The sequence below is a fragment of the Serratia sp. LACPHL-BACT-2024-00286 genome, assembly GCF_043109535.1.
Classification (GTDB): domain Bacteria; phylum Pseudomonadota; class Gammaproteobacteria; order Enterobacterales; family Enterobacteriaceae; genus Serratia; species Serratia sarumanii.
The window spans coordinates 279,597-508,329 of the sequence record NZ_JBICNA010000003.1; the positions used below are offsets into that span (position 1 = coordinate 279,597).

Annotated in this window: 200 protein-coding genes, 6 tRNA genes, 3 pseudogenes and 1 riboswitch (2 of these 210 only partly in view); of the genes and pseudogenes, 107 read left to right on the plus strand and 102 right to left on the minus strand. The window is 60.0% G+C overall.

Annotated elements, in window-relative coordinates; genetic code table 11:
• Positions 1-428, minus strand: partial view of a glucokinase gene (glk, locus tag ACF8MC_RS11050; RefSeq protein WP_047571104.1) — the beginning only. 535 nt of this gene lie to the left of the window's left edge; only the first 428 of its 963 coding nucleotides appear in the window; its start codon is at positions 426-428; the stop codon falls past the left edge of the window.
• A 310-nt stretch (positions 429-738) separates the two neighbouring features.
• Here glk and ACF8MC_RS11055 point away from each other — a divergent pair, with 310 nt between their 5' ends.
• Entirely contained in the window at positions 739-1,986 is a 1,248-nt protein-coding gene (locus ACF8MC_RS11055; protein ID WP_033648113.1) for an ion channel protein, read from the plus strand.
• Here the strand turns inward: ACF8MC_RS11055 and ACF8MC_RS11060 are convergent.
• Positions 1,983-2,675 (minus strand): aspartate/glutamate racemase family protein, encoded by a 693-nt coding sequence (locus tag ACF8MC_RS11060; protein ID WP_033653701.1) that lies wholly within the window; start codon positions 2,673-2,675, stop codon positions 1,983-1,985. The two genes, ACF8MC_RS11055 and ACF8MC_RS11060, sit on opposite strands and share 4 nt — an antisense overlap.
• Positions 2,676-2,742: 67 nt before the next feature.
• Entirely contained in the window at positions 2,743-3,195 is a 453-nt protein-coding gene (locus tag ACF8MC_RS11065) for a multidrug/biocide efflux PACE transporter (protein WP_164105193.1), read from the minus strand.
• A 99-nt stretch (positions 3,196-3,294) separates the two neighbouring features.
• On the opposite strand from ACF8MC_RS11065, the gene ACF8MC_RS11070 reads away from it, so the two are divergent.
• Positions 3,295-4,164: a LysR family transcriptional regulator gene (locus tag ACF8MC_RS11070; RefSeq protein ID WP_060452510.1), complete on the plus strand. Its 870-nt coding sequence runs from the start codon at positions 3,295-3,297 to the stop codon at positions 4,162-4,164.
• On the opposite strand, the gene ACF8MC_RS11075 is transcribed toward ACF8MC_RS11070, so the two are convergent.
• The gene (locus ACF8MC_RS11075) at positions 4,161-5,822 is read right to left on the minus strand and encodes an alpha-keto acid decarboxylase family protein (protein WP_164105192.1); all 1,662 of its coding nucleotides are present in this window, start codon (positions 5,820-5,822) and stop codon (positions 4,161-4,163) included. The genes ACF8MC_RS11070 and ACF8MC_RS11075 overlap by 4 nt on opposite strands.
• Positions 5,823-6,011: 189 nt before the next feature.
• On the opposite strand from ACF8MC_RS11075, the gene mgrA reads away from it, so the two are divergent.
• Together mgrA and ACF8MC_RS11085 are read left to right on the plus strand one after the other, a co-directional pair.
• Entirely contained in the window at positions 6,012-7,001 is a 990-nt protein-coding gene (gene mgrA, locus ACF8MC_RS11080; protein ID WP_060422027.1) for an L-glyceraldehyde 3-phosphate reductase, read from the plus strand.
• Between the two features lie 224 nt (positions 7,002-7,225).
• Positions 7,226-7,636, plus strand: coding sequence for a DUF2502 domain-containing protein (locus tag ACF8MC_RS11085; RefSeq protein WP_049195598.1), 411 nt, complete (start codon positions 7,226-7,228; stop codon positions 7,634-7,636).
• Between the two features lie 41 nt (positions 7,637-7,677).
• Here the strand turns inward: ACF8MC_RS11085 and ACF8MC_RS11090 are convergent, their stop codons facing one another.
• Complete coding sequence (locus ACF8MC_RS11090; protein ID WP_033635427.1) at positions 7,678-8,913, minus strand: Nramp family divalent metal transporter; 1,236 nt, start codon at positions 8,911-8,913, stop codon at positions 7,678-7,680.
• A gap of 377 nt (positions 8,914-9,290) precedes the next feature.
• Here ACF8MC_RS11090 and ACF8MC_RS11095 point away from each other — a divergent pair, with 377 nt between their 5' ends.
• Positions 9,291-10,478 (plus strand): NupC/NupG family nucleoside CNT transporter, encoded by a 1,188-nt coding sequence (locus tag ACF8MC_RS11095; RefSeq protein WP_004936373.1) that lies wholly within the window; start codon positions 9,291-9,293, stop codon positions 10,476-10,478.
• 269 nt (positions 10,479-10,747) lie between these two features.
• Here the strand turns inward: ACF8MC_RS11095 and ACF8MC_RS11100 are convergent, their stop codons facing one another.
• On the minus strand, positions 10,748-11,812 hold the full coding sequence (locus ACF8MC_RS11100) for an FAD-binding oxidoreductase (RefSeq protein WP_060438433.1): 1,065 nt from the start codon (positions 11,810-11,812) through the stop codon (positions 10,748-10,750).
• A 470-nt stretch (positions 11,813-12,282) separates the two neighbouring features.
• Here ACF8MC_RS11100 and ACF8MC_RS11105 point away from each other — a divergent pair, with 470 nt between their 5' ends.
• From ACF8MC_RS11105 to ACF8MC_RS11120, 4 genes are all read left to right on the plus strand, one after another.
• Positions 12,283-12,813: a fimbrial protein gene (locus ACF8MC_RS11105; RefSeq protein WP_103799107.1), complete on the plus strand. Its 531-nt coding sequence runs from the start codon at positions 12,283-12,285 to the stop codon at positions 12,811-12,813.
• A 65-nt stretch (positions 12,814-12,878) separates the two neighbouring features.
• Positions 12,879-13,556, plus strand: coding sequence for a molecular chaperone (locus ACF8MC_RS11110; protein WP_164105191.1), 678 nt, complete (start codon positions 12,879-12,881; stop codon positions 13,554-13,556).
• Positions 13,557-13,578: 22 nt separating this feature from the next.
• Positions 13,579-16,050: a fimbria/pilus outer membrane usher protein gene (locus tag ACF8MC_RS11115; RefSeq protein ID WP_164105190.1), complete on the plus strand. Its 2,472-nt coding sequence runs from the start codon at positions 13,579-13,581 to the stop codon at positions 16,048-16,050.
• Between the two features lie 223 nt (positions 16,051-16,273).
• The gene (locus ACF8MC_RS11120; protein ID WP_164105189.1) at positions 16,274-17,398 is read left to right on the plus strand and encodes a fimbrial protein; all 1,125 of its coding nucleotides are present in this window, start codon (positions 16,274-16,276) and stop codon (positions 17,396-17,398) included.
• Between the two features lie 143 nt (positions 17,399-17,541).
• On the opposite strand, the gene ACF8MC_RS11125 is transcribed toward ACF8MC_RS11120, so the two are convergent.
• The 4 genes and pseudogenes from ACF8MC_RS11125 to gltX form a co-directional block, all read right to left on the minus strand.
• A tRNA-Ala gene (locus ACF8MC_RS11125) sits at positions 17,542-17,617 on the minus strand.
• A 60-nt stretch (positions 17,618-17,677) separates the two neighbouring features.
• Positions 17,678-17,753 (minus strand) — tRNA-Ala (locus ACF8MC_RS11130).
• A gap of 169 nt (positions 17,754-17,922) precedes the next feature.
• Positions 17,923-18,275 (minus strand): annotated as a pseudogene (locus ACF8MC_RS11135) (GNAT family N-acetyltransferase).
• Between the two features lie 149 nt (positions 18,276-18,424).
• The gene (gene gltX / locus ACF8MC_RS11140; RefSeq protein ID WP_047571089.1) at positions 18,425-19,840 is read right to left on the minus strand and encodes a glutamate--tRNA ligase; all 1,416 of its coding nucleotides are present in this window, start codon (positions 19,838-19,840) and stop codon (positions 18,425-18,427) included.
• A gap of 295 nt (positions 19,841-20,135) precedes the next feature.
• On the opposite strand from gltX, the gene ACF8MC_RS11145 reads away from it, so the two are divergent.
• The 8 genes from ACF8MC_RS11145 (at position 20,136) to ACF8MC_RS11180 (ending at position 24,847) form a co-directional block, all read left to right on the plus strand.
• Positions 20,136-20,211, plus strand: a tRNA-Val gene (locus tag ACF8MC_RS11145).
• 28 nt (positions 20,212-20,239) lie between these two features.
• Positions 20,240-20,315: transfer RNA gene (locus tag ACF8MC_RS11150), tRNA-Val, on the plus strand.
• 38 nt (positions 20,316-20,353) lie between these two features.
• Positions 20,354-20,429: transfer RNA gene (locus ACF8MC_RS11155), tRNA-Val, on the plus strand.
• A 7-nt stretch (positions 20,430-20,436) separates the two neighbouring features.
• Positions 20,437-20,512 (plus strand) — tRNA-Lys (locus ACF8MC_RS11160).
• A gap of 195 nt (positions 20,513-20,707) precedes the next feature.
• The gene (gene fepB / locus ACF8MC_RS11165; protein ID WP_033649828.1) at positions 20,708-21,715 is read left to right on the plus strand and encodes a Fe2+-enterobactin ABC transporter substrate-binding protein; all 1,008 of its coding nucleotides are present in this window, start codon (positions 20,708-20,710) and stop codon (positions 21,713-21,715) included.
• A gap of 215 nt (positions 21,716-21,930) precedes the next feature.
• Positions 21,931-22,986 (plus strand): Fe(3+)-siderophore ABC transporter permease, encoded by a 1,056-nt coding sequence (gene fepD, locus ACF8MC_RS11170; protein ID WP_033635435.1) that lies wholly within the window; start codon positions 21,931-21,933, stop codon positions 22,984-22,986.
• On the plus strand, positions 22,986-24,023 hold the full coding sequence (gene fepG / locus ACF8MC_RS11175; RefSeq protein WP_039564864.1) for an iron-enterobactin ABC transporter permease: 1,038 nt from the start codon (positions 22,986-22,988) through the stop codon (positions 24,021-24,023). Before fepD ends, fepG begins: the two co-directional genes overlap by 1 nt.
• 17 nt (positions 24,024-24,040) lie before the next feature.
• Entirely contained in the window at positions 24,041-24,847 is an 807-nt protein-coding gene (locus tag ACF8MC_RS11180; protein ID WP_041038072.1) for an ABC transporter ATP-binding protein, read from the plus strand.
• A 37-nt stretch (positions 24,848-24,884) separates the two neighbouring features.
• On the opposite strand, the gene fes is transcribed toward ACF8MC_RS11180, so the two are convergent.
• Entirely contained in the window at positions 24,885-26,168 is a 1,284-nt protein-coding gene (gene fes / locus ACF8MC_RS11185) for an enterochelin esterase (protein ID WP_049213199.1), read from the minus strand.
• A gap of 277 nt (positions 26,169-26,445) precedes the next feature.
• Between fes and ACF8MC_RS11190 the strand changes: the two genes are divergently transcribed.
• On the plus strand, positions 26,446-28,608 hold the full coding sequence (locus ACF8MC_RS11190) for a TonB-dependent siderophore receptor (protein WP_060430752.1): 2,163 nt from the start codon (positions 26,446-26,448) through the stop codon (positions 28,606-28,608).
• Between the two features lie 35 nt (positions 28,609-28,643).
• On the opposite strand, the gene ACF8MC_RS11195 is transcribed toward ACF8MC_RS11190, so the two are convergent.
• The 3 genes from ACF8MC_RS11195 to budA form a co-directional block, all read right to left on the minus strand.
• Positions 28,644-30,230, minus strand: a complete 1,587-nt coding sequence (locus tag ACF8MC_RS11195; protein ID WP_060426126.1) for an ABC transporter substrate-binding protein — start codon at positions 30,228-30,230, stop codon at positions 28,644-28,646.
• A 142-nt stretch (positions 30,231-30,372) separates the two neighbouring features.
• On the minus strand, positions 30,373-32,058 hold the full coding sequence (alsS, locus tag ACF8MC_RS11200; protein WP_060424414.1) for an acetolactate synthase AlsS: 1,686 nt from the start codon (positions 32,056-32,058) through the stop codon (positions 30,373-30,375).
• A 32-nt stretch (positions 32,059-32,090) separates the two neighbouring features.
• Entirely contained in the window at positions 32,091-32,870 is a 780-nt protein-coding gene (gene budA / locus ACF8MC_RS11205) for an acetolactate decarboxylase (protein WP_033635443.1), read from the minus strand.
• A 451-nt stretch (positions 32,871-33,321) separates the two neighbouring features.
• On the opposite strand from budA, the gene ACF8MC_RS11210 reads away from it, so the two are divergent.
• Positions 33,322-34,224, plus strand: a complete 903-nt coding sequence (locus ACF8MC_RS11210; protein WP_060452502.1) for a LysR family transcriptional regulator — start codon at positions 33,322-33,324, stop codon at positions 34,222-34,224.
• Here ACF8MC_RS11210 and eutC read toward each other — a convergent pair.
• Together eutC and ACF8MC_RS11220 are read right to left on the minus strand one after the other, a co-directional pair.
• Complete coding sequence (eutC, locus tag ACF8MC_RS11215) at positions 34,203-34,994, minus strand: ethanolamine ammonia-lyase subunit EutC (RefSeq protein ID WP_164105184.1); 792 nt, start codon at positions 34,992-34,994, stop codon at positions 34,203-34,205. The two genes, ACF8MC_RS11210 and eutC, sit on opposite strands and share 22 nt — an antisense overlap.
• Entirely contained in the window at positions 34,991-36,376 is a 1,386-nt protein-coding gene (locus tag ACF8MC_RS11220) for an ethanolamine ammonia-lyase subunit EutB (RefSeq protein ID WP_164105183.1), read from the minus strand. Before ACF8MC_RS11220 ends, eutC begins: the two co-directional genes overlap by 4 nt.
• A gap of 159 nt (positions 36,377-36,535) precedes the next feature.
• Here ACF8MC_RS11220 and ACF8MC_RS11225 point away from each other — a divergent pair, with 159 nt between their 5' ends.
• Both ACF8MC_RS11225 and ACF8MC_RS11230 read left to right on the plus strand, forming a co-directional pair.
• The gene (locus ACF8MC_RS11225; RefSeq protein WP_033649834.1) at positions 36,536-37,084 is read left to right on the plus strand and encodes a nucleotidyltransferase family protein; all 549 of its coding nucleotides are present in this window, start codon (positions 36,536-36,538) and stop codon (positions 37,082-37,084) included.
• 52 nt (positions 37,085-37,136) lie between these two features.
• Positions 37,137-37,604: a FlxA-like family protein gene (locus ACF8MC_RS11230; RefSeq protein ID WP_164105182.1), complete on the plus strand. Its 468-nt coding sequence runs from the start codon at positions 37,137-37,139 to the stop codon at positions 37,602-37,604.
• Position 37,605: 1 nt separating this feature from the next.
• On the opposite strand, the gene ACF8MC_RS11235 is transcribed toward ACF8MC_RS11230, so the two are convergent.
• On the minus strand, positions 37,606-38,526 hold the full coding sequence (locus tag ACF8MC_RS11235) for a LysR family transcriptional regulator (protein WP_164105181.1): 921 nt from the start codon (positions 38,524-38,526) through the stop codon (positions 37,606-37,608).
• 96 nt (positions 38,527-38,622) lie between these two features.
• Between ACF8MC_RS11235 and ACF8MC_RS11240 the strand changes: the two genes are divergently transcribed.
• Positions 38,623-39,621 (plus strand): bile acid:sodium symporter family protein, encoded by a 999-nt coding sequence (locus ACF8MC_RS11240; protein WP_039564848.1) that lies wholly within the window; start codon positions 38,623-38,625, stop codon positions 39,619-39,621.
• Between the two features lie 25 nt (positions 39,622-39,646).
• Here ACF8MC_RS11240 and ACF8MC_RS11245 read toward each other — a convergent pair whose 3' ends face one another.
• The 3 genes from ACF8MC_RS11245 to zipA form a co-directional block, all read right to left on the minus strand.
• On the minus strand, positions 39,647-39,862 hold the full coding sequence (locus ACF8MC_RS11245; RefSeq protein WP_033654988.1) for a DUF3820 family protein: 216 nt from the start codon (positions 39,860-39,862) through the stop codon (positions 39,647-39,649).
• Positions 39,862-41,883: an NAD-dependent DNA ligase LigA gene (gene ligA / locus ACF8MC_RS11250; RefSeq protein WP_047571072.1), complete on the minus strand. Its 2,022-nt coding sequence runs from the start codon at positions 41,881-41,883 to the stop codon at positions 39,862-39,864. The genes ACF8MC_RS11245 and ligA overlap by 1 nt, the downstream gene beginning before the upstream one ends.
• Positions 41,884-41,962: 79 nt before the next feature.
• Complete coding sequence (zipA, locus tag ACF8MC_RS11255; protein WP_041036178.1) at positions 41,963-42,979, minus strand: cell division protein ZipA; 1,017 nt, start codon at positions 42,977-42,979, stop codon at positions 41,963-41,965.
• A 221-nt stretch (positions 42,980-43,200) separates the two neighbouring features.
• Here zipA and cysZ point away from each other — a divergent pair, with 221 nt between their 5' ends.
• The 5 genes from cysZ (at position 43,201) to crr (ending at position 48,102) form a co-directional block, all read left to right on the plus strand.
• Positions 43,201-43,959, plus strand: coding sequence for a sulfate transporter CysZ (gene cysZ, locus ACF8MC_RS11260; protein ID WP_123061872.1), 759 nt, complete (start codon positions 43,201-43,203; stop codon positions 43,957-43,959).
• Positions 43,960-44,144: 185 nt separating this feature from the next.
• On the plus strand, positions 44,145-45,113 hold the full coding sequence (cysK, locus tag ACF8MC_RS11265) for a cysteine synthase A (RefSeq protein WP_033635454.1): 969 nt from the start codon (positions 44,145-44,147) through the stop codon (positions 45,111-45,113).
• 398 nt (positions 45,114-45,511) lie between these two features.
• The gene (ptsH, locus tag ACF8MC_RS11270; protein ID WP_033635455.1) at positions 45,512-45,769 is read left to right on the plus strand and encodes a phosphocarrier protein Hpr; all 258 of its coding nucleotides are present in this window, start codon (positions 45,512-45,514) and stop codon (positions 45,767-45,769) included.
• Positions 45,770-45,815: 46 nt separating this feature from the next.
• Positions 45,816-47,543 carry a phosphoenolpyruvate-protein phosphotransferase PtsI gene (gene ptsI / locus ACF8MC_RS11275; RefSeq protein WP_004936461.1) on the plus strand — a complete coding sequence of 576 codons (1,728 nt, stop codon included), beginning with the start codon at positions 45,816-45,818 and terminating at the stop codon, positions 47,541-47,543.
• Between the two features lie 49 nt (positions 47,544-47,592).
• Positions 47,593-48,102, plus strand: coding sequence for a PTS glucose transporter subunit IIA (gene crr / locus ACF8MC_RS11280; RefSeq protein WP_004936467.1), 510 nt, complete (start codon positions 47,593-47,595; stop codon positions 48,100-48,102).
• A 76-nt stretch (positions 48,103-48,178) separates the two neighbouring features.
• Here the strand turns inward: crr and ACF8MC_RS11285 are convergent, their stop codons facing one another.
• The 10 genes from ACF8MC_RS11285 to ACF8MC_RS11330 form a co-directional block, all read right to left on the minus strand.
• Positions 48,179-49,504, minus strand: a complete 1,326-nt coding sequence (locus ACF8MC_RS11285) for an ATP-binding protein (RefSeq protein ID WP_060424422.1) — start codon at positions 49,502-49,504, stop codon at positions 48,179-48,181.
• Between the two features lie 6 nt (positions 49,505-49,510).
• A complete protein-coding gene (locus ACF8MC_RS11290) occupies positions 49,511-50,191 on the minus strand; it encodes a response regulator transcription factor (protein ID WP_033635459.1) in 681 nt (226 codons plus the stop codon).
• A gap of 257 nt (positions 50,192-50,448) precedes the next feature.
• Positions 50,449-51,330 (minus strand): cysteine synthase CysM, encoded by an 882-nt coding sequence (cysM, locus tag ACF8MC_RS11295; RefSeq protein WP_033638551.1) that lies wholly within the window; start codon positions 51,328-51,330, stop codon positions 50,449-50,451.
• An 81-nt stretch (positions 51,331-51,411) separates the two neighbouring features.
• Positions 51,412-52,500 (minus strand): sulfate/thiosulfate ABC transporter ATP-binding protein CysA, encoded by a 1,089-nt coding sequence (gene cysA, locus ACF8MC_RS11300; protein WP_164105180.1) that lies wholly within the window; start codon positions 52,498-52,500, stop codon positions 51,412-51,414.
• The gene (cysW, locus tag ACF8MC_RS11305; protein ID WP_033635461.1) at positions 52,490-53,365 is read right to left on the minus strand and encodes a sulfate/thiosulfate ABC transporter permease CysW; all 876 of its coding nucleotides are present in this window, start codon (positions 53,363-53,365) and stop codon (positions 52,490-52,492) included. The genes cysA and cysW overlap by 11 nt, the downstream gene beginning before the upstream one ends.
• On the minus strand, positions 53,365-54,204 hold the full coding sequence (gene cysT / locus ACF8MC_RS11310; RefSeq protein ID WP_019453852.1) for a sulfate/thiosulfate ABC transporter permease CysT: 840 nt from the start codon (positions 54,202-54,204) through the stop codon (positions 53,365-53,367). The genes cysW and cysT overlap by 1 nt, the downstream gene beginning before the upstream one ends.
• The gene (locus tag ACF8MC_RS11315) at positions 54,205-55,227 is read right to left on the minus strand and encodes a sulfate ABC transporter substrate-binding protein (RefSeq protein WP_033635463.1); all 1,023 of its coding nucleotides are present in this window, start codon (positions 55,225-55,227) and stop codon (positions 54,205-54,207) included.
• Between the two features lie 200 nt (positions 55,228-55,427).
• Positions 55,428-56,327 carry a Dyp-type peroxidase gene (locus ACF8MC_RS11320; RefSeq protein WP_033635464.1) on the minus strand — a complete coding sequence of 300 codons (900 nt, stop codon included), beginning with the start codon at positions 56,325-56,327 and terminating at the stop codon, positions 55,428-55,430.
• A gap of 181 nt (positions 56,328-56,508) precedes the next feature.
• The gene (locus ACF8MC_RS11325) at positions 56,509-57,096 is read right to left on the minus strand and encodes an RpoE-regulated lipoprotein (protein ID WP_033635465.1); all 588 of its coding nucleotides are present in this window, start codon (positions 57,094-57,096) and stop codon (positions 56,509-56,511) included.
• Positions 57,097-57,252: 156 nt separating this feature from the next.
• A complete protein-coding gene (locus tag ACF8MC_RS11330; protein ID WP_033649848.1) occupies positions 57,253-57,717 on the minus strand; it encodes a DUF2919 domain-containing protein in 465 nt (154 codons plus the stop codon).
• Between the two features lie 178 nt (positions 57,718-57,895).
• Between ACF8MC_RS11330 and ACF8MC_RS11335 the strand changes: the two genes are divergently transcribed.
• Positions 57,896-58,294, plus strand: a complete 399-nt coding sequence (locus tag ACF8MC_RS11335; protein ID WP_016926776.1) for a YgiW/YdeI family stress tolerance OB fold protein — start codon at positions 57,896-57,898, stop codon at positions 58,292-58,294.
• Positions 58,295-58,336: 42 nt separating this feature from the next.
• Here ACF8MC_RS11335 and ACF8MC_RS11340 read toward each other — a convergent pair whose 3' ends face one another.
• Positions 58,337-58,762 (minus strand): GNAT family acetyltransferase, encoded by a 426-nt coding sequence (locus ACF8MC_RS11340; protein WP_004936504.1) that lies wholly within the window; start codon positions 58,760-58,762, stop codon positions 58,337-58,339.
• 204 nt (positions 58,763-58,966) lie between these two features.
• Between ACF8MC_RS11340 and amiA the strand changes: the two genes are divergently transcribed.
• From amiA to ACF8MC_RS11355, 3 genes are all read left to right on the plus strand, one after another.
• Positions 58,967-59,848 carry an N-acetylmuramoyl-L-alanine amidase AmiA gene (amiA, locus tag ACF8MC_RS11345; protein ID WP_033654993.1) on the plus strand — a complete coding sequence of 294 codons (882 nt, stop codon included), beginning with the start codon at positions 58,967-58,969 and terminating at the stop codon, positions 59,846-59,848.
• Positions 59,849-59,913: 65 nt separating this feature from the next.
• Positions 59,914-60,834 (plus strand): oxygen-dependent coproporphyrinogen oxidase, encoded by a 921-nt coding sequence (gene hemF, locus ACF8MC_RS11350; protein ID WP_047571066.1) that lies wholly within the window; start codon positions 59,914-59,916, stop codon positions 60,832-60,834.
• Positions 60,834-61,289 carry a YaiI/YqxD family protein gene (locus ACF8MC_RS11355; protein WP_041038074.1) on the plus strand — a complete coding sequence of 152 codons (456 nt, stop codon included), beginning with the start codon at positions 60,834-60,836 and terminating at the stop codon, positions 61,287-61,289. Before hemF ends, ACF8MC_RS11355 begins: the two co-directional genes overlap by 1 nt.
• A 30-nt stretch (positions 61,290-61,319) precedes the next feature.
• Here the strand turns inward: ACF8MC_RS11355 and ACF8MC_RS11360 are convergent, their stop codons facing one another.
• The 4 genes from ACF8MC_RS11360 to ACF8MC_RS11375 form a co-directional block, all read right to left on the minus strand.
• Positions 61,320-63,581: a TonB-dependent receptor domain-containing protein gene (locus ACF8MC_RS11360; protein ID WP_047571064.1), complete on the minus strand. Its 2,262-nt coding sequence runs from the start codon at positions 63,579-63,581 to the stop codon at positions 61,320-61,322.
• Positions 63,582-63,702: 121 nt separating this feature from the next.
• Entirely contained in the window at positions 63,703-65,829 is a 2,127-nt protein-coding gene (locus ACF8MC_RS11365) for a S9 family peptidase (protein ID WP_164105179.1), read from the minus strand.
• Positions 65,830-65,883: 54 nt separating this feature from the next.
• Positions 65,884-66,687, minus strand: coding sequence for a TonB family protein (locus ACF8MC_RS11370; protein WP_103772943.1), 804 nt, complete (start codon positions 66,685-66,687; stop codon positions 65,884-65,886).
• A 102-nt stretch (positions 66,688-66,789) separates the two neighbouring features.
• A complete protein-coding gene (locus ACF8MC_RS11375; protein ID WP_041038076.1) occupies positions 66,790-67,629 on the minus strand; it encodes a ChaN family lipoprotein in 840 nt (279 codons plus the stop codon).
• 177 nt (positions 67,630-67,806) lie between these two features.
• Between ACF8MC_RS11375 and mmuP the strand changes: the two genes are divergently transcribed.
• Both mmuP and mmuM read left to right on the plus strand, forming a co-directional pair.
• Entirely contained in the window at positions 67,807-69,216 is a 1,410-nt protein-coding gene (gene mmuP / locus ACF8MC_RS11380; protein ID WP_060427452.1) for an S-methylmethionine permease, read from the plus strand.
• Positions 69,206-70,144: a homocysteine S-methyltransferase gene (gene mmuM, locus ACF8MC_RS11385; RefSeq protein WP_060422072.1), complete on the plus strand. Its 939-nt coding sequence runs from the start codon at positions 69,206-69,208 to the stop codon at positions 70,142-70,144. Before mmuP ends, mmuM begins: the two co-directional genes overlap by 11 nt.
• A gap of 50 nt (positions 70,145-70,194) precedes the next feature.
• Here mmuM and maeB read toward each other — a convergent pair whose 3' ends face one another.
• The 4 genes from maeB to ACF8MC_RS11405 all read right to left on the minus strand — a co-directional run bounded on the left by maeB (position 70,195) and on the right by ACF8MC_RS11405 (position 73,935).
• Positions 70,195-72,474, minus strand: a complete 2,280-nt coding sequence (gene maeB, locus ACF8MC_RS11390; RefSeq protein ID WP_033635475.1) for an NADP-dependent oxaloacetate-decarboxylating malate dehydrogenase — start codon at positions 72,472-72,474, stop codon at positions 70,195-70,197.
• Between the two features lie 366 nt (positions 72,475-72,840).
• A complete protein-coding gene (locus ACF8MC_RS11395) occupies positions 72,841-73,221 on the minus strand; it encodes a DUF2570 family protein (protein ID WP_033635477.1) in 381 nt (126 codons plus the stop codon).
• On the minus strand, positions 73,218-73,619 hold the full coding sequence (locus ACF8MC_RS11400; RefSeq protein WP_033635478.1) for a M15 family metallopeptidase: 402 nt from the start codon (positions 73,617-73,619) through the stop codon (positions 73,218-73,220). Before ACF8MC_RS11400 ends, ACF8MC_RS11395 begins: the two co-directional genes overlap by 4 nt.
• Positions 73,609-73,935, minus strand: coding sequence for a phage holin, lambda family (locus ACF8MC_RS11405; RefSeq protein ID WP_004936551.1), 327 nt, complete (start codon positions 73,933-73,935; stop codon positions 73,609-73,611). Before ACF8MC_RS11405 ends, ACF8MC_RS11400 begins: the two co-directional genes overlap by 11 nt.
• Before the next feature lie 292 nt (positions 73,936-74,227).
• Between ACF8MC_RS11405 and ACF8MC_RS11410 the strand changes: the two genes are divergently transcribed.
• Positions 74,228-75,727: a glycosyl hydrolase family 18 protein gene (locus tag ACF8MC_RS11410; RefSeq protein ID WP_033655002.1), complete on the plus strand. Its 1,500-nt coding sequence runs from the start codon at positions 74,228-74,230 to the stop codon at positions 75,725-75,727.
• An 85-nt stretch (positions 75,728-75,812) separates the two neighbouring features.
• Here ACF8MC_RS11410 and ACF8MC_RS11415 read toward each other — a convergent pair whose 3' ends face one another.
• Positions 75,813-76,754, minus strand: coding sequence for a LysR family transcriptional regulator (locus ACF8MC_RS11415; RefSeq protein ID WP_033635481.1), 942 nt, complete (start codon positions 76,752-76,754; stop codon positions 75,813-75,815).
• 404 nt (positions 76,755-77,158) lie between these two features.
• Here ACF8MC_RS11415 and ACF8MC_RS11420 point away from each other — a divergent pair, with 404 nt between their 5' ends.
• The 3 genes from ACF8MC_RS11420 (at position 77,159) to tkt (ending at position 80,973) form a co-directional block, all read left to right on the plus strand.
• Positions 77,159-77,752 (plus strand): lytic polysaccharide monooxygenase, encoded by a 594-nt coding sequence (locus tag ACF8MC_RS11420; RefSeq protein WP_033655003.1) that lies wholly within the window; start codon positions 77,159-77,161, stop codon positions 77,750-77,752.
• A gap of 257 nt (positions 77,753-78,009) precedes the next feature.
• Positions 78,010-78,960, plus strand: coding sequence for a transaldolase (tal, locus tag ACF8MC_RS11425; RefSeq protein ID WP_033655004.1), 951 nt, complete (start codon positions 78,010-78,012; stop codon positions 78,958-78,960).
• An 18-nt stretch (positions 78,961-78,978) separates the two neighbouring features.
• Positions 78,979-80,973 (plus strand): transketolase, encoded by a 1,995-nt coding sequence (gene tkt, locus ACF8MC_RS11430; protein WP_164105178.1) that lies wholly within the window; start codon positions 78,979-78,981, stop codon positions 80,971-80,973.
• A 50-nt stretch (positions 80,974-81,023) separates the two neighbouring features.
• Here the strand turns inward: tkt and nudK are convergent, their stop codons facing one another.
• Complete coding sequence (gene nudK, locus ACF8MC_RS11435) at positions 81,024-81,599, minus strand: GDP-mannose pyrophosphatase NudK (RefSeq protein WP_033635486.1); 576 nt, start codon at positions 81,597-81,599, stop codon at positions 81,024-81,026.
• Positions 81,600-81,833: 234 nt separating this feature from the next.
• Between nudK and ACF8MC_RS11440 the strand changes: the two genes are divergently transcribed.
• The 3 genes from ACF8MC_RS11440 to ACF8MC_RS11450 all read left to right on the plus strand — a co-directional run bounded on the left by ACF8MC_RS11440 (position 81,834) and on the right by ACF8MC_RS11450 (position 86,211).
• The gene (locus ACF8MC_RS11440) at positions 81,834-83,480 is read left to right on the plus strand and encodes a M60 family metallopeptidase (protein WP_164105177.1); all 1,647 of its coding nucleotides are present in this window, start codon (positions 81,834-81,836) and stop codon (positions 83,478-83,480) included.
• A gap of 260 nt (positions 83,481-83,740) precedes the next feature.
• On the plus strand, positions 83,741-85,417 hold the full coding sequence (gene narQ / locus ACF8MC_RS11445) for a nitrate/nitrite two-component system sensor histidine kinase NarQ (protein WP_041036208.1): 1,677 nt from the start codon (positions 83,741-83,743) through the stop codon (positions 85,415-85,417).
• Positions 85,418-85,578: 161 nt separating this feature from the next.
• Positions 85,579-86,211: a response regulator gene (locus ACF8MC_RS11450; protein ID WP_353038706.1), complete on the plus strand. Its 633-nt coding sequence runs from the start codon at positions 85,579-85,581 to the stop codon at positions 86,209-86,211.
• A gap of 32 nt (positions 86,212-86,243) precedes the next feature.
• On the opposite strand, the gene ACF8MC_RS11455 is transcribed toward ACF8MC_RS11450, so the two are convergent.
• Complete coding sequence (locus ACF8MC_RS11455; RefSeq protein ID WP_004941750.1) at positions 86,244-86,522, minus strand: helix-turn-helix domain-containing protein; 279 nt, start codon at positions 86,520-86,522, stop codon at positions 86,244-86,246.
• A 293-nt stretch (positions 86,523-86,815) separates the two neighbouring features.
• Between ACF8MC_RS11455 and acrD the strand changes: the two genes are divergently transcribed.
• On the plus strand, positions 86,816-89,953 hold the full coding sequence (gene acrD, locus ACF8MC_RS11460) for a multidrug efflux RND transporter permease AcrD (protein ID WP_033635489.1): 3,138 nt from the start codon (positions 86,816-86,818) through the stop codon (positions 89,951-89,953).
• 126 nt (positions 89,954-90,079) lie between these two features.
• Here the strand turns inward: acrD and ypfM are convergent, their stop codons facing one another.
• Complete coding sequence (gene ypfM / locus ACF8MC_RS11465; protein ID WP_100396732.1) at positions 90,080-90,139, minus strand: protein YpfM; 60 nt, start codon at positions 90,137-90,139, stop codon at positions 90,080-90,082.
• A 284-nt stretch (positions 90,140-90,423) separates the two neighbouring features.
• Between ypfM and ACF8MC_RS11470 the strand changes: the two genes are divergently transcribed.
• The 6 genes from ACF8MC_RS11470 (at position 90,424) to ACF8MC_RS11495 (ending at position 94,562) form a co-directional block, all read left to right on the plus strand.
• Complete coding sequence (locus tag ACF8MC_RS11470) at positions 90,424-90,855, plus strand: GNAT family N-acetyltransferase (RefSeq protein ID WP_043147804.1); 432 nt, start codon at positions 90,424-90,426, stop codon at positions 90,853-90,855.
• Positions 90,856-91,386: 531 nt separating this feature from the next.
• Positions 91,387-91,938 (plus strand): LuxR C-terminal-related transcriptional regulator, encoded by a 552-nt coding sequence (locus ACF8MC_RS11475; RefSeq protein ID WP_033648805.1) that lies wholly within the window; start codon positions 91,387-91,389, stop codon positions 91,936-91,938.
• A 254-nt stretch (positions 91,939-92,192) separates the two neighbouring features.
• Positions 92,193-92,579, plus strand: a complete 387-nt coding sequence (locus tag ACF8MC_RS11480) for an ArsC family reductase (protein WP_164105176.1) — start codon at positions 92,193-92,195, stop codon at positions 92,577-92,579.
• Positions 92,576-93,703: a succinyl-diaminopimelate desuccinylase gene (gene dapE, locus ACF8MC_RS11485; protein WP_033648807.1), complete on the plus strand. Its 1,128-nt coding sequence runs from the start codon at positions 92,576-92,578 to the stop codon at positions 93,701-93,703. The genes ACF8MC_RS11480 and dapE overlap by 4 nt, the downstream gene beginning before the upstream one ends.
• Positions 93,700-94,374 (plus strand): M15 family metallopeptidase, encoded by a 675-nt coding sequence (locus ACF8MC_RS11490; RefSeq protein ID WP_033635494.1) that lies wholly within the window; start codon positions 93,700-93,702, stop codon positions 94,372-94,374. Before dapE ends, ACF8MC_RS11490 begins: the two co-directional genes overlap by 4 nt.
• 2 nt (positions 94,375-94,376) lie before the next feature.
• A complete protein-coding gene (locus ACF8MC_RS11495; protein ID WP_004941720.1) occupies positions 94,377-94,562 on the plus strand; it encodes a YpfN family protein in 186 nt (61 codons plus the stop codon).
• A 30-nt stretch (positions 94,563-94,592) separates the two neighbouring features.
• On the opposite strand, the gene ypfH is transcribed toward ACF8MC_RS11495, so the two are convergent.
• From ypfH to dapA, 6 genes are all read right to left on the minus strand, one after another.
• A complete protein-coding gene (ypfH, locus tag ACF8MC_RS11500; protein ID WP_049194842.1) occupies positions 94,593-95,282 on the minus strand; it encodes an esterase in 690 nt (229 codons plus the stop codon).
• Between the two features lie 120 nt (positions 95,283-95,402).
• Complete coding sequence (locus ACF8MC_RS11505; protein WP_164105175.1) at positions 95,403-97,415, minus strand: tRNA(Met) cytidine acetyltransferase TmcA; 2,013 nt, start codon at positions 97,413-97,415, stop codon at positions 95,403-95,405.
• A 56-nt stretch (positions 97,416-97,471) separates the two neighbouring features.
• Positions 97,472-98,335, minus strand: a complete 864-nt coding sequence (locus ACF8MC_RS11510) for a neutral zinc metallopeptidase (protein ID WP_033635497.1) — start codon at positions 98,333-98,335, stop codon at positions 97,472-97,474.
• Positions 98,336-98,544: 209 nt separating this feature from the next.
• Complete coding sequence (purC, locus tag ACF8MC_RS11515) at positions 98,545-99,258, minus strand: phosphoribosylaminoimidazolesuccinocarboxamide synthase (RefSeq protein WP_164105174.1); 714 nt, start codon at positions 99,256-99,258, stop codon at positions 98,545-98,547.
• 170 nt (positions 99,259-99,428) lie between these two features.
• Positions 99,429-100,481, minus strand: coding sequence for an outer membrane protein assembly factor BamC (gene bamC / locus ACF8MC_RS11520; RefSeq protein ID WP_033648812.1), 1,053 nt, complete (start codon positions 100,479-100,481; stop codon positions 99,429-99,431).
• Positions 100,482-100,497: 16 nt separating this feature from the next.
• The gene (gene dapA, locus ACF8MC_RS11525; protein ID WP_043147806.1) at positions 100,498-101,379 is read right to left on the minus strand and encodes a 4-hydroxy-tetrahydrodipicolinate synthase; all 882 of its coding nucleotides are present in this window, start codon (positions 101,377-101,379) and stop codon (positions 100,498-100,500) included.
• A gap of 110 nt (positions 101,380-101,489) precedes the next feature.
• Between dapA and ACF8MC_RS11530 the strand changes: the two genes are divergently transcribed.
• Positions 101,490-102,095 carry a glycine cleavage system transcriptional repressor gene (locus ACF8MC_RS11530; protein WP_369783268.1) on the plus strand — a complete coding sequence of 202 codons (606 nt, stop codon included), beginning with the start codon at positions 101,490-101,492 and terminating at the stop codon, positions 102,093-102,095.
• A gap of 2 nt (positions 102,096-102,097) precedes the next feature.
• Complete coding sequence (bcp, locus tag ACF8MC_RS11535; RefSeq protein ID WP_033635500.1) at positions 102,098-102,562, plus strand: thioredoxin-dependent thiol peroxidase; 465 nt, start codon at positions 102,098-102,100, stop codon at positions 102,560-102,562.
• 43 nt (positions 102,563-102,605) lie between these two features.
• Here bcp and ACF8MC_RS11540 read toward each other — a convergent pair whose 3' ends face one another.
• A complete protein-coding gene (locus ACF8MC_RS11540) occupies positions 102,606-103,682 on the minus strand; it encodes an AI-2E family transporter (protein WP_033635501.1) in 1,077 nt (358 codons plus the stop codon).
• A gap of 854 nt (positions 103,683-104,536) precedes the next feature.
• Between ACF8MC_RS11540 and ACF8MC_RS11545 the strand changes: the two genes are divergently transcribed.
• Positions 104,537-104,749 (plus strand): hypothetical protein, encoded by a 213-nt coding sequence (locus ACF8MC_RS11545; protein WP_033648813.1) that lies wholly within the window; start codon positions 104,537-104,539, stop codon positions 104,747-104,749.
• A gap of 72 nt (positions 104,750-104,821) precedes the next feature.
• Here ACF8MC_RS11545 and ACF8MC_RS11550 read toward each other — a convergent pair whose 3' ends face one another.
• Together ACF8MC_RS11550 and ACF8MC_RS11555 are read right to left on the minus strand one after the other, a co-directional pair.
• Complete coding sequence (locus ACF8MC_RS11550) at positions 104,822-107,017, minus strand: TonB-dependent siderophore receptor (RefSeq protein WP_164105173.1); 2,196 nt, start codon at positions 107,015-107,017, stop codon at positions 104,822-104,824.
• Between the two features lie 56 nt (positions 107,018-107,073).
• Complete coding sequence (locus ACF8MC_RS11555; RefSeq protein WP_060423107.1) at positions 107,074-108,156, minus strand: YncE family protein; 1,083 nt, start codon at positions 108,154-108,156, stop codon at positions 107,074-107,076.
• A 392-nt stretch (positions 108,157-108,548) separates the two neighbouring features.
• On the opposite strand from ACF8MC_RS11555, the gene ACF8MC_RS11560 reads away from it, so the two are divergent.
• The gene (locus tag ACF8MC_RS11560; protein ID WP_164105172.1) at positions 108,549-109,001 is read left to right on the plus strand and encodes a GNAT family N-acetyltransferase; all 453 of its coding nucleotides are present in this window, start codon (positions 108,549-108,551) and stop codon (positions 108,999-109,001) included.
• A gap of 20 nt (positions 109,002-109,021) precedes the next feature.
• On the opposite strand, the gene ACF8MC_RS11565 is transcribed toward ACF8MC_RS11560, so the two are convergent.
• The gene (locus ACF8MC_RS11565; RefSeq protein ID WP_060388346.1) at positions 109,022-109,639 is read right to left on the minus strand and encodes a LysE family translocator; all 618 of its coding nucleotides are present in this window, start codon (positions 109,637-109,639) and stop codon (positions 109,022-109,024) included.
• A gap of 193 nt (positions 109,640-109,832) precedes the next feature.
• Here ACF8MC_RS11565 and ACF8MC_RS11570 point away from each other — a divergent pair, with 193 nt between their 5' ends.
• On the plus strand, positions 109,833-110,294 hold the full coding sequence (locus ACF8MC_RS11570; RefSeq protein ID WP_033635506.1) for an Lrp/AsnC family transcriptional regulator: 462 nt from the start codon (positions 109,833-109,835) through the stop codon (positions 110,292-110,294).
• Positions 110,295-110,328: 34 nt separating this feature from the next.
• On the opposite strand, the gene ACF8MC_RS11575 is transcribed toward ACF8MC_RS11570, so the two are convergent.
• Both ACF8MC_RS11575 and ACF8MC_RS11580 read right to left on the minus strand, forming a co-directional pair.
• A complete protein-coding gene (locus ACF8MC_RS11575) occupies positions 110,329-111,537 on the minus strand; it encodes an NAD(P)/FAD-dependent oxidoreductase (protein WP_060443651.1) in 1,209 nt (402 codons plus the stop codon).
• Between the two features lie 159 nt (positions 111,538-111,696).
• Positions 111,697-112,236, minus strand: a complete 540-nt coding sequence (locus ACF8MC_RS11580; RefSeq protein ID WP_103830247.1) for an Rrf2 family transcriptional regulator — start codon at positions 112,234-112,236, stop codon at positions 111,697-111,699.
• A gap of 339 nt (positions 112,237-112,575) precedes the next feature.
• Between ACF8MC_RS11580 and ACF8MC_RS11585 the strand changes: the two genes are divergently transcribed.
• The 4 genes from ACF8MC_RS11585 to ACF8MC_RS11600 all read left to right on the plus strand — a co-directional run bounded on the left by ACF8MC_RS11585 (position 112,576) and on the right by ACF8MC_RS11600 (position 115,409).
• Positions 112,576-114,045: a M48 family metallopeptidase gene (locus ACF8MC_RS11585; protein WP_033635508.1), complete on the plus strand. Its 1,470-nt coding sequence runs from the start codon at positions 112,576-112,578 to the stop codon at positions 114,043-114,045.
• A 20-nt stretch (positions 114,046-114,065) separates the two neighbouring features.
• A complete protein-coding gene (gene arsC, locus ACF8MC_RS11590) occupies positions 114,066-114,419 on the plus strand; it encodes an arsenate reductase (glutaredoxin) (protein ID WP_033648817.1) in 354 nt (117 codons plus the stop codon).
• A gap of 200 nt (positions 114,420-114,619) precedes the next feature.
• Positions 114,620-114,850, plus strand: coding sequence for a hypothetical protein (locus tag ACF8MC_RS11595; protein WP_033644019.1), 231 nt, complete (start codon positions 114,620-114,622; stop codon positions 114,848-114,850).
• A 13-nt stretch (positions 114,851-114,863) separates the two neighbouring features.
• A complete protein-coding gene (locus tag ACF8MC_RS11600) occupies positions 114,864-115,409 on the plus strand; it encodes an AlpA family transcriptional regulator (protein ID WP_041036242.1) in 546 nt (181 codons plus the stop codon).
• A 7-nt stretch (positions 115,410-115,416) separates the two neighbouring features.
• Here ACF8MC_RS11600 and hda read toward each other — a convergent pair whose 3' ends face one another.
• The gene (gene hda, locus ACF8MC_RS11605; protein WP_025159568.1) at positions 115,417-116,118 is read right to left on the minus strand and encodes a DnaA inactivator Hda; all 702 of its coding nucleotides are present in this window, start codon (positions 116,116-116,118) and stop codon (positions 115,417-115,419) included.
• A 272-nt stretch (positions 116,119-116,390) separates the two neighbouring features.
• On the opposite strand from hda, the gene ACF8MC_RS11610 reads away from it, so the two are divergent.
• A complete protein-coding gene (locus ACF8MC_RS11610) occupies positions 116,391-116,906 on the plus strand; it encodes a hypothetical protein (protein WP_049233030.1) in 516 nt (171 codons plus the stop codon).
• A gap of 33 nt (positions 116,907-116,939) precedes the next feature.
• Positions 116,940-117,188: a GlsB/YeaQ/YmgE family stress response membrane protein gene (locus tag ACF8MC_RS11615; RefSeq protein WP_033635514.1), complete on the plus strand. Its 249-nt coding sequence runs from the start codon at positions 116,940-116,942 to the stop codon at positions 117,186-117,188.
• 36 nt (positions 117,189-117,224) lie between these two features.
• Here the strand turns inward: ACF8MC_RS11615 and ACF8MC_RS11620 are convergent, their stop codons facing one another.
• The 3 genes from ACF8MC_RS11620 to upp all read right to left on the minus strand — a co-directional run bounded on the left by ACF8MC_RS11620 (position 117,225) and on the right by upp (position 119,976).
• The gene (locus ACF8MC_RS11620) at positions 117,225-117,875 is read right to left on the minus strand and encodes a DUF421 domain-containing protein (RefSeq protein ID WP_164105171.1); all 651 of its coding nucleotides are present in this window, start codon (positions 117,873-117,875) and stop codon (positions 117,225-117,227) included.
• Positions 117,876-117,983: 108 nt separating this feature from the next.
• On the minus strand, positions 117,984-119,273 hold the full coding sequence (uraA, locus tag ACF8MC_RS11625; RefSeq protein WP_021504398.1) for a uracil permease: 1,290 nt from the start codon (positions 119,271-119,273) through the stop codon (positions 117,984-117,986).
• A 76-nt stretch (positions 119,274-119,349) separates the two neighbouring features.
• Positions 119,350-119,976, minus strand: coding sequence for a uracil phosphoribosyltransferase (gene upp, locus ACF8MC_RS11630; protein ID WP_004941642.1), 627 nt, complete (start codon positions 119,974-119,976; stop codon positions 119,350-119,352).
• A gap of 255 nt (positions 119,977-120,231) precedes the next feature.
• Between upp and purM the strand changes: the two genes are divergently transcribed.
• From purM to ACF8MC_RS11650, 4 genes are all read left to right on the plus strand, one after another.
• Positions 120,232-121,269 (plus strand): phosphoribosylformylglycinamidine cyclo-ligase, encoded by a 1,038-nt coding sequence (purM, locus tag ACF8MC_RS11635; RefSeq protein ID WP_025303843.1) that lies wholly within the window; start codon positions 120,232-120,234, stop codon positions 121,267-121,269.
• Entirely contained in the window at positions 121,269-121,907 is a 639-nt protein-coding gene (purN, locus tag ACF8MC_RS11640; protein WP_049194849.1) for a phosphoribosylglycinamide formyltransferase, read from the plus strand. The genes purM and purN overlap by 1 nt, the downstream gene beginning before the upstream one ends.
• Positions 121,908-122,021: 114 nt before the next feature.
• Positions 122,022-122,573, plus strand: coding sequence for a spermidine N1-acetyltransferase (speG, locus tag ACF8MC_RS11645; RefSeq protein ID WP_004941631.1), 552 nt, complete (start codon positions 122,022-122,024; stop codon positions 122,571-122,573).
• 200 nt (positions 122,574-122,773) lie between these two features.
• Positions 122,774-122,989, plus strand: a complete 216-nt coding sequence (locus tag ACF8MC_RS11650; protein ID WP_060419990.1) for a hypothetical protein — start codon at positions 122,774-122,776, stop codon at positions 122,987-122,989.
• Positions 122,990-123,108: 119 nt separating this feature from the next.
• Here ACF8MC_RS11650 and ACF8MC_RS11655 read toward each other — a convergent pair whose 3' ends face one another.
• From ACF8MC_RS11655 to ACF8MC_RS11665, 3 genes are read right to left on the minus strand one after another with little or no spacing between them, the layout of a single operon-like run.
• Positions 123,109-123,375 carry a hypothetical protein gene (locus tag ACF8MC_RS11655; protein WP_049213429.1) on the minus strand — a complete coding sequence of 89 codons (267 nt, stop codon included), beginning with the start codon at positions 123,373-123,375 and terminating at the stop codon, positions 123,109-123,111.
• A complete protein-coding gene (locus tag ACF8MC_RS11660; protein WP_239506354.1) occupies positions 123,372-129,191 on the minus strand; it encodes a DUF637 domain-containing protein in 5,820 nt (1,939 codons plus the stop codon). Before ACF8MC_RS11660 ends, ACF8MC_RS11655 begins: the two co-directional genes overlap by 4 nt.
• 60 nt (positions 129,192-129,251) lie before the next feature.
• Positions 129,252-130,919, minus strand: coding sequence for a ShlB/FhaC/HecB family hemolysin secretion/activation protein (locus tag ACF8MC_RS11665; protein ID WP_049213370.1), 1,668 nt, complete (start codon positions 130,917-130,919; stop codon positions 129,252-129,254).
• A gap of 376 nt (positions 130,920-131,295) precedes the next feature.
• On the opposite strand from ACF8MC_RS11665, the gene ACF8MC_RS11670 reads away from it, so the two are divergent.
• Together ACF8MC_RS11670 and ACF8MC_RS11675 are read left to right on the plus strand one after the other, a co-directional pair.
• A complete protein-coding gene (locus ACF8MC_RS11670) occupies positions 131,296-132,750 on the plus strand; it encodes an SIR2 family protein (RefSeq protein WP_049213368.1) in 1,455 nt (484 codons plus the stop codon).
• Positions 132,747-133,238 (plus strand): TIR domain-containing protein, encoded by a 492-nt coding sequence (locus tag ACF8MC_RS11675; protein WP_033654571.1) that lies wholly within the window; start codon positions 132,747-132,749, stop codon positions 133,236-133,238. The genes ACF8MC_RS11670 and ACF8MC_RS11675 overlap by 4 nt, the downstream gene beginning before the upstream one ends.
• A 69-nt stretch (positions 133,239-133,307) precedes the next feature.
• Here the strand turns inward: ACF8MC_RS11675 and pstB are convergent, their stop codons facing one another.
• Genes pstB through ACF8MC_RS11690 form a run of 3 tightly spaced genes read right to left on the minus strand, consistent with a single transcriptional unit; the run spans position 133,308 to position 137,966 of the window.
• On the minus strand, positions 133,308-134,120 hold the full coding sequence (gene pstB / locus ACF8MC_RS11680) for a phosphate ABC transporter ATP-binding protein PstB (protein ID WP_047570992.1): 813 nt from the start codon (positions 134,118-134,120) through the stop codon (positions 133,308-133,310).
• 28 nt (positions 134,121-134,148) lie between these two features.
• Positions 134,149-135,798: a phosphate ABC transporter permease PstA gene (pstA, locus tag ACF8MC_RS11685; protein ID WP_033648825.1), complete on the minus strand. Its 1,650-nt coding sequence runs from the start codon at positions 135,796-135,798 to the stop codon at positions 134,149-134,151.
• Positions 135,795-137,966, minus strand: a complete 2,172-nt coding sequence (locus ACF8MC_RS11690; RefSeq protein ID WP_164105170.1) for an ABC transporter permease subunit — start codon at positions 137,964-137,966, stop codon at positions 135,795-135,797. The genes pstA and ACF8MC_RS11690 overlap by 4 nt, the downstream gene beginning before the upstream one ends.
• Positions 137,967-138,362: 396 nt before the next feature.
• Here ACF8MC_RS11690 and ppk1 point away from each other — a divergent pair, with 396 nt between their 5' ends.
• From ppk1 to ACF8MC_RS11720, 6 genes are all read left to right on the plus strand, one after another.
• Positions 138,363-140,426, plus strand: a complete 2,064-nt coding sequence (gene ppk1, locus ACF8MC_RS11695) for a polyphosphate kinase 1 (RefSeq protein WP_033648827.1) — start codon at positions 138,363-138,365, stop codon at positions 140,424-140,426.
• 10 nt (positions 140,427-140,436) lie between these two features.
• Entirely contained in the window at positions 140,437-141,987 is a 1,551-nt protein-coding gene (gene ppx / locus ACF8MC_RS11700; RefSeq protein WP_033635528.1) for an exopolyphosphatase, read from the plus strand.
• Positions 141,988-142,179: 192 nt separating this feature from the next.
• A complete protein-coding gene (locus ACF8MC_RS11705) occupies positions 142,180-142,362 on the plus strand; it encodes a YfgG family protein (RefSeq protein ID WP_004941600.1) in 183 nt (60 codons plus the stop codon).
• 103 nt (positions 142,363-142,465) lie between these two features.
• On the plus strand, positions 142,466-143,899 hold the full coding sequence (mgtE, locus tag ACF8MC_RS11710) for a magnesium transporter (protein WP_033654569.1): 1,434 nt from the start codon (positions 142,466-142,468) through the stop codon (positions 143,897-143,899).
• 185 nt (positions 143,900-144,084) lie between these two features.
• Positions 144,085-147,411, plus strand: coding sequence for a diguanylate cyclase (locus tag ACF8MC_RS11715; RefSeq protein ID WP_164105169.1), 3,327 nt, complete (start codon positions 144,085-144,087; stop codon positions 147,409-147,411).
• A 191-nt stretch (positions 147,412-147,602) separates the two neighbouring features.
• Complete coding sequence (locus ACF8MC_RS11720) at positions 147,603-147,956, plus strand: DNA-binding protein (protein ID WP_033635531.1); 354 nt, start codon at positions 147,603-147,605, stop codon at positions 147,954-147,956.
• A 9-nt stretch (positions 147,957-147,965) separates the two neighbouring features.
• Here ACF8MC_RS11720 and alkA read toward each other — a convergent pair whose 3' ends face one another.
• Positions 147,966-149,456, minus strand: coding sequence for a DNA-3-methyladenine glycosylase 2 (gene alkA, locus ACF8MC_RS11725; protein ID WP_164105168.1), 1,491 nt, complete (start codon positions 149,454-149,456; stop codon positions 147,966-147,968).
• A gap of 164 nt (positions 149,457-149,620) precedes the next feature.
• Between alkA and yegD the strand changes: the two genes are divergently transcribed.
• Positions 149,621-150,973, plus strand: a complete 1,353-nt coding sequence (gene yegD / locus ACF8MC_RS11730; RefSeq protein WP_033635533.1) for a molecular chaperone — start codon at positions 149,621-149,623, stop codon at positions 150,971-150,973.
• Between the two features lie 51 nt (positions 150,974-151,024).
• Entirely contained in the window at positions 151,025-151,591 is a 567-nt protein-coding gene (locus tag ACF8MC_RS11735; protein ID WP_164105167.1) for a GNAT family N-acetyltransferase, read from the plus strand.
• Here ACF8MC_RS11735 and ACF8MC_RS11740 read toward each other — a convergent pair.
• The gene (locus ACF8MC_RS11740; RefSeq protein WP_049194866.1) at positions 151,588-152,205 is read right to left on the minus strand and encodes a pyridoxamine 5'-phosphate oxidase family protein; all 618 of its coding nucleotides are present in this window, start codon (positions 152,203-152,205) and stop codon (positions 151,588-151,590) included. The genes ACF8MC_RS11735 and ACF8MC_RS11740 overlap by 4 nt on opposite strands.
• A 61-nt stretch (positions 152,206-152,266) precedes the next feature.
• Entirely contained in the window at positions 152,267-153,220 is a 954-nt protein-coding gene (locus ACF8MC_RS11745) for an aldo/keto reductase (RefSeq protein WP_041036271.1), read from the minus strand.
• Between the two features lie 272 nt (positions 153,221-153,492).
• Here ACF8MC_RS11745 and ACF8MC_RS11750 point away from each other — a divergent pair, with 272 nt between their 5' ends.
• The 6 genes from ACF8MC_RS11750 to baeR are packed head-to-tail and all read left to right on the plus strand — an operon-like array spanning position 153,493 to position 164,478.
• Complete coding sequence (locus ACF8MC_RS11750; RefSeq protein ID WP_164105166.1) at positions 153,493-154,746, plus strand: MdtA/MuxA family multidrug efflux RND transporter periplasmic adaptor subunit; 1,254 nt, start codon at positions 153,493-153,495, stop codon at positions 154,744-154,746.
• Entirely contained in the window at positions 154,746-157,865 is a 3,120-nt protein-coding gene (locus tag ACF8MC_RS11755; RefSeq protein ID WP_164105165.1) for an MdtB/MuxB family multidrug efflux RND transporter permease subunit, read from the plus strand. Before ACF8MC_RS11750 ends, ACF8MC_RS11755 begins: the two co-directional genes overlap by 1 nt.
• Positions 157,862-160,942 (plus strand): multidrug efflux RND transporter permease subunit MdtC, encoded by a 3,081-nt coding sequence (gene mdtC / locus ACF8MC_RS11760; RefSeq protein ID WP_164105164.1) that lies wholly within the window; start codon positions 157,862-157,864, stop codon positions 160,940-160,942. The genes ACF8MC_RS11755 and mdtC overlap by 4 nt, the downstream gene beginning before the upstream one ends.
• 10 nt (positions 160,943-160,952) lie before the next feature.
• Positions 160,953-162,383, plus strand: a complete 1,431-nt coding sequence (gene mdtD / locus ACF8MC_RS11765) for a multidrug transporter subunit MdtD (RefSeq protein WP_033635540.1) — start codon at positions 160,953-160,955, stop codon at positions 162,381-162,383.
• Entirely contained in the window at positions 162,380-163,762 is a 1,383-nt protein-coding gene (gene baeS, locus ACF8MC_RS11770) for a two-component system sensor histidine kinase BaeS (RefSeq protein WP_033635541.1), read from the plus strand. The genes mdtD and baeS overlap by 4 nt, the downstream gene beginning before the upstream one ends.
• On the plus strand, positions 163,762-164,478 hold the full coding sequence (gene baeR, locus ACF8MC_RS11775) for a two-component system response regulator BaeR (protein WP_164105163.1): 717 nt from the start codon (positions 163,762-163,764) through the stop codon (positions 164,476-164,478). The genes baeS and baeR overlap by 1 nt, the downstream gene beginning before the upstream one ends.
• A gap of 7 nt (positions 164,479-164,485) precedes the next feature.
• Here the strand turns inward: baeR and ACF8MC_RS11780 are convergent, their stop codons facing one another.
• On the minus strand, positions 164,486-164,875 hold the full coding sequence (locus tag ACF8MC_RS11780) for a type II toxin-antitoxin system VapC family toxin (RefSeq protein WP_164105162.1): 390 nt from the start codon (positions 164,873-164,875) through the stop codon (positions 164,486-164,488).
• Between the two features lie 3 nt (positions 164,876-164,878).
• Positions 164,879-165,142, minus strand: a complete 264-nt coding sequence (locus ACF8MC_RS11785) for an antitoxin (RefSeq protein ID WP_004941563.1) — start codon at positions 165,140-165,142, stop codon at positions 164,879-164,881.
• A gap of 339 nt (positions 165,143-165,481) precedes the next feature.
• Between ACF8MC_RS11785 and ACF8MC_RS11790 the strand changes: the two genes are divergently transcribed.
• The 18 genes from ACF8MC_RS11790 to gutQ all read left to right on the plus strand — a co-directional run bounded on the left by ACF8MC_RS11790 (position 165,482) and on the right by gutQ (position 183,496).
• Complete coding sequence (locus ACF8MC_RS11790; RefSeq protein WP_033635544.1) at positions 165,482-165,820, plus strand: YegP family protein; 339 nt, start codon at positions 165,482-165,484, stop codon at positions 165,818-165,820.
• Positions 165,821-166,000: 180 nt separating this feature from the next.
• The gene (yegQ, locus tag ACF8MC_RS11795; RefSeq protein ID WP_033635545.1) at positions 166,001-167,353 is read left to right on the plus strand and encodes a tRNA 5-hydroxyuridine modification protein YegQ; all 1,353 of its coding nucleotides are present in this window, start codon (positions 166,001-166,003) and stop codon (positions 167,351-167,353) included.
• Between the two features lie 466 nt (positions 167,354-167,819).
• Entirely contained in the window at positions 167,820-168,725 is a 906-nt protein-coding gene (yegS, locus tag ACF8MC_RS11800) for a lipid kinase YegS (RefSeq protein ID WP_033635546.1), read from the plus strand.
• 169 nt (positions 168,726-168,894) lie between these two features.
• Positions 168,895-170,109 carry a D-mannonate dehydratase ManD gene (gene manD / locus ACF8MC_RS11805; protein ID WP_049213350.1) on the plus strand — a complete coding sequence of 405 codons (1,215 nt, stop codon included), beginning with the start codon at positions 168,895-168,897 and terminating at the stop codon, positions 170,107-170,109.
• A 5-nt stretch (positions 170,110-170,114) separates the two neighbouring features.
• On the plus strand, positions 170,115-171,131 hold the full coding sequence (locus ACF8MC_RS11810) for a Zn-dependent oxidoreductase (RefSeq protein ID WP_080352764.1): 1,017 nt from the start codon (positions 170,115-170,117) through the stop codon (positions 171,129-171,131).
• Positions 171,132-171,222: 91 nt separating this feature from the next.
• A complete protein-coding gene (locus ACF8MC_RS11815) occupies positions 171,223-172,512 on the plus strand; it encodes an MFS transporter (RefSeq protein ID WP_033648844.1) in 1,290 nt (429 codons plus the stop codon).
• A gap of 52 nt (positions 172,513-172,564) precedes the next feature.
• Positions 172,565-174,070 carry a mannitol dehydrogenase family protein gene (locus tag ACF8MC_RS11820; protein WP_049213346.1) on the plus strand — a complete coding sequence of 502 codons (1,506 nt, stop codon included), beginning with the start codon at positions 172,565-172,567 and terminating at the stop codon, positions 174,068-174,070.
• A complete protein-coding gene (locus ACF8MC_RS11825) occupies positions 174,051-175,382 on the plus strand; it encodes an MFS transporter (protein ID WP_033654553.1) in 1,332 nt (443 codons plus the stop codon). The genes ACF8MC_RS11820 and ACF8MC_RS11825 overlap by 20 nt, the downstream gene beginning before the upstream one ends.
• Positions 175,383-175,480: 98 nt before the next feature.
• Entirely contained in the window at positions 175,481-176,167 is a 687-nt protein-coding gene (locus tag ACF8MC_RS11830) for a GntR family transcriptional regulator (RefSeq protein WP_033635552.1), read from the plus strand.
• A 206-nt stretch (positions 176,168-176,373) separates the two neighbouring features.
• Positions 176,374-177,423 carry a class I fructose-bisphosphate aldolase gene (fbaB, locus tag ACF8MC_RS11835; RefSeq protein WP_033635553.1) on the plus strand — a complete coding sequence of 350 codons (1,050 nt, stop codon included), beginning with the start codon at positions 176,374-176,376 and terminating at the stop codon, positions 177,421-177,423.
• A gap of 337 nt (positions 177,424-177,760) precedes the next feature.
• Positions 177,761-178,288 carry a hypothetical protein gene (locus ACF8MC_RS11840; RefSeq protein WP_164105161.1) on the plus strand — a complete coding sequence of 176 codons (528 nt, stop codon included), beginning with the start codon at positions 177,761-177,763 and terminating at the stop codon, positions 178,286-178,288.
• Positions 178,289-178,546: 258 nt separating this feature from the next.
• Complete coding sequence (locus ACF8MC_RS11845; RefSeq protein ID WP_004941528.1) at positions 178,547-179,095, plus strand: PTS glucitol/sorbitol transporter subunit IIC; 549 nt, start codon at positions 178,547-178,549, stop codon at positions 179,093-179,095.
• A 15-nt stretch (positions 179,096-179,110) separates the two neighbouring features.
• Positions 179,111-180,091 carry a PTS glucitol/sorbitol transporter subunit IIB gene (locus ACF8MC_RS11850; RefSeq protein ID WP_130018152.1) on the plus strand — a complete coding sequence of 327 codons (981 nt, stop codon included), beginning with the start codon at positions 179,111-179,113 and terminating at the stop codon, positions 180,089-180,091.
• Between the two features lie 22 nt (positions 180,092-180,113).
• Positions 180,114-180,476: a PTS glucitol/sorbitol transporter subunit IIA gene (srlB, locus tag ACF8MC_RS11855; protein ID WP_164105160.1), complete on the plus strand. Its 363-nt coding sequence runs from the start codon at positions 180,114-180,116 to the stop codon at positions 180,474-180,476.
• A gap of 10 nt (positions 180,477-180,486) precedes the next feature.
• The gene (srlD, locus tag ACF8MC_RS11860; protein WP_041036296.1) at positions 180,487-181,266 is read left to right on the plus strand and encodes a sorbitol-6-phosphate dehydrogenase; all 780 of its coding nucleotides are present in this window, start codon (positions 180,487-180,489) and stop codon (positions 181,264-181,266) included.
• A gap of 46 nt (positions 181,267-181,312) precedes the next feature.
• Positions 181,313-181,675, plus strand: a complete 363-nt coding sequence (gene gutM / locus ACF8MC_RS11865) for a transcriptional regulator GutM (protein ID WP_060436621.1) — start codon at positions 181,313-181,315, stop codon at positions 181,673-181,675.
• Positions 181,676-181,758: 83 nt separating this feature from the next.
• Positions 181,759-182,532 (plus strand): DNA-binding transcriptional repressor, encoded by a 774-nt coding sequence (locus ACF8MC_RS11870; protein WP_033635559.1) that lies wholly within the window; start codon positions 181,759-181,761, stop codon positions 182,530-182,532.
• A complete protein-coding gene (gene gutQ / locus ACF8MC_RS11875) occupies positions 182,525-183,496 on the plus strand; it encodes an arabinose-5-phosphate isomerase GutQ (RefSeq protein WP_060443644.1) in 972 nt (323 codons plus the stop codon). Before ACF8MC_RS11870 ends, gutQ begins: the two co-directional genes overlap by 8 nt.
• Positions 183,497-183,535: 39 nt before the next feature.
• On the opposite strand, the gene ACF8MC_RS11880 is transcribed toward gutQ, so the two are convergent.
• The 3 genes from ACF8MC_RS11880 to thiM form a co-directional block, all read right to left on the minus strand.
• On the minus strand, positions 183,536-183,994 hold the full coding sequence (locus tag ACF8MC_RS11880; RefSeq protein WP_033648850.1) for an inhibitor of vertebrate lysozyme family protein: 459 nt from the start codon (positions 183,992-183,994) through the stop codon (positions 183,536-183,538).
• Positions 183,995-184,078: 84 nt separating this feature from the next.
• Positions 184,079-184,879 (minus strand): bifunctional hydroxymethylpyrimidine kinase/phosphomethylpyrimidine kinase, encoded by an 801-nt coding sequence (gene thiD / locus ACF8MC_RS11885; protein ID WP_033648851.1) that lies wholly within the window; start codon positions 184,877-184,879, stop codon positions 184,079-184,081.
• Positions 184,879-185,670: a hydroxyethylthiazole kinase gene (gene thiM / locus ACF8MC_RS11890; RefSeq protein ID WP_049213344.1), complete on the minus strand. Its 792-nt coding sequence runs from the start codon at positions 185,668-185,670 to the stop codon at positions 184,879-184,881. Before thiM ends, thiD begins: the two co-directional genes overlap by 1 nt.
• Before the next feature lie 35 nt (positions 185,671-185,705).
• A riboswitch (TPP riboswitch) is annotated at positions 185,706-185,802 on the minus strand.
• A gap of 141 nt (positions 185,803-185,943) precedes the next feature.
• Here thiM and ACF8MC_RS11895 point away from each other — a divergent pair.
• Positions 185,944-186,369 carry a GNAT family N-acetyltransferase gene (locus tag ACF8MC_RS11895; protein ID WP_164105159.1) on the plus strand — a complete coding sequence of 142 codons (426 nt, stop codon included), beginning with the start codon at positions 185,944-185,946 and terminating at the stop codon, positions 186,367-186,369.
• 101 nt (positions 186,370-186,470) lie between these two features.
• Complete coding sequence (locus ACF8MC_RS11900) at positions 186,471-187,151, plus strand: methyltransferase (protein WP_049234939.1); 681 nt, start codon at positions 186,471-186,473, stop codon at positions 187,149-187,151.
• Here ACF8MC_RS11900 and ACF8MC_RS11905 read toward each other — a convergent pair.
• Complete coding sequence (locus ACF8MC_RS11905) at positions 187,128-188,357, minus strand: MFS transporter (RefSeq protein WP_164105158.1); 1,230 nt, start codon at positions 188,355-188,357, stop codon at positions 187,128-187,130. The two genes, ACF8MC_RS11900 and ACF8MC_RS11905, sit on opposite strands and share 24 nt — an antisense overlap.
• Before the next feature lie 95 nt (positions 188,358-188,452).
• Between ACF8MC_RS11905 and ACF8MC_RS11910 the strand changes: the two genes are divergently transcribed.
• Both ACF8MC_RS11910 and rluF read left to right on the plus strand, forming a co-directional pair.
• On the plus strand, positions 188,453-188,893 hold the full coding sequence (locus ACF8MC_RS11910) for a helix-turn-helix domain-containing protein (RefSeq protein WP_025303888.1): 441 nt from the start codon (positions 188,453-188,455) through the stop codon (positions 188,891-188,893).
• 105 nt (positions 188,894-188,998) lie between these two features.
• Entirely contained in the window at positions 188,999-189,868 is an 870-nt protein-coding gene (rluF, locus tag ACF8MC_RS11915) for a 23S rRNA pseudouridine(2604) synthase RluF (RefSeq protein ID WP_039568501.1), read from the plus strand.
• Positions 189,869-189,984: 116 nt separating this feature from the next.
• On the opposite strand, the gene ACF8MC_RS11920 is transcribed toward rluF, so the two are convergent.
• The 4 genes from ACF8MC_RS11920 to ACF8MC_RS11935 all read right to left on the minus strand — a co-directional run bounded on the left by ACF8MC_RS11920 (position 189,985) and on the right by ACF8MC_RS11935 (position 194,987).
• Complete coding sequence (locus tag ACF8MC_RS11920; RefSeq protein ID WP_164105157.1) at positions 189,985-190,437, minus strand: DUF943 family protein; 453 nt, start codon at positions 190,435-190,437, stop codon at positions 189,985-189,987.
• Positions 190,430-191,233: a DUF3289 family protein gene (locus tag ACF8MC_RS11925; protein ID WP_033655342.1), complete on the minus strand. Its 804-nt coding sequence runs from the start codon at positions 191,231-191,233 to the stop codon at positions 190,430-190,432. Before ACF8MC_RS11925 ends, ACF8MC_RS11920 begins: the two co-directional genes overlap by 8 nt.
• 181 nt (positions 191,234-191,414) lie before the next feature.
• The gene (locus ACF8MC_RS11930; protein ID WP_314236566.1) at positions 191,415-194,477 is read right to left on the minus strand and encodes an autotransporter domain-containing protein; all 3,063 of its coding nucleotides are present in this window, start codon (positions 194,475-194,477) and stop codon (positions 191,415-191,417) included.
• A 195-nt stretch (positions 194,478-194,672) separates the two neighbouring features.
• The gene (locus tag ACF8MC_RS11935; RefSeq protein ID WP_025303891.1) at positions 194,673-194,987 is read right to left on the minus strand and encodes a hypothetical protein; all 315 of its coding nucleotides are present in this window, start codon (positions 194,985-194,987) and stop codon (positions 194,673-194,675) included.
• A gap of 175 nt (positions 194,988-195,162) precedes the next feature.
• Between ACF8MC_RS11935 and ACF8MC_RS11940 the strand changes: the two genes are divergently transcribed.
• Together ACF8MC_RS11940 and ACF8MC_RS11945 are read left to right on the plus strand one after the other, a co-directional pair.
• Complete coding sequence (locus ACF8MC_RS11940; RefSeq protein ID WP_164105155.1) at positions 195,163-195,795, plus strand: response regulator transcription factor; 633 nt, start codon at positions 195,163-195,165, stop codon at positions 195,793-195,795.
• Positions 195,792-197,573: a hybrid sensor histidine kinase/response regulator gene (locus ACF8MC_RS11945; RefSeq protein ID WP_164105154.1), complete on the plus strand. Its 1,782-nt coding sequence runs from the start codon at positions 195,792-195,794 to the stop codon at positions 197,571-197,573. Before ACF8MC_RS11940 ends, ACF8MC_RS11945 begins: the two co-directional genes overlap by 4 nt.
• Positions 197,574-197,587: 14 nt before the next feature.
• On the opposite strand, the gene ACF8MC_RS11950 is transcribed toward ACF8MC_RS11945, so the two are convergent.
• On the minus strand, positions 197,588-198,421 hold the full coding sequence (locus ACF8MC_RS11950) for an enoyl-CoA hydratase/isomerase family protein (protein ID WP_033635578.1): 834 nt from the start codon (positions 198,419-198,421) through the stop codon (positions 197,588-197,590).
• A 122-nt stretch (positions 198,422-198,543) separates the two neighbouring features.
• Here ACF8MC_RS11950 and ACF8MC_RS11955 point away from each other — a divergent pair, with 122 nt between their 5' ends.
• Entirely contained in the window at positions 198,544-198,906 is a 363-nt protein-coding gene (locus tag ACF8MC_RS11955) for a helix-turn-helix domain-containing protein (protein ID WP_060439422.1), read from the plus strand.
• Positions 198,907-199,112: 206 nt separating this feature from the next.
• On the opposite strand, the pseudogene ACF8MC_RS11960 reads toward ACF8MC_RS11955, so the two are convergent.
• From ACF8MC_RS11960 to guaB, 5 genes and pseudogenes are all read right to left on the minus strand, one after another.
• Positions 199,113-199,247: pseudogene (locus ACF8MC_RS11960) on the minus strand (type II toxin-antitoxin system Phd/YefM family antitoxin); the annotation flags it as partial.
• A 377-nt stretch (positions 199,248-199,624) separates the two neighbouring features.
• Complete coding sequence (locus tag ACF8MC_RS11965) at positions 199,625-200,908, minus strand: hypothetical protein (RefSeq protein WP_164105153.1); 1,284 nt, start codon at positions 200,906-200,908, stop codon at positions 199,625-199,627.
• A 415-nt stretch (positions 200,909-201,323) separates the two neighbouring features.
• Positions 201,324-201,566, minus strand: a pseudogene (locus ACF8MC_RS11970) (Arm DNA-binding domain-containing protein); the annotation flags it as partial.
• A 216-nt stretch (positions 201,567-201,782) separates the two neighbouring features.
• Positions 201,783-203,360: a glutamine-hydrolyzing GMP synthase gene (gene guaA / locus ACF8MC_RS11975; RefSeq protein ID WP_033654273.1), complete on the minus strand. Its 1,578-nt coding sequence runs from the start codon at positions 203,358-203,360 to the stop codon at positions 201,783-201,785.
• Positions 203,361-203,462: 102 nt separating this feature from the next.
• The gene (guaB, locus tag ACF8MC_RS11980; protein WP_033635581.1) at positions 203,463-204,926 is read right to left on the minus strand and encodes an IMP dehydrogenase; all 1,464 of its coding nucleotides are present in this window, start codon (positions 204,924-204,926) and stop codon (positions 203,463-203,465) included.
• A gap of 170 nt (positions 204,927-205,096) precedes the next feature.
• On the opposite strand from guaB, the gene xseA reads away from it, so the two are divergent.
• Positions 205,097-206,473 (plus strand): exodeoxyribonuclease VII large subunit, encoded by a 1,377-nt coding sequence (xseA, locus tag ACF8MC_RS11985; RefSeq protein ID WP_004941456.1) that lies wholly within the window; start codon positions 205,097-205,099, stop codon positions 206,471-206,473.
• A gap of 3 nt (positions 206,474-206,476) precedes the next feature.
• Here the strand turns inward: xseA and ACF8MC_RS11990 are convergent, their stop codons facing one another.
• Positions 206,477-208,843, minus strand: coding sequence for a TIM-barrel domain-containing protein (locus ACF8MC_RS11990; RefSeq protein ID WP_164105151.1), 2,367 nt, complete (start codon positions 208,841-208,843; stop codon positions 206,477-206,479).
• An 11-nt stretch (positions 208,844-208,854) separates the two neighbouring features.
• Entirely contained in the window at positions 208,855-210,165 is a 1,311-nt protein-coding gene (locus tag ACF8MC_RS11995; RefSeq protein WP_060423900.1) for an MFS transporter, read from the minus strand.
• Between the two features lie 358 nt (positions 210,166-210,523).
• Here ACF8MC_RS11995 and ACF8MC_RS12000 point away from each other — a divergent pair, with 358 nt between their 5' ends.
• From ACF8MC_RS12000 to ACF8MC_RS12010, 3 genes are all read left to right on the plus strand, one after another.
• Complete coding sequence (locus ACF8MC_RS12000) at positions 210,524-211,606, plus strand: LacI family DNA-binding transcriptional regulator (RefSeq protein WP_060436591.1); 1,083 nt, start codon at positions 210,524-210,526, stop codon at positions 211,604-211,606.
• Positions 211,607-211,668: 62 nt separating this feature from the next.
• Positions 211,669-212,694, plus strand: coding sequence for a M4 family metallopeptidase (locus ACF8MC_RS12005; RefSeq protein ID WP_060436590.1), 1,026 nt, complete (start codon positions 211,669-211,671; stop codon positions 212,692-212,694).
• Positions 212,694-213,035 carry a protealysin inhibitor emfourin gene (locus ACF8MC_RS12010; protein WP_033635587.1) on the plus strand — a complete coding sequence of 114 codons (342 nt, stop codon included), beginning with the start codon at positions 212,694-212,696 and terminating at the stop codon, positions 213,033-213,035. Before ACF8MC_RS12005 ends, ACF8MC_RS12010 begins: the two co-directional genes overlap by 1 nt.
• A 4-nt stretch (positions 213,036-213,039) precedes the next feature.
• Here the strand turns inward: ACF8MC_RS12010 and ACF8MC_RS12015 are convergent, their stop codons facing one another.
• The 16 genes from ACF8MC_RS12015 to hscA all read right to left on the minus strand — a co-directional run.
• A complete protein-coding gene (locus ACF8MC_RS12015) occupies positions 213,040-213,261 on the minus strand; it encodes a zinc ribbon domain-containing protein (RefSeq protein WP_039568530.1) in 222 nt (73 codons plus the stop codon).
• 12 nt (positions 213,262-213,273) lie between these two features.
• A complete protein-coding gene (locus tag ACF8MC_RS12020; RefSeq protein ID WP_033648913.1) occupies positions 213,274-214,230 on the minus strand; it encodes an AEC family transporter in 957 nt (318 codons plus the stop codon).
• A 99-nt stretch (positions 214,231-214,329) separates the two neighbouring features.
• Positions 214,330-215,820, minus strand: coding sequence for a ribosome biogenesis GTPase Der (gene der, locus ACF8MC_RS12025; RefSeq protein ID WP_047570926.1), 1,491 nt, complete (start codon positions 215,818-215,820; stop codon positions 214,330-214,332).
• 131 nt (positions 215,821-215,951) lie between these two features.
• Positions 215,952-217,133: an outer membrane protein assembly factor BamB gene (gene bamB / locus ACF8MC_RS12030; protein WP_047570924.1), complete on the minus strand. Its 1,182-nt coding sequence runs from the start codon at positions 217,131-217,133 to the stop codon at positions 215,952-215,954.
• Between the two features lie 11 nt (positions 217,134-217,144).
• Positions 217,145-217,765 (minus strand): YfgM family protein, encoded by a 621-nt coding sequence (locus ACF8MC_RS12035; protein WP_033635592.1) that lies wholly within the window; start codon positions 217,763-217,765, stop codon positions 217,145-217,147.
• A 13-nt stretch (positions 217,766-217,778) separates the two neighbouring features.
• The gene (hisS, locus tag ACF8MC_RS12040; RefSeq protein ID WP_033635593.1) at positions 217,779-219,053 is read right to left on the minus strand and encodes a histidine--tRNA ligase; all 1,275 of its coding nucleotides are present in this window, start codon (positions 219,051-219,053) and stop codon (positions 217,779-217,781) included.
• Positions 219,054-219,192: 139 nt separating this feature from the next.
• A complete protein-coding gene (gene ispG / locus ACF8MC_RS12045) occupies positions 219,193-220,314 on the minus strand; it encodes a flavodoxin-dependent (E)-4-hydroxy-3-methylbut-2-enyl-diphosphate synthase (protein ID WP_016929756.1) in 1,122 nt (373 codons plus the stop codon).
• Between the two features lie 47 nt (positions 220,315-220,361).
• Positions 220,362-221,336, minus strand: coding sequence for a cytoskeleton protein RodZ (gene rodZ / locus ACF8MC_RS12050; RefSeq protein WP_004941432.1), 975 nt, complete (start codon positions 221,334-221,336; stop codon positions 220,362-220,364).
• On the minus strand, positions 221,326-222,075 hold the full coding sequence (gene pilW, locus ACF8MC_RS12055; protein WP_164105150.1) for a type IV pilus biogenesis/stability protein PilW: 750 nt from the start codon (positions 222,073-222,075) through the stop codon (positions 221,326-221,328). The genes rodZ and pilW overlap by 11 nt, the downstream gene beginning before the upstream one ends.
• A gap of 98 nt (positions 222,076-222,173) precedes the next feature.
• The gene (locus tag ACF8MC_RS12060) at positions 222,174-223,370 is read right to left on the minus strand and encodes a bifunctional tRNA (adenosine(37)-C2)-methyltransferase TrmG/ribosomal RNA large subunit methyltransferase RlmN (protein ID WP_004941426.1); all 1,197 of its coding nucleotides are present in this window, start codon (positions 223,368-223,370) and stop codon (positions 222,174-222,176) included.
• A gap of 232 nt (positions 223,371-223,602) precedes the next feature.
• Positions 223,603-224,028 (minus strand): nucleoside-diphosphate kinase, encoded by a 426-nt coding sequence (gene ndk / locus ACF8MC_RS12065; RefSeq protein WP_004941424.1) that lies wholly within the window; start codon positions 224,026-224,028, stop codon positions 223,603-223,605.
• Between the two features lie 162 nt (positions 224,029-224,190).
• Positions 224,191-225,021 carry an enhanced serine sensitivity protein SseB gene (gene sseB, locus ACF8MC_RS12070; protein WP_033635596.1) on the minus strand — a complete coding sequence of 277 codons (831 nt, stop codon included), beginning with the start codon at positions 225,019-225,021 and terminating at the stop codon, positions 224,191-224,193.
• A gap of 90 nt (positions 225,022-225,111) precedes the next feature.
• On the minus strand, positions 225,112-226,407 hold the full coding sequence (gene pepB / locus ACF8MC_RS12075; protein WP_047570920.1) for an aminopeptidase PepB: 1,296 nt from the start codon (positions 226,405-226,407) through the stop codon (positions 225,112-225,114).
• 300 nt (positions 226,408-226,707) lie between these two features.
• Positions 226,708-226,908, minus strand: coding sequence for a Fe-S cluster assembly protein IscX (gene iscX / locus ACF8MC_RS12080; RefSeq protein WP_006327336.1), 201 nt, complete (start codon positions 226,906-226,908; stop codon positions 226,708-226,710).
• Between the two features lie 32 nt (positions 226,909-226,940).
• Positions 226,941-227,276, minus strand: a complete 336-nt coding sequence (gene fdx / locus ACF8MC_RS12085) for an ISC system 2Fe-2S type ferredoxin (protein WP_004941417.1) — start codon at positions 227,274-227,276, stop codon at positions 226,941-226,943.
• Between the two features lie 2 nt (positions 227,277-227,278).
• Positions 227,279-228,733: the 3' portion of a Fe-S protein assembly chaperone HscA gene (gene hscA / locus ACF8MC_RS12090; RefSeq protein ID WP_164105149.1), read on the minus strand. The gene runs 396 nt beyond the window's last position; the window shows 1,455 of its 1,851 coding nt (coding positions 397-1,851); the start codon falls outside the window, past its right edge; its stop codon occupies positions 227,279-227,281.

Sequence of the window (228,733 nt, forward strand, 5' to 3'; positions counted from 1 at the left end):
AGGTGGGCGACGCCCAGCCCTGTGCCGGCGCCGTACACCGCGATCGGTTTGCCCGGCTGCGCATCGCCGCCGCCAAACTGCAGCACGTCATCCGGCGAAAGCATCGGGATCGCCATCGAGACGGCGGTGAAATCGTTGATCACTTCCAGGTGGCTCAGCCCCAGGCTGGCCTTCATTTCTTTGATCGAGAACGCCCAGCTGTGGTTGGTCATCGCCACCCAGTCTTCGGTCACCGGGCAGGCGATCGCGATACAGGCGTCCTGCACCTCGATATCGCACGCTTTCAGGTATTGGCGGATCACCGCCTCCAGGCTGTCGAACTCCAGGCCGGAATAGGTTTTCGCCTGGGTAATTTCACCCGTCGCAACAGTGCACAACGCCAGGCGGGCATTGGTGCCGCCAACATCACCCACGAGGGCATAGGTCATTGATTTCGTCTCCGCAAAATGAAAAATAAAAAGCTGCCCACACTGTAAAATCCTGCTGCGAAAACAACAATCACCCGCCCCGGATCTGCACCCCAATAGCGATCCGGATCACAAAAAACGTTTCAGCTTGCCCGCGACGCCGCGCCTTGAAACAAATTGCGGCAAAAAACGCCCCCAGGCGACTGTTAACCGTCATCGCCGCCGGGCAATATCAATGCGTGCCTGCGCGCCGATAGTCTGGCAAGCTGTGGCCACAGCCCAACCACCCGCTCTCCCTGCCCTGTAGGGAGGCATCGACAAGGGATTACCCATGCTGCATCCGCGCGCCAATGCCATGTTGGCCTTTGCTTTGCCTGCGCTGATTATCGGTTCCGCTTCCAGTCTGGTGCTGCTGCTGGTGATGAAAGTCGCCGCCGCGCTGCAGCAATTACTGTGGGTGACGCTGCCCGATGCGCTGAGCCTGGATGCCCAGTCGCCCTGGTGGCCGGTCGCGATGCTGACGCTGACCGGCGTGGCGGTGGGCCTTATCGTGCGCTATATGCCGGGCCACGCCGGGCCGGACCCGGCGACGGAATCGCTGATCGGCATGCCGCTGCCGCTCTCCGCCCTGCCGGGGCTGGGGTTGGCGCTGATCGTCGGCCTGGCCGGCGGCGTCAGCCTGGGGCCGGAGAACCCGATCACCGCCATCAATATCGCGCTGGTAGCGGCCGCCGGTGCACGCCTGCTGCCGAAGGTGCCGCGCATGGACTGGATCATCCTGGCGGCCGCGGGCACCATCGGCGCGATGTTCGGCACGCCGGTCGCCGCCGCGCTGATCTTCTCGCAAACCCTGGCGGGCAATAACGAAACGCCGCTGTGGGATCGCCTGTTCGCCCCGCTGGTGGCCGCCGCCGCCGGCGCGGTCACCACCCAGATGTTCTTCGTGCCCAATTTCGCCCTGCAGCTCGACGCCTACGACGTGACGCGGCTGCCGGACATCTTCAGCGGCGCCATCGTGGCGCTGATCGCCATCGCGCTCGGCATGGTGGCGCTGTGGTGCTTCCCGCACGTTCACCGCCTGTTCCATTCGATGAAGAATCCGGTGTTGATGTTAGGGCTGGGGGGTTTTGTGCTGGGCCTGCTGGCGCTGGTGGGCGGAGAGATTACCCTGTTCAAAGGGCTGGATGAAATGAAGCGCCTCGCGCAAGACGACGGCTATTCGGTGCCGGCGCTGTTGGCCATTACCCTGACCAAGCTGGCGGCGCTGGTGATCGCCGCCGCCAGCGGCTTTCGCGGCGGGCGCATCTTCCCGGCGGTGTTCGTCGGCGTGGCGCTGGGGCTGATGCTGCACCAGCACGTTCCGGCGGTGCCGGCGGCGATCACCGTCTCCTGCGCCATCATGGGGCTGGTGCTAGTGGTGACGCGCGACGGCTGGCTCAGCCTGTTCATGGCGGTGGCGGTGGTGCCGGATCTGCACCTGCTGCCGGTCTTGTGCATCGTGATGCTGCCCGCCTGGCTGGCGCTGGCGGGCAAACCGCTGATGCTGGTGAACCGCCGGCAACCGCCGCACGACGATTAGGCCAGCGCGAACGCCGCGGCGGCGCGGGCGTGGATCGCGGTGGTGTCGAACACCGGCACCGAGGCATCCTGCTCGCTCACCAACAACCCTATCTCGGTGCAGCCGAAAATAATCCCCTGCGCGCCCTGCTGCTCCAGATCGCTGATGATCCGGCGATACTCGTCGCGCGAGGCGTCGCGAATTTTACCGAGGCACAGTTCGTCATAGATGATGCGGTGTACGATGTCGCGATCGGCGCTGACCGGCGTCACCACCTCAATGCCGTGCAATTCCTGCAGGCGGCCACGGTAGAAGGTCTGCTCCATGGTAAAGCGCGTGCCCAGCAGCCCGACGCGGCGAATGTTTTTTTCCCGCACCTGCAGCGCCGTGGCGTCGGCGATGTGGATCAGCGGCAGGCCGCTGGCCTGCTCGACCGCCTCCGCCACCTTGTGCATGGTGTTGGTGCAGATCACGATGGCTTCGGCGCCGGCGGCGCGCAACGCCACCGCGGCGGCGGCCAGCAATCGGCCGGCGCCGTCCCAATCGCCCTGGTGCTGCAAGCGCTCGATCTCCTGAAAATCGACGCTGTAGAGCACGATTTTGGCCGAATGCAGCCCGCCGAGGCGCGCCTTTACCTGCTCGTTGATGGTGCGGTAATACGGAATGGTGGATTCCCAGCTCATGCCACCCAGCAAGCCCAACACTTTCATTTTTCTTTCCTCAGCCTGTTGCGACAATCCTCTGACCTTACCTGAGAATCGCCGGGCTGACGACGCCTTATTCAGCGCCGGAATTGATCGGCTGGCGCGCTTCGAACCAGCGCTGGCGCAGCGTGTCGTACAGCCAGTTATAGGCCATGGTGTACGGCAGGAAGAACAGGAAGAAACCGATCTCCAGCATAAAGGCCTGCAATACGGAAATATTCAGCATCCAGGCGGCGATCGGCACGCCGATCAGGATAAAACCGGCTTCAAAGCCGACGGCGTGCAGCACACGCATCTTCAGGTTGCGGACGACCCGGCTGACCGGCCACAGACGGTCGAACACCGTGTTGTAAACCATATTCCAGACCATGGCGATGGTCGCCAAGGCCACCGCCAATGCGCCGATTTGCACCATCGAACGATTAAGCAGCCATGCCCCCAGCGGAGAAACGATCATCACGGCAATCACCTCGAAACCGACGGCGTGGACGATACGTTCAATGAGAGACTTGTTTTGCAGTTGCATACATCACCTTTTTTCCGACAGTTGTTGCGAAAGTCAGGTGATTATCATCGCTTTTTTGGGTAGATTAAAAATAGATACCATCGATAAAGTAGATAGTTTATGCACTATTCCCCGGAAGCGCTGCACGCGTTTGTCGAAGCCGCCGCCCTCGGCTCGTTTTCCGCCGCCGCGCGCAAGCTGCGCAAAAGCCAATCCACCATCAGCACCGCCATCGCCAATCTGGAGGCCGACCTGGCATTGACGCTGTTCGATCGCAGCGCGCGCCAGCCGGTGCTCACCGCCGCCGGCCGCAAAGTGCTGGGGCATGTGCAGGCGATCCTCGCCGCCAGCGAGCGGCTCGACGCCCTGAGCATTCAACTGGCGGGCGACGTCGAACCGCGCCTGAGCATGGTGTTCTCCGATACCTATCAACCCAAGCATCACGATCAATTGATGCAACAATTCGAACTGCGTTACCCGGAGATTGAGCTGGAGTGGATGATCGCCGAAGATGGCGACGTTATCGATCTGCTGCAAAGCGGCCGCGCGCATTTGGGCATGGTGGAAGTGCAAAAAAGCTACCCGCCGGATATCGCCTTCTCTCGTTTGCCGGAACAAACCGACATGGGGCTGTTCGTCGCCCACCAGCATCCGCTGGCGCAGGCCGCCGCGCCGACGCCGGAGCAGTTGTCCAGCACCCGACAGCTGATCCTGAACACCTACACCGGCGCCGAAGCGGCCAGACAAGGCGGCCTGGTTTGGTCGGCGCCCAGCTATCTGCTGCTGCTGGAGATGGCGGAACAGGGGTTCGGCTGGGCGGTGTTGCCGCACTGGCTGGTGCAACAATACGGCCACAATATGCTGACCGAGCTGCGGCCGCGCGGCTGGCCGAAAATGATCTCGGTGGATGCGGTATGGTCAAAACTGACCCCGCCGGGCCCGGCGGGGTTCTGGGTGCTGAAGCGCCTGCTGGGCGATTCCCTGCCTTAAGCGGCGGCGTTGCGCGCCTGGATGGCGCGCGAAACGGTGTCGAGCAGCTCGGGAATGTCCATCTTCGGCAGCATCACTTCAATGAAGGCCAGCCGATCGCCGTCGGCTACCTCGCGCAGCGCCTGGCGCAAGCCGTCCGAATCGCTGACCCGCAGCGCCTTCACCGGCCGCTCGCCGGCCAGCGCAGGCGGCAACTGCGTCCAGTTCCAGCGCGCGATGTCGTTATAACGTTGCTCCGGCCCGTGGATGGCGCGCTCGACGGTATATCCCTGATTATTCAGCACGAAGATCACCGGTTTAAGCTCGTCGCGCAACATCGAACCCAGCTCCTGCACGGTCAGCTGCGCGGCGCCGTCGCCAATCAGCAGCACTGCCCGGCGCTGCGGTTCGGCGGTCTGCACGCCGAACGTCGCCGGCAGGGTATAGCCGATCGATCCCCAGAGCGACTGCACGATCAACCGACAGCCGCGCGGCAACGTCAGCGCCGCCGCACCGAAACAAGCGGTGCCCTGATCGGCCAGCACGATATCCCCGGGCCGCAGGAAATCCTGCATCTGCCGCCAGAAGGCGTGCTGATCCAGCCCTTCCCCATCGCCTTCCGGCAGCGCCGGGCGGACGATCGGCGGCAACGGCCAACGCGACGCCAGCGACAGGCTCAGGCGATGTAGCGCCCGCACCGCGTCGCGCATCGGAATGCGGCTAAAGCGCTGCCGCCCGACCCAGGCTTCGAACGGCTGAATGTCGATGCATTTTTCCACCGGCAGATGATGCGTGAAACCGGCGGTAATGGTGTCGGTCAAACGCACGCCGACGTTGATCACCACATCGGCGTTTTCGATAAGCTGTTTCACCGCCGGATCGCTGGCACCGCCGCAGTAGGTACCGACAAAACCGGCGCGGTTCTCATCCAGCACGCCTTTGCCGAGCAGCAGCGTAGCGTGCGGAATGTCGACCTCCTGCAGCCACTCGTCCAGCGCCGCTTCGGCGCCGAAGCGATCGGCCAGGAAGTCCGCCAGCAGCGATACCCGCCGCGCCGACAGCAGCTTTTCGCGCGCCGCGGCGATAAACGCCTGCAATGCGCTGCGCGACAGTTTGGCCTGGCGCAGCATCAGCGGCGCCGGTTTACTCGGCAGCGGCGCCTGCGCGACGTCGCTGGGCAACATCAGGTAAACCGGGCGATGCTCCAGCAAGGCGGCGCAGATCAGGCGGTCGATCTCCTCTGCGGCGTTGTCGGCGGTCAGGTCGGCCTGCGCGACGGTTACCTCTTTGGCTATGCGGGCGAAGTGGGTGAAGTCGCCATCCCCCAGCGAATGGTGCAGCAAATCACCGGCGCGCTGAGCGCGCTGCGCCGGCGTGCCGACCACGTGGATCACCGGCAGGTATTCGGCGTAGCTGCCGGCCACCCCGTTCAACGCACTCAGCTCGCCGACGCCAAAGGTGGTGAGCAGCGCGGCCGCCGGTTTGCAGCGCGCATAGCCGTCGGCGGCGTAGGCGGCGTTCAGCTCGTTGGCGCAGCCTACCCAGGTGATTTGCGGATGGGCGAGGACGTGATCGAGGAATTGCAGGTTGTAATCCCCCGGCACGCCGAAGAAATGACGGATGCCGATTTGGGCCAGACGATCGAGCAGATAATCGGCCACCGTATAGGTCTGAGTCATGATCATCACCTGTCTGCAGCTGGAGCGATTACCTTTAAGTATCGAAGATGCTGTTCAAATTTCGAACAAGGATTCCTGCATCGATCGGCAACCTGGCGTTACATGCCGACGCTGTGATCGCTCCCCCGACAGCGCGGTGTGAAAGCGTATACACTCAAAGCACTTCACCTCTCGCCGACAAGGATAACTATGTCCTACCCCGCCTCCCCCTCACGTTATCAAGACATGGAATACCGGCGCTGCGGCCGCAGCGGGCTGAAGCTGCCCGCCGTCTCGCTCGGACTGTGGCACAATTTCGGCGACGCCACGCTGTACGACAACGCCCGCGGCCTGATCCGCTGCGCCTTCGATCGCGGCATTACCCATTTCGATCTGGCCAATAACTACGGCCCGCCGCCCGGCGCCGCCGAGGAGAACTTTGGCCGCATACTCAACGCCGATCTGCGGGCCTGGCGCGATGAGCTGATCGTCTCATCCAAAGCCGGTTACACCATGTGGCCCGGCCCCTACGGTGATTGGGGCTCGAAAAAGTACCTGGTCGCCAGCCTCGATCAGAGCCTGAGGCGCATGGGGCTGGAGTATGTGGATATCTTTTATCATCATCGGCCGGATCCGGACACGCCGCTGGAAGAAACCATGGCGGCGCTGGATTTGTTGGTGCGCCAGGGCAAAGCGCTGTATGTCGGCCTGTCCAACTACCCGGCCGAGCGCGCGCGGCAGGCATTCGACATTCTGCAGCGGCTCGGCACGCCGTGCGTGATCCACCAGCCGAAGTATTCGATGTTGGAACGCGGGCCGGAGACGGCGCTGCTGGATACGCTGGCGGAGCATGGCGTCGGCTCGATCGCCTTCTCGCCGCTGGCGGGCGGCCTGCTGACCGACCGCTACCTGCACGGCGTTCCGCAAGATTCCCGCGCCGCCAGCGGCAGCCGCTTCCTGCAGCCGGAGCAGTTGACCGCCGAGCGGCTGGACAAGGTGCGCCGCCTCGATGCGCTGGCGCGGCAACGCGGGCAGAAGCTGTCGCAAATGGCGCTGGCCTGGGTGCTGCGCGGCGATCGCGTTACCTCGGTGCTGATCGGCGCCAGCAAGAATGCGCAGATAGAAGACGCGGTGGGCATGCTGGCCAATCGCCACTTCAGTGACGAAGAACTCGCGCAGATCGAGAAAATCTTATTGTAATCGCTTACAAATTCCGCCGCTCAATCGAGCGGCGATCCCCCAGAAAAATCTCAAATCTTGGCCTTCGTCGCCGTTTTCAGAGTGGCTCTCAGATTCAACCCTATGCGCCGGCGCTATGATGCCGATATTGCAGCAAAAATAACGATAAGGCCGCTTTTTTAAACTGATGAACGCGCTTCATAAAGTGACAAACGGCCAGGCCGCGCAAGCGGAAAGGAGAAGTCATGTTTAAACCTCTGCTCTTGGCCGCCATCTTGGCGGCGACGGTACTGCCCGCCGCACAGCAGGCGCACGCCGAAGGGATCAGCATCGATCTGATGCCGGGCGTTTCACTGCGCATCGGCGATCGGGACAATCGCGGCCGTTACTGGGACGGTTACGACTGGCGCGATCGCGACTGGTGGCAAGGCCATCAGGGGCGCTATCTCGGCGACCGCAGCCGCCGCGGTTACTACTGGGACGGCTATCGCTGGCGCGACCGCGACTACTGGCGCAAACACTATTACTATCATGAAGGACGCTATCGTAAATACGACAGGCATTACGATAAGCACCACTGGAAGAAAGAGAAAAAGCACCACCACGATCATGACCGCGATCGCTGGCGCCGCCACGGCGATGACGACCGCGATTAACGACGACGGGCCGGCGCAATGCCGGCCCGCGCTATTTTCGCCTACAGCACGCTGCCGATCAGCAGGTAGCCGTTCAATCCCACCACCACCAGCACGATCAGCTTGCCCAGGTTTTGCACCACAGGACCGTTGACCATCTCCCCCATCAGCGCCCGATTGCCGGTGAAAGCCAGCAGCGGCACCAGTGCCAGCGCAATGCCGAAGCTGAGCAGCACCTGGCTCAGCACCAGAATGCGCGTGGCGTCCATCCCCAGCATGATGACGATAAACGACGGCAGCATGGTCACCGCACGCCGCAGCCACAGCGGAATATGGAAATGCACGAACCCCTGCATCACCACCTGCCCCGCCAGCGTGCCCACCACGGTAGAGGAGAGGCCGGCGGCCACCAGGCTCAGGCCAAACACGGTGGCGGCGGCTTGCCCGAGCAGCGGTTGCAGCGTCAGGTAGGCCACGTCGAGATCGGCGATGCCGCTGTGGCCGCTGAAATGAAACGCGGCGGCGGCGGTGGCCATCATCGCCAGATTAACAAAACCGGCAATGGTCATGGCCACGGCGACGTCGACTTTGGTGGCGGCATAGCGCTCCGCCTTGTCGTGCTCGCCGCCGATTTGGGTGAGCGAGGAATGCAGGTAGATCACGTGCGGCATGATGGTGGCGCCCAATACCCCGGCGGCCAGAAATACCGCATCGCCGTTGGGCAGATCGGGCAGCGCCATGCCCTTCAGCAGCGGCGCAAGCTGCGGCTGAGAGAACGCCAGCTCGACGATGTAAGCGGCGGCGACGAACAGCAGCAGGCCACCAATCACCAGCTCTAGCGGCTTTTGCCCGCGCTTTTGCAGCATCAGAATTAAAAAGGTGGCGATGCCGGTCAGCACGGCGCCCTGCAGCAGGGAAACGCCGAGCAGCAGCTTGAAGCCGATCGCCGCGCCGATAAACTCGGCCAGATCGGTCGCCATGGCGATGATCTCCGCCTGCACCCAATAGGCCCACACCGCCGGCCGCGGAAAGCGATCGCGAATGTGCTCGGCCAGATTTTTCCCGGTGGCGATGCCCAGCTTGGCGGACAACAGCTGGATCAGCATCGCCATCACGTTGGCCCAAACCACCACCCACAGCAGGCTGTAGCCGAACGAGGCGCCGGCCTGGATGTTGGTGGCGAAGTTACCGGGATCGATATAGCCGATAGCGGCGATGAAGGCAGGCCCCATCAGCGAGAGTTTGATTTTTCTGGCGGAGCGACCGGAGGTGGTTTCAACCACGCGACTGTTCAGCATATGTTGAACCCTTACTGAAATTACGTTTATCTCCACTCTATATAAATGATAATAATTATCAAGCGCATTTAGAGCGGTAAAACTTATCTCTGTAATAGCCAACATTAACGGTTTTATCGAAGGGTTCAGCGCGGAGCTTGCCGATTTCCGTGCTTTTCTGATGGGATTTTGGCTGCAATACCCCTGAAAGACAGGTTAGCACAAGAATACGAATTTCCTATTGCCGATTTAACGTCTTGATTTTTTATGCTTTTGCGCAACACTTTAGGAGAACTCCCGCTATGATTTTCCATATTTGCAATAGAAGTCTCGTTTTTAAACGTAGCGTTACATAAAATGACAGCCGAAATTCAGCCTGCCTCAAATTTGGAGCAAACATGTCCCATATTGCGCACTTTGCGTTGGCGATAGTGGTGGTGGCGATCCTGGCCCTGTTGGTGTGCCGCGATCGCAAAAGCATCCGCATTCGCTATGTTATTCAATTACTGGTTATCGAAGTACTGCTGGCCTACTTTTTCCTGCATTCGGAAGCGGGTTTGGGCTTCGTAAAAGGATTCGCCGCGCTGTTTGACAAACTGCTCGGGTTTGCGGGACAAGGGACTGATTTCGTGTTCGGCGGCATGGGCGACAAAGGCCTGGCATTCTTCTTCCTGAAGGTGCTGTGCCCGATCGTCTTCATTTCGGCGCTGATCGGTATTCTGCAGTACATCAAGGTGCTGCCGTTCATCATCCGCATTATCGGTACCGTGCTGTCGAAAGTGAACGGCATGGGCAAGCTGGAGTCATTCAACGCCGTCAGTTCGCTGATCCTCGGCCAATCCGAAAACTTCATCGCCTACAAGGATATCCTGGGCAAGATGTCGGAAAAGCGCATGTACACCATGGCGGCGACCGCGATGTCTACGGTGTCCATGTCCATCGTCGGCGCCTACATGACCATGCTGGACGCCAAGTTCGTGGTGGCGGCGCTGGTATTGAACATGTTCAGCACCTTTATCGTGCTGTCGCTGGTCAACCCGTACGACACCAATAAAGAAGAAGAGCTGCACCTCGGCAACCTGCACGAAGGCCAGAGCTTCTTCGAAATGCTGGGTGAATATATCCTGGCCGGCTTCAAAGTAGCGATTATCGTTGCCGCGATGCTGATCGGCTTCATCGCCCTGATCGCCGCGCTCAACGGTGTGTTCAGCGCCATCTTCGGCCTGAGCTTCCAGGAAATCCTCGGCTACTTCTTCTATCCGTTCGCCTGGATCATGGGCATTCCTAAGCACGAAGCCCTGCAGGTTGGCAGCATCATGGCCACCAAGCTGGTTTCCAACGAGTTCGTGGCAATGATGGAGCTGCAGAAAGTGTCTGCCGAACTGTCGCCACGCAGCCTGGGGATCCTGTCGGTGTTCCTGGTGTCCTTCGCCAACTTCTCTTCCATCGGTATCGTGGCCGGTGCGATCAAGGGCCTGAACGAACATCAGGGCAACGTGGTGTCGCGCTTTGGCCTGAAGCTGGTGTACGGCTCTACGCTGGTCAGCATCCTGTCCGCTTCGATCGCAGGCCTGGTGCTGGGCTAAGTTCAGCGTCGCCACAAACATACAAAGGCGCCTGCGGGCGCCTTTTTTATGCCGGTATCCTGACCGCCTACAATGGCGCATGCTGACAGAAAATAAGCATTCGCCGCTCGGTTAAACTTCCCCCAATAATAATGCTTCTGCATAAAATGGAATGGCTGTGACAACACTCTGCTTAGTCAACGCAGGCCGATTTTTGTCCGTATAACAGAACGCCTTTGACACGCCATAGGGCGCGGCATTTAACTGCGCAAGCGCCATGGAACAAACAATCAGTTAATAATCAGCGTTAACAGCGTTGTGATCTCCTCCGCAACAGCAGGTGAGGCATTGTAGTAGGAGTCCACACTTTCAACGACGACTATCTTTTTATTGTCATCACTCACTGTCCAGCATGGAATCACTGACCTGGCATCTTCAGAAGAGACGCCACATGAGCTAATTGAAAATATCGAACTGGACATTACGTCGATTTTACTTCTTGATAAATAAGCATCAATGTTTAAATTCCGCACCAATACCTCTGCCGATTGGGGGAAATGAACATCCATGCCAACCCTGATAACACGTCCATCGACAGAGGGTACGAGCGATATATTAAACTCATTTTCAGAAATCCATATGGGCTGTGTTAAATGGCCGATGGCGTCTGACAGATAAAAGTCTTTAAAAATCGTTTTAGCCTCGACATCTACGGCCTCGAAAGAACTCATCTCATTGATTTTAAAATCATTTGTAAACTTAACCACGATATCATACAGATGTTTCTTTTCGTCAACAAAAATCACACCGCCTTCAATACTACCTAATCCACCAATATTTTTATTTCTGAAAACATTCACGCTCGTGAAAAACGCCAATTCATCACTAAAATATGAAAATATTTCAGCCACGTTAAGTAAAATAGAGTCATAACTCACGAAGATAAATTTATTCTTATAATCAAGGAAAGGCGGCAATACAATTGACTCTTCATCGCCACAGTTTTTCACTTCATAGGGTAAATTATACTGCTCATACAATTTTATCAGCCGGTTGAGTTCCGCACGTTCAACCACGCGTACCATTCTTTCTTTGCGGCCAAACTCACCGCTAGAGGCCAAAATAAATTTTTCCCATATCCATTGAGACTGAGCCGCAAATCGGCTCAGGCGCATATTATCTTCATGAACGCTTCGCCATAAACAATGGTTACCCAAAGAGGTCTTAAACTCATCGTAATCCATCTCATCGAGAAAAAAATCAACGGAGATCCCTTTCCTCGCACAGGCCAAGGCCGTCATCACCGCCGTTACCCCGCCACCACCAACAATTGCGATATTTTTATTTTTTTTCATGGATAACCTCATCCAACGATGGTGAAACAATGACAATAGTTTCATCAAGAAAACAATATCAATGTCAACACATACCCATCATCAACATTAATTAGCACATTAACAATCACAATATTAATCAGAGGATCAAACTATTAGGATTGCTTAAATTCAGGATACACACTCAAACCAATAGCATAAAAAACTATAAATATAGAATTTAACTCTAAAAATAGCACTTTTTATGATCTTTACCACTGAATAACTTTTTTTCATATAGACTAAATTTCGTTAACAAATAGCGGTCGGAGAAAAATCATCTGACAGCATTAAAAACCAGTAAAAACGATAATTGCAGTTTTCAAATTCAAACTAACACACATTTTTAAGCATCAATCACCTGAAAAAGGGAGTTTTATCGCGTATTCAAGAACCATAGGGATTGATTTAAAAAACTATGATTTACATACAGTTATAAAAGGATAGAGAATATGAAATTACGCACACAGAGAACCATGCTGTTAGCTGGAGCATATCTAGTCATATCGTCTACATCATACGCTGCAGACGGTACTATAAACTTTACCGGCACGGTGACCGACCAAACCTGCACGGTTGAGGCGGGCAGCGCCAACCAGACAATCCCAATGGGCAATGTCAGCGCCAAAGCGTTTAGAAGCATTGGCGATACAGCGCTACCGACAAAATTCAATATCGCCTTACTCAGCTGTCCGGACACGGTCAAAAAAGCGTCTATCAAGTTCGATGGCATTTACGCAGATGGCAACACAACTCTGCTGTCGCTCAATAAAGAAACTAACGCCGCTACAGGCATCGGCGTTGCGCTCTATGAGGCCGATGGCACAACGCAAATCCCGGTTGCGTCATTCTCTAATGCGCAAAGCGTGCAAAAAGACATCAGGAACGTCTTTACTTATGTCGCAAAATATATGTCTACATCCGGCACGGTTACCGTCGGCCCGGCAAATGCCACGACACAATTCAGCATCTCATATAATTAATAAAGCCCTCTTATCTGGCCGGTAACAACGCCGGCCAGATAATTAAAATCGCCACGGGAATAACGATGATTAAAAAAAGAATCCTTTGCTTTCTGCTATTATTTTCTTTTAATACTGTCGCCAGCGTAACCCTGGGAGGAACGCGAGTCATTTATGAGGAAAATAAAAAAGAATCGAATATTTCAGTAAGCAATCAAGACAGCAACTCACCGGTACTCATCCAAGCCTGGGCAGAAAATTTTCGGGCCGAGGATAGCAGTGAAGTCCCATTCATTGTTACCCCGCCATTGTTCAGACTGGAGCCGGAGCAGGATAATATTATTAGAATCATCCATTCTGGCGGCGTTTTGCCACAGCATGAAGAAAAAGTATATTGGCTTAGCGTAAGATCGATACCTTCAACCAAAAGAACCAAGGAAAACAAACTCCTTATCACAGTACAAAACAGAATAAAAATAATCTATCGCCCCAGTTCTTTATCAAAGAAAGAGGCAGGTGACGCATACAAAAAAATAAAATTCTCTCGAGAAAAAAACATGTTGGTTGTGAGTAACCCAACGCCATTTTATGTCTCTTTTTACTCTCTCGCTGTAGGTGAAAAAGAGCTTAAAGAAGCCGACATGATCGCACCAAAAAGCAAAAAACAATGGGCTATGCCAAACGGAATACGCAGCACTGTAATAAAATGGCAAGCCATCAACGACTATGGAGGCGTGACAGAGGAAATAAAAGCATCGTTATAACAATATGTAAAGGGATGCAAAAATGACTATGCCAAGTATCGCCAACAACAAAAAGTCGGTGCTGTTTTTCTGTTTTTTATCCTCACCGGTTGCACTGGCAGAGGACTACTTTGAGCCTTCTGCATTAAACAGAAATTATCAAAACGTGGCTGACTTGTCCCATTTCAACAATCCGAGCGATCAATTGCCTGGTGAGTATTGGGTGGATATCTATCTAAACAACGCTTTTTTCGCTAATCAAAAAGTGGAGTTTTTTCACGTTGCCGGTGCTTTACAACCTCGCATCCATCGAAACGATCTTGAAAATTTCGGCATCCAATTTGACGCATTAAAGGCAACGACGAGCGAAAACAGTCTAACCGATCATCCCATCAATGAGATTATTCCGGGCAGCTATGCAAAGTTTGATTTCAATCGCCAAAGATTAGATTTAAATATTCCTCAGGCTTATCTTAAAAACCAGCCGCGGGACTGGGTAAACCCGACGCTTTGGGATGACGGCATAAACGCCTTCCTGATGGATTACAGCTTCAGCGGCACCGAATCATGGCAAAATGGGAATGCAAAAACGGGTGATAATCAATATTTGAACCTGCGCAGCGGCGCAAACTTCGGCGCCTGGCGCTTGAGAAACTATTCCACCTACTCAAGCCAAAACAGCACCAAATGGAAAAGCATCAATTCCTATGCTGAGCGCGGTCTTAGAGACAGTAAAAGCACCTTGATCGTGGGTGACAGTTCAACTTCTGGCGACGTCTTTGACAGCTTTCAATTTCGCGGCCTGAAACTCGCGAGCGATCCCTCCATGATCCCTGACAGCCAGCGGGGCTTCGCCCCCACGGTGCGAGGCGTCGCGCAAAGCAATGCCGAAGTCATTGTGAAGCAAAATGGCTACATCATTTATCAAACTCACGTGCCCGCAGGAAGTTTTGAAATAACCGATATTTACCCCACCACCTCCAGCGGTGGGCTGCAAGTAATCATCAAAGAGGCAGATGGCTCAGAACGCAGCTTCTTTCAACCCTTTTCCGCAGTGCCCATCATGCTGCGAGAAGGCATGAAAAAAAATGAATTAACGCTAGGCGAGTACCGTGCCGCGCAACGCGATAAATCTAAATATAAATTTCTTCAACAGTCATTAATTTATGGTCTTAGAGACGATAAAACGCTCTATGGGGGCGTAATCATCTCAGAAAAACACCAGGGAATTTCTTCCGGCATCGGCAGCAGCTTGAAAAAGTTCGGATCATTTTCAGCCGATGTCACCCATACCAAAAGCCGGCTCATTACGGGCACTTCCCGTTCAGGGCAACAATATCGGCTCCAGTACGCAAAAAACCTTGAAACTACGGGTACAAACTTCACGCTTGCAGGATATCGATATTCAACATCAGGCTATTTAAATTTTTCTGAATTTAGTGACATGAATACCAATCTTGAGAAAAAGTGGCTGGCGCGTGACATAAAAAGAAGCAAGCTGGTTCTCAATATTAATCAGCCCCTTCACGATTTCGGTAGTTTCTACCTCAACGGTTATCAACAGAACTACTGGCATAACAGCAGCGTTGAGAAGAATTTTCTGCTTGGGTTCTCAACCAGCCAGCGTGGTATTAGCTACAATCTTGCTTTGAGTTACAATAGCGGCCCTTATACGGATAAACCCGACAAGATTGCCACTCTTAACGTTCAGATCCCGCTGAACAAATGGCAATCGAACAGCTGGGCTAACTACACCGCCAGCAAGAACAGCAAGGGCAAGTTCAATCAGCAATTAGGTGTGAGCGGAACGGCTCTGGAAAATAACCAGCTCAGTTATAACGTCTCGGCTTCCCACAGCAGCATCAGATCCGGACCATCCGGCAACGGCTCCGCCTATTATCGCGGCGGGTATGGCGAGGTCGGGGCCGGATACAGCTTTGATCAAAATATGCAGCGGGTTAATTACAGCCTACGCGGCGGCGCCATCGCCCATGGCGACGGCATTACATTATCGCAATCGCTGGGGGATACCGTGGCTTTAGTTAAGGTACCCAATGCCCACAATATTGAAGTGATTAACAGTGTCGGCGTCAAAACTGACTCTCGAGGCTATGCGGTAGTACCTTACATCAGCAGTTATCATAAGAATCGGATTGCCTTAAACCCGCAAAGCTTTGGCGATGACGTTGAAATAGCAAAGAACAGCAAGATTGTTATCCCGACAAAAGGCGCTGTTGTATCCGCTCACTTTAAATCTAACATCGGCAATAGAATTATCTTAAAGCTGCAACACAATACCAACGCAATCCCTTTCGGCGCTGTCGCTACGCTGCAAGGTGAAGACAAAACGACAGGGATCGTAGGAAATGATAATAGCGTTTATATGAGCGGTATGCCGAATTCAGGAACGGTGTTGGTTCATTGGGAGGGGAAGCAACGCTGCCAAGGCAGTTATGCCATTACAGCTAAAGAGACTGAGTCAAAAATAAAAATACTCAATATGATATGTAAATAGCATTGAATTATTGATAAACGCACATAGCATAATATGCAGGATCTTTCCTGCTAAATGTCGACCAACTGGCAATGAGCTAAACATTAGGCAACCAAGGCATGTTTGTAATTAAACAGCACAGCGTAGAGGAACGACATGATAAAAGCAGTCGTAATTATTTACATACTGGTGTTCGCATCTGCTCTGTTAATATTATCAAATATAAACACTGACTGGTTTTGCGATGAATCCTGCAATCCCATTGAAGACAAAAAAAATGATGCACACGAGCCCAATCGAAGCTTCATGTCAGGCGAACCTTTGTTATCTTCATCACGGCATGGTAAACACTTCATTAGCGGTTGAAAGGAAAAAGACAATGATAGGAAGGAAATCACTAGATAAAGCAAAAATAATATTGCATGGGATTATTTCGCTTGCTCTGGTATTTTTATACTCCGCGAAAACTTATGCCGGAGATGAAGATTGCCGGGCAATGTATCATATACCGCCATATATTAGCCAGAGTCCGATCATTGTTCCGGCAGATGCGTCAAACGGGGCAGTTCTGGGGCAAGGCGAATTGGATTTTTCCGTTAAGGTACTGTCAAATGGCGAAGCGATTTTCGGATACGGACATTTCGTGGTACAACCGTTCACCTACCTGACCTCAACCGGTTTTAAACACAATGGCATCCCCGTCTATAAAACCTCCTGGGAAGGCATTGGCATTGCAATGTCATTAAATAACCATGCCGGTATTCCAGAGTTTTCTGGACCGGACCCAACGCCGCCTTATTATATACTTTCGGCAAATTTTAAATACTATCTCGTAAAAATCGGAGATATTAAACCGGGTGTGATGCCGCAATTTGAGCCATTCCTGATGAACTATGCGTGTTTGCGGATCGCCGGTAGAGCCTTTAGACTCGGTCATCCAAAGTTTCCCGCTACCAACGTCTCAGTGGAAGGTTGCCGATTAACCACGCCAATCAAATACGTCCATTTGGGAGAAGTGAATAGAAAAGAATTCTCCGGTATTGGAAGTACCGCTGGCGAAACGCCGTTCGATATTACTTTAGAATGTAACTCAGATGCCAAAGTAGACCTGGAAATCAGAGGGCAAACGGTGAGTGGCAACAACCAGGTATTGGCAATTAATCATACTGACAATGCGGCCAAAGGCGTCGGGTTGCAGATTCTGCGCAACGGTGCCCCATTTGATTTAGGCAACAAAATTAATGCATTAGATACAACGCTGCTCGGCCAGAATTCCCTTTCATTTCTGGCAAGGTTTTACCAAACGGAGGCGAACATAACGCCGGGAGACGTGAGCGCCATCGCCCAGTTCACCGTATCCTATCGCTAGTTTTGGTGAGCTGTCGGCATAACGCCGATCTATTGGAAAGCCAGAGTCATACAACCTGTGGCTTTCCAAACGTCAGGCGGGCATTCGCCGCATGCACAGTGCAAAAAGCAAAAAGCCGACCCTGAGGTCGGCTTTTTAAATGGTGGTGGAGCTAGACGGGATCGAACCGTCGACCTCTTGCATGCCATGCAAGCGCTCTCCCAGCTGAGCTATAGCCCCACAAAAGTGGTACGCTTTGACCGGCGTTACGGTATTCCCCAACCTCTCTGAGAAGAAGGTTGGTGGAGCTAGACGGGATCGAACCGTCGACCTCTTGCATGCCATGCAAGCGCTCTCCCAGCTGAGCTATAGCCCCGTTCCACAATCACTTTGTGCTGTGAACGGGGCGCATAATATGAAACCCGCTCTAAGCTGTCAACGGCTAAATTGAATTACTGAATCAAGCGTTGAAAAAGCCGCCAAATCAGCGCGTTTGCTACGAAATATTGCTCGTTTCGGGCAAAAATGCAGCGCCTGCGCCAACTCTACTTAACCAGGTACATACCTTCGCTGGCCGGGCGGCTGAGCTTGAAGCCAAACTTTTCATACAGCGACGGCACGTCGGCCATCAGGGTGATATAAGCACCCTGCGGTGCGGCCCGTTCCAGATAGGCCATAATATGGCTCATGATCTGGCGCCCCAATCCTTTCCCCTGGTGTTCGGGATCGACCGCCACATCAACAATCTCGAAATTCAGCCCGCCATCCCCCACCACACGCCCCATGCCGACACCAGCCCCGACAACGTGATTTGCACGCCGTACAGGCTGTTGGGCAACGCACGTTCGGCGCCCGCACGCGGCCGCGCAGACAGGCCGGCAACCTGCCGCAGCCGCATAAAATCGTCCACCGGCGCCACTTGCTGTTTCACGCTATACAAGATGCCTCCTTAATATTTCTCACCGTTTGCTTTCGCCCATTGAGTGTAGGCGGAAAAAAAGCCCCGGGATCGCTCCACGGGGCTTTTCTTTAAGGCGTATCGGCGAATCAGGCTTGCGCTTCGCGCTCGGCGATGTAAGCCAGCGCCATGTCGATGCGCTGCAGCGAACGCTTCTGGCCGATCGCATGCACGGTCACGTCCATGCCCGGCGACTGACCGGCGCCGGTCACCGCAACGCGCAGCGGCATGCCGACTTTACCCATGCCGACACCCAGCTCATCCGCCGTGCCCTGAATGGCGTCGTGCACGTTTTCCGGCGTCCAGGCGGTGATGGCGGCCAGCTTGGCGCGCACCGCTTCCAGCGGCTGACGCGCCACCGGGCGCAGGTGCTTCTTGGCGGCGTCTGCATCGAACTCGCTGAAGTCTTCATAGAAGTAGCGGCAGGACTCCGCCATCTCTTTCAGCGTTTTGCAACGCTCGCCCAGCAGCTTGACGATGTCTTTCAGTTCCGGGCCGTTGCGGGTTTCAAGGCCCAGTTGCTCAACGTGCCACGCCAGATGCACCGCCACTTCTTCCGCCGGCATATGGTTGATGTAGTGGTGGTTCAGCCACTGCAGCTTCTCGGTGTTGAACGCGCTGGCGGATTTGTTGATCGCTTCCAGCGTGAAGAACTCTTTCATCTCATCGATGGAGAAGATCTCCTGATCGCCGTGGGACCAGCCCAGACGCACCAGGTAGTTCAGCAGCGCCTGCGGCAGATAGCCGTCGTCGCGGTACTGCATAACGCCCACGGCGCCGTGACGCTTGGACAGCTTTTTACCGTCGTCGCCGAGGATCATCGACACGTGTGCGTATTCCGGCACCGGCGCGCCCAGCGCTTTGAGAATGTTGATCTGGCGCGGGGTGTTGTTGATATGGTCTTCGCCGCGGATCACGTGGGTGATTTCCATGTCCCAGTCATCGACGACGACGCAGAAGTTATAGGTTGGCGAACCATCGGTACGGCGGATGATCAGATCGTCCAGCTCCTGGTTGCTGAATTCGATCGGGCCGCGAATTTTGTCGTCGAAGATCACCGAGCCTTCCTGCGGGTTGCGGAAGCGCACCACGTGCGGCTCGTCGTCGGTGTGGCTGCACTGGCTGTCGCGGCAGTGGCCGTCGTAGCGCGGCTTCTCGCCGTTTTCCATCTGCTTCTCGCGCAGCGCTTCCAGACGTTCCTTGGAGCAATAGCATTTATAGGCAGTGCCCTGCTCCAGCATCTCGTCGATGACCGCGTTGTAACGATCGAAACGCTTGGTCTGGAAATACGGGCCTTCATCCCAATCCAGGTTCAACCAGTTCATGCCATCCATAATTGCGTCGATCGCGTCCTGGGTGGAGCGTTCCAGATCGGTATCTTCGATACGCAGAACGAACTCACCGCCCGCATGGCGGCTGAACAACCAGGAATAAAGTGCGGTACGCGCGCCGCCGACGTGAAGATAGCCGGTCGGGCTCGGTGCAAAACGGGTTTTGATTTTCATTGGGTTCACTGCCTTATTACGCAACGCGTGTCGGCGGTTGCCGACGATTGCTCGGAATTGAAAAAAAGAGTGGACGACATTGTATCACCACGCGCTAATTCCTCAACGCCGACACGATATTGCGCCGGTCGATTTCGCGCGTTTTGCGGCGAGTTTCGCATAGCGTTGCGCAAAGAATCGGCGCCGTTGGCGATAATTATCGCGCCCTGCCTAAATTTGCGGCGAACGATTGAAATCATTTTAAAAACCGTTGACTCACTTTGAACTATCCCTATAATGCGACTCCAACAAGACGGGGCGATTAGCTCAGTTGGTAGAGCATCTCCTTTACACGGAGGGGGTCGGCGGTTCGAGCCCGTCATCGCCCACCATCTTGTTGAGAAAAATGAGAACGAATGAGGGTGATTAGCTCAGTTGGTAGAGCATCTCCTTTACACGGAGGGGGTCGGCGGTTCGAGCCCGTCATCACCCACCATCATTCTCTCGTTTAGCAGTACCTGGAAGTCCTGAAGTGGGTGATTAGCTCAGTTGGTAGAGCATCTCCTTTACACGGAGGGGGTCGGCGGTTCGAGCCCGTCATCACCCACCACTTCTGCGGGTCGTTAGCTCAGTTGGTAGAGCAGTTGACTTTTAATCAATTGGTCGCAGGTTCGAATCCTGCACGACCCACCAATTCAGAAAAAAGCGCCTTTTGGCGCTTTTTTCGTTTCTGCCGCTCGATATCCCTTTCTTCTTCATTCACCACACGCTGAGATACGAATGGTTATCATTTTGCCGGCTTGGATGGTAAATTAGCGGGCATCCACCACGCAGCCAATCCGCCGCCGGATTGATAAGCCTTAGTTCAAGGAAAGAAAGAGCCCGCTCATGACCCTATCCTTACGCCAGCTGTTCATTGCATTTATCGCCACTTCCAGCCTGCTGCTCAGCGGCTGCGGCCCGGACGACCAGAGCGACGGGCAGAAACCGTCCGCCCCCGCTGCCGACAGCAGTTGGCCGCGCACCATCGACAGCGTCAAAGGGAAATTCACGCTGGAAAAACCGCCGCAGCGCATCGTGTCCACCAGCGTCACCATCACCGGCACGCTGCTGGCTATCGACGCCCCGGTGGTCGCCAGCGCCGCCACCAGCCCAAATCCCCTGGTGGCCGATAAGCAAGGCTTCTTTACCCAGTGGAGCGAAGTGGCCAAACAGCGCCACGTCGAACGGCTGTACCAGGTGGAGCCCAATGCCGAAGCCGTCGCCGCCGCCGCACCGGATTTGATCGTCGTCGCCGCCACCGGCGGTGATTCGGCGTTGAAGCTGTATGACCAGCTGTCCGCCATTGCGCCGACGCTGGTGCTCGACTATGGCGACAAGAGCTGGCAGCAGCTGGCCAGCGAGCTCGGCGAGATCACCGGCCATGAAGCCGGCGCCAAACAGGCGGAGGATCGTTTCGAACAGCGCGTGGAGCAAGTGAAGCAGGCGATCGCGCTGCCGCCGCAGCCGACCACTCCGCTGGTGTATGCCGACAACGGCCGCGAGGCCATGCTGTGGACGCCGGGTTCCGCCCAGGGCAAGCTGCTGACGCAGCTCGGCTTCCAGCTGGCCACCCCGCCGGAAAGCGCCAAAGGCAACACCAGCATGGGTAAACGCCATGACATCATCCAGATCTCCGGCGAAAAAATGGCCGAGGGCCTGAACGGCAAAACGCTGATCCTGTTCGCCACCAACGAGCGCAAAGTGCAAGAGGTGCTGACCAACCCGTTCCTCAAACATCTGGAGCCGGTGGAACAGCGGCACGTCTATGCCGTCGGCAACGACACCTTCCGCCTCGATTACTACAGCGCCACCAACATGCTGAACCAAATCGAACGGCTGTTCAAAAAGCCCTGAACCACGCCGTCGGCGGGTCAGCCTCCTGCCGACGTTTGCCATAAACAGGGCAACCGTTCACATTCAATCAATTGAAATATCAATAGTTATTAACATCGTCAACGCACCTGCGCCACCAACCGGCGGGTGCATGCGGGCGTAAACTCGTGCTACTATTGGCACCCCGCATGAACGCAAATAACAATGAGAATAAAAATCATACAGGAGTTACCGGTGTGAACGTACCCACTCCGACTGAGCGGACGCTTTCGTCCGCACCGCACGCAGCTTACGCCAGTGGCTTCAAACGCATCGCCGGGTTCGGTATCGGCTTGGCGCTGTTGCTGCTGTGTATCATTGCCAGCCTGATGCTGGGTTCCAAAGCCATCCCCTTCCACACCGTCTGGCTCAGCCTGCAGGGCGCCGCGAGCGGTTCCGACAGCACCATCATTCTCAACGCCCGGGTGCCCCGTACGCTGGCGGGCATCTTGGCCGGCATGGCGCTCGGCGCCGCCGGCGCGCTGATTCAGGCCTTGACGCGCAATCCGTTGGCCGATCCCGGCGTGCTCGGCATCAACGCCGGCGCCAGCTTCGCCGTGGTCATCGGCATCATGTTTTTCGGCGCCGCCACCACCGAAAGCTATATGGCCTACGCCTTTGTCGGTGCCGCCCTCACCACTCTGCTGGTCTACCTGATCGGCACGCTGGCGGGCGGGCGCATCAACCCGGTGCGGCTGACCCTGGCCGGCGTGGCGATCGGCGCGGTGCTGCTCGGCATCACCACCGGGCTGTCGCTGATCGATCCGCAAACCTTCGATCAACTGCGCTTCTGGCAGGCCGGCACGCTGGATATCCGCACGCTGTCCACGCTGCCGGTCACCGCCCCCGCCATTTTGCTCGGCTGCCTGCTGACGCTGCTCATCGCCCGGCCGCTGAATACCATCGGCATGGGGGAAGATCTGGCTATCGCGCTCGGCGCGCGCGTGGTGCTGACTCAGGTCATCGCGGTGATCGCCATCACGCTGCTGTGCGGCGCGGCAACCGCCACCGTCGGCCCAATTAGCTTTATCGGCCTGATGGTGCCGCACATCGCCCGCTGGTGGGTCGGCCCCGACCAGCGCTGGATCCTGCCCTACTCCATGCTGCTGGCGCCGATTTTACTGCTGTGCGCCGACGTGGTCGGCCGTCTGCTGGCGGCCGGTGAGCTGCGGGTTTCCATCGTGGCGGCCTTCATCGGCGCGCCGGTGCTGATCTGGCTGGTGCGCCGCAAGAAAACGCTGGGGGGGCTGTGATGAGTCTGCCCCACACGTTGCATATCGGCCGCCCGGACGGCGTCATCAACTGGCGCATGCCGCTGCGCCTGCTGCTGGTCAACCTTTCGCTGCTGGCGTTGTGCCTGGCGATGGCCGTTGCCGCGCTGTGCTACGGCACGCTGCAGCTCTCGCTGGAGCAGGTCTTTGCCGCGCTCAGCGGCGAGGCGCCGAAAAATCTGGTCACCGTGGTTACCCAATGGCGCTTGCCGCGTATCGCCATGGCGCTGCTGTTAGGCGCCGCGCTCGGCATGAGCGGCGCCATTTTCCAGTCGATTATCCGCAACCCGCTCGGCAGCCCGGACGTGATTGGCTTTAACATGGGGGCTTACACCGGCGCGCTGATCGCCATCACCCTGTTCAACGGCGGCTATTACTACATCGCCGGCGGCGCGCTGGCCGGCGGCATTCTCGCCGCGCTGGCCATCTACCTGCTGGCCTGGCGGCAAGGCATCGCCGGCTTCCGGCTGATCATCGTCGGCATCGCCATCAGCGCGGTATTGGTCTCCACCAATACCTGGCTGATCATCACCGCCTCGCTGGAGCGCGCCATGGACGCCGCCATGTGGCAGGCCGGTTCGCTCAACGGCATGACCTGGCAGAAAGCCCAACCCGCCACGGCGTTCATCGTGCTGGCGGCCGCGGCCGCGCTGCTGATGAGCAAACGGCTGCAGCTGCTGGAAATGGGCGACGATACGGCGCGCGCGCTGGGCGTGAACGCCGAAGGCAGCCGGCTGTGGCTGATGCTGTTCGGCGTCACCCTCACCGCCGCCGTCACCGCCACCGCCGGGCCGATTTCCTTTATCGCGCTGGCGGCGCCGCAGATCGCCCGCCGCCTGGCCGGCCAATCCTCGGTCACCCTGACGTCCTCGGCGCTGATGGGTGCGGCGCTGCTGCTCGGCGCCGACGTAGTGTCCCAACATCTTTTCGCACCGATCCAACTGCCGGTCGGGGTCGTGACCGTCTGCATCGGCGGCCTGTACCTGATTTGGCTGCTCATCCGTGAGGCCCGCAGATAATGAAGAATGACAATGCCATGAGCCACCGCCTGCACGCCTCGCATCTGAAGCTGGGCTACGACAATAAAATCATCGCTGACGATCTGAGCGTGGCGATCCCCGACGGCGCCTTCACGGTGATCGTCGGGCCGAACGCCTGCGGCAAATCGACACTGCTGCGCGCCCTGTGCCGCCTGCTGAAACCCAGCGCCGGCGAGGTGATGCTGGACGGCAAGAACATCAGCAGCTTCGCCACCAAGGCGCTGGCGCGCGAGCTTGGGCTGCTGCCGCAAACCTCGATCGCACCGGACAGCATTACCGTGGCGGATCTGGTGTCGCGCGGCCGCTACCCGCACCAGAGCCTGCTGAAACAGTGGACGCAAGCCGACAAACAGGCGGTGGAAGCCGCCATGGCGGCCACCAACGTCGGCCAGCTGGCGGACCGCAGCGTCGACGAGCTGTCCGGCGGGCAGCGCCAGCGCGTCTGGGTGGCGATGGCGTTGGCGCAGCAAACGCCGCTGCTGCTGCTGGATGAACCGACCACCTATCTGGACATCGCGCATCAGATCGAGCTGCTGGATCTGTTCCGCCAGCTCAACCGCGAGCACGGCCAAACCCTCATCGCGGTGCTGCACGATCTCAACCACGCCTGCCGCTATGCCGATCACATCATCGCTATGCGCGACGGCAAGATCGTGGCGGAGGGGAAACCGGCGGAGATCATCACCGCCGAGCTGGTGGAACGGGTATTCGGCATGCCGTGCATGATCATCGACGATCCGCTGTCCCACACGCCGCTGGTGATCCCGCGCGGCCGCTACCACTGCGACACGCCGCAGGCATGAAAAAGGCCGGGTTAGCCCGGCCTTCGTTTATCCATGACTAGGGAGCCAACAGCGCCCGCAATCCGTCGAGCAAACCGCCGCGCCAGCAGACGGCATCATGCCCGCCGGCGAACACGCGATAATCGACCCGATGCCCCGCCTCCACCAGCGCCCGATGCATTTGGCGATTGACCTGATGAATATCCCTCTCCCCTTCACCGGCTTCCTGAAAGACGCGCAGCGGCGTCGCGGCGCACAAGCCCCGCCGCACCTGTTCAGTCAACCAGCCGACGTCGGCGTCATACTCCTCAGCCGGGTTAATCATCGCTTCAATATGCGGCCACCAGAAAGAACCCGACTGGGTCAATACGCAGCCGAAACGCTGCGGCCAATGCAACCCGGCATACAACGCCGCCAACCCGCCGTAACTCTGCCCCGCCACCACCGTGCGCTGCGGATCGTCGCTGTAAGGCGCACGCTCCGCCACCTGCGGCAGCAGCTCCTCTTGCACCGCCCGCCAGAAAGCCGCATTGCAGGCCAATTCTTCCGCACGCCGCGCCATGTCTATCACGTCGATAAACAGATAAAGCGCCGACGGCAGCCTTCCGTTAAGCGTCTCGGCGTCCAGTGCGGAAAAAATCGGTATGCCATGCAGCCAAAATTGCCCGTCCAGCAGTACGACTAACGGGCGGTCTTCCCCTGCGCCGGTGGCGTACAGCCAGATGTTGCGTCGGTTAGCCAATCGTTCGCTGTGCCAAAAGAAGTGCTGCAAACGCCCAGACGCGGCGGGCAATGCTTGCCCGGCGTCCAACGCCCGCCACGCTGATTGATCCGGCGCCGCCGGCAAATGTATCGCAGACAACGGGAAGCCGCGGCTGCTGCAGTGCGGCGCCACCGGATTGAGCGGATCATGGCGCATCAACGGAAACAACGAACACCACCACTGACGCTGCTGCTGCCGACGCTGAGCCGCATCGCCGGTAAAAGCGGGCGGCAGTTGCGCCGTCTCAATGGGTATAAAACTGTAACTGCCTCGCCAATCTTCGCGAACAGTGAACTGCCACCACCAAATATCGCTACCCGGCCGGCGTTCCAGACTCTGTGGCGAAGGGCTGTGATGGTCGGTCACGCAGTTGATATCGACATACACCTTTTTAATCGGCGAGCGCCGTTCATCGCCCCACGGGTCGCGCCAGAAAAAGGTAACGCGCACCTGCGCTGCGGGCAGCGATTCGACGAGCGGCGTTCCCAACTCCGCGACCTGACGCCACCAATCTTTTCCGCCGAGATCGGGCCTTTGCAGCAGGTTGAGCACCAGGCCATCGGCATGAAGCGAATGCATTTTTCCTTTTTCCCCTGTTCACCGCACCCGGCGTTTTTTGTTTTCTTGAATAATGCAAATGGTATTGAGAATCATTTGTATTTTCAATAAAATGTAACCAATTATAAATCAACGCGCCTGAGGTCAACAAGGCCACTTCGAAGCGTGGCTCTGCAAAACGGTAAGCGATTCGTCCACCGTTCATTTATGGCAAGGAACTGCGCAGCCCTTCTCGGCGGCGCCAAATGAAAAAAGACAGCAATAGCTTGATATAAAATTGTTTTTTAAGGGATGAAAAATGTCAGAACACCCCCAAAATACCGCCAATCAACCTCTGCGTCACCCAGTCGCCAAGCTCTTGCTGACCTCAGCCATGCTGCTGGCGCCGGGCGTACAGGCCGGAACCGACAACGTTGAGCGTGATATCACCGTCGTCGCCGGCGCACAGGAAAACGTCACCGCGCCGCTGCAGGGCATCGTCGCCAAAGAAAGCGCGGCGGGAACCAAAAGCGCCGCGCCGTTGGTAAAAACGCCGCAGGCCATCACCGTCGTCACGCGCGATCAAATGGATCAGCAGGATGCGGCTTCCGTCGCTCAGGCGCTGCGATACTCCAGCGGCGTCGTGGCGGAATACCGCGGCACCTCTAACCGCAGCGACGAAGTGATCGTACGCGGCTTTCGTTACGCCCCAAAATATCTGGACGGCCTGAGCTATCAAAGCGGCCAGATCGACCCCTGGCTGCTTGAACGCGTTGAGGTGGTGCGCGGCCCGGCTTCTGTGCTGTACGGCCAGGCCAACCCGGGTGGGCTGGTGGCGATGACCAGCAAGCGGCCCGTCGCCCAGGCTATTCGCAAACTGCAATTGAGCGCGGGCAACCTGCATCAAGGAGAGGCCGCTTTCGACTTCGGCGGCGCATTGGACGAAGATGCCAAACTGCTGTATCGCCTTAACGGCATCGCCGGCACCAAAGAGACCGGCATCAAAGATCACAAGGAAAAACGCTTCGCCATCGCACCGGCGCTGACCTATATCGCCAATGAAGACACGACGTTCACCCTGTTGACCAGCTATCAAAAGGAACCGGAGAACGGCTACCGCAACTTCCTGCCGACCTCCGGCGTGGCGATCAAAAGCAGCGCCGGCTATCTGCCGTATGATTTCAACGTCAGCGATCCCGGTTTCAACCAGGCTCGCCGCGAACAAACCTCGTTCGGCTATATCTTCGAGCACTATATTAACGACGTTTTCTCTTTCCAGCAGAACATGCGTTACACCACGGTGGATGAACGTTACAAATATCTGGTGTTCATGTCGCAAGCCAAAAACAGCACGCTGCTGCAGCGCCGTCCGCAAAAAGATATCGTCAAATCCCATGAGCTGGGGTTGGATAACCAACTGAAAGCGCAATTCAGCACCGGCGACGTCGAGCACAGCGTGTTGACCGGCCTTGACTACAAGTGGAGCAAGGTCAATACCCAAAACTGGCGCGGCGACAGCGCGGGCTATTTCCTCGACTGGACTCGGCCGGTTTACGGCATGCCGGTCAACGAAAGCGCATTGCCGAAGGTCACCGATAACCGCAAGGTGCTGGACCAACTCGGCGTTTATCTGCAGGATCAGATGAGCTACGGCGGTTGGAATTTGTTGTTGTCGCTGCGCAACGACTGGACCGAGCTGCGCACTCAGGACATGTTGAGATCCAGCGACAGTCAGCAAAACGACACCAAACTGACTGGCCGCAGCGGCCTGCTGTACGCCTTTGACAACGGCATTGCCCCGTACATCAGCTACAGCACATCGTTTGAACCCAACCTCGATACCGGCGCGCCGGGCACCGATCCGTTCAAGCCCACCACCGGTGAACAAACCGAAATCGGCGTGAAATTCCAGCCGAAGAACAGCAACACGCTGATGACGCTGGCGTTGTTCGATCTGACGCAGAAAAACGTCAGCTCCACCAACCCGGTAACCAAATACAAGGAGCAGATCGGCAAAGTGCGTTCCAAGGGGCTGGAAGCCGAAGTGCATTCACAGCTCACCCCGGCCATCGCGCTCATGGCGGCCTACACCTATACCGACATCGTTACCAAAGAAACCTATGTCGACGATCAGCGCGGCAAGACGCTGGTGATGGTGCCGACGCACGCCGCCTCCGCCTGGGGAACCTACAGCTTCCTGCAAGGGCCGCTGAAAGGCTTCTCCACCGGCGCTGGGGTACGTTACAACGGCGCCAGCCAAGGCGATGCGACCAACACCTACAAAGTGCCGGCCTTTACGCTGTATGACTGGATGGCGCGCTACGAATTGGCAGAAGTGGCTCCGAGCCTGGCAGGCGCCGCGCTGCAGGTTAACGTCAACAACCTGACCGACAAGCATTACGTTTCGTCCTGCGGCGGCGTGGACGCCTGTTTCTACGGCAGCGGCCGCACCGTCACCGCCACGGTCAGCTACAGCTGGTAAAACCTTTGGGCGCCGCATTGCCGCGGCGCCCTGCTTTATTTCTCCAGCGATACCTGCTTGAAGATGTGTTTGCCGAACGGGTCTATCTCGTAGCCTTTCACTTCCTTGCGCACCGGTTCGAAGATGGTCGAGTGCGCGATCATCAGCGCCGGCATCTGATCGTGCATCATCACCTGCGCCTGCTGGTACATCGCCACCCGCTTGGCGCGATCGTTCTCCTCGCGCGCCTGCAGGATCAGCTGGTCGAACGGTTTATAGCACCATTTCGCCGAGTTCGAACCACCGAGCGAAGCGCAGGTGAACAGCGGCCCGAAGAAGTTGTCCGGATCGCCGTTGGCGGTGGTCCAGCCCATCAGCGCGGTCTGATGCTCGCCGTTTTTAATCCGCTGCAAATATTCGCCCCACTCGAAGGTGACGATTTTGGCGCGCACGCCGATTTTGGCCCAGTCGGCCTGGATCATCTCCGCCATGCGCTTGGCGTTGGGGTTATAGGGCCGCTGCACCGGCATCGCCCACAGATCGATGTCGAACCCCTGCCCCAGCCCAGCCTCCTGCAACAGCTGCTTCGCCCGCTCCGGCGAATACGGGTAATCTTCAAGCTGCGCGTTGCTGCCCCACTGGGTCGGCGGCAGCAGATTCTTGGCCGGCTGGCCGGCGCCGTGGAACACCGCCTCGATGATCGCCGGCTTGTTGACCGCCAGCGCCAACGCCTGGCGCACCTTGACGTTATCCAACGGTTTCTTCTGGGTGTTGAACGCCAGGAAGCCGATATTCAAGCCGGATTTTTCCATCACCTGAAGGTTGCCGTCCTGCCGCATGCGCGCCAGATCCGCCGGATTGGGGAACGGCATCACCTGACACTCGTTCTTTTGCAGCTTGGCATAACGCACCGTCGCATCCGGCGTGATCGAAAACACCAGCCGGTCGATCTTCGGTTTGCCTTCCCAGTAACGATCGAACGCCTTGTAGAGGATTTTCGCGTCTTTCTGATACTGCACCAGCTGGAACGGCCCGGTGCCGATCGGATCGTTATCTACCCGCTGCGGCGTACCGGCCTTCAGCATCGCGTCGGCATATTCCGCCGAAAAAATGGTGGCGAAGTACATGCCCAGATCGGCGACGAACGGCGCCTCGGCGCGGGAGAGCTCAAAGCGCACGGTGTTGTCGTCCACCTTGACGATCCGGTCGATCAGCGTGCCGAACTCCATCGACTCGAAGTTGGTGTAGGCACCGTTGGAGACCTTGTGATACGGGTTGTTGGCGTCCTTTTGCCGCATAAACGAGAAGATGACGTCATCGGCGTTGAAATCGCGGGTGGGCGTGAAATATTTATTGCTCTGGAATGCCACGCCCTTGCGCAGGTGGAAGGTATAGCGTTTGCCGTCCTCGCTCACCTCCCAGCTTTCCGCCAGGCTGGGTTGCAGCTCGACGGTGCCGGGTTTGAAGTCCACCAGCCGGTTGTAGATCGCCGCCGAACTGGCGTCCACCGTGGTGCCGGAGGTGAACAGCTGCGGGTTGAAGCCTTCCGGCGAGCCTTCGGAACAGTAGACCAGCGTATTGGCCCGCGCGCCGCCGGCAATCGCCAACGCCAGCAGCCCGATCGTTATTGCTTTTCTTTTCATTGCGCTATCCCCAGTGGTGAAAAAACAGCCCAACGGTTAGCAATAAATCATGCGGTTAGCGATGTAAAGGACAAATTCCGCGCATAAAAACGGGCAGGCGCGCATGCGGCCTGCCCGGTGAAACGGCGCGAGGATGATGAAATTAAATCATCTGGCTGAAGTTCATCTGCGCCATCAGCTTATAGTTGTCGGCGTAGTCGACCGGAATGGCCACCACCACCGGCCCCTGGATCGCCATCGCCTTGCGCAGCATCGGCCGCAGATCGTCCACCGACTGCACGGCGAAACCGACCGCGCCGCAGGATTCCGCGTAGGCCTTGAAGTCGATCGGCCCAAACTCCACGCCGGATTTGCGTTGGTATTTGTTCACTTCCTGCATCTCCACCATGTTGTAGGCGTTATCGACCCAGATGACGTGCACGATGTTGTTTCTCAGCCGCACCGCGGTCTCCAGCTCCATGCTCGACTGCATGAACCCGCCGTCGCCGGAGATAGACACCACTTTATCGCCAGGGCGCACCAGCGCCGCGCCGATGGCCCACGGCAACGCCACCCCCATGGTTTGCTGGCCGTTGGAGATCAACAGCTGACGGGCGCGGAAGCTGTACAGGTAGCGGGCGATCCAGATGTGGAAGCTGCCCATGTCCACGCACAGGGTTACGTCGTCGCTGACGATGTCCTGCAGCTCCTTGACGATGCGCAGCGGGTGGATCGGCATGCCGCCGCGGCGCGCGGCGCGCTCCGCCAGTTCCGTGCGTTGGCGGCCGAGATCGGTGAGGATCAGCTCCACCTCCGGCGGCACGCAGACCGCCTCAGTGAACGTTTCGGTCATCATGTTCAGCGTGGCGCTGATGTTGCCCACCAGCTCGACGTCCGGCCGATAGCAGGTGTCGATATCCGCCGGCAGCACGTCGATGTGCACCAGTTTCAGCCGCCCGTGGCTGTTCCACATGCAGGGATCGTATTCGATCGGATCATAGCCGACGCTGACCACCAGATCGGCCTTCTGCAACAGCTGATCGGCCGGCTGGTTGTTGAACAGGCCGACGCGGCCGGCGAAACGGGCGAAGTGGTTGACGTCGATCACCCCCGCCGCCTGATAGGTGCCGACCACCGGCATATGGGTGCGGTACAGCAGATGGCGCACCGCCTCGCTGTTCTCCGGCCGGCTGGCCTGCAGGCCGAGCAGCAATACCGGGCATTTAGCCTGGCGGATCAGTTTCACCGCCGCCTGAATGTCGTCCGCCGCGGCGGCCCCCATGCGCGGCAAGCGGCAGCCGGCCAGCACCGGCGCGCTCACCGGTTCATTGACGATATCCATCGGCAAGCTGACGAACGACGCCCCCGGCCGGCCGAACTCGGCGCGGCGAAAGGCGTTGGCGATCACTTCGGAAATCGCCGAACCGGCATGCACTTCGGCGCAATACTTGGTCACCGGCCGGAACATGCTGACGGTATCCATGCTCTGGTGCGTCTGCTTCAGGCTGTCGGCGCGCTTCACCGCCCCGCCGAAGGCCACCACCGCGTCCCCTTCCGAAGTGGCGGTGGCCAGCCCGGTTATCAGGTTGGAGCTGCCCGGCCCGGAGGTAACCAGCGCCACCCCGGCTTTGCCGGTCAGGCGGCCGACCGCCGCCGCCATAAAGGCCGCGTTGGCCTCATGCCGCACCACCACCGTTTCAATCGATGGCGCGTCCTCCAGCGAGTCGAACACCCGATCGATCTTGGCGCCCGGAATGCCGAAAACGTGTTTGACGCCCTGCGCTTCCAGGTTTTTCACCACCAAATCGGCGCCGCATTGCCAGTCATTGCCTGTTTTTTCCTGTGCCATGGTTCCACCTCCTAAGAAAACGATCGCCGGGGTTAGCCCTCGGCGGAACGAATCGCGCGATCCAAATCCTCTGGACAGAGGTTGGCGCGCAAGAAATCCGCATCATGCGGCAACTGAAGATTGAGACGCGTGATGACGCCGAACTGCAGACGGCCATGATCGAGCTGGTAGTCCAGCACGTGGCCGCCGCCGCTGCGGTCGTCGGTAACGAAGTGTTCGTGATAGCCGGCCACGCCGATGCCCTGCATGTAATCTGGCGAGCGGAAGCCGACCAGCGTGCCGCGCCGCTGATGGAACGAGAAGGTCGGCTGCTCTTCTATCGCCTCCAGCATCGGGCGGTAGGGCCGCTCCTGGCGCGGCACGGTGCGGGTTTCCACGTGGCTGAACTCACCGTCGACCCGCACCGCGCAAAACAGGTTCGGCGAAGCGACCTGCTCGTCGATGCACTGGTGCAGCTGCGCCTTGGTGATCGGCCGGTCGAACTGCTGGCTGACGCTGGGCTGGAAAAAGGTGACGACGGCGAAGGGGGTTTGCTGTTGCAGGCCGGCCGGCCGGGCGCTGCCGTCGGCGCGCAGCTGGTGTATTTCCTGGTCGAAAGCGATCAGTTCGCCGTCCAGGTGATTGAAGGTGCCGAGGCCGAAATCGCCGTGCTTGAGCAGCTCGGCAATAGTTGTTTCACCCTCGTAGACCCCGTCGATGAGCGCGCTCATCAGCGAGATTTGATAGATTTCGCCCTCCCCGGCGTTGATCGACTGCCTGGCAAAACCCTGCGCCAAATGGCGCGCACAGGCACACCCGTGTTTTTCGTTCATGACTGACTCCTCCACCAGCGCGAAACCGCGGTTCCGCGCGTTCAAAAGACCCACCGACGGTGAGCCAAGATGCCCCCCAAGGCGCGTTCATCAGTTGGAACGATTCAGCCTGAGGCGACAAAAAAACCGGCACGGCTGGCCGGCCGATAACCAGGCATCAGATCAGAATGAGATAAAGTAAAGGCTTACTAATCATTAAGACTGAACCGGTTATCAAATTGAACGGTTAATCTGGTGTTGGAGCGGCAATCAACTCCGCAGGCGGCTCACGCGGCCTGGGAAAAACATCTGCTATTTGGTGCTAAGCGCCGCGAGGTTTATGCGTTTTCTCTCTATGCGGCCGGGATGGGACGGCGCCGAAGCCCGTCGTCAACCCGCAGCCAGAGTAGCCGCCGCGCCGCCGGCAGAGAAGCGGGTATTCATAAGAAACGCTTTTGCATATAATGCAAAAATGAATGACGCCCGCTATGTAGAACATCTGCCAATTTTTCTCGACGTCGCCCGCCTGGGCAGCTTTTCCGCAGCTGCGCGCCGGCTGGGCATGGTGCCCTCCTCGCTGGTGCGCCACATCGATGCCCTGGAAAGCGCGCTCGGCGCCGCGCTGTTCGTGCGCTCCACCCGTGGCCTGCTGCTGACCGACGCCGGCGAACTGCTGCTGACGCGCGCCGCCGCGCTGATGACGGACATCACCGGCCTTCGCGCCGAGCTGAGCGCGCTGAACGAAACGCCGCAGGGCACGCTGCGCATCAGCTGCCTGCCAACCTTCGGCAAAACCTATGTGCTGCCGCTGCTGCCGACGCTGGCGGAACGCTACCCGCAGCTGTCGGTCGACCTCGATCTGACCGAACGCCAGACCGATCCGACGCAGGAGCGGCTCGACGCCGCCCTCCGCATCGGCGAACAGAAGGACAGCGCGCTGTATGCCAGCCGCATCGCCACCCAACGCTGGGTAATGTGCGCCAGCCCCGCCTACGTCGCCCGCTATGGCCTGCCGGCCGATCTGGAAGCGCTGCCGCAGCATCGGCTGATCGCCCGCTACCACAAGCAGCAGCCGGCCTGCTGGGCGCAGATCCTCGACGCGGCGCTGATGAACCGCTGCACCATGGCGCTGCGCTGCGACGACTTCACCGCGCAGCGCCAGGCGGCGCTGCTCGGGCTCGGCATCGCCTTTCTACCCAACTGGGTGGTGGGGCCTGACGTGCAGCACGGGCAACTGGTGCAGATACTGGAAGATCCGCGCCATGAGCAGCAAGGCATCTATCTGCTGCGCCCAATGGCGAAGGTGTCCGCCCGGCTGGCGGCCTTCACCGCCCTGCTGCAGCAAACCCTCGGTCAGCCGCCCAACTGGGGGTAAATCGGCGTTACCCGGCCGCGCAGCGCCGGGTTGTCACTCTCGTCTTTCAGTTCGACGCCGGTCAGCCGGCGCTGGAACGCCTGCTCCAGCAGCCAGGCCAATTTGAACGCCGCCTGCGGGTAATCCAGCCCCTCGGGGCGCACGTTGGAGATGCAATTGCGCTCGGCGTCCGTTCTGCGCGCGTTCGGCCCCCAGGTCATATAGACACCCAGGCTGTCCGGCGACGACAGCCCCGGCCGTTCGCCAATCAGCACCGCCACCGCCCGGGCTTGCAGGCATTCGCCGATCTCATCCCCCAGCGCCACCCGCGCCTGATGCGCCAGCACCACCGGCGCAACGGTCAGCCCCAGCGTATCGAGATAGGGCCGCAGCGCCTGCAGCAGCGGCAGCGCCTGGCGGTGCACCGCCTTGGAGGAGAGGCCGTCCGCCACTATCAGCAGCAGATCGACGCGGCGCGATGGCGAACCGAGCAGCAGGCTGCGGCTATCCGACGCCAACCGCCGCCCCAGATCCGGCCGGCGCAGATAGGCGGCGCGGTCGGCGGCCTGGCTGTGCACCGCCAGCGTGGGCCAACCGGCATCGTGCAGATCCGCCGCCAGCCGCTCGCTGTCGAAAGGCTGATGCACCGCGTCGCGCGCCTGGGCATGAGCCAGGCCGAAGCGCAGCAGTTCGTCGGTCGGCAGGCTGGCGCCGGTGCGCCCCAGCGCGATGCGCGCATCGGTAAAGGCGCGCAGCGCGTCCCAGCTGTTGACGTGAACCGGTTTGCTCATGTGCGTTCTCCCTGCAGCGCCAGCAACAGCGGATGATTGGCGGCGGCATCGCGCAGCCGCCCGCGTTCGTCGGTAATGTTCATCGCCGCCAGCCAGGCGGCGAACTCTGGTGCGTGCTTCAGCCCCAGCAGCTCGCGGATATAGAGCGCGTCATGGAACGACGTGCTTTGGTAGTTGAGCATGATGTCGTCCGCGCCCGGCACGCCGATCAGGAACGTCAACCCGGCGGCGGCCAACAGCGTCAGCAGCGTGTCCATGTCGTCCTGATCGGCTTCGGCATGGTTGGTGTAGCAGACGTCGCAGCCCAGCGGCAGCCCGAGCAGCTTGCCGCAGAAGTGGTCCTCCAGCCCGGCGCGGATAATTTGCTTGCCGTCATACAGGTATTCGGGGCCGATAAACCCTACCACGGTGTTGATCAGCAGCGGCGAGAAATGGCGCGCCACCGCATAGGCGCGCGCCTCGCAGGTTTGCTGATCGACGCCGTGATGGGCGTTGGCCGACAGGCAACTGCCCTGCCCGGTTTCGAAATACATCACGTTGTCGCCCAGCGTGCCGCGCCTGAGGCTCAGCGCCGCCTGCTGCGCTTCCTCCAGCAGCGCCAGATTAATGCCGAAGCCGCGATTGGCCGCTTCGGTACCGGCGATCGACTGAAACACCAGATCCACCGGCGCGCCGCGCTCTATCAGCCGCAGCGTGTTGGTCACGTGGGTCAGCACGCAGGATTGGGTGGGAATGGCAAAGCGCTGGATCACGTCGTCCAGCATGTAGTTGAGCTTTTCCAGCAGCGGCAGGCTGTCGCTGGCCGGATTGATGCCGACCACCGCGTCGCCGCTGCCGTACAACAGGCCGTCCAGCATGCTGGCGGCGATGCCCTGCAGGCTGTCGGTCGGGTGATTGGGCTGCAGCCGCACGCTGAGGTGGCCCGGCAGGCCAATCGTATTGCGAAAGCGCGTCACCACCCGGCACTTCTTGGCCACCAAAATCAGATCCTGATTGCGCATGATCTTGCTCACCGCCGCCGCCATCTCCGGCGTGATGCCGGCCGCCACCTGCGCCAGCATGGCGCTGTCCGCCTGCTCGCTCAACAGCCAGTCGCGAAAATCGCCGACCGTGAGGTGCGAGATGGGCTCGAAGGCGGCGGCATCGTGGCCGTCGATAATCAGGCGCGTCACCTCGTCCTGTTCGTACGGCACCAGCGCCTGCTGCAGGAACGTCTTGAGCGGCAAGTCCGCCAGCGCGATGCGCGCCGCCATGCGCTCTTCGGCGCTGTGCGCCGCCACCTCCGCCAGATAATCGCCGGAACGCGCCGGCGAAGCCTTCGCCATCAGCTGACGCAGATCGCCGAAGCGATAGCCGCGTTGGCCCACCGTTGCCTGATACATAGCCCCCTCCCTTGCCCCGAGTGACGAGATAAAAGCCCTGCACCAAGTGTAGTCAGTGAGAGAAGAAAATTAATTTGCCTGCGATCGCCGTCATCACGCCTCCCGCCATTTCACCCGCCGCCGCTTCGGGTTACAGTAGCCGCGAAAACAGGAGGGGTGATGGATCCGCAACGGCAAATTATCGACTGGCTGCAACAAGATGACGCGCGCATGGCCGCCCTGCGCACCGTGCGCCGGCTCGGCCTGAATGACTGGTGCCTCGGCGCCGGCTTCGTACGCAATCTGGTTTGGGATCGGCGCCACGGCTATGTGGAGCCCACGCCGCTCAACGATATCGACGTGATCCACTTCGATGCGGAGCGTGCGGACGCCGAGCGCGATCGCATGCTGGAGGCGCGGCTGCAGCAATGGCTGCCGCAGCCGTGGTCGGTCAAGAATCAGGCGCGCATGCATCTGCGCGGCGGCCGGGCGCCTTACCGCAACAGCGAAGAGGCCATCAGCTTCTGGACCGAAGTGGAAACGGCGATCGGCGCGCGCCTGAACGCCGACGACAGCCTCACGCTGGTGGCTCCCTTCGGGCTCGCGGCGCTGTTCGGCGACACCATCACCTTCAACGTGAAAAACGGCGATCGCGCTGCCTATGCCCAGCGGGTGCTCGACAAAGGCTGGCTGCAGCGCTGGCCGCGCCTGCGGCAGGTAAAGATTTAGCCGCCGCTGCCGATACCCTGAACAGCGATATACCGACTCAGGGAGAGCATCCATGACGACCAGCATCACCATGATCGTACCGATCAAAAATACCGTTCCCGGCGTCAGCAACGTCTTCAGCGCGCCGGGCCATCAGGGCGAATTGCTGATGGCCAAACCGGTCAACAACCAGCCGGAAGGCGGCAAGGCGAAGAAAAGCGAAGGTGCCAACGGCAATGACGAACCGGCAAATCTCAACGAAAGCCGCGCCTCGGCGCGCATCAAGGCGCTGAACCGGCAGATTCAGGCTCTGCAGCAAAAGCTGGTGGAGCTGAAGGACTCCAGCGCCGATCCCAAAGAGATCGAGAAGCAGAAACAGCTGATCGAAGCGCAGATCAAGATGCTGCAGGCCGAGATCGCGCGCATCCAGAAAGAAGAAATGGAAAAGCAGCAGCAGGAGCAAATGGAAAAAGCCGCGGCGCAAGCCGGCGACGGCGTAAACCGCCCGACGCCGCTCAACGCGGTGGACGTCTATATCTGAGTCAATATTCCGCGTTTTCCTGCCGGCGCTGGTGCAGCAGCGCCGCCTGCTGACGCGCGACCTGCCAGATGGCCTCCGCCGCCGGCGTCAGCGAGCGATTTTTACGCCGCACCAGCATCAGCGCGCGATTGATCTCCGGCACCAGCCGCCGCACCCGGAGCCGCCCCCCTTCCGGCAGCGGCAGCGCCAACGCCGGGAAGATGCTGATGCCGATCCCCTCCGCCACCATCGGGAACAGCGTGGCCGGATGGCCGATTTCCTGCACCACCTGCGCCTCGACGCCCTGCTGCCTCAGCGCGCTGTCGATCAACGGCCGGCTGCCCGACGCGTAATCCTGCAACACCAGGCGGCAGCCGTTTAACGCCGACCAAAGCACCTCTTGCTGCGCAGCAAACGGGTGGTCGTCGCGGCACAGCAGCAGGAACGGTTCATGCAGCACCGCTTCGCACTCCAGATCTACCGCCTGCACCGGATCGACCACGATGCCGAAATCCACCTCGGCGTTGCGCACGCTGTGCAGCACCTGCTGCTGCGCCTGATCGCGCAGCATGATGCGGATCTCCGGGTATTCGCGTTCGCCGGCGGCGATGCACTGCGGCATCAGATGGGCGGAAATGGTCTGGCTGGTCGCCACCCGCACCGTGCCGCTGCGCTGTACGCCAAAGCTGCGCGCATCCAGCAACGCGGCCTGCAGTTCGTCCAGCAGCCGTTCGACCCGGTTGGCCAGCCGCAGGCCGGCATCGGTCAACACCACTTCACGCGTGGTGCGATCCAGCAGGCGCACGCCGACCTCCGCCTCCAGCTCTTTCACGCTGTGGCTGACCGCCGATTGCGTCAGGCCGATCGCCTCGCCGGCGCGGCTGAAGCTGCCGTGGCGGGCGACAGCGACGAACACCCGCAGCTGTTTGAGTGAGTAATTCATGTGTTTTATTCATATATAAATTAAATAAATCAATTTAATTATTATATGCCCACGCGGGAGAATAGCCCCATAGATTTTCTACCCGAGCGTATCGCCATGAGATTCCTGCCCGATCGTTTTACACTGACGCTGATCGCCACCGTGCTGCTGGCTTCTTTCCTGCCGGCGCGCGGCGAGTTCGTCGGCTGGCTCAACGTCCTGACCATCGCCGCCATCGCCCTGCTGTTCTTCATGCACGGCGCCAAGCTGTCGCGCGAGGCCATCCTGGCCGGCAGCAATAACTGGCGGCTGCATCTGTGGGTGATGTTCAGCACCTTCATCATTTTTCCGGCGCTGGGGATGTTGTTCGCCTGGTGGGCGCCGATCGACGTCAGCCCCGAGCTGTACGCCGGTTTCATCTACCTGTGCATCCTGCCCGCCACCGTGCAGTCGGCCATCGCCTTCACTTCGCTGGCGGGCGGCAACGTGGCGGCGGCGGTGTGCAGCGCCTCCGCCTCCAGCCTGCTGGGGATCTTCGTGTCGCCGCTGTTGGTCGGCCTGCTGATGAACGTGCACGGCGATACCGGCAGCCTGCGGCAGGTGGGCTCGATCGTGCTGCAACTGCTGGTGCCGTTCGTCGCCGGCCACCTGCTGCGGCCGCTGATCGGCGGCTGGATCGAGCGCCATCGCCCGCTGATCGGCAAAACCGACCAGACCTCGATTCTGCTGGTGGTGTACGCCGCCTTCAGCGAGGCGGTGACGCACGGCATCTGGCATCAGGTGGGGATCGGTTCGCTGGCGTTTATCGTCGGCGGCAGCATCGTGCTGCTGACGATCGTGCTGGTGGTGAACACCTACATGGCGCGCTGGCTGGGGTTCAGCAAGGCGGACGAGATAACCATCGTATTCTGCGGTTCGAAGAAAAGCCTGGCGAACGGCATTCCGATGGCCAATATCCTGTTCCCGGCGGCGACGGTGGGGATCATGGTGCTGCCACTGATGGTGTTCCATCAGGTGCAGCTGATGACCTGTGCGGTGCTGGCGAAAAGGTATCAGCGCAAGCAGCGGGCGCAACAGGCGGTGCCCAACGCCAACGCGCAGGCGTCGCGCGGGTAAAAAAGACGGGCCGGGGCCCGTCAGATCAGTTTTTCTTCAGCGGCTTGACCAGGTGGTCAAGCCCTTCGATTTTAATCGCCAGCGTCATCTCCATCAGCATGCCGAGCTTGCCTTTGGGAAATTCGCCCTTGCGGGCGAACCACAGCAGGTACTCTTCGGGCAGATCGATCAGCACCCGCCCCTGGTACTTGCCGAACGGCATCACGGTATTGGCGATCTCCAGCAGGTTTTCCTTTTCCATCAGTCACCCAGCAGGCGGATCATCTCCGCTTCGTCGATCACGGCGATACCCAGCTCCTGCGCCTTCGCCAGCTTGGAGCCGGCCGCTTCGCCGGCGATCACCAAATCGGTTTTCTTCGACACGCTGCCGCTGACCTTGGCGCCCAGCGCCGTCAGGCGATCTTTGGCCTCGTCGCGCGACAGCTGGCTCAGCGAGCCGGTCAGCACCACGGTTTTGCCGGCGAACGGGCTGTCTATCTCTTCGGCGACCACCACCACCGGCGCCGGCCAGTGAATGCCGATCTCGGCGCCCACCAGCTCGTTGATCACCTGCTGATTGAGCGCTTCATCAAGGAAATTGCGGGTGTGTTTGGCCACCACTTCGCCGACGTCCGGCACCTCTTTCAGCGCCTCGATATCGGCGGCGAACAGCTTCTCGAGCGATCCGAAATGCGCCGCCAGGTTGGCGGCGGTCGCCTCGCCAACCTCGCGAATGCCCAGCGCATACAGGAAACGGGCGAAGGTGGTCTGCTTGGATTTCTCCAGCGCATTGACCAGATTCTGCGCCGATTTCGGCCCCATGCGATCCAGGCCGGTCAGAATGCCGGCGGACAAGCGGAACAGATCGGCCGGGTTCTTCACGTACTCTTTGTCCACCAGCTGCTCGATGATCTTGTCGCCCATGCCTTCAACGTCCAGCGCGCGGCGGGAAACGAAGTGCTTCAACGCCTCTTTGCGCTGCGCGCCGCAGATAAGACCACCGGTGCAGCGCGCTACCGCCTCGCCTTCCACGCGCTCAACGTCGGAGCCGCACACCGGGCAGTGCAGCGGGAACACCACTTCGCGCGCATCCTGTGGCCGCCGGTCTTCCAGCACCCCCACCACCTGCGGGATCACGTCGCCGGCGCGGCGCACGATCACCGTATCGCCGATGCGCAGCCCCAAACGCTCAATTTCATCGGCGTTGTGCAAGGTGGCGTTGCTGACGGTCACCCCGGCCACCAGCACCGGCTCAAGGCGCGCCACCGGCGTAATCGCGCCGGTGCGGCCAACCTGAAACTCCACTTCGCGCACTACGGTGATCTGCTCCTGCGCCGGGAATTTGAACGCCGTCGCCCAGCGCGGCGCACGCGCCACGAAGCCCAGCGTTTCCTGCAGATCGATGTCGTCAATCTTGATCACCACGCCGTCGATGTCGAAACCGAGCTGCGCGCGGTCCTGCTCGACCTGGCGATAAAACGCCAGCACTTCCTCGCTGCCGGTGCGGCGCTGGGCGCGATCGCTGACCGGCAGGCCCCAGGCCTTGAACTGCATCAGGCGCTCAAAGTGGCTGCGCGGCAGTTCGCCGCCTTCCAACAGGCCGACGCCGTAGCAGAAGAAGGTCAGCGGGCGTTTGGCGGTAATGCGCGGATCGAGCTGGCGCAGCGAGCCGGCGGCGGCGTTGCGCGGGTTGGCGAACACCTTGCCGTCTTTGCGCCGTGCTTCTTCGTTCATCTGTTCAAAACCGGCCTGCGGCATGAACACTTCCCCGCGCACTTCCAGCCGGCGCGGGATGTTGTCGCCGGTCAGGCGCAGCGGAATGGCGCGAATGGTGCGCACGTTGGAGGTGATGTTTTCGCCGGTGGTGCCGTCGCCGCGCGTCGCCGCGCGCACCAGCTCACCGTCTTCGTACAGCAGGCTGACCGCCAGGCCGTCCAGCTTCAGCTCGCAGCAAAAGGTCAGCGGATCGCTGCTTTTGAGCCTGTCCTGCACGCGCTTGTAAAACGCCAGGAAGCTTTCTTCGTCGAACACGTTGTCCAGCGACAGCATCGGCACTTCGTGGCGCACCTGGTCAAACGCCGCCAGCGGTGCGGCGCCCACGCGCTGGGTCGGTGAATCGGCGGTGACCAACTCAGGATGCGCGCTCTCCAGTTCCCGCAGTTCGCGCATCAGGCGGTCATATTCCGCATCCGGCACTTCCGGCGCATCCAGCACATGATACTGGTATTCATGATGGCGCAGTGTGGCTCGTAGTTGATTGATTTGTTGGATTATCGATTCCATGGCTCACCATCAAAGATAAAAAACCCCCGGCTAGCGGGGGCTTTGTTGTTACGGATGTTCAGTGCGCGCGGCAACCGGGTCAGGCGTTGTTTTCCAACACTTCACGGATGCGCGCTTTGTAGGTTTCCAGCTTCTGCGGCGTCATCATGCGGCGCTCGTCGTCCAGCACCACGCCGCCCACGTCGTCGGCGATGCGCTGTGCCGACTGCAGCATCAGCTTGAAGTTCTGATTGGCGTCGCCGTAAGACGGCACCATCATGAACATCGACACGCCCGGCGTGGAGAAGTCGGACATCATGTCAGGATCGAACGATCCCGGCTTGACCATGTTCGCCAGGCTGAACAGCACCGGGCCGCTGCCGGCCGGGCTGATATGGCGGTGGAAGATGCCCATCTCGCCAAACTGGAAGCCGGCCTGCAACACGCTCTGCAGCAGCACTTCGCCGCCGATCACGCCGCCCTGGTGGGCCGCGACGTGCAGCACCAGCACGGTCTCTTTCAGTTTAGCCTGAATTGGCGCAGCCGCCGGCTGCGGTGCAGGTTCCGGCGCAGGCTTCACTTCCGGCGCTGGCTGCACAGGGGCCGGCTCGGCGTGGAATGCCGGTTCCGCCACCTGCGGCGCCTCATGTTCATGCGGCAGATCGTCGACGCGCGGCTCACGGCGCGCGGCCGGTTGCGGTTGCTGCGGTTCGGCCGGTTCTTCGTCCGGCGCGTAGTTGTTCAGCAGGATGTCATCATACTCCGGCCGCTGAGACAGCGGAGGCGGCGTCTGATGGGCAGCCGGCTGAACGGCGCGGGGCGCTGGCGCAGCCGCCGGAGCGGGCTTCGGCGCGGCCACGGGTTCTTCGCGTGCGGCATCGAAATGGCCGAATGACGGCTCGTCTTGCGGGTGAGCGGCGCGTACGCGCACCTCACCGACGCCTTCTTCGAGATCGTCGATCGGAGTTTGTTCACGTTCCTTTTGGGAACGTTTGGCTGGGCGATCGCGGAAGAGCGCTGACCGTTCTTTGCGACTGGTCCACAGACCGTGCAATAACAGCGCTATTATGGCGATCGCGCCAACAACGATTAATATCAGACGCAAATCCTGCATCATTGCTATCTCTGTTGTTCCAATACATTGCCACCGCGGCAAACATTCACTCTTTAACTCTATTTGCCCGCGCACACAAGTGCAAGTCCGTGCTGAACTTTATGCCAATAAAGATGATTATACTGCCTTTTTCTGCTGGTTTTTCAGCCAACCCTACCCTAGCCAGTGGAAAATCATCTCTATATGATAATGATGCCTGTTCAGACAACGAGATAACTTAAGATATGTCCTATACGCAGCCCCCTTCCCGTTCGACCAGCGGCATTCACTATTTCGCCGAGGGTTGGCGCCTGATTTCGCGCCCGGGGATTAAACGCTATGTGGTCCTGCCGTTGCTGGTCAACGTGCTGCTGATGGGTTCCGCTTTCTGGTGGCTGTTCAGCCGGCTCGGCGACTGGATCCCGGCGATGATGAGCCACGTTCCCGACTGGCTGCAATGGTTGAGCTACCTGCTGTGGCCGCTGGCGGTCATTTCGGTGCTGTTGGTGTTCAGCTATCTGTTCAGCACCATCACCAATCTGATTGCGGCGCCGTTCTGCGGCCTGCTGGCCGAACAGCTCGAAGGCAGCCTGACCGGCAAACCGCTGCCGGACACCGGCCTGCTCGGCATCGCCAAAGATCTGCCGCGCATCATGGCGCGCGAATGGCGCAAGCTGATGTATTACCTGCCGCGCGCGCTGCTGCTGCTGGCGCTGTACTTCGTGCCCGGCATCGGCCAGACGGTGGCGCCGGTGCTATGGTTCCTGTTCAGCGCCTGGATGCTGGCGATCCAGTATTGCGACTACCCGTTCGACAACCACAAGGTGAGCTTTGCCGACATGCGCCGCGCCTTGCGCCAGCACAAAACCGACAACCTGCAGTTCGGCGCGCTGGTCAGCCTGTTCACCATGATCCCGATCCTCAACCTGGTGATCCTGCCGGTCGCCGTCTGTGGCGCCACCGCCATGTGGGTCGATCGCTACCGCTCGCAATTCGTCCGATAACCGCCGCTTTTTACCGCCGATAGCGCGGGAATTTTCGACAGGGCGCGCATTTCGCGCCCTTATCATTGTGCTTAAAACTTATTTCCTAATAACATATAGATATACCAATTCTTTACTTCCCTGCCGGTACTGTTAGCGTATGCTTTCGATGTTCCCCACATTTTCATAGAGTTAAAGGACGGGCTATGAGCAAGATATATGAAGACAACTCATTAACAATCGGCCATACGCCGCTGGTTCGTCTGAACCGTATCGGCAACGGACGCATTCTGGCCAAGGTTGAATCACGCAACCCGAGCTTCAGCGTCAAATGCCGCATCGGTGCCAATATGATTTGGGATGCGGAACAACGCGGCGTGTTGACCGCCGGCAAAGAGCTGGTGGAGCCGACCAGCGGCAACACCGGCATCGCGCTGGCCTTCGTGGCCGCCGCGCGCGGTTACAAGCTGACGCTGACCATGCCGGAAACCATGAGCATCGAGCGCCGCAAGCTGCTCAAGGCGCTGGGCGCCAATCTGGTGCTGACCGAAGGGGCGAAAGGCATGAAAGGCGCCATCGCCAAAGCGGAAGAGATCGTCGCCACCGACCCGAATCGTTACCTGATCCTGCAACAGTTCAGCAACCCGGCCAACCCGGCCATCCATGAAAAAACCACCGGCCCGGAAATCTGGGAAGACACCGACGGCGACGTCGACGTGTTCATCTCCGGCGTCGGCACCGGCGGCACGCTGACCGGCGTCAGCCGCTACATCAAGAACACCAAAGGCAAGGCCATCACCACCGTGGCGGTCGAGCCGACCGACTCGCCGGTCATCAGCCAGGCGCTGGCCGGTGAAGAGCTGAAGCCGGGCCCGCACAAGATCCAGGGCATCGGCGCCGGCTTCATTCCGGGCAACCTCGATCTGGATCTGGTGGATCGCGTCGAGAAAGTCTCCAACGACGAGGCCATCAGCATGGCGCGCCGCCTGATGGACGAAGAAGGCATCCTGGCGGGCATTTCCTCCGGCGCAGCGGTCGCGGCGGCGGTGAAACTGGCCGAAGAACCGGCGTTCGCCGACAAGACCATCGTGGTGATCCTGCCCTCTTCCGGCGAACGTTACCTGAGCACCGCGCTGTTCGCCGATCTGTTCACCGAGCAGGAATTGCAGCAGTAATTCCGCCACTGCACAAATCGCTAAAAAAGCACCCTGCGGGGTGCTTTTTTGTGGACTGGATCAAACTTTATAGCAGTCCAAGATTGCTTTTGCCCGCCGGCTTTAGTATTTAACGGTGCATTATTTCGATGCGCAAAATTAATCCCCCCTGAGCCCGGTCAAGGCTGAATCGATTTACTCATCTGTCGCCGACGCGGCGAATCGGGCATAATGGGGAGCGGATTGGAACGACGTCTAAAGCCGAGTTTTTTGATCTGAAGTGCCTAACGCGTCGTTTTCTGTTGCATCAACGTTCGCCCCTGTCCATAGTCAGGCGCTATAACCAGACAAGCTAAAGTCAGGCCCCTGGGCTAAACTTTAGCTCCACAACATTAATCCAATAAGTTGGGGAAACATCAATGTTCCAGCAAGAAGTTACTATTACCGCTCCGAATGGTCTGCATACTCGCCCTGCCGCTCAGTTCGTTAAAGAAGCCAAAGGCTTCGCGTCTGACATCACCGTGACCTCCAACGGCAAAAGCGCCAGCGCTAAAAGCCTGTTCAAACTGCAAACTCTGGGGCTGACTCAAGGGACCGTAGTGACAATCTCCGCTGAAGGTGAAGACGAGCAGAAAGCCGTTGAGCACTTGGTAAAACTGATGGCAGAGCTTGAGTAATCGGCCCGTCTTTTTAGTTAACACCAGTCAAGAGTAAGGTAGGGTTATGATTTCAGGCATTTTAGTATCACCGGGCATCGCTTTTGGTAAGGCTCTCTTGCTGAAAGAAGACGACATCGTCATCAACCGGAAGAAAATCTCTGCTGATCAAGTAGAGCAGGAAGTCTCGCGTTTTCTGGCCGGCCGCGCGAAAGCGTCCGAACAGCTGGAAGCGATCAAGACCAAAGCTGGCGAAACCTTCGGCGAAGAGAAGGAAGCTATCTTCGAAGGCCACATCATGTTGCTGGAAGACGAAGAGCTTGAGCAGGAAATCATAGCCCTAATCAAAGACGATCTGGCCTCCGCAGACGCCGCCGCCTACACCGTGATCGAAGGTCAGGCGAAAGCGCTGGAAGAGCTGGACGACGAGTACCTGAAAGAACGCGCCGCCGACGTGCGCGACATCGGCAAGCGCCTGCTGCAGAACATTCTGGGCATGCCGATCGTCGATCTGGGCTCCATTCAGGACGAAGTGATCCTGGTGGCCACCGATCTGACCCCGTCCGAGACCGCGCAGCTGAACCTGGACAAAGTGCTGGGCTTCATTACCGATCTCGGCGGCCGGACTTCCCACACCTCTATCATGGCGCGCTCCCTGGAGCTGCCGGCGATCGTCGGCACCAGCGACGTGACCAAGCAGGTGAAGAACGACGACTACCTGATTCTGGATGCGGTTAACAACCAGATTTACGTTAACCCGACCGCTGACGTTATCGATCAGCTGAAAGCCGCCCAGAACCAATACATCACCGAGAAAAACGATCTGGCCAAGCTGAAGGACCTGCCGGCGATTACGCTGGACGGCCATCAGGTTGAAGTCTGCGCCAACATCGGCACCGTGCGCGACGTCGCGGGTGCAGAGCGCAACGGCGCGGAAGGCGTCGGCCTGTATCGTACCGAATTCCTGTTCATGGACCGCGACTCGCTGCCGACCGAAGACGAGCAGTTCCAGGCTTATAAAGCCGTGGCGGAAGCCATGGGCTCGCAGGCCGTGATCGTCCGCACCATGGACATCGGCGGCGACAAAGACCTGCCGTACATGAACCTGCCGAAGGAAGAGAACCCGTTCCTCGGCTGGCGCGCCATCCGCATCGCGATGGACCGCCGTGAAATCCTGCACGCCCAGCTGCGCGCCATCCTGCGCGCCTCGGCGTTCGGCAAACTGCGCATCATGTTCCCGATGATCATCTCCGTGGAAGAAGTGCGCGATCTGAAAGGCGAAATCGAGACGCTGAAGGCGCAGCTGCGCGAAGAAGGCAAGGCGTTTGACGAGAGCATCGAAGTGGGCGTGATGGTGGAAACACCGGCTGCGGCGGTCATCGCTCACCACCTGGCGAAAGAAGTCGACTTCTTTAGTATTGGGACAAACGATCTAACCCAGTATACTCTGGCGGTAGATCGCGGCAACGAGCTGATTTCTCATCTCTATAACCCGATGTCCCCATCAGTGCTAGGCCTGATCAAACAGGTTATTGATGCATCTCACGCGGAAGGCAAGTGGACCGGCATGTGCGGCGAACTGGCTGGCGATGAGCGTGCTACACTGTTGTTATTGGGCATGGGGCTGGATGAGTTCAGCATGAGTGCGATTTCAATCCCGCGCATCAAGAAAATTATTCGTAACACGAATTTCGAAGATGTGAAGGCGTTGGCAGCGCAGGCCTTGGCACAGCCAACGGCACAAGACCTGATGAATTGCGTCAATAAATTCATCGAAGAAAAAACGCTCTGCTAAACTTCCACGACACTGGAACGCCGCCCAATTTAATGCTTAGGAGAAGATCATGGGTTTGTTCGATAAACTGAAATCTCTGGTTTCTGATGACAAGAAAGACACGGGCACTATCGAGATCGTCGCTCCCCTTTCTGGCGAAATCGTCAATATCGAAGATGTGCCGGACGTAGTGTTCGCTGAAAAAATCGTTGGCGACGGTATCGCCATCAAACCGGCCGGCAACAAAATGGTTGCTCCGGTTGACGGCACCATCGGCAAGATTTTCGAAACCAACCATGCATTCTCTATCGAATCCGACAGCGGCATTGAGCTGTTCGTCCACTTCGGCATCGATACCGTAGAACTGAAAGGCGAAGGCTTCAAACGTATCGCCGAAGAAGGCCAGCGCGTCAAGAAAGGTGACGTGGTTATCGAGTTCAACCTGCCACTGCTGGAAGAGAAAGCCAAGTCTACCCTGACGCCGGTCGTTATCTCCAACATGGACGAGATCAAAGAGCTGATCAAACTGTCCGGCAGCGTGACCGTTGGCGAAACCCCGATCATCCGCATCAAGAAGTAAGCGCGGATGAGCAAGAAAAACGGCGCCCTCGGCGCCGTTTTTTTTATCCCCTTCGTCGTATCCCGATTTCGCTACGTTATGACGGCCAGCGCGGGATGCGCAGGGTAATGACCAGCCCCTCTTTATCGCCGTTGCGCGCCTCAACCTGGCCGCCGTGCGCCAGCACCACCTTGCGGGTAATCGCCAGCCCCAGGCCGTAGCCCTTGCCCGACAGCGCCGACTTCACGCGCACGAACGGATCGAAGATGCTCGACAGCTTCGCCTCCTCGACCCCCGGCCCCTGATCGCTGACGGCGATCTGGAACTGGTTATCGACGCGCGTCAGCGCTACCGTCACCCGCTGGCCGTGGCTGGAAAAGCGCAGCGCATTGCGCACGATGTTGTCCACCGCACGCCGCATCAGCTCCGCATTGCCCTTGACGGTGTACTCCACGTCCGATTCGGCCTGCAGCACGATATCCACGCCGGGCACCTGCGCCTCGTAGCGCGCATCGCTCACCACCGCGTCCACTAACCCATAGAGATCGAAATACTCTTCGTCCGGCAGGCTGCTGTGTTCGGTACGCGACAACGCCAGCAGCTCGCCGATCATTTTGTCCAGCCGCCCCGACTCGTGTTCGATGCGCTTGAGCGAGGTTTCGACATTGCCGGCATTCTGCCGCGCCAGACCGATCGCCAGCTGCAGGCGCGCCAGCGGCGAACGCAGCTCATGCGAAACGTCGTGCAACAGCTGCTCGCGGGCGCTGACCAGCAGCTCCAGCCGCTCGGCCATGGTGTCGAAATCGCGCGCCACGTCGGACAGCTCGTCATGGCGGCGCCGCATCTTCGGGAACAGCCGCACCGAGAGATCGCCCTGCGCCACCCGATCCAGGCCGCCGCGCAGCTGACGCATCGGCCGGGTCAGGTTCCAGGCCAGTACGGCGCTGAACAGCAAACCGCCCAGCCCGCCGACCCACAGCATCGGCGCAGGAATGTTGAAGAAGTGGGAACGCCGCTCCGGCCGATACTCTTCCCGCAACGCACGCACGTTATAACTCAGCCAGTATCCCTGCCCTTCCCCGGTCTGCACCCAGGCAGAGATCTCTTTCGGCATCCGCCGCCCTTCAAACGCCGGTTCTTCCGGCGCGGGCGGCGGCGGTTGGGTCATCGGCGTCACCGACAGCAAACGCCTGTCGTCCTCGGGCCAATCGCGCATCAGGGCTTCCAGCGCCGGCATGCCACCGCTGCGCAACTGGGTGGCGGCAGAGGTCAGCTGCAGGCCGATCACCCGCCGCGCCATGGCGTTCTCCGGCGGCACATAGCGATCGCCATAGAGAGAAAACGCCACCCACAGCGCCTGCGTCATGATGAGGAAAGTCAGCCAAAAGCCGAGCAAAATTTTCCAGAACAGTCTTCCGCGCATATCAGGTTACCGAATGCGATAGCCGATGCTGCGCACCGTCTCGATAATGAGCTTACTGCCGGCCAACGCGCTCAGCTTCTGGCGGATATTGCTGATGTGCACGTCCACGCTGCGGTCATAGGCCTCGCGCGGGCGCCCCAGCCCCTTCTCGGACAGTTCGTCCTTCGACACCACGCGATCCGGCGCGCGCAGCAACAGCTCCAGCAGATTGAATTCCGAAGCGGTCAGATCAAACGCCTTGCCGCGCCATTCGCTGCTGCGGGTTGAAGGGTTCAGCGTCAGCTCGCCGAAGCTGATGGCGGCCTCGTCGTCCGCCTCCTGCGGCCGCTCTTCGAACCGGCGCAGCACCGCGCGCAGACGCGCCACCAGTTCGCGCGGGTAGCACGGCTTGGGCATGTAATCGTCGGCGCCCATCTCCAGGCCAATCACCCGATCGATGTTGTCGCCTTTGGCGGTCAGCATGATGATCGGCAGCCGGCTCTTTTTACGCACGTCGCGCAGCACGTCGATGCCGCTCATGTCCGGCAGCATGATATCGAGGATCATCGCGGTATAGTCGCCCGACAGCGCGCCCTCTACTCCCGCCTTGCCGGTCAGCACCAGCGTGGCGTCGAAGCCTTCGCCCGTCAGGTATTCGCTCAGCATGGTGCCAAGCTCCAGGTCATCGTCGACCAGTAAAATTTTCATGCCTTGCTCCTTCACCGATTTTCGTTATTTTCCCGCCAATTCCGCCGGCCCGCAGCCGGTTTTACTCAATCCTTACACATCGCCGTTCGCGTCTCGCCACCGTTAGTGTGGCTGCTGTCGCGCGATTTCTCTACTTCTGTCAGGGCATTGGCATGCAGGCAGGCGCCAGCCGCCATGCTGGCGGGGCGGATATGCCGTCGGTCAAAAGGGAAGTGCGAAGGGGTTTCCCGGCGGAACGCGCCGCCGGGACGGAGCGCTCAGTCGAACACGCCGGTGGAGAGGTAACGGTCACCGCGATCGCAGACGATCGCCACCACGACGCTGCCGGGGTGGGCCGCCGCGACGCGCAGGGCACCGGCCACCGCGCCGCCGGAGCTGACGCCGCAGAAGATACCTTCACGCTGCGCCAGCTGGCGCATGGTCTGCTCGGCATCGCGCTGCTCGATATCCAGCACCTGATCCACCAGCTCCGGGCGGAAAATGCCCGGCAGGTAAGCGGGCGCCCAACGGCGAATGCCGGGGATGCTGCTGCCTTCCGCCGGCTGCAGGCCGATGATCTGCACCTGCGGATTCTGGCTCTTCAGGTAACCGCCTACGCCGGTAATGGTGCCGGTGGTGCCCATGCTGGAAACAAAGTGGGTGATGCGCCCTTCGGTCTGGCGCCAGATCTCCGGGCCGGTGGTGGTGAAGTGGGCGTAGGGGTTGTCGAGGTTGTTGAACTGGTCCAGCACCTTGCCCTGCCCCTGGCGCTGCATCTCCAGCGCCAGATCGCGCGCCCCTTCCATTCCCTGCTCACGGCTGACCAGGATCAGCTCGGCGCCGTAGGCACGCATCGCCGCCTGCCGCTCCAGGCTCATGTTCTCCGGCATCAGCAGCTTCAGCGTATAGCCTTTGAGCGCGGCGATCATCGCCAGCGCAATGCCGGTGTTGCCGCTGGTGGCCTCGATCAGCACGTCACCGGGCTTGATCTCGCCGCGCAGCTCCGCCTGCTGGATCATCGCCAACGCAGCGCGATCCTTCACCGAGCCCGCCGGGTTATTGCCTTCCAGTTTGACCCATACCTCGCTGCCCGCCTGGGCGGCCAGCCGTTGCAGTTGTACCAGCGGGGTATTCCCGATGCATTGTTCGAGCGTTGTCACGATCTTTGCCTGTGTGTTGGTGTGCGTAAAGTAAAAAGGCAACCCGGGGGTTGCCTTGAATAAAAGGGCAGCTAAAACCTATCAGGCGCTTTTGGCTAACGCAACAGGTTGCAGCAGTTGATCGCCGGCATACAGCCGCGCATTGAGGCTGCCGACGTAATAACGGCCGCCGCGCACCGGGGTTGGGTTGCCTTCCGGCAACACCACGCCGATCGGCTCCTGATGCCAGCCGATTGGCTGCACCGTCAACTGCCAGAAGTGGCCACGCGGGCTGACTTCCAGCACCTGCACCGGCAGCGGGCAGCGCTCGCTGCTTTCGGTCGCCACTTCCATTTCCCACGGGCGCAGGAACAGATCGACGCTGCCCTGGTGCATCGGCTGGAACGACAGCGGCCACTGGTGCGCGCCGACGAACAGCTGGCAGCCGCGGATCTCGCCGTTCAGGCGGTTCACTTCCCCCATGAACTCCAGCACGAAGCGGCTGGCCGGTTCGCGCATGATCTCTTCCGGCGAGCCTACCTGTTCGATATTGCCCTGGCTCATCACCACGATGCGGTCGGCCACTTCCATCGCCTCTTCCTGATCGTGGGTGACGAACACGCTGGTGAACTTCAGCTCTTCGTGCAGCTGACGCAGCCAGCGGCGCAGCTCTTTGCGCACCTGCGCATCCAACGCGCCGAACGGTTCGTCCAGCAGCAGAATTTGCGGTTCCACCGCCAGGGCGCGCGCCAACGCCACGCGCTGTTTCTGGCCGCCGGACAGCTGCGACGGATAGCGGTTGGCCAGGTGGGCCAGCTGCACCATTTCCAGCAGCTGGGTGACTTTCTGTTTGATCGCCGCGGCGTTCGGCCGCTCGCGACGCGGCAGCACGGTCAGGCCGAAGGCGATGTTGTCGAACACCGTCATATGGCGGAACAGCGCATAGTGCTGAAATACGAAGCCCACGCGCCTGTCGCGCGCGTGCATGTGGCTGACGTCAGTGCCGTGGAAGCCCAGCTTGCCGCCGCTCTGGCTTTCCAGCCCGGCGATAATGCGCAGCAGCGTGGTCTTGCCTGAACCGGACGGCCCGAGCAGAGCCACCATCTCACCGGAAGCAATATCGAGCGAGATATCGTTCAATACCTTGGTGCGACCGAAGTACTTGTTGATGCCGTTAATCTCAATGCTCATGATTTTCCTCCCGCTCGAGACGCGCGTTTTGACGTTCCAGACGCCACTGCAGCGCGCTCTTCAAAAATAGGGTAACGATCGCCATCAGGGTCAACAGGGCGGCGGCGGTAAAGGAGCCGACGGTGTTGTAATCCTGCTGCAACAGCTCGACCTGCAGCGGCAGGCTGTAGGTTTCGCCGCGAATCGAACCGGACACCACCGACACCGCGCCGAACTCGCCGATGGCGCGCGCGTTGGTCAGCACCACGCCATACAGCAGCGCCCAGCGAATGTTGGGCAGCGTCACGCGGCGGAACATTTGCCAGCCGGACGCCCCCAGCAGAATGGCAGCCTCGTCTTCCTGGCTGCCCTGGCTGAGCATCATCGGCACCAGCTCGCGCACCACGAAGGGGCAGGTGACGAAAATGGTCACCAGCACCATGCCCGGCCAGGAGAACATGATCTGGATGTTATGCGCATCCAGCCAGCCGCCCAGCAGGCCGTTGCTGCCGTAAAACAGCAGGTAAATCAGCCCCGCCACCACCGGTGAAACGGCGAACGGGATATCGATCAGCGTCAGCAGCAGCTGGCGGCCGGGGAAAGTGAAGCGCGTCACCAGCCACGCCAGCAACGTGCCGAACACCAGGTTGAACGGCACGGTGATCAGCGCGATCAACACCGTCAGCCAAATGGCGTGCAGCATGTCCGGATCGAGCAAGTTGCTCCACATCGCGCCGAATCCTTTGGAAAAGGCCTCGGCGAAAATCGATATCATCGGCACCACCAGCAGCAGCACCGAGAACAGCGCACCGATGGCGATCAGCGTCCACTTGCCCCAGTTGACGCGCGGGCGCTCGGCGCCGTTGAAGGCGGAAACATCAGCCATCAGTGCCCTCCTCCCAAGCGTCTGCCGAAGCGGCTTTGCAAGACGTTAATGCTGAACAGCAGCAGCAGCGACGCCGCCAGGATCACCGAGGCGATGGCGCTGGCCGCCGGGTAATCGAACTCCTGTAAACGCACAAAAATCATCAGCGAGGTCACTTCCGTCTTCCAGGCGATGTTGCCGGCGATGAAAATCACCGCGCCAAACTCGCCCAGGCTGCGGGTAAAGGAGATGGCGGTGCCGGCCAGCAGCGCCGGCGCCACCTCAGGCAATACCACACGGCGGAAGCTCTGCCAGCGCGTGGCGCCCAGCGTCTCGGCCGCCTCTTCGTATTCCGGCCCCAGCTCTTCCAGAACCGGCTGCACGGTGCGCACCACAAACGGCAGGCTGGTGAACGCCATCGCTACCGCGATCCCAAGCCAGGTAAAGGTGACCTTGATGTCGAAGTGCGCCAGCCACTGACCGTACCAGCCGGTGGTGGAAAACAGCCCCGCCAGCGTCAGGCCGGCCACCGCGGTCGGCAGCGCAAACGGCAGATCGATCAGGCCATCCAGCAGCGAGCGGCCGGGAAAACGGTAGCGCGTCAGGATCCAGGCCATCAGCATGCCGAACACCGCGTTGAACAGGCTGGCGACGCCGGCCGCCAGCAGCGTCACTTTATACGCCGCCACCACCTGCGGGTTGGAAATCACTTCCCAGTATTGCGCCAGGCTCATCTGCGCCAGCTGCATCACCAGCGCGGTGAGCGGCAGCAGCAGGATCAAACAGGTATAAAACAGGCTGCTGCCGAGGCTGAGGCCAAATCCGGGCAGCACCCGCTTACTGGACGACAACGCCAACATTTACTTGCGCCCTGCCGCTAACAGCTGATCCAGCTCGCCACCGGTGGCGAAGTGGGTTTTCATCACCTGCGGCCAGCCGCCGAATTGATCTTCCACGCGGAACAGTTGGGTATCCGGGAATTGCCCCTTCGCCGCCGCCATCGCTTTCTGGTCATACACGCGGTAGTAGAAGCTGGTGATCACCTGCTGCGCCGCCGGGCTGTAGAGATAGTTCAGATAGGCTTTGGCCGCCTGTTCGGTGCCGTTACGCTCGACGTTTTTGTCGATCCAGGCCACCGGGAACTCCGCCAGAATATCGACCGGCGGCACGATCACTTCGTACTTGTCTTCACCGTATTGCTTGCGGATGTTGTTCACTTCGGACTCGAAGCTGATCAGCACGTCGCCCAAGCCGCGCTCAACGAAGGTGGTGGTCGCGCCGCGGCCGCCGGTATCGAACACCAGCACGTTTTTCAGGAAGCGGGTCATGAAGGCGCGGGTCTTGGCCGCGTCGTTGCCGTCGGCCTGGCTGGCGGCGCCCCAGGCGGCCAGATAGGTGTAACGGCCGTTGCCGGAGGTTTTCGGGTTCGGGAACACCAGCTTCACGTCGTCGCGCACCAGATCGTTCCAGGTGTGGATGCCCTTCGGGTTGTCCTTGCGCACCAGAAACGCCATGGTGGAGTAGAACGGCGAACTGTTGTTCGGCAGGCGCGCCTGCCAGTCCGCCGGGATCAGCTGCCCGCGATCGTGCAGGATTTGCACGTCGGTGACCTGGTTATACGTCACCACGTCGGCGCGCAGGCCCTGCAGGATCGCCAGCGCCTGCTTGGAGGAACCGGCATGCGATTGTTTGATGGTCAGCTTATCGTTCGGATGCTGTTGATTCCACTGCTGTTCAAAGCCGGGATTCAGCGCGACGAACAATTCACGGGAAACGTCATAAGAGCTGTTCAGCAATTCCGCCGCCGACGCGGCGCCGCTCGCCAACAGCGCAGCCGCCAGCCAACCTTTCAGCACGAGATTTTTAACCCGGTTTTGTTTCATTCTGCACCTTATCACTGAGTCATTCCTTCAGGCTTTCGCCTTATTGACGACCAGTGTATTTATAACTCGGTGCGGAGCTGTAACGCTTTTATATACCGTTTAGTGATTTACAAGCATCAAACGCTATAAGGCAGGGAATGCGAGGCGTTTTGGGGCGGGGAAACGGACCGAAGCCGGGCGAGCCGGCTTCGGCAACGGCGTCAAAGTGACAACAGGCGCGTCAGCGATGGCGCGAAGTAGTAGCTGCCGGTCACCGCGCGGCTGAAACGCAGCATCGCGTCGCGTTTGCCGTCCAGATCGCCGAACATGCTCAGCAGCTGCTGCTCGATATTGTGCAAGCGCGCGCAATACGCGATGAAGAACAGGCCGTGCTTGCCGCTGGCGGTGCCGTAAGGCAGGCTCTGGCGCAGAATTTTCAGGCCTTTGCCATCCTCTTTCAGATCGACGCGGCTGACGTGCGAGGTATCCGGACGCTGGTCGGCCGGCAGCTCTTCGCTGTCGTGCTTGGTGCGGCCGATGATCTGTTCCTGTTGTTCGGTGGTAAAGCGCTGCCACTGGCGCAGGTTGTGCTCGTAACGTTGCACCAGCACGTAGCTGCCGCCTGCGTCCTCTTCGCCTTCGGCAATCGTCGCCACTGCCGGGCGCTGCTCGCCCTGCGGGTTTTCGGTACCATCGATGAAACCGCTCAGATCGCGCTCTTCCACCCAGCGGAAGCCGTGAGTTTCTTCTTCAATCTTGATGGCGTTGCCGAACGCCGCCAGCGCGGCCTGCGCCAGCGTGAAGTTGACGTCATGGCGCAGCGACTGGATGTGGATCAGCATATCGCGCTGGGTGGCCGGCGCCAGCCCTTTGCCGAGCGGCGTGAACGGCTTCAGCTCTTGCGCGCCCTGGCCGCTGGAGAGATCGTGCCAAACGTCGTAGCCGAAAGCGATCACCGCGCCGAGGCGTGCATCGGGGAACTGCTGCTGCAGCTCGCTCAGCGTCTGACAAAACTGCTTACAGCCCTGGCGCAAGTCGGCGAACTCGCCCTGTACGCTGGCTTCCATAAAAATGGCGAAACGGCAGTGCTCCAGCAGAATGCCGCTCTGAACCTGTGTCATGTTGTTATCCTCAATACAGAATCCGGCAACAGGTAAGGTATGGCGGTTGACGCGCGGGTTCCCTGTTACAAACGCGCGCTATCATACCGCAAGCACGGGCGATTGCCTTGCAGCAGCGCAAAGAAAATAGGGGTAATGGCTTGAAAAGACAGGCGCCGCGAACCGACGCCCGTTGAACGCGTTACTGCTGCGGCTTGGCGTGCCAGATGATTTTGCTGACCGTCCAGCTTTTCAGAGTGTCGTCCGGCGGGATGATATCCTGCGCCCCGGCCCACTTGCCGCTGAAGATGTAGGTGACGTACTTGCTCTGCTCCGCCACGCACTCCACTTTACCGGCGTCTTCGCCGCTGCCCGGTTTACAGGAACCGAACGCCTTGCTGTACATGTCGCCGAACGGCGTGCCGAGCTTGTTGCCCCACTCCGTCGCCACTTGCGGATCCAGCACGTCTACCCGCTGCAGGCGCCCTTTCGGTTCGCCGGTGATCACCAGCTTCACCTCGTCGCCGGACAGCGCCTGGTAATAAGAGACGATCTGGCCGTTGCTGGTCGCCATGCCGCCGCGCAGGCGGTAGTTGCCGTCCAGCCCATCGTTGATGGCGCTTTCCGACATCGGCGTGCCGGCGTTGAGCTTGCCGACGCCCTTGGCGCCGACCTCCAGGCTGCTGCCGAACCAGTTGAACGGCGACAGGCTGGACCAGGAAAAATTGGACATGCTCGAACAGCCGGTCAGTAACAGCGGAAGCCCTAACAGCAGGGGGCGAATATTCATCTCTAGCTCCTTAAACATCAATGGCACGGGGCGGTAACCCGCCCCCGCCGCACTCGGCATTTTGCTGCGTGCCAGCCTCTCACAACGGCTCGCACTACGCCAACGGTTGCCAGCTTGGAGTGCGGAAAATGCGAAAAGTGCCGCACTTCTCGGCAATTAGTCGGCGTGCTCCGCCGGCGCAAAGCAGGCTTTCAGGCGCGCATTCAGCAACAGATAGCTTAGCGCCAGCGCATCGAGCAGCGCCAACGCCAGCTCCAGCCCCGGCGCATCGCCGTCCTGGTGCCACAGGCTGAACAGCGAGCCGCCGAGCGACGCCAGCAGGGAGACAGCCAGCCCCCAGCGCCAGCCGCGCCACAGCCGCGGCCATTGGTGGCGGCGGCCGCTCAGCAAAAACGCCAGCGCCGCTGGCAGGCCGAGCAGCATGCCGTACCAAAAACGTTGGGTATCCGGATAAAATAGCGCCAGCAAGCTTTCACCCTGCTCGCGCGAAGCGCCGGCCATCACGAACAGCAGCCAGGTGCGCGCCTGCAAAATCAACACGGCCCAAAATCCCAGCGGCAGCCGCAGCGCGCCGTGCTGGTCGTAATCGTCCGGGGAAAACCGGGGTGAGAATGGCTTCAACGATCGTTCCTTGCCAACAGAATAAAGACTATGGCTACAGATGGGCGCCGGCGGCGAGAATTTCAATGCGTCGGCTTAAGAAGCTCTTAAGATCGGTGTGTTTTAATCGTTAGCACTTAACAAGCAGCCCGATATCAGCGGGATGTGATTTTCGATAACGATGATAAGGAAGCGCAACATGAAAAAACTGACTCTGGCCGCTCTGATCGCGCTGTGCAGCGCACCGGTACTGGCACAGCAAGGCGGGTTCCTCGATCCGGCCGCGCCGCAGGCTCAAACGCAAACCACCGCACAAGGCGGTTTCTCCGGCCCCAGCGCGGCGCTGACCACCGTGGACAAGGTGAAATCGCTGAGCGACGACACCTGGGTGATGCTGCAGGGCAATATCGAGCAGCGCATCGGCGACGACACCTATACCTTCCGCGATGCCACCGGCACGCTGACGGTCGAAATCGATCGCAAGCGCTGGAACGGCCAAACCGTTACGCCGAAAGACAAGGTGCAGTTGGAAGGCAAAGTGGATAAAGACTGGAGCAGCGTCGAAGTGGACGTGAAAACCGTCAAAAAGCTGCCGTAATGCACTGCGGCGGGCGGTGCAACGCCGTCGCCCGCCGCCCGCTCAATATTCCTGATCTTCGATCAACCGCTTGCCCAGGCTGGTGATGCCCTGGATCTCGTAGCCGAGCTTCTCGTACATCTCGACCACCGTGTCGTTGTCTTCGCGCACCATAATCTGGATTTTCGGGCAGCCACGGGCGATCAACTTCTTCTCCAGACGGTTGATCAACGCATTGGCGATGCCGCGCCCGCGATAGTCGGGATGCACCCCGAGGTAATATGCCGAGCCGCGGTGGCCGTCATAGCCGCCCATCACCGAACCGACCACTTCGCCGCCGACTTCCGCCACCAGGAACAGCTCCGGATCGTGGTTCAGCTTGCGCTCGATGTCCATTTCCGGATCGTTCCAGGGCCGCAGCAGATCGCAGCGCTCCCACAGGGTAATGACTTCTTCAAAGTCGTCTTGTCGAAATACGCGAATTTCCATCGATGTTGGCCGCTGTTAATTAAGGTGTTTATCTGATTATCGCGTGATTATTCACTTACGCAATATCAAACTGCGATTTACCGCGCTATTTGCCCAGAAATCGCCGGTAACAGGCGTAATAAATGGAAATAGTTATCGGGTCGATTAATGATTATCAATACGATATAACGTCGCAAAATAGAAACGTCGACGGAGCGTTGCGTAATGAAAAAGCAGGGTAAACCCTTCCTCAATTTTAAACCGCTTGCCGTTTCCCCGACGCGACGCCAACTTTTGCTTTCCGGCCTGGCGGTGGCGCTGCTCGGCGTGAAAAGCCAACGCGCCAGGGCGGAAGGCCTGCTGCGCAATCAGCACAGCAAGCCGGCGGCGAAACCGGCCGGAGCCAAGAAGCTGGTGATGATCGATCCCGGCCACGGCGGCATCGACTCCGGCGCGGTCGGCCACGAAGGCTCGCAGGAAAAACACATCGTGCTGGAAATCGCCAACCACGTGCGCCGTTTCCTGCATGAGCGCGATCACGTCGAGGCGCGCCTGACGCGCGAAGAAGACGAGTTCATTCCGCTGTTCCAGCGGGTGGAGATCGCCCACCAGCATCAGGCCGACCTGTTCATTTCGATTCACGCCGACGGCTTTACCAGCCCGTCGGCCTCCGGCGCTTCGGTGTTCGCCCTGTCCAACCGCGGCGCCAGCAGCGCCATGGCGCGCTACCTGTCCAACCGTGAAAACGCCGCCGACGACGTGGCGGGCGGCAAGTACAAGGATCAGGACAACTACCTGCAGCAGGTGCTGTTCGATCTGGTGCAAACCGACACCATCAACAACAGCCTGACGCTCGGCCGCCACGTGCTCGGCCAGATCCGCCCAGTACACCACCTGCACAGCGACAGCACCGAACAGGCGGCGTTTGCGGTGTTGAAATCGCCGTCCATTCCCTCGGTGCTGGTGGAAACCTCGTTCATCACCAACCCGAACGAAGAGCGGCTGCTGGGCACCACCGCGTTTCGCGAGAAGATTGCCCGCGCCATCGCGGACGGCATCGTTAACTTCTTCGACTATTTCGACGCCCACCAACGCAAACCCCGCTGATGCCGCGGGCGGCGAATAAGAGTATACTCAGCGCCTTGTTCAGCCAGACGCTATAAAGACCCCGCATGAGTTTACCTAACATCGCTGAAGTAAAATCCTTCCTGCTGGCGCTGCAGGATCACATCTGCGCGCAGCTCGCCCAGGCCGACGGCGGCGCCGCGTTCACCGAAGACCAATGGACGCGTGAAGAAGGCGGCGGTGGCCGCAGCCGCGTGTTGACCAACGGCGCGGTGTTCGAACAGGCAGGGGTCAACTTCTCGCACGTCTCCGGCGCCACCCTGCCGGCCTCGGCGACCGCGCACCGTCCTGAGCTGGCCGGGCGCAGCTTCCAGGCGATGGGCGTCTCATTGGTTATCCATCCGCTCAGCCCCTACGTGCCCACCAGCCACGCCAACGTGCGCTTCTTCATCGCCGAAAAGCCGGGCGAGGCGCCGGTGTGGTGGTTCGGCGGCGGCTTTGATCTGACGCCGTTCTACGGTTTCGCAGAGGATGCCGTGCATTGGCACCGCACCGCGGCCGAGCTGTGCGCGCCGTTCGGCGACGAGGTCTACCCCAAATACAAACAGTGGTGCGACGATTACTTCTTCATCAAGCACCGCAACGAAGCGCGCGGCATCGGCGGCCTGTTCTATGACGATCTGAACACCCCGGACTTCGACCACTGCTTCGCCTTCACCCGCGCGGTGGGCCAGGGCTTCCTCGACGCCTATCTGCCGATCGTGGAAAAACGCAAGGCCTTGACCTGGGGCGAGCGCGAGCGCCAGTTCCAGCTGTATCGCCGCGGCCGCTACGTGGAGTTCAACCTGGTATGGGATCGCGGCACGCTGTTCGGGCTGCAAACCGGCGGGCGCACCGAGTCCATTCTGATGTCGATGCCGCCGTTGGTGCGTTGGGAATATAACTACCAGCCGGACGCCGATAGCCCGGAAGCGGCGCTGGCGCGCGATTTTCTGCCGGTGCGCGACTGGCTGCAGGAGCCGAAATGATGCAGATTTGGGTCGATGCAGACGCCTGTCCGAACGTGATCAAAGAGGTGCTGTTCCGCGCCGCCGATCGTACCGCCATCACCGTAACGCTGGTGGCGAACCAGCCGCTGCGCACGCCGCCGTCGAAGTACATCCGTTCGCTGCAGGTGGCGGCCGGCTTCGACGTGGCCGACAACGAGATCGTGCGCCGCTGCGCAGCGGGCGATCTGGTGATCACCGCCGACATTCCGCTGGCGGCGGAGGTGATAGAGAAAGGCGCGGTGGCGCTGAACCCGCGCGGCGAACGCTACACGCCGGACACCATCCGCGAGCGCCTCAACATGCGCGATTTTATGGATACCCTGCGCGCCAGCGGCATCCAGACCGGCGGCCCGAACGCCCTGAACCAGCGCGACCGCCAGCAGTTCGCCAACGAGCTGGACAAATGGCTGCTGCAAGCAAAGCGGGCGCAGTGATGAATGAACTGCGCCCTGCTCTGCTGCGGTTTAGAAGCGCACCTCCCCACCGAAGATATAGGTGCGCCCACGGGCGGTGTTGGCGGCCGTCGCGTCATCCCCCTGGATCGGCAACATATTCAGTTTGTTCAACGCCTCGGAATAGCTCTTGTTCATCACGTTTTGCACGCTGAATTTCAGCATGACGTTGCGGTTGATCTGATAAGTGCTGTACAGGTCGATAACGGTAGGAATATTCGGCATTTCCTGCTTGAGGATTTCACCGGTCGATTCACTCTGCTCATAATCCGGCGACAGGCGACGCGTCTTGCCCGTATATTTCACGATGCTGCCGACGGTTAGCGATTCATCAAGAAAACGCACCCCGGTATCCAACGTAAAGTACATGTCCGGCAGTTCATTGATATCCCCGGCGCCGAAATAGGTGCTGGCGATGGAGGTCGGCTGCTCGGTGTGCTGCTTGCTGAAAGAGACGCGCGCGAAGGCTCGGCCGGCATCATAGTTGGCTTCAACCTCAACACCATGCATACGCACCGGCGTCAGAGAGTTGACGTAGATATACATATTGTCCGAGTAATCTTCGCTCGCATCGGCCCAATCGTTTTCCAGATTTTCGCGATAGCTGCATTTCCGTCCATTGCGGCACACCATGTAAGATTCACTGAAGATGTAATTGCGCACTTTACTGGTATAGCCCACGACCTTGAGGCGTAAAGAGTCTTCCTTAACCAGCAGATCGTGCCCGTTGGCGTTGAAGCCGGCCTGCCAGGTTTCCGCTCGTTCACCTTTGAGGAACGGGTTCATCGATGCGCCACCCGAGTTGGAATAGAACACTTCTTGAATGTTCGGCGCACGCATCGACTTGCTGTAGCTGACGAATGGCTGCAACCACGGCGTCACCTGCGCCGATAGCATTACCGAAGGATTGAACCCTTGCTCTTTCAAATTGATGCTCGCGGCCCCTTGCGGGAAGCACTCCACGCGATAATCGCATTCAGGCTTATAGCCGGTCAGCTTGTTGCTGGTGTAGTTCAGGTTGAGATCGAGCTGATAGATATCCCGGTTAAGCTGCAGGCCGGTATATAAACTGCCGATTCGCTGCTCGCCCGATGGCGCGAAGGTGTTATTTTCTATTGCCTCCTGCGCCGTCTGCGAATTCTCTATAGCCGATTCAACATGCTTGCGGTATTGGTTGCGCATGAGCTTGCCGCCATAGCTGAAGGCAACATCGGTATTCAATAGACTGAATCGGCTGGTGTTGTTGATATCCAGCGCATCGGAGCGGTTTTCTGCGTTGGTATTAAAGAAGGTGAACAGCGATCCGCCGTCGTATTTCTGATTGCCTTTACTGGTGCTGACGGTGAGGTTTAAATCCACCAGCTCCGAAAACGGCGCATAGTGATATTTGAGATAAAGGTCATGGCTATCGATATCGCGCCGAGAAAAGCGGTTTTGGTAGTTCCTGGCGGAAAACTCAATGCTATTGAACTCGTTTGGTTTGATATCCAGTTTGAACAGCTGTGACTTGGGATTTTGCTTCATAAATTCATCGTACCCAAAATCTTCGCTGCTGATACCATCGCCATTGTTGAAGTTCGAGTAAATGGAGCTCCCACTGACCGCGGCCATCGCGCCAATGCTGCCGGTATCGGTAAACGCCTGCCCCTTACCGGCGACGGCGATCATGCCGCTGCGGCCAATGCCGTTGCTACCGACCGAGAATTTGGTTCTCACGCCGAAAGGATTGCCGGAAAAGATCACATCATCGACACCGATTGTGCGGAAGTTAGCACTGCCTGCCAACGCATTTACGCCGCTGCCGCCACTGTTCTCACCGCGCGCCACGTCCACTCCGACGATAAAATTGGGATCTATCAAGACCCCCGCCTGGTTATTGGTCGAACCGTGTGACATCACACCAGACGTGGAAGTACCGTAATAGTTCTGGGTAATGCCATCGACCATGGTGTTGACCCGGCCAAAGCCGCTCAGGCCGCGGATATTGACGCTGACGGCCCCCTGACTGGGATCGATCTGGGTATAGGTGCCCGGCATGCTGCGCAGAATGCTGTCCACCGACTCCAGATTTTTGTTTTCGTCGCGCGAGCTGAACGCGCCTGGCCTCGCCAACGCGTCTTTTTCGCTGCTGTTGCCGCTGTCGGCGGCCGAGACGTTGAGCGGGCTGAACGCCACGCTGCCTTTATTATTTTCCGCCTGTTCCTGCGCGGCCGCAGCCGGCCCGTACAGCGCCAGTCCCGCGCCGATCAGGCTCGCTATCATTTTGATTTTCATATATCCCCAGAAATAGCCAATAAGGTTTGATGGCCGACAATGCCCAGCAAAAAGCCCGCCGAAAGCGCGGTAAAAGATTGTTATTGTTTTATTGCGCCGCAGCGTGCCGCGGCGCTGAAGGTTATTTCTGCGCCTGCCGATCCGCCGCCAAAATAAAGGCGTACTCCAGCGCGCCGTTTTCCAGCCGCGCCAGGCGGCCCGATTTGCCGCCGTGGCCGGCGGTCATGTCGGTGGAGAGCAGCAGCAGCGAATCGCCCTGCTTGAAGCGCCGCAGCTTCGCCACCCATTTGGCCGGCTCCCAATACTGCACCTGCGAGTCGTACAAGCCGCTGGTAACCAGCAGGTTCGGGTAACGCTGCTTGCGCACGTTGTCGTACGGGCTGTAGGACTTCATCAGCGCATAGGCGGCCGGCTGGTGCGGGTTGCCCCACTCCTCGTACTCCCCGGTGGTGAGCGGAATGCTGTCGTCCAGCATGGTGGTCACCACGTCGACGAACGGCACCTGCGCCACCACCGCGTTGTACAGCTGCGGCGCCTGATTGATCACCGCACCCATCAGCAAGCCGCCGGCGCTGCCGCCCATGGCGTAGATGCGCCCCGGCTGGCCGTAGCCGTCTTTGATCAGCGCCTGGGTGGCGTCGATGAAGTCGTTGAAGCTGTTCGGTTTGTGCGTCAGCTTGCCCTGCTTGTACCAGCTCTGCCCCAGCTCCCCGCCGCCGCGCACGTGGATCAGCGTATAGACGAAGCCGCGATCCAGCAGGCTGATGCGGTTGGCGCTGAACGCCGGATCCATGCTCATGCCGTAAGCACCGTAGCCGTACACCAGCAGCGGGTTATGCCCGTTTTTGAACAGCGATGTGCGGTACACCAGCGAGACCGGCACCTTCACGCCGTCGCGCGCCGTTACCCAGATGCGCTCGCTGTGATACAGGCTCGGATCGACGCCTTTCACCTCCTGCTGCTTCAGCAGGGTGCGCTCGCCCTTGTTCAGATCCCACTCATAGGTGCGGGTCGGCGTGGTCATCGCCGAATAGCCGTAGCGCAACCGATCGCTGTCCGGCTCGGGGTTATAGCCCAGCCAGGCCATGTAGCTGGCGTCGTCGAACGGGATGGCGCGCTCGGTTTTGCCGTCCCAGCTGATTTGCCGCAGCTGCACCAGCCCGTTGGCGCGCTCCTGCACCACCAGCCAGTCGCGGAACAGGCTGAAGCTCTCCACCTCGTGCTGCGCCTGCGGCGCGATCAGCGTCTGCCAAGGCTTGCCCGCCGCCGCCGTGCGGTACAGGCCAAAGTTCGGATCCTGATGGTTGGAACGCAGATAGAACTCGCCGCGGTAGTGATCGAGATAGTACTCGCGGCCGTTCTGCCGGGCGGCGAACAGCTGCGGCTCGCGCTGCGGCTGGTTGGCGTCGATCAGGCGCACTTCGGAGGTGGTGTTGCCGCTGATGGTCAGAATCAGGTAATCGCGCGAGGACGAGCGCCCGAGGCTGAGGTAGAACGCCGGATCGTTTTCCTGGTACACCAGCTTATCTTCCGCCGTCGGCGTACCGTACTGATGGCGATAAACCTGGTATGGCAACAGCGTTTGCGGGTGGTTGCGCACGTAGAACAGGGTTTGGTTGTCGTTGGCCCACACCATGTTGCCGGAGGTGTTTTCCAGCGTTTCCGGCGACCAGCGTTCGCTGCCTATCTCGCGCAGGGAGATGCGGTATTGGCGGCGGCCCTGCAGATCTTCGGCCACCGCCAGCCGGCGGTTGTCCTGGCTGACGTCCATCGCCCCCAAGCGATAGTAGGCGTGGCCGGCCGCGCGCTGATTGGCGTCCAGCAAGGTTTGCCACGGCGCGTCGGCGGTCAGCGCCTGGCGCTGATACCGCGCGAAATCTTTACCGGCGGTGTAGCTTTCCTGATAGCGATAGCCGTTGAGCTGATACGGCACCGAACGATCGTCAGGGTTCATGCGGCCCAGCATCTCCTGATACAGCGTGGCGCGCAGCTTCTGGTACGGCGCCATCATCTGCTCGGTGTAGCGGTTCTCCGCCTTCAGGTAGTCCAGCACCTTCTGCTCTTTTCGGCTGTCGTCGCGCAGCCAGTAGTAATCGTCGGTGCGCGTCTCGCCGTGGGCGGTCAGCGCTTTCGGCGCGCGTTCCGCCAACGGCGGCTGCGGTTGCGCCAGCGCGGCGCCGGCGACGCCTAAAGAAAGCCAGAGCGCGGCCGCGATGCGACGGCGCGGGGTGGATAACAGCGGATTCATAATCCCTCACGAAGTTTGAAAAGGCGGACGACGGCGATACGGCGCCTGCGGGCATTAACGGCGGGCATTCAGCTCCGCCAGATTGAAATCGATCGGCATCGTCACCCTGACGGCCCCCTGCTGCAGCATCTCCGGCGGCGGCGGCGGCAACGGCTGAGCGCGCGACACCACCGCTACCGCTTCCCGATCCAGCGACGCAGTGCCGGAGCGCACCAGCAGCGTAACGTTCGAGACCCGCCCCTGCGCGTCGACGCTGAAACTGACCTGCGGCATGCCGCTGCGCCGGCGGCTGCGGGCATCCAAAGGGTAATCCTTGATGCGGTTCAGTTTGCCTTTCACCAGGCTCTCCCACGACAGTATTGCCTGCGCGTTGCTGTTGGCGTCGCTGTTGATCGGTGCGGCGGTCTGGTGAGAGAGCGTCTGCGCCTGCGGCGCGGCGGCGCTGGACGCGGCGGCGTTGCGCGTCTCTTTGGCCTGTTCCTGCGGCTTAGGCTGCGGCTGCGTTTTTTGCGGGGGGCGGCGTTCGGCGCGCTTCTTCTCCGCCGTCACGATTTTCGCTTTCTCGGCGCGCGCCAGCTTGGGCAGATCCGGCTGTTGCTGCTGCTCCGCCGGCTGCGCCGCAGCGGATTCCGCCTGCTGCACGCCCAGCGGCAGCGGCTTGCTTTCCGGCGCTTCAATCTGCGCCGCCCAGTTCATCATCACCGCCGGCGGTGGCAACACCACCGGCTCCAGCGCCGTCTGCGGCCAGTAAAACAGCAGCACCAACGCCGCGTGCGCCGCCAGAGCGAGCAGCAGGCCGCGCGCCCAGCGCGGCTGCGGCAGTTCAAAGGCCGGGAGGGAGTATGACTGACTTAACATAGGGGCATTAGCTTGCTTAATTGCGAATGATTGCAGATCACATTTACTAATGATAATCATTTGCAACTATAATTAACACCCCTTTTCACTCTCTTAACGTATTCATTTCACTGATGGTGTGATCCACAGGTAGTCTGCGGTGTTCGCATCGACCTGTACGCCCGGCTCCGCCAGCATCAGCACCGTCAGCGCCGCCGCCGGTTGCAGATCCCGCACGTGCAGCGGCACCCCCACCGATTTGGCGGCGTGATAGCCACCGGCGATCAACAGCGCGGGCGTGGGCGCCGCCAGCAGGCGCTCAGCCATGCGCCGGTCGCGCTGCTGCTGGATCGCCAGCATCGCACGCAACTGGTCGGCCTCAATCTTGCCGCCGTGCGAAGTGCGGATGGTCTCTTCCAGCGCCTTGCGCACCGCCGGCTGCGCCGATAGCTGCCCCGCCGGGAATTGCGGCTGCTGATAGAACGCCGTAATCTCGCTGCGATCCAGGTTGGCCGACCACAGCGGATAAGGCGCGCGCATCGCCGCCATCGTCACTCCGCCATACAGCTCCCACTTCCAGCCCGGCTGCCAGGCGATCAGCTCCGCTACGCGGCCGTCGCGCACCGTCGGATCGCTCTGCAACCACTGCTTGACCTTGTCGACCTGCGCCTGTTGGTTCGGGTTGATCATCTCCATCAGCACGCTGCCCTGCGGCCGCCGCTGCGGCAGCTGCTGCACCAGCCATTGCTCAATCTGATGGTGGTAAGGATTGTCATGTTTCTCACCCAGGATCACCCGCGGCTGCTGCGCCAATCGCGTCAACAGCTGCTCCGGCGTCAGGGTCGCGCCGCTGTGCAGATCGGTGATGCTCCCCAAACTCGCAACGTCGTTGGCCGGCGCCTTCACCGGCGCCTGGCTGCAGGCGCCGAGCGCCAACGCCGCCAATAAAATCAGGTATCTCATCATGTTGCCCCATTATCGAAAATGGCGACATTATAGATAATAATTATCATTTGCATATAGATCCGGTTTAACGATTTTTTTACGCGGCGATCGCCGGCTGTGCATTGCGTTGAAAAAGCATTGCGGGTATAACCAATAGCCATTCAGATATTTAGACGTCTATACGGATAGATTATTATGCAACCATCGGCACCCGCCGCAGGACAGTTCAAACGCAGCATGAAGGCCCGGCACCTGGTGATGCTGTCGCTGGGCGGCGTGATCGGCACCGGGCTGTTTTTCAACACCGGCTACATCATCTCCACCACCGGGGCGCTCGGCACGCTGCTGGCCTACCTGATCGGCGCGCTGGTGGTGTATCTGGTGATGCTGTGCCTGGGCGAGCTGTCGGTGGCGATGCCGGAAACCGGCGCTTTTCACGTCTATGCTTCGCGCTATTTGGGGCCGGCCACCGGCTATACCGTCGCCTGGCTGTATTGGCTCACCTGGACGGTGGCGCTCGGCTCCAGCCTGACCGCCGCCGGATTCTGCATGCAGTACTGGTTCCCGCAGTCGCCAGTGTGGCTGTGGTGTTTGATCTTCTGCGTGGCCATTTTCCTGCTTAACGTGGTGACCACCCGCTTTTTCGCCGAAAGCGAATTCTGGTTTTCGCTGATCAAAGTGGTGACCATTCTGGCGTTTATCATTCTGGGCGGCGCCGCCATGTTCGGCCTGCTGCCGATGAAAGACGGTACCCCGGCGCCGTTCCTGCATAACCTGACCGCTTCCGGCTGGCTGCCGCACGGCACGCTGCCGATCCTGATGACCATGGTGGCGGTGAACTTCGCCTTCTCCGGCACGGAACTGATCGGCATCGCCGCCGGCGAAACCGAGAACCCGGAAAAAGTCGTGCCGCTGGCGATCCGCACTACGGTGATCCGCCTGATGCTGTTCTTTATCGGCACGGTCTTCGTGCTGGCGGCGTTGATCCCGATGGATCAGGCGGGGATCGTCAAAAGCCCGTTCGTGCTGGTGTTTGAACGCATCGGCGTGCCTTACGCCGCCGATATCTTCAACTTCGTGATCCTGACCGCCATCCTGTCGGCGGCCAACTCCGGCCTGTACGCCTCGGGGCGCATGCTGTGGTCGCTAGCCCACCAGCGCACCCTGCCGGCCTACTTTGCGCGCGTCAATACGCGCGGCATTCCGATCAACGCCCTGACCTTCAGCATGCTCGGCGGCGTGCTGGCGCTGCTGACCAGCGTGATCGCGCCGGACACGGTGTTTGTCGCCCTGTCGGCGATCTCCGGTTTTGCGGTGGTGGCGGTGTGGCTGAGCATCTGCGCGGCCCACTATGCTTTCCGCCGCGCCTACCTGCGCAGCGGCCAGCCGATAAGCGGCCTGAAATACCGCGCGCCCGGCTACCCATTGACGCCGCTCCTCGGCTTTGCGCTGTGCCTGCTGGCCTGCATCGGGCTGGCGTTCGATCCGGAGCAGCGCATTGCGCTCTACTGTGGGCTGCCGTTCGTCGCCCTGTGCTACCTCACCTATTTCCTGACCCGGCGCGCCGGGCAAAAAACCGCTTTGGGAGAACAACATGTCGGTTAACAACCCCGTCGCCCGCCTGCTGGCCGAACATCCTACGCTGATCCTGGACGGCGCGCTGGCCACCGAGCTGGAAGCGCGCGGCTGCGATCTGACCGATCCGCTGTGGTCGGCCAAGGTGCTGATTGAAAATCCCGAGCTTATCTATCAGGTGCATCTCGATTATTTCAACGCCGGCGCCCAATGCGCCATCACCGCCAGCTATCAGGCCACGCCGCAGGGCTTCTTGCGCCGCGACCTGGATCAGGAGCAATCGCTGGCGCTGATCGCCAAAAGCGTGCAACTGGCGCAGCGGGCGCGCCGCGATTATCTGGCCGCGCACCCGCAGGCGGCACCGCTGCTGATCGCCGGTTCGGTGGGCCCGTACGGCGCCTATCTGGCCGACGGCTCGGAATACCGCGGCGATTACCGGCTGGCGCAGGATGACATGATGGCCTTCCACCGCCCGCGCATCGCCGCCCTGGCGGCCGCCGGCGTCGATCTGCTGGCCTGCGAAACGCTGCCGTCGTTCGCCGAACTGCAGGCGCTGCTGACGCTGCTGCAGGAATTCCCGACGCTCGGCGCCTGGTTCGCCTTTACCCTGCGCGGCAGTCAACATCTCAGCGACGGTACGCCGCTGACGGAGGTCCTGTCCGCGCTGCGCGGCAACCCGCAGGTGTTGGCCATCGGCATCAACTGCATCGCGCTGGACAAGGTCGCCCCGGCGCTGCGTCAACTGAACGCGCTGGCCGACAAGCCGCTGCTGGTTTACCCGAACTCCGGCGAGCACTACGATGCGGTGAGCAAAACCTGGCACGCCTGCGGCGGCGAGCACGGCAGCCTGGCCGATCAGGCGACGGAGTGGCGCGCGCTCGGCGCACAATTGATCGGCGGCTGTTGCCGCACCACCCCGCAGGATATCCGCGCCATCGCTGCACGCTGCAAGGCATAAAAAAAGCCCCCGGCGCCAACGGCGCAGGGGGCCAGTCACTCAACCCGGGCTTACAGCGGCTGGGTCTGGGCTTCCACCACCGCCAGCGCCACCATGTTGACGATGCGGCGCACCGAGGCGATCGGCGTCAGGATGTGTACCGGCTTGGCGACCCCCATCAGCACCGGCCCGACGGTCACCCCTTCCGAGCAGGAGACGCGCAGCAGGTTGTAGCTGATGCGCGCCGCTTCCATGTTCGGCATGATCAGCAGGTTGGCCGAGCCTTTCAGCGGGCTGTCCGGCATCAGATCGTGACGGATGCTTTCCACCAGCGCGGCGTCGCCGTGCATTTCGCCGTCGATCTCCAGCTCTGGCGCCAGCTCGTTCACCAGCTCCAGCGTTTTGCGCATCTTGCGCGCCGCCGGGCAGTCGGAAGAGCCGAAGCTGGAGTGAGACAGCAGCGCCACCTTCGGCTCGATGCCGAAGCGGCGCACGGTTTCCGCCGCCATCAGGGTGATCTCCGCCAGCTGTTCCGGGGTCGGATCGTCGTTGACGTAGGTGTCGGCGATAAAGGTGTTGCCGCTCGGCAGCAGCAGCGCGTTCATCGCGCCGGCGACGTGCGCGCCTTCACGGAAGCCGAACACGTTCTTCACCACGTCGTAATGCTCGTGGTAGCTGCCGATGGTGCCGCAGATCATCGCGTCCGCTTCGCCGCGGTGCAGCATGATGGCGGCGATCAGCGTCGGGTTGCCGATCACCGCGCGGCGCGCCTGTTCCTGCGAGACGCCGCGGCGTTTCATGATCTGGTAGTACTCGCCCCAGTATTCGTTAAAGCGCGGATCCGACTCGTTGTTTACCACTTCGAAATCCTTGCCCGGCGTCAGCTGCAGACCCAGCTTTTTCAGACGCATCTCGATCACGCTCGGGCGGCCGACCAGGATCGGGAAGGCCAGCCCCTGTGACACCAGTTCCTGCGTGGCGTGCAGCACGCGCTCTTCCTCGCCTTCCGCCAGCACCACCCGCTTCACCTCTTTGCGCGCCTGCGAGAAGATCGGCTTCATGAACAGGTTGGTTTTGTAGACGAACTCCGCCAGCTTCTCGACGTAAGCGTCGAAGTCTTCGATCGGGCGCGTCGCCACGCCGGAGTCCATCGCCGCCTTGGCTACCGCCGGCGCGATCTTGACGATCAGGCGCGGATCGAACGGTTTCGGGATGATGTATTCCGGCCCGAAGGAGAGATCCTGATCGTCATAGGCGGAAGCCACCACGTCGCTCTGCTCCGCCAGCGCCAGATCGGCGATGGCGTGCACGCAGGCCAGCTTCATCTCTTCGTTGATGGTGGTCGCGCCCACGTCCAGCGCGCCGCGGAAGATGAACGGGAAGCACAGGACGTTGTTCACCTGGTTCGGGTAATCGGAACGGCCGGTACAGATGATGGCGTCCGGGCGCACCGCTTTGGCCAGCGGCGGCAGAATTTCCGGTTCCGGGTTGGCCAGCGCCATGATCAGCGGATCGCGCGCCATGGTTTTCACCATATCCTGCGTCAAGACGCCCGGGCCGGAGCAGCCGAGGAAGATGTCGGCGTTCGGGATGGCGTCGCCCAGCGTGCGCTGGCCGTTATCCTCGATGGCGTAGGCGGCTTTGGTCTGCTCCATATTGGCGTCGCGGCCTTTATAGATGACGCCCTTGGAGTCGCAAACGGTGATGTTCTGTTGCCGCAGCCCCAGCGCCACCAGCAGGTTCAGGCAGGCGATGGAGGCCGCGCCGGCGCCGGACACCACCAGGCGTACGTCGGAGATATTCTTCTTCACCACGCGCAGGCCGTTGAGCACCGCCGCAGTGGTAATGATCGCCGTGCCGTGCTGGTCGTCGTGGAACACCGGGATCTTCATGCGCTCGCGCAGTTTCTGTTCGATATAGAAACACTCCGGCGCCTTAATGTCTTCCAGGTTGATGCCGCCGAAGGTCGGTTCCAGCGCGGCGATAATGTCGATTAATTTGTCAGGGTTATGCTCATCCACTTCGATATCAAACACATCGATACCGGAAAACTTCTTGAACAAAACGCCCTTGCCTTCCATCACCGGCTTACCGGCCAACGCGCCGATATTGCCCAGACCCAGTACCGCCGTGCCGTTGGAAATCACCGCCACCAGATTGCCGCGCGCGGTGTATTTGTAGGCCGCCAGCGGATCTTCGGCGATCTCGAGGCAAGGCGCGGCGACGCCCGGCGAATAGGCCAACGCCAGATCGCGCTGGGTCGCCAACGGTTTGGTGGGGGAAACCTGGATCTTCCCTGGGACAGGAAACTGATGGAAATCAAGGGCACTCTGTTTGAGCTGTTCGTCCATTATGGATTCCTTTGTTTTTTGCTTTTATGTTGAGGTAAGGCTTTGAGGCTGCGCCCTGCCGTGGGCCGTGGCGCCCAAGTACAATGACAGGGCGCAGCCTTGAAGTATAGTGAGAGAAACATCACAAACTTTGAAGCGCGCCATAACCTTGGCCGAAAGACCGTTTTAAAAGTAAAAAAAGGATCGCGAGACGAGTCGAAGAAGCGCCGCCGTCAGCGTGGCGGCAGCGTGGCGCGCCAGGCGTTGAGCGTCTCCACCTGGCCGGCGCAAATGTGTAACGAGGTTTGTAACGCCAGGGTATAGCTTACCGCATCGCCCCAGGTCCCCCCTTGAAGCCGCGGTTGCTCACAGGGCGCGAACACCGATTCAGGGGGCAACAGCGGCACGGCCTGCGGCGCCGGCGGCCGGGCGCAGGAGCTCAAGCACAGCGCCAGGCAGAGGCTGAGCGGCGCAGGGATCGTTTTTAATCGCTTCACGGTATTTCCTCTGATAAGCCTCGTGTTGTTGGCGCAGCTGCCGTTCCTGCCGCTGCTGCGCCGCCATCAGCGCGCGGTTTTGCGCATCCTGGGTCTGCAGGGTGGCGATCAGCCCGGCCTGCTGCGCCAGGCTTTTCTGTAGCTCCGCCGCCTGTTGGCGCGCGGACGCCAACTGGTGCGACAGCAGCGAGCTGTAGCCGCCGAGGCAGATGGCCGCCAGCAACAGCAGCAGCAACCCGCCCTGCATCAGTTTTTGCAACCAGCCGCTCATGCCGGATAGTCCCGGAACGCCAACTGGAAGTGCGGGCCATCCTTGAGGGTTTTCCACTCGCCGCCCCATTCGACGTTGACCCCGCATTCACGCGCCGCGCGCCGCACCGCCACCGCAATCTGCGCGTAGTAATCCCACTCCCAGGAGACCACACCCGCCGGCATCGCCACCACGTCCACCGCGTGGCCGGTCAGATGGCGGCTGCGCAGCGTTTGGCTGCTGCCGGCGCGCACCATTTCCCGTTGGCGCGCCATGCTGCGCAGCCCCTCGCTGACGGAAAACGGCACCAGCGAATAACGCAGCGCCAGACGAATAACGCGCACCAGATCCGGGTGCACGCCGCGCAGGTTCTCTTCGCTGCGGGCGGTAAAACGAATCTCTTCGATGTCATTTAACATTTTTAAACCCCGTCTTTTTGCCGATGAACTTTTTAATTAAGGCGTTGATGTAATCTGCCCCCATAAAGCCAATCAGTACGCTGGCCAAATTCGCCCACTTTAATTCCAGGCCCATCAGCGCCAGCGCATCGCGCACCGTCCAGGCCAATAACGCGCACATCGCCGCATTCAATAAACGGCGCCGAATGCCCACGTTGCGGTAAGCGCCGTGCAATAGCGCCATGACGCCGGCCAAAATGGCGTTTAATACCGGCTGAAGATATTCACATACTCGCTGGACTATTAAGCCAACAGCGTCAGGCTCTATGCTGGACATAGCTCATCTCCTTTTTTATTTTTAATTAAATGCCAATCACGGCCGGTGGGACATCGGATAATCAGAATCTAGTTAAGGATGCTATTACAAAGCAAATGAATAAATACAGGCCCTATGGTCGAATTCATTCATGCTGAGCGCTGGCACAACGCATAAGCGCCAATGTTGACGGCAATGAATAAAATTTCATTGTTATCGTGATTTATTTCGACTTTCGTTTTCACGAAAAATAAACATTAATGGCTGCGGGAAATATGTCCCATTTTAAAAACATCCACTCTGGAGAAATACCATGTCCACACGCAAAGCCGTTATTGGGTATTATTTTATTCCGACCAACCAAATCAATAATTACACCGAGTCCGATACGTCCGTCGTGCCGTTCCCGGTTTCCAACATCACGCCGGCCAAAGCCAAACAGCTGACGCACATCAACTTCTCGTTCCTGGATATCAACAGCAACCTGGAATGCGCCTGGGATCCGGCCACCAACGATGCCAAGGCGCGCGATGTGGTCAACCGCCTGACCGCGCTCAAGGCGCACAATCCCAGCCTGCGCATCATGTTCTCCATCGGCGGTTGGTACTACTCCAACGATCTGGGCGTGTCGCACGCCAACTACGTCAACGCGGTGAAAACCCCGGCCTCGCGCACCAAGTTTGCCCAATCCTGCGTGCGCATCATGAAGGATTACGGCTTCGACGGCGTGGATATCGACTGGGAGTACCCGCAAGCATCAGAAGTGGACGGTTTCATCGCCGCGCTGCAAGAGATCCGCACCCTGCTGAATCAGCAAACCGTCGCCGACGGCCGCCAGGCGCTGCCGTATCAGTTGACTATCGCCGGCGCCGGCGGCGCCTTCTTCCTGTCGCGCTATTACAGCAAGCTGGCGCAGATCGTCGCGCCGCTCGATTACATCAACCTGATGACCTACGATCTGGCCGGCCCCTGGGAGAAGATCACCAACCACCAGGCGGCGCTGTTCGGCGACGCGGCCGGGCCGACCTTCTACAACGCGCTGCGCGAAGCCAATCTGGGCTGGAGCTGGGAAGAGCTGACCCGCGCCTTCCCCAGCCCGTTCAGCCTGACGGTCGACGCCGCGGTGCAGCAACACCTGATGATGGAAGGCGTGCCAAGCGCCAAGATCGTGATGGGCGTCCCCTTCTACGGCCGCGCCTTCAAGGGCGTCAGCGGCAGCAACGGCGGCCAGTACAGCAGCCACAGCACGCCGGGCGAAGATCCGTATCCGGGCACCGATTACTGGCTGGTGGGCTGCGAAGAGTGCGTGCGCGACAAGGATCCGCGCATCGCCTCCTATCGCCAGCTGGAGCAGATGCTGCAGGGCAACTACGGCTATCAGCGGTTGTGGAACGACAAGACCAAAACCCCTTACCTGTATCATGCGCAGAACGGGCTGTTCGTCACCTATGACGATGCCGAAAGCTTCAAATACAAAGCGAAGTACATCAAGCAGCAGCAGCTGGGCGGCGTGATGTTCTGGCATCTGGGGCAAGACAACCGCAACGGCGATCTGCTGGCCGCGCTGGATCGCTATTTCAACGCCGCGGACTACGACGACAGCCAGCTGGATATGGGCACCGGCCTGCGTTACACCGGCGTCGGCCCCGGCAACCTGCCGATCATGACCGCGCCGGCCTACGTGCCGGGCACCACTTACGCGCAGGGCGCGCTGGTGTCCTATCAGGGTTACGTCTGGCAGACCAAATGGGGTTACATCACCTCGGCGCCCGGTTCCGACAGCGCCTGGCTGAAGGTGGGCCGCGTAGCGTAAACCATAAAAAAACCCCGTAGCCGAGCGCTGCGGGGTTTTCATTGAGTTAACCGTTTGATTTTCGCGTCCCTTCGTCTCTATTCCTTCAGTTGTGGCACCAAGGATAGCCGCCATCCCGCACCACTTCGCGGCCCATCAGGCTGTAAACATCGCTTTTGCGCGTCAGCCGCTCATGCCACCAGTTAAACCCGGCGCCCTTGCTGGCCGGATGCCACGCCAGCCAAATCATTTCGTCGCCCTTTTGCATCTCCACCGGCACCGTCACCAGTTCGCCGCTGGCCAGTTCCTTTTCGATCAGCGACGGCGGCAGAAAAGCGTGGCCGATGCCGCGTTTGAGCAGCGCCAGGTTGCTTTCCACGTCGCACACCACCAGTTGGCGCTGCAAAGGCAACGTGCCGTGATTGCGTTTGGGCAGTTCATGGCTGCTGTCGGCGATCGCAACCACGATGTCGTTCAAGCGCTGCTTCTTGCACACCGGCTTTTTCTGCGCCGCGAACGGATGCGAGGGCGACACGCACAGCACAAAGTTGAGCTTGCCAAGCATCAGGGTTTTGGCCTGTACGCTGTCGGGGATTTGGCCGATGGCGATGATCAGATCCGCCCGGTTGTTCTTCAGCGCATCCCAGGTGCCGTTCAGCGCTTCCCGCTGCACCGAGATATTGGCGTTCGGGCAATGCTGAATATAGTCGCGGATATCCTGTGTCAGGGTTTCCAACGGGAAGAAGGTGTCCACCGCCAGGCGGATATTATTGTCCAGCTTGGGGATGTTTCTTACCCGGCTTTCCAGATCCTGCACCGCATTTAATATCCAGCTGCCCTCCTGCAGGAGAAATTCCCCTTCATCCGTCAGGGTAATCATGGGGCCATTGCGATGAAAAAGTTTCACGCAGAGTTTGCTTTCAATATTGGAAACCCGATAAGAGATTGCCGAAGGCGTTTTATGCAGCGCCTCCGCCGCCATAGAGAAAGAGCCGGTGCTCTTAATGGTGCTGATTATTTTAATCGCGTCCAGGGATAATCTAGTCATACAAATTCCTCTTTAAAATAAAACAAGAAAAATGACACTAAATTCCCAAGGTGGTGGCGCACAAAAATCGATCAAATCGAACAAGGATACTCAAGGCAACAAGCAATATACTTCATAAATGAGAGCGCTATCTTAAATACTATTCATCACGACCTGATATAAAATTCATCATAGCGCTCTATTTTTGCATTGTGACAGTTAAATAAATTCAGCCTAACGATCAAAGATCGTCATCATAATAATTTTCGTTAATAGCCGTTAAAACATTCCGCTCTGCCGCACGACCAGAATGATAAAAATAAAACAAGCCGACAAGAAGGGTTATTTCCAATTACGTTATTAGCCTCTCATTTTGTCGGTGAAATACGCTCAACTTACAACATAATTTCAGTCAGGAGTGACTTATGAACAAAACTTCCCGTACCCTATTCTCTCTGGGCCTGCTGAGCGCAGCCATGTTCGGCGTTTCGCAACAGGCGAATGCTCACGGTTATGTCGAATCGCCGGCCAGCCGCGCCTATCAGTGCAAACTGCAGCTCAACACCCAGTGCGGCAGCGTGCAGTATGAACCGCAGAGCGTCGAAGGCCTGAAAGGTTTCCCGCAGGCCGGCCCGGCTGACGGCCACATCGCCAGCGCCGACAAGTCCACCTTCTTCGAACTGGATCAGCAAACGCCGACGCGCTGGAACAAGCTCAACCTGAAAACCGGCCCGAACTCCTTTACCTGGAAGCTGACCGCGCGTCACAGCACCACCAGCTGGCGCTATTTCATCACCAAGCCGAACTGGGACGCTTCGCAGCCGCTGACCCGCGCCTCCTTTGATCTGACGCCGTTCTGCCAGTTCAACGACGGCGGCGCCATCCCTGCCGCACAGGTTACCCACCAGTGCAATATACCGGCAGATCGCAGCGGTTCGCACGTGATCCTTGCCGTGTGGGATGTAGCCGACACCGCCAACGCCTTCTATCAGGCGATCGACGTCAACCTGAGCAAATAATCGGCCAAATGAGGCCATCTTTGAGGGTTCAGCCTGGCGCTGAACCCTTCTTTTTTTGGCTCTCGCGCCACCGCCCCCCTCGCCTCCCCCGCCGTAAACCGCGCCCCGCCTGGGTTTACTCGGCATTCATTGTTATTATCCATCGCAACAATCAGAAAAAGCGCATTTTCATTCCCGACCCGATGATGCAGTGTGTTCCCCCTATGATGAAAAAGGTTCTCATTTCCCTACGTTGAGCTTGGTCAAGGAGCTTATCAATGAATCAATTAGACGCACTCAAGCAGCTGACCACGGTGGTCGCCGACAGCGGCGATATCGAATCCATCCGCCAGTTCGAACCCCAGGACGCTACCACCAACCCTTCGCTGATCCTGAAAGCCGCCGCGCTGCCGCAGTACAAGGCGCTGATCGTCGAAGCGCTGGACTATGCCCGCCGCCAGGGCGGCAGCAAGGAAACCCAGCTGATCAACGCCAGCGATAAGCTGGCGGTCAATATCGGCGTCGAGATCCTCAAAAGCGTGCCGGGCCGCATCTCCACCGAAGTGGACGCCCGCCTGTCGTTCGATCGCGGCATGTGCGTCGCCAAAGCGCGCAAGCTGATCGCCATGTATCAAGAACAGGGCATCGACAAATCGCGCATCCTGATCAAACTGGCTTCCACCTGGGAAGGCATCAAAGCCGCCGAGGAGCTGGAAAAAGAAGGCATCAACACCAACCTGACGCTGCTGTTCTCCTTCGCCCAGGCCCGCGCCTGCGCCGAAGCCGGCGTGTATCTGATCTCGCCGTTCGTCGGCCGCATCTATGACTGGTATCAGGCCAAACAGCCTGCCGCCGACTACGATGCCGAGCAGGATCCGGGCGTGAAATCGGTGCGCACCATCTATGAATACTACAAGCGTCATCGTTACCAGACGGTGATCATGGGCGCCAGCTTCCGCAAGGTTGAGCAGATCCTGGCGCTGGCCGGCTGCGATCGCCTGACCATCGCGCCGAACCTTTTGGAACAGCTGAAAAACAGTGACCGGCCGGTCGAGCGCAAGCTGACCCCGTCCACCGAGGGCTTCCACCAACCGGCCCCGCTGGCCGAAGCGGAGTTCCGCTGGCTGCACAACCAGGACGCCATGGCGGTGGAAAAACTCGCCGAAGGCATTCGCCTGTTCGCCGTCGACCAGCAGAAGCTGGAAGACATGTTGGCCGCTCAACTGTAACCGCACTGGAGTTTCGTTATGTCTTCTCGTAAAGAGCTTGCCAACGCCATCCGCGCACTCAGCATGGACGCCGTACAAAAAGCCAATTCCGGCCACCCCGGTGCCCCTATGGGCATGGCGGACATCGCCGAAGTCCTGTGGCGTGACTACCTCAACCACAACCCGACTAACCCGCACTGGGCTGACCGCGACCGTTTCGTGCTCTCCAACGGCCACGGCTCCATGTTGATTTACAGCCTCCTGCACCTCACCGGCTACGACCTGCCGATGCGCGAGCTGGAAAACTTCCGTCAGCTGCATTCCAAAACCCCAGGGCACCCGGAGTACGGCTACACCCCGGGCGTTGAGACCACCACCGGCCCGCTGGGTCAGGGCATCGCCAACGCCGTCGGCTTCGCCATCGCCGAACGCACCCTGGCGGCGCAGTTCAACCGCCCGGGCCACGACATCGTAGACCACCACACCTACGCCTTCATGGGCGATGGCTGCATGATGGAAGGCATCTCGCACGAAGTCTGCTCTCTGGCCGGTACCCTCAAGCTCGGCAAGCTGACCGCTTTCTACGATGACAACGGCATCTCCATCGACGGCCACGTCGACGGCTGGTTCACCGACGACACCGCCCTGCGCTTCGAAGCCTACGGCTGGCACGTGGTGCGCAACGTCGACGGCCACAACCCGGACGCCATCAAGGCCGCGATTGAAGAAGCCCGCAAGGTGACCGACAAGCCGTCGCTGCTGATGTGCAAGACCGTTATCGGCTTCGGTTCGCCGAACAAGGCCGGCACCCATGACGTGCACGGCGCCGCGCTGGGCGCCGCCGAAGTGGCCGCCACCCGCGAGCGGCTTGGCTGGAAATACGCCGCCTTTGAAATCCCGCAGGACATCTACGCCCAGTGGGACGCCAAGGAAGCCGGTCAGGCCAAAGAAGCGGCCTGGAACGACAAATTCGCCGCCTACGCCAGGGCCTTCCCGGAGCTGGCCGCCGAGTTCAAGCGCCGCATGAACGGCGAGCTGCCGGCCGACTGGAAAGCCGACGCCAAGGCGTTCATTGAAAAACTGCAGGCCAACCCGGCCAACATCGCCAGCCGCAAGGCGTCGCAGAACGCGCTGGAAGCGTTCGGCAAGGTGCTGCCGGAGTTCCTGGGCGGCTCTGCCGACCTGGCGCCGAGCAACCTGACCATGTGGTCAGGCTCGAAAGCGCTGAACGTTGACCCGGCGGGCAACTACATTCATTACGGCGTGCGCGAGTTCGGCATGACCGCCATCACCAACGGCATCGCGCTGCACGGCGGCTTCCTGCCGTACTCGGCGACTTTCCTGATGTTCGTGGAATACGCCCGCAACGCGGTGCGCATGGCGGCGCTGATGAAGCTGCGCAACGTGTTCGTCTACACCCACGACTCCATCGGTCTGGGCGAAGACGGCCCGACCCACCAGCCGGTGGAGCAGTTGGCAAGCCTGCGCGTGACCCCGAACATGAGCACCTGGCGCCCGTGTGACCAGGTGGAATCGGCGGTGGCGTGGCAGTACGGCATCGAGCGCAACGACGGCCCGACCACGCTGGTGTTCTCGCGTCAGAACCTGACCCAGCAGCCGCGCACCGCAGAGCAGCTGGCGAACGTGTACCGCGGCGGCTACGTGCTGAAAGACTGCGCGGGCACGCCGGACGTCATCCTGATTGCCACCGGCTCCGAAGTGGGCATCACGGTGGAAGCGGCGGACAAGCTGACCGCGGCGGGCCGCAAGGTGCGCGTGGTGTCGATGCCGTCGACCGACGCGTTCGACAAGCAGGATGCGGCGTACCGCGAATCAGTGCTGCCGGCGGCGGTGACGGCGCGCGTGGCGGTGGAAGCGGGTATCGCGGACTACTGGTACAAGTACGTGGGGCTGAACGGCGCCATCGTGGGCATGACCACCTTCGGTGAGTCGGCGCCGGCGGAGCAGCTGTTCGCCGAGTTCGGCTTCACCGTGGACAACGTGGTGGCCAAGGCGCAGGCGCTGCTGAAGTAAGCGGCCTGGCGCCAGCCAATAAGAAAGCCGGTCATCGTGACCGGCTTTTTTTATGCCATCACCCGATGGATCTGCAAATACTGCAGCAGCATGATGGTCTTGCCGTCTTTAATGCGGCCGTCGGCGATCATCGCCACCGCTTCGCTGAACGGCAGTTCGATCACTTCAATATCTTCATCTTCAATGCCGCCGCCGGCCGCGCGCCGCTCATCGTCATGGTATTCGGCGATAAAGAAGTGCACGATCTCGGTCACGCCGCCCGGCGACATGTAGGCTTCGAAGATTTTCTTGACCTCGCCCACCTGAAAACCGGTCTCTTCCACCGCTTCGCGGCGCGCGCACTGCTCCGGAGAATCGGCGTCCAGCAGGCCGGCGCAGGCCTCGAGCAGCATGCCGCTCTCGTTGCCGTTGACATAGGTCGGCATGCGGAACTGGTTGGTCAGCACCACCGTGCCCTTGGCGCGGTTGTACAGCAAAATGGTGGCGCCGTTGCCGCGATCGTAGACCTCGCGCATCTGTTGCACCGAACCGCCGTTTTTGCGTTTCAGATCGAACGTGTACTTATGCAGCACATACCAGTTGTCCGACAGCAGCTCTTTCTTCACATTCTCAATTTTCGACGACATGACCCTTTTTCCTTGAGTTGCAACCTGAAGATCATACCGCGATTACGCCGCGCCGCGGCAGACGATTTGCAACAAAACATCATCGGTCCCGGCGGCGGCCCGACCTGAAATCATCTTAAAGTAAGCACATCTAAGTAGCGGAAACCCTGAAAAAAAACCATAAGGGATAGCGCCACATCATCCTAATAACACGCGCCTATTTTATTTTTCAACGCCTCTTTAGGGAAAACCAACGTGAAACTGACTCATCGCTGCTTGTTACCATTAAGCCTTTTATTGATGGCCAGCGCCGGCGCTCAGGCGGCGGACTGCGCCAACGTGCCGGAATGGGCGGCTAAAACCTACGCCATCAAAGGCACGCAGGTCATAAAGGACAATACGCTGTTCGCCAATAAATGGTGGGCAGAAAAACACCATATCCCCGGCGTAGCCGGTTGGGTCGGCGAACCCTGGCAAAACCTCGGCCAGTGTGCCGCCCAGGAGACTCCCTGGTGGCAAGCCTATGCCGAGCAGGAGGGATTCAACGATGCGCTGCGTTACATCGGCACCAGCCTGAATGCGCTGAATCAGGACGCCGAACAGGCGCTGGCGGACTCGCAAGATGCCCGCACGCCGCTGTATTGGCTCAAACGCACCATGCAGATGTACCCGTCAGACACGCCAAATGTCTACCGGCTGCCGATCGTTCACGCCGCCAGTTGGTACAACTCCTTGTATGGCAGCATGGCGCGCGGAATTTTCTTCTACACCCGCACGCTGGGGAATCAGGGCGACAGCGTCACGATAAAGGCCGGAACTATTCCGGCAGGCAGCTCATGTTTTGCGGCGACCAGCGCCCGTTTCGATAACGTTGACAACATCTACTCGAACAAACGAAAGCTTGATGCCAACAAGGAGACCACTTATACCTTCGCGCAAACCGGCGTCCTGGCGTTAGGCTGCAGCCATCCGCAAAAACAGCAAAACGGCGAATTTGTCCGGTTAGAGGTGAGCGGCGGTGGCGACAGCAACCTGCACATTCTCGGTCAGAATACGCAAGGCGACTGGGAGCAACAGAAGGCCGGCGCCGGCATCCTGGGCGGCGCCGTGTTGTATGACGGTAAATCCAACCACTTCGTACCGAAGAAAATCACCGACAAAACGCAGGAGATCATCAATAAATCGCTGGGGGAAAGCCTCAGCATCGCCGCGCTGTATGAAGCGGTGAACGGCATGGACGGCACCCACGAGATGTTCACGGCATCACAGGGTTCCCTGTTCCTCAACTACAGCAAATGCTGCAGCGCCGAATACCGCGAGGGCGCGGTCAACGTCGGTTTCTTCACCGACAAGACCACCCGCGCCAACGCCGCCCACTGGGGACTCTGGCACGAACTGGGGCATGAGAACGAACCGCAGTGGGAATACAACGTATTCCCCGAAGTGCAGGTCAACCGTTATTCGGTACTGGCTTGCCGCCTGTTGTCGGAACGCAACGATTTCGAGTATGGCCCAACCTGCAAACTGGGCGCCGACAAGGAGTGGGATCGGGATGCGGTGCGTAAGTTCCTCGCATCAGAAGTGCGCTATGACGAATTCCCGAAGAAGCAGCATGATGTCGCGCTGGGGTTTTTTACCCATCTGTTGCACGCTTATGATGAATCCTTCTTCCCGCGGATTAATCAGGAACGGCTGAAGCAGACTTTCGCGGCGCCGGGTAACACCATGCAGGATAAATATAAATACGTTTTCGGCACGCCGCAGAAGGTCATCGACTTCAGCGTGGTCGTCTACAGCCGGGAGGCGGGGCAGGATCTGCGCGAGTACTTCACCCGCTGGGGGCTGCGCTTCAGCGACCACGCAGCGAAGCAGGTGGCCGCGATGAATCTGCCGACGCCCTGAAGCGCGGCAATAAAGCGCCCCCAGAAACAGGGGGCCTTCTGCCTGATTTCATCCGCGCTAAAGGCAAATCTTCAGAGAAAACCGGCCCGCCGCTGAACATCGGCGGGCATTTCGCTATTCATTTGATTACACAACGACAATTGTTCCCGTTTTGTTGACAACTTGATACAAATCGCGGTGCAATTTAGTTGCAAAAGTTATAGTTTTGCTTTCGAATGAAACTGGCGAAGCGCCTCACCTGAGAGAAAAGGATTCCGTGATTGCTTGTTAAACGTTCCGTGACCGGCAGCCTGGCCAGAGCGCTGTTCGGCATCGTGATACTGTCGGTGCTCGCCACCGGGTTGGCGTTGACGACCGTCGCCGGCAGCCAGAGCGATGCCGAGGCGATCAACATTGCCGGTTCGCTGCGCATGCAAAGCTACCGCTTGGCCTTCGATCTCGAGCGGCAGAGCCCGGAGCTGGAGCTGCACCTGCAGCAGTATCGGCAATCTTTGCAGGCGCCCGCGCTGCAAAAGCTGGCGCGCTTTTACGTCCCGGCCGAGGTGCGCAACCACTATCTGGCGCTGCAACGAACATGGCAAACGATGGAGCGGCAGATCCGCGACGGGCAGGCGGCCGCCTACCGGGCTGAGGTCGCCGGCTACGTCAACCGCGTCGATCATTTCGTTTCCGCTCTGCAGCGCTATTCCGAGTTGAAACTCACCCTGGTGGCCGCCGTCAGCGTACTGGGCTACGCCGCCATCATCGGTCTGGTGCTGTTCTGCATCCGCTTTATGCGCCGCCAGGTGGTCACGCCGCTGCAGCATCTGGTCGACGCCAGCCAGCGCGTGCAACAGCGCGACTTTCGCCATCCGCAGCTGGACGTGGCGCTGCCGAACGAGCTCGGCGTGCTGTCGCAAACCTTCAGCGCCATGTCTGACGAGCTGGCCCGCCTCTATCAGTCGCTGGAGCTGAAAGTGCAGGAAAAGACCCAGCGCCTGCAGCAGGCCAACGACACGCTGGAGGTGCTCTATCGCTGCTCGCAGGCGCTGAGCGTGCGTCAGATCGATCAGCAGGCGTTCGAAAATGCGCTGCGCATCGTGCGCCAAAGCGAACGACTGCGCTGCATCCGGTTGAACGTGGCGGACGATCATGGCCAGTGGCAACTGAACGAAGGAGAGCCGGCGCCGGCGCAAACCTGGAGCGCGCTGCCGATCACCCAAGGCGATAAACTGCTGGGCGAGTTGCGATGGCAGCCCGAAGCGCAGCCGCCGCATCCTCACCTGATGCAGAGCCTGGCCAACATGCTGGGGCGCGGCGTCTACTTCAACCGGGCGCAAAAGCAGCACCAATATCTGCTGTTGATGGAAGAGCGTGGAACCATCGCACGCGAGCTGCACGATTCGCTGGCGCAGACGCTGTCGTTCCTGCGCATCCAGCTGACGCTGCTCCGGCGCGCCGCCGACGATCCGGCGGCGCAGGCGATTATCGACGATTTCGAGCGCACGCTGGCCGATGCCTATCGCCAGCTGAGAGAATTGCTGGCCACCTTCCGCCTCAACATTCAGGAGGCGGATCTGAATGCCGCGCTGGAGCAACTGTTGCAGCCATTAAAGGCGCTAACCCCCGCGCGGATTCAGTTACACTGTCGGCTGCCCTCGCAGGCGCTCAACGCCCAGCAGCAGGTGCACGCGCTGCAGATCGTGCGCGAGGCGGTGCTCAATGCCGTCAAGCACGCCGGAGCGAACGAGATCGCGGTATGTTGCGAGGTCAACGCCGCAGGCGACAACGTATTCAGCATTACCGACGACGGTTGCGGCATCGCCAGTCTGGAAGAACCGGAAGGGCATTACGGCTTGACCATCATGAGCGAACGCGCGGCGCGACTGGGAGGAACGCTGCGCATCCGGCGCAGAAGCGGCGGCGGCACGGCGGTCTGCCTGACATTCTCGCCCTGACCTTGCGGCTGTTCACTCTGCGTTACGGTTGCCGCCGGCCTGAAGGCCGCCCGGAGAGGTTTGCGGTGCAGAATGCCGCTATTTTTGAAGAGACAGTCCCACTGTGAAGCACGCCTCCGGGCGCGTTTGAGTGGCTTTACTTGCTACAGGGAGCATATTTCATGGTGATGAAGCAATACCGAGTCATGATCGTTGACGATCATCCGTTGATGCGGCGCGGCATCAAACAACTGCTGGGACTGGATGCGCGATTTGGCGTGGTGGCAGAGGCCGGCAACGGCAGCGAGGCGGTTGCGCTGGCGCTGCAGCACGCTCCGGACGTGATCTTGTTGGATCTGAACATGAAGGGCATGTCGGGGCTGGATACGCTGCGGGCCCTGCGCGACGAAGGCGTGGACGCGCGCATCATCGTGCTGACGGTCTCCGACGCGCGCAGCGATCTGTATGCGCTGATCGACGCCGGCGCCGACGGCTATCTGCTGAAAGACAGCGAACCCGAACAACTGCTGGAGCACATCAGCGCCGCCGCCGAGGGCCAGAACGTGATCAGCGACGCGATGGCCGACTATTTGCTGGCGCGCAGCGAGCAGCGCGATCCCTTCGCCGCCTTGACCGAACGCGAACTGGACGTCCTGCAAGAGGTGGCGCGCGGCCTGTCCAACAAGCAGGTGGCGGCGCAGTTGCATATCTCTGAAGAAACCGTGAAGGTACACATCCGTAACATACAGCGCAAGCTGGACGTGCGTTCTCGCGTGGCGGCGACGGTGATGTACCTGGAGTACAAAAGCCACTGATCGCCCCGCCCCGGCCGATCCGCCGGGGCCGCTTACTCGATGGCGCTGAGCAGCGCCTGATGATGCTGGTGTACCCAGCTCTTGTTGAACGGCCCCCAGCTTTCCAACTGATAGAAACCGTCGTTGTTGCGCACGCCCTGCTGCACGAACTGCAGCTCGACGCCCATGCCGGGCAGCGCCTTCAGCACATCCTGCAACGTACGGCGCGGCCAGCCGGTCAGCGCCATCAACCGCGGCACATTGGGCCGCTCACTGTGGCTGATCAGCCAGCATAAATAAAGCCGACGGGCAAATACCGGGTTAATTCCCATGCCAAGCTCCTGCTGTAAGGTGAGGCCAGTTTTTACTTTTCGATTCCCTGCGGCGAAAAAATGCGCAAGGCCTTTGATAGTAATAAAAATGTCTTAATAGCGTACAATTACCGACGCCGATACGCCCACGCCGTTTTCCGCTACCGTTATTTACACTATCTCCTTTTTTTCTCCACGCTTTCCTCGGCTATCCCGAGTAAAGTGCAATAGCGCCGGAATCCTTCCCTGCCGCTGAAATGCATATTTCCGATGCGTTTTAAAGATAGAACAAGTCATAACGAGGTTCGCGCTGCATGGCCAATTTTTTTATTGATCGCCCGATTTTCGCCTGGGTGCTGGCAATTATTCTTTGCCTGACCGGGGCGTTGGCGATTTTTTCTTTACCGGTAGAACAATACCCGAATTTGGCGCCGCCGAACGTGCGCATCAGCGCAACTTACCCAGGTGCTTCGGCGCAAACGCTGGAAAACACCGTCACCCAAATCATTGAACAGAATATGACCGGCCTCGACAACATGATGTACATGTCGTCGCAGAGCACCAATACCGGCCAGGCGACCGTGACGTTGACGTTCGAAGCCGGTACCGATCCCAACGAGGCGATGCAGCAGGTGCAAAACCAGCTGCAGGCCGCGATCAAACGCCTGCCGCAGGCGGTGCAAAATCAGGGGGTGACGGTCTCGAAATCCGGCGACACCACGCTGATGATGGTGGCGTTCGTCTCCACTGATGGCAGCATGGACAGGCAGGACATCGCCGATTACATCGTCTCCAACCTGCAGGATCCGCTCAGCCGCATCAACGGGGTCGGCAGCATGGACGTGTATGGCTCGCAATACGCCATGCGCATCTGGCTCGATCCCAACAAGCTCAACAGCTACCAGTTGACCACCCAGGATGTGGTCAGCGCCATTCAGTCGCAGAACGCCCAGGTCGCGGTCGGCCAGTTGGGCGGCACGCCATCGGTCGATAAGCAGGCGCTGAACGCCACCATTAACGCCCAGTCGCAGCTCCAGACGCCGGAACAGTTCCGCCAAATCACCCTGCGGGTCAATCAGGACGGTTCGCTGGTGACGCTGGGCAACGTTGCCACCGTCGAACTGGGCGGCGAAAACTACAACTACCTCAGCCGTTACAACGGCATGCAGGCCGCGGGCATGAACATCAAGCTGGCCTCCGGCGCCAACGAACTGCAGACCGACCAGTTGGTGAAAGACAAGATCGCCGAGCTGTCGCAATACTTCCCGCACGGGCTGGAGGCCAAAGTGGCCTATGAAACCACCCCCTTCGTCAAAGCCTCGATCAAGGACGTGGTGAAAACGCTGCTGGAAGCCATCCTGCTGGTGTTCCTGGTGATGTATCTGTTCCTGCAGAACTTCCGCGCCACGCTGATCCCCACCATCGCCGTGCCGGTGGTGCTGCTGGGCACCTTCGCCATCCTTTCCGCCTGCGGCTTCAGCATCAATACCCTTACCATGTTCGCCATGGTGCTGGCGATCGGCCTGCTGGTGGACGACGCCATCGTGGTGGTGGAAAACGTCGAACGCGTGATGAGCGAAGAAGGCCTGCCGCCGCGTGAAGCCACGCGCAAATCCATGGGGCAAATTCAGAGCGCGCTGGTCGGCATCGCCCTGGTGCTGTCGGCGGTGTTCGTGCCGATGGCGTTCTTCGGCGGCACCACCGGCGCCATCTATCGCCAGTTCTCCATCACCATCGTTTCCGCCATGGTGTTGTCGGTGCTGGTGGCGATGATCCTGACCCCGGCCCTGTGCGCCACGCTGCTCAAACCGATCGCCAAGGGGCACCATCACGGCAAGCGCGGCTTCTTCGGCTGGTTCAACCGCATGTTCAACCGCAACGCCGAACGCTATGAGCGCGGCGTGGGGCGCATTCTGCACGCCAGCGGCCGCTACATGGTGATTTATCTGCTGTTGCTCGGCGGCATGGCGCTGCTGTTCATCAAGCTGCCGACCTCGTTCCTGCCGCAGGAAGACCGCGGTATTTTCACCGTACAGGTACAGCTGCCGGCGGGCTCGACCCTGCAGCAAACCTCTAAAGTGGTGGAAAAGGTCGAGCAGTATTTCCTCACCGAAGAGAAACAGGACGTGTTGTCGGTGTTCGCCATCATCGGCTCCGGGCCGGGGGGCAACGGCCAAAACGTGGCGCGTCTGTTCGTTCGGCTGAAAGACTGGGATCTGCGCACCTCGGGCGCCAACAGCTCGTTCGACATCATCGATCGCGCCACGCTGGCATTCAACAAGATTAACGAAGCGCGGGTGATCGCCAGCAGCCCGCCGGCGATCACCGGCCTCGGCAACTCCTCCGGCTTCGACATGGAACTGGAAGATCACGCCGGGTTGGGGCACGCCAAACTGATGGCGGCTCGCGACCAACTGTTACAGCTGGCGGCGCAAAATCCGCTGCTGTCGCGCGTGCGCCACAACGGCCTGGACGACAGCCCGCAGCTGCAGATCGATATCGATCAGCGCAAGGCGCAGGCGCTGGGCGTATCTATCGACGACATCAACAATACCCTCTCTACCGCCTGGGGTTCGACCTACGTCAACGACTTCGTCGATCGCGGCCGGGTGAAGAGAGTTTACGTGCAGGCCGCCGCGCCGTTCCGCATGCTGCCGGAAGACATCAACAAATGGTATGTGCGCAACAGCGCGGGCGGCATGGTGCCGTTCTCGGCCTTCGCCAGTTCACACTGGGAATACGGCTCGCCGCGGCTGGAACGCTATAACGGCAACTCGGCGCTGGAAATCGTCGGCGAGGCGGCCAACGGCGTCAGCACCGGCACCGCCATGGCGGAAATGGAAAAACTGGTCAGCCAGTTACCGACCGGCTTCGGGCTGGAATGGACGGCGCTCTCCTACCAGGAACGCTTGTCCGGCTCGCAGGCGCCGGCGCTGTACGCCATCTCGCTGCTGGTGGTGTTCCTGTGCCTGGCGGCGCTGTATGAAAGCTGGTCGATACCGTTCTCGGTGATGCTGGTGGTGCCGCTGGGGGTGATCGGCGCGGTCGCCGCCACCTGGCTGCGCGGCCTGGAGAACGACGTTTATTTCCAGGTCGGCCTGTTGACCATCATTGGGCTGTCGGCGAAAAACGCCATTCTGATCGTCGAATTCGCCAACGAGCTGAACCACAAAGGGCAGGATCTGATGTCCGCGACGCTCGACGCATCACGCATGCGTCTGCGGCCGATCCTGATGACTTCGCTGGCGTTCATCTTCGGCGTGCTGCCGATGGCCACCAGCAGCGGCGCCGGTTCCGGCAGCCAGCATGCGGTCGGCACCGGGGTGATGGGCGGCATGATCTCCGCCACCCTGCTGGCGATTTTCTTCGTGCCGCTGTTCTTCGTGCTGGTGCGCCGCCGCTTCCCGGGCAAAGCGCATCCGGCAGGCAATACGACGGCCGCCGGGGAGTGATAGCCTGGGCATAAAAAAAGCAGCGTCGGGTTACCGATGCTGCTTTATTTCGAACGATAATCTCGTTCCCAAGGTGTTTCAGTGACTTTCCAATGACTCAACCTTGCCATCTGCTTCAACGCTGTGTCAGTTGCCCAACATCTCATCAATGAAGTCTTTCCAGTTTCCTAATTCACGATCAACCATAATACTTTACAACCTCAATTATTTGACGAAGCGGATTCTACGCCTGTTTTTTGACCATGTGAAGGGAAACGGGAACGATGCCGGGCCCGGAAACCGGGCTTAGCGCACATTTTCGTATTTATCTGATCAATACTCAGTGCTGCTATTCCCTTGTGATATCAATTTCTCCGCGGTAGCGTGTAAAAGGTATAAAAATACGACAATGGAGCGCCGACATCCGCGGGTATCAGCGCGCCATTCGGCACTATGCCGCCGACCTCAGTCTTATTGGTTAGAGGAAAACGATGGAAATTATCACCGACCCGAACCGCCGCGCCATCGACTGGCAGCGGCTGTGTGAATTGCTGGAGGCCGCCGGGCTGGGCAAGCGCGATCCGCACACCCTGCGGCGCGTTTACCAACACAGCCAGTTTTGCTATTGGGGGTTTATCGGCAACGAGCTGATCGCCACCGCGCACGCCATCAGCGACCTGACCTCGGTCGCTTATCTGGCCGACGTGGCGATCGATCCGCGCTTTCAGGGGCAAGGGCTGGGGCGCCGGTTGATGGATCGGGTGATGCAAGATTTGGCGCCGCTCGGCAAGATTTTCATCTATTCCGTGCCGGAAAAACTGGCCTTCTATAAAAAGTACGGCTTTCATGATTTGACCACCGGCATGGTGTATGCGGACGGCGCCTCACTGCAACGGTTGCAAAACGGCGGTTATATCCGCTGATCATCTTGATCAAAATACTTTTCTCAGAAGAATACAGCTGACGATATGCTTGAGACAGATAAAACGCTTAGCCAAAACGCCCCAGAAAAAATACACACTCTCTTTTAACTTTTTATTTTCACTATTATTCACCTCTACAACCATGAATGAGAAAACGTTTGAACTTCCTGTCAGAGATATTTCTTAGTCATTAGACCTCTTACAAAGCTATCACGAACCAAAAGATCGGTAAAAACGATCGAATATTAATTTACGATAGGAATAATCTATGATATTTCCTTTTAATTCTCCTTGATTGATAGCTGGCATCTATTTAAAAACCTCTACCCCTCTTGCGGCACTTTTTATTACTCCTATTTATCTATTGATTATCAATAAAATAAAAAACAAACTGACTAAACCAGCGGTATAGGTAAATGTTGAGATTCATCATTGTAAATAATTCAACATTTAATTATTTCGATTATTTCTATTTTTATACTTTAAGATAACCGTCGCCACCGGGAATAAAAAATAAAGGATTATAATAATATGAAGATCGATATTTTCAGCGAATGTACCTATACCATTATCGGTATCAGACAACTGATAAATCAAACATGGTCAGAAAAAAACACGCCAGCCGACTTTAACCGCAGAAGGGTCTGTTTTATCGATGTCACCCTCGCCAATTTTGAAGCGCGTTACCGCGATGAATATGCCAACCCCAAAACCTACAAAATAGTCATTATTACCGACTGCCCGCATGAGATGGTGATTGTCGACAATAAGACCATTATATTATCAAACCTTATATCTTTAAGCCGTTTCAGCCACCTGATCGGCGATTTATATACGCGCTACAGTCACTATACCGAGCCGCCGCAGCTCTCCCGGCGCGAGTCCCTTTTCCTGTCGGAGTGGTCGACGGGAAAATCGCTGACCGATATCAGCAACGCTATGAATATAAGAAACAAAACCGCCAATCATTACAAATCGAGAATCATGAAAAAGCTTGGCGCCAGCAGAATAAAACCGCTGTTGCATATTACCCGCGTACGGTGTTTAACCGATCGTTTAAATATAAAAATTAATAAAGAATAGTTCCTCTGAGCCCAGATCCGCATTGGCGGCTGAACGCGTTCGCCGACGTCTTTTACAAGCACCGTCGGCGAAGTCTGCCGTTCAACCACATTGCCAACTTCTCTCCCTGGTGCTCAATCGCATCTCGCGCGCATCGTTGTCTGGATCTCGCCGCCGCTTTACTGGCATTATCTCTGCTATCGCCGGGCGGCGAGAAGGCCTAAGACCGCGCCCGCCGCCCAGTATCGACTCGACGAGACAGGTAGCTTTACGCCATGGCAAACAAACCGCAACAGACAACGCTGACGATGTACGGCATCAAAAACTGCGACACCATCAAGAAAGCCCGCCGCTGGCTGGAAGATCAGGGCGTGGCCTATCATTTTCACGACTACCGCGCCGACGGCCTGACCGAACAGCAGCTGCGCGGTTTCGTCGCGCAACTGGGTTGGGAGCCGCTGCTCAATACCCGCGGCACCACCTGGCGCAAGCTGGATGAAGCGCAGCGCAACGCCTGCGATAACGCCGACGCCGCCATCGCGCTGATGCTGGCGCAGCCGGCAATCATTAAACGCCCGCTGCTGAACGACGGCAACGGCCGCGCCCTGCTCGGTTTTAACGCCGACGCTTACCAGCAATTTATCGCCGAGGTCGCCGTATGACTTGCCCGGTTATCGAACTGGCCCAGCAGCTGATCAAGCGCCCTTCCCTCAGCCCGAATGACGAAGGCTGCCAGCAGCTGATGATCGATCGTCTGCAGGCAATCGGCTTCACCGTCGAAGCGATGGACTTCGAAGACACCCAGAATTTCTGGGCCTGGCGCGGCGAAGGGCAAACCCTGGCGTTTGCCGGGCACACCGACGTGGTGCCGACCGGCGATGAAAAGCGTTGGGACAACCCGCCGTTTGAACCGGCGATCCGCGACGGCATGCTGTATGGCCGCGGCGCGGCGGACATGAAAGGTTCATTGGCCGCAATGGTGGTGGCCGCCGAGCGATTTGTCGCCGCCAACCCGGATCACCGGGGCCGCCTGGCATTTCTGATCACCTCGGATGAAGAGGCCAGCGCCACCCACGGCACGGTTAAGGTGGTCGAAGCGCTGATGGCGCGCAACGAGCGGCTGGATTACTGCCTGGTCGGCGAGCCGTCCAGCACCGAGCGCGTCGGCGACGTGGTGAAAAACGGCCGACGCGGCTCCATCACCGCCAACCTGCATATCCACGGCGTACAGGGGCACGTCGCCTATCCGCACCTGGCGGACAACCCGGTGCACCGCGCCATGCCGGCGCTGAATGAACTGGTGGCGATCGAATGGGATCGCGGCAACGAGTTCTTCCCGCCGACCAGCATGCAGATCGCCAACGTGCAGGCCGGCACCGGCAGCAACAACGTGATCCCGGGCGATCTTTATGTGCAGTTCAACTTCCGTTTCAGCACCGAGCTGACCGATGCGATGATCAAGCAGCGCGTGGAAGAGCTGCTTGAACGCCACCAGCTGAACTACAGCATCGAGTGGCGGCTGTCCGGCCAACCGTTCCTCACCTCGCGCGGCGCGCTGGTGGATGCGGTGGTCAACGCCGTCGAGCACTATTCTGAACTGACGCCGCAGTTGCTGACCACCGGCGGCACCTCCGACGGCCGCTTTATCGCGCAGATGGGCGCGCAGGTGGTGGAGCTGGGGCCGGTCAACGCCACCATCCACAAGGTCAACGAATGCGTCAACGCCGCAGATCTGCAGCTGCTGAGCCGCATGTATCAACGCATCATGGAGCAATTGGTCGCATGATCAACGCAGAGATGCTCACCGGCCGCTCAACCGAACACCTGGCGCCGCTGAGCGGGAACCATCGGCTGCAGCCGCAGGCGGTCAACGCCTTCCTGGCGATGCAGCAAGCGGCGCGTGAGGCGGGATTCGATCTCCAGCCCGCCAGCACCTTCCGCGATTTCGACCGGCAGTTGGCGATCTGGAATGGCAAATTCTGCGGCCAGCGGCCAGTATTAGATAAGGACAGCCGCCCGATCGACGTCGCGCCGCTGCCCGCCGCCGAGCGCTGTGAGGCGATCCTGCGCTGGTCGGCCCTGCCGGGCGCCAGCCGCCATCACTGGGGCAGCGATCTGGATGTGTACGATCCGTCGCTGCTGCCGGAAGGGAAAAAGCTGCAGCTGGAGCCGTGGGAATATGAAGAAGGCGGTTACTTTGCGCCGCTCAACCAGTGGCTGACGGCGCATATGGCCGAGTTCGGTTTCTACCGCCCCTTTACCGAAGACAGCGGTGGCGTGGCGGTAGAGCCGTGGCATCTGAGCTACCGGCCGCTGGCGCAAGAAGCCGAGCATTTGCTGACCCCGGCGCTGTTGCTGGCGGCCTGGCAAGACAAGGAGGTCGCCGGTGCCGAATGGCTCGAACGCCATCTGCCCTCGATTTTTTCGCGTTTTATACGCAGTGAAGTAAAGGAGTAGCTATGCAATGGTTAGCTGATTACTGGTGGATTATCCTGCTGGTTCTGGTGGGAATGGTCGTCAGCGGCATCAAGGAACTGCGCCGCGTCGACGTGAAAAGCTATCTGGCCAACAAGCCGGAGATACCGCCGCACCGCGACAATAATGCCCAGTGGGATGACGAAGACGACTGGCCGAAAAAGAAATGACACCAGGGCGCTTATCGGCGCCCTGAGTTTTTAGCGAAAGGCGATCAGCTCGCCGCGCTTGCCGGACAATGCTTCGTCCCAGTAGCGCTGCGGCACATAATAATGCAGCCTTTCCAGCGCGGCGTTCATCATGCCCTGGTTGATCGCGTGCCCGACGTTTTCCTCTACGTCCAGCGTGAAATCGGCGCCGCCGGCCCGAAGCGCTTCCGCCGCCGCGTGAGCGTGTTGCACCGCGATCACCGCGTCCTCTTCACCGTGGATCAAATGCACCACGCTGTCGCCGAAAGCCTGCTCAGGCAGCTGGGCGAAACGCCCGCTGAACGCCACCACGCGCCCGGCCAGCCGGGTTTCCGCTTTCAACGCTTCCAGCGCCATAATGGCCCCTTGCGAGAACCCCACCAGCGCCGTGCCGGCATAGCCCACGCCGCTCAGCTGCTGCCAATGGCGCACCACCGCCACAAACTGCGGCATCACGTCTGCAATACGGGCCGCGCGGTTCTCTTCGGTCACGTCCTGCACCGAAAACCACTGGCGCCCGGCGCCGTTGCCAAACGCTTCGGGGCCACCGATGCTCACCACCTGCGCCTGAGGAAACTCTTTGGCGAAGTAGCTGCCGATCTCCCCCATCGCCACCGGGTTGTCGCCGACACCGTGAAACAGCAAGATCAGCTGCGCCGCCGGGGTCGCCGGGCTTTGGACAACGAAATGCTCATGTTTCATCGATGACTCCTTAATAGTAACCAAACCTGGTGCGAGGACAGTCGCCGCCGCACCGCTGACAGTGACTATACGCCGTTGAGAAAGCGGGAAAATCGGGTTTTATTGAGCGAATTGTTCAATTTATTGCAACGACTGCGCCCAGTCGCGCCAGTAGCGGCAATGCTGCGCATTCAGCTGTTCCAGCGCCTGCGCCGTTTCATGCCGCCAGTGGCGCAGCAAGGCTTTCTGGCCGCTGACGCCCGCCTGCTCCGCGCAGGCTGCCGGGGATTGCCGCCGCTGCAGATGGCCGCGCAGCGCGGGCAGCGGCAGATTGCTGGCCAACAGCAAACGCTGCAATGCCCCCAGGCTGGCCTCCAGCGGCCGGTGGGCGAAAGCGAACCCGGCCAGCTCACGCCAGTCCTCTTCGCCGAGCGACGTATCGCCGTCGTCGCCCGGGATCGCCAGCGCGAGCTCGATGCGCTGCCGCAGCCAGGGCCAGTCGCGCGCCAGATGCTTGTGCGCCGCGTGTCGCAGCGCCTCCCCTTGCTCGCTCAAGGGCAAAATAGCCATCGCGGTATAGCAGCCGCTGCTGGCCTCCGGCTTGCTGCCGATGCGCACCAGCTCGAAACCGCAGGATTGCCAAAAGCGCCACAGCGGCTCGGTATAGCCGAAGCTGACCGACAGGAAATCCAGCCCCTGCGCCTGGCGGCGTTGCCGTTCGATCAGCTGACGCGCGATACCCTGCCGCCGCAGCGCCGGCAGCGTCGCGATGCGGGTAATGCGCCGTGAACGCAGCGTCGGCGCCCACCATTGGCCGCCGTGCGCCGCCAGCGACTGCGCCACCAGGTTGCCGCGCGGCCGACGGCGGCCGGCCCACACATCGTGCGCCAACTCGGTGCTCAAGCCGCCTTCGTCCACCAGCCACACGGCGCCGACCACCTCTGGCCCGGCCTGCGCCAGCCCGTAGTGCATGCCGGGCGCATCCATCAGCCTGCGCAAGTCCAGCGGCGAGGTGCGGTAATGCGCGCTGCTCAGCAGGGCGTAGAAACGCGCCAGCCGCTGCGGATCGGCGCACAGCTCACGCTGCTCTGCCTGGCTGTAATCGATCGCCTGGCCATCCGCCGGCCAGGCGGGCAGCTCATTGAACAACAGCGCATTGTCCGTGACCCGTTCCAGCGCATCGCCCTGTGCCCAGCGCATCGGCTGTTGCAGGCTCAACGCCTGATAAGACGGCAGCCCGGCGCAAAACTTCAGCAGAAAACCGCGGCCGGTGCCCTCATACCCCTGCACCGTAGTGGTCAGCAGCACGCGCGGGAAATAACCGATCAGCTGCTGCAACAGCGGCGCGGGGATCGCCGCCGCTTCATCCACCAGCAGCCAGCCCACGGCGCCGACGTCCCCCTCCCGACACTGCGCCAGCAAGGCATCGGGCGCCCAAAACTGCGCGCGCCCCTGCGCCCATTCCCCGGCCACCTCCGTGGCGGCGCGGCTCGGCCCTGTGATCCAACAGGTCAGCGGCGACTGCGCCACCAGCATGCCGGCCAGCGTCGATTTGCCGCGGCCGCGGGCGGCGGTCAGCACCCACACGCCGGATTCGGCCTGCAGCAGCGCCGTCAAGATCGCCTGTTGCTCCCCGGTCGGCCGGCCATCCGGCGGCAGCCAACCCTCGCGCTCCGGCAGCTCGGCGAGCGTCAGAGGCTCATCCTGCCGCCAGATCGTCACTTCTCGGTCGTCGGCCAGGTGCTGCTGCAGATGGTGAATGAAATGCGGGGTGGTGATCGGCTGTGGGCAATCGCTCCAGCGCAGGCTGTCGCCGTCCGGCAGCTGAGGCCATTGCCGCCAGGGCGGCGTCAGCAGCAGCAGCCAGCTGCCGGCGCGCAGTGCGCCGCACAGCGCCGCCAACGCCTCCACGTCCAGCGATTGGCCGGCGTCGAATACCGCGTGCAGCCGTTCCTGCCCCAGCAGTTGGCGCACCGTGCCGCTCGCCAACGCCGTCAGGCCGGGCGGCGGGTTTTCCCCCACCCACGGCCAGTCGCCCGGCAGCGTCGCCGCCAGCCGCTGCGCCTGTTCGCGGCACCAGCCGGGTTCACCGCTGAGCACCAGCAGGCGCCGGATGCCCTGCCGCCGCATGAGTTGTTGCGCTGCCTGTAACATAAGGCTGTATCTCAATCCGAAAAAAATGCCGGAGTCAGGCTCCGGCACTTGAGGCGTTAACGGGATGCAAAGGTGTTGCAGGTATTGGGATCGCCGCTGTCGAAGCCCTGCTTAAACCAGGTGTAGCGCTGCTGCGAGGTACCGTGAGTGAAGCTGTCCGGCACAACGCGGCCCTGACTCTGCTGCTGCAACCGATCGTCGCCAATCGCCTGCGCGGCATTCAGCGCCGCCTGCAGATCGCCCTCTTCCAGCATCTGCTGCTTCTCGGCGTATTTGCCCCACACCCCGGCGAAACAGTCCGCCTGCAGCTCCATTTTCACCGACAGACGGTTCACTTCCGCCTGGCTGGCACCCTGCTGCATCTGGCGCACCTTGGGCTCGATGCCCAACAGGTTCTGCACGTGGTGGCCGACTTCATGCGCCACCACATAGGCCTGAGCGAAATCACCGCCGGCGCCCAGCTTGGTTTTCATGTCCTGATAAAAAGACAGATCGATATACACCGTTCTGTCACCCGGGCAGTAGAACGGCCCCATTGCCGCCTGACCGGTGCCGCAGCTGGTGCGCGTCACGCCGCGATACATCACCAGCTTCGGCGGTTGATAGGTTTTGCCCATGCGCTGGAAAATCTCTTTCCAGTTGTCCTCGGTCGAGGCCAGCACCACCGAGGTGAATTTGGCCAGCTCATCATCTTTCGGACTGATGTTGGCGCTCTGTTGTTGCCCCTGCGGCGCAACGTTACCGCCGTTCAATAGCGGCGACAGATCGATGCCGTAATAGCCGGCCACCAGCACCACCACCAGAATGACGATGCCGCCCTTGCCGCGCACCGGCACGCGGAAGCCGCCGCCGCCCAAACCTGAAGATTGCCCGCGACGATCCTCAACATTGTCACTTTCCCGACGCCCTTGCCAACGCATAAATATACTCCAGATATTTCCCCTGCTCGTTGAAGTTGCGCCGCGATGGTAAGCGCAAAGGCAGCTTCAAGCCTGAGTGGGATAGGTTTTAGTCATCTCGCATCCATTATTATAAATGGTCTGCCGCAGAGGAAATGTAGAAATTTTCTGGAAAAACGCAGAATAGCGGGACGATCCGGCCGGATCGCCCCGAATGGCGGTGCCGACGCTTAGCCGAGCTTCACGCCGATGCGGCGCGCCACTTCTTCATAGGCTTCGATCAGGCCGCCCAGGCTTTGACGGAAACGGTCTTTGTCCATCTTGTCCAGGGTGTTTTTGTCCCACAGGCGGCTGCCGTCCGGCGAGAACTCATCGCCCAGCACCACTTCGCCGTTGAACAGGCCGAACTCCAGCTTGAAGTCGACCAGGATCAGGCCGGCGTCGTCGAACAGTTGGGTCAACACGTCGTTGGCGCGGTAGCTCAGCTCGCGCATGCGCGCCAGATGCGCTTTGCTCACCCAGCCGAAGGTTTCGCAGTAGGATTCGTTGACCATCGGATCGTGCATGGCATCGTTTTTCAGAAACAGATCGAACAGCGGCGGGTTCAGCACCAGGCCTTCTTCGATGCCCAGACGCTTCACCAGCGAACCGGCGGCGCGGTTGCGGATCACGCATTCCACCGGCACCATGTCCAGCTTTTTCACCAGCACTTCGTTGTCGGACAGCAGACGCTCCATCTGGGTCGGGATGCCGGCTTCTTCCAGTTTGCTCATGATGAAATGGTTGAACTTGTTGTTCACCATGCCTTTGCGATCGAACTGCTCAATGCGCTGACCATCCAGTGCTGACGTATCGTTGCGGAACTCCAACACCAACAGATCGGGATTCTCGGTGGTGTAAACGGTTTTTGCCTTTCCGCGATACAGCTCAGCTAGCTTTTGCATCTTACTTACTCCAGTGATGTATCCCCGATGTCTCCCGAGCGCGGCCCGAAATTAGGGGGTATAGAATTGACCTAATGAATTCTTTGGCGTGCCGGGCACTATTGTGCCAAACCTGCGACGCAAACGATACCGTATAGACAAAACAAAAAGGGGCCGAAGCCCCTTTTCGATTAGTTAACGCTGGTTTTACTGAAGGCAGACTGGAATGCCGCCACCAGTGCGTCGTTTTTCGACTGGGTCAGCGGTTTGCCTTTCGGATCGATGAATTGCAGGCTGGTGCGGTTGTTGAGATCGCCGACCTGCAGCTTGTAATCCCCTTCCGCCAGTTCAGGATCCTTGACGCCCAACGCATCCCAATCGCTGCTGCTCAGGGACTTGTAGGTCACGGCGACGGTGCCCTGCGGACGGCTGCGGTCACCCACTTTCATCCCCAGTTTTTCGAGCGCCGGCGGCAGGCGATCCCACACCACGGTGTACGGGCCGCGCACCACCAGCATCGGCAGGCCGGTGTCATCGGCGCCGCTCTGCACGTCCAGCGCGCCGAAACGGCTGGCGGTCTGGCTGCTCGCCAGGTTGTCCTGCTTGTCCAGGCCTTCGATCAGGGTGTTGATCATCATGCCGTTGTAGCGCTGGATCTCAGACTGATCGGTCACCTGTTCGGTCTTGCCCTGCTGCTGCAGGCCAACGCTTTTCACCACCAGCGCCTGCTGGTAGCCCTGTTGCTGCACGCTGATCTGATAACGGCCTTCGTACTGGTTGTCTTCGTCCAGACGGTTCCACTTCACCCAGTCGGTGGTCAGGGTCTGACCGGCGTCCTGGCGCGAAGCGATCGCGATGTTCTTCGCCTGCAGCAGGCTGACCACGCGCGACCACAGGTTCTGGTTCTGCGGGCTGTTTTCCAGCAGCAGCGTGCCGCTGTCGCCGGCGTATTGCGCGCGTGAACCGCTCAGCAGCGCCAACGGCTGCACCGGCGGACGAATGTCCAACTGCTTGCCGACGTTGCCTTGCAGCGTCGTGGCGGGAACGTCATAGTTGCCGCTCTGCACCGGCAGGATCATGCCGGACGGCGCGTTCAGCGCCTTGAGCGGAGCCGCGTCGAGGTAGGCCTCGTCGCCGCTGACCTGGCGCTTGTAGCGCTGATCGCTGCTGCAGGCCGCCAGCATCATCACCAAAGAGATGCCCACTACTTTTGCTACCGTCGACTTTTGCAATGAATAAGCCATCAAATTTCCCTTAGAGTTACAGCAAACCGACGCTTTTCAGCGCGCGCTCCACCACCGGGCGGGCGGCTTCGCTCAACGGCGTCATCGGCAGACGCAGCGTATCGGTTGCCATCAATCCCAACGCCTTACAGGCCCACTTCACCGGAATTGGGTTTGCTTCTACAAATAGATCCTGATGCAACGGCATCAAGCGCTGATTTAAGCGGCGCGCGTCGGCAAACTTGCCCTGCGCCGCCAGCGCGCAAAGTTCCGCCATCTCGCGCGCGGCCACGTTGGCCGTCACGGAAATCACCCCTTTGCCGCCCAGTTGCATGAAGTCCAGCCCGCTGGCGTCGTCGCCGCTCAGCAAAATGAAGTCTTCATCGTCAACCAGCACTTGGATCTGACTAACGCGACTTAAGTTCCCCGTCGCTTCTTTTACAGCAACAATATTCTTGATTTTCGCCAGCCGAGCGATGGTCGGCGGCAGCATGTCGCAGCCGGTGCGCGAAGGCACGTTGTACAGGATCTGCGGCAGCTCGGTGCTCTCGGCGATCGCCTTGAAGTGCTGATACAGCCCTTCCTGCGTCGGTTTATTGTAGTACGGCGTGACCGTCAGGCAGCCCACCACGCCGGTGTTGGCGAAGCGGGTGGTGAGCGCGATGGCTTCGGCGGTGGCGTTGGCGCCGGTGCCGGCGATCACCGGAATGCGGCCGTCGGCCAGCTCCAGCGTCTGCAGCACCACGTCAACGTGCTCGTCATGGGCAAGCGTTGCGGACTCGCCGGTGGTCCCTACGGAAACGATCGCCGCGGTGCCACTGGCTACATGATAATCGATCAATTTTTTCAGGCTCGCGCGATCGACAGCACCTTTGTCGTCCATCGGCGTAACCAGTGCAACAATACTTCCCGTAAACATTGGCCGTCCCCTCCACAAACAAGTCACTCATGGTACTTTTGCTGCCTATCCAAAAGCAAGCGCACAACCGCGTTGTAAGCGCTTGGCAGGCGGTTTTTTTTATGTTTACCATGGTAACCCCATTAAGCACGACAGGAAGCGCTATTTTGCCTCAGTCAGACGAACACTATCTCGTGATTACCGCGCTCGGCGCCGACCGCCCCGGAATCGTCAATACCATCACCCGCCACGTCAGCAGTTGCGGATGCAATATCGAAGATAGCCGTCTGGCCATGCTGGGAGAGGAGTTCACGTTCATCATGCTGCTGTCCGGCAGCTGGAACGCCATCACCCTGATCGAATCCACCCTGCCGCAAAAAGGCGCGGAGCTGGATCTGCTGATCGTGATGAAGCGCACAAACTCGCACGAAAGGCCGCCGATGCCGGCCACGGTGTGGGTGCAGGTGGAAGTGAAGGACTCGCCGCACATCATCGAACGCTTTACCGATCTGTTCGACTCCAGCCAGATGAATATCGCCGAACTGGTCTCGCGCACGCAGCCGGCGGACGGCGACCTGCCGCCGCAGCTGTATATCCAAATCACCGCCCACAGCTCCGGCGATCGGGACGCCTCAAATATTGAGCAAGCCTTCCATCGCCTATGTACAGAATTGAACGCGCAAGGCAGTATTAGCGTGGTGAACTATCCACAGCATGACGAGAAAGATGGAGAGTAGTGATGAGCCCATTGAAAGCCGGTGACACAGCGCCGAAATTTAGTTTGCCTGACCAGGACGGTGAGGAAATTAATTTGGCCGACTTCCAGGGACAGCGAGTTTTGGTTTACTTCTATCCGAAGGCGATGACGCCGGGCTGCACCGTGCAAGCCTGCGGCCTGCGGGACAACATGGACGAATTGAAAAAGGCCGGCGTCGAAGTGCTGGGCATCAGCACCGACAAACCGGAAAAACTGTCGCGCTTCGCCGAAAAGGAGCTGCTCAACTTCACGCTGTTGTCTGATGAAGATCATCAAGTGTCGCAACAGTTTGGCGTGTGGGGCGAGAAAACCTTCATGGGCAAGACCTACGACGGTATTCACCGCATCAGTTTCCTGATCGACGCCAAAGGCAAGATTGAAAAAGTGTTTGATGATTTCAAAACCACCAATCACCACGACATCGTTTTGAACTACCTGCAGCAGTAAATCTCACGAAGCGCAGCGGCCTGCTGCGCTTCGTTATTCCCTCTCAGCCGGCCTCGTCTTCCACCTCGACCCGCAGTTCATCCGGCCAGGCGTGAATCACCGCCTTCACCAGCGTCGCCAGCGGAATGGCGAAAAACACCCCCCAAAAGCCCCACATCCCGCCGAACACGATCACAGAAAGGATAATCACCAGCGGATGCAGGTTGACCGCTTCGGAGAACAGGATCGGCACCAGCAGGTTGCCGTCCAGCCCCTGCACCACCAGATAGGCGACGATCAGCGTCCAGAAATCGGCGCCGACGCCCCACTGGAACAGCGCCACCACCACCACCGGTATGGTGACCAGCACCGCGCCGATGTAGGGGATCAGCACCGAGAAGCCCACCAGCACCGCCAGCAGCAGCGAATAGCGCATGTCCAGCACGGCGAACACCAGGTAGGTCGCCACGCCGACAATCACCATCTCCAGTACCTTGCCACGAATGTAGTTGGTGATCTGCTGATTCATCTCGTTCCAGACCTGCCCCGCCAGGCCGCGATTGCGCGGCAGCACGCGGCGCACCGCGTTCAGCAGCTGCTCTTTGTCTTTCAGCAGGAAGAACATCATCATCGGCACCAGGATCAGGTAGATAGCCAACGTCAGCAGGCCGACCAGCGACGCCAGCGAGAATTTCACCACCGACTCGCCCATGCCGGACAGCCGGCTGCGCAGGTTTTCCGCCATCATGTCGATGATGCCGGCATCCACCAGCGCCGGGTAACGCTTCGGCAGCGTCGCGGCGAAGTTATAGAACTGGTTGAGCATGCCCGGCAGATCGCTCATCAGATTGATGCCCTGTTGCCAGGCGGTTGGCGCGACGACGAACACCAGCAGCATGGCGACGCCCGCGAACACCAGCAGCATGATGCTCGCCGCCCAGGTGCGCGAACAGCCGATGCGCTGCAGGCGCGCGGTCGGCCACTCCAGCAGATAGGCCAGCACGATGGCGACCAGCAACGGGGTCAGAATGCCGTGCAGAAAATAGAGAATGAGGAAGCCGGCAACCAGGATCACCAGCAGCGCGATAGCCTGCGGATCGGTGAAGCGGCGGCGGTACCACTGTAATAACATCTCCAGCATCAGAGCGGGCTCCTCGAGGTTTGACGGGCGGGCATGGCGATTCCTGTGATGGGCGTGATTAAAGCATAGATAGAACGGGCGCACGCGAGGTGTGCAAAGCACTCAGAGTACTCAAAGTTCGCCATACATCAACCGCAATTTGGCTGATTTTATCGCGTGGGCAGGCGATCGGCGCAAAAATCCGCAGACGCGGCGACAGGCGCGGTGAGCGGCCCCGAACGGGGCCGCGGAAGATTACAGCGAGGTACCGATAGAAAGGGGCGAACCGACCGCCAATGCGAACAACAGCACACAGCCAATCGCGATCGCCGCCGCCAAATCATTTTTCATTTTCCCATCCCCTGATGCTTAAACTGATTATCGTCACGAACTCTGTCGGTTCTTGCGTTGCGGCCTTTTCTGATGCACGCCATTAAAAACCCCCGCCGCAGCGGGGGAGAAAACGTTCTGGTGCATCAAGTGTTACAAGGAGGTCATGAGGGATTGCTAACCCTAAATGACTATTTCAAGCTAGGATTATTCCCAGAGCATGGCAAGCGATCGCGTCGAGGTTATCCGCACTTTGAGATAAACCTCATAAAAAAATCCCGCACGGCAGCGGGATGAAGGGATGATAACGTCATGAATTTTTTATGCGGACAATGAGGCGGTATTGTCGTCATTTGGCGACAATACCGCGCCGGCACGGCGGTCACAAGGGAAATTTGGCCACGGTGAGGAAATCAGAATTTCGCCACTGCACGCGATCGTGGGCCCGCCAGCATCAACGAAAAAATGAGATTTTCGTCAGACAGCCGCCGGGCAAAAACCGGTAGCATGGCCGATATCATCCCAAACGCCGTAGGGGAAAAAAGATGAACAGCAAACCGTGTGAATTTGATGAAGCCATCTGTCTGGCGATCGGGCGTGGCGTTTGCGAAGTCGTGAAGATAGGGGATGAAATCAGCGTCTTCTCCCTGCTGGAAGCCATCGAGAGCTTCATCGAACGGCAGGCGCTCAGCGAAAGCGAAATCGCGGCGGCGGACGACGCGCTGGATCTGATCAGCGTGCTCACCCATCGGTCATAGTGAAAAACGCTCCCCCGGTGACGAAGAAACCGGCGCCCCATCGCATGTGGGCCGCCGTCGTTTCTGTATCGCTTAGAAGTCGTAAGTTACCGACGCTTTCAGCGTTCTCGCCTGTCCCTGGAAGACGTAAGTGCCATTGCTTTCTACGCCGGACCAATACTTCTCGTTCGTGACGTTGTCCAACCCCACACGCCATACCAGCGTATTTTGATCCTCATTCAAACGCATGCGATAGCGAAGGCCGAGATCCAGGGTCGTGAAACTATCGAGCTTTTTGGTATTGGCGGAGTCGGCATATTGCGAACCGGTATGCCTCACTTTCGCCGTCGCCGTCAGGCCATCGACCGGCCTGATATCGTATTCCGCCCCCAGCACCGCGTAGAAGTGCGCTACGCCGATAGCGTCTTTGCCATCGTTACGGCCGCCCTGGGTTTTGGTCAGCTCGGGCGAAAGCCAGGTAGCGCTGCCGTTAAGGCGCAGGCCGAAGGCCGGTTCGCCAAATACATTCAACTCCACGCCGCGGTTACGTTGCTCGCCGTTCAACGTGTAGTAGTTGTTGCTGTCGATCATGGTGGCCGGCTTTTTGATTTCAAACAGCGCCAACGAGCCGCCCACGCGTTCGAAATCAACTTTCACGCCCACTTCATTTTGCTTGGAACGGGCGATACCGGTACTCTGCCCGAAGTTAGCCGCCTCTTTCGGCGCAATGCCGCCAGGCTGCAACGCCTCGGTATGGTTGGCATAAAGCGACACCGTTTCCCACGGCTTGTAGACCAGCCCGAACGTCGGCATCCAGCGGCTTTGCGTATAACGGGAGGCGGTATCCTCCAGGCCGGTGGCGTTGCTGTAATTACGCACCACCACTTTCTGATGGCGCGCCGCCGCCGTTAACAACACCCGGTCGCCGAAAAAGCCCAACGTATCGCTGAACAACCAGCCCTGCGTCCGGTTACGCGCCGTGGTCAGCGGATCGCTGTAGTTGCCGCCGAAATAGGCGTTGTCCGGTATTGCGACATCATGGTTATCGTAGATATTGGTCGTCGGATTGTTGGCGGACATGCGCCACGCGGTTTTGTCGCGTTTAATCTGCGCGGAATAGCCGACGTTGACCCGATGCGAAACCGCCCAGGTCGTGAACTTGCCCTCAAGCCCCGCCATGCCGCTGAAAGCGTCGATAATGCGGTTGGTGTCCAGGCGCCCAACCGTGGCGTCGCCGTTGGCGTTGATGAGCTTCGGTGCGCTGTAAACACCGGTTTCATGGCCGTGCTGCGCGCCCAAGCCGGCATAGGCCTTCCAGTCGCGGGTTAAATCATATTCCGCTTTCGCCATGCCGAATTCGTTCTCGATATCGCTGTAGCCCCACTGCTGACTGTAATTTTTACGGGTGTCAGGCACCGCGGGTATCACATCGATGCCGCTGATGTTGACCCCCATCGTTCCCCCATGGAAAGTCTTTTTCTGATAACCGAAGTCCAACGATGAACGGAAACGATCGCCGCGATAGTCCAGCCCAACCGATGCCAGCGTCGTGCGCCGCTTATCATCCTCAACCGCCGTTTCACCCTCACGGTGCACCAGGTTGACGCGAGCGCCAAACTGGTTGTCGTCACCAAAACGGCGGCCCAGATCCAGCGTGCCGCCCACCTGAGAATCGGAGGTGTAGTCGAGGCCGATCTGGGTGGTCGGCGTTTCTTCCGCCCGCTTCGGTTCAAGATTGATCATGCCGCCAACGCCGCTGGAAGCCAGGCCGTTCAATAGGGCGTTCGCCCCTTTGAAGATCTCCACCCGCTCCAGCATCTGGGTATCCATCACCTGGAGCGGCACCACGCCCGGCAGCCCGCCCATCGTCATGTCGTCGCCGTCCAGTTGGAAACCGCGGATGCGATAGGTTTCGGCGAAGTTACCGTACCCCTGCACCGCCTGTACACCCGCGTCGTTGCTGACCACGTCGGCGATGGTCTTCGCCTGCTGATCCTGTACCAGCTTCGCGGTATAACCTATGACGTTGAACGGAACGTCCATCGCTTTCTGTTCGCCCAACATTCCCAGGCGGCCGCCGTGGGCGACCTGTCCATCCAGATAGGCGGGAACCAAATCATTGCCGCCGGAGTTGAAATCGCCGTGTTTTTCGGCCCGGACAACCAGGGTGTCCTCCTGGCTTTTCTTGGCGCCGCCGTCTGCGGCCAGCGCGCCCTGGCTCAGCGCGCCAATAGTCAGCGCCAGCAGCGTTTTACGTAAAGGGAAATTCGTTGTACTGGTGTTGTGCATAATTCACTCATGAATGAGGATAAAAGTTAAATGGCCCGTCGCCGGGCCGATGGGGCTTATTTATTCAACGCGATGCGAACCACGCTGTCCGGCCCCTGAGTGGAATGATCTTTGTTAAACGGCTGTTTGACCGTAACGAACAATGTCTGGCCGTCTGCCGACAGCAGCAAGCTGTTTGGATTCGGCGGCAGCGGCCAGCGCTGTTTCACCGCATAGGTCGTCGCATCCAGGCTCAGCACATTGCCGGATTCACGCTGCGAGATGTAAATTTCGTTGCGCCGTGGATTGAAAACGACAGCCAAAGAGTCGCCCACATCAAGCCGCTTCAATAACTTCCCGGTGTGAATATCCAAGACCAGCGTGGTCTTCGCCTTGGAGTTGTCGGTGACGAACAAACGACCGGTAGCCTCGTCCTCCGCCATATTGAGCAGCAGTGCGGGTTGGTCTCCCAACGGTTTCCAGCGTTTTTCGATGCGGTTGGAACGCGGGTTGATCACCAGGATCTCGCCGCTGCCATTGGCGGCATACACGCGTTGGGTCTGTTCGGAGTAATGCAGGCCGGTCATCCATTTGCCGGTATTTTTAATGCGCGTTTTCAGCTTGAGCGATTCAGCGTCAACCACCCAAATTTGCGCCGGGTCGGCCACCGCCCCCACATACAGCGTGTTGTCGTGAGCCAGAATTTGGCGCGCACCATACGGCAACCCTTTCTCATTGCGCTCGCTGAACAGCAAACGCCCTTTCACCTTACCGTCGGCGGCGCCGATTGCGCTGATACCGCCGTCCAGCGAATTGCTGACATAAAGGGTTTTCCCATCCGCAGCGGCCTGCATGGCGAAATTTTTCAGATCGGTATGCGTCGTGCCAAGGGTTTTCAGGGTCTTGGCGTCCAGCTTATAGACCACGCCACCCTGTACATCTTTAAAACTTTCGGCACTGGCGACGTACAGCGCATCTCCCCCTGGCGTCAGCGCCATTTCATACAAGCCATAAGCCAGTTGGCGTTTGACGATGCTGTCGGATTGCGCCGCTTGCGCCAGAGGTTGCACGGCAGGGGAAGAGGAAGAGGTTTGGTGCGGCGTGCAGCCGCTGAGCGCCATCCCCGTCAGCAGGGCGAGCACAGAGGTTTTCATTTTCATCGGGGAAATCCTTGACCATTCAAAACGGTGTTTACGGCGGGCTCTGCAGTTTAGTTTTGAGCTTTCTCATCACGAGAAATGAGCGCCACCGCGCGTCTCAGTGTTTCCCTGTGAATCAACTATCACGCTAATGCAGGCTAATAACTCCTTCGTGCGCCCGCGAACAACAAAGAGAATGAGAAACATACTCATTATTATTTACGCAATCAAGCGTAATTATTTTCCTTCCTTCTCTAAAAGTCATGGCGACATCTCGTATTATCAAAACCAATCCGCCAGCTATCGATCCCGGTGCCGTGCATGGTTATCTCGCCTTACACCGTCGATAAACGGCCTCACCCTGCGTACAGGCACTTAACAACGAACGAACAGACAACAGGAGAAGCCCCCTCATGACAACCCCTGCCCCACGGGAGTGGCAGCGTGCGGACTATCTCGTCAGCACCGATCCCGCTCTGCTGGAGCTCGATGCCATCCATGCATTTCTGACCCGTTCGTCATGGGCGGAAGGCATTGATAAAGAGACCGTCCGCCAGTCCCTCGCCCACAGCCTGTGCTTCGGTTTGTATCACGGCGCCAGGCAGATCGGTTTCGCCCGGCTGGTTACCGATTACGCCACTTTCGGCTATCTGTGCGACGTGTACGTGCTGGAAACGTACCAAAAAAGCGGGCTGGGTCTGTGGCTGGCGGAATGCTGCCAGGCCCATCCGCTGATGGCGACGCTGCGGCGAGTCATGCTGGTCACCAGCACCGCCCCCTGGCTCTATGAAAAAGTGGGCTATAGCGCCATCAACCGCCCCGACTTTGTCTGGCAGATCGCCCGGCCGGACATCTACCGACGATAGGTGTTTTCGCTGACCAGGCGCTATTTCAGCGCCTGCTCGGCCAGTAGCCCGAGGGCGATGACGATCATCGCCGCGCCGGAGATGCGCCCCACCACCTTCGCGGCCTGTGGGCGCGTGCGCAGTACCGACTGCGATCCGAATCCCACCAGCAGATACACCAGGCCGCAGCTGATCAAATGCACGACGCCCAACGCCAGCATCTGCATCGGCACCGACCATTCGGCCCGGGCGTCGGTAAACTGCGGCAGCAGCGCCAAAAACAGCAGAAACACCTTGGGGTTCAGGCCGCTGACGCACACGCCCTTGCCGGCCCAGCGCAGCCAGGAATCGGAACGCTGATCTTCACCGGCGCCGGGCACCGGCGGGTGCAGCAGCATGTTGCAACCGATCCACAAGAGGTAAGCCGCTCCCAGCAAGGTAAGCGCCGTCAGCGCCAGCGGGTTGCCGATCAGCAGCGCGCCGACGCCCGCCACCACGATCGCAATCATCAACAAATGGCCAAACAGCAAACCGGCGACGGCGGGCACCACCACCCGGCCGCGAATGCCCGCCGAGATCACATAGGCCCAATCCATACCCGGCGTGATCACCAATAAAATCGATACCGCCCAAAAAGCGGCGAACAGAGCGAGCGTCATACCGCCGCCCTCTCAAACGCGCTGCGCCACACCGAACAGAGAACCATTGCGCTTTCCTCGTGGAAGGAGAACGGCCCCGCCTGCCGCGGCGGCCGTCAAAACCGTTCAACAGATGGCAAGAATATCCTCAAGGGATTAAAATGTGCTTTCAATTACTTGCCTGAAATCGGCATAAGCGGGGAAATTCTTCTAAATGGATAAGATTGATCGCAAGATTCTTGCTGAACTGCAGGCCGACGGCCGTTTGTCGGTGACCGAGCTGGCCGAGCGGATCGGGTTGAGCGTATCCCCCTGCCACCGCCGGGTGCGGGCGTTAGAGGAATCCGGGGTGATCAGAGGTTACCGCGCCCAGCTCGATCCCGGCAGCCTGGGCTATAACTTTTCCGCCCTGGTGTTCGTCACCATGCGCGAAGGCGATCGCCGCGCCGTTGAAACTTTCGAAAACGCCATGATGGACATTCCCCAGGTGGTGCAGGCGCAGCGGCTGTTCGGCGATCCGGACTATCTGCTGCACGTGATCGCCCGCGATCTGCCCGCCTTTCAACAGCTTTACGACGAGAAACTCTCCGCTTTGCCGGGCGTGCAGCGCCTGAGCTCCACGCTGGTGATGAAGACCGTGGTGCCGGAGCGCTCGTTCCTGCCGCTGGGAAAATGACGACGGGAGCGTTGCCGCTCCCGTTTTGACTTCTTTAAGGCACAATCACGAAATCCGGATTGGCTACGGCGAACAGCGCCTCGCGATCCGCCGCCGGTGGATAAATCCACTGCGTATTGATCTCCTGCTTAATCTTTTTGCCTTCCTGACGGGTAAAACGCACCTGGCGATCCCAGCCTTCGGTATACAGCGCGCCCCAGGGCCCCAGATCCAGACAGGTCACATACTTCGGCTGGCTGTACGGGTGCGTCGGCAATCCCGCCAGCTCCGCCGCCGCATTGTGGCCGGCCACGCGGCCAAGGCTCATCGCATGCTGGCAGGTCATCAGGTTGTGGTTGCCGAGATCGTCGGTCGCCGCCTTCACCGTATCCCCGGTCACGAAAATGCCCGCCGCCGCCGGCGCGCGCAGGAAGGCGTCGCCGATCACCCGGCCGCTGCCGTCGCGCTCGCCGGGGATCTGCTCGGTCAGCGGATGCGCCCGCACGCCCGCCGCCAGGATCACCGTGTTGGCGGCGATGCGCTCACCGTTCGACAGCATCACCCCCTCGGCGTCGATGGCCGAGACGCGCAGACCGGCCCGCGCTTCCACGCCGCACTCCGCCAGCGCCTGGCGTATCACCGCCCCCGGCTCCGCCCCCATCCCGGCGCCCACTTCCGGCGCGGTATCGACGATCACCACGCGCACGTTCTCGTCTTTGCCCAGCGCATCCCGCAGCCGCTGCGGCATCTCCGCCGCGCTCTCCAGCCCGGTCAGCCCCGCGCCCACCACCACGGCGGTGTTGCGCGCCGGCGTCGACGGTTTGGCCGCCAGCGCTTTAATATGGGCATCCAAACGCTGCGCGCTTTCCAGCGTATCGACGTTGAAACCGTATTCGGCAAAGCCCGGCACCGCAGGCACGGAGAGCCGACTGCCGGTGGCCCACACCAAGCGGTCGTAGACCAGCTCAAGGGATCCCCCCGTCGCCTGCGCCACCGTGAGCGTTTTGGCGGCGGCGTCGATGCGTTCTACCGTCCCGGCCAGGTGGCGCACGCCGACGGCGGCGAGCTGCGCGGAAATGTCCGGGTTCATGTTTTCCAGCACCGCTTCATACAGGCGCGGCCGGATGGTGACCGTTGGCGTCGGCGAAACCATGAGCACCTCGATATCGTCATGCTTACCGGCGATGTTAATGGCGCGCATGGCGGACACGGCGGCCCAAAAACCGGCAAAACCGGAACCGGCAATCACTATTTTCTGCGTCATGGGATGACTCCTTCATACAGGGTTAACCGGGCGATAAGGCTGCCCGCAAGTTTTCGGATGAACGATGCCGTTCCGCTCCCGTAACAGGGTGCAGAAGGCCCGCCCGCCCCTTCCGAAGAGGCGGGAAAAAGTGTGTTTCGCTTTAAGGAAAGGCGGTGGTTAGGTCTTGGCGCGCGCCGTTTTGCCGCTGCGCGCGGTGCGTTCCGTCATGCGTTCGTCGAGCCAGAGGGTGACCTCACCGAAGAAGCCCTGCGGCGCCTTGCGGCCAAAGCGGGCCGCGACGGCGCCGAGGGTCTGCGCCGCCAGCGCGTCGCGCATCGCTTTCTCCGCCTGCAGCATCACCGCGTGGATGGCACATTTGCCGGAAACCGCCCAATCCGGCGGGGAATCGTCGAACACCGCACAGCGCCCGCGCACCTCCTGGCAATCGAACAGCGGCTTGTGCCCTTCAATGGCGTCGATGATCTCCAGGAAGCTGATCTCGTCCGCCGGGCGCGCCAGACGATAACCGCCGCGCACCCCTTCACTGGCGGCGACGATCCCTGCCTTTTCCAGCTTGGGGAAAATCTTGGCCAGAAAGCTGGGGGAGATGCCTTGCAGCTCGGCGAGTTCGCGGCTGCTGAGCGCGCGCTGGTTATCGCCGACCAGCCACAGCAGGCAGTGGATGCCATATTCAACGCTGGTTGTGATGTACGCCATGTGTCCGTTTTCGACCGTCAATGAATCTTCAATAACGCAGACTATATGAGTCTGCGTTTCTCTTGTCAATAAAACACGGACAAAGTTGATCCGTGTTTTATTCGGAATGCATGCCGCCAGCGACGAAAAAACGCCCTTCAAAATGAAAAATAAAACTTTTTTGCCCGATCCGCGCCCGGCTAACGTTTCCTTGTCGCCTGCGGCTGACTATGATGTGATGGGTGCCGCCGCCGCGGTTTGTGAGCCGCCGCACTTTCGCGCGGATTGCGCCGCGGGAATAAAGAACTCTTGTCTGCTGCTGACGTCTTAGAAATGATTATTTAAGGGAAACGCCTGACTATGACCAACCGGTTGACCAAAACCGCGTTAGCGGTGCTGCTGCTCGGCACGCTGAACGCCACCGCCCTGGCGCCAGCACAGGCGGAAAGCCAGGATCAGTTGCCGGATATGGGCACCTCCGCCGGCGGCACCCTGAGCATCGGACAAGAGCTGGCGATGGGCGATTTCTACGTGCGCCAACTGCGCGCCAGCGCCCCGCTGATCAACGATCCGCTGCTGAGCCAGTACATCAACCAGTTGGGCAACCGGCTGGTGGCCAGCGCCTATTCGGTGCGCACGCCGTTCCATTTCTATCTGGTGCGCAACGACGAGATCAACGCCTTCGCCTTCTTCGGCGGCAACGTGGTGCTGCACTCCGCGCTGCTGCGCGTCAGCGACAACGAAAGCCAGCTGGCTTCGGTGCTGGCACACGAAATCTCGCACGTCACCCAGCGCCACCTGGCGCGCGCAATGGAAGATCAGCAGCGCAACGCCCCGCTGACCTGGGTGGGCGCGCTCGGCTCCATCCTGCTGGCGATGGCCAACCCGACTATGGGCATGGCGGCGCTGAGCGGCACCCTGGCCGGCACCCAGCAGGGCATGATCAGCTTTACCCAGTCGAACGAACAGGAAGCCGACCGCATCGGCATTCAAGTGCTGCAGCGTGCCGGATTCGATCCGGAAGCGATGCCCGACTTCCTGCAGAAGCTCTCGGATCAGTCGCGCTACGCCTCCAAACCGCCGGAAATGCTGCTGACGCACCCGCTGCCGGACAGCCGCCTTTCCGACGCGCGCAACCGCGCCAACCAGATGCCGAAACACATCGTGCAGTCTTCGCAGGATTACCTGATGGCCAAGGTGCGCGCACTGGGCATGTACAGTTCGGAGGGCTATGGCCTGAACGAAGAGCTGCTCGGCTCGCTCAGCAAGGGCAATGTGCGCGAACAGGCGGCCGCCAAATACGGCCGCGCCATCCTGTTCTATGAAGCGAAAAAATACGACGACGCGCGCAACATCATTCAGCCGATGCTGGCGCAGGATGCGAAAAACGTCTGGCTGATCGACCTGATGACCGACATCGATCTCGGCCAGAAACGCGCGCCGCAGGCCATCGCCCGGCTGCAGGCGGCCAACGCCGCCCAGAGCAACAACCCGGTGCTGCAGCTCAACCTGGCCAACGCCTATGTCGAAGGCAACCAGCCGGCGCAGGCCTCGAAGATCCTGAACCGCTACACCTTTGCCCATCCGGACGATCCGAACGGCTGGGATCTGCTGGCGCAGGCCAGCGCCGCCCAAGGGCTGCGCGATGAAGAACTGTCGGCCCGCGCCGAAAGCCTGGCGCTGACCGGCCGGCTCGATCAGGCCATCGGCCTGCTCAGCAATGCCAGCTCGCTGCAGAAACTCGGCAGCCTGAAACAGGCGCGCTACGATGCGCGCATCGACCAGCTGCGCCAACTGCAACAGCGCTTCCGCCAATACCAGCGCAGCTGATGCAACAAGGAATGAACGCCATGAAAAACGTCACGATTTACCATAACCCGCGCTGCTCCAAGAGCCGTGAAACCCTGGCGCTGCTGGAACAGCACGGCGTCGATCCCAAGGTGGTGCTGTACCTTGAAACGCCCCCGTCGGCCGATGAGCTGAAAAAGCTGTTGAAGGAACTGGGCTTCACATCGGCGCGCGATCTGATGCGCAAGAAAGAAGACCTGTACAAGGAATTGAAGCTGGCGGACGACAGCCTGAGCGAAGAACAGCTGCTGGCGGCGATGACGGCGAACCCGAAACTGATCGAACGCCCGATCGTGGTGAAAGGCAGCAAGGCGCGCATCGGCCGGCCGCCGGAGCAGGTGCTGGAGATTTTGTAAACGGTCAACCCGCCTCTTATTGAGCCGTAACATACCAATAGCCCTGAACAGGGCTATTTTTAATTGTTTGTTATATAAATACTTTTCATCATCCTCAACTTATCCTGTTGCTATGCTGCACAAATGCCGAGCCTCACGGCAAGACAGGCGTTGACAACCGTCAACACCCCCACTACCCTAATCGCATCACTGGACGAGCGATGAAAAAACACCCAGACAAGCATATCCAGGCGGCATTAGCTTACGCCCTTTCTCAGGGATGGCATTTTCGCCCCAGCAAAGGGCACGCATTTGGACGACTGCATTGCGCCTTTGCCGGACATCAAGAACATATGATGAGCATCTGGAGCACGCCGAAAAATCCAGAGGTACATGCCAAACAGATTCGGCGCAAAGTCGATCACTGCCTGGCGCTGTCGCAGAAAAAATAACCGGAGAATCACCATGACGCTCTTTCATTTCTCATTGACGCTAGATGGAGTGACCGCGGATACCACCGGGTTGGAGGATGCGCTGCATGCAGCGGGATGCGATGACGCGCTGATCTGTTTCTACGGTAAAACCGTCTACCTGGAGTTCGATCGAGAAAGCGATAACTTTGCGCACGCGATTTGCAGCGCCATCAGTGATATTGAGTCTGCAAATATTGGCGCCAAGGTGATATCGGTAGACTCCAGCCTGGTGGGATTAAGCGATATTGCCGAGCTCACTGAACTGTCGCGTCAGGCGATCGCGATGCTAAAAGACGGGACTCGCGGCCCCGGCGGCTTCCCTTCCCCCATTCAACGGCTCGGCGGCACCTCACCGTTATGGCGCTGGGCTGACGTGGCGGCCTGGTTGGCGCAACAAGGGAAAATCGACCCACGGCTTGCAGACAATGCGCAGTGTCTGGAACATATCAATCTCGCTTTGCAACTGCGAAGCGATCGGCAACGCCAGCAGGTTGAGCACTACAGCTCCCTGCTGGAACATGCAGAAAAACAGGTTTGATGGCTCGCTACAGCCCCAGGATCTCTTTAACGAACGGGATGGTCAGCTTGCGCTGGGCGGTGATCGAGGCACGATCGAGTTGATCGAGGGTCATAAACAGCGTGCGCATCTCGCGATCCAGCCGTTTCAACAGGAAGCGGCCCACGTCTTCCGGCAGCTCGAAGCCGCGCAGTTTGCCACGCAGCTGCAGCGCCAGCAGTTTCTCTTCGTCCGACAGCGGCTGCAGCTTGTAGATCTGCCCCCAGTCCAGGCGCGAAGCCAGATCCGGCAAACGCAGGTTCAGCTGGCGCGGCGGGCGATCTCCGGTGATGAACAAACGGGTGCGGCCGGTTTCCAGAATGCGGTTGTAGAGGTTGAAGATCGCCATCTCCCACTCTTCGTCGCCGGCGATGCATTCAATATTGTCGATGCAAACCAGCGCCAACTGCTCCATGCCGTCCAACACTTCAGGCACGAAGTAGGCGCGCTTGTCGAGCGGCACATAGCCCACCGCCTCGCCCTTCTGCGAAAGCTCGGCACAGGCCGCATGCAGCAGATGGCTGCGCCCGCCGCCTTCACGCGACCAAAAATAGATATAGCTGCCATGTTCCTGACGGACGGCGGATTGGATCGCGGCTAATAGGGATGGGTTCTCGCCCGGATAAAAACTGGCGAAAGTTTCATCATCGGGAAGATAAAGTGGCAGTGAAAGCTGTGCCGGCGTATTCAGAGAAGCACCTCAACCAAAACTGGCAGAAAAACGTAGGCAGTTTAACACAGAAAACGGGCGCTGTTGAACCGGCAGGATCTTATGCCGCAATAGTGAGCAATGCCTAAGCGCCGCTTGATCGGCTGCGGTGTCCGCCAAGGCAAGAATTGTCCGATATCATTCCCTAACTCCATGCCTGCGCAGGTTAAATTTGTAATTTAAGTAAAATCTGACCTAGTATAGGTAGGCTAAATGCAATCACCATCAACAAGGTTTCTGCAAGGATATAGACGATGAAAGTATGGAATAAAGTGCTGTTGGCCTCCTTTATCGGGTTGTTGGTTGCCGGCTGTGATGACTCGTCCAAGGTTGACGCCAACCTGGATAAAGCCAAAGACAGCGCCGAGCAGATGAAAGACGCCGCCCAGAAAAAAGCGGACGATCTGACGGACAAAGCGAAAGCAACGGCGGATGAAATCAAAAAAGAGGCCGCCACCCAGGCTGACCAGCTGAAAGACAAAGCCTCGGCGATTAAAGATGAAGCTGCCAAACAGGCGGACGCCATCACCAACGACGCCAAGGCCAAGGCCGCCGCGATCAAGGATGACGCAGGCAAACAAAGCCAGCAGCTGGTGGATCAGGCCAAGGTCATCAAAAACGACGCCATCAACGGCGCTAACGATCTGACCGAGCAGGCCAAGGCGAAGACCGAAGCCATCAAGAGCAGCGCCGAAAACAAAGCGCAAGAGTTGAAACAAGAGACCGATGCGGCGGTGAACGGCGATACGCAGCCGGCCACCCAGCAGTAAGCTATTCTCAGCCACAAAAGAAAGGAGCAGTAAATGGGGATTATTTCCTGGATTATCTTCGGCCTGATCGCCGGTATTTTGGCTAAGTGGATCATGCCCGGCAAAGACGGCGGCGGCTTTATCCTGACCATCGTGCTGGGGATCATCGGCGCCGTGGTCGGCGGCTATATCAGCACCTTCTTCGGCTACGGCAAGGTTGACGGCTTCAACTTCGGCAGCTTCGTGGTGGCGGTCATCGGCGCTATCGTGGTGCTGTTCGTGTACCGCAAAATTCGCAGCTAATATGATATTGGGGGGGCTGAGGCTCCCCCTTTTTCACTATTTGACCATGCGTCCGTCATTAAGAATGAACGCAGTTCTCCCGTCCCAAAACTCAGCAATAAAAATATCTTTCGGCTCTATACCGTGTTCACGGATAGTTTGGCTCAACCACTCCTCATCTTTATTAATCTCCTGCAGCTCATAAGGCCTGGCCCTGCCATTTTTCATAATGATAATCGAAAGCAGCTCATTTCCCTCACATACCGCGGTGATCTGACCGCCCGGCTCAATTTGCGCATAGACAATCTCTTGAAAAGCGTGAATCCCCTGCGCATGCAGCTGTGAGGAAACGTTCAAGATATCGATTTTATTTTTCTTGGCTAAAATATTTTCCATTAAAAAGCGGCCGTTTTTTATAATTGGTATCGGGTTGCCGATAGTGACCGAACGAAAGAAGTTGCAGTGTTTACTGATTGCATTCAACAGAGAAATTAGCCCTACACCAATAAGCAGTACAACGACATACTGGTACAAGGGGATGCTATCGCTATAGATAACGCCCCCAATAATGCCCCCGAGCACAAAGTTGCCGATAAAATCCACAGGGGTCATTTGCGATAGCTGGGTCTTTCCGGACAGGTTCAAGTGGGTGATAACAATGACAAAGCCAATAACAAATTTGAGCAAAATATATCCGTAGTACTCCATATCCTTTTCCTTTTAATCGATGTTGTTAATGCTATCAGCTACTTTATCCCAACGGATGTAAAGGCAGAAATACGAGTAAAAAGGGCAGCCCCTGGGCTGCCCTTTTCGTTACTTCTGCTCCGCCGGTTCGTCCGGCGCGTCGAGCACCTCTTCTTCCTTGCGGAACAGGCTGATGACCTTGAACAGCAGGCTCAGGCCGATACCCACGATGGTCGCCAGCGCCATGCCTTTCAGCTCCGCCGCACCGATATGCACCTTGGCGCCGCTCACGCCGATGATCAGGATCACCGAGGTCAAAATCAGGTTTTGCGCTTTGTTGTAATCCACTTTGGACTCGATCAGCACGCGAATGCCCGAGGCGCCGATCACACCGTACAGCAGCAGGGAAACGCCGCCCATCACCGGCACCGGCACCGCCTGGATTGCCGCCGCCAGCTTACCGATGCAGGACAGCAGGATCGCCAACACTGCCGCGCCGCCGATCACCCAGGTACTGTAGACCTTGGTGATGGCCATCACGCCGATGTTCTCACCGTAGGTGGTGTTCGGCGTAGAGCCGAAGAAGCCGGAGAACACCGTCGAGATACCGTTGGCGAACATCGAGCGGTGCAGCCCTGGATCGCGGATCAGATCTTTCTTCACGATGTTGGCGGTCACCACCAGGTGGCCGACGTGCTCGGCGATCACCACCAGCGCCGCCGGCAGAATGGTGAAGATGGCGAACCACTCAAAGCGCGGAGTGTAGAAGGTCGGCAGCGCGAACCAGTGCGCCTCGCGAATCGGAGTCAAATCCACCACGCCCATGAAGAACGACAGCGCATAGCCCACCAGCACGCCGATCAGGATCGGGATAATCGCCAGGAAGCCGCGGAACAGCACCGAGCCGAGCACCGTGACCGCCAGCGTCACCAGCGAAATGGTGATGGTGGTCGAATCGGCGCTGGTGCCTTCCGCCGGCAGCAGCCCCGCCATGTTGGCCGCCACGCCCGCCAACTCCAGCCCGATGACGGCGACGATCGCCCCCATCGCCGCCGGCGGGAACATCACGTCCAGCCAGCCGGTGCCGGCCTTTTTCACAATCAGCGCCACCAGGCAGAACAGCACGCCGCACATGATGAAACCGCCCAACGCCACTTCGTAACCAAGCGGCAACAGCAGCAGCACCGGCGAGATAAACGCGAAGCTGGAACCGAGGTAGGCCGGGATCTTGCCTTTACAGATGAACAGATACAGCAGCGTGCCGATGCCGTTGAACAGCAGCACGGTCGCCGGGTTGATCTTGAACAGGATAGGCACCAGCACGGTGGCGCCGAACATGGCGAACAGGTGCTGGAAGCTGAGCGGAATGGTCTGGAGCAGCGGCGGGCGCTCGCTGACGCCGATGGCGCGACGGGTCATGTGTGCTTTTCCTCGGTTTATTGGTTTTATAGGTTTTAGTCAAAAAAAAGCCGACTCGTTAAGTCGGCTCAAATGTTTACTTGGTACCAAATATCTTGTCGCCCGCATCGCCCAGGCCAGGCACGATGTAGCCCTTGTCGTTCAGGCACTGATCGATGGAGGCGGTGTACAGCTCAACGTCCGGGTGCGCTTTCTCCAGCGCGGCGATGCCTTCCGGCGCCGCCACCAGAACCAGCACCTTGATGCTGTGGCAGCCGGCTTTCTTCAGCAGATCGATAGTGGCGATCATCGAACCGCCGGTGGCCAGCATCGGGTCAACGACCAGCGCCATACGCTCTTCGATGTTGGAAACCAGCTTCTGGAAGTACGGCACCGGCTCCAGGGTTTCTTCGTCGCGGTATACGCCCACCACGCTGATGCGCGCGCTCGGCACGTGCTCCAAAACCCCTTCCATCATGCCCAGGCCTGCGCGCAGGATCGGCACTACGGTAATCTTTTTCCCTTTGATCTGATCCACTTCAACTGGCCCGCACCAGCCTTCGATGGTGACTTTTTCCGTCTCCAGATCGGCGGTCGCTTCATAGGTCAGTAAACTACCCACTTCTGAGGCCAGCTCACGGAAGCGTTTGGTGCTGATGTCATTTTCGCGCATCAGGCCAAGCTTGTGTTTTACCAGCGGGTGTTTCACCTCAACGATCTTCATCATTTTTCTCCTATTAAGGTGGTTGCGGCCAAAAAAATCGCGGGATTATACCTCCTTTTTTTCGCCGCGCCACCCACAATAGCCCGATCGGGATCAACAAAAGTTTGAATATCAGTATAGATGACGAAAAAGCGGAGCCGGTTCACAAGCCGCTCGCAAACGTTTGCCTGCGCTGTTAGAATTGCCGCGCCTTATTCCGGAATCAACATCGGAAGCACAGTTTTCAAACCGCAAACCGTCGTGGGGAATCGCGCAGTGACCGACAAAACCTCTCTCAGCTATAAAGACGCAGGTGTCGATATCGATGCTGGCAACGCATTGGTAGACCGCATCAAAGGTGTAGTTAAACAGACCCGTCGCCCGGAAGTGATGGGCGGTCTGGGCGGGTTTGGCGCCCTGTGTGCGTTGCCGCAGAAATACCGCGAGCCGGTGCTGGTTTCCGGTACCGACGGCGTGGGCACCAAGCTGCGTCTGGCGATGGATCTGAAACGCCACGACACCATCGGCATCGATCTGGTGGCGATGTGCGTCAACGATCTGGTGGTTCAGGGCGCCGAGCCGCTGTTCTTCCTCGACTACTACGCGACCGGCAAGCTGGATGTGGACACCGCGGCCAGCGTGATCACCGGCATCGCCGAAGGCTGCAAACAGTCCGGCTGTGCGCTGGTGGGCGGCGAAACCGCTGAAATGCCGGGCATGTACCACGGCGAAGACTACGACGTGGCCGGTTTCTGCGTCGGCGTGGTCGAAAAATCCGAGATCATCGACGGCAGCAAAGTGCAGTCCGGCGACGCGCTGATCGCCCTGGGCGCTTCCGGCCCGCACTCCAACGGCTACTCGCTGGTGCGCAAGATCCTGGAAGTGAGCAACACCGATCCGACCGCCACCCAGCTGGAAGGCAAACCGCTGGCCGACCACCTGCTGGCGCCGACCAAGATTTACGTGAAGTCCGTGCTGGAGCTGATCGAGAAGGCGGACGTACACGCCATCGCTCACCTCACCGGCGGCGGCTTCTGGGAAAACATTCCACGCGTGCTGCCGGAAGGCATGCAGGCGGTGATCGACGAAGCCAGCTGGCAGTGGCCGGCGGTGTTCACCTGGCTGCAGCAGGCCGGCAACGTCAGCCGCCATGAAATGTACCGCACCTTCAACTGCGGCGTAGGCATGGTCATCGCCCTGCCGGAAGCCGAAGTGGAAGCGGCCATCGCGCTGCTGACCGCGGCAGGTGAAAAAGCGTGGAAAATCGGTAAACTGACCGCCTCTTCCGACGAACAACAAGTGGTCATCAACTGATGAAAAAGATCGTGGTGTTGGTCTCCGGCCAGGGGAGCAATCTCCAGGCGCTGATTGACGCCTGCCAGCAGGGCCGCATCGCCGCCGAGATCGTGGCGGTGTTCAGCAACAAGGCGCAGGCTTACGGCCTGCAGCGCGCCGAGGCGGCGGGCATCGCCACCCAGGCGCTGGATGCCAAGGCCTATGCCGATCGCACGGCGTTCGACGCCGCGTTGGCGGACGCCATCGACCAGCACCAGCCCGATCTGGTGGTGCTGGCCGGCTACATGCGCATCCTCAGCCCGCAGTTCGTACAGCGTTATGCCGGCCGCATGCTGAACATCCACCCTTCCCTGCTGCCTAAATACCCCGGGCTGCATACTCACCGTCAGGCCATCGACAACGGCGACAGCGAACACGGCACCTCGGTGCACTTCGTCACCGAACAGCTCGACGGCGGCCCGGTGATTTTGCAGGCCAAGGTGCCGATTTTCGCTGACGACGAAGAGGATGACGTGGTTGAACGGGTGCAAACCCAGGAACACACGATCTATCCGCTGGTGGTGAGCTGGTTCGTCGACGGCCGCCTGGCGATGCGCGATGGCGCCGCCTGGCTGGACGGCGAACGCCTGCCTGAGCAGGGCCACGCCGCCGACTGATGCGCGCAGCCTGAACCTTGCCTAAACGGCGCCCACGCGGCGCCGTTTTTTTTTCGCCTTCATCCATTCTGTGAAGTTATACTTTGCACAATTTCACGGTACAGAGGAGCCCACATGTCCAGCACTGCCAGCGTCAGGTTACGCCCATTGGAACGGGACGATCTGTCGTTCGTCCACCAGATGGACAACAACGCCAGCGTTATGCGCTATTGGTTTGAAGAACCCTACGAAGCCTTTGTCGAGCTTTCCGATCTCTACGACAAACACATCCACGATCAGAGCGAGCGCCGCTTTATCATCGAGCACGAAGGCGCCAAGGTCGGCCTGGTGGAGCTGGTGGAGATCGATCACATCCACCGCCGCGCAGAGTTCCAGATCATCATCGATCCCGCCCACCAGGGCAAAGGCTATGCCAGCACCGCCGCCCGCCTGGCGATGGACTACGGCTTCTCGGTGTTGAACCTGTACAAGCTGTACCTGATCGTCGACAAAGAGAACCCGAAGGCGATCCACATCTACAGCAAGCTGGGCTTCAACGTGGAAGGCGAGCTGATCGACGAGTTCTTCGTCAACGGCGAATACCGCACCGTGCTGCGCATGTGCATCTTCCAGCCGCAATACCTGGCGAAGTTCAAAACGCCCAATGATAAGCCGCTGGTGAAGTGACGGTCAGCAAGAAAAAGAGAAAACCCGCGCAGGCGGGTTTTTTATTGGGAAATAAGTGGCTAGTATTAAGGCATGCTATTTTATCGTCAGGAAATAGTCTGATGAATGCGGAAATAAATAATATTTCCCGAGATAATTAATCGAACAATAATTCATATTGATAGTAAGAGTTACCCTCTACCTCTACAAAGGAAAATATAATGACGACCATCTCAAACCTGCTGCTTTTTATCGGTCTGGTCATGTTCGCCATAACCGCCGGCCTAAATACCTATAGCGGCTACGCCTCCGCAGATCCCAATAGCGCCCCGCTGTTTTCCCCGCTCTGGTGGACGCGCTGGTTCCCACTCTACGCCTCGGGCGCTGCGTTGCTGTTGATAGGGCTGGTATTGCGGTTTTCGGGGCGGGGACGATAAAAAAACAGAAACGGCTCCGAAGAGCCGTTTCCATACGTGGGTCAGCAGCCTCCATAAACGGTATTATTTACCTATTTATGATGCATAGCACGTTGCTGAAATAGGGGCGAAGCCATTTCCTAACTTATTTCCTTGATAATATTCTGTACGATAGGTGTAACAGCTGCTGTCAATTTTTCATTGTCAATAGTGAAGATCAAAAGTTCAATATCGCTTTCCGCATCAAGTAGCAACTGTCGTAACCATTTTTCCTCTATCGCTACAATACTGTTACCTGCGTTATCTATTTCTGATTGAACTTCAGCCACAGATAGTTTTCCCTCTAAAAAGGCCACACAGGAAAACCTAAGTTTTTTAATTACATCGGGATAAATCCACTCACTCATTTTTCACTCCTACGAAGGATTGTGATTATGATGTTACCATTGTTTTCAGTAACCACACCAATGTCACCAGCCCGATAAATTGTCCTTTGAATACCATTGGATATGCTTGTTTCAGTAACACCTGTTTTAATTACATGTTCAACTATATTTGGAGAAATGGTTTTTCCAGGTCCAATGGTTCCTGCTGGGGAACCTAAGCTTGTTGGTTGCATTCGGTCAACGGCATGTTGAGAGTAAAGACGATCACCTATACGTGCGTATTGACGTCCATCAACTGTTTTTTTCGGATAATTTTGCCAAGAGTCCCACGGAAGTTTCGTCTCACTTTTGGGCATGCGGTCTAGAGCAATTAATGTGTTTTTCTCGGCAGCTTTGGAAGTAGCTTTAAGCGTGTTACTAGTTATTTTTACACCCAGCTTACCTGCACCGGCGGCCCCAGCAAACAGCCCTAGCCCGGCCATCGTCAGTTTACCAAACTCCAGACCTGCACCAAAAGCGCCATCCACGCCGGCATGTTCGTACTTCGTCTTGAATGTCTCGATCCGCCCCAGGTATTCCTGTTTCACACTCTCTCCGATAATCGAGAATCGTTCATCGTTCTTTATCAGAGCTATTAATGCATCCGCGGCCTCGCGTGGATTACTGGCCACGGCGACCAAACCATCCACCGTATCGCTGATTTCAACTGGGATGCCCGAGACTACACCTGCCGCAAAGGCGCCATCCTGGGTATGGCTCGTTATTCCCCAGTTCGCCAACACAACCGCTTTATCGAGCGGCGATTTCGCGGCCGCCAAATCTTTCTCCATCAATTCTTGCTGTTTGTGGCTGAGATAGTTGTATCGGAACGCATTCTCACCACCGGTGGCGCCACTGTAAGCACCATCAGACTTGCCGGTGAAGACTGCGCCTGCGGCTGCGCCCAGCACTCGTGCCATCTGCGCCTGCTGTTCCGATTTCTTCTGCCACTCCTCCGGCTTGATGATATTGTCGCCCAATATCACCCCGGCCAGCTCCGCCGCCAGCGCCCCTGCCGCTGCGCCTTTGGCATTGCCCTTGCCGATTTCTGCGGCCACGCCCGCTAGAACGGCATGGCTTACGGCCCGGCCCGGTATATTGAGAACCTGACCGTTATCCCCGATCAGATTGGCGCCCTCGGCCTGAACCTGGCTGCCGATGTTCGCCAGCAGCGCATTGGTCAGGTTGTCCTTGAAGCTGCCGCCATTGATGGCGGTATTCAGGCTGGAGCTGATGACCGATTGCCCGGCCACCCGCTGCGCCACCTTGCTCCAGTCGCCGTTGCTCAACTGCGGCAGTTTGACGTTGTTTGGATTAAGCGGTTTGCCCGCCGCGTCCTTGCTCCAGCCCATCGCGCTGTCGAAACCGTTGAGCGCGCCGCCGATCGCCATCGCCGTGGCGGTCGCCTTGACGTTTTCATTGCTACCCAGCGCCTGCAGGGTTTTCGACAGGTTGCCCTGGTTCTCCACCAGCGCCACCGCCGCCTGGGAGGCCAGCGAAGACATCCCGGCGGTGACCGCGCCGCTGGTTACCGCCCCGCCGCCCACGGCGCCGGAAACGCTGGAGGCCGCCGTGGCCGCCAGTGAACTGCCTGCGGTCACCGCCGCCGCCGCGATGGCGATCACCGCCGCCACCGCCGGGTTCAGGTGCTGGCTCTTGTAATCCCAGCTGTCGTAAGCGTCTTTGACCTTGCTCCACTGCACGTCGTTGCGCTTGTTCAGATCTTTGACCCAGATGGTGCCCGGCGTATTGCCCAGGGCGTCGATGGCGCTTTGCAGCGCCTGGCCGTTTTTCACCTTCACATCAGCGCTGACGCCCTTGGCGGCCTCTACGGTCAAGGCGCCACCGGTATGAATGCTCGGCAGCACCCACTTATTGTCTTCGTACCCTTTATTGGCCTGCTTGATAAAGAAGCCTTTCGAATTGCTGACGGTCTGTTCGAAAGAGGTGTTTTTCACCGCGCGGAAGTTAACCTGGCCACGGGAGCTGGTCAGGCGTGCGTTTTGTCCAGCGGCGATTTTGCTGGCTTCATAGGTGCTGTCGTCGCGGCTCATCAGCGTGATATTGCCGGCGGCGGTAAACTCGGTAACCTTGTTGGTCACGTCGTGGCGGGTCTGCTTAACCTCGGTTTTCTTGCCCCACCATTTGCGCTTGGTTTCCTTTTTCTCGAAGTGGCTGGACTCTTCCATCGCCTGGGCGTAGAGATAGCCGCCCTTGGCGGCGATATCCATATTGCCGACACGCCGAGCCTCTGCCTGGTTGTGGGCATCGACCTGGGCTTTTTGTTTGGCCTCGTCCGCCCCTTTGCTTTTCGCCTCGTTGCGGGCGGTTGCCAGGCGTGATTGAGCGCCATCGCGATCTTGCGTGGCCTGAGTAAGGCGCTGTTGCGCGTTATTGAACGCTGATTGCTCGGCATTTATTTCATTCGGAAGGATATTCGCACGCTTCTCTTTTTCCAAGAGTTCATGGGTGATGCCGATACCCTCGGCAGCGAGGGCGGCACTTTGTTGCCATAAACCCCAATCGTTAATTTCCATTAACTTGCCATGCTTGGCGGAAAATTCCTGAGTCTTCCTTAAATTATCTGCTTGTCTTTGTCTTAGCGTATCAATGTCACGCTGCAACGTATTAAATTCATTGCTTTTACTGTTTTTCGCTTGTTCAGCCCGGCTCTTGTCCTGCAGAGCCTGATTGATACGCTGCTGTGCATTTTGAAGCTGCTGCTCTGCAATGGCTATCCGACTCCCCCAATCCGTCACCGCTACCGATGGTTTCCAGTTCGCCCCTAATCCTTTAACCACCAGCTTGGTCGCCTGGAACAGAATGCTGCCGCCGGCAATCACCGTCATCAGGCCGCCGGCATTCAGCTCGGTGCCTTGCTGGGTGCGAGTTTCGGTGAACTCGTTGCCGCCCTCGCGGTAAGTGTGATTTTGCACCGCCTCGAAACGCATATCGCCGCCGGAGGTCAGCGTCATGTTGGCGCCGGAGGTCAGCCTAGCGCCGTAAGTCAGCAGTTGGTTATTCGCCGACGCGGTCAGGTTTTTACCCGCGCTGAGGGCTGTGACCACATGGCGGTCGTCTTTGTTGTTGTCGTTGGCGGCATCAATGGCGGAATAGGCCAGGTTCGACAACCATAGATTCTGCCCGGCCAGCAGCGTGATATTGCCGTTAGCGGAGAGCGCGCCGCCCTGGGTGCCGATGTCGCGGGCCGAGTTAATCAGCAAATTGCCGCCGGCGTGTACCCGGCTACCCAGTTCAGGCGTGCGGGACACAGGGAAAAGCGCATTGAATCGGCCGTCAAGTTCACGGTAGTTAAGATCGGCGTTATGGGCGGCTAACAGCGTAACGTCCTTGTCCGCATTAATCTTGGCGCCGCGGAGCGCCAGATAGCCACCGCTATTGAGCAGAACCGAACCCGTTGCCCTCATTTGGCCACTGGCCAACAGCTGGTTGAAGTATTCCTGCCGTTTAGCCGGAGAAACCGGCCCCCCCAATAGCGACCCCTCCAACAACGCGCTGTTTTTTACGATTGCAATGCTGCCGTTAGCCGTCATGGCGATATTGCGACTTTGCGGCGCCAGCAGCGTATTCAGCAACGTAATGGTACTGCCAGCCGTGAGAGACAGATCGCGTGAAGCCTCAAGGCTGCCCAACCAACGCGAACCGTCAGGGCGGAAGTAGTGAGGTTTCTCGCTGGAATGTATCTTTATCTCACCGTTTTTGGCGTTTAGCGTGACGTCCTGCCCTTTCAGCTCACTTTGCCAGGCGTCGATGGCGTTGACCGCCGTCAGAGACAGCTCTTTTCCGGCGGCCAAAATGCCTTGCCCAAGAACAATCCGATCTTCGGCAATCGCGGTGATATTGCCGTCGGCACGAATCGCATCAGTACCGACGATGTTTTTGGCATGCAGCAGAACATTCCGTGCCTTTAGCGACTCTGGCCTGCCGGAGGTGACCACTTCATTCAGCTGATTTTCATGAGGCGTCGGCGTACTGATCTCTATCTTATTTTTAAAATCCGCAGTGAGATTATTGCCGGCGGTAATCGATGATTTTTGCTGCCCCTTTGCTCGCCAGACGACAAGTTCCTGCTGCTTGGTATAAGGCGCTTTTTCCGTGACATACAGCAGATCCCAATCTCCGGGAGGCGCATCTTCGTCACGGGCAAACGCCCCAACGCCAAACGTGTTCGTTCCCAGACGCCAGTACCGATCTTTCTGGCCGAGTTGAATGCTCTTTACGGTAAAATCGTTCCCCGTCAGGATCAGATCTTTGGCCGCGCTGATATTCGACTGATCGTTCCATAACGTTGTCGCGTTGATATAAGCGTTGTTGCCTGAATTTATCACCCCCGGCGCCTGCGATTTCACCAGAAGATACTCGTCTTTCCCCACATTAACCTTGTCGCCTTTCGACAGGTTGATTTCGCCAAACCAACTGCCGATGCCAAAGTCCTTCAGTTCAGGCTCCAGCAGCACAATAGCGTCAACACCTTGCCGTGAGTCGTAATAACTTCCTACCAAGGATTTATTGAACGCTTTAGAGTTAGCGGGAGTATTTTTCCAAACGGCTTGAACCTCTTGCCTGACATTGGTCAAATTCTCCGTGCGTATAACCAAGTCACCGCTGTTGGTCTGAATGCGTGCAGAGCGGTTTTCTATCTGTTTGGCTTTATTCCCCTGAGCGTCTTTCTGAATCCAGAGATTATTGTTGCTATGCAATGCGGTGTTGTCGCCATCACGTAGTGCCACATTGCGTACCGTATCGGCAAACACCCGCATATCGCGATGCGCCGTAACATTGCCGTTGTTATTGAGCGTATCGGCAGCCATTGTCACGTCACGTTCACCGCGCACCTTAACGCCCGATGAGATATGAATTTCCCTGGCGCTGGCGTTCAAGTCTGTCGCTGCCTGTGTATTGCCCAACTCAATCCGCCCGCTAACGCTCAGCGTAATATCCCGCTGTTTGCTGGTGAGGTCTTTCAGGTTAACCCCTACCCCATCCTCATTGGCCACCAGGCGGATTTTGTTGGCGTACATGCCGCCCAGTGCCTTGGTGTCCACCGCCAACACCGGTTTGGCGCCTTCGCCGGCGATCGGCTTGATGGTGCCGTCTTTAAAACTGATGCGGTTAGCGCCCTGGGTCAGCGACAGGTTTTGCGCGTTGATTTTGCCGTTCAGCTCGGTGGCGCGGCTGATGATGTCAACATAGTCGGCGCCGCTGCCGTCCAGCCCTTTACCGCCGATGGTGACGCCGCCTTTTTTCACCTCCAGCGCCTCCAGCGCGCCCTGCTTGTCGAACTGCGGTTTGCCGGTGGTCAGCGTCACGCCCGGCGCGTTGATAAAGCCGCAGCCGTTGCAGGTGATGCCATTCGGGTTGGCGATCATCACGTTGGCTTTGTTGCCGAATACCTCGAGCTTGCCCTGCAGCTCGGAACGACTGCCTCCGGTGACTTCGTTGATGATAAGTTCTGCTGGCTTCCCTTTCAGATTCGGGTTGCCCTTTGCATTCTCAATAGTCACGCCCAGTTGGGTCTTGCCACCCTGGATGGCATTATTCAGCACCGCACCGGGCGTACCGACGTTAAAATCCTTGTAGGTATTGTGCGAAATCCCCGCCCCGTTCGGCGTGGCAATATTCACCACCGGCACGTTGCCCGGTTTCATATGAACCTGGGTATTGCCGTTAGCGGCGGTAATACCGGCGGCGAACGCCGGGTGCAACGGCTGGAAAGCCGTCAGGTAGATCAGCAAATAGCTGGCGCCCCGCGCCAGCGGATGATTGAGCTTATCCATATTCATTCCTTCGAAAGGATGTTGTTTTGAACGCCGAGGCGCTCCTGCTGTGTGCTGGCGTTATAACGTGACGGTGGCTTGCCAGTAGGCCACCCAACGATCCGGTTGCAGGCTGCCTGGGTGCGTCAGCGGTTTACCGACGGTGACCGCCTGATTGAACCAGCGGCCGTTTAACGTCGCGCTTAGCGCCGCGCCGGCGACGCTGCCGCCGTCTATCAGACCGGCGCGCCCCTGCAACCAACCGGCGTCTAACGCGCCGGTGAAAGAAAGCTCTCCCAGCCCCGGCAACGTCCGCCATTGCCAGTTGAGTTCATTGCGCCAGTAGGCGCCGCGATTGCCGGTCAGGTACTGCTCTTTAAAGCCACGCACCGAGTATTGCCCGCCAATGGAAATGCGCTCGCCGGCATACAGGTTGTCTGCGCTGGTTTGCCCATAGGCCGAGGTCAGGTAATAGAGAGAGGGGGCGAGCGGATAAAAGTAGCTGGCGCTGAGGCCAAGCTTGCGGAACTCGCTGCGCGGCGCCCCGTCGCGCTCAGGATCGTCGGCGGTGGCGCCCAGCATGCGCAGCCCGCGGCTTACCGTCGGGTTCAGCGTCATATAGCCGCCGCCCGCAGCCGCACTGTAATTGAGGCCCAGGCTGGCGACGCTGAGCGTCGGGCTGCTGACGCCCAACCGTTCCCCCGCCAGCTTATTTTCCGTGGTACGCCGCGCCAGCCCGATATCGACGGCCAGCTTGCGTTTGCCATCCCGCAGCAACGTGCGGTTGGCGCCCAGACGCTGGGTCTGGTTGTTGCCCTGATAGCGGTAAGCCGCGCCGTTGAACGGCACCCGCTGGAAAAAATCGTTCCAGGCGTACTGGTAACTGAACAGCCAATAGCCGTAGGGTAAGGTGACGCCGCCGTTCAGGCTGCGGCTGCGGTAATGCGGGCTGAAATCGTTATTGCGCGCTGCGGAAAGCGACCATTGATCGGCGAGGCGCAGTGGGTTATCCAGCGTGAAGGCGGCGTTCATCTGCCCGGTGCCGGTGCTTCTCTGGCCGCTGTTATCGGCGCCGAAAGAGAAAGAGACCGGCGCGCGCCGGGCGCCACGCAGCAAAACCACGTTGGAAAAGCCGGGTTGTTCGCCGGGTTGAATATCGATAACCACCTGTTGCGATGGCAGGCGGTTGAGCTGCTCCATGCCCTGCTCAATATCGCGCAGATTCAATACGTCGCCAACCAGGCCGGGAAACGCCATTTTCAGCGCCAGCGTCTGCTCGCCGTTCTGCGTGATGGACTCGATTCGCCCTTCGCTGGCGCTCACGGTCAACACGCCGCGGGAGATATCCTGCTCCTGTAGCCAGGCCTGCGAGGTGACATAGCCGCGTTGCAGATAAGCATTGGTGGTTTCGCGCACCAGACGGTTGATGTGCTCTAGCGTCAGGCAGCGCCCTTGATACGGGCGAACCAGGCTTTCCTTCACCGACCAGGAAAGATGTTCGGCGCCCTGAAAAACGATCTGCCGCACCGGCTGGCAAACCGCCCCTGCGGCGGCCGACACAGGCAGCGGCAAGGCCGGCAACTCAACGTTATTTTGCAGCGCCTCGCGTTGCTGCTGCGCCTGTTCCAGCAACGTTTTCTGCTGCTGGGTAATGCTGTCGCGGTCAGCAGGGCTGGCGATCTCCGCACACCACGCCGGAGCGCAGAGCGCCAAGAGTGCAGGCCAAATCCCGGGCTTCCATGCACACATTTAAACACATCCATTTACGTTAGTTTACATAGCTTATCGAAGTATATACATTTTACACCGACGATCAATGATAATGAGAATTGTTTTTGTTTGATCGGGTTCACAACGTGGTTAAACATCAGGAATATATTTTATCGAGCTTGCCGCCACATTTCCTGATGGCGGATATTATTACCACATGAATTAAAAACCCAAATAATTGCCAATAATAAATTCAAGAGTTAAATAACACGCACAATATCGCTAAAAATAAAAAATAAAGTTTACAAAATTAACCCGCCGTCTTACCGTGATATTTTGTTTAATGCAATTATTCATGAAAGCCATAATTTACAACTAACCAATCAAGAACCTCGAACAATATCAGGATTTCCTAATGCCAGAACGTGATATAGAACTGTTTATTCGTGATTACGTTAATGATATCAAAGCCGGCAGCGCCGCGCTATTTGCCGGCGCCGGGCTGTCCATACCCGCCGGTTTCGTCAGCTGGAAAGAGCTTATCGGTGATATCGCTTATGAATTGGGGCTGGATATAGAAAAAGAAAGTGACCTTATTTCTCTGGCTCAATATCATCTCAATGAAAAAGGCAACCGGCATAAGATAAATCAAAAAATAATTACAGAATTCGCTGAGCAAGCGGAAGAAACTGAAAATCATCGGATCATTGCCAGATTGCCGATAGCGTCACTCTGGACAACCAACTACGACGATCTGATTGAAAAAACCTATGCCCGTTATAATCGCGTCTGCGACGTTAAAACCACGCCGGAAAGTCTGACCAACAATATTCACAAGCGCGATGTTGTCTTATATAAAATGCATGGTGATTATAGAACCCCCAACCAGGCGATTATCACCCGCGAACAATACGAAACTTACTCCCGTACACACCTTCCTTTTATCAACATGCTGATGGCGGAGTTGACCGCCAAAACCTTCCTGTTTATCGGTTTCAGCTTTGAAGACCCCAACCTGCAATACGTATTGAGTCGCCTTTACGCGCAGTACGGCGAAGGGAAAAGAAACCACTACTGCATCATGCGGCGCGTTCAGGCTGGCGACAGCGGCAGCGAGGATCAGGCGTCTTATGATTACAACAGCCGAAAACAAAGCCTGATGATCAACGATCTGCGCCGTTACGGCATTCAAACGCTGCTGGTGGAGGACTATCGGCAAATCACCGACCTGCTGTATGCCATCGAAACGCAATTCAAGAAAAGCACGGTGTTTATCTCCGGCAGCGCCGACAACTACCACCCCTATGCCCGTGAAGAGTCCATCCAGTTCATACACCGCCTGGCGCGCCTGCTTATCCGCAAACAGTACCGCATCGTCAACGGCTTCGGTTGGGGCGTGGGCACGGCGGTGATCAACGGCGCATTGGAAGCCATTTACGCCAGCGGGGGGAAAATCAGCGAAAGCCAGCTGGTATTGCGCCCTTTCCCCCAATTCGCCAGCGGGAGCATTACGCTGCCGGCACTTTGGCACGAATACCGCCAGAACATGATTTCGCTCAGCGGCATCGCGGTTTTTTTGTTCGGCAACAAGCGTAACGCCGAAGGCGAATGCGTGCTGGCCGACGGTTTATTGAAAGAGTTCCACATCGCTGCGGAACAAGGCTGCGTCTGCATTCCTATCGGTTGTACCGGCGGCGCATCCGCCGAGATCTACCGAAAAATCAAGGAGGAGATGAAAGACACCCTCTATCACCGCCATCCCGTCGCCATGAACCTGCTGGATCAACTTAACGAGCCGGGCAGCCTGGCGGAGAAGAAAACATGCCTGTTGGCACTTATCGATATCATTACTAAGGATAATCCTCGATGACCAGAAAATGTTTTTACAGTTTCCATTATGAGCCGGACAACTGGCGCGCTTCTCAGATACGCGAAATGGGCTCGCTGGAAGGTAACCGGCCGGCCACGGATAACGATTGGGAGGAAGTGAAAAAAGGCGGTGACGACGCCATCGCCGCTTGGATCAAAGGCCAGTTGGACAATCGGAGCTGCGCTGTGATTCTCGCGGGTAAAGATACCGCCAATCGCAAGTGGATCAACTTCGAAATCTGTGAAGCCTGGAAGAAAGGCATGGGCGTGCTGGTGGTGTATATCCATAACCTGAAAGACAGCGCCGGCGAACAAGCCCGAAAAGGCAACAACCCGTTGGATCATATCAAGCTGGGGGATAGAAAGCTTTCCGGAATCGCCAAAGCCTATGATCCGCCTTATTTGACCAGCACCAATGTCTATAATCACATCAAGGAAAATCTGGCGGAGTGGGTAGAAGAAGCGATCCGCATTCGCGAAAATTACTGACGGCCGCCCTAAAGACGAAAGGCTGCATTATCCCGCAGCCTTTCGTTCGCTAGGGGTGCGGCACGTCGCTCACCCATACCGCCCGGTAATATAATCCTCGGTGCGGCGCTGGCGCGGCGAGGTGAAGATGGCGTCGGTATCGTTGTACTCCACCAGCCGCCCCTGATGAATAAAAGCGGTGTAGTCGGAGACGCGCGCTGCCTGCTGCATGTTGTGCGTCACCAGCACCACGCTGTAACGCTGTTTCAGCGCGGAAATCAGCTCCTCGATGGTCAGCGTGGAGATCGGATCCAGCGCCGAGGTCGGCTCGTCGAGCAGCAACACTTCCGGCTCGATGGCGATGGCGCGCGCGATCACCAGGCGCTGCTGCTGGCCGCTGGACAAGCGGAACGCATTTTCACGCAGCCGATCCTTCACCTCATGCCACAGCGCGGCGGCGCGCAGCGAACGCTCCACCGCTTCATCCAGCAAGCGCCGGTCGCGCACGCCCTGCAGCCGCAGGCCGTACACCACGTTTTCATAGATCGATTTCGGGAACGGGTTCGGCCGCTGGAACACCATGCCCACCCGCCGCCGCAGCGCCGCCACGTCAATCTGCGCGCCGGAGATCGTCGTGCCGTTCAGCTGCAGATCGCCCTCGATGCGGCAGTTGTCCACCAGATCGTTCATGCGGTTGAAACAGCGCAGCAGCGTCGATTTGCCGCAGCCCGAAGGGCCGATCAGGGCCGTCACCCGGTGCTTCGGAATGCGCAGCGAAATGTCGTGCAGCACCTGTTTGTCACCATAAAACAGGTTCAGTCCGTTGACCGCCAGCGCGGTCTGTTCATCGTCGAGATGCTGGACATCCAGCCGGGGCAAACTGCCTGGCGTCATCAAACCCATTACGCACTCCCCAAAAATAGCGTCATTGTTACTGCGACCATGCTCGGTACCGCTCCCTCAGCGAATGGCGGATACCCATCGCCGCCAGATTCAAACTCACCACGATCGTCACCAGCAGGAAGGCGGTGGCGAACACCAGCGGCCGCGCCGCCTCTACGCTCGGGCTCTGGAATGCCATATCGTAGATCTGGAAGCTCAAATGCATAAACTTCCGTTCCAGGTGCAGATACGGGAAAATCTCGTCCACCGGCAGCACCGGCACCGATTTCACTACCCCCACCAGCATCAGCGGCGCGGTCTCCCCGGCGGCGCGCGCCACCGCCAGAATCAGGCCGGTCATCATCGCCGGCGCCGCCATCGGCAGCACGATGCGCCACAGCGTCTCGGCCCGGCTGGCGCCCAGCGCCATCGAGCCCTGCCGCAGCGAGGTGGGAATGCGCGACAGCCCTTCCTCGGTGGCGACGATCACCACCGGCAGCGTCAGCAGCGCCAGCGTCAGCGCCGCCCACAGCACGCCGGGCGTGCCGAAGGTCGGGTTGGGCAAGGATTCAGGATAGAACAGCTGGTCGAGCGTGCCGCCTATCATATAAACGAAAAAGCCGAGGCCGAAGACGCCGTAGACGATCGAGGGCACGCCGGCCAGGTTGACCACCGCGATACGGATCACCCGCGTCAGCAGATTGTTGCCGGCATACTCGTGCAGATATACCGCCGCGATCACGCCAAACGGCATCACCACGATCGACATCAGGATCACCATCAACACCGTGCCGAAAATGGCCGGGAACACCCCGCCTTCGGTATTCGCCTCGCGCGGGCTGTCGGTGAGGAACTTCTTCACCTGCTCGCCCCAATGCGCCAGCTTCTCGCTGGTGTTCATGGCGTTCGGGTACCAGGCATCGCGCACCTGGCTGAGCGGAATGGTCAACGTCTGGCCATGCATATCGCGCAGCAGCAGCGCATCACGTTGGCGATCGCGGTTCAGCCCCGCCAGGCGTTCGGACAGCAGCTGGTATTGCCGCTGCAGCTCCAGCCGCTCGGCCTTGATGGCGTCCTGCGCGCGGGCGTCCAGCTTATCGTCGCGCTGCAGGCGCTTTTCCCGCAGCCGCAGCGCGTCAAACTGCTGATTAATGCGCGCCATATCGCGAAATTGAATGTCGTGCGCCTGGCGCGAGAGCGCGGCAATTTGCGGCAGCCGCTGCTGCAACGCCTGCCCCAGATTGCGGCCGGTCAGCGGTTGTCCGTCCTCCAGCAGCCCCGCCAGATAGCCGTAAGCGGTGCCGTGGCTGTCGCGCTCCAGCACCAGCAGGCTGCGCGGCGTGCTTTGGCTGCCGATGTCGCTGGCCAGCAAGGTGCGGAAATCCTGCCCTTCACGCTCGCGGTTACCGACCTTGATCAGATAGCGTTCGACGCTTTGCGCCTCGCCCGGCGGCGTCACACCCGCCTCCGTCAGCTGGCGGCGCGAAATGCTTTGCTGCTGGTACAGCTCGCCGATCACCGTCACCGGCCCGGCGCCGTTCTGATTCAGCTCGAACTGATAAACCGGGCTCGGCCAGAAATAGCGCATCCCCTGCCCGGCCAACAGCAACAGAATGCCGATCAGCGCCAACAGGCTGACGGCGACCGAACCGGCGGTCAGCCAAATCCACGGCGATCCGCTCTTCACCCAGTTCTTCATGGCGCCTCCTGATTCGGCGTGTAGCGCTTACGCAGCCGCAGGCGCACCGCCTCCGCCAGCGTGTTGAACACGAAGGTGAAGATAAACAGCACCAATGCGGTCAGGAACAGCACGCGGTAATGGCTGCTGCCGGAGACCGCCTCCGGCATTTCGATGGCGATATTGGCCGCCAGCGCTCGCAGCCCCTGGAACAGGCTGCCGTCGATAATTGGCGTATTGCCGGTGGCCATCAGCACGATCATGGTTTCCCCCACCGCGCGGCCAAAGCCGATCATCAGCGCGGAGAAAATCCCGGCGCTGGCGGAAGGCAGCACCACCTTGATCACCGTCTGCCATTGGGTGGCACCCAGCGCCAAAGAGCCCTGGCTCAGGGTAGCCGGCACGCTGAACAGCGCGTCCTCCGCCAGCGAGAAGATGATCGGCACCAGCGCGAAGCCCATCGCCACGCCCACCACCAGCGCATTGCGCTGGTCGTAATTATCCCCCAGCCAGAAATGCAGCGGCTCACCGAACAGCGCCGCCTCCAGCCGCGGCCCCAGGCTGAGCGCCAGCCACACCGTCAACGCCAGCAGCGGCAACAGCAACAGCAGATCGACACCTGGCCGGCAGCGCGGCATAAAGCGGTGGGTCAATGCGCCGCACAGCAGCACCGCCGCCGCCAGCAGCAGCGGCAACGCCAGCACCGCCAACAGGTATTGCTCGATGATCGGCGCCAGCCAAATGCCGGCCACCAGCCCGATCACCACCGTCGGCAACGCGCCCATCACTTCGATAGCCGGTTTGATCACCCGCCGCAGCCCCGGCGTCATAAAATAAGCGGTATAGATAGCGCCGGCCAGCGCCAGGGGAATGGCGAACAGCATCGCGTAAGCCGCCGCCTTGAAGGTGCCGAAGATTACCGGCATCAAACTGAATTTGGGTTGGTAGCTGTCTTCACCGGAGGTGGACTGCCAGACGTAGGCCGGCTGCGGGTAGTTCTCATACCACACCTTGCCCCACAGCGAACGCCAGGTGACGTCCGGATACGGATTGTCGAGCGCATAGCGCTGCCAGCCCTGCGCGCTCTCCAGCAGCAGGCCATCGCCGCGCGGCGCGAACGCCATCTGCCGCACCTCGGCGCCCAAGCGGGCATTCAGCAGCGGCTGCGGCTGAATGGCGGAGAACAGCGAAAAACCGCCGTCGGGCCGCAGAGTGGCGAACACCCGGCGGTAAGGCTCGGCCACCGTCAGCTCCCGCCCGTCGGCGCCGTGGTCGAAATGCTGCACCGGCGTCAGGCGCCAGCGCTGCTCTTTTTCTACTTCGAACCACTCGCGCAGATTGCCGTCGGCGCCCTTGATCAGCAGCGCGCTGCCGCCTGGCAGCGCCGTCATCTGATACGGGGCATGTTCGCCAAGGGTACGCGTTTCACGCAGCTGCAGCTGCGCGCCGTCGATCTGATAACGCGCCAGCCGGTTGCCGGTCAGCAGGTAAAGCTGGCGGCCATCCGGCGTCAGCACCAGCTGCTCTCCGTCGTGTTCCAGCGGGCGCTCGCTGAACTGCGGCGGCCGGTCGGGGCTGAAACGGCCGAACACCAGGCGCCGATCGTCGGTCACCCCGGCCAGCAGATACTGCCCGCGATGCGCATCCGCCAGCGTCATCAGTTTCAGCGGCTTGCGCTGTGGATCCAGCGCCAACGGCTGCTGCCCGAGCGGGAACAGCCACTGCGGCCGGCCGGTCTCCGCCGTCGCGAAATCCGCGCGCGCCACCACCAAGCGGCCGTCGGCCTGCGCCAGCGCAAACAGATCGCGCTCTCCGGCGGCCTGCGCGAGCAGCGCCGGCTTGGCCAACAGCGTCTGCTGCGCCAGCGGCGCCTGGGGCTGGCCGTTCGGGGTCGGCGTCAGGCGATAAAATTGCCCCGCGCCCTGCGCGTCAATGCGGTAACCGACGCGCTGCTGCACGTCCATGCCCAGCGCCAGCGCCGGGGCCGACGCCGCGATCGGCAGCGGCTGCGCCTGGCCGAGCGAGGCCGGTTTGAACAGCGGCAGCACCGCAAACAGCAGATAAACGAAGATCAGCATCAACGTCATCAGCACCATCAGCCCGCTGGCGGTCACTGCCGCCTGCACGCCGCGGTCGATGCGCCCGCGCATGCGATCTCGGGGATGTTGATTGGCCGTCGTCTGTGTCATGTGTCTCGCTGTCGCTGATGTAATCGGGCTTGCGCCGTAAGATAACCGGGCATCTTATGTCAGTTTTATGACGTTTGCATGACAAAGTTACCCTGCTTTGCCCAGGTTTTTTACACTGCAAACAGACAATATGGCGTCGGTATATTGCTGAAAAATGACCGTAAACACGCTTAATGTCACTAAAAATGAGCCTGCTAATCGTCATTTCATGCTACTCACTTCACTGCCGGGCGTCCCGCCTCGGCGAAAATTTATTGCCGCCGAAAAATGCCGCGCGCCAACGCAATGGATATGTTGGACTTTCCTGTCAATCTCTCGCAATAATGATCCAGGACACTAGAGCGGCATCCGGGCGCTGCGTCCCGGATCCTATTCTAAATTTGAACTGGAGTGGCAATGGGTCAGGAAAAGCTCTACATCGAAAAAGAACTAAGCTGGTTATCCTTTAATGAACGCGTGTTGCAGGAAGCCGCAGATAAGAGCAATCCCCTGATTGAACGTATGCGTTTTCTGGGCATTTACTCCAACAACCTCGACGAGTTCTATAAAGTCCGCTTCGCCGATCTCAAACGGCGCATCCTGATCAGCGAAGAGCAAGGCTCCGCCGGCGCCTCGCGCCACCTGCTGAAAAAGATCCAGGCCAAGGTGCTGAAAACCGATCAGGAGTTCGACGGCCTGTACAACGATCTGCTGCTGGAAATGGCGCGTAACCAGATCTTCCTGATCAACGAACGCCAGGTGTCCGAGAACCAGCAAATCTGGCTGCGGCAATATTTCAAACAGCATCTGCGCCAGCACATCACGCCGATCCTGATCAACCACGACACCAACCTGGTGCAGTTCCTGAAAGACGATTACACCTATCTGGCGGTGGAGATCATCCGCGGCGCGCGCATCGACTATGCGCTGCTGGAGATCCCGTCCGACAAGGTGCCGCGCTTCGTCAATCTGCCGCCGGAAGCGCCGCGCCGCCGCAAGCCGATGATCCTGCTGGACAACATTCTGCGTTACTGCCTGGACGATATCTTCAAGGGCTTCTTCGACTACGACGCGCTCAACGCCTACTCGATGAAAATGACCCGCGACGCGGAGTACGATCTGGTGACCGAAATGGAATCCAGCCTGCTGGAACTGATGTCCTCCAGCCTGAAACAGCGCCTGACCGCCGAGCCGGTGCGCTTCGTGTATCAGCGCGACATGCCGAACGAAATGGTGGAACTGCTGCGCGGCAAGCTGGGCATCTCCAACTACGATTCGGTGATCGCCGGCGGCCGCTACCACAACTTCAAAGATTTCATCAGCTTCCCGAACGTCGGCAAGGCCAACCTGGTCAACAAGCCGCTGCCGCGCCTGCGTCACATCTGGTTCGACGGTTTCCGCAACGGCTTCGACGCCATTCGCGAAAAAGACGTGCTGCTCTACTATCCGTACCACACCTTCGAGCACGTGCTGGAGCTGCTGCGCCAGGCGTCGTTCGATCCAAGCGTGTTGGCTATCAAGATCAACATCTACCGGGTGGCGAAAGATTCACGCATTATCGAATCGATGATCCACGCCGCGCACAACGGCAAAAAAGTCACGGTGGTGGTCGAGCTGCAGGCGCGCTTCGACGAAGAAGCCAACATTCATTGGGCGAAGCGCCTGACCGAGGCCGGCGTACACGTGATCTTCTCCGCGCCGGGCCTGAAAATCCACGCCAAACTGTTCCTGATTTCACGCCGTGAAGGCGATGAAATTGTGCGCTATGCTCATATCGGCACCGGCAACTTTAACGAAAAAACCGCGCGCATCTACACCGACTATTCGCTGTTGACCGCCGACTCACGCATCACCAACGAGGTGCGTCGGGTGTTCAACTTTATCGAGAACCCCTACCGGCCGGTCACCTTCGACAACCTGATGGTGTCGCCGCAGAACTCGCGCCTGAAGCTGTATGAGCTGATCGACAACGAAATCGCCAACGCCCAGGCGGGGGAACAGGCCGGCATTATGTTGAAAATTAATAATCTGGTGGATAAAGGGCTGGTAGATCGGTTATATACCGCGTCCGGCGCCGGCGTGAAGATCCGCCTGCTGGTGCGGGGCATGTGTTCCCTGATTCCCAACCTGCCGGGGATCAGCGACAATATTCAGGTGATCAGCATCGTCGATCGCTTTTTGGAGCACGACCGGGTTTACGTTTTCGACAATAAAGGTGACAAACGGGTGTATCTGTCCTCCGCCGACTGGATGACCCGCAACATAGATTACCGTATCGAAGTGGCGGTATCGCTGCTGGATCCGGCGCTGAAACAGCGCGTTCTGGACATTCTGGAGATCCTGTTCAGCGATACGGTCAAGGCCCGTTATGTGGATAAAGAACTGAGCAACCAGTACGTGCCGCGCGGCAACCGCCGCAAAGTGCGTGCCCAGGTGGCTATTTACGAGTATTTAAAAGCTCTGGAACAACCAGGACAGTAGGCCAGCAACTATGCCGCTAAAAAACACTGCAACGAACAAACCGCAGGAAATCGCCGCCATCGACCTCGGGTCGAACAGTTTCCACATGGTGATCGCCCGCGTCGTCAACGGCGCCTTACAGGTATTGGGCCGTTTAAAACAGCGGGTGCATCTCGCCGACGGATTGGACAGCAACAACGTACTCAGTGAAGAGGCGATAGAACGCGGCCTGGCCTGCCTGGCGCTGTTTGCCGAACGGCTGCAGGGCTTCCCGGCGGATAACGTCACCATCGTCGGGACGCACACCCTGCGTCAGGCGGTGAACGCCGAAGTGTTCCTCAAGCGCGCCGCCAAAGTGATCCCCTACCCGATCGAAATCATCGCCGGCCAGGAAGAGGCGCGTCTGATCTTCATGGGCGTGGAGCACACTCAGCCGGAGAAAGGCCGCAAGCTGGTGATCGACATCGGCGGCGGATCCACCGAGCTGGTGATCGGCGAAGACTTCGAGCCGCTGCTGGCGGAAAGCCGCCGCATGGGCTGCGTCAGCTTCGCCCAGCTGTTCTTCCCGGGCGGCGAGATCAGCAAAAACAACTTCCGCCGCGCGCGGCTGGCGGCGGCGCAAAAATTGGAAACGCTGGCCTGGCAGTACCGCATTCAGGGCTGGCAGTACGCGCTGGGCGCCTCGGGCACCATCAAGGCCGCCCACGAAGTGCTGGTGGCGATGGGGGAAAAAGACGGTCTCATCACCCTGGATCGCCTGGAAATGCTCGCCGAACAGGTGCTGCAGTTCAAAAGCTTCAGCTCGCTGAGCCTGCCGGGGCTGTCGGAGGATCGCCAATCGGTGTTCGTGCCGGGGCTGGCTATCCTGTGCGGCGTGTTCGACGCGCTGGCGATCCGCGATCTGCGCCTGTCCGACGGCGCGCTGCGCGAAGGCGTGCTGTATGAAATGGAAGGCCGCTTCCGCCATCAGGACATCCGCAGCCGCACCGCCAAGAGCCTGGCCGATCATTACAACATCGACCGCGAACAGGCCAAGCGGGTGCTGGAAACCACCGAGCTGCTCTACTCGCAGTGGATGGCGCAAAACACCAAGCTGGCGCATCCGCAGCTGGAAGCGCTGCTGAAATGGGCCGCCATGCTGCACGAGGTGGGGCTAAGCATCAACCACAGCGGCATGCACCGCCATTCGGCCTACATTCTGCAAAACTCCAACCTGCCTGGCTTCAACCAGGAACAGCAGCTGCTGCTGGCGGCGCTGGTGCGTTTCCACCGCAAGGCGATCAAGCTCGAAGAGCTGCCGCGCCTCAACCTGTTCAAGAAGAAGCACTACCTGCCGCTGATCCAGCTGCTGCGTCTGAGCACCCTGCTCAACAACCAGCGTCAGTCGACCACCACGCCGGAAACGCTGCGCCTGACCACCGACGACAACCACTGGACGCTGCGCTTCCCGGCCGGCTACCTGGCACAAAACAACCTGGTGCAGCTCGATTTCGAGCGCGAGCAGGCCTACTGGAACGACGTCGTCGGCTGGAAGCTGCTGATCGAAGAAGAAGGCTCGCAAAACGAACAGCGCTCCGCCTAGCGCTCCGCCTGATCCCCCCCCCCTGCCAGACAGGGGGTTTTTCTTTCCGCCCTCGCCCCGTCAACCTAAACGAAGCCCTAATACACCGCCCCGCACGCCGGAAAAAAATGGACAACTTTTGTCATCAGCGCCTAAAATCCGCTTACAAATTCTCGAGTGAATAACACAGGACACCGGCATACCGGGTGATATATGCGCAAGAAAACCACCGGACAGATGACGAAGATAGTGTTGTTTATCAGCTTTATCATTTTAGTCGGCCGACTGCTGTACGCCGCCGTGGTGGCGGTGCCTCATCATCAGGAAAAAAAGCAGGCCGCTGCGCAAAACGCCGCCGAAGTCAGCGCGCCGCAACAGGACGCCTCCTCTGAATAACCGCCGCACCCCGGCCGTTTCATAAAAATGACGCCGGCACCCGCTATGCTCTATCTTTTAATGAGCCTGCGTCAGGAACGCCGAGCGCCCGTAAAGGAACACCATGTCAGCCGCAACCCATAACGTCAAAAAAGTCGCTGAATACCGCCAGCGCATTCTCACTCTGCTGTTGAACAATAAGGAGTTGGTCGACGGCATTCTCGGCCGGCCAGGGGATGAACACGCCCTCAGCCAAAGCGAACTGCTGAACCAGACGGCGGAAATCACCGGTCTGTTGGACGATATGCACGCCGCCGACCTGGCGGACCTGCTGGAGGCGCTGCCGCAGGACGAACGTATGGCGCTGTGGCGGCTGGTGGGCAACAGCAAGCGCGGCCAGACGCTGGTGGAGGTCGCCGAACCGGTCTGGGACAGCCTGATCGAGGAAATGAGCGACAAAGACCTGCTCAAAGCGATCAAAACGCTGGACGTCGACGAACAGGCCTACCTGGCGCAATACCTGCCGCGTAACCTGATGGGCCGGTTGCTGACCTCGCTGGAGCCGGAGCAGCGCGCCCAGGTGCGCGAGATGAGCCAGTACGCCAAAGACAGCGTCGGCTGGATGATGGATTTCGAACTGGTGACGGTGCGGCCGGACGTCACGCTCGGCGCGGTGCATCGCTTCTTGCGCATGCGCAAAACCATTCCCGACGCCACCGATAAACTGTTCGTCACCGATCGCAAAAACACCCTGTTGGGCGAGCTGCCACTGACCGCAGTGCTGCTGAACGATCCGGAGATCCCGGTGCGCGAAGTGATGGACAGCGATCCCGCCACCTTTCAGCCCGAAGACAAGGCCGATGAAGCGGCCGGCGCGTTCGAACGTTACGACCTGATCAGCGCCCCGGTGGTTGACGCCAAGGGCAAACTGATGGGCCGCCTGACCATCGAAGAGATCGTCGACGCCGTCAACGAAGAGAGCGACACCAACCTGCGCCGCATGGGCGGTTTGAGCCCGGAAGAAGACGTGTTCGCCCCGGTCAGCAAGGCGGTCAAGACCCGCTGGGCCTGGCTGGCGATCAACCTCTGCACCGCATTCATCGCCTCGCGGGTGATCGGCCTGTTCGAACACACCATTTCCCAGTTGGTGGCGCTGGCGGCGCTGATGCCGATCGTCGCCGGCATCGGCGGCAACACCGGCAACCAGACCATCACCATGATCGTGCGCGCGCTGGCGCTGCACCAGATCGAAGTCGGCAACATCTCGCGCCTGATGCTCAGGGAACTGGGCGTCGCCATCATCAACGGCGTGGTGTGGGGCGGCATCATGGGCGTCATCACCTGGCTGCTGTACGGCGACGCGGCGATGGGCGGCGTGATGACGCTGGCGATGCTGCTCAATCTGCTGCTGGCGGCGCTGATGGGCGTAGTGATCCCGATGACCATGCTCAAAGTGGGCCGCGATCCGGCGGTCGGCTCCAGCGTGCTCATCACCGCGCTGACCGATACCGGCGGCTTTTTCATCTTCCTCGGCCTCGCCACCCTGTTCCTGCTGTAATACGCGAAAAGCCGGCCGCGCGCCGGCTTTTTCGCCATTCTGTCGCCGGGTTTGCGTTAACGCAGTAAAGTCGGCCATCCCGGTAGGTTTTCCTCTCGCGCTGTACTACCCTTTGCCAATAAATCGTCTTAATTCATCCACGTCATGAATCCAATCACTGACAGAGGCCATCGGTAAGGGTGTCTATGGAGATCAGCGCGCCGAACACGTTCGGCACCCACAAAGGCGTCGTGCTGACGCATTCCCTGTTAGTGGCGCTGGCGACGTTTCTGCTCGCCTTGCTGAGCCTGTCGCTGTCCAGCGAAGCCAGCCACTTCACCCCGCTGTGGTTTCCGACCGCCGCCGCTATCGCGGTGCTGTACCGCCACGCCCCGCGCCACTGGGGCCTGCCGCTGTTGGCCAGCGGCCTCGGCATCGTGCTCGCCAGCTTCTTGCTGTTCGGCGTCAGCGCCACGCCCGTCAAGCTGGCCGCCATCAACCTGCTGGAAGCGGCGGTTTGCGCCCTGCTGCTGCGCCGCATGCTAGACCCGTACGATCCGTTGAACGATCTCGCCAGTTGGCTGCGTTTTGTGGTGTGCGCGGTGATTTTTACCCCGCTGTTCAGCGCGCTGCTGGCCGCCGGCCTGGTGCCCGCGCCAGGCCAGCCTTTTTGGCAGCCGTTCGGTACCTGGTTCATTTCCGAAGCGATAGGGGTGCTGTCGCTGGCGCCGATCGGCCTATCTTATAACCGTCGCACCCTGACGGCGCTGAACCCGTTTCCATTATTGCTGACGCTGATGGTTACGCTGGCTTTCAGCTTTATGGCGCTGACCTACCTGCCTTTTCCGTTCACGTTCGTGATTTTGCCGCTGCTGTGGGCAGCCATCGCACTGCCGCGTTTTGAGGCGTTCACCGTTTGCTTCTGCACCCTCTTGCTGATCACCGTGATGATTTCGCTGGGCTTGCTGCATTTCCAGGCTTCCGGCAAGCACCTTGGCGATCTCGGTCTGTACTTGCCGATGCTGCTGATTTTAATCCCGGCGCACGCGATGGCGGTGGTGATGCACGCCTTCCGGGTGGAAAAACAGCACATCGTCGAGAGCGAAAGCCGCTTTCGCAGCGCGCTGGAGTATTCCGCCATCGGCATGGCGCTGGTGTCGCCGCAGGGGAAATGGCTGCAGGTCAATCAGGCGCTGTGCGCGCTGCTCGGCTATACGCCTGAGGCGCTGCATAAGCTGACCTTTCAAGAAATTACGCATCCCGACGATCTCACCGCCGATCTCAGCCAGTTGCACGACCTGCTCGATGGCCATATCAGCAGCTACACCATGGAGAAACGCTACATCCGCAGCGACGGCCAGACCGTCTGGGCGCTGCTGGCGGTCTCGCTGGTGCGCGACGCCGAAGGCCTGCCGCTGTACTTCATCTCGCAGGTGGAGGACATCAGCGATTTGAAGCGCAGCCAGGCGGAAAACAACCGGCTGGTGGAGCGCATTACGCTGGCCAATCAGGTGGGCGGCGTCGGCATCTGGGAATGGGTGATGAGCCAGGAAAACTTCACCTGGGATCAGCGCATGTTCGAACTCTACGATCTCAATCCCGACCAAACGCCGACGCTGGCGCTGTGGCGCACCCTGTTGGTGCCGGAAGATCGCGACCGCACCGATCGCGAGCTGGCCGCGCTGTTGGCCGACCCCAAGCCTTTCGTCATGGAATACCGCATCGTGACCCGCCAGGGCAGCGTGCGCCATATTCGCGGCCAGGGCAACGTGATCCTCGACGATCAGGGCAGGCCGCTGCGCATGATCGGCACCAATATCGACATGACCGAGCTCAAGAGCCTCGCCGAAGCGCTGCACGAGGAGAAAGAGCGTTTGCACATCACCCTCGACGCCATCGGCGAAGGGGTGATCTCCACCGACAGCCACCTGCGCATTACCTTTATGAACCCGGTGGCCGAGCAGATGTGCGGCTGGCCGCTCGATCTGGCGATCGGTATGCCCGTCGCCGGCGTGGTGCGCCTGACCAACGGCAAAGACGGCCCGGAAATCGAAAACCTCACGCAATATCCACGGCAGTGGCCAGCGGATTACGCATTGGTGCTGCACAGCCGCGACGGGCGCTATTTCGACGTGCAGCAGTCTGTCTCACCGCTAAAAACCCTCGACGGTGAAACCATGGGCGCGGTGATGGTGCTGCAGGATGTCACCGCCTCGCGCGAACTGATGAAAAAGCTCAGCTACAGTGCCTCGCACGACGCGCTGACCGGCCTGCCGAACCGCGCCAGCTTCGAGAAGCAGCTGAAAGCGGCAATCGTCGCCGGCGGGGAACCGTCACCGCCGCATTCGCTGGTGTTCCTCGATCTGGATCGGTTCAAGGCGGTGAACGACACCGCCGGCCACGCGGCGGGCGATGCCTTGCTGCGGGACATCGCCCAGCTGATGCGGCACCAGCTGCGCAACAGCGACTGCCTGGCCCGGCTGGGCGGCGACGAATTCGGCCTGATCCTGTTCGACTGCCGGCCGGAGCAGGCCAAATCGCTGATGCAACAGGTGGTCAACCAAATCAGCCAGCATCCGTTCTACTGGGAAGGGAAAATTTATCGCGTCGGCGCCAGCGCCGGCATCACGCGCATCGGCGGCGACGCCAAAAGCAGCGAGCTGCTGGCCCAGGCCGACATCGCCTGCTACACCGCCAAGCACCACGGGCGCGGCCAGGTGTATCTGTATGAAGCACGGCAAAAACAGCTGCTGGAGCGGCAGCATGAATTGCTGAGCCTGCAGGAAGTGCAGACGATCGTCAGCGAGGGGCAGCTGCGGCTGCTGACCCGCGCGGTCGCGCCGCCGGCGACGCCGCTGTCGGCCGCGTTCCACCAGGTGAAGCTGCAGGTGATGGCGCCGGACGATCGGCCGCTGCCGCACGAGGCATTCATCGCCGCCGCGCAGCTGTACGGCCTGATGCCGGACATCGACCGCTGGACGGTGGCGCAGCTGCTGGTGCACTGCGCCGACGACATCAAGCGCAAGGGGCTGTCGCTCGCGTTGCCGCTGGCCACCGACAGCCTGCTGAACACCGACTTCCAGCGCGAGCTGACGGAAAGGGTGCGCGCTTCCTCGCTGCCGCCGCAGGCACTGTTGTTCAGCGTCGATGAGGCCGTGGTGCTGGAACACGCCGCGCAGTGCCGGGCGTGTCTTCGCGAACTGCAGCAGCTGGGCTGCCGGCTGATCGTCAATGGCTTCGGGCATAATATCAATGCCTTCGATGAGCTGGGCGATCAGAAAATCGACATCATTCGCGTCGATGAACGCTTTATCACCAACGTGCACTGCAACCAGATGGATGAACTGATGGTCTCGATGCTCAACGGCGCGGCGCATCGGATCAAAGCGCAGACGCTCGCCGGGCCGGCCCACCAACCGGTGACGCTGCAGGCGCTGCGCGATATCGGCATCGATCTGGCGGATGGCGATCAGGTAGCGCTGGAGCAGCCGCTGGCGGTGTTGCTCAGCGACGGCTACTTCGGCATTCGCTAACCCCTCCCCCTCACCGGCGCCGTCTCGCGGGCGGTGCCGCACTCCCGTTATTCACATTGTGTTAACCCATGCGAGATTAGTGATATAAATAACACCTGAAGCTTAAACGATTAAATAAGATGAAACTCCCATGCGAACATCAGCGTATCCGTTGATTTTCCTCGACATGTGATGGCTCAGGGATAGGGACTATGGAAAAGAAATGGTTTTCCGCCAGGGAACTGATGGGCAAGGCGGGGTTGCCTTCAACCCCGCAAGGGGTCAATTTGATGGCCCGGCGCGAAGGCTGGCTCAGCCGCCGCCGCAGCGGCGTGCAGGGCAAAGCGCTGGAATACCATATCGACAGCCTGCCGTACGGCGCGCGCAGCCTGTCGGCCTTGCGCGAGACAGACCCTCCGGGCTACGACGTCAAACGCCAGGATCCGATACGGGTCTGGATCGAGTATTACTACCACCTGACGCCAGCCGAGCGGGAAAAGCTGCTGGCGTTCCTGATGCGCGAGGGCATGAGCCGCCTGCTGCAGCTGATCGAGCCCCCCCGCTAGCCCGAATGCTCAATCCTCCCCTTCCGGCGCCCAGCCGTCGTTGTGCCACAGATGCAGCGTGGCGTAAGAGCGCCACGGGCGCCAACGTTCGGCATAGCGTTCGATCTGGCGCGGCGTCATGCCGGGGAAACGCTGTTTGATCAGGTAGTCGCCGGCCAGAAACACGTCCGGCCAAGACCAGGCGCGCATCGCGATATAGCTGGCGGTCCAGCTGCCGATGCCCGGCAGCGCGGTCAGCGCCCTGATGCCCTGGTCGATATCCAGCACGTTGTCGAGCTGCAGTCGCCCTTCGCCCAGCGCGCGGGCGATCTCGATCAGCGCCGCCGCGCGCTTCAGCTGCACCCCGAGCGGGCGCAGTGCTTCGGGCTGCAGCTGCGCCACCCGTTCGGCGCTGGGGAAAACGTGGGTGATGCCCTCATGCGGCGCCGCCAGCGGCTCTCCCCAGCGTTCGGCCATCCGCCCGGCGAAGGTCGCCGCCATTTTCACGCTGACCAACTGCCCCAGCACCGCCCGCGCCGCCTGCTCGAAGCTGTTCACGCAGCCCGGCAGGCGCAGCCCCGGCGCATCGGCCGCCAGCGAGCCCAGCGCCTCATTGATGCGATCCGGCGCGGCGTCCAGATCAAACAGCAGGCGCACGCGGCGCAGCACCTCCGTCGTCACCAAACTGAGCGCAGGCGCGATCTCGATCCTGACCCGGTTGCGCGCTTCCTCCGGCTGCACGCTGACCCAGCCGCGATATTCCGTGCCGCCCTGGTTGACGGCGATCGAACGCAGGTAGCGGCGTCCCTCGACCCGCTCCACGCCCTGCACGGCGCGCGCCTGCAGGAAATTCAGCATGCGATCCCAGTCATAGGGCGGCCGATAGCCCAGATGGAACACCAGCCCGCTGGCGGCGGCCCGCTCACCGCGCGCGCCGCCGCTGCGCAGCGCAGACGGGATCAGGCGATAGCGCGCCTTGAACAGCTCGTTGAAACGCCGCAGGCTGCCGAAACCGGCGGCGAACGCCACCTCGCTGAGCGGCAGGTCGGTATCCGCCAGCAGGCGTTTGGCCTGCAGCAACCGGTGCGACTGCGCGTAATCGATAGGCGAAGCGCCAAACTGTTCGGCGAAGATGCGCCGCAGGTGGCGATCGGAAATGCCGAGCCGCGCCGCCAGCGCTTCGCAGCTGTGTTCGGACAGATAGCCTTGCTCGATGAGCTGCACCGCCACCTGCGCATAGCGGTTGCCCAGATCGATCAGCGCCAGGCCGGGCGCCAGCTCCGGCCGGCATTTAAGACAGGGGCGAAAGCCCGCCAGCTCGGCCGCCGCCGCGCTCGGATAGAAGGTGCAGTTTTCCAGCTTCGGCGTGCGGGCGCTGCACACCGGGCGGCAATAGATGCCGGTGGAAGAGACGCCGACGAAAAAGCGGCCGTCGAATTTGCGGTCACGCGCGCGCAGCGCGTCGTACAACGCTTGCTGTTGAGTATTCATGGCAACGCTCGGGTTCGGTTTTTTCTGCATTATGGGGCTCGCCTGGCGCGCTGACGTGCGGAATTCGGACATTAAGTTAAGCATGCCGATGCCGCGCCCGCTAAATTTTTCGACACTCGCGCATTGGCGCATTGCCCGCCGGCTCCGTCTCGGGTAAAGTCGCCCCCCTTCATTGGCATGGGGACAAAAAAGAGATGTTTATTGGATTCGACTACGGGACAGCCAACTGTTCCGTCGCGGTGATGCGCGACCACGGCCCCGAACTGCTGACGCTGGAAAACAACGAACCGTATCTGCCTTCGATGCTGTGCGCGCCGACCCGCGAAGCGGTGAGCGAATGCCTGCACCGCCATTGGCAGGTGCCGACCGGCAGCGAAGAAAACCAGCAGCTGCTGCGCCGCGCCATCAGTTACAACCGCGAAGAGGACATTCCGGTCAACGGCGACAGCGTATTGTTCGGCCTGCAGGCGCTGGCGCACTACATGGAAGATCCGGAAGAGGTGTACTTCGTGCGCTCGCCGAAATCCTTCCTCGGCGCCAACGGCCTGAAGCCGCAGCAGATCGCGCTGTTCGAAGACCTGGTGTGCGCCATGATGTTCCACATCAAACGCCAGGCGGAAAACGTGCTGCAGACCGGCATCGATCAGGCGGTGATCGGCCGGCCGATCAACTTCCAGGGCATCGGCGGCGAAGAGGCCAACCGGCAGGCGCAGGGCATTTTGCAGCGCGCCGCCGAACGCGCCGGTTTCAAAGCCATTGAATTCCAGTTCGAGCCGGTGGCGGCGGGGCTGGACTTCGAGGCGACGCTGAGCGAAGAGCAAACCGTGCTGGTGGTGGACATCGGCGGCGGCACCACCGACTGCTCGGTGCTGCTGATGGGGCCGCAGTGGCGTGACCGCGCCGATCGCCAGCAAAGCCTGCTGGGGCACAGCGGCTGCCGGGTCGGCGGTAACGATCTGGACATCATGCTGGCCTTCAAACAGTTGATGCCGCTGTTCGGCCTGGGCGGCGAAACCGCGAAAGGCATCGCCCTGCCGGCGCTGCCTTACTGGAACGCGGTGGCGACCAACGACGTGCCGGCGCAAAACGATTTCTACAGCGCCGCCAACGGCCGCGTGCTGCGCGATCTGATCCTCGACGCGGCGGAGCCGGAAAAGGTCAAACGCCTGCTGAAAGTGTACCAGCAGCGCCTGAGCTACCGACTGGTGCGCGCGGCCGAAGAGAGTAAGATAGCCCTGTCCGGCCAAACCGCCATCAGCGCGCCGCTCGGCTTCGTGCAGGCCGATCTGGCGGAGAGCATCAGCCAGGCTCAGCTCGCCGACGCCATCTCGCAGCCGTTGATGCGCATCCAGGAGCAGGTCAGCGCCGCGCTGGCCAGCAGCCAGACCGCGCCGCAGGTGATCTACCTGACCGGCGGCAGCGCGCGTTCGCCACTGCTGCGCGCCGCGCTGCAACAGCAGCTGCCGGGCATTCCGATCGTCGGCGGCAACGACTTCGGCTCGGTCACCGCCGGGCTGGCGCGCTGGGCGCAAACGCTGTTCCGTTGACGGCCCAAGGGCGCGGTTCGCCGCGCCCTTGCTCATTGGAGGCTATGCATCTTGTCAACCATCCTTACCCTCGACAGCGACAGGCTGCGGCTGCGCCCCTGGCGCGACGACGATCTGCCGGCCTTCGCCGCGCTTAACGCCGATCCGCAGGTGATGCGCTATTTCCCGGCGACGATGACGGCCGAAGAAAGCCGCACGCAGGCCGAACGCATCCGCGCCTTCATGCAACAACACGGCTGGGGGCTGTGGGCGGTGGAAGTGAAAGACGGCGCGCCCTTTATCGGGTTTGTCGGGCTGGCGCGGCCGGGCGACGATCTGCCCTGTTCCCCCTGCGTGGAGATTGGCTGGCGGCTGGCGGCGGCCCATTGGGGCAACGGCTACGCCGCTGAAGCGGCACGCGCGGCGCTGGCGTGCGCCTTCGACACGCTTCACTTGCCGGAAGTGGTGTCCTTCACCGCCGAAAACAACCAACCGTCGCGCCGGGTGATGACGCGCATCGGCATGCAATTTGACGGCGAAACCTTCCTGCACCCACGCCTGCCGGCGGGCCATCCGCTGCAAAAGCACGTCTTGTACCGGCTGAACCGGCAAACGTGGCGCGAACGTCGCGGCGATTAATACAGCGTATCCTTCAGCCGCTGCGGCAGCGCCTGGTCGTACTCCTCACCGTCGAAGCGCGTTTGGCTCACCGCGGCCAAAATATGGCCGGGGGTGGGCAGCGCCGAACGTTCGAGGCGGCTGCCCTCTTCCCAGAGTCCCGAACGCAAGATCGCCCGGCTGCACTGGAAGAACACCGCCTCTACCCGAATGCGCAGCACCGAACGCGGCAACTGATTACGCTGGGCGAAGCGCTGCAGCACCGCCGGCGCCACCACGATCTCCGCCCGCCCGTTAATCCGCAGCGTTTCGCCGATGCCGGGGATCAGCAGCAGCAGCGCCACCCGGTTGTCGTGCAGGATATTGCGCAGGCTGTCGATGCGGTTATTGCCGCGCCGATCCGGCAGCAGCAGGGTTTTCTCGTCTTCGATCTGGATAAAACCGGCCGGATCGCCGCGCGGAGAGACATCCATGCCGTCCGGCCCGACCGTCGAGAGGGCGGCAAACGGCGCCGCCTCGATAAACGGGCGGTACGCCGGGTGAATATAGCTGACTTCTTTAAACACCGAGGGCGCGGCGGGTTTGCCGTACAGCTGTTCCAGCGTCGCGAGGTCGTTGATGATATCGCCAGACATTGCGGTTTCCTGAATAAGTCATATTGACCCCTTCAGCATAGAGCAAAATCGCCGGCGGCTCTTACTCAGCGCTGGCGTGGTTCAGCGTCTGAATGTCGTCCGCATCCAGCGTCAGGCGGGTGGCGCTGACCAACTCATCCAGCTGCGGCAACGAGGTGGCGCTGACGATCGGCGCGGTGATGCTCGGGCGCGCAATCAGCCAGGCCAGCGAGACCTGCGCCGGGGAGCTGCCGTGCTTGCCGGCCACCTGATCCAGCGCCGCCAGAATGCGGAAGCCGCGCGGATTAAGGTAGCGTTCGACGATGCGATCGCCGCGCTGGCTTTTGCCCTCGTCCGCTTTGCTGCGGTATTTGCCGGTCAGGAAGCCGCTGGCCAGCGCGAAGAAGTTGATCACCCCGAGGCCATGGCGCTGCGCCACGCCTTCCAGCTCGGCCTCATAGCCTTCGCGCGCATACAGGTTATATTCCGGCTGCAGGGTTTCGTAGCGCGCCAGCCCGTTGCTTTCGCTCACCCGCAGCGCTTCTTCCAGGCGATCCGCCTGATAGTTGGAGGCGCCGATCGCCCGCACCTTGCCGGCCTTGATCAGCGCATCGAACGCCGCCAGCGTCTCTTCCAGCGGCGTATCGCGGTCGTCGTCGTGCGACTGGTAGAGATCGATATAATCGGTTTGCAGGCGGCGCAGCGAGTCCTCCACCGCCTGCTGAATATAGCGCGGCGACAGCCCCTGTTTGCCTTCGCCCATCGGTTTGCCCACCTTGGTGGCGATGATCACCTGATCGCGCTTGCCGCTCTTCTTGAGCCATTCGCCGATGACGGTTTCCGATTCGCCGCCCCGGTTGCCCGGCGCCCAGCTGGAATAGACATCGGCGGTATCGATAAAGTTAAGTTGATTGTCCACCAGCGCATCCAGCAGGCTGAAAGAGGTCGCCTGATCCGCCGTCCAGCCGAACACGTTGCCGCCGAAGGTCAACGCCGGCACCTGAATGCCCGAACGGCCCAGTTGTTTCTTGCTCATCACAAAGGCTCCATGGGTTAAATGATTTGCCTGTTAATTATTAGCGCCAAATGCAGGAAATCGTTAAAACGCATTGGCTATAAGCCGGAATAAATCACTTATAAACATAGCACGCTCAAATCACCCACTTATTAGGACAATGCTGACGGTTCCTCCATATTTCCTTCATTTTTATGCCGTCTTCGCTGGCTAAACTAGTATCCTGTAAGGAGTGTCATTTTTGTGGCAATGAGTGCCCGCGCCCCTGCCTTTTGGAGAGAATTTTCACCACCATGAATGCAAAACCCCAACGTCGTTCCCTGCTGCTGCGCCTGCTGGTTGCGGCGATTGCGATCATCGTCGCCGTTCTGGCCTGGCGCCATTTCAGCGCCGCTCAACCGACCGCCGGGACGACGCCGGGCGCGCACCAGGCCGCCGGTAAAACGGGAGCGGGCCGCGCGGCGGGCGGCAGACGCGGCGCGCCGATGTCGCCGGTGCAGGCGGCGACCGCCACCCGCCAGACGGTGCCGCGCTATCTTTCCGGCTTGGGCACCGCCACCGCCGCCAATACCGTGACCGTCACCAGCCGGGTCGATGGCCAACTGATGGCGATCCACTTTACCGAAGGCCAGCAGGTCAAAGCCGGCGATCTGCTGGCGGAAATCGATCCCCGGCCGTTCCAGGTGCAGCTGACCCAGGCCCAGGGGCAGTTGGCAAAAGATCAGGCCACGCTGGCCAACGCCCGGCGCGATCTGGCGCGCTATCAGCAGCTGGTGAAAACCAATCTGGTTTCCCGCCAGGAGCTGGATACGCAGGCCTCGCTGGTGCAGCAAACCGAAGGCGCGATCAAGGCCGATCAGGGCGCGGTCGACAGCGCCAAACTGCAGATCACCTACAGCCGCATCACCGCGCCAATCGACGGCCGCGTCGGCCTGAAACTGGTCGACGTCGGCAACTACGTCACCAGCGGCAGCACCACCGGTCTGGTGGTGATCACGCAAACGCACCCGATCGACGTGGTGTTCACGCTGCCCGAAGGCAACATCGCCGATCTGCTCAAGGCGCAAAAAGCCGGGCCGGTGAGCGTCGAAGCCTGGGATCGCACCAATCAGAACAAGCTGACGACCGGTTCGCTGCTGAGCCTGGACAACCAAATTGATACCGCCACCGGCACCATCAAGCTGAAAGCGCGCTTCACCAACGAAGATGACGCGCTGTTCCCCAACCAGTTCGTCAACGCGCGGCTGCAGGTGGATACCCTGCACGATGCGGTGGTGATCCCGACCGCCGCGCTGCAGATGGGCAACGAGGGCAACTTCGTCTGGACGCTCGGCGAAGACAACAGGGTCAGCAAACATCGGGTCACCGCCGGCGTGCAGGACAGCCGGCAGGTGGTGATCAGCGCCGGCCTCAACGCCGGCGATCGGGTGGTGACCGACGGCATCGATCGCCTGACCGAAGGCATGCAGGTGGAAGTGCTCGCGCCGAGCGAAGCGCCGGCGGCGGCCAACGCCAAGCGCGAACCTGACGTTCAGAGGAAGTCCTGATGCAGGTGATGCCTCCCAACGCCGGCGGCGGTCCGTCCCGCCTGTTTATTCTGCGTCCGGTCGCCACCACGCTGCTGATGGTGGCGATATTGCTGGCGGGGATTATCGGCTATCGCGCGCTGCCGGTGTCCGCCCTGCCGGAGGTGGATTACCCCACCATCCAGGTGGTGACGCTGTATCCCGGCGCCAGCCCGGACGTGGTGACCTCCGCCATTACCGCGCCGTTGGAACGCCAGTTCGGCCAGATGTCCGGCCTCAAACAAATGGCGTCGCAAAGCTCCGGCGGCGCCTCGGTGGTCACGCTGCAGTTCCAGCTGGCGCTGCCGCTCGACGTCGCGGAGCAGGAAGTGCAGGCGGCGATCAACTCCGCCACCAACCTGCTGCCGACCGATCTGCCCTACCCGCCTATCTACAGCAAGGTTAACCCGGCCGATCCGCCGATCCTGACGCTGGCCGTGACCTCCACCGCCATGCCGATGACGCAGGTGGAAGACATGGTGGAAACCCGCGTGGCGCAAAAAATTTCTCAGGTGACCGGCGTCGGCCTGGTGACGCTGGCCGGCGGCCAACGCCCGGCGGTGCGCGTAAAATTGAACGCCGCGGCGGTCGCCGCCTATGGCCTGAACAGTGAAACCATTCGCGCCGCCATCAGCAACGCCAACGTCAACTCGGCGAAAGGCAGCCTGGACGGCCCGACCCGCTCGGTCACCCTGTCCGCCAACGACCAAATGAAATCCGCCGACGACTATCGCCAGCTGATCGTCGCCTATCAGAACGGCGCGGCGATCCGCCTGCAGGATATCGCCACCATCGAACAAGGGGCGGAAAACACCCGGCTGGCGGCCTGGGCCAACAAGCAACAGGCGATCGTGCTGAACATTCAGCGTCAGCCTGGCGTCAACGTCATCACCACCGCCGACAGCATCCGCGAAATGCTGCCGACGCTGATTAAAAGCCTGCCCAAATCGGTCGACGTCAAGGTGCTGACCGATCGCACCACCACCATCCGCGCCTCGGTCAGCGACGTGCAGTTCGAGCTGCTGCTGGCGATCGCGCTGGTGGTGATGGTGATCTACGTGTTCCTGCGCAACGTGCCGGCGACCATTATCCCCAGCGTGGCGGTGCCGCTGTCGCTGGTCGGCACCTTCGCCGCCATGTACTTCCTCGGCTTCTCCATCAACAACCTGACGCTGATGGCGCTGACCATCGCCACCGGCTTCGTGGTGGACGACGCCATCGTGGTGATCGAGAACATCTCGCGCTACATCGAGAAAGGGGAAAAACCGCTCGACGCCGCGCTGAAAGGCGCCGGCGAGATCGGCTTCACCATCATCTCGCTGACCTTCTCGCTGGTGGCGGTGCTGATCCCGCTGCTGTTCATGGGCGACATCGTCGGCCGCCTGTTCCGCGAGTTCGCCGTGACGCTGGCGGTGGCGATTTTGATCTCCGCCGTGGTGTCGCTGACGCTGACGCCGATGATGTGCGCGCGCATGCTCAGCCATGAATCGCTGCGCAAGCAGAACCGGTTTTCCGCCGCCTCCGAACGCTTTTTCGACCGGGTGATCGCGCGATACGGCCAGTGGCTGAAAACGGTGCTTAACCATCCCTGGCTGACGCTCGGCGTGGCCGTCGGCACCCTGGCGCTGACGGTATTGCTGTACCTGCTGATCCCGAAAGGCTTCTTCCCGGTGCAGGACAACGGCATCATTCAGGGCACGCTGGAAGCGCCGCAGAGCGTCTCGTTCAGCAATATGGCCGAGCGCCAGCAGCAGGTCGCGGCGCAGATCCTCAAAGATCCGGCGGTGGAGAGCCTGACCTCGTTCGTCGGCGTCGACGGCAGCAACGCCACGCTCAACAGCGGCCGGCTGCAGATCAATCTGAAGCCGCTGAGCGAACGCAGCGAGCGCATTCCGGCGATCATCAGCCGCCTGCAGCAGCAAACGGCGCAGTTCCCCGGCGTGAAGCTATATCTGCAGCCGGTGCAGGATCTGACCATCGATACCCAGGTCAGCCGCACCCAGTACCAGTTCACCCTGCAGGCGATGTCGCTGGACGATCTCAGCCTGTGGGTGCCGCAGCTGATGGATGAGCTGAAGCAAACCCCGCAGCTGGCGGACGTCACCAGCGACTGGCAGGATCAGGGGCTGGTGGCCTACGTCAATGTCGATCGCGATTCGGCCTCCCGCCTCGGCGTCACCATGAGCGACGTGGACAATGCGCTGTACAACGCGTTCGGCCAGCGCCTGATCTCCACCATCTACACCCAGGCCAACCAATACCGCGTGGTGCTGGAGCACGACGTCAGCGCGACGCCGGGGCTGGCGGCGCTCAATGAGATCCGTCTGAGCGGCAACGACGACGCCGTAGTGCCGCTGAGCGCCATCGCCAAAATCGAAGAGCGCTTCGGCCCGCTGTCGGTCAACCATCTCGACCAGTTCCCGTCGGCCACCGTTTCGTTCAACGTCGCCGACGGCTACTCGCTCGGCGAGGCGGTCGACGCGGTCACCCAGGCGGAAGAAAATCTCAACATGCCGAGGGACATCACCACCCAATTCCAGGGGGCGACCCTGGCCTTCCAGGCGGCGCTCGGCAGCACGCTGTGGCTGATTTTAGCGGCGGTGGTGGCGATGTACATCGTGCTGGGCGTGCTGTATGAAAGCTTCATCCATCCGGTCACCATCCTCTCCACCCTGCCGACCGCCGGGGTCGGCGCGCTGCTCGCGCTGATGATGGCCGGCAGCGAGCTGGACGTGATCGCCATCATCGGCATCATCCTGCTGATCGGCATCGTTAAGAAGAACGCCATCATGATGATCGACTTCGCGCTGGCGGCGGAACGCGAACAGGGCTTATCGCCGCGCGACGCCATCTATCAGGCCTGCCTGCTGCGTTTCCGGCCGATCCTGATGACCACGCTGGCGGCCTTGCTCGGCGCGCTGCCGCTGATGCTGAGCACCGGCGTCGGCGCGGAGCTGCGGCATCCGCTCGGCGTCTGTATGGTCGGCGGTTTGATCATGAGCCAGATCCTGACGCTGTTCACCACGCCGGTGATCTACCTGCTGTTTGACAAACTGGCGCGCAACACGCATCGCCAGCCGGATACGCAGGAGCTACAGTGAAATTCTTCGCCCTGTTCATTCACCGGCCGGTGGCCACCACCCTGCTGACGCTGGCCATCGCCATCAGCGGCGCGATCGGCTTTCGCCTGCTGCCGGTGTCGCCGCTGCCGCAGGTGGATTTTCCGGTGATTTCGATCAGCGCGTCGCTGCCGGGCGCCTCGCCGGAAACCATGGCGTCCTCGGTGGCGACGCCGCTGGAGCGCGCGCTGGGCCGCATCGCCGGGGTTAACGAAATGACCTCGATGAGCTCGCTCGGCAGTACCCGGGTCATTTTGCAGTTCGATCTCGATCGCGACATCAACGGCGCCGCGCGCGACGTGCAGGCGGCGATCAACGCCGCGCAAAGCCTGCTGCCGACCGGCATGCCGAGCCGCCCCAGCTACCGCAAGGTCAACCCTTCCGACGCGCCGATCATGATCCTGACGCTGACCTCTGACACCTACAGCCAGGGGCAGCTTTACGATTTCGCCTCCACCCAGTTGGCGCAGAAAATCAGCCAGACCGAGGGCGTCGGCGACGTTTCCGTGGGCGGCAGCTCACTGCCGGCGGTGCGGGTGGAGCTGAACCCTTCGGCGCTGTTCAATCAGGGCGTGTCGCTGGACGCCGTACGGCAGGCCATCGCCAACGCCAACGTGCGCCGCCCGCAGGGCGCCGTGGAAAACCCGCAGCAGCGCTGGCAGATCCAGGCCAACGACGCGCTGAAAACCGCCGATGCCTACCGTCCGCTGATCGTTCATTACAACAACGGCTCGGCGGTGCGTTTGGCCGACGTGGCCGAGGTCAACGACTCGGTGCAAGACGTGCGCAACGCCGGGATGACCGACGCCAAACCGGCGATCATTCTGGCCATCAGCCGCGCGCCGGACGCTAACATCATCGAAACCGTCGATCGCATTCGCGCCGAACTGCCCGCCCTGCAGGAGAATATCCCGGCCTCGATTAAACTCAGCGTCGCGCAGGATCGTTCGCCGACCATTCGCGCGTCGCTGGCCGAGGTGGAACAGTCGCTGGCGATGGCCATCGGGTTGGTGATCCTGGTGGTGTTCATCTTCCTGCGCTCCGGGCGCGCCACGCTGATCCCGGCGGTCGCCGTGCCGGTGTCGCTGATCGGCTCGTTCGCCGCCATGTATCTGTGCGGGTTCAGCCTCAACAACCTGTCGCTGATGGCGCTGACCATCGCCACCGGCTTTGTGGTGGACGACGCTATCGTGGTACTGGAAAACATTTCCCGCCATGTCGAAGCCGGCATGAAACCGATCAACGCCGCGCTGCTGGGCGCGCGGGAAGTCGGTTTCACCGTGCTGTCGATGAGCGTTTCGCTGGTGGCGGTGTTTATCCCGCTGCTGCTGATGGAAGGCCTGCCGGGGCGCCTGTTCCGCGAGTTCGCCGTCACCCTGTCGGTATCGATCGGGCTGTCGCTCATCGTCTCGCTGACGCTCACGCCGATGATGTGCGCCTACCTGCTGCGCCACCAGCCGGCGCGTTCGCAGCGGCGCGCGCGCGGCTTCGGCAAAATGCTGCTGGCGCTGCAGCAGGGCTACGGACGCTCGCTGAACTGGGTGCTCGGCCACTCGCGCTGGGTGCTGGCGGTGTTCCTCGCCACCCTTGCGCTCAACGTCTGGCTGTATATCAGCATCCCGAAAACCTTCTTTCCGGAACAGGATACCGGGCGCCTGATGGGCTTTATCCAGGCCGACCAAAGCATTTCGTTCCAGGCGATGCGCGGCAAACTGGAAGACTTCATGAAAATCGTGCGCGAAGATCCGGACGTGGAAAACGTCACCGGTTTTACCGGCGGCTCGCGCACCAACAGCGGTTCGATGTTCATCTCACTGAAACCCCTGTCGGTACGCAGCGACGACGCGCAGAAAGTGATCGCCCGCCTGCGCGCTCGCCTGGCCAAAGAACCGGGCGCCAGCCTGTTTCTGATGGCGGTGCAGGATATCCGCGTCGGCGGCCGGCAGGCCAACGCCAGCTACCAATACACGCTGCTGGCGGACGATCTCGCCGCGCTGCGCGAATGGGAGCCGAAGATCCGCACCGCGCTGGCCGCATTGCCCGAGCTGGCGGACGTCAACTCGGACCAACAGGATAAAGGCTCGGAAATGGATCTGGTCTACGATCGCGAAACCATGGCGCGCCTCGGCATTTCGGTGTCCGACGCCAACAACCTGCTGAACAACGCCTTCGGCCAGCGGCAGATTTCGACCATCTATCAACCGCTCAACCAATACAAAGTCGTGATGGAAGTGGCGCCGCCCTACACCCAGGACGTGAGCTCGCTGGACAAAATGTTCATCATCAACAGCGAAGGCAAGGCGATACCGCTCTCCTACTTCGCCAGTTGGCGGCCGGCCAACGCGCCGCTGTCGGTCAACCATCAGGGGCTGTCCGCCGCCTCGACCATTTCCTTTAACCTGCCGGACGGCGGCAGCCTGTCGGACGCCACCGCCGCGGTAGAGCGCACCATGACTCAGCTCGGCGTGCCGTCTACGGTACGCGGCGCGTTCGCCGGCACCGCCCAGGTATTCCAGGACACCCTGAAGTCGCAGCTGATCCTGATCCTGGCGGCTATCGCCACGGTCTATATCGTGCTCGGCGTGCTGTATGAGAGCTATATCCATCCGCTGACCATCCTTTCCACGCTGCCTTCCGCCGGCGTGGGCGCGCTGCTGGCGCTCGAACTGTTCGGCGCGCCGTTCAGCCTGATCGCGCTGATCGGCATCATGCTGCTGATCGGCATCGTGAAGAAAAACGCCATCATGATGGTCGACTTCGCGCTCGAGGCGCAGCGCAACGGCGGCATCAGCGCCCGCGAGGCGATTTTTCAGGCCAGCCTGCTGCGTTTCCGGCCGATCATGATGACCACGCTGGCGGCGTTGTTCGGCGCACTGCCGCTGGTGCTGACCAGCGGCGACGGCGCGGAGCTGCGCCAGCCGCTCGGCATCACCATCGCCGGCGGTCTGGTGATGAGCCAGCTGCTGACGCTGTACACCACCCCGGTGGTCTACCTTTACTTCGACCGGCTGCAGGCGAAGTTCCGCCGCAACAAGCAACTGGCCCCGCTGCCCCATTAATGGCCGACCGATGCTGATGAAACACGCCGCCACGGTACGCTGGCAACTCTGGATAGTGGCATTCGGCTTCTTTATGCAGACGCTGGATACCACTATCGTCAACACCGCCCTGCCCTCGATGGCCGCCAGCCTGGGGGAGAACCCGCTGCGCATGCAGTCGGTGATCGTCTCCTATGTGCTGACGGTGGCGGTGACGCTGCCGGCCAGCGGCTGGCTGGCGGACAAGATCGGCGTACAGCGGGTGTTTTTCAGCGCCATCCTGCTGTTCACCCTCGGCTCCCTCCTCTGCGCCCGTTCGGAAACCCTGAACGAGCTGATCGCCTCGCGCGTGCTTCAGGGCATCGGCGGCGCGATGATGGTGCCGGTCGGGCGCCTGACGGTGATGAAGATCGTGCCGCGCGAGCAGTACATGGCGGCGATGACCTTCGTGACGCTGCCGGGGCAAATCGGCCCGCTGATGGGGCCGGCGCTGGGTGGCTTCCTGGTGCAATACGCCAGCTGGCATTGGATTTTCCTGATCAACATTCCGGTGGGCATCGTGGGCGCCATCGCCACGCTGCTGCTGATGCCCAACTACCAAATGCAGACCCGCCGCTTCGATCTCAGCGGCTTTATCCTGCTGGCGATCGGCATGGCGTCGCTGACGCTGGCGCTCGACGGCCACAAGGGCATGGGGCTGTCCGGCGGCGCCATCGCCGGCCTGGTGGCGCTGGGCGTGGCGGCGCTGTTGGGGTATGTTTGGCATGCCTACGGCAATAGCCGCGCCCTGTTCTCGCTGCGGCTGCTGCGCACCCCGACTTACAAGATCGGGCTGCTGGCCAGCCTGCTGGGGCGCATCGGTAGCGGCATGCTGCCGTTCATGACGCCGCTGTTTCTGCAGGTCGGCATGGGCTTCACGCCGTTCCACGCCGGGCTGATGATGATCCCGATGATCATCGGCAGCATGGGCATGAAACGCATCGTGGTGCAGGTGGTCAACCGCTTCGGCTACCGTAACGTGCTGGTGGCCGCCACGCTGCTGCTGGCGCTGGTCAGCCTGAGCTTCCTGCTGGCGGCGATGCTCGGCTGGCTGTGGCTGCTGCCGGTGGTGCTGTTCTTCCAGGGGATGGTCAACTCGCTGCGCTTCTCGGCGATGAACACCCTGACGCTGAAAGATCTGCCTGACAGGCTGGCCAGCAGCGGCAACAGCCTGTTGTCGATGGTCATGCAGCTGTCGATGAGCCTTGGCGTCAGCGTCGCCGGCATCTTGATCGGCAGCTTCGCCCATCATCAGGTGGTGGCCGATAGCCCGGCCATTCACAGCGCATTTATTTACAGCTACTGCTGTATGGCGTTGATTATCGCTCTGCCCGCGCTGGCCTTCGCGCGCGTGCCGGCCGATAGCGCGCCCAACCGCACGCTGACCAAAGAGCCGGGTACCGGCTCAACGAGGTTGCAATGAGGATAGGCATTACCGGGAAACTGTTCCTGGCCATTTTCGCTACCTGCATGCTGGTGTTGATCACCATGCATTGGGGGGTGCGCGTCAGCTTTGAGCGCGGATTTATCGATTACATCAAGAGCAGCAACGAGCAACGCATCAACATGCTGAGCGAAGCGCTGGAGGAACAGTACAGCCATCATGGCAACTGGATATTCCTGCGCAACAACGATCAGGTGGTCTACCAAATCATGCGTTCGTTCGAGCAGAACAGCGACAGCAGCCACAATCTGCCGCCCAAGGGCTGGCGCACCCAATTTTGGGTGGTGGACAGCCAGTTCAATCGTTTGGTCGGGCATTCTGGCCCCCTGCCGAAAGAGGGGCCGCGCCACCCGATCCGCTACAACAACCAGATCGTCGGCTGGGTGCTCACCACCCCGGTCGAGCGCCTGACGCGCAATACCGACATCAACTTCGATCGCCAGCAGCGGCGCACCAGTTGGATTATCGTCGCGCTCTCCACCCTGCTGGCGGCGGCGGTGACCTGGCTGCTGTCGCGCGGCATGCTGGCCCCGGTCAAGCGCCTGGTGGCGGGCACCCACCGCCTGGCGGCGGGCGATTTCACCACCCGCGTGGCGGTCAGCAGCCAGGATGAACTGGGCCGGCTGGCGCACGACTTCAACCAGCTGGCCACCTCGTTGGAAAAAAACGAGCAGATGCGCCGCGCCTTTATGGCCGACGTATCGCACGAACTGCGCACGCCGCTGGCGGTGCTGCGCGGCGAACTGGAAGCGCTGCAGGACGGCGTGCGCCAGCCGACGCCGGCGTCGCTCAGCTCGCTGCAGGCCGAGGTATCCACCTTGACCAAACTGGTCGACGATCTGCACCAGCTGTCGCTCTCCGATCTCGGCGCGCTGGCCTATCGCAAATCGTCGGTGGACTGCGTGCACCTGCTGCAGATCGCCGTCGCCGCCTTTCGCGAACGCTTCCGCGCCAAAGGGCTGGAGATCGTCACCCATCTGCCGCCCCAGGCGCCGCTGTTCGGCGATCCCGATCGCCTGAACCAGCTGTTCAATAACCTGCTGGAAAACAGCCTGCGTTACACCGACGCCGGCGGCCGGCTGGAGATCGGCGCCGAGCTGCAGCCGGGGCGGCTGCTCCTCTACTGGCAGGACAGCGCGCCGGGCATCAGCGATCAGCAACTGACGCGCATTTTCGAACGTTTCTACCGGGCGGAAGGTTCACGCAACCGCGCCAGCGGCGGTTCCGGGCTGGGGCTGGCGATCTGCCACAACATCGTGGAAGCGCACGACGGGAAAATCCGCGCCGAGCATTCGCCTTTAGGCGGCGTGCGCATTACAGTAGAATTTGCTACCCCGATAAAAAATAAGGCGCCCTGATGGACATTCAGAATCAACCCGTGCAGATCATGATTGTTGAAGATGAGCCCAAGCTGGGCCAGCTGCTGGTGGATTATCTGCAGGCGGCGGGCTACGCCACCCGCTGGCTGACCAACGGCAACGAGGTGGTGCCGACCGTGCACCAGCATCCGCCGGCGCTGATCTTGCTCGACCTGATGCTGCCGGGCGCCGACGGGCTGACGGTGTGCCGCGAGCTGCGCCGCTTCAGCGACGTTCCGATCGTGATGGTGACGGCGAAAATCGAAGAGATTGACCGCCTGCTGGGGCTGGAGATCGGCGCCGACGATTACATCTGCAAACCCTACAGCCCGCGCGAAGTGGTGGCGCGGGTGAAAACCATCCTGCGCCGCAGCTATCGGCCGCAGGAGAACGCGCGGGAAGATGACCTGCTGCACATCGATGAACCGCGCTTCCAGGCCAGCTATCAGGGGCAGTTGCTGGATCTGACGCCGGCGGAATTCCGCCTGCTGAAAACGCTGGCCAGCCAGCCGGGCAACGTATTTTCTCGCGAGCAGCTGCTGAACAACCTGTACGACGACTACCGGGTGGTCACCGACCGCACCATCGACAGCCACATCAAAAACCTGCGCCGCAAGCTGGAACTGATCGACGGGGAAAAATCCTTTATCCGCTCGGTATACGGCGTGGGCTACCGCTGGGAAGCCGAGCCCTGCCGGCTGGTGAATGGGGTTTAGGGGGAAATCAGCGCGTCCAGTCTTCAACCGCCAACCCGGGCACCATGGCGAATGCGCGATCGTTGGTCACCAGCGTCGCGCCACGGCTCTGCGCGTGCGCGGCGATCAGTTGATCCAGCGCGCCCATGATTTTGCCTTTTTTCTCCATGTTCGCGCGCATTTCACCGTAGCAGCGGGCGGCCTCGCTATCCCATGCATAGACCGTCACCGCGGCAAGAAAGGCCTCGACCATGTTTTGCAACGCCTTGTTCCGCCGTTTAGCCACACCGTAAAGCAGTTCCGCCTCCGTGACGCTGGAAATACATACGGCAGAAGGCGGGAGCTTTTCCATGACGTTAAGCACCTGCGGATGCTGCCGAAACAAGTGGCTGACGGTGTTGGTATCAAACATGTACATCGCCTACTCTTCCTCTGAGAATGGATCGCGGTCTGCAACCCCTTGCTGACGATCTTCCGCGCCAAGAAACTCTTGCGGCACCGGCGTTTGGGCGATAATGCTCAGCAGCGGTGCCCAGCTGTCCGGCTTTGCCGGATATTTGGATAAAATCACGTTGCCCTCCCGATCGCGACGGATATAGACACGATCCGTATCAAATTCAAATTCCACCGGTAACCTCACCGCCTGATTTCTGCCGTTTTTAAACAGCTTTGCGATTCTTTCCATCTCGACAACCTCCACAGCAGGCATAGGCCAAAGCATATGCCTGTAGCGTGTCGATGCCAAGATGTATCGCTCATTTTTCATCCATATTGACGAAACGGCCAAACCGTAACGCACAATCTCACGGGGTGAAACCCTGTTCCCCTTGTTATGCGGCGCACTGCGCAATCACCGCGCCTTCCCTTAGCTTCCCGTGCGGCGCCAGGTTCACCGAATGAAAACTCCGCGCCGGCGCAAAAAAACTGCGCATTTTTTCGACTAAGCTGCTGTGAGGTTTAGCCGCCGATTTTCAAGCGATTGGCTACACTTACATCACGAATCGGAACCTACAGGAGAAGAACCATGGCAATCGGTCATTATGAGCTGAAAAAAGCAAAGAACGGGCAGTACCACTTCAACCTGAAAGCCAGTAACGGCGAGAGCATTCTGGCCAGCGAAATGTACGCCAGCAAAGCCTCGGCGGAGAACGGCATCGCTTCGGTGCAGACCAATTCACCGCACGAAGCGCAGTACGAACTGAAGCACAGCGCCAGCAATCAGCCCTATTTTGTGCTGAAGGCAAAGAACCATCAGGTGATCGGCGTCAGCGAAATGTACAGCTCCGAAAGCGCCGCCAAAAACGGTATCCAATCGGTGATGAAAAACGGCCCGACCACCGATATCCGCGATTTGAGCGCCTGATCTTTCCCTTTCTCCCGCGCGGTGGCCCGCCGCCGCGCATTTTCCGTTTGACCAAGATCAATCTCCCCTGAATAAATCCGGTTAACTGCTGATTTATTGCCGCGCTGCGGCTACAATTCCCCGCTTTTACTGCGCCATCAGGTGGCGTGGTGCTGACCTGAAATCAGACCGAGACACACTATGTTTACACCGGAACTTCTCTCCCCGGCCGGAACGCTGAAAAACATGCGTTACGCCTTCGCGTACGGCGCCGATGCGGTTTACGCCGGCCAGCCGCGCTACAGCCTGCGGGTGCGCAACAACGAGTTCAACCACGAGAATCTGGCGCAGGGCATCAATGAAGCCCATGCGCTGGGCAAAAAATTCTACGTGGTGGTAAACATCGCCCCGCACAACGCCAAGCTGAAAACCTTCCTGCGCGATCTGAAGCCGGTTATCGATATGGGCCCGGATGCGCTGATCATGTCCGATCCCGGCCTTATCATGATGGTGCGCGAAGCCTTCCCGCAGATGGATATCCACCTGTCGGTGCAGGCCAACGCCGTTAACTGGGCGACGGTGAAGTTCTGGCAGCAAATGGGCCTGACCCGCGTGATCCTCTCGCGCGAACTGTCGCTGGAAGAGATCGCCGAGATCCGCGCCGAAGTGCCGGACATGGAGCTGGAGATCTTCGTGCATGGCGCGCTGTGCATGGCCTACTCCGGCCGCTGCCTGCTGTCCGGCTACATCAACAAGCGCGATCCCAACCAGGGCACCTGCACCAACGCCTGCCGCTGGCAGTACAAAGCGGAGGAAGGCAAAGAGGACGACACCGGCAATATCGTGCACCTGCACGAGCCGATCCCGGTGCAAACCGTCGAGCCGACGCTGGGCATCGGCGCGCCGACCGACAAGGTGTTCATGCTGTCTGAAGCGCAAAAGCCAGGCGAATATATGAGCGCCTTCGAAGATGAACACGGCACCTATATCATGAACTCCAAGGATCTGCGCGCCATCCAGCACGTGGAGCGTCTGACGCAGCTCGGCGTGCACTCGCTGAAGATCGAAGGCCGTACCAAATCCTTCTACTACTGCGCCCGCACCGCCCAGGTCTACCGCCGCGCCATCGACGACGCGGCCGCCGGCAAACCCTTCGATCCGACTCTGCTTACCACGCTGGAAGGCCTGGCGCACCGTGGCTACACCGAAGGCTTCCTGCGCCGTCACGTGCACGAAGCGCAGCAGAATTACGACTACGGCTCCTCGCTCTCCGAGCGCCAGCAGTTCGTCGGCGAATTCACCGGCGTGCGCCGCGATGGCTGGGCGGAAGTCGACGTGAAGAATAAGTTCGCGCTCGGCGACAGCGTCGAGATGATGACGCCGGGCGGCAACGTGGTGTTCACCCTCGAGAGCATGCAAAATAAGAAAGGCGAGCCGATTGAGGTGGCGCCGGGCAACGGCCATATCGTTTATTTGCCGATCCCGCAGGATATCGATCTCAATTATGCGTTGCTGATCCGCAATTTGGCGGAAGAAAATAGCGCCGGGGCATAAAAATGAATCGCCGTCATTCGGCGGCGATTTTTAGCAAATATTAGAATTGGATCACATCAATGTGCGCGCAGCTTGGTTACTATCACGCTGCTTAAAACGAACAACGAAAATATTTGCATAGCAATACTAGGAACCACCTCCTTAGCCGGCCCAATCTCCCTTGGGCTGGCTTTTTCTTTATGGGTGCGCCTATTTTTTTCGCCGCGCCGATTTCCATAACTTATTCCCGTTATCCGTTTTAATAATAATAATCACGTCGCCTCGATATATAAATAACGCTACAGCGATTAATCCTCTCGTCTTTAAAACCTGGCTTATTTCCGGGTAAAATTCAGATAAATTCGCCTTGTTTCTTATTCACTGAACGCCGGGAAATAACCAGAATTAGCTGAATATTCTGATGGCCTGGTGGCGGCGGCTGGTTTATCTTGAGGCATTCTTGGTTTTCCGCCGGAGGAGATCGGCAATGCCTCAACACTCACATGCGCCCGCCCTGCTTATCATCAACGGCAAAGGCGCCGGTAACGAAGAGCTGCGTCAGGCGGTCAAACGCCTGCGCGCAGAGCAAATCACGCTGCACGTGCGCGTGACCTGGGAGCACGGCGACGCCGCGCGCTATGTCGCGGAAGCCACGCAGCTCGGCGTCGGCACCGTCGTCGCCGGCGGCGGTGACGGCACCATCAACGAAGTGGCCGCCGCGCTGGTGCAACTGCCGGCGCACAACCGGCCGGCGCTGGGCATCCTGCCGCTCGGCACCGCCAACGACTTCGCCATGGCCTGCAACATCCCCCCGTCGCCGGAACAGGCGCTGCAGTTGGCGATCAAGGGCCGCTCGGTGCCGATCGATCTGGCGAAGGTCAACGGCGAGCGCTACTTCATCAACATGGCCACCGGCGGCTTCGGCACCCGCATCACCACCGAAACGCCGGAGAAGCTGAAGGCGGCTCTCGGCGGCGTGTCCTACTTCGTGCACGGCTTGCTGCGCATGGATACGCTGCAGGCCGACCGCTGTGAAATCCGCGGGCCGGACTTCCGCTGGGCCGGCGAAGCGCTGGTGATCGGCATCGGCAACGGCAAGCAGGCTGGCGGCGGCCAGGAGCTGTGCCCCAGCGCGCTGATCAACGACGGCCTGCTGCAGTTGCGCCTGCTGATCGCCGATGAGCTGCTGCCGGCGCTGGTCGCCGCCCTGTTCAACGACGAAGAGAGCAACAGCATCCTCAGCGCGGCGCTGCCGTGGCTCGAGATCGACGCGCCGCATGAGATGACCTTCAACCTCGACGGCGAACCGCTCAAGGGTCGCCATTTCCGCATCGAAGTGCTGCCGCAGGCCATCGAATGCCGCCTGCCGCCTAACTGCGCCCTGCTGGGCTGACCTTGTCGGGCGCAGCCGCTGCGCCCCGCTTCCTCCCTCTCCGCTTACCCGCTTCCACTCGCGATCAAATGTGATCCTCTCCGGCAAATTCATCAAATCATACTTGTATGGTAGTTAGTTCATGACGTATTTTCGCGCTATCTCTCCGCAGCTACAGGATGTGAAGGTTATGAAAATCGTCAACGCCGAGGTGTTCGTCACCTGCCCGGGGCGCAATTTTGTCACGCTGAAAATCACCACCGATGACGGCATCGTCGGCCTCGGTGACGCCACGCTAAACGGGCGCGAACTGTCGGTGGCCTCTTACCTGAAAGATCACCTCTGCCCGCAGCTGATCGGCCGCGACGCGCAGCGGATCGAAGACCTCTGGCAATTCTTCTACAAAGGCGCTTACTGGCGGCGCGGCCCGGTGACCATGTCGGCCATTTCCGCTGTCGACATGGCGCTGTGGGACATCAAGGCCAAGGCCGCCAACATGCCGCTGTATCAGCTGTTGGGCGGCGCCTCGCGCTCTGGTGTGATGGTGTATTGCCACACCACCGGCCACTCGATCGACGAGGTGCTCGACGACTACGCCAAACATAAAGAACAAGGCTTCAAGGCGATCCGCGTTCAATGCGGCGTGCCGGGTATGAAAACCACCTACGGCATGGCCAAGGGCAAAGGCCAGGCCTATGAGCCGGCCACCAAGGGCGACTGGCCGGAAGAGCAGCTGTGGTCGACGGAAAAATACCTCGATTTCACCCCCAAACTGTTCGACGCGGTGCGCAACAGGTTCGGCTTCAACGAACATCTGCTGCACGACATGCACCACCGCCTGACGCCGATCGAAGCGGCGCGCTTCGGCAAAAGCGCCGAACCGTATCGCCTGTTCTGGATGGAAGATCCGACGCCGGCGGAAAATCAGGCCTGTTTCCGCCTGATCCGCCAGCATACCGTCACGCCGATCGCCGTCGGCGAGGTGTTCAACAGTATCTGGGACTGCAAACAGCTGATCGAAGAACAGCTGATCGACTACATCCGCACCACCCTGACGCACGCGGGTGGCATTACCGGCATGCGGCGCATCGCCGACTTCGCCTCGCTGTATCAGGTGCGCACCGGCTCCCACGGCCCTTCCGATCTGTCGCCGATCTGCATGGCGGCGGCGCTGCATTTCGATCTGTGGGTGCCGAATTTCGGCGTGCAGGAATACATGGGCTATTCCGAGCAAATGCTCGAGGTGTTCCCGCACAGTTGGACGTTCGACGACGGCTATATGCATCCGGGCGACAAGCCGGGCATCGGCATCGAGTTCGATGAGAAGCTGGCGGCCCGTTATCCGTATGAACCGGCCTACCTGCCGGTCGCGCGTCTGGAGGATGGCACCTTATGGAACTGGTAAACACCATGCGCAGCGTCGTGATCGAACAGCCCGGGCGCCTGGCGCTGCAGACGCGCGCGCTGCCGCAGCCGGCGGCCGGCGAGGTGCGGGTCAAGGTGAAATTCGCCGGCATCTGCGGCTCCGACGTCCATATCTATCACGGCCATAACCCGTTCGCCCGCTATCCGCGGGTGATCGGCCACGAGTTCTTCGGCCTGATCGATGCGCTGGGCAAAGGCGTCGATCCGGCGCGCCTCGGCGAACGCGTCTCGGTAGATCCGGTGGTGAGCTGCGGCCACTGCTATCCCTGTTCGGTCGGCCGCCCCAACGTCTGCACCTCGCTGCAGGTGATCGGCGTGCACCGCGACGGCGGCTTCAGCGACTACGCCTGCGTGCCGGCGCGCAACGCTTATCCGATTCCGCCTGCCATCAGCGATCGCCACGCCGCGATGATCGAACCCTTCAGCATCGCCGCCAACATTACCGCCCATCTGCAACCGCGCCCCGAAGACATCGCGCTGATCTACGGCGCCGGGCCGATGGGGCTCACGGTGATCCAGACGCTGAAAGGCGTGTACGGCGTCAAGCAGGTGTGGGTCGTCGATCGCATCGCCGAACGGCTGGACATGGCGCGCGCCAACGGCGCCGACGAGACGTTCAACAACGCCGAGGCCGCATTGCCGCAGATGCTGCAGCAGCGCGGCATTCAGCCGACGCTGATCGTCGATGCCGCCTGCCACCCCGCCATTTTGCCGGAGGCGATCAATCTGGCCTCGCCGGCGGCGCGCATCGGCATCATGGGCTTTTCCGGCGACGCCTGCACGCTAACCCAGCAGAGCATCACCAGCAAGGAGCTGTCGATCTTCTCCTCGCGCCTGAACAGCGCGCGCTTCCCGCAGGTGATCGGCTGGATGGCGGACGGCAAGCTAGAGCCGCAGCGGCTGCTCACCCACTGCGTGCCCGCCGCCGACGTCGAACGGGCGATGTTGATGTTCGAGCGGGATCAGCGCACCTGCTGCAAGGTGCTGCTGCAGTTCGAGTAACGCCAAGGCAGCATCGGGGCATTGGGCGGCACCCGCCGCCCGTGCAAACAACGAAGCATCACGATTAAAACGACACCCAGTGGAGCGCTTTATGTTTAAAAACCTGCGTTGGACCATCGTGTTCCTGCTGTTCATGGTCTACATGATCAACTACCTCGACCGCGTGGCGCTGTCGATCACCGTGCCAATGATCGAACAGGATCTGATGCTGAACGCCGAACAGTTCGGCCTGATCTTCGGCAGCTTCTTCTTCGGCTACGCCATCTTCAACTTCGTCGGCGGGCTGGCGGTCGACCGTTTCGGCCCGACGCTGGTGCTGGGCGTGGCGGTCGGTCTGTGGTCTATCTTCTGCGGCATGACGGCGATCGCCACCGGTTTTTACTCGATGCTGATCTTGCGCATCCTGTTCGGCATGGCCGAAGGGCCGATCTGCGCCTCGGCCAACAAGATGATCAACGGCTGGTTCCCGAAGAAGCAGGCGGCGACCGCCATGGGCCTGCTCAGCGCCGGTTCGCCTTTGGGCGGCGCGGTGGCCGGGCCGATCGTCGGCTATCTGGCGCTGGCGTTCGGCTGGCGACCGGCGTTTATGATCATCTGCGCCATCGGCATCGTCTGGATGCTGGTGTGGTTCTTCGTAGTAGCGGATAACCCGGCGAAAAGCCAGCGCGTCAGCGCCGAAGAACGGGCGCTGATCGCGCGGCTGAAACAGGAAAACCTCGGCGAGGAAAGCGCGCTGAGCGACGCCGCGCACGGGCTGGGTTACTACCTGAAGCAGCCGATCATTCTGGTCACCGCCTTCGCCTTCTTCTGCTACAACTATATTCTGTTCTTCTTCCTGAGCTGGTTCCCCTCGTATCTGGTGCAGGCGCACAACCTGAACATCAAGGAGATGAGCCTGACCACGATGATCCCGTGGATCGTCGGCTTCGTCGGGCTGGCGCTCGGCGGCTATATTTCCGACAAAATCTTCAACATCACCGGAAAATTGCTGCTGTCGCGCAAAATCGTGCTGGTCACCAGCCTGCTGGCGGCGGCGGTGTGCGTGGCGTTGGCAGGCACCGTCAGCAGCGTGGTGCCGGCGGTGATGCTGATGTCGGTGTCGATCTTCTTCCTTTACATCACCGGCGCTCTCTACTGGGCGATCATCCAGGACGTGGTGCATAAATCCCGGGTCGGCGGCGCCAGCGGGTTCATTCATTTGATCGGCAGCGTCTCCGGCATCATCGGGCCGATCGTCACCGGCTACATCGTGCAGAACACCGGCAAATTCGACAGCGCCTTTATGCTGGCGGGCGGCGTCGCCGCGCTGGGCGCGCTGCTGGTGCTGCTGGTGATCAAGGCGCCGCGCGCGACGGCGGGCGTGCAAATCTTAAAACCATAACGCCAGGCGGGGCGGCTTCGCCCCTTTGCTTACCTCTCCAGGGACATTGAACATGAGACTTTCCGACCACAGCGCGCTGCCGGCCGCCGTTCTCCGGCCCGGCTACGCACGTGAGCGAGTGAAACCGCGCATGGTGCATATCGGCTTCGGCGCGTTTCACCGCGCGCACCAGGCGATGTACGCCGACAGGCTGGCCAGCGAGCACGGCAGCGACTGGGGCTACTGCGAAATCAGCATGCAGCACGGCCGGCAAAAGATCGCCGACCTGCAGCAACAGGATCTGCTGTTCTCGGTGGCGGAGATGGACGACGACGGCTTGCGGGGCCGGGTCATCGGCGTGGTGCGCCAGGCGCTGCACCTGCAAACCGACGGGCTGGCGGCGGTGCTGGCGGCCCTGACGCAGCCTGAGATCGCTATCGTCTCGCTGACCATCAGCGAAAAGGGCTATTGCCACCAGCCCGCCAGCGGCCGGCTGATGACGGAACACCCGGCGATCGCGCATGATATCGCCCACCCGGCACGGCCACAGTCGGCGCCGGGGCTGCTGTTGGCGGCGCTGCGCCTGCGCCGCGAACGCGGGCTGCCGCCGTTCGCCGTGATGTCCTGCGACAATATGCCGGCCAACGGCCGGGTCACGCGCCAGGTGCTGCTCGACCTGGCGCAGCGGCAGGATCCGGCGCTGGCCGACTGGGTGCGTCAAGCGGTCGCCTTCCCTTCCACCATGGTGGATCGCATCGTGCCGGCGATGACGCAGGAAGCCCGCGGGCAGCTGTTTGCCTGCCTGGGCGGCGTCGAGGATGAGGTCGGCGTGGCCTGCGAGCCGTTCAGCCAGTGGGTCATTGAGGATCGCTTTCCCCAGGGGCGCCCAGCCTGGGAAAAGGTCGGCGCCGAGCTGGTGAGCGACGTGCTGCCGTACGAGGAGATGAAGCTGCGCATGCTGAACGGCAGCCATTCGTTCCTCGCCTACCTCGGCTATTTGGCCGGTTATCAGCACATCGGCGACTGCATGCAGGACGCGGATTTTGTCCGCGCCGCCCGTCACCTAATGCTGGCGGAACAGGCACCGACCCTGCAGGTGCCGAACGTCGATTTGGCGCAGTATGCCGACTCGCTGCTGCGGCGTTTCCGCAACCGCGCGCTGAAGCACCGCACCGCACAGATCGCCGTGGACGGCACGCAAAAGCTGCCGCAGCGGCTGCTGGACGCGATCCGCTGGCATCTGGCGCATGGCAGCCGCTTCGACTGCCTGGCGCTGGGCGTCGCCGGCTGGATGCGCTACGTCGGCGGCCGCGATGAGCAAGGCGCGCCGATCGACATCAGCGATCCGCTGCGCGACCCCATCGCCGCGTTGGTCGCCGGCAGCGAGGAAGGCCGGCCCCGCGTCCTGGCGCTGCTGCAGCTCGACAGCGTCTTCGGCCAGGATCTGCCCGACTCGCCTGACTTCGTCCGCGCCGTCAGCCACGCTTATCATCAACTGCTGAGCCTGGGGGCCAAAGCCGCCGTCGCCGCTCTGCCGCTTACCGACCGGGAGGTTTCCGATGACCGTCACCACGCATAACGCCGTCAATACCGGCAATCAACCGCTGCTGCGGCGCGTCGCCAGCGCTTCGGCCATCGGCACCGCCGCCGAGTATTATGATTTCTTCGCCTACGGCACCGCCGCGGTGCTGTTCTTCGGCCAGCTGTTTTTCCCCAGCGCCGATCCGCTGATCAGCACGCTGGCGGCCTTCGCCACCTACGCGGTCGGTTTCCTGGCGCGCCCGCTGGGCGGCATCGTGTTCGGCCACATCGGCGACAAGGTCGGCCGCAAGAAGGCGCTGGTGATCACCATCCTGATCGTCGGCCTCGGCACCTTCTGCATCGGCCTGCTGCCCACCTATGAGCAGATCGGCATCTGGGCGCCGCTCGCGCTGATCTTTATCCGCGTGCTGCAGGGCTTCGGCGTCGGCGGCGAACAGGCCGGCGCGGTGCTGATGACCGCCGAATACGCGCCGCCGCCGCGGCGCGGCTTCTACGCCAGCTGGGTACAGATCGGCGCGCCCGCCGGTTTCCTGCTGCCATCGGGGCTGTTCGCGCTGCTGACCGCCGTGCTGTCGCCGGCGCAGATGCTGGACTGGGGCTGGCGCATTCCGTTCCTGCTCAGCCTGCTGCTGGTGATCGTCGGGCTGTTTATTCGCCTGAAGATCGACGAGTCGCCGGTGTTTACCCAGATCCGTGCCACCAAGGCGGTGGAGAGCCGGCCGGTGGTGGAAGTAGCCCGCCGCTATCCCGGCCTTATCGGCAAAGGGGTGTGCGCCAAGCTGATTGAAGCCTGCGCCTTCGCCATGTTCACGGTGATCGTGCTGGCCTACGGCAAGGCCAATCATCTCAACGAAAGCATTCTGCTGGAGGCGATGATCGTGGCGGTGCTGCTGGAGATTTTCGCCATTCCGCTGATGGGCCGCCTCTCCGATCGGGTTGGGCGAAAACCGGTATACATCGCCGGCGCGCTGCTGCAGGTGGCGTGCATTGTGCCGTTCTTTATGGCGATCAACCTCGATAATTTCTGGGTGACGCAGATCGCCATGATCGTGGTGCTGACCTTCGGCCACAGTATGTGCTACGCGCCGCAGGCCTCCTACTTCCCGGAGCTGTTCCCCACCCGCGTGCGCTGCAGCGGCATCGCGCTGATCTGGCAGATCGGCTCGCTGATCGGCAGCGGCATTCTCGGGCTGTTGGCGGTGAAGATCCTGCAGGTGACCGGCGGCCACTACTACGGGCTGGCGGGTTACATGATGGTGCTGGGCGTGGTGTCGGCCATCGGCCTGAGCCTGATGCCGGAAACCGCGCCAGGGCGGCGCAAGCAGGAATATCAGGATTGGCATCACTGAGTTACCCTGCCCGGCGGGTGGATTTATCCACCCGCCCTCAACCAATAATCTGCTAGTATGGTGGCATTCGAATTCCAGCCAGATGCCTGATTGTCGCCATGTCTGAAACGTACAGTCTCACCAACAACGTCCCGGTCAACCAACAGATCTATCGCTTCCTGCGCAAGGATATCGTCGACTGCACCATCCCCCCCGGCACCCTGTTGTCCGAGAAAGAGATTTCTACGCGCTTTTGCGTTTCGCGCCAGCCGGTGCGCGAAGCTTTCATCAAGCTGGCGGAGGCCGGCCTGGTGCAGATCCTGCCGCAGCGCGGCACTTTTGTGATGAAAATCTCCGCCAAGCGCGTGGCCGACGGGCGCTTTATCCGCCAGGCGGTGGAATGCGCCATCGTGCGCCGCGCGGCCGAGCGCGCCACCCCGGCGCAGCTGATGACGCTGGAGCATAACCTGCACCGCCAGGCGCTGGCGGCGCAGAACGGGCAAACGCGCGAGTTTCTGGCGCTGGACGACGAATTCCACCAGCTGCTGACCCAGTTCGCCGACTGCCCGCTGGCGTGGGAGACCATCGAAACCATCAAGGCCACCATGGATCGAGTGCGTTTCCTCAGCCTGAGCGAAGTCTCGCCGCCGGAGAGCCTGATCAAGCAGCACTACCGCATCTACGAGGCGCTGAAAGCGCGCGATGCCGAGGCGGCGGAGCGCGCCATCCACGATCACCTGCAGGAGATGATCTACTCCATCACCCCGATTGCCCAGCAGAACACCGAGTGGTTCGAGATCGAATAATCAATCGTTTAGCGCGCCGGGGGCGATCGTCCCCGCGTATTTGGCCTCGCAAATGGCATTTCCTCTCAATCGCATCTATTGTTTGTCCTTGCCGGATCCAGTTCGGTAGTATCGCTTTACAGCTTCAATCACCGCTTTTTTACTGCGCCGGTGGTCAAAAACCCTTGCATTGCCGGTGTATGAAGAAGCTTAATCGGGAGTGAATCATGACTGATATTGTGCAGTTGCTAGGAAAGGAAGCGGAAGATCTGCTGCAACACCGCTGTACCACTATCCCCGCCGAGAATCTCTACCTGCCGGGCGACGACTTCGTCGACCGCGTAATGATCGATAACAACCGTCCCAACAGCGTGCTGCGTTCGATGCAAACCCTGTTCAACCACGGCCGCCTGGCCGGCACCGGCTACCTGTCGATCCTGCCGGTCGATCAGGGCATCGAGCACTCCGCCGCCGCCTCGTTCGCCGCCAACCCGCTGTATTTCGATCCGAAGAACATCGTCGAGCTGGCGATTGAAGCCGGCTGTAACTGCGTCGCTTCCACCTACGGCGTGCTGGCGTCGGTATCGCGCCGCTACGCGCATAAAATTCCGTTCCTGGTCAAACTCAACCACAACGAAACGCTGAGCTACCCGACCCAGTACGACCAGACCCTGTACGCCAGCGTCGAGCAGGCGTTCAACATGGGCGCGGTGGCGGTCGGCGCCACCATTTACTTCGGCTCCGAGCAGTCGCGCCGCCAGATCGAAGAGATCTCGATCGCCTTCGAGCGCGCGCATGAGCTGGGCATGGTCACCGTGTTGTGGGCCTATCTGCGCAACCCGGCATTCAACAAGGACGGCGTGGACTACCACTCCAGCGCCGATCTGACCGGCCAGGCCAACCACATCGCCGCCACCATCGGCGCCGATATCGTCAAACAGAAAATGGCGGAAAACAACGGCGGCTACCGCGCGGTGAAATTCGGCTATACCGACGATCGCGTCTACACCAAGCTGACCACCGATCACCCGATCGATCTGGTGCGCTACCAGTTAGCCAACTGCTACATGGGCCGCGCCGGGCTGATCAACTCCGGCGGCGCCGCCGGTGAGAACGATCTGCAGGAATCGGTGCGCACCGCGGTGATCAACAAACGCGCCGGCGGCATGGGCCTGATCCTGGGGCGCAAGGCGTTCAAGAAATCGATGAAAGACGGCGTGGCGCTGATCAACGCCGTGCAAGACGCCTACCTGGACAAGAAGGTCACCATCGCCTGATGTGACGGACCACCTGTCCCCAAGCCCGGTTCGCCGGGCTTTTTTATGCATCGAGGGAGGTCTTGACAAGGAAATAATGCAACCGAATGTATTTTATGAGCAAAAATAAGAGCTGGTTTTTATTTAATCCCCCTGGGCTTTTTTTATTCCAAATATGCGAAAGAGAACGACATAAATCATTAAAGATTGAAAGTTAACCTTATCAAACTTCAAATTTCCCACCTTTTCCGAAAACACAAAAACTTAGCGCATTAATAATTATTATAGTTCATTGTTATTTATGGACTTTTGACTAAATTTTACGCTAGTTAACCCACATTTTTATGGTGGTGCCATCATGAAAGTCAATATTGTAATCATCTCCCTGCTCATCCTTTCGCTTTCGTCTTGCGCGCTATTTAAATCTCCGGCCTCTAGGCATGAGTTGAAACCTGGAGAAACGTATTGGTTTGACTATGACTCAACAAGAAGCAGCGCCATTTATATTCCCGCAGACTCAAATATCAAGTACTGCGTGGCTCCACCGCCTGATGTCGCGCAGTCCGTTATTGCCGCGCTGAAAGCTGAAATGAGCACGGAACAAATTCAAAAAGTCAGTGGCGATGCAGAGTTCAGCACCGCCGTAGTCGATCTGGCTCGGCGCACGACCACGGTAAATTTTATCCGCGATACGTTGTATCGCGTCTGCGAAGCCAGACTACAAGGCCCGCTCACCCCGACGGAAAAAGAAATTTTCCTGGCCGCGATAGCCGCCGCCAAAGATATGGCAATCGCTGAAAAAGACAAACAAAAGCAAGAACTGGCCCAAACGGCCGAAAGAAACGGTGCTTCCGTAGAGACAATACAAAAGATTCTCGAGCAGTAACAGAAACACGCTAACAACGGCGATTTCCGTATACCCCCTACCCAAAGCCCGGTTCATCGGGCTTTTTTGTGCCCGCGCTCTCCCCCTCATGCCACAGACCTTCTCTTTCTTTCATTTTAAACTTTCGAAATAAAATATTTATCTTTCAAACTGTGATCTATTTAAAACAAATAGCCCAACAAAGTGACTACTGTAAGGCCCATGGTCACAGAGCCGCCGTTCGCTCCAGGCCATATCAGTCCATTACAGGAGAACATAATGATTGAGCTAATCACCCACGGCGCCGAGTGGTTTATCGGCCTGTTTCAGAAAGGCGGTGAAGTGTTTGTCGGCATGGTGACCGGCATTTTACCTTTGTTGATCAGCCTGTTGGTTATCATGAACGCACTGATCAAATTTGTTGGCCAGGAACGTATCGAACGATTGGCGCAGCGCTGCGCGGGCAACCCCGTGTCGCGTTATCTGCTGCTGCCGCTGATCGGCACCTTTGTCTTCTGCAACCCGATGACCCTCAGCCTGGGGCGCTTCATGCCGGAGAAATACAAGCCGAGCTACTACGCGGCGGCCTCCTACAGCTGCCACTCGATGAACGGCCTGTTCCCGCACATCAATCCGGGCGAACTGTTCGTTTACCTCGGCATCGCCAGCGGCCTGACCACCCTCGGCCTGCCGCTCGGCCCGCTGGCGGTGAGTTATTTCCTGGTGGGGCTGTTCACCAACTTCTTCCGCGGCTGGGTCACCGATCTCACCACCAGCCTGTTCGAACGCAAGATGGGCATCCGTCTGGATCGCCAGGTGCAACTTTAATTCGTGGAGTGCAGCATGAGTGCTTATATTCGTATTGAAAAAGGCGCCAGCGGCTGGGGCGGCCCCCTGGAGCTGCCGATAGAGCCCGGCAAGAAAGTGGTGTACATCACCGCCGGCACCCGACCTTCGATCGTCGATCGCCTCAGCGAATTGACCGGCTGGCCGGCCGTCGACGGCTTCAAAGAAGGTGAACCGCCGGCGGAAGAGATCGGGGTGGCGGTGATCGACTGCGGCGGCACCCTGCGCTGCGGCCTGTATCCGAAACGCCGCATTCCGACGGTCAACATCCACGCCACCGGCCAGTCCGGCCCGCTGGCGCAGTTTATCCTCGAAGACATCTATGTCTCCGGCGTGCGCGACCACAACATCAGCCGAATCGAAGCGGCAGATAGCCAACCCGTCGCCACCGTTGCAGCGCCGCCCAAGGCGCGCGACTACGACACCAGCAAGAAGATCACCGAGCAAAGCGACGGGCTGCTGGCGAAGGTCGGCATGGGCATGGGATCGGTGGTGGCGGTGTTCTTCCAGGCCGGGCGCGACACCATCGACACCGTGCTGAAGACCATCCTGCCGTTTATGGCGTTCGTCTCGGCCTTGATCGGCATCATCATGGCCTCCGGCCTCGGGGACTTTATCGCTCACGGCCTGACGCCGCTGGCCAACAGCCCGATCGGCCTGGTGACGCTGGCGTTGATCTGCTCATTCCCGCTGCTGTCGCCGTTCCTCGGCCCCGGCGCGGTCATCGCCCAGGTGATCGGCGTGCTGGTCGGGGTGCAGATCGGCCTCGGCCATATTCCGCCGCAGCTGGCGCTGCCCGCGCTGTTCGCCATCAACGCGCAGGCCGCCTGCGACTTCATTCCGGTCGGCCTGTCGCTGGCAGAAGCCAAGCAGGACACCGTGCGGGTCGGCGTGCCTTCGGTGCTGGTCGGCCGCTTCCTGACCGGCGCGCCGACGGTGTTGATCGCCTGGGCCGCCTCGGCCTTCATTTATCAATAAGCTGATTTCCAGGGAGACGTTTATGCACACCATTTTTCACACCACCATCACGCAGATCGGTGGCTGCGCCCGCGACGCGTTGCTGGACAACATGCTGATCACCTTCCGTGAAGGCGCCCCAGCGGATATCGAAGAGTTCTGCTTCATCCACCGCCACGGCGCGACCGCCGGCGAGCTGCAGGTCGGCGGCGTGATGGAACTGGCGCAGCGGCGCTACGCCATCACCGCCGTCGGCAGCGTCGCCACGCAGAATCTGCGCGAGCTGGGCCACATCACCGTGCGCTTCAACGGCGAAGCCGAAGCCGAATTCCCCGGCTCGATCCACGTATCCGGCCCTACGCCGACCGATATCCCGTTGGGCAGCACGCTGTCATTTATCGCATAAGGAGTAGACCATGTCTGAAGTAGCTGTAGTGATTGGCGGCGGCCAAACGTTAGGCGCCTTTTTGTCCCACGGGCTGGCGCAGGCCGGTTATCGGGTGGCGGTGGCCGATCTGAACGCCGACAATGCCAATCAGGTGGCACAGCAGATCAACGAAGCGTTTGGCGCAGGCAGCGCCTGTGGTTTTCAGGCCGACGCCACCGACGAGCAGAGCGTGATGGCGCTGGCGGCGGCGGTTGACCGGGCGTTCGGCCAGGCCAACCTGCTGGTGTACAGCGCCGGCATCGCCAAGGCGGCACCGATCACCGATTTTCCGCTGGGCGACTTCGATCGCTCGCTGCAGGTGAACCTGGTGGGTTATTTCCTCTGCGCCCGCGAGTTCTCGCGCCTGATGATCCGCGACGGCATCGCCGGGCGCATCATTCAGATCAACTCCAAGTCCGGCAAGGTCGGCAGCAAGCACAACTCCGGCTACAGCGCCGCCAAGTTCGGCGGCGTGGGGCTGACGCAGTCGCTGGCGCTCGATCTGGCGGAGTACGGCATTACCGTGCATTCGCTGATGCTCGGCAACCTGCTGAAGTCGCCGATGTTCCAGTCGCTGCTGCCGCAGTACGCGCAAAAACTGGGCATCGCGCCGGACCAGGTGGAGCAGTACTACATCGACAAGGTGCCGCTGAAGCGCGGCTGCGACTACCAGGACGTGCTGAACACCCTGCTGTTCTACGCCAGCGACAAGGCCTCTTACTGCACCGGCCAATCGATCAATATCACCGGCGGCCAGGTGATGTTCTGACGCCATCGACGCCCCCTTCCGCGCAAGGGGGCCTAAGGAGAACCCCGTGACTCAAGCTCTGATCGCCTTCGCGCTGCTGGCCTGGCTGCTGCAAATCGCCTTTGGCTGGTGGCAACTGCAGCGCTTCAACCGCGCCTTCGACGGCCTGTGCCGGCTGGGCGCCGTCGGCGTCGGCGTCGGCCGTTCCGGCGGCCGTTTCCGCCCGCGAGTGGTGCTGGCGCTGGCCTTCGACGCCGAGCGACGGGTGTGCGGCAGCCTGTTGCTGCGCGGCCTGACCGTTTTCGCCCGGCCCCGCCCGCTGCCTCGATTGCACGGTTTGCATCAGCGGGATTTGCGCCCGGATGTGATCTTCCCCGAGGATCGCGCATGCCAGTCTGCACTATCGTTAGCGATTGAACCCAAATCGTGATATTTTCACATTAAAAGACATTACCTTTCATAGTGAATTATTCAGCGAGGGGAAATGCCCAACTCTTGTGAACGGGAATCGCGATGAAACCAAAGCAGCGGCAGGCCGCTATCCTTGAATATCTGCAGCGGCATGGCAAAACGGCAGTGGATGCCCTGGCCGAGCATTTCTCCACCACCGGCACCACCATCCGCAAGGATCTCACCCTGCTGGAAGAAGAAGGCGAGGTGATCCGCACCTACGGCGGCGTGGTGCTCAGCCGCGACGACGGCGATCAGCCGATCGACCGCAAAACCCATATCAACACCGAGAAAAAACGCCACATCGCCAGCGCCGCCGTGGCGCTGATCGCCGACGGCGACTCACTGATCTTCGACGCCGGCAGCACGGTGCTGCAGATGGTGCCGCACCTGGCGCAGTTCAATAACATCACGGTGATGACCAACAGCCTGACCATCGTCAACGCGCTGGTGGAGCTGGACAACGATCAGACCATCCTGATGCCGGGCGGCACCTACCGCAAAAAATCGGCCTCGTTCCACGGCAGCCTGGCCGAATCGGCGTTTCAGCAGTTCAGCTTCGACAAGCTGTTTATCGGCGCGGACGGCGTCGATCTCAACGCCGGCGTCACCACCTTCAACGAAGTGCACAACGTCAGCAAAGCGATGTGCGAAGCCGCCGGCCGCATTATTCTGTTGGTAGATTCCTCGAAATTCGGCCGCAAGAGCCCGAACGTGGTGTGCGAACTCAGCGCCGTCGACACGTTGATCACCGACCGAGACATCAACCCCGATTACCTCGCCGCGCTGCAGGCGAAAGGCATCAATATCCTTCTGGTAGGAGACCCTGATGAGTAACGCCAACGCCCTGCTCGCCTTCGCCCGCGAAACGCTGGAGATCGAGCTGACCGAAGCGCAACGCCTGCTGGCGCGCCTGGACGACAACTTCGTCTGCGCCTGCGAACTGCTGCTGAACTGCCGTGGCAAAGCGGTGATTTCCGGCATCGGCAAGTCCGGCCATATCGGCAAGAAAATCGCCGCCTCGCTGGCCAGCACCGGCACGCCGTCGTTCTTCGTGCACCCGGCGGAGGCGCTGCACGGCGATCTCGGCATGATCGGCGCCGACGACGTGGTGGTGTTCATCTCCTACTCCGGCCGCGCCAAAGAGCTGGATCTGATCCTGCCGCTGCTGGCGGAGAACGGCATTCCGGTAATCGCCGTCACCGGCGGCAAAGAGTCGCCGCTGGCGCAGGCCGCCGCCTGCGTGCTGGATATCGGCGTCGAGCGCGAAGCCTGCCCGATGGGGCTGGCGCCGACCTCCAGCGCGGTCAACACGCTGATGATGGGTGATGCTCTGGCGATGGCGCTGATGCGCCAGCGCGGTTTCAACGCGGAAGATTTCGCCCGCTCGCACCCGGGCGGCAGCCTGGGGGCGCGCCTGCTGAACCGCGTGCATCACCTGATGCGCACCGGCGATCGCCTGCCGCGCGTGAGCGAAAGCGCCAACGTGATGGAAGCGATGCTGGAGCTGAGCCGCACCGGGCTCGGGTTAGTGGCGGTCTGCGACGCGCAACAACGGGTGGTGGGCGTGTTTACCGACGGCGACCTGCGCCGCTGGCTGGTGAAGGGCAACAGCCTGCAGGATCAGCTCAGCCCGGCGATCACCCGCCCCGGCTATCGGCTGCCGGAGCAGTGGCGCGCCGGCGAGGCGCTGGAAGCGCTGCACGAACAGCACATCAGCGCGGCCCCGGTGGTCGATATGGACGGCGTGCTGGTAGGGGCGCTCAACCTGCACGATCTGCATCAGGCCGGCATCGGCTGATCAACGCCGGGGGCGCCGTCACCGGCGCCCCCGGTCAGATCATTTCCAGTCGGGATTGTTCTCGAACTGCTGCTTCAGCAGCGCTTTCATGTCATCATCCGGCTTGCCGAGCCACTGATACTTGGCGTATTTCTTCGGATGGTCGACGGCTTCCGGCCGGTCTTCCACCGCCACTCGCACGCCCCAGGCCTGGGATTTGTCCGCGCTGAACGCCACGATCAAAAAGTTGTTGCCGCAGTCGTGCGGCTTGCACAGGTTGCCGACCAGATACTCTTTGCCCTTCCAGCTCAGGTTCTGCGCCGGCGTCGAGGTGCCGACGCCCTTACGCGCCCAGCCCGGCATCCGCGCCTGGCCTTTCACCATGTTTTGCCAGCTGGCCTGATACCCCGGCTGCTGAATCAAATCCGACGTGGTGACGATCTGCTGAGCAAAGCTGCCCGCGCTGAAGCTGAGCAGTGCGCCGAAGAGGGCGCAACGCAGCGCCTGGTGTCCCGTCATAGTCCTTCTCCCTAGGTTAAATCAGGTTTCGCCCATAAAACCGGGCCTGAACTAGTCAGACCACGGTTGCGGCAAAAAGTTGACTCACCACCAGGCGTGGAAATGATGCACCGGCCCGATGCCGTGCCCCACTTCCAGCGTGTCCGCCTGTTGCAGCGCTTGTTGCAGGTAGTCCTTGGCGGCGGCTACCGTAGCCGCCCAGTCGGCATGGCGCGGGCGCAGCGCCGCCAGCGCGGCCGAGAGCGTGCAACCGGTGCCGTGGGTGTGGCGGGTGGCGACGCGCGGCGCGGTAAAGCGCTGCTCGCCTTCGGCAGTAAACAGCCAGTCCGGGCTCTCGCTTTCGCTCAGGTGGCCGCCCTTCATCAGCACCGCCCGGCAGCCCATCGCCAGCAGCGCCCGCCCCTGCTCGCGCATCTGCGCTTCATCTTCCGCCGGCGCGCACGCCAGCAGCGCCGCCGCTTCCGGCAGGTTCGGCGTAATGATCGACACCAGCGGCAACAGCTCGCGCCGAATAGACGCCACCGCCTCCGGCGCCAACAACGGATCGCCGCTTTTCGCCAGCATCACGGTGTCCAGCACCACGAACTCCGGCCGGTAATGGCGCAGCCGTTCGGCCACCGCCTGCACAATGTCGGCGTTGGCCAGCATGCCGATCTTGACGCTGTCGATGCGCACGTCGCTGAACACCGAGTCCAGCTGCGCGGCGACGAACGCCGGATCGATGTAATACACCGACTGCACGCCGCGGGTATTCTGCGCCACCAGCGCGGTGATCACCGAGGTGCCGTAGGCGCCGAGCGCCGAGAAAGCCTTCAAATCGGCCTGAATGCCGGCGCCACCGCTGGGATCGGTGCCGGCGATGGTCAGGGCGTTAATGCGTTTCATCACAGATCCTCCCCGCGCAGCTGATACAGGGCATCGAGGAACGCCGGCGTAAAGCTGCCCGGCCCGGTGGCCTGTCTGGCCGCGAGGCCGCCGCAGTGGGACATCACCCGGCAGGCGGTCGCCACGTTGTCTAGGCGATCGCCCGGCAGGGCGCAAAACGCCGCCGCCACCGCCGACAGCGCGCAGCCGGTGCCCACCACCCGCGTCATCAGCGGGGAACCGCCTTCGATCGCCCAATCGCGTTGGCCGTCGGTGACGTAATCCACCGCGCCGGTGACCGCTACCACCGCGCCGCTGCGCTGCGCCAGCTCACGCGCGGCGGGCAAGGCCGCCAGCGAATCGTCGCCGCTGTCCACGCCGCGGCCGCTGGCCAGCAACCCGCTGAGCGCCATGATTTCCGAGGCGTTGCCGCGTATCGCCGCCGGTTTCTCGTCCAGCAGCTGTTTGGCGAAGGCGGTGCGGTAGGAGAGCGCGCCGACCGCCACCGGATCCAGCGTCCAGGGCTTGCCGGCCCGATTGGCGGCGGCCACCGCCGCCCGCATCGATTCGGCGCGCAGCGCATTGAGGGTACCGACGTTGATCAGCAGGCCGTCGGCCAGCGCGCTGAACTGCGCCGCCTCTTGCGGCTCCACCACCATCGCCGGGGAGGCGCCGAGCGCCAATAGCACGTTGGCGGTCAGCGATTGCACCACTTCGTTGGTCAGGCAGTGGATCAGCGGAGGCCGCTGTTGGAATTGGGTCAGACAGGCCGCGGCGCGCGCGCCGGGTAGTGCATCAGGTCGAGCGATCATATTCCTCCCAACCGGCGTTCAAGAAGGCGGCGCCGGCTGGGCGGCCGTGACTTCCCTACGCTGGCATTATCCAGATCAGGTAATACGGGTATTTCTCAGCCTTCACGTAGAAGGGCACCCCGAGTCATGAAAATCAATAGGTTGTGATCAACGTTGCGTTAATCCCTGCAGGGGATCATGCCAGCGGCGGCGCGGACAAACAAGCGAATAAATTGCCCGGCGGGCATACGCCACGCAATGCGCTATAGTGAGCACAAACCACCGGGAGATGCCATGCAGATAAGACCCTACCAAGAAACCGATCGCCCCTTCCTGCGCACGCTGTACCTGGCGTCGCGCAAGGCGGCGTTCGGCTGGCGCGATACCTCAAACTATCAGTTGGAAGATTTCGACGGCGCGACGCTGGGCGAAGCGATTTGGGTGGCGGAAGACGGCGGCACGCTGCTGGGATTCGTCTCCATCTACCGCGAAGACAACTTCATTCATAACCTGTATGTCGATCCCCATCAGCCGCCGCGCGGCGTCGGCAGTGCGCTGCTGCAGGCGGCGCAAGCCACCTTCACCGCCACCGGCTCGCTGAAATGCCTGGTGAAGAATGAAAAGGCGCTGGCGTTCTACCGCAAACACGGCTGGCGCATCATCTCTACCGGCAACGACGGCGAAGAAGATTATTACCTGCTGCATTCGCCGGCCCGCTAACGCTGCCTTTCCCGTCACAGAACTTATTAATGATAATGGATTTCATTATCACTTAAGCATACCCTTCCTTGTCTCTCTCAATGAACTTTGCAAGGAAGGTTATGCAACACCAAACGGATACTCGCTTCCCCGATGCCGCGGCGGCGGACTACGATCGCCGTATTCTGACCCTGGTGCCCGGCTATCAGTTTGCTCAGGCGCTGCTGACGGCGACGCTCGCGCAGACGCTGCCGAATGACGCCACGCTGTTGCTGGCCGGTTGCGGCACCGGCAGCGAACTGTCGGCACTGGCCGCCGCCAACGCCAGCTGGCGTTTCAGCGCCGTGGAACCCTCCGCCGGCATGCTGGCGGCCGCACGCGCCAAGGCCGAAGCCGCGGGTTATGCACAGCGGGTGAGCTTCCAACCCACCTTGCTGCAACAAGCGCCGCAAACCCGCCACGACGCGGCGGTGTGCTCATTGGTGCTGCACTTTATCGCCGACGATGGCGCCAAACTGGACTTCCTGCAGCAGCTGGCGCAGCGCCTTTCCCCCGCTGCACCGCTGCTGCTGTTCGACTATCAACCGGATGGCCTGCCCGCCAGCCACTACCAACACTGGCTGCAAAGCGCCGGGCATTCGGCGGCGCAGGCGCAGGAGGTGATCGAACGCACCCGCCGCAACTGGCACCCGATGGCGGCGGCGCGCAGCCGTCTTCTTTTGGCGGAAAGCGGCTTCACCGCGCCTCAGCAGTTGTGCGGTGCGCTGGGCTTCCAGCTTTCACTGCTCCACCGCCGCCGTTGAGCCCGGCATGCCGCGCAGCGTCAGCCGCCAAAACAGCAACGCGCTTAGGCTGACGCCCGCCCCCAGCCAGCAGACGCCGCTCCAGCCCGCCCAGGCATACATATGGGTGCCGGCAAAGGCGCCCAGCCCGCTGCCGACGGCATAAAACAGCATGTAGCAGCCCACCAGCCTGCTGTGCGACTGCGGGTGCGCGCGGAAGATCATGCTCTGGTTCAGCACGTGGATCGCCTGGCCCGCCAGATCCAGCAGCACGATGCCCGCCACCAGCCAAACCAGGCCGCTGCCGAGCAAACCGAGCGGCAGCCAGGCCAGCGTCAACAGCAGCAGACACACGCCGCTGGCCGCCTGCCCCAGCCCGCGATCCGCCAGATGCCCGGCGCGCACCGCCGCCAGCGCGCCCACCGCGCCGACCAGGCCGAACGCCCCGACCGCGGCATGGGTGAAGTTGAACGGCGCCTGGCTCAGCGGCAACACCAGCGAACTCCAAAAGAGGCTGAAAGCGCCGAACATCAGCAGCGCCAACATGCCGCGAATTTGCAGCGTGCGGTCATGCAACAGCAGGGTCAGCATTGAACGCAGCAGCGCGGGATAGCTCAGCGTACTGGGAGCGGTGCGCGGCGCAGGTAGCAGGCGCGACAGGATCGGCAGCAATACCAGCGTCACCCCGGCAGAGAAGAAGTACACCGTGCGCCAGCCGCCGACGTCCGCCAGCGCGCCGGACAGGGTGCGCGCCAGCAGCAATCCCAGCACCACTCCGCCCTGCGCCGCGCCGACCACCCGCCCGCGCTCCTGCGGCGCCGCCAGGGCGGCGGCGTAAGCGATTAGCCCCTGCGTCATGGCGGTGCCCAATAAGCCTACCAGCAACATCCCTACCAGCAGCCAGGGCGCGCTGTGCGCCCAGCCCACCAATAGCAGCGCGCCGATCAGCCCCAGTTGTTGCCCCGCCAGCAACCGATGCCGGTTTAGCCGATCCCCGAGCGGCACCACCAACAGCAGCGCCAGCGCGCAGCCCAACTGAGTCACGCTGATCACCATGCCGACCGCCGCCAGGCTGATGGAAAAATCATGGGCGATGGCGTCCAGCAGCGGCTGCGCATAGTAAACGTTGGCCACGCTGAAGGCGCTGGCGGCGGCCAACAGCAGCACCAGAGGGGCCGGCAGGCGCCCCAGCGCCGCACAGGGGGGATCCAGCAGTTTGTCGCTCATCGCACACCTCAATGTGGTTTCATTATTAAACTCAATGAACTTTAGGCGTGGAGGTTTTATAATGCAACCAGAATGTGCAGTTGGAGATAAACGCCGTGAAACGTAAAAGCCTGGAAGACGCGCCGTGCCCGGTGGCGCGCACGCTGGATGTGATTGGCGACTGGTGGTCGCTGCTGATCGTGCGTGACGCCTTCGACGGCGTCACCCGCTTCAGCGAATTTCAAAAAGGGCTGGGGATGGCGAAGAACATCCTTGCCACCCGCCTGCGCGCGCTGGTGACGCACGGTGTGCTGGAAATCGTGCCCGCCGCAGACGGCAGCGCCTATCAGGAATATGTGCTGACCGAGAAAGGCCGCGCGCTGTTTCCGGTGATCGTCGGCCTGCGCCAGTGGGGGGAAGATCATTTGTTCGCAGAGGGAGAAGCGCACTCAACGCTGGTGGAAAGCGACAGCGGCCGCCCCGTCCCGCGCCTGACGCCGATCGGCAGCGCCGGGCAGACGCTCACCCCGCTGAATACCCGGGTGGTGAAGGTATGAATAGTCTCAATAAGGCCTGCGTTACCTTGAGCTATTACATCTATTCTCTAACAGCTTCCGCAATCCCCTGCAGGTAATGTATAGTCCGCGTTTTACGGAGATCCCATGCTGACTAACTCATCCATTCGTCTGAACAAATACATTAGCGAGAGCGGTATCTGCTCACGCCGCGACGCCGATCGATACATCGAACAGGGCAACGTTTTCATCAACGGTAAACGCGCCACCGTTGGCGCTCAGGTATTTGCCGGGGATGTGGTGAAGGTTAACGGTCAGCTGATCGAACCGCGCAATGAAGAAGATCTGGTGCTGATCGCGCTGAACAAGCCGGTCGGCATCGTCACCACCACCGAAGACGGCGAGCGCGACAACATCGCCGACTTCGTCAACCACAGCAAACGCATTTTCCCGATCGGCCGTTTGGACAAGGATTCGCAGGGGCTGATCTTTCTGACCAACCACGGTGACCTGGTCAACAAGATCCTGCGCGCCGGCAACAATCACGAGAAAGAGTATCTGGTGACGGTCAACAAGCCGGTGACCGACGAGTTTATTCGCGGCATGGGCGCCGGCGTGCCGATGCTGGGCACGGTGACCAAAAAGTGCAAGGTAAAGAAAGAGGCGCCGTTCGTGTTCCGCATCACGCTGGTGCAGGGGCTGAACCGCCAGATCCGCCGCATGTGCGAACACTTCGGCTACGAGGTCACCAAGCTGGAACGCACGCGCATCATGAACGTCAGCCTCAAAGGCTTGCCGCTGGGCGAATGGCGCGATCTGAGCGATGACGAGCTGATCGAGCTGTTCAAACTGATTGAAGGCTCTTCATCCGAGGCCAAACCGGCGAAGAAGGCCCCGGCCAAATCCGCCGCGGCGAAAAAACCGAGTGCCGGCGGCCCCAAAAGCGCCGACAAAGCCGCTGCGCCGGCCGGCCGCAAGCGCTTTACCCAGCCAGGGCGCAAGAAAAAAGGGCGTTAAACGCCCTTTTACCCTCGCTCAGCCCGCACTTGCGTGGGCTTGGCGAGGGCGAAAGCCTGAGCACCACTTAGACGAGTCTGATTGAAAGCGAGGAAAAACTCAGAGGGTAAGAGTCACTATTTTTTTAACAGCGTGGTCTTACCGTCAGGCTCTTGAGCGAAAGTCTTCCCATCCAGACTGATAAAAACTCTTTTATTAACATCACCATTAATAATCATCGCTATATCCTTATAGATACATTTATTCTTGGTATCACCCTCGCTAAGACAATGATAGTCATCAATACTTCCATCATTGCTGCCAGTCGGAGCGGCAACATAGCCGTCAAAATTCATTACGGCAACGGTAAAATGATTCTCGTCCTTGATAATATGATACTTATCCTGAAGTTTATCTTTATTATCATTCCACCAAGATATTTTACCTTCCGTGGTCAGCGGAAGGTATTGAACATAAACAGCAGCACTATCAACCCGCACAACATTAGCCGGCCTGACAAGCACCCAAACCAACCAAAGAGCCGCTACGGCGACCAAAGAAAAGAACGCAACCTTTTTTTTGTTAAGCATAGTTTTCACCTGTCACTATTATTTTCGCGCCAAAGTTGGTGAAAAAGGGTCTAAACGCGAACTCTTTATACCTTTGAAGTACAAACCAAATCCTGAAAAACCCAATAGAACTAAACTTTAATTTACTAATATCTTCTTTATCTAACCCAAAATGATCCTGAGCTTTATAGCTAATCACAGCAGTATATTTATTATCTTGAAAAAACAAAGAATCAATACTGATCTCTGTACTATTGACCTCATGTACACTGACTCCCATTCCATTTATGCAGTCTTCCCAGCGAACATACTTTGGCAAACGGCTTTGTGATAACTGAAGAGTAAATGCATCTTTATTCAACTGATATGAGTTAAAATCAAAGGTATCGAGAACACTTTTAATTCGAATTAGCGTACTATTTTCTGATTTATCGCTCAGTATCAGCCTTTTATAGGCCAAGTCCATTTGAACATCTTGAAAGTCAGTTCCGTTATTGTACTGCATATGATTGAAAAGTTTAACTATCAACCCTTGATAAACGCCAGTAAAAGAAAAGTATCTCGATGCAGCTCTCAGCTCATCAAAAAGCATTGCAACCGCCTTTTCTTTTCCAGCTGCCGGAATATTTCGCGTTGCCGGATGGTCATAGGGCGATTTATAAGTACTCCAATCGATAAACGTTGATACTTGCCCCAAACGATATCGTTGCTTAAGTGTACGTTCATCCATATCGCCATATTGCATATCATCAGCAAAACGGTCGTTAAAAGGCTTCTTGCTGGTGAAAATCGTTAACGGCCTTGTCAAGTCACGCATTGGAAAATCAGTCCCTTGCCCATGCTAAGAAGAACATTAATCATACAGGCAATCCCGCCCTGCTCATATCGGGAAATGTCTTAGCGCCCCCTTACGCAGGCTCACGGGAAACTTAATGTTCACCATAAAAAAGGCCCGCATCAAGCGGGCCAGTCAGTACCAGAGAAGTCTAGAGGAAGAATCAGAACGACCAGCGCAGGTTGGCGTTGACCGAATTAACGCGGGTATCGGCGCCGAATTGCCCCTGATAGCCGACATCCAGCGTCGCGGCGCGCGACAGTTTCACGCTCACGCCGATATCGCCCACCATCACGTTGTCATCCACGGCCTGGCCCTGAGTGACGAACGCGTCGCTGCCGGCAAACGCCATGCGCGATGAGGTGTTCTTATCGCCGTAGGCGTGCTGCCAGCCGAGCGAGCCGTAGAGGCTGACGTTCTTCGGCAGTTCGGTCACACCGCGCACCCCGAGCGTGGAGTAGAAGGTGTTCATCGTTTCATTGCGCACGCTCAGCGCCGCCGCGCCACCCGACTCCTGGAAGCTGTCGGTATGCAGACGGATGTAGCTCAGGTTGATGAACGGTTCGACGTTCATCTCCGGCTGGCCGAAACGGTAACCCGCTTCGGTGAACGCCAGCAGCGAGTTGGCATCGTAGTCCGACTTCAGCCGATCCGAGAAGCCGCTGAAATCGACGTTGCGCTTGCCTTCGATCTTGTGCCAAGTGTAACCCAGCGCGCCGCGCAGCGAGAACGCATCCTGCTGCCCCGCCGCATACAGGCCGAGGTGGTAGTTGTCGGTATCGGCCTTGGAACGGCGGCTGTCGACGTCGTAGTCGCCGCGGCTGTAACCGAAGTAGCCGCCGATGCGCACGTTATGGTCCGCCAGCTTGCGATCCGCCCCCAACAGGAAGCCGGTGGTATTACCATCCAGCTTGCCCACGTTGCCGTTGCCGCTGTTTTTGCCCCAGGAACTGAAGGTCTGCCCCCAGACGCCGCTGTTTTGCGCCTGCGCCGGTTGCACCAGCGACATCGCCAACGGCGGTATCGGCAGGCTGTCGTTGTCGAACAGGCGCAGCATGCGCTGGTTCAGCACGTTGAACAGCTGGGTACTGCCGGCGATCAGGTTCGACTGCATCGACGGATAGACTTCGCCGGACAGCTGATTGAACGCCTCGCGCGCTTCCGGCGCACTCAGCAGCAGCAGCGAGTTGTACAGCGCCAGCGAAGGGCCGCTCTGCGTCAGCGTCGAGAGCGCGCCGGCGGTATTCCACTGGTTGCCGCTCTCGGCCACCGTTTGGAAAATGCCCGGCTTGCCGCTGCCTGGGTTCTCGCCCCCCGGATTTTCACCGCCTGGGTTTTCTCCGCCCGGGTTCTCGCCCCCTGGATTCTCACCCCCTGGGTTTTCTCCACCCGGGTTTTCGCCCCCTGGATTCTCACCGCCTGGGTTTTCTCCACCCGGGTTTTCGCCCCCTGGATTTTCACCGCCCGTGTCTTTCTGCGCGATGGTCAGATCCACGGCGTTGGCGCTGTGATTCAGCGCCACATCGAGGAAGGCAGACTTGGAGACCGCCGCCGCGAACTGGCCGTCAATGCCGCCGTCCGAGGTCAGAATGCGATAGCTTTGGCCGGTTTTATAGCTGGTTTGCGGATCCAGCGCCGTAACCTGCACCTTGGCCCGATCGCTGATGGTGGTTTTGCCCGCCACCAGCAGCTGGTCGCTGCGGCCGTCGCCGGCGATATCGACGTCGTAGAAGGATTCGCCGATAAAGTTCAGGTAGCGTTTCAGCGTCAGCGTGCCGATATTGCCGTCGCCGGGCGAGATATGGCCGCCGGACTGGATCTCGGTCTGGCCCAGCGTGCCGTTGCCGCCCAATGTGCCGCCGGCCTTGATCGATGCGGCGCTGCTGTAGCCCTGCCCGTTATTGACGTCGGAACCCGCCGTCGCGTTGAGGATCAGCGTGCCGCCGTTCTCTGCGCTGAGGGTTTGGATCTCGAAGATGTCGTCTTCTTTCTGGGTATTGATGTCGCTGGCGATGATGAGCTTGCCGCCGCGCGCGGTGACGTTGGCCTGCAGCTCAGAGAGATCGCCGTTCAGCGTCGTGTGCCCGGCGCTGTTGATCACCTCGCCTTCGCCGCTCATCTTGTTGCCGAAGACGTAATTGCCGTCGGTATGGTTAAAGTACACATAGCTGCGGAACAATCCGCCCCGCAGGGCGATCGCCGTCTGGGCATCGATGGTGCCTGCGGCGCCCGCCGCGCCGAGCGTCGGCTCGGTCAACCCGGTGCCGGTGTCCATGTTGCCGCGGCTGCCGATAATCAGCGCGCCGCGGTTCGAGCCGGAGCCGGTCTTGCCCAGCACCACTTCGTTGCCGCCGGCGGAGAATGTCCCGCCGTCCATGACCGCCAACACGCCGTTGCCGTAATCGCCGACGTTGACGCTGCTGCCGCTGGTAAACCGTGAGCCGTTGCCGGCGATCGTCAACTCGGCAGTTTTACGCGCGCCGGAGACGCCCGCCACTTCGATGCTGCCAACGCTGACCGCACCGCCGTTCAGCACGTCCAGATCGCCGTAAAGCGTGAGCGCGCGGCCGACGTTCCATTGGGAATTGGCCCCGGTGACCGTGGCTTTCGGGCTCAGCGTATCGGTCTCGCCCGGCCCGCTACCATTGCCGATGCGCGCGTCAAAGGCGGTGTTCAGCACCGCGCCGTCTTCAATCGCCAGCGTGGATCGTGCTCCTAAATCGGTGCCGACGCTGAGAAAATTGCTGGTGACTCGAGAACCGGCGCCGGTGGCGATCAGGTGGCTGTCGTAGCCACGCGTGGTGCCGACCACGATCTCTTTCGCGCTGGCCAGCGCGCCGTCTTCAACCCGCAGGGTGCCCCGCCCCAGATTCAGGCCGCCGCGCAGCACGAACTGATCGTTCACCGCGTTCAGCTCGGCGTTCGGCCCGCGGACCGTGACCAGGCTTTCATGAATTTGGCCGTTGAACATCCGGCCGATATTGATGTTATAGGCGCTGATCTTGCCATTATCGAGCAGCAGGTTGCCGCTTTGATTACGGCCGACGTAAACGTCCCCGGTGTAGGCCAATGATTCGGTAATTTTTGCGTCGCCATCAAAAATGGCATCATCTGCGCGAGCGATATCGGCGGGCGCCAGCATCAACAGCGGCGCAGAAAATAGAGCGAGGTAAAGTTTGGAAAGCGGTGTTTTAACCGCTAAAGGATGCGATGTCTTGTCATTCACGGGCTATCTCCGTACTCGTTGGCGTGATGGCGCGAAATTTATTGTTATAGGGAAACTCAATGCACTAGAGGAGGTGTAAGGCGTTATTTCGCGCACGCCGGTTTAGTGATCGTCGAAGCAAAAGCTTATAGCCCCCCGGCGCTGACGCTCCGACGATGGAAAACCAGGAAGCGGCAATACCGCCCCCAAAGCGAATTATTTATGCGTGACCACCGGCGTACAGGTCGGCGCGCTCAGCGACGGCGACGAACCTAAAATTCCCGGCATCATCAGCGACGAGCAATCGAAAATGCGGCCTTTTTCCGTGGTGGCGCGATAAGAAAGTTTTTGCCCGCCCAGCGCATCCGGCTGTGCGCCATTGACATTGGTCACGGTAATTTCGTCCGATGAGCCCAGGCCCAGCATTTTGGCGGTTTCCGCCTGCAGTAATGGAATGGCCTGATCGGTTTTCAGGGTGGAACAACCGGCTATCATCATCGTAACGGTTAAAGCGATAAGTGGTTTTTTCATAAATTATCCTTTATAACCAATCAGTTAAAATTATCGATTGGCTTTATGTTTTCTCTTATCCAAATCCTCGAATAATATATTTCCCTTTCCTAAACGAAAAAACCCTCCTAAAGTAGGGAGGGTTGATAATAATTCATCAGACCTATCTGAACTGTGAAGGCGAAAGGAGAATCCTTTGGGGCAGGATTATGCGTTGGTCGTTGATGACCATCCATTGGTAGCAAGCGGTATCGCTAACTTTCTCAGCACGCATTGCCGATTCAAACAGGCACATGTGGTGACCAATGAAGAAAATTGCTACCGTCATATTAGGGAAAATGGCCCGCCGCGTTTACTGGTGATCGATTTTTGGCTCTCTTCCGGTACGGCGTTGAAATTACTCAAAGAAGTAAAACAACGTTATTCTCAGGTGCGCATTTTGGTGGTCAGCGGCGACGAAAATAACGATATCTGGCAGAAAGTTCACAATGCCGGCGGGCATGGGTTCGTATTAAAAAATGAACCCCCGGAATTATTCGCCAGAGCGGTTTTTGCGTTGAATAATAATCAGGAGTGGTTCCCGGAAGGAAATGAATCCGCCATTAAAAACCATCATGAACATTTAAATAAATTCAATTTAACGCCAAGACAAATCGACGTATTAACTATGATGCTGCGCGGCCTGCCGAATAAAAGGATCGCGACGCAGCTGTCTATTTCCGAACCCACCGTGAAAGAGCATATCAGTAATATCTTGAAAAAGATCGGCGTCAACAGCCGGGTGGAAGCCATCACGCTGTTGCACGGCAAACGGGATCCGTCGCAATGAAGTTTTTCCAGAATTTACAAAATGATGGCATCTCCTCACGCGCGCAGATCCGCCTGCTGGACAACACCTTCATGCGGTTGGTGTTCAGCTTCACCGCCGTGCCTTTCGTCGGCATCCCGTTCGCCATCTGGATTTATTTGCTGGGGGATGAACTCGGCCCAACCATTGCCTGGATCATCGTTTACCTGCTATGCGCCGTGGCGATCAGAATATGGCATCGGCGCTACCAACGCGAGGCCAAAGAAAATGATGAAGACGCCGTGCTGCGCCGCTGGCTGCCGCGCATTAATAAGGTGGCGTTTATTCACGGATTGGGGATCTCATCACTCTATTTAATTACGCCGCAGACCCATAACTTTGACTTTTTCCTGCTGCTCAATATCAGCATCGCCGCGATCGTCGCCGCCAACGCAACGCATCTGACGCCCGTCATCAGCACCTTTACCCGCTTTTTCTTCGCCTCCTGGGGGCTGCTGAACCTCGGCATCATCTGGCGGCTGGAAGACGTGATGTTCATCGTGCTGATGCTGAACTTGCTGTACGGCTTCGCCATTTACCGCCACGCGTTAACCTCGCATGCGTTCTTTATCCAGCAGGCGTTGCTCGAAGAACAAAGCTCGCGCTTGGCGGAACAGTTCCGGCAAGCTAAAGAGGAGGCGGAACAGGCGCTGCTGGACAAGAACCAGTTCCTGACCACCGCCAGCCACGATCTGCGCCAGCCGGTGCACGCCATGGGCTTTCTGATCGAGGCCATCATCCACAAAAACCGCGACGACAGCCTGACGCCACAGCTGCTGGATCTGCAGCAGAGCGTGCGTTCGGTGCATTTGATGTTCAATTCATTGCTCGATCTCAGCAAGATCGAGTCCGGCAACGTGCGCACCGCCGCCACCCATGTGGATATCGGCGCCCTGCTCGACTCGGTGATCACCCTGTTCCGCGAAGAGGCCAACAGCCGCGCCCTGGCGCTGCGCACCTGGCGGCCTAAACGGCGCATCAGCGTGATGGGCGATCCGCTGCTGGTGCGGCAATCGCTGATCAACCTGATCCAAAACGCCCTGCGCTACACGCAACGGGGCGGCGTGCTGATCGCCATCCGCCCGCGCGGCGCCGAGTGCCTGGTGGAAGTGTGGGACACCGGTGTGGGCATCGCCGACGAAGAGAAAAGCAAAATCTTCTCCCCTTACTACCGCCCCGAACTGGCGTGGAAAATCGACAGCGCCGGCCACGGGCTGGGGCTGGCGGTGGTGGCGCGCTGCGCCAAGCTGATGAAGGTGAAGTACGGCATGCACTCCGTCGAAGGCAAAGGTTCGCGCTTCTGGATGCGCTTCACGCAATACATCGGCGAAGACAAAGCGCCGGAAACCGCGGCCGCCTACGACAACACCGCCACGCCCATCCGCTATGCGCCGCTGCGCGGCGCCTGCCTGGTGGTGGACGACGATCCTTTGGTGACCTCCGCCTGGGAGAGCCTGATGAGCACCTGGGGCATCACCGTGCGCTGCGCGGCCTCCGCCGAGGAAGCCTTCGCCATCGTCGACGACGGTTTTACGCCGTTCGCCGTGCTGTGCGACCAGCGCCTGCGCTCCGGCGAGAGCGGTTTCGACATCCTGAAAGCGCTGTTCGAACGCCTGCCAGACGTGAGCGGCGCCATGGTCAGCGGCGAGTTCAACTCGCAGATATTGCAAGAGGCCGAGCAGGAAGGCTATCTGGTGCTGCGCAAACCGCTGGAGCCGGCCAGGCTGCATGCGCTGCTGACGCAGTGGGGGGCCGGCTAGCGCGCGGCGGTGCCTTAGCGGGCAAGATGCCGCAGCAGGCCTTCAAGGTTGCTCTCCCCCTCCGGGGTTTGCGCACCGGCCTTCAGCCCGCCGCGAATCAACTGTTCCGCGGCCGGGCGTGCGAACAATCCCGCCCAGGCGTCGTGCTCGCGATAAAAACCGGCCTGCAGATCCGGTACAGGCATCGCCTGTTTGGCCGCCGCAATCACGCCCTCTGGCAATGCCGCGATATTGCGCGCTAACCGATCGACGAAATCATCGAGCTCGGCGGCAGGCAAGGCGCGGTTAATCCAGCCATAACGCTCTGCGGTAGCGGCATCGATGAGATCGGCGCCCAGGATCACTTCCAGAGCGCGGCCCCGCGTCATTCGGCTCGTCAGATACTGCGTCGCGCCGCCGCCGGGCGTAATGCCCATCAAGGCCTCGCACTGGGCCAACCCCGCATCTTCCCGTGCAGCGAAAGCCATATCGGCCGCCGCCACAAACTCGGCGCCGCCGCCGCGCGCCAGCCCGGCCAGCTTAACGAGAGTGACCTGCGGCTGGCTGCGCAGCAGTTCGCCAAACGCCTGGAACGGATTAAGCCCCTCCGGCGCGTTGCTCGCCAGTTCGTCGAAAGCGTGCGGCTCATCGATCAAGGTCATGTCGACGTGAGCAATAAAGAACGCTGGGTTCGCGCTCTGGAACACCAACACCCGCGTATCCGGATCGTCACGCACCGCGAGCAATAAACGGCTGATTTCCGACATCAGCGCCACATCAAGAACGTTTACCGGTGGGTTATCGATAGCGATCGTCATCACGCCGTGCGCATGAGACAGCCTGAGTTTGCTGAAATCTGTATCTGTCATCTCAATGTCCTTTTACCTGGGGTACAAGTGCGGGTTATTCGCGCCGTTTATCGAATGGTATACTTTGCATACCTGGCGTCAATTACGCACCTTAAGCATCCCAGGGATGCAGGAGGATACCGATGGATAAGACCGATGTTGTTTACCGCGCCGACTGCCCAAGCCGCATCGTGCTCGATCAGATTGCCGATAAATGGTCCATGATGGTGCTGGAAGTACTGCGCGAGCCGCAGCGCTTCAACGCCATCAAGCGCCGTTTGGATGGCGTCACGCAACGCGTGCTGACCCAGACCCTGCGCAAGCTGGAACGCAACGGCATGGTGCATCGCAAAGTGTTGGATGGGCGGGTACTTGGCGTCGAGTATTCGCTGACGCCGCTCGGCAAATCCCTGCAGGGGCCGTTCTCGATACTGTTCGATTGGACGTTAGGGAATATTGAGGCGATTCAGGAGTGCCAACGCAAGTATGATGAGCAGGGCGGGTGATGCGGTCCCCCATAGTCTTTCACTTGCAGGAAAACGAGGGTTAGGCGCCATAGAGCTATCAGGCCATGATGAATCGCTTAAACAGCAGCTGCTGGATGTCCTGATGGTATGACAATGGGGTCACAATACAGTGCCTTACGGTACGCGTGTACTCAAAGGCCACCTGCTGTTCCACTGCAATCCCTTGATGTTGAGCACTGTAATGTTTAAAGCCCATCCAACAGCAGTTCCTTCGAGGACACACGCCCTTCCGCTTTATCCTTCTCTGACAGCATCAGCAATTTCAGCAGAGCAATGGCGTTCTCTCGCTCCTGCAGCTGCTCATAGGATTCTATCACGTAGTGGATGCTCTCTACTTTCATCGTGCCCCCAGGCGCTATCAATCATACCAAGGTCCGAACATAGGCCATATTTAGACCACAAACAAGAATCTGCTTTACCCATGACTGGAACCAGGCGGAAAAGATATGGCCATATAAAGAAAAACCCTCTATAAAAACAGAGGGTTTCATTCACTTCGCCTGTTTACTAACAGCCTACGGGAAGTGTTAAATCTTCACTCGATGATGGCGTGATAAGTTAATTCATTGTATTTATAAGGATAAATACTTTTTAAGCAGACAAATACCGTCATTTTTACCGTTAAAAAAACCCTATTTAAAACAAAGAAATAAAAACATCACTTCAATACAGATATCATAAATTAATAACCTTTCAGTTAAGTTTTATTTTGTTTCATTCTTATAGACAATAACCAAAGTTCAGACAAGAAATTCGGCATCACAGACCAAACACCACCGGATAGCCCACGAGGAACAAGCTCATAGCTTTCGTCAGCGAACATAAGCCTCATTAAACACTCGGTATTACACACTTGCTCGTCTATTGCTCCTTCCAACTTTACAGTCACCTGGCTGATAGCGGATGAAGTATCTTCAATACCAGTAATGGACCAATGTATTAACGAAATACCTTTCAATTCATTGCGTAATCGACCAGCACGAAAACCAATAGGACGATTGGGGTAATCGACTGTACCCTTGGCTAATTCACCATAATTCTTCGTCATCAGCCATGAAAGATATTCAGCGGCAAAAGCCTCTGGACTACCTGATGGCAGGTTCGCAATATCATCGGACGTGGCCGAGATAATATTCGAAACGACAGGCCGGGCTTTCCACCTATTTAATGCGTCCTTAATTTCTGCATTTCGTTGCATGCTTTTCCCAAGCTCACGCAGATCAACAGGTTTTTGTTCCTCGGTAGCTTTTTCTAATCTTTGTGCTTCATCACGACGCCGATCAAAATAATCAACCGTCGCCCATAAGAGATTAAATGCCTTCCCTGCTACTATGGAACTGCCGTAGTTAGGGTTTAATCCATGCACAATACCATGCCGGAATGGCATACAGATAAGTTCCGTATCCAGTTTTCGTCGAGTCGAACCAAGAATTGCAAGCCCTTCAGATAGACCTCCAGGGCCTGATGTTTGGCTATCAAAAACAGGTGTATCAGCACCACCAGAAAACGGATGTTTACCCGTTGATGTGGTGCATATCCCATCAATAATGCTTAACACAAGTGGGATAGCCGACAAATAATCCTCTGCTCCCGCTCGCTCTACAGCCCGTTCATACATTGCTTCCCACGGATTAAAATGACGCGTACAAAACCGGTAACCCAAAAAACGCAAGTTATCTGGATTTAGGTGATAGCTTGTCAGTTCGATTTCCCCATCCTCAAGGTTCATATCGAGAACTTTTGCGACAATATCTGTCGAGAAACGATCATAATTTACCCATCCAAGCGGACTATAAATTTGTGCAAACAGATCCCTATTGATCATCATGTTTTTTATGATTTCTAATTGTCTTTCTACCTCCTGAAACTGCGCTTTAGCATTCTTATCGAATACTCCCAATAATTTTGCTACTGGCCGATTTTTTTCAATATGATCAATAAGATATTCAGCAGGCGATTTAGGAACACGTTTATCTGACATTCATACGCCCCTTGTTGTTGTAACAGAAATTGCGGTGTCAAATCTGCGTAAAATCATATCAATATCAACAATAGCTACTTATGAAGAAGCTCGCCATTGAACATAAAATTTCTCCACATATTCGGCTGCATCTTATGACTCAATTGTAAAATGACGTATACCCCTACTCTCCGTCGCACTGCGTTTCACGACACGGTATCCCGTGCGCGCTGAACAATACCTGTGCGCCGGAGCGACAGCGGTTAAGGTATGGCGGGGATATCGGTTATGCACTCGGTGCAACCGCCTGCATCAGCAGGGTAATCCCCTCAGGCTGAAAGCCTGCCTCAGGTATCGGTTCAGTTCTCCTCTGATAAGTGGGTTGATGAGAATTGACGCAGAAAATGTGCGTCAGATGACAGGTCGCGCCGGAAAGCGCTGTGGCGTAAGAGCTGGCGCAGAGTTTGTTCGCATCCAGCAACTTCTCACGCGCCAACGCCAACGAAACGATAGGATACTTGCCGATCGTAAGCGTTTCACGGCGGCCGTTGATCTGGTAGTCAAAACGAAAGGTGATCAGGCCAGATTTAGCGACAGTGACATACAAGCCATCACGGTCAGCTACCTTGTAGAGTTTGTCTTTGAGCTTTAACGCCTTGAGCTTCGTTTCCGCCAACATACCGTCCCCCTCTGCCTGTTCTGTTTTTACCGTAAACACCCACGGTAAAAACACACTATAGATCGCAGAAAGAAAATTTTTACCGTTATTTTTAACGGTAAAAATGATCAGAACAGGATGGAAATCAATAGCCGTTAGAAAACAAAAATCGCCAGTAAATCATATGATTTTACTGGCGATTTTAGACGTTAACGGAACTCAGTGGATGCTAAAAACTTATTCCCACTCGATCGTCGCCGGCGGCTTGCCGCTGATGTCGTACACCACGCGGGAGATGCCGTCCACTTCGTTGATGATGCGGTTGGAGACGCGGCCGAGGAAGTCATACGGCAGGTGCGCCCAGTGCGCGGTCATGAAGTCGATGGTTTCTACCGCACGCAGGGAGACCACCCAGTCGTATTTGCGGCCGTCGCCCATCACGCCGACCGAACGCACCGGCAGGAACACGGTGAACGCCTGGCTGACTTTGTTGTACAGGTCGGCCTTGTGCAGTTCTTCGATGAAGATGGCGTCGGCGCGGCGCAGCAGATCGCAGTACTCTTTCTTCACTTCGCCCAGCACGCGCACGCCCAGACCCGGGCCCGGGAACGGGTGACGGAACAGCATGTCGTACGGCAGGCCCAGCTCCAGGCCGATCTTGCGCACTTCGTCTTTGAACAGCTCTTTCAGCGGCTCGACCAGGCCCAGCTTCATCTCTTTCGGCAGGCCGCCCACGTTGTGGTGCGATTTGATCACGTGCGCTTTGCCGGTGGCGGAAGCGGCGGATTCGATCACGTCCGGGTAGATGGTGCCCTGTGCCAGCCATTTCACCTGCTCTTGCTTGCAGGCTTCTTCGTCGAACACTTCAACGAACACGCGGCCGATGATCTTGCGCTTGGCTTCCGGCTCGTCCACGCCCGCCAGTGCGGTCAGGAAGCGGTTTTCCGCTTCGACGTGCACGATGTTCAGGCCGAAGTGGTCGCCGAACATTTCCATCACCTGCTTGGCTTCGTTCAGGCGCAGCAGGCCGTTGTCGACGAACACGCAGGTCAGGCGTTTGCCGATGGCGCGGTGCAGCAGCATCGCGGTCACGGAGGAGTCGACACCGCCGGACAGGCCGAGGATCACGTGGTCTTCACCCACCTGCTCGCGGATGCGCTCGACCGCATCTTCGATGATGGTGGCCGGGGTCCACAGGGCTTCACACTGGCAGATGTCCAGTACGAAGCGCTCCAGCATGCGCTGGCCCTGACGGGTGTGGGTCACTTCCGGGTGGAACTGCACGCCGTAGAAGCGTTTTTCTTCGTTGGCCATAATGGCGAACGGGCAGGTGTCGGTGCTGGCGACGGTCACGAAGTCGGACGGGATCGCGGTCACTTTGTCGCCGTGGCTCATCCACACGTCCAGCAGCGGTTTGCCGGCCGGGCTGATGGCGTCTTCGATGTCGCGCAGCAGCGCGCTCTCGTTGACGATTTCCACCTGCGCGTAGCCGAACTCGCGTTCGGTGGAACCCTGCACATGGCCACCCAGCTGCATCGCCATGGTCTGCATGCCGTAGCACACGCCCAGCACCGGCACGCCGGCGTTGAACACGTAGTCAGGGGCGCGCGGGCTGCCGGCTTCGGTGGTGCTTTCCGGGCCACCGGAGAGGATGATGCCGCTTGGGTTGAATTCGCGGATCTGCTCTTCGCTAACGTCCCAGGCCCACAGTTCGCAGTAAACGCCGATTTCGCGCACGCGGCGGGCGACCAGTTGGGTGTATTGCGAACCGAAGTCCAGTATCAGGATGCGATGCTTATGGATATTTTGTGTCATGTGAGGCGAATTCCAGCAACAAGAGAAAAAGAGCGAAAATGTGTGTTTCGGGATGGGGCTTAACGCCCCACCCCGGCCTCTCACTCAGGAGAGGTTAAGGCATTAGCCCATGCGGTAGTTCGGCGACTCTTTGGTGATGGTCACGTCGTGCACGTGGCTTTCCTGAATGCCGGCGCCGCTGATGCGCACGAACTCCGCCTTGGTGCGCAGATCGTCGATGGTGGCGCAGCCGGTCAGGCCCATGCAGGAGCGCAGGCCGCCCATCTGCTGGTGCACGATGGCTTTCAGCATGCCTTTATAGGCGACGCGGCCTTCGATACCTTCCGGCACCAGTTTGTCGGCGGCGTTATCGGTCTGGAAGTAACGGTCGGAAGAGCCTTTGGACATCGCGCCCAGCGAGCCCATGCCGCGGTAAGATTTGAACGAACGGCCCTGATACAGCTCGATTTCGCCCGGGGATTCTTCGGTGCCCGCCAGCATGGAGCCAACCATCACGCAGGATGCGCCCGCGGCGATCGCTTTGGCGATGTCGCCGGAGAAGCGGATGCCGCCGTCGGCGATAACCGGGATGCCGGTGCCTTCCAGCGCTTCCACCGCGTCGGCGATGGCGGTGATCTGCGGCACGCCCACGCCGGTCACGATGCGGGTGGTGCAGATGGAGCCTGGGCCGATACCCACTTTCACCGCGCTCACGCCGGCTTCAGCCAGCGCTTTGGCGCCCGCTGCGGTCGCGACGTTGCCGCCGACGATCTGCAGATCCGGGTATTTGGCGCGGGTTTCGCGGATGCGCTGCAACACGCCTTCGGAGTGGCCGTGCGAGGAGTCGATCAGCAGGACGTCAACGCCTGCCGCCACCAGCGCGTCAACGCGCTCTTCGTTGCCGGCGCCGGCGCCGACCGCCGCGCCCACGCGCAGACGGCCGTGCTCGTCTTTACAGGCGTTCGGCTTACGTTCCGCTTTTTGGAAGTCTTTAACGGTGATCATGCCCAGCAGGTGGAAGCTGTCGTCCACCACCAGCGCTTTTTCTACGCGCTTTTCGTGCATCTTCTGCAGCACCACGTCGCGCGCTTCACCTTCTTTCACGGTGACCAGGCGATCTTTTGGCGTCATGACCGCGGTGACCGGCTGGGTCAGATCGGTCACGAAGCGCACGTCGCGGCCGGTGATGATGCCGACCAGCTCGTTGTCTTCGGTGACGACCGGGTAACCGGCGAAGCCGTTGCGCGCGGTCAGCTCTTTCACTTCCTGCAGCGTGGTGGATGGGGTAACGGTCTGCGGGTCGGTAACTACGCCGCTTTCATGCTTCTTCACGCGGCTGACTTCTTCAGCCTGGCGCTCGATGGACATGTTTTTGTGGATGAAGCCCAGGCCGCCTTCCTGCGCCAGCGCGATGGCCAGGCCGGATTCGGTAACGGTATCCATGGCTGCGGACAGCATAGGGATGTTCAGGCGGATGGTTTTGGTCAGTTGAGTGCCGAGCTCTGCGGTGTTAGGCAGAACCGTGGAGTGGGCTGGAACCAGGAGGACGTCGTCAAACGTCAGAGCTTCTTTAGCGATACGTAGCATGGGCAATATCTCACCAGGGTGGGCTGTGAAAAAGATAAAATATTGCCGCGGCATTATACAGAGCGGAATCGGTTGCCTCCAGCACTTTCTTACAAAAAGTCTTGATTACCTTTTTCAGCCATGTAGTATCGACCAATTAAGTGATTGTTTTGAAATTTGATCTGGGTCACATGTCGCTACCTGTTTCGCCTTCCATTTTTACCGTAAGCCGCCTCAATCAGACGGTTCGCCAACTGCTGGAAAGGGAAATGGGGCAGATTTGGCTCTCCGCCGAGATCTCCAACCTCTCCCAGCCCGCCTCCGGCCACTGGTATTTCACGCTGAAAGACGATCGCGCCCAGGTGCGCTGCGCGATGTTCCGCAACAGCAACCGCCGCGTCACCTTCCGGCCGCAAAACGGCCAGCAGGTCCTGGTGCGCGCCAGCATCACGCTGTATGAACCGCGCGGCGACTACCAGCTGATCGCCGAAAGCATGCAGCCCGCCGGCGACGGCCTGCTGCAGCAACAGTTCGAGCAGCTGAAACAGCGCCTGAGCGCCGAAGGACTGTTCGATCAGCAATTCAAGCAGCCGCTGCCCGCCCCGGCCAAACGCGTCGGGGTGATCACCTCCGCCAGCGGCGCGGCGCTGCACGATATTCTGCAGGTATTGCAGCGGCGCGATCCGTCGTTGCCGATCGTCATCTACCCCACCTCGGTGCAGGGCGCCGAAGCGCCGATGCAGATCGTGCGCGCCATCGAGGCCGCCAACCGCCGCGACGAATGCGACGTGCTGATCGTCGGCCGCGGCGGCGGTTCGCTGGAGGATTTGTGGAGCTTCAACGACGAACGCGTGGCGCGGGCGATCTTCGCCAGCCGCATTCCGATCGTCAGCGCCGTCGGCCATGAAACCGACGTCACCATCGCCGATTTCGTCGCCGATCTGCGCGCGCCGACCCCTTCCGCCGCCGCCGAACTGGTCAGCCGCAATCAGCTCGAGCTGTTGCGCCAGCTGCAGTCGCAGCAGCAGCGGCTGGAGATGGCGATGGATTACTACCTGGCGCAGCGCCAGCAGCAGTTCACCCGCATTCACCACCGTTTGCAGCAGCAGCATCCGCATCTGCGCCTGGCGCGCCAGCAGACGCTGCTGTTCAAGCTGCAGCGCCGGATGGAAGACGGCATGCAGCAACAGCTGCGCCTGGCCGCCCGCCGCAGCGAACGCGCCCAGCAGCGGCTGGCGCAGGTGCAGCCGCAGGGCCGCATTCATCGCTACCAACAGCGCGTACAGCAGCAGGAATACCGCCTGCAGCAGGCGATGGAGCGGCAGCTCAACGCCTACCGCCAGCGCTTCGGCGTGGCCTGCAGCCAGCTGGAAACCGTCAGCCCGCTGGCGACGCTGGCGCGCGGCTACAGCGTGACGCAAACCCCGCGCGGCGAGCTGCTGAAAACCACCAAGCAGGCGCAGGTCGGCGAACTGCTGAAAACCCGCCTGCAGGACGGCTGGGTGGAAAGCGAGGTGAAAACCATCACCGTCGCCAAGAAGCCGCGCAAGAAACGCGCGGCCGAGTAACCCCTACTCCAGCGTAAAACGCTCGCCCGGTTCGCCGTTCACCCACAGCGCGCGCATTTCGCCTTCCGGCAGGCTGAGCGCCAACGTGCGCCAGGCCGGGCGGAAACGCCCTTCCGTCGTGATATCCAGCATGATGCGCTGATGGTCGCAGCGCATTTCCCAACGCAGCCACAGCGCATCGCCCTGTCGCCAGCCTTCGCTTTCACCGTCGTCCTCAAACAACAGCCCGCTGCTTGCGCCGCAGCCCTTGAGCGGAAACAGCCGCAGCTCGCGCCGATCGTCGGCGGCAACGTCCACATGCGCCAGCCGCTGCGACAGCGGCAGCGCCGCCCCGGCGCGCACCAGCAGCGGCAGACGCTCCAGCGGCGCCGCCAGCGTCACCGTCTGGCCGCCGCCGAACCATTGGCCGCTGTAGAAGCAGTACCAGCCCTCACCGTTGTCCGGCAGATATACCGAACGCCGGCGCTGCCCCGGCTCCACCACGCTGGCCACCAGCAGATCGCGACCGATCAGAAAATCGTCATTCTCGCCGAAGGTGCGCACATCCTGTTCATGATCGAGGAAGGTCGGGCGCAGCATCGGCTCGTCGTCGGCGCAGGCCTGCCACAACAGGGTGTAGAAATACGGCAGCAGCCGGTAACGCAGGTTGATCGCCTCGCGCACCGCCGGGGTGGCGGCCGGGTACATCCAGGGCTCGTTGACCGTGGCGTCGTCGTTCCAGGAGTGGATGGTGAAACGCGGATGCATCACGCCGTTTTGCACCCAGCGCACCAGCAACTCCGCATCCGGTTTGTCGCCCGAGAAGCCGCCGACGTCGTGGCCAAGGTTATACAGCCCGGACAGGCTCATGCCCAGCCCCATGCGGATGTTGTAGCGCAGCGTCTGCCAGCTGGTACGGTTGTCGCCGCTCCAGGTCTGCACGTAGCGCTGCATGCCGGCGCAGCCGGAGCGCGAGATCAGGTACGGCCGCTTCTGCGGCGCGAAGCGCTGCTGGGCCTCCATCGAGGCGCGCATCATCAGCAGCGGCATCACCGGGCGGATGTGCTTGATGGCGATCGGCCGCCCGAAGCCGTGGCAGCGCGCTTCGCCATCCCACACTTCGTATTCGTTGTTGTCGTTCCAGGTCGAGTCGATGCCCATCTCCAGCAGTTGCTGCGTGACGCCCCGCTGCCACCAGCGCACCGCCGCAGGGTTGGTGAAGTCGAGGTGCGATCCTTCGTCGTCCCAAAAGCTGGAGCGCTCGGGCGCGTCGCTTTGCGAATCGCGGATAAACAGCCCCTGCGCCGCCACCTCCTGATACTGCGGGTGATCCTGCAGCAGGCACGGCTTGATGTTGGCCGCCAGCCTGAGGCCGGCGTCGTGAAACGCCTGGCTCAGTTGCTTGGGCTGCGGCACCTTGTCGTAGTTCCAGTTGAACACGTAGCGCTTGTTGTTGATCGAGGTGTAGCCCGACGACAGCTGGAAGGAGTCGCAGGGAATGGCGTGTTGACGGCACAGCGCGATGAACTGCTGCAGCTGCTGCTGGGCGTCCGGCGCGTCGGTGTAGTGCATGGTCGAACCGCTGTAGCCCAGGCTCCACTTCGGCCCGAAGTGGGTGCGGCCGGTCAGGCGCACGAAGGCCTTGGTGACGTCCAAGACCTTCGGCCCGAGGAACAGGTAGTAATCCAGATCGCCCGCTTCGGCCTGATAGCGGCGATAGGCCGCGTGGTAGTTGTCGATCTCGTTGCCCAGATCCAACCAGCTGCTGCTCAGGTTGTCGTAAAACAGGCCGAAGCTCGCCTCCGGCCCGCGGGTGATGGTAAACGGAATGTGCTTGTACAGCGGATCGGTGCTGGCGGCGTTGTAGCCCATCGCGTCCAGATTGCGCATCTCGAAGCGGCGGCCGGTGCGCTCCAGATCGCCGGCTTTTTCCCCCAGGCCGTAATAGCGCTCATCGGCGAAACGCCGCTGGTAGTGCGCTACGCCGTCGCCGTGCACATTGAGCAGGTAGGCGCTGGTCGGCCGGTCCGCCGCCAGCGGCCGCCATTCGCCGGCGGCGTTGCAATATTCCCATTCCAGCCACAGCGGCTGGTGCACCGTCACGCGCAGCAGCGGCGTGCTGACCACCAGCCGATCGCCCTCCTGGCGCAGCTGGTAGCCCGGCAAGCTGAAGCCGGCGACGCTGAGCCGATCGCGCCCCTCCCAGGGCACATCCTCCTGCGGCGCGATGCTCCAGGTGCGATCCAGCGCCAGTTCGCCCTCACGTTTGATCAACACGCGGAACAGACCGTCTTCCAGCACGTACAGGCAGAAACGGTGGCGTTCATCGACCAGCAGCTCAACGTGGTCGGCATGCTGCGCCGCCAGCGTCCAGTTTTTCAAGGTTTTCATAAGCATTCCACTTAGCTGTGTGAAGGTGTTTTCTTACCGCCGCGTTCGGCGATCAGGGCAATCAGGAACAGGGCGCCGATCAGATCGAAGAAGCCCATGGCGATGAACAGCGGGTTGAAGCCGATGGTGTCGGACACCGCGCCGATCAGCAGCGTGAACAGGAAGCTGGCGATCCAGGCGCTGGATCCGCGCATGCCGTTGACCGTCGCCATCTGGTTTTTATCGAACGACTCCACCACCAGCGCGCTGAGCATGCAGGAGATCACCTGGTGGCCGAAGCCGCCGATCGAGATCAGCGCGATCGCCACATAGGGATCTTGGGTGATCGCCACGAACGCCAGCGACACCATCAGGAAAGCGCCGGTCACCGAGCTGGCGACCACCGAGTTGACGCGGCTGCAGCCGAACCATTTGCGGTACAGGGTGGTGAGATAGCCGCTGGCGACGCTGCCGATATCCGCCGCCAGGAACGGCAGCCAGGCGAACATCGCGATCTGTTTCAGATCCATGCCGCGTTCAGTGGCCAGGTACAGCGGCACCCAGAAGCTGAATACCGCCCAGGCCGGCTCGGCGAGGAAGGCCGGGATGGCGATGCCGTAAAACTTCTTGTTCTTGCACAGGCTGGCCAGCGAGGTGAAGAACGGCAGCTTAGGCAGCACCGGCTCGTTGTCTTCGCGGATCAGATCCAGCTCTTGCTGGCTGAGGTTCGGGTGCTGCTGCGGCGAATGGTAGAACAGCCACCACAGCACCACCCAGATCAGCGCCAGCCCGCCGGAGAACAGGAAGGCGCCCTGCCAGCCGAAGGAGACGTGAGCGATGACGATGATCGGCGGTGCCAGCATGGCGCCGATGGAGAAACCGACGCCCGCCCAGCCGGCGGCGATCGGCCGCTCCTTCTTCGGAAACCAGTCGGAGATCGCCTTGGCGTTGGCCGGGGTGGCCGCCGCCTCCGCGCCCCCCATGAAGAAACGCAGAATGGCCAGTTGCAGCCAGCTGCCGGCGCCGGCGTGCAGCATGCACACCACCGCCCAGATGCCGGCACAGATCAGAAAGCCCATCTTCAGGCCGATAACGTCGATCAACCAGCCGCAGATCGGCTGAAACACCGTGTAGGCCAGCTGGAACGACGCCACCACCCAGGCATATTGCTCGGTGCTCATATTCAGGCTGGTTTTCAGCTCCGGCGCCAGAATGCCCAGCGAGTTGCGGGTGATGTAGTTGACCGTGACGCCCAGCAAGAACAGCGCCAGCATCCACCAGCGCAGCGATTTGAACTTGCGCCGGCCGCTCTGCGCGACCGCCTGATTGATCTCCACACTCATCGGTTCTCTCCCCGCGGCCGCCGACTACGGCGACGCGCGTTTTGGTAGGGTACGTTGTGCTATCAAACACGGGGCGGTGAAAACGGGTCGGCGCCGTATCACTGGCCGACAGACAATCACAACCCCATGATTTATTTTTGTTTTCATTTTCGCACACCGTTAAAATTGGACTGACAGGTCGCTAAAATTGGTGTACCAATGCAGACTACTCAGCGAGAGCGCGCAGCGAAACGCTGTTTTTTGCAAAGATTTTCACAGGTGGGTGAAAAAATAGTCATAATGACCAAGAAATCCGGTCAAGACACTGAAAATCTGCAATGAAAATATTCTCACGGACGAATTTGAAGGAGATCACAGAATGAACGGAAAGCTGAAAATTCAGGAGATCGCTCGCCAAACCGGGCTGTCGATCAGCACCGTTTCCCGCGTGCTGGCAGGCAAGGCCAACACCAGCGCCGAGGCGCGCCGCAAGGTGCTGGACTGTGCGCAGCAAAACGGCATTCTGCAGGGCATTTCCAGCGGCCGGCTGATGCTGAACAACGTGATGGTGTTCGCGCCGCAGCGCGCGTTCGACGTACGCACCGACATCTTCTACTACAAGGTCATTCAGGGTATCGCCGCCGCGCTGATGGAGCACGAGGTGCGCATCCGCTACTGCGGGCTGGAAGAGCAACACAGCGACGGCGCGCTGTTTCTGGAAAAGATGAGCGACCCGCACACCGAAGCGGCGCTGATCATCGGCATCGACGACGAGCATATCCACACCCTGGCCGCCGATCTGCACAAGCCCTGCGTGCTGATCAACTGCAGCGATCGGCAGATGCGGCTGGACAGCGTCTCACCGGATCATCAGCTGATCGGCGACTATTCCGCCAGCTACCTGTTTCAGCAGGGGCACAGCCATATCCTCAATCTGCAATGCCTGCGCCGCCACACCATGGAGCTGCGGCTGGCGGGCATCCGCCAGGCCTACGCCCGACATCATCTGCCGTTCGACGACGGCCGCCATCTGATCACCACCTCCGGCTTCGGCGGCGAAGAGGCCGAGCAGGCGCTGACCACCTATCTCGATGGCATCCACGGCCACGCCCCGCTGCCGACGGCGATCCTGGCCGGCGGCGACTACATGGCGGTCGGGGCGGTCAAAGCGCTCAACAAGCGGGGGCTGAGCGTGCCGGGTGACGTCTCGGTGATGAGCACCGACGGCTTCAATCTGGCGGAAATCCACGATGTGCCGCTGACCTCGGTGCAGGTGCCGCGCGACGAGCTGGGCTACGAGGCGATCCAGCTGCTGCAGCGGCGCATGCTGCGCGCCGACGCGCCGCCGTGCAATCTGCTGCTGCACGGCCGGCTGGCGGTGCGCGCCTCGGTGCGGCGCATCAGCCCGCACAAGACCGCGCCGGCGGTGAGCACGCATGACCACAGGCTTTATGACGAGTAGGCTACACTTAGGCACAGTGCATTCATTCGATGAGGTAAAATTTTTGCCTAAGGAGAGCCACTATGCCAGCCCAGCGCATGCGTTCCGTCATTCCTCCCTACATGCTGCGCCGCATCATTGAACACGGCAACGCCCCGCAGCGCGACTGCGCGCTGCACACGCTGAACCACGTGCAAAGCCTGCTCGGCAACAAGCCGCTGCGTTCGCCGACCGAGAAAAACGCCCGAGCCGGTGAAGCGCTCCGCGATATCTACGACGCCCAGAACGGCACCCAGCTGCCCGGCAAACAGGTGCGCAAAGAGGGCCAGCCCAGCAACCACGACGTGGCGGTGGACGAAGCCTACGACTATCTCGGCGTCACCTACGATTTCTTCTGGCAGGCCTACCGCCGCAATTCACTGGATAACCAGGGGCTGCCGCTGGTCGGCAGCGTACACTACGGCAAGGAGTACCAGAACGCCTTCTGGAACGGCCAGCAGATGGTGTTCGGCGACGGCGACGGCGAGATCTTCAACCGTTTCACCATCGCCATCGACGTGGTCGGCCACGAGCTGGCGCACGGCGTGACCGAGAGCGAAGCCGGGTTGATCTACTACCAGCAGTCCGGGGCGCTCAACGAGTCGTTGTCCGACGTATTCGGCTCGTTGGTCAAGCAGTTCCACCTGCAGCAAACCGCCGATAAAGCCGACTGGCTGATCGGCGCCGGGCTGCTCGCCGAGGGCATCAAAGGCAAAGGGCTGCGCTCGATGTCGGCACCCGGCACCGCCTACGACGATCCGCTGCTGGGCAAAGACCCGCAGCCCGCCAGCATGAAGGATTATATCCAGACCAAGGAAGACAACGGCGGCGTGCACCTCAACTCCGGCATCCCCAACCGCGCCTTCTACCTGGCGGCGACGGCGCTGGGCGGCTTCGCCTGGGAGAAAGCCGGCTACGTCTGGTATGACACGGTGTGCGACAAAGCGCTGCCGCAAAACGCCGACTTCGCCACCTTCGCCCGCACCACGGTGAAACATGCGCTAGCGCGTTTCGACCAGAGCGTGGCGGACAAGGTGCAGCAAGCCTGGCATCAGGTGGGGGTGGAATAATGAAACCGCTGCCGACGCTCAATCAGGATACGGTCATTGAGCTGGCGCGCGAGGGAGGCTTCGCCTACATTCCCAAACTGGCGGGCCAGCGCCGCATCGCGCTGGCCGATATCACGCCGGAGCAGCGGCAGCGCCTGAATCAGTTGCTGAACCAGACGCTGCCCTATGCGCAGGAAGAAGGCCAGCCCACCTCCCCCGGCTGCGGCGACCAGCGCTACTACCGCGTGCAAATCAACTACACCAGCCCCACCCTGAGCACTGAGATCGTGCTGTTAATCCCGGAAAGCAGCGCGCCGCAGGCGCTGGTGGATCTGTGGAAAACCGGCCAGGTGGATGAGTGAGGGCTTACAGCGGCTGATAGCTGAAATTCACCCGTTTCTTGGAGATCAGCCCATGCCCGTGCTGGCACAGGTAATCCACCGCCCCGCAGGCTTTCAATTCTTGCAGCGGCTGCCCGCACGCCGGGCAGCTCGCCAGCTGCCGATAATCGCGCTGGCAGGCTTCACAATGGTAGTGACCCGCTACCCACTTCATGGTCTGACGGCATTGCGGACAGTGCGCTTCCATAACGACTCCAGGTTAAATCGCGCCCCATGAGCGCAAGAAATAAATCCCCAACGCGGTGGTGAAGAACGAACCGACGGTGGTGATGGCGATAATGTTGGCCGCCAGCGTGGCGTTGCCGCCCATGGCGCGCGTCATCACATAGCTGCCCGACGCGGTCGGCGTGGCGGAAAACAGGAAGATAATGCCCAGCGCCGCCCCCTGAAACCCGCACAGCCAGCCGGCCAGCGTCATCAGGCACGGCACCAGAAACAGCTTGGCCGCCGACGACAGCGCCGCCACGTTGGACGAGCGGAACATGGCGCGAAAATCCAGGCTGGCGCCGGTGCACAGCAGCGCCAGCGGCAGCGACAGCGCAGAGATATAGCTGCCGGTCTGGCGGATCACGGTCGGGATGCCCAGCCCGGTTTGCGCATACAGCAGCCCGCACACCAGGCCGATGATCAGCGGGTTGGTAACGATGCTGCGCAGCAAAGACAGGTGGCTGATTTTCTTGCCCTGCCCGCCCTGCAGGCTGCGCGTTAGGGTGATGACCGACAGTATGTTGAACAGGATCACCGTCACCGTCAGGTACAGCGAAGCGAGCGCAATGCCTTCGCTGCCGTAGGCGGTCATGGCGTAGGCCAGGCCAACGATGGCGGTATTGGCGCGGAAACCGCCCTGCACGAACACCCCGCGCTCACGCGGTTCTTTCACCAGCCACTTGGCGGCCAGCTCCAGGAGCAGGAAGGTCGCCAGCGTGCCGACCGCGCCGAACAGCACCAGCGGCAGGTTGCCGAGCAGCTGCGGGTGGTTGGTGGCGATGCTGAAAAACAGCAGGCATGGCAGCGCCAGATTGAACACCAGGCGGGTCGCGCCGTCGACGAAGCGGTCATCCATCAGGCGCCAATGGCGCAGCAGGATCCCCAGCAGCATCATCAGCAGATTCGGCACGGTGACGTTAAACGCAAAACTCCAGGTTTCCCAGGACATGGTGTTCCTTCAGGCAGGCGAGGTAATCTTCAGATAATAAAACGATTTCGGGCCAATAAAAAAGGGGCGCGGCATCACTGCCGCGCCCCTCATGAGCGATTACTTGCTCTTTTTCAGGTGGCTCATCAGGCGCTTGCGCTTACGCATCTGGGTCGGCGTCAGCAGGTTGCGTTTGCCGGCGAACGGGTTGTCGCCCTCTTTGAACTGGATGCGGATCGGCGTCCCCATCACGTTCAGCGAGCGGCGGAAGTAGTTCATCAGGTAGCGTTTGTACGAATCGGCCAGATCGCTGACCTGGTTGCCGTGGATCACCACGATCGGCGGGTTGTAACCGCCGGCGTGAGCGTATTTCAGCTTCACGCGGCGGCCGCGCACCAACGGTGGCTGGTGATCGTCAACCGCCATCTGCATGATTTTGGTCAGCATCGAGGTGTTTACGCGACGGGTTGCGCACTCGTAGGCTTCCTGCACCGATTCGAACAGGTTGCCGACGCCGCTGCCGTGCAGCGCGGAAATGAAGTGCACGCGCGCGAAGTCAACGAAGCCCAGACGCAGGTCGAGCATCTCTTTCACGTGCTCGCGATCTTCTTCGCTCATGCCGTCCCACTTGTTGACCGCAATCACCAGTGAGCGCCCACTATTGAGGATAAAGCCGAGCAGCGAGAGATCCTGATCGGAGATGCCTTCACGCGCGTCGATCACCAGCAGCACAACGTTGGCGTCTTCAATCGCCTGCAGGGTCTTGATCACCGAGAACTTCTCGACGGTTTCAGTCACCTTGCCGCGTTTACGCACCCCGGCGGTGTCGATCAGCACATATTCGCGTTCGTCGCGCACCATCGGAATGTAGATGCTGTCGCGGGTGGTGCCCGGCATGTCATACACCACCACGCGCTCCTCGCCGAGGATACGGTTAGTGAGCGTAGACTTACCGACGTTCGGGCGGCCGACGATCGCCAGCTTGATCGGCAAATCCTGCGGGTTGAACGCTTCTTCCGGCTCTTCGTCGTCTTCGCCTTCCAGCGTTTCCCCGTTTTGCTCGGCCCAGTAAGCGGCGTTGGCCTCTTCCTCGGTCAGCTCGACGTCTTCCGGTTTTTCCGGCACGAACGGCACCAGCACGTGTTCGATCAGTTGGGTCACGCCACGACCGTGGGAAGCAGCGATAGCGAACACTTCACCCAGGCCGAGCGAGTAGAAATCGGCGGTGGCGGTGTCAGGATCCAGACCGTCGGTCTTGTTGGCCACCAGGAAGGTCGCCTTCTGGCGGCTGCGCAGGTGCTGGGCGATGCCCTGATCCGCCGGCATCAGGCCGGCGCGGGCGTCGACCATGAACAGCACGATGTCCGCCTCTTCGATCGCCAGCAGCGACTGACCGGCCATGCGCGTTTCAACGCCGTCTTCGGTGCCGTCGATACCGCCGGTATCGACGATGATGAATTCATTGCCTTCGATTTCAGCACGACCATACTTGCGGTCACGCGTCAGCCCCGGGAAATCCGCCACCAGCGCATCGCGCGTATGGGTTAAACGGTTGAACAAGGTGGATTTACCCACATTCGGGCGCCCGACCAGCGCGACGACAGGTATCATTGTTGAAGCCTCATTACTTAATAATCAATGCGTTACTGCACTGTGGATAGACACCAGCGGTACAGCTTATAAAAATACGAAACGGCCCCTGAACATTCAGGAGCCGTTTTCAAGCCTTGCGACGAGCGGCGTTAGCGGGTGAAAGCGTAAACTTTCCCGCCGCGAGCCTGGATGATCAGCTTGTCGCTGGCCACCATCGGCGCAGACAGGAAGCCGGAGCTGTCCACTTCCTGCTGGGCGACAAAACGGCCATCGGTGGTGTTAATCCAGTGCAGATAGCCTTCGGCGTCACCGGTCACCAGATAACCATTATACATCACCGGCGGCGTCAGGTTGCGGTGCAGCAGATCGCTCTGCGTCCACACGGTCACGCCGCCTTCGGTGCTGAGCGCGACGACGCGATCGTTCTGGTCGATCAGGTAGATGCGGCCCGCGTCGACGATGAAATCGTTCACCGAACCCAGCTCGCGTTTCCAGATAATCTGGCCGGAACGCAGATCCAGCGCCGTCAGGTTGCCGTTGTAGCCCAGCGCGTAGACCACGCCGTCAACGATCACCGGCGTGGTGTCCACGTCGTTCAGGCGATCGATTTCGGTCGCGCCGCTCGGCTGAGAAATACGCTGTTGCCAGATCAGTTGGCCCTGCTGCATCAGCACGGCGCTGACGCGGCCGTTGTCACCGCCGACGATGGCGGCGCCAAAGGCGACGGCCGGCGCGGATTCACCGCGCAGCGACAGCGAAGGCATGTCCAGGTTAACCGTCCATTTCACCGCGCCGTCGGCTTCGTTCAGCGCCTGCAGCATGCCGTTGGAGGTGTGCACCAACACCATGCCGTCGCTGACAACCGGACGGGAGATCGCTTCGCCGGCCACTTTGGTCTGCCAGGCGATGGCGCCGTCGGCGGTGTTCAATGCGTAAACCACCGCTTTTTCGCTGCCGACGTAAACCTTGTCACCCGCGACCGTCAGGCCGCCCGACAGCAGCGCAGACAGGTTGCTGGAGAAGAAGCCGGTCTTCTCGGAGAGATTAACCTTCCACTTCTCGTTGCCGCTGTCGGCGTCCATCGCTTTCACGATGCCGAAGCGATCGGCGGCGTAAATGGTGCTGTCCTGATAGGCCGGACGCAGGTGGGAGTAATACTCACCGATGCCGTCGCCCACCGAGGTGCTCCACGCCTTGCTCGGCGTAAACTGATTTTCAACTTTCGGCAACGGCGACATGGTAACCACGTCTTCTTCGCTGTTAAACAGCGAGCAACCACTCAGCAAGGCAGCGGAAACCAGTCCGACCAAGAGTGTTTTACGCAATTGCATGGGAATTCCCCTTAGCTGGACAAGTTATTCAATTTCATGCGCAGCAGAACCTGCAGCGCCTGAGAAGCGTTGGACTCAATGCCTTTGCTGTAAGCTTCGCGCGCGCCCTTGGCGTCGCCCTTGGCCAGCAGCACATCGCCGCGCACATCCTGCATCATCGCCGCCCAGCCTTCGCCTTTCACGCCATCCAGCGTTTTCAGCGCTTCATCCAGCTTTTTCTCCTGCAGCTGGACGCGCGCCAGACGCAGGTCGATCATCGCCAACAGGTTGTCGTCTTTGGTCTGGCCCTGCGCCAGCGCCAATTGCTGTTCCGCCTTGGCGAAATCATTCTGTTCGACAAAGTGCTTGGCCAACTGCAGCGCGGCCAATACGCCGTAGCTGTTACCGTTAGCCTGGACAAATTTCTCCGCGGCAGCCACGTCATCCGGCTTGCCGGCCGCCAGACGATCGCTGGCTTCCTGATAGGATTGCGACGCAGCCATCATGTTGGAGTTTTCATGGCTCTGCCAGTAACGCCAGCCAACCAGGGCACCAATTCCGAGCACCACGCCCACCGCCAGCGCTTTGCCGTTCTCGGCAAAGAACCGACGCAGTGCGTCGACTTGTTCGTTTTCAGTGGTATAGACTTCCACGGTGTCCTTCTCCTTAACCTAACATCAAAGCCAGACGCGCAGCGACTTCGCTTTGCGCCAGCGTTTCTTGTTCACCACTGCGCAGGTCTTTCACCACCACCTGCTGCGCCGCCACTTCGCTCTCACCCAGGATCAGCGCGATGCGCGCGCCCCATTTGTCCGCACGGGTGATCTGCTTCTTGAAGTTGCCGCCGCCGTAATTGGTCATCAGCTTCAGCTGCGGCGCCGCGTCGCGCACCTGTTCAGCCAGCTGCATCGCCGCGCTCTGGGTGCCCGCGCCGGAAGAGATGACGTACACGTCGATAGCCGACGGCGCCTTGAATTCCGGGTTAACCGCCTGCACCAGCAACACCAGGCGCTCGAGGCCCATGGCGAAACCGACTGCCGGGGTAGCACGGCCGCCCAATTGCTCGACCAGGCCGTCGTAACGGCCGCCCGCGCAGACGGTGCCCTGCGCGCCCAGGCTGGTGGTTACCCACTCAAACACGGTGCGGTTGTAGTAATCCAGACCGCGCACCAGGCGCTCGTTAACGGTATATGGGATACCTGCCTGCGCCAAAAGTTCACACAGACCGGCGAAGTGAGCACGGGATTCTTCGTCCAGGTACTCGGACAGGCGCGGCGCGTCGTTCAACAGCGCCTGCACCTCAGGATTCTTGGAGTCCAGCACGCGCAGCGGGTTGCTGTACATGCGGCGTTTGCAGTCTTCGTCCAGCACCTCAACGTGCTGCTCCAGGAACGCCACCAGCGCGTCGCGGTAGTTGGCGCGCGCCTCCAGCGAACCGATGGAGTTCAGCTCCAGCTTGACGTGCTCGGCGATGCCCAGCGCTTTCCACCAGCGGGCCGTCAGCAGGATCAGCTCGGCGTCGACGTCCGGGCCTTGCAGGCCGAACACTTCCGCGCCCAGCTGATGGAACTGACGGTAACGGCCCTTCTGCGGGCGCTCATAGCGGAACATCGGGCCGATGTACCACAGACGCTGTTCCTGATTGTACAGCAGACCATGTTCGATGCCGGCGCGCACGCAGCCGGCCGTCCCTTCCGGACGCAGCGTCAGGCTTTCGCCGTTGCGGTCTTCGAAGGTATACATCTCTTTTTCCACGACGTCGGTCACTTCACCGATCGCGCGTTTGAATAACGGGGTCTGCTCTACAATCGGCAACCGGATTTCGCTGTAACCGTAGCTGCCCAGCACCTGCTTAAGGGTGCCTTCAATACGCTGCCATAATGCCGTTTCTTCCGGCAGGTAGTCGTTCATGCCGCGAATGGCTTGAATGTTCTTTGCCACGTGAGTTCTCTGTCCGTTGTCTGTAAAAATGAACCTGATTATAGGGACTTTGCCGCCCGGTATTCAACGCGGATGCGGTTTTCTGCCCTTCAGGTTCATAAACAAGCGGGCCAACAGGCCCGCCGTGTAGCGATAACGCTTATTTTTCCAGCAGATTGACCGTGATGCGGTTGCTTTCGTCCATCATCGCGGCCTTGGCGCGAATTTTCGCTTCCAGCTGGTCGATCATCTGTTCGTTGTCGAAACGCTCTTTCTGGCGCACGCCGTCTTCATAGAAGCCGCTCTTCTTGTGGCCGCCGGTCACGCCCATGGTGGACACCAGCGCTTCGCCCGGGCCGTTCACCACGCAGCCGATGATCGAAACGTCCATCGGCGTGATGATGTCTTCCAGGCGCTGCTCCAGCGCGTTCACCGTGCCGATCACGTCGAACTCCTGACGCGAACAGGTCGGGCAGGCGATAAAGTTGATACCGCGCGCGCGGATGCGCAGCGACTTCAGGATATCGAAACCGACCTTCACCTCTTCGACCGGATCCGCCGCCAGCGAGATGCGCAGGGTGTCGCCGATGCCTTCAGACAGCAGCATGCCCAGGCCGATGGCCGATTTGACCGACCCGCTGCGTGCGCCGCCGGCTTCGGTGATGCCCAGATGCAGCGGCTGATCGATGCGCGAGGCCAGCAGGCGGTAAGACTGTACCGCCAGGAACACGTCCGACGCCTTGACGCTGACCTTGAACTGGTCGAAGTTGAGGCGATCGAGGATGTCCACGTGGCGCATGGCGGATTCCAGCAGCGCTTCCGGCGTAGGTTCGCCGTACTTTTCCTGCAGGTCTTTCTCCAGCGAGCCGCCGTTGACGCCGATGCGAATCGGGATGTTCTTGTCGCGGGCGCAGTCCACCACCGAGCGAATGCGCGATTCGTTGCCGATGTTGCCCGGGTTGATGCGCAGGCAGTCTACGCCGTATTCGGCAACCTGCAGCGCGATGCGATAATCGAAGTGGATATCGGCGACCAGCGGCACGTTGACCTGCTGCTTGATCAGCTTGAACGCCTCGGCGGCGTCCATGGTAGGAACCGAAACGCGGACGATGTCGACGCCCACGCGCTCCAGCGCTTTGATCTGATTAACCGTTGCTTCAACATCGGTGGTACGGGTGTTGGTCATCGACTGCACGGCAATCGGCGCGCCATCACCAATAGGCACCTTGCCGACGTAAATGCGTGTAGATTTTCGACGGTTGATGGGCGCTTGGTTATGCATTACTTACTCTCCATTGCTGCTCTGACATCACGACCGGTGCCGCGCGATTACTGCGCGGCGACGGTCAGGCGAGCAACACGGTTTGACTTAACGAACCGGCTTAAATCAACCGGTTTACCCTGATACTGGATCTGAACTGCCGCCGGCGCGCCGATGGTCAGTTTATACGGCGCAGTGCCGGTCAGGTTCAGCTTGCCGCCCTGCTTCTGGGTGCCGCTGAACAGCGTCTTACCGCTCGCGTCGGTCACCTGCAGCCAGCAGTCGGCGGAGAAATCCATCACCAGCGCATTCGGATCGGCCGCCGGCGCAGCCACGCCCGCATCGGCGGTCGGCAACGGCGCTTGTGCCGCCGGCGCGGTTTCCGGCAGGGTGGTCTGGCTTGGCGACACCACGGCAGGCTGCTGCTGAGCCGCACTCGGCGCCTGGGCGGTCGCCGCCGGCGCCTGAGCCGCTGCGCCAGTATCGGCCGGCGCGGCGCTGTTGTCGGTCAACGGCACGTTGGTGCCGGCATCGGCATTGCCGTCGGTCAGCGGCACGGACTGCCCTTCGTTATTCTGCGAAAGCTGCGCGGAGGACTGATCGGCCATGGTGGCGATCTCTTCCTGCTGGGCCTTGTGGTTTTGCCACCACCAGGCGCCGGTCAGGCCGATCACCACGAACACGATAAGCCAGGTGAAGCTCATCAGCCAGCCGTCGCGTTTCTTGCGGCGCTTGCCCAGCGAGAAGCTTTGCATCGGCGCCACTTTCGCCATCTTCAACGGCGCCTGCTTGGCCAGCATCGGCAGCAGTTCGTCTTCCGGCAAATGCACCAGCTTGGCGTAGGAACGGATGTAGCCGCGCACGAAGGTGGACGCGAGGTCAGCGGACACGCTGTCTTCCTCGATATCGCGCACGGTGGACATTTTGAGACACAGGCGTTCTGCAACGGTCTGTTGGCTCAGCCCGAGTTGCTCACGGGCTTGACGCAGGCGCTGGCCCGTCGTCATGGATACGGTTTTATCTTGGGAGGCTTCAGTATTCATTAGCTAAGAACTGCTGGTACTGTTTGGATTGTGGAAAACTTCGCGCTAGCTGCTTGCCATAGCGTTGAACGCTATCCTGACGGCCGGCTAACGCGGCGAAACGAATCTGTAACCATAAGCTGCTGGCGCTGGCCGGCAGAACATGCTGATAAACATCCAATAAAAGTTGCGACTGGGCGCGCTTCCCTTCTCCAAATTGCTTTTCGGCCTCCGCCAACAGCGGAGTGCCTTTGTCCGGATCGACTTTCAGCGCGCGGCTCAACAGCGTGCGCGCCTCATCGTTTTGTCCGGCCTTGAGAAAACAGTAACCTGCGTTTTCCAGGCTGTCGGCGACCTGGCCATAATCGGGCGCCAGCGCCGCAGCGCTAAACTGCTGTTGCGCCGGTACATACTGCCCTAAACCGCAAAGAAACGCACCGTAATTATTCAATACGGTGCCATTGCCCGGCGCAAGTTTGAGCGCTTGCCGATAACGCTGTTCGGCCGCGGCATTTTCACCGATCCGCTGTTCATAGAGCGCCATGCCCAACTGCGTGCGGTAATCCTGCGGGGCCGCGTCCAGCGCCTTTTCCAGGTTCTGGCGCGCGGCGTCCATATCGCCTTGCTGCAGGTACTCCAGGCCCAGCTGCAACCGCGTTTGGCCCGCCTCAGAGACTTGCGCTTCCTTTTCCGGCGTTGAACCGGAACACCCGGCCAACAACCCGGCCGCCAGCCACACACCCCACAGTTTCAGCTTCATGCCCGCATTCATTTCCTTATCGGCCGTCAGCTAACGCCCGCCAGCGACACGCTTTCGCATAACAGGCTGTTAGATAACAAAAAATGGTGCTATAGGATTCAGACCGCCCGTACGTTGATAGGTTCCCCGGCCATTTTCTTCTTCAGGGTACGCTTGGTACGGTCGATCACTTCACCCGCCAGTTGCCCGCAGGCGGCGTCGATATCGTCACCACGGGTTTTACGAACAATAGTCGTAAAGCCGTATTCCATCAACACCTTGGAGAAACGATCCACCCGGCTGTTGGAGCTGCGGCCGTAAGGGGCGCCCGGGAACGGGTTCCATGGGATCAGGTTGATCTTGCACGGCGTGTCTTTCAGCACTTCCGCCAGCTGATGCGCATCGTCGGTGCTGTCGTTGATATGATCCAGCATCACGTACTCGACGGTCACGCGGCCCTGATTGGCGTTGGATTTCTCCAAATAGCGACGCACCGCGGACAGGAAGGTCTCGATGTTGTACTTGCGATTGATCGGCACGATCTCATCGCGGATGGTGTCGTTCGGCGCGTGCAGCGAGATCGCCAGCGCCACGTCGATCATGTCGCCCAGCTTGTCCAGCGCCGGCACCACGCCGGAGGTAGACAGGGTCACGCGGCGTTTGGACAGGCCAAAGCCGAAGTCGTCCAGCATGATTTCCATCGCCGGCACCACGTTGTTCAGGTTGAGCAGCGGCTCGCCCATCCCCATCATCACCACGTTGGTGATCGGGCGTTGGCCGGTCACCTTCAGCGCGCCGATGATTTTCGCCGCGCGCCACACCTGGCCGATGATTTCCGACACGCGCAGGTTGCGGTTGAAGCCCTGCTGCGCCGTCGAACAGAATTTGCACTCCAGCGCGCAGCCTACCTGCGAGGAGACGCACAGCGTCGCGCGGTCGGCTTCCGGGATGTACACGGTTTCGACCTGCTGATCGCCGACTTTAATCGCCCACTTGATGGTGCCGTCGGCCGAACGCTGTTCTTCCGCCACTTCCGGCGCGCGGATTTCCGCCACGCGTTGCAGCTTGCCGCGCAGGACTTTGTTGATGTCGGTCATCTGCTCGAAATCGTCGCAGCAGTAGTGGTAAATCCACTTCATCACCTGATCGGCGCGGAACGGTTTCTCGCCCATTTCGGCGAAGAACTCGCGCATTTGCTGGCGGTTCAGGTCCAGCAGGTTGATTTTGGCCGCAGCCGGTTGCTCCACGTTAACGGAGGGGGTAGTCAGCGAATTATTTTCAGACACGGTGTGCTCGGACGTGATGGGTTCTAACATAATGATCTCTGGCCTCGTTATTACACGTTATGGCGCTAAAGAATGGACAGTAAGTTGTGCATTTCAGCCCGCATGATTCGGGTGGCGGCACTAAAAACACGCCCCTGACAAGTCGTCTTATCAGGGGCGCGGCATTGTACAAATTTTAGTAGCGGGTGGCTACGGCTGAAAGGCATTCAGGGCATTTTTATTGTTTCAGCCGGTGAATGCCTGGCTATCAGCAACGGCACGATTAACGTGCGCAGATTTCGCTTTCGTTGAAGAAGTAAGCGATTTCGCGCTGTGCGGATTCAACGGAGTCGGAACCGTGCACGGCGTTAGCGGTGAAGCTGTCCGCGTAGTCGGCACGCAGGGTGCCTGCCAGCGCGTTGTCCGGGTTGGTTGCGCCCATGATGTCACGGTTGCGCTGCACGGCGTTTTCAGATTCCAGAACCTGCACCATGATTGGGCCGGAGGTCATGAACTCAACCAGACCGTCGAAGAATGGACGGCCTTTGTGCTCAGCGTAGAAGCCTTCAGCTTGCTCGCGAGTCAGACGCAGCATTTTAGCGGCGATGATTTTGAAACCGGCGCGCTCGAAACGCGCATAGATAGCGCCGATGTCGTTGTTGGCTACAGCGTTTGGTTTAACGATGGAAAAGGTACGTTCTACGGTCATGATGGCCTCTGTATGACTTCCAAAACAGGCCGGTCTGCAATGTTGCCGGCCTTCTCAAGTGGCGCAGATTATATGTGCGCCGTTAACGCTTGCCTACGGGAAAATCAACATTTCATTAAAAAAATATGATCTTCATGATTCATTTTCGACCACGCGGCGGCGCTACTGGGTCTTGTCGGTAGACGGGATCAAATTGCGCAGCCAGCTGCCCCAGCGGCGCTGATAAAACGGCTGCGTATGGGAGATCAGATAGTGGCTGATGCCGCGCTCGTTCTCCGACACTAGGCAGAAATCCACCGGTTCGTCGTTCGGCGCCGTTTCGCTGGCGACGCTGCCGGCCTCGTTGATCAACGCCTCGATCTCCGCCGGCTCGGCGTCCACTTCCAGCCCGATCAGCAGATTCGGCTTCTCGTCCGCCGCCTGGTCGTGCATCAGCGCCAGAAACGCGCGGCGCACCGGCTTGCGCTGGCTGAACAGCGTGGTCAACGCGTCCACCATCGCCGACGGATACTCTTCGGGCTGCCCCAGCAGGATTTGGGTCTCTTTATCGACGTAATGCTCCACCGGTTTGACGACGCCGCCGGTCGCCAGCAGCATCGCCACCTCTTCCGGATAGAACTCCTTGCCGTACTCCGCCTTCGGGTTGAGGAACAGATCCGCACCCTGGGTGATTTCGAACAGCACCCGCGCCGGCATGGCGATGAACGGCTGTTCGTCCTCAACGGCTTTCTGCAGCGCTTCCAGCGAGGTGAAGAACGGAATGATGCTGCCGCCGTCCTGCTTCTCCCAATGCTGGATATTGACCGGCGTATCCGCGTTCAGCGCGATGTCACCGTCCTGCTGCACCTGCTCGCTGTCGCCGAGGATCAGCACCGTGGCATCGAGCAGTTCACGGAAGAACGCCGGGCGGTGGGCCGGCTCCGTCACCGCCAGCTTCAGCAGGCGTTCAAGTTCGTTTTCGCTCGGGGCGGCATCGTGATGATGGGCACTCATGGCAAACTCCAGGGATCAAATAGCGAGGCCCCAGCATGCTGGGCCCCGAAGATAATGCGCATTCTAGCGCCCGACGCGGCGGGCGTTCAATTATTTGGCTTTGCTCAGCAGCAGGTTGGCCAGGGTACGCACGCCCAAACCGGTCGCGCCGGCCGACCACTGATCCACCGCGCCTTTGCGGTAGGTGGCGGAACAGTCGATGTGCAGCCAGCCTTGCTGGTAATTCTTGACGAAGTGCGACAGGAAGGCCGCCGCGGTGCTGGCGCCGGCGGTGTAGGCCGGGCCGGCCACGTTGTTCAGCTCGGCGAAGTTGGACGGCAGCTGGCTGCGGTGGAACTCGGCCAGCGGCAGACGCCAGAACGGCTCTTGCTCGGCGGTGGCGCTGTTCAGCAGCTCCTGCGCCAGCGCGTCGTCGAAGCTGAACAGCGCATGGTAGTCGTTGCCGACCGCGGTTTTGGCGGCGCCGGTCAGGGTGGCGCAGTCGATAATCAGCTGCGGGTTCTGCTCAGAAGCGTCGATCAGGCCGTCGGCCAGCACCAGGCGCCCTTCCGCATCGGTGTTCATCACCTCAACGGTTTTGCCGTTGCGGTAGCGAATGATGTCGCCCAGTTTGAAAGCGTTGCCGCTGACCATGTTGTCGGCGCAGCACAGGTACAGTTTCACGCGCTGCTTCAGGCCGCGCGCCGCCGCCAGCGCCAGGGCGCCGGTGATGGTGGCCGCACCGCCCATGTCAGCCTTCATCGAGTCCATAAAGGCGCTCTGTTTCAGGCTATAACCGCCGGTATCGAAGGTGATGCCCTTGCCGACCAGGCAGGCGAACACCGGTGCGTCCGGATTACCGGTCGGGTTGAAGTCCAGCGCCAGCAGCACCGGTGGGCGCTCGGAGCCGCGGCCGACGGTGTGGATGCCGGCATAGTTCTGCTCGCGCAGATCTTCGCCCTTGGTGATGCGGTAGCTGACGGCATCGCAGCCGACGTCGCACATCAGATCGACGGCGCGGGTCGCCAGTTGCTCCGGCCCCAGCTCTTCCGCCGGCATGTTGATGGTGTCACGCACCCAGTCAACGATCTTCAGGCGCTTATCCAGCTCCTGACGTGCGGCTTCCGGCAGCTCGGCCCATTCGACGTTGCGCTGCCCTTTCGGCCCGCGGTAGCCCTGCCAAAACGCCCAGCTGTTTTCCAAGTCCCAACCGTCGCCGGCCAGCTTGACGTTTTTGATGCCCTGACCGTCAATTTTGCGGCCCGCGCGCTGGATCGCGCCCAGCTTGTCGGTGCCGGTCAGGTGAATGGTCATCCCTTCGCCGTTGGTGCTGAGCAGCGCTTTTTCGCCCCAACGGGCGTCGGCAGGTTGTTGCGACAGCGTGACCTGCATGAATTCTGTTGTCATAGCCTTCTTACTCCGGATGTTCCCTTTATTATTTCATTAGGGCTTTATTGCATACCCTATGGATTTCAAATTGCAGCTAGGCGCCCAGCGATCTCATCCCCAGGAGCTTACTCAGGTAAGTGACTGGGGTAAGACAAATCTGCCGGGAGCAGATTTGAACGCTGCTCGCAGCGGCCCCTTGGGGCGTGGCCCACGGATGGGCCACGTAACTACGTGCAGGTAACAACGCTGCGGTTTGAAAGACGACGGGTATGTCGGATACAAAATAAACGGGCCGCCCATGGCAGCCCGTTACGCTATTTACTCCGCTTCATCTAACCAGACCAGCAGGATCGCTTCCAGTATTTTTTCGTTGGAAGCCTGCGGATCGTCGTCGAACTCTTCCAGATCGCAGATCCACTGATGCATGTCGGTAAAACGCACGGTTTTCGGATCGGTGTCCGGGTATTGGTCGTACAGGGCTTCGCCGATTTCTCGGCTGTCGGTCCACTTCAGTCCCATTATGATCTCCGGGTTGGCGCTGCGGCTAACAATTAATGCTCACGCGCGTGGTTGACGGTGTAGCGCGGCATTTCGACCACCAGATCTTCGTCGGCGACCAGCGCCTGGCAGCTCAGACGGCTTTCCGGCTCCAGCCCCCAGGCCTTGTCCAGCATGTCGTCTTCCAGCTCGCTGCTCTCTTCCAGCGAATCGAAGCCTTCACGCACGATGCAGTGGCAGGTGGTGCAGGCGCAGGATTTCTCGCAGGCGTGCTCGATTTCAATGCCGTTGCGCAGCGCAACGTTGAGGATCGACTCCCCTTTTTCAGCTTCCAGAACCGCCCCTTCCGGGCAAAGATCTTGATGGGGCAGGAAAACAATTTTAGGCATGGTTAAACCTCATCCACAGAATGGCCAGCCAGCGCGCGGCGAATGGAAGCGTCCATGCGGCGCGCGGCAAAATCTTGCGTTTGTGCATCTAATGTTTTGATGGCGTCTTCGATAGCGGCGGGATCTTCCCCCTCCACCGCCTGCTGCAACGCCTGGGTCGCGGCGGCGATCGCCTGGCTTTCCGCCTCGCTCAGCAGCGCGGCGTCGCTGGCCAGCGCGCCCTGCAGGCTTTCCAGCACCCGCGCGGCTTCCACGCGTTGCTCCGCCAGCTTGCGCGCGCCCACGTCGCTTTGCGCGTTGGCCATCGAATCCTTGATCATGCCGGCGATTTCGCTGTCCGACAGGCCGTACGACGGCTTCACCTGGATCGAGGCTTCCACGCCGGTGGATTTCTCCATCGCGGTGACGCTCAGCAGACCGTCGGCATCCACCTGGAAGGTGACGCGAATGTGCGCGCCCCCGGCAGGCAGCGGCGGCAGGCCGCGCAGCGTGAAACGCGCCAGCGAACGGCAGTCCTGCACCAGCTCGCGCTCGCCCTGCAGCACGTGGATCATCATCGCGCTCTGGCCGTCTTTAAAGGTGGTGAATTCCTGCGCGCGCGCCACCGGAATGGTGGTGTTGCGCGGGATCACTTTTTCCACCAGACCGCCCATGGTTTCGAGGCCCAGCGACAGCGGGATCACGTCCAGCAGCAGCATGTCGCTGTCCGGCTTGTTGCCCACCAGAATGTCGGCCTGGATCGCGGCGCCAATGGCGACCACTTTATCCGGATCGATCGACGTCAGCGGCGTGCGGCCGAAGAAAGCGCCCACCTGCTCACGCACCAGCGGCACGCGGGTGGAACCGCCGACCATCACCGCTTCCAGCACCTCGTCGGCGGCGACGCCGGCGTCTTTCAGCGCGCGGCGGCAGGCCATCAGCGTGCGTTTCACCAGCGGGGCGATCAGCGCTTCGAACTGGGCGCGGGTCACCTCGCCCTGCCAGCCGGCCACCTCGACGCGCACGCTGTCGGCATCGCTCAACGCGATTTTAGCGGCGATGGCGGCGTCCAGCAGTTGGCGCTGCACGCCGTGGTCGCTGCGATCGGCCACGCTGGCCTGCTCGCGCAGCCAGTCGGCCAGCAGGTGATCGAAATCGTCGCCGCCCAGCGCGGAATCGCCGCCCGTGGCCAGCACTTCGAACACGCCGCGGCTGAGGCGCAGAATGGAGATATCAAAGGTGCCGCCGCCCAGATCGTAAACAGCGATCACCCCTTCCTGGCCGGAATCCAGCCCGTAGGCGATCGCTGCCGCGGTCGGTTCGTTCAGCAGGCGCAGGACGTGCAGGCCGGCCAGACGCGCCGCGTCTTTGGTGCCCTGGCGCTGCGCGTCGTCGAAGTAGGCGGGAACGGTGATCACCACGCCATCCAGCTCCCCTTCCAGCGCCGCTTGCGCGCGCGCGGACAGTGCCCGCAGGAT

Excerpts from the sequence above, each read along its gene's own strand:
- ACF8MC_RS11840 (WP_164105161.1), top strand. The coding sequence starts at position 177,761 with ATGAAAGTCAATATTGTAATCATCTCCCTGCTCATCCTTTCGCTTTCG.
- ACF8MC_RS11070 (WP_060452510.1), top strand. The coding sequence starts at position 3,295 with ATGCACTATTCCCCGGAAGCGCTGCACGCGTTTGTCGAAGCCGCCGCC.
- ACF8MC_RS11360 (WP_047571064.1), bottom strand. The coding sequence starts at position 63,581 with ATGAAAATCAAAATGATAGCGAGCCTGATCGGCGCGGGACTGGCGCTG.
- ACF8MC_RS11075 (WP_164105192.1), bottom strand. The coding sequence starts at position 5,822 with ATGACTCAGACCTATACGGTGGCCGATTATCTGCTCGATCGTCTGGCC.
- ACF8MC_RS11400 (WP_033635478.1), bottom strand. The coding sequence starts at position 73,619 with ATGTTAAATGACATCGAAGAGATTCGTTTTACCGCCCGCAGCGAAGAG.
- ACF8MC_RS11335 (WP_016926776.1), top strand. The coding sequence starts at position 57,896 with ATGAAAAAACTGACTCTGGCCGCTCTGATCGCGCTGTGCAGCGCACCG.
- sseB (WP_033635596.1), bottom strand. The coding sequence starts at position 225,021 with ATGAGTGCCCATCATCACGATGCCGCCCCGAGCGAAAACGAACTTGAA.
- ACF8MC_RS11105 (WP_103799107.1), top strand. The coding sequence starts at position 12,283 with ATGAAATTACGCACACAGAGAACCATGCTGTTAGCTGGAGCATATCTA.
- fepG (WP_039564864.1), top strand. The coding sequence starts at position 22,986 with ATGAGTCTGCCCCACACGTTGCATATCGGCCGCCCGGACGGCGTCATC.
- ACF8MC_RS12060 (WP_004941426.1), bottom strand. The coding sequence starts at position 223,370 with ATGTTAGAACCCATCACGTCCGAGCACACCGTGTCTGAAAATAATTCG.
- fdx (WP_004941417.1), bottom strand. The coding sequence starts at position 227,276 with ATGCCTAAAATTGTTTTCCTGCCCCATCAAGATCTTTGCCCGGAAGGG.
- rluF (WP_039568501.1), top strand. The coding sequence starts at position 188,999 with ATGCTGACTAACTCATCCATTCGTCTGAACAAATACATTAGCGAGAGC.
- ACF8MC_RS12005 (WP_060436590.1), top strand. The coding sequence starts at position 211,669 with ATGCCAGCCCAGCGCATGCGTTCCGTCATTCCTCCCTACATGCTGCGC.
- ACF8MC_RS11690 (WP_164105170.1), bottom strand. The coding sequence starts at position 137,966 with ATGACACAGACGACGGCCAATCAACATCCCCGAGATCGCATGCGCGGG.
- ACF8MC_RS11825 (WP_033654553.1), top strand. The coding sequence starts at position 174,051 with ATGACCGTCACCACGCATAACGCCGTCAATACCGGCAATCAACCGCTG.
- ACF8MC_RS11540 (WP_033635501.1), bottom strand. The coding sequence starts at position 103,682 with ATGCTGGAGATGTTATTACAGTGGTACCGCCGCCGCTTCACCGATCCG.
- ACF8MC_RS11995 (WP_060423900.1), bottom strand. The coding sequence starts at position 210,165 with ATGAGTGTGGAGATCAATCAGGCGGTCGCGCAGAGCGGCCGGCGCAAG.
- ACF8MC_RS11615 (WP_033635514.1), top strand. The coding sequence starts at position 116,940 with ATGGGGATTATTTCCTGGATTATCTTCGGCCTGATCGCCGGTATTTTG.
- ACF8MC_RS11365 (WP_164105179.1), bottom strand. The coding sequence starts at position 65,829 with ATGAATCCGCTGTTATCCACCCCGCGCCGTCGCATCGCGGCCGCGCTC.
- arsC (WP_033648817.1), top strand. The coding sequence starts at position 114,066 with ATGAAAAACGTCACGATTTACCATAACCCGCGCTGCTCCAAGAGCCGT.
- mmuM (WP_060422072.1), top strand. The coding sequence starts at position 69,206 with ATGTCGGTTAACAACCCCGTCGCCCGCCTGCTGGCCGAACATCCTACG.
- ACF8MC_RS11320 (WP_033635464.1), bottom strand. The coding sequence starts at position 56,327 with ATGACACAGGTTCAGAGCGGCATTCTGCTGGAGCACTGCCGTTTCGCC.
- ACF8MC_RS11945 (WP_164105154.1), top strand. The coding sequence starts at position 195,792 with ATGAAGTTTTTCCAGAATTTACAAAATGATGGCATCTCCTCACGCGCG.
- ACF8MC_RS11225 (WP_033649834.1), top strand. The coding sequence starts at position 36,536 with ATGGATCCGCAACGGCAAATTATCGACTGGCTGCAACAAGATGACGCG.
- ACF8MC_RS11530 (WP_369783268.1), top strand. The coding sequence starts at position 101,490 with ATGGTAACCCCATTAAGCACGACAGGAAGCGCTATTTTGCCTCAGTCA.
- eutC (WP_164105184.1), bottom strand. The coding sequence starts at position 34,994 with ATGAGCAAACCGGTTCACGTCAACAGCTGGGACGCGCTGCGCGCCTTT.
- baeS (WP_033635541.1), top strand. The coding sequence starts at position 162,380 with ATGAGGATAGGCATTACCGGGAAACTGTTCCTGGCCATTTTCGCTACC.
- ACF8MC_RS11115 (WP_164105190.1), top strand. The coding sequence starts at position 13,579 with ATGACTATGCCAAGTATCGCCAACAACAAAAAGTCGGTGCTGTTTTTC.
- fes (WP_049213199.1), bottom strand. The coding sequence starts at position 26,168 with ATGCATTCGCTTCATGCCGATGGCCTGGTGCTCAACCTGCTGCAAAGG.
- ACF8MC_RS12010 (WP_033635587.1), top strand. The coding sequence starts at position 212,694 with ATGAAACCGCTGCCGACGCTCAATCAGGATACGGTCATTGAGCTGGCG.
- ypfH (WP_049194842.1), bottom strand. The coding sequence starts at position 95,282 with ATGAAACATGAGCATTTCGTTGTCCAAAGCCCGGCGACCCCGGCGGCG.
- ligA (WP_047571072.1), bottom strand. The coding sequence starts at position 41,883 with ATGGAATCGATAATCCAACAAATCAATCAACTACGAGCCACACTGCGC.
- purC (WP_164105174.1), bottom strand. The coding sequence starts at position 99,258 with ATGCAAAAGCTAGCTGAGCTGTATCGCGGAAAGGCAAAAACCGTTTAC.
- purN (WP_049194849.1), top strand. The coding sequence starts at position 121,269 with ATGAAAAAGATCGTGGTGTTGGTCTCCGGCCAGGGGAGCAATCTCCAG.
- ACF8MC_RS11895 (WP_164105159.1), top strand. The coding sequence starts at position 185,944 with ATGCAGATAAGACCCTACCAAGAAACCGATCGCCCCTTCCTGCGCACG.
- ACF8MC_RS11340 (WP_004936504.1), bottom strand. The coding sequence starts at position 58,762 with ATGGAAATTCGCGTATTTCGACAAGACGACTTTGAAGAAGTCATTACC.
- iscX (WP_006327336.1), bottom strand. The coding sequence starts at position 226,908 with ATGGGACTGAAGTGGACCGACAGCCGAGAAATCGGCGAAGCCCTGTAC.
- ACF8MC_RS11745 (WP_041036271.1), bottom strand. The coding sequence starts at position 153,220 with ATGAGCAAGAAACAACTGGGCCGTTCGGGCATTCAGGTGCCGGCGTTG.
- speG (WP_004941631.1), top strand. The coding sequence starts at position 122,022 with ATGTCCAGCACTGCCAGCGTCAGGTTACGCCCATTGGAACGGGACGAT.
- bcp (WP_033635500.1), top strand. The coding sequence starts at position 102,098 with ATGAGCCCATTGAAAGCCGGTGACACAGCGCCGAAATTTAGTTTGCCT.
- ACF8MC_RS12000 (WP_060436591.1), top strand. The coding sequence starts at position 210,524 with ATGAACGGAAAGCTGAAAATTCAGGAGATCGCTCGCCAAACCGGGCTG.
- ACF8MC_RS11545 (WP_033648813.1), top strand. The coding sequence starts at position 104,537 with ATGAACAGCAAACCGTGTGAATTTGATGAAGCCATCTGTCTGGCGATC.
- ACF8MC_RS11870 (WP_033635559.1), top strand. The coding sequence starts at position 181,759 with ATGAAACCAAAGCAGCGGCAGGCCGCTATCCTTGAATATCTGCAGCGG.
- maeB (WP_033635475.1), bottom strand. The coding sequence starts at position 72,474 with ATGGACGAACAGCTCAAACAGAGTGCCCTTGATTTCCATCAGTTTCCT.
- ACF8MC_RS11920 (WP_164105157.1), bottom strand. The coding sequence starts at position 190,437 with ATGCTTAACAAAAAAAAGGTTGCGTTCTTTTCTTTGGTCGCCGTAGCG.
- srlD (WP_041036296.1), top strand. The coding sequence starts at position 180,487 with ATGTCTGAAGTAGCTGTAGTGATTGGCGGCGGCCAAACGTTAGGCGCC.
- hemF (WP_047571066.1), top strand. The coding sequence starts at position 59,914 with ATGAGTTTACCTAACATCGCTGAAGTAAAATCCTTCCTGCTGGCGCTG.
- ACF8MC_RS11315 (WP_033635463.1), bottom strand. The coding sequence starts at position 55,227 with ATGAAACAAAACCGGGTTAAAAATCTCGTGCTGAAAGGTTGGCTGGCG.
- ACF8MC_RS11570 (WP_033635506.1), top strand. The coding sequence starts at position 109,833 with ATGGATAAGATTGATCGCAAGATTCTTGCTGAACTGCAGGCCGACGGC.
- manD (WP_049213350.1), top strand. The coding sequence starts at position 168,895 with ATGAAAATCGTCAACGCCGAGGTGTTCGTCACCTGCCCGGGGCGCAAT.
- ptsH (WP_033635455.1), top strand. The coding sequence starts at position 45,512 with ATGTTCCAGCAAGAAGTTACTATTACCGCTCCGAATGGTCTGCATACT.
- ACF8MC_RS11585 (WP_033635508.1), top strand. The coding sequence starts at position 112,576 with ATGACCAACCGGTTGACCAAAACCGCGTTAGCGGTGCTGCTGCTCGGC.
- thiM (WP_049213344.1), bottom strand. The coding sequence starts at position 185,670 with ATGATCGCTCGACCTGATGCACTACCCGGCGCGCGCGCCGCGGCCTGT.
- ACF8MC_RS11650 (WP_060419990.1), top strand. The coding sequence starts at position 122,774 with ATGACGACCATCTCAAACCTGCTGCTTTTTATCGGTCTGGTCATGTTC.
- ACF8MC_RS11705 (WP_004941600.1), top strand. The coding sequence starts at position 142,180 with ATGCGCAAGAAAACCACCGGACAGATGACGAAGATAGTGTTGTTTATC.
- tal (WP_033655004.1), top strand. The coding sequence starts at position 78,010 with ATGAATCAATTAGACGCACTCAAGCAGCTGACCACGGTGGTCGCCGAC.
- ACF8MC_RS11950 (WP_033635578.1), bottom strand. The coding sequence starts at position 198,421 with ATGACAGATACAGATTTCAGCAAACTCAGGCTGTCTCATGCGCACGGC.
- ACF8MC_RS11715 (WP_164105169.1), top strand. The coding sequence starts at position 144,085 with ATGGAGATCAGCGCGCCGAACACGTTCGGCACCCACAAAGGCGTCGTG.
- ACF8MC_RS11375 (WP_041038076.1), bottom strand. The coding sequence starts at position 67,629 with ATGAGATACCTGATTTTATTGGCGGCGTTGGCGCTCGGCGCCTGCAGC.
- ACF8MC_RS11490 (WP_033635494.1), top strand. The coding sequence starts at position 93,700 with ATGATCAACGCAGAGATGCTCACCGGCCGCTCAACCGAACACCTGGCG.
- ACF8MC_RS11325 (WP_033635465.1), bottom strand. The coding sequence starts at position 57,096 with ATGAATATTCGCCCCCTGCTGTTAGGGCTTCCGCTGTTACTGACCGGC.
- ACF8MC_RS11100 (WP_060438433.1), bottom strand. The coding sequence starts at position 11,812 with ATGAAAAAAAATAAAAATATCGCAATTGTTGGTGGTGGCGGGGTAACG.
- ptsI (WP_004936461.1), top strand. The coding sequence starts at position 45,816 with ATGATTTCAGGCATTTTAGTATCACCGGGCATCGCTTTTGGTAAGGCT.
- ACF8MC_RS11850 (WP_130018152.1), top strand. The coding sequence starts at position 179,111 with ATGAGTGCTTATATTCGTATTGAAAAAGGCGCCAGCGGCTGGGGCGGC.
- ACF8MC_RS11675 (WP_033654571.1), top strand. The coding sequence starts at position 132,747 with ATGACCAGAAAATGTTTTTACAGTTTCCATTATGAGCCGGACAACTGG.
- ACF8MC_RS11240 (WP_039564848.1), top strand. The coding sequence starts at position 38,623 with ATGAGATTCCTGCCCGATCGTTTTACACTGACGCTGATCGCCACCGTG.
- cysT (WP_019453852.1), bottom strand. The coding sequence starts at position 54,204 with ATGTTGGCGTTGTCGTCCAGTAAGCGGGTGCTGCCCGGATTTGGCCTC.
- yegQ (WP_033635545.1), top strand. The coding sequence starts at position 166,001 with ATGTTTACACCGGAACTTCTCTCCCCGGCCGGAACGCTGAAAAACATG.
- ACF8MC_RS11925 (WP_033655342.1), bottom strand. The coding sequence starts at position 191,233 with ATGCGTGACTTGACAAGGCCGTTAACGATTTTCACCAGCAAGAAGCCT.
- dapE (WP_033648807.1), top strand. The coding sequence starts at position 92,576 with ATGACTTGCCCGGTTATCGAACTGGCCCAGCAGCTGATCAAGCGCCCT.
- ACF8MC_RS11555 (WP_060423107.1), bottom strand. The coding sequence starts at position 108,156 with ATGAAAATGAAAACCTCTGTGCTCGCCCTGCTGACGGGGATGGCGCTC.
- ppx (WP_033635528.1), top strand. The coding sequence starts at position 140,437 with ATGCCGCTAAAAAACACTGCAACGAACAAACCGCAGGAAATCGCCGCC.
- ACF8MC_RS11655 (WP_049213429.1), bottom strand. The coding sequence starts at position 123,375 with ATGAGTGAGTGGATTTATCCCGATGTAATTAAAAAACTTAGGTTTTCC.
- ACF8MC_RS11195 (WP_060426126.1), bottom strand. The coding sequence starts at position 30,230 with ATGAAAAGAAAAGCAATAACGATCGGGCTGCTGGCGTTGGCGATTGCC.
- ACF8MC_RS11780 (WP_164105162.1), bottom strand. The coding sequence starts at position 164,875 with ATGTACATGTTTGATACCAACACCGTCAGCCACTTGTTTCGGCAGCAT.
- baeR (WP_164105163.1), top strand. The coding sequence starts at position 163,762 with ATGGACATTCAGAATCAACCCGTGCAGATCATGATTGTTGAAGATGAG.
- fepB (WP_033649828.1), top strand. The coding sequence starts at position 20,708 with ATGACCCTATCCTTACGCCAGCTGTTCATTGCATTTATCGCCACTTCC.
- ACF8MC_RS11665 (WP_049213370.1), bottom strand. The coding sequence starts at position 130,919 with ATGTGTGCATGGAAGCCCGGGATTTGGCCTGCACTCTTGGCGCTCTGC.
- upp (WP_004941642.1), bottom strand. The coding sequence starts at position 119,976 with ATGAAGATCGTTGAGGTGAAACACCCGCTGGTAAAACACAAGCTTGGC.
- gltX (WP_047571089.1), bottom strand. The coding sequence starts at position 19,840 with ATGAAAATCAAAACCCGTTTTGCACCGAGCCCGACCGGCTATCTTCAC.
- uraA (WP_021504398.1), bottom strand. The coding sequence starts at position 119,273 with ATGACCCGTCGCGCCATCGGCGTCAGCGAGCGCCCGCCGCTGCTCCAG.
- ACF8MC_RS11600 (WP_041036242.1), top strand. The coding sequence starts at position 114,864 with ATGACGCTCTTTCATTTCTCATTGACGCTAGATGGAGTGACCGCGGAT.
- ACF8MC_RS11180 (WP_041038072.1), top strand. The coding sequence starts at position 24,041 with ATGAGCCACCGCCTGCACGCCTCGCATCTGAAGCTGGGCTACGACAAT.
- ACF8MC_RS11580 (WP_103830247.1), bottom strand. The coding sequence starts at position 112,236 with ATGGCGTACATCACAACCAGCGTTGAATATGGCATCCACTGCCTGCTG.
- srlB (WP_164105160.1), top strand. The coding sequence starts at position 180,114 with ATGCACACCATTTTTCACACCACCATCACGCAGATCGGTGGCTGCGCC.
- ACF8MC_RS11670 (WP_049213368.1), top strand. The coding sequence starts at position 131,296 with ATGCCAGAACGTGATATAGAACTGTTTATTCGTGATTACGTTAATGAT.
- der (WP_047570926.1), bottom strand. The coding sequence starts at position 215,820 with ATGATACCTGTCGTCGCGCTGGTCGGGCGCCCGAATGTGGGTAAATCC.
- ACF8MC_RS11595 (WP_033644019.1), top strand. The coding sequence starts at position 114,620 with ATGAAAAAACACCCAGACAAGCATATCCAGGCGGCATTAGCTTACGCC.
- fbaB (WP_033635553.1), top strand. The coding sequence starts at position 176,374 with ATGACTGATATTGTGCAGTTGCTAGGAAAGGAAGCGGAAGATCTGCTG.
- ACF8MC_RS11550 (WP_164105173.1), bottom strand. The coding sequence starts at position 107,017 with ATGCACAACACCAGTACAACGAATTTCCCTTTACGTAAAACGCTGCTG.
- ndk (WP_004941424.1), bottom strand. The coding sequence starts at position 224,028 with ATGACCGTAGAACGTACCTTTTCCATCGTTAAACCAAACGCTGTAGCC.
- ACF8MC_RS11830 (WP_033635552.1), top strand. The coding sequence starts at position 175,481 with ATGTCTGAAACGTACAGTCTCACCAACAACGTCCCGGTCAACCAACAG.
- ACF8MC_RS12020 (WP_033648913.1), bottom strand. The coding sequence starts at position 214,230 with ATGTCCTGGGAAACCTGGAGTTTTGCGTTTAACGTCACCGTGCCGAAT.
- mgtE (WP_033654569.1), top strand. The coding sequence starts at position 142,466 with ATGTCAGCCGCAACCCATAACGTCAAAAAAGTCGCTGAATACCGCCAG.
- zipA (WP_041036178.1), bottom strand. The coding sequence starts at position 42,979 with ATGATGCAGGATTTGCGTCTGATATTAATCGTTGTTGGCGCGATCGCC.
- ACF8MC_RS11720 (WP_033635531.1), top strand. The coding sequence starts at position 147,603 with ATGGAAAAGAAATGGTTTTCCGCCAGGGAACTGATGGGCAAGGCGGGG.
- cysA (WP_164105180.1), bottom strand. The coding sequence starts at position 52,500 with ATGAGCATTGAGATTAACGGCATCAACAAGTACTTCGGTCGCACCAAG.
- mdtD (WP_033635540.1), top strand. The coding sequence starts at position 160,953 with ATGCTGATGAAACACGCCGCCACGGTACGCTGGCAACTCTGGATAGTG.
- ACF8MC_RS11935 (WP_025303891.1), bottom strand. The coding sequence starts at position 194,987 with ATGAAAAAACCACTTATCGCTTTAACCGTTACGATGATGATAGCCGGT.
- nudK (WP_033635486.1), bottom strand. The coding sequence starts at position 81,599 with ATGTCGTCGAAAATTGAGAATGTGAAGAAAGAGCTGCTGTCGGACAAC.
- ACF8MC_RS11245 (WP_033654988.1), bottom strand. The coding sequence starts at position 39,862 with ATGGAAAAGGAAAACCTGCTGGAGATCGCCAATACCGTGATGCCGTTC.
- ACF8MC_RS11880 (WP_033648850.1), bottom strand. The coding sequence starts at position 183,994 with ATGACGGGACACCAGGCGCTGCGTTGCGCCCTCTTCGGCGCACTGCTC.
- ACF8MC_RS11210 (WP_060452502.1), top strand. The coding sequence starts at position 33,322 with ATGAATGACGCCCGCTATGTAGAACATCTGCCAATTTTTCTCGACGTC.
- ACF8MC_RS11905 (WP_164105158.1), bottom strand. The coding sequence starts at position 188,357 with ATGAGCGACAAACTGCTGGATCCCCCCTGTGCGGCGCTGGGGCGCCTG.
- ACF8MC_RS11510 (WP_033635497.1), bottom strand. The coding sequence starts at position 98,335 with ATGCGTTGGCAAGGGCGTCGGGAAAGTGACAATGTTGAGGATCGTCGC.
- ACF8MC_RS11395 (WP_033635477.1), bottom strand. The coding sequence starts at position 73,221 with ATGAGCGGCTGGTTGCAAAAACTGATGCAGGGCGGGTTGCTGCTGCTG.
- ACF8MC_RS11370 (WP_103772943.1), bottom strand. The coding sequence starts at position 66,687 with ATGTTAAGTCAGTCATACTCCCTCCCGGCCTTTGAACTGCCGCAGCCG.
- yegS (WP_033635546.1), top strand. The coding sequence starts at position 167,820 with ATGCCTCAACACTCACATGCGCCCGCCCTGCTTATCATCAACGGCAAA.
- tkt (WP_164105178.1), top strand. The coding sequence starts at position 78,979 with ATGTCTTCTCGTAAAGAGCTTGCCAACGCCATCCGCGCACTCAGCATG.
- gutQ (WP_060443644.1), top strand. The coding sequence starts at position 182,525 with ATGAGTAACGCCAACGCCCTGCTCGCCTTCGCCCGCGAAACGCTGGAG.
- bamC (WP_033648812.1), bottom strand. The coding sequence starts at position 100,481 with ATGGCTTATTCATTGCAAAAGTCGACGGTAGCAAAAGTAGTGGGCATC.
- ACF8MC_RS11755 (WP_164105165.1), top strand. The coding sequence starts at position 154,746 with ATGCAGGTGATGCCTCCCAACGCCGGCGGCGGTCCGTCCCGCCTGTTT.
- pilW (WP_164105150.1), bottom strand. The coding sequence starts at position 222,075 with ATGAAGCTGAAACTGTGGGGTGTGTGGCTGGCGGCCGGGTTGTTGGCC.
- ACF8MC_RS11120 (WP_164105189.1), top strand. The coding sequence starts at position 16,274 with ATGAATCCTGCAATCCCATTGAAGACAAAAAAAATGATGCACACGAGC.
- ACF8MC_RS11290 (WP_033635459.1), bottom strand. The coding sequence starts at position 50,191 with ATGAAAATTTTACTGGTCGACGATGACCTGGAGCTTGGCACCATGCTG.
- ACF8MC_RS11480 (WP_164105176.1), top strand. The coding sequence starts at position 92,193 with ATGGCAAACAAACCGCAACAGACAACGCTGACGATGTACGGCATCAAA.
- ACF8MC_RS11450 (WP_353038706.1), top strand. The coding sequence starts at position 85,579 with ATGGTGATGAAGCAATACCGAGTCATGATCGTTGACGATCATCCGTTG.
- ACF8MC_RS11055 (WP_033648113.1), top strand. The coding sequence starts at position 739 with ATGCTGCATCCGCGCGCCAATGCCATGTTGGCCTTTGCTTTGCCTGCG.
- ACF8MC_RS11955 (WP_060439422.1), top strand. The coding sequence starts at position 198,544 with ATGGATAAGACCGATGTTGTTTACCGCGCCGACTGCCCAAGCCGCATC.
- ACF8MC_RS11505 (WP_164105175.1), bottom strand. The coding sequence starts at position 97,415 with ATGTTACAGGCAGCGCAACAACTCATGCGGCGGCAGGGCATCCGGCGC.
- ACF8MC_RS11285 (WP_060424422.1), bottom strand. The coding sequence starts at position 49,504 with ATGCGCGGAAGACTGTTCTGGAAAATTTTGCTCGGCTTTTGGCTGACT.
- ACF8MC_RS11355 (WP_041038074.1), top strand. The coding sequence starts at position 60,834 with ATGCAGATTTGGGTCGATGCAGACGCCTGTCCGAACGTGATCAAAGAG.
- bamB (WP_047570924.1), bottom strand. The coding sequence starts at position 217,133 with ATGCAATTGCGTAAAACACTCTTGGTCGGACTGGTTTCCGCTGCCTTG.
- ispG (WP_016929756.1), bottom strand. The coding sequence starts at position 220,314 with ATGCATAACCAAGCGCCCATCAACCGTCGAAAATCTACACGCATTTAC.
- mmuP (WP_060427452.1), top strand. The coding sequence starts at position 67,807 with ATGCAACCATCGGCACCCGCCGCAGGACAGTTCAAACGCAGCATGAAG.
- guaA (WP_033654273.1), bottom strand. The coding sequence starts at position 203,360 with ATGACACAAAATATCCATAAGCATCGCATCCTGATACTGGACTTCGGT.
- ACF8MC_RS11090 (WP_033635427.1), bottom strand. The coding sequence starts at position 8,913 with ATGCTGAACAGTCGCGTGGTTGAAACCACCTCCGGTCGCTCCGCCAGA.
- cysW (WP_033635461.1), bottom strand. The coding sequence starts at position 53,365 with ATGGCTGATGTTTCCGCCTTCAACGGCGCCGAGCGCCCGCGCGTCAAC.
- ACF8MC_RS11410 (WP_033655002.1), top strand. The coding sequence starts at position 74,228 with ATGTCCACACGCAAAGCCGTTATTGGGTATTATTTTATTCCGACCAAC.
- ACF8MC_RS11495 (WP_004941720.1), top strand. The coding sequence starts at position 94,377 with ATGCAATGGTTAGCTGATTACTGGTGGATTATCCTGCTGGTTCTGGTG.
- ACF8MC_RS11820 (WP_049213346.1), top strand. The coding sequence starts at position 172,565 with ATGAGACTTTCCGACCACAGCGCGCTGCCGGCCGCCGTTCTCCGGCCC.
- ACF8MC_RS11815 (WP_033648844.1), top strand. The coding sequence starts at position 171,223 with ATGTTTAAAAACCTGCGTTGGACCATCGTGTTCCTGCTGTTCATGGTC.
- xseA (WP_004941456.1), top strand. The coding sequence starts at position 205,097 with ATGTCGCTACCTGTTTCGCCTTCCATTTTTACCGTAAGCCGCCTCAAT.
- crr (WP_004936467.1), top strand. The coding sequence starts at position 47,593 with ATGGGTTTGTTCGATAAACTGAAATCTCTGGTTTCTGATGACAAGAAA.
- dapA (WP_043147806.1), bottom strand. The coding sequence starts at position 101,379 with ATGTTTACGGGAAGTATTGTTGCACTGGTTACGCCGATGGACGACAAA.
- ACF8MC_RS11065 (WP_164105193.1), bottom strand. The coding sequence starts at position 3,195 with ATGCAACTGCAAAACAAGTCTCTCATTGAACGTATCGTCCACGCCGTC.
- ACF8MC_RS11845 (WP_004941528.1), top strand. The coding sequence starts at position 178,547 with ATGATTGAGCTAATCACCCACGGCGCCGAGTGGTTTATCGGCCTGTTT.
- ACF8MC_RS11965 (WP_164105153.1), bottom strand. The coding sequence starts at position 200,908 with ATGTCAGATAAACGTGTTCCTAAATCGCCTGCTGAATATCTTATTGAT.
- ACF8MC_RS11190 (WP_060430752.1), top strand. The coding sequence starts at position 26,446 with ATGTCAGAACACCCCCAAAATACCGCCAATCAACCTCTGCGTCACCCA.
- ACF8MC_RS11785 (WP_004941563.1), bottom strand. The coding sequence starts at position 165,142 with ATGGAAAGAATCGCAAAGCTGTTTAAAAACGGCAGAAATCAGGCGGTG.
- pstA (WP_033648825.1), bottom strand. The coding sequence starts at position 135,798 with ATGAAGAACTGGGTGAAGAGCGGATCGCCGTGGATTTGGCTGACCGCC.
- ACF8MC_RS11470 (WP_043147804.1), top strand. The coding sequence starts at position 90,424 with ATGGAAATTATCACCGACCCGAACCGCCGCGCCATCGACTGGCAGCGG.
- acrD (WP_033635489.1), top strand. The coding sequence starts at position 86,816 with ATGGCCAATTTTTTTATTGATCGCCCGATTTTCGCCTGGGTGCTGGCA.
- ACF8MC_RS11790 (WP_033635544.1), top strand. The coding sequence starts at position 165,482 with ATGGCAATCGGTCATTATGAGCTGAAAAAAGCAAAGAACGGGCAGTAC.
- pstB (WP_047570992.1), bottom strand. The coding sequence starts at position 134,120 with ATGGGTTTGATGACGCCAGGCAGTTTGCCCCGGCTGGATGTCCAGCAT.
- ACF8MC_RS11455 (WP_004941750.1), bottom strand. The coding sequence starts at position 86,522 with ATGGGAATTAACCCGGTATTTGCCCGTCGGCTTTATTTATGCTGGCTG.
- mgrA (WP_060422027.1), top strand. The coding sequence starts at position 6,012 with ATGTCCTACCCCGCCTCCCCCTCACGTTATCAAGACATGGAATACCGG.
- budA (WP_033635443.1), bottom strand. The coding sequence starts at position 32,870 with ATGAACGAAAAACACGGGTGTGCCTGTGCGCGCCATTTGGCGCAGGGT.
- ACF8MC_RS11235 (WP_164105181.1), bottom strand. The coding sequence starts at position 38,526 with ATGAATTACTCACTCAAACAGCTGCGGGTGTTCGTCGCTGTCGCCCGC.
- ACF8MC_RS11060 (WP_033653701.1), bottom strand. The coding sequence starts at position 2,675 with ATGAAAGTGTTGGGCTTGCTGGGTGGCATGAGCTGGGAATCCACCATT.
- ACF8MC_RS11085 (WP_049195598.1), top strand. The coding sequence starts at position 7,226 with ATGTTTAAACCTCTGCTCTTGGCCGCCATCTTGGCGGCGACGGTACTG.
- ACF8MC_RS11740 (WP_049194866.1), bottom strand. The coding sequence starts at position 152,205 with ATGTCTGGCGATATCATCAACGACCTCGCGACGCTGGAACAGCTGTAC.
- cysZ (WP_123061872.1), top strand. The coding sequence starts at position 43,201 with ATGTCCTATACGCAGCCCCCTTCCCGTTCGACCAGCGGCATTCACTAT.
- ACF8MC_RS11620 (WP_164105171.1), bottom strand. The coding sequence starts at position 117,875 with ATGGAGTACTACGGATATATTTTGCTCAAATTTGTTATTGGCTTTGTC.
- ppk1 (WP_033648827.1), top strand. The coding sequence starts at position 138,363 with ATGGGTCAGGAAAAGCTCTACATCGAAAAAGAACTAAGCTGGTTATCC.
- yegD (WP_033635533.1), top strand. The coding sequence starts at position 149,621 with ATGTTTATTGGATTCGACTACGGGACAGCCAACTGTTCCGTCGCGGTG.
- rodZ (WP_004941432.1), bottom strand. The coding sequence starts at position 221,336 with ATGAATACTGAAGCCTCCCAAGATAAAACCGTATCCATGACGACGGGC.
- alkA (WP_164105168.1), bottom strand. The coding sequence starts at position 149,456 with ATGCAGAAAAAACCGAACCCGAGCGTTGCCATGAATACTCAACAGCAA.
- ACF8MC_RS11810 (WP_080352764.1), top strand. The coding sequence starts at position 170,115 with ATGCGCAGCGTCGTGATCGAACAGCCCGGGCGCCTGGCGCTGCAGACG.
- ACF8MC_RS11750 (WP_164105166.1), top strand. The coding sequence starts at position 153,493 with ATGAATGCAAAACCCCAACGTCGTTCCCTGCTGCTGCGCCTGCTGGTT.
- alsS (WP_060424414.1), bottom strand. The coding sequence starts at position 32,058 with ATGGCACAGGAAAAAACAGGCAATGACTGGCAATGCGGCGCCGATTTG.
- ACF8MC_RS11095 (WP_004936373.1), top strand. The coding sequence starts at position 9,291 with ATGTCCCATATTGCGCACTTTGCGTTGGCGATAGTGGTGGTGGCGATC.
- ACF8MC_RS11220 (WP_164105183.1), bottom strand. The coding sequence starts at position 36,376 with ATGTATCAGGCAACGGTGGGCCAACGCGGCTATCGCTTCGGCGATCTG.
- ACF8MC_RS11900 (WP_049234939.1), top strand. The coding sequence starts at position 186,471 with ATGCAACACCAAACGGATACTCGCTTCCCCGATGCCGCGGCGGCGGAC.
- cysK (WP_033635454.1), top strand. The coding sequence starts at position 44,145 with ATGAGCAAGATATATGAAGACAACTCATTAACAATCGGCCATACGCCG.
- guaB (WP_033635581.1), bottom strand. The coding sequence starts at position 204,926 with ATGCTACGTATCGCTAAAGAAGCTCTGACGTTTGACGACGTCCTCCTG.
- amiA (WP_033654993.1), top strand. The coding sequence starts at position 58,967 with ATGAAAAAGCAGGGTAAACCCTTCCTCAATTTTAAACCGCTTGCCGTT.
- ACF8MC_RS11610 (WP_049233030.1), top strand. The coding sequence starts at position 116,391 with ATGAAAGTATGGAATAAAGTGCTGTTGGCCTCCTTTATCGGGTTGTTG.
- ACF8MC_RS11660 (WP_239506354.1), bottom strand. The coding sequence starts at position 129,191 with ATGGATAAGCTCAATCATCCGCTGGCGCGGGGCGCCAGCTATTTGCTG.
- ACF8MC_RS11990 (WP_164105151.1), bottom strand. The coding sequence starts at position 208,843 with ATGAAAACCTTGAAAAACTGGACGCTGGCGGCGCAGCATGCCGACCAC.
- ACF8MC_RS11475 (WP_033648805.1), top strand. The coding sequence starts at position 91,387 with ATGAAGATCGATATTTTCAGCGAATGTACCTATACCATTATCGGTATC.
- ACF8MC_RS11405 (WP_004936551.1), bottom strand. The coding sequence starts at position 73,935 with ATGTCCAGCATAGAGCCTGACGCTGTTGGCTTAATAGTCCAGCGAGTA.
- pepB (WP_047570920.1), bottom strand. The coding sequence starts at position 226,407 with ATGACAACAGAATTCATGCAGGTCACGCTGTCGCAACAACCTGCCGAC.
- ACF8MC_RS11420 (WP_033655003.1), top strand. The coding sequence starts at position 77,159 with ATGAACAAAACTTCCCGTACCCTATTCTCTCTGGGCCTGCTGAGCGCA.
- ACF8MC_RS11110 (WP_164105191.1), top strand. The coding sequence starts at position 12,879 with ATGATTAAAAAAAGAATCCTTTGCTTTCTGCTATTATTTTCTTTTAAT.
- ACF8MC_RS11230 (WP_164105182.1), top strand. The coding sequence starts at position 37,137 with ATGACGACCAGCATCACCATGATCGTACCGATCAAAAATACCGTTCCC.
- ACF8MC_RS11575 (WP_060443651.1), bottom strand. The coding sequence starts at position 111,537 with ATGACGCAGAAAATAGTGATTGCCGGTTCCGGTTTTGCCGGTTTTTGG.
- thiD (WP_033648851.1), bottom strand. The coding sequence starts at position 184,879 with ATGAAACGCATTAACGCCCTGACCATCGCCGGCACCGATCCCAGCGGT.
- ACF8MC_RS12015 (WP_039568530.1), bottom strand. The coding sequence starts at position 213,261 with ATGGAAGCGCACTGTCCGCAATGCCGTCAGACCATGAAGTGGGTAGCG.
- ACF8MC_RS11415 (WP_033635481.1), bottom strand. The coding sequence starts at position 76,754 with ATGACTAGATTATCCCTGGACGCGATTAAAATAATCAGCACCATTAAG.
- ACF8MC_RS11560 (WP_164105172.1), top strand. The coding sequence starts at position 108,549 with ATGACAACCCCTGCCCCACGGGAGTGGCAGCGTGCGGACTATCTCGTC.
- ACF8MC_RS11565 (WP_060388346.1), bottom strand. The coding sequence starts at position 109,639 with ATGACGCTCGCTCTGTTCGCCGCTTTTTGGGCGGTATCGATTTTATTG.